Source organism: Roseovarius sp. MBR-78 (assembly GCF_040547535.1).
Taxonomy (GTDB): Bacteria; Pseudomonadota; Alphaproteobacteria; order Rhodobacterales; family Rhodobacteraceae; genus Roseovarius.
Genome location: NZ_JBEPPX010000007.1, coordinates 1 through 184,757, shown reverse-complemented (window position 1 = coordinate 184,757; position 184,757 = coordinate 1). Strand labels below are relative to the sequence as shown.

Below are 184,757 nucleotides of genomic sequence, written 5' to 3'. Positions count from 1 at the left end.
CGTGGTCAACAAGGCCGAACCGGCGCACACCCGCCCATGCGGCGCGCGCTTACGCGCCGCATGGGCCCATAATAGCACAATCTCCAGACACAAGGTGCCGTAGGCACCGCCGCGCGATCGCTGGGCCGTCCGGCGGCCTAGCGATTTGGAGAGGGCGCGCACCCTATCGGTGTCACACAGGTTTGGCTGGCATAAAGTGGCCGTCATCACCGGTAGATCGCTAGTCCCCGGCCCAGCGACCGCGCGGCTCATCTCTGAAACCGCCAACGTCCGAAGCTCGCCACAAACGTCCTCCCGTTGTAGCAGCGATTGCGTTGGATCAGGTGCGGAACACCGGGGTAATCCTCGGGTGGCGCGCGCCCTCAGTCGCGGGCACGCGCCCCGTCCACAAGGCTCTGCGCGTTCAAGCGGGCAAGATGCTGCACCGTTTCAAGACCGATATGCCGGTGCGCCCCAAGACGCGCGGCGGCGGCGTGGGCCTGTTCCTGCTGGCGCAAAAGCTCGAACAGACGCGCGTGGCGGGCGGGTCTGGCCGCGCTGTCGGCGGGGGGTGGCATCTGTGTCTCCTGTGCTGTCGTCAGGCCGGGATAGCGGGAAAACGTGATTTTTCCGTTACCGTTTGCGGGCAGGATCGTGGCGGGAACCGGTTTGCACCCGCGCGCCCTTTGCACGATAGTCGGTGCAACAGCGGGGCGCGCCACCGCCCCCGACCCAAGCAGAGCGAAAGGATCGAGCCATGCGATACGAGGCGCCACTGAGCGTGGAAGATGCGGTTGCCACCCTTGCAGGCGCGCAGGGCGCGCATGTGCTGGCGGGGGGCACCGACCTGTTGGTCAAGCTGCACGCCGAGATGATCGAGCCGGAACTGATCGTCGATATCAAGCGCATCAAGGGAATGCGCGAGATTGCGCCCGAGGAGGGCGGCTGGCGCATCGGGGCGGCGGTCTCGGGGGCCGAGATGGGCGAGCACGCGGGGCTTGTCGCGGATTGGCCCGGCGTGGTCGAGGCGGCGGGGCTGATCGGCTCGACGCAGGTGCAGGGGCGCGCGACGCTGGCGGGCAACCTCTGCAACGCCTCGCCCGCCGCCGATTCGGTACCTGCGATGGTCGCCGCCGGGGCACTGGCGCGGATCGTGGGGCCCGAGGGCACGCGCGATCTGGCGGTGATCGACGTCCCAAAAGGGCCGGGCAAGACGGCGCTGGAGCCGGGCGAATTCATCGCCTCGATCCTGCTGCCCGCCAAGCCACCACAATCGGGCGACGCCTATCTGCGCTTCATCCCGCGCAGCGAGATGGATATCGCCGTGGTGGGCTGTGGCGTCTCGCTCAGCCTCGATGATGAGGGCCGGGTGACGGCGGCGCGCGTGGCGCTCGGTGCGGTCGGGCCGAAGGTGATTTTGGTAGAAGCCGCCGCCGAGGCGCTCAAGCGCCGCGTGCTGGACGAGGCGGCGCTGGCGGATCTGGCGGCGGCCTGTTCAAAGGCCGCGACACCGATAGATGACAAGCGCGGCACGGTCGATTTCCGCCGCCACGTGTCGGGCGTTCTGGCCCGGCGCGCGGCGGTGATCGCCGCGGCCCGCGCGAAAGGAGACAAGGCATGAGCCGGATACATGTGACGACAAAGATCAACGGCGACGCGACCGAATTCCTCTGCGAGGCCGAGGCGACGCTTCTCGATGTGCTGCGCGACGATCTGGGTCTGACGGGCACCAAGGAGGGCTGCGGCACCGGCGATTGCGGGGCCTGTTCGGTCACGGTGGACGGGCGGCTGGTCTGTTCCTGCCTGATGCTGGGGGCCGAGGCCGAGGGGCGCGAGATCACCACCATCGAGGGCATGGCGGCGGGCGATCAGCTTCACCCGCTCCAGAAGAAATTCATCGAGATGGCGGCGCTGCAATGCGGCATCTGCACGCCGGGTATCCTCGTGGCGGCGAAATCGCTGTTGGAGCGCAACCCGGACCCAAGCGAGGAGGAGGTGCGCTATTGGCTGGCGGGGAACCTCTGCCGCTGCACCGGTTATGACAAGATCATCCGCGCCGTCATGGAGACGGCGGCGGACATGCGGAGGGCATCGTGATGGCACTTGATGACAGCAAGAAAACCCGTGTCTTCAAGGTGGTGGGCACGCGCCCCGACCGGCCCGATGGCATCGACAAGGTGACCGGGCGCGCGCGTTTCGGCGCCGATATGGTGGCACCGGGGATGCTGACGGGGCGCATCCTGCGCTCGCCTCATGCCCATGCGCGGATCGTGAAGATTGATGCGTCGAAGGCCGAGGCGCTGCCGGGTGTCAAGGCGGTGGTGACACGCGCCGATTTCGGCACGGTGCCCGATCATGTCGCCGATATCATGGAGAACTGCATGGCGGGCGAGAAGGCGCTTTACGATGGTCACGCCATTGCCGCCGTGGCCGCCATTTCGCCCGCCGTGGCGCGGCAGGCGCTCAAGCTCATCGAGGTGGACTACGAGGTGCTGCCGCATGTGACCGATGTGGACGAGGCCATGAAACCCGACGCGCCGGTGCTCCACGAGGGGCGGCAGGAAGAAACGGTGCCCAAGGGCATGTCCGGCAACGTGATCGCGCGGGCGGAATTCGGCCATGGCGATATCGCGGCGGGGCTGGCGCAGGCCGACCGCGTGCTGGAGCGGAGCTATCGCACCGCCGCCACCCATCAGGGCTATATCGAGCCGCACGCCTGTCTGGCGACGATGAGCAGCGACGGGCAGGGCGATCTCTGGGTCTGCACCCAAGGCCATTACATGGTGCGCAACACCTGCGCCGCCATTCTGGGGCTGGAACAGGGACAATTGCGCGTGACGGCCAGCGAAATCGGTGGCGGGTTTGGCGGCAAGACGGTGGTGTTTCTGGAACCCGTCGCGCTGATGCTGGCCCGCAAGTCCGGCCGCCCCGTCAAGATGGTGATGACCCGCTCGGAGGTGCTGCGCGCCACGGGGCCGACCTCGTCGACCTCCATCGACGTGAAAATCGGCATGAAGAAAGACGGCAAGATCACCGCCGCCTATGCCGAATTGCGCTATCAGGGCGGGGCCTGGCCCGGCTCGCCGGTCAATATGGGGGCGATGTCGGGCTTTGCCCCATATGACCTGGAAAACGTCAAGACCGTGGGCTGGGACGTGGTCACCAACCGCCCCAAGGCGGCGGCCTATCGCGCGCCGGGTGCGCCGATGGCGGCCTTTGCCATCGAGAGCGCGATTGATGAGGCGGCCAAGGGCTTTGGCCTTGATCCGTTGGCGGTGCGGCTGATGAACGGCGCGGATGAGGGCACGAAATCCTCCTACGGGCCGACCTATCCGGCGATTGGCCTCAAGGCGACGCTGGAAGCGGCCAAATCGCATCCGCACTGGACCGCGCCTTTGGGGAAAAATCAGGGCAGGGGGGTCGCCTGCGGCTTCTGGTTCAACTTCGGCGGTGATACCTGCGTCTCGCTCAACGTGACGCCCGATGGCACGGTGACGGTCTCGGAAGGCAACCCCGATATCGGCGGCTCGCGCGCGTCGATGACGATGATGGCCGCCGAGGAGCTGGGCATCCCCTACGATCAGGTGCGCACCATCATTGCCGATACCGGATCGCTGGGGCAGAACGAGGTGACCGACGGCTCCCGCGTGACCTTTGCGGTGGGGTTGGCCACGATTGAGGCGGCGCGCTCTGCCAAGCGCGAAATGTGCCGCCGCGCGGCCATGATCTGGGGCATCGACGAGGAGGCCGTGGAATGGGAGGACGGGGCCGCGCGCCCCGCGGGCCCCAATGCGGGGAAATTCCCGCCCATGACCATCAAGGACATCGCCGCCGTGGCCAGTAACACCGGCGGGCCGATTGCCGGCCACCACGAGGTGACCGCCGAAGGGGCGGGGGTGAGTTTCGCCACCCATATGATCGATGTCGAGGTGGACCCCGACACCGGCGCCACGAAAATCCTGCGCTACACGGTGTTTCAGGACGCAGGCAAGGCGGTGCATCCCTCTTACGTCGAAGGGCAGTTTCAGGGCGGTGCGGTGCAGGGCATCGGCTGGGCGCTCAACGAGGAATATATCTATGGCGAGGATGGCATCCTGCAAAACGCGGGCTTCCTCGATTACCGTATTCCCGTGGCCTCTGACCTGCCGATGATCGACACGGTCATTCTGGAAATCCCCAATCCCGGCCACCCTTACGGCGTGCGGGGCGTGGGCGAAACCTCGATCGTGCCGCCGCTCGCGGCGGTGGCCAACGCGGTTTCCGAGGCGGCGGGGGTGCGGATGGTGCAACTGCCGATATCGCCGCCGCGCCTTCTGGCGGCGATGCATGCGGGCGGCTGATGGTCAAGGTGCTGCTCTGGGGGTCGCTGGCCGATCTCACGGGTGGCGCGCGCGAGGTGGAGGTTGAGGCCGACACCCTGCGCGCGCTGCTCGACGGTCTGGCGCGCGACCACCCCGGATTGCGGTCTGAGTTGGCGCGCGGCGTCTCGGTCTCCATCGACGGGCGCATCTACAACGATAGCTGGTTCACACCGATTGGCCCCGAGAGCGAGGTGGTGCTGCTCAAACGCTTGCAGGGCGGCTAGAGCGTGTCGCGTTCATTCGCATTCACGCGGCACGCTCTAGCATATTGATCCCGCATGTTCGAGAAGCTCAAAACCGGTTCCCACTTTTGAGCAACATGCGATAAGGCTCAGCCCGCGACCGAGGCCGCGCGGATGGCGTCGATGGATGCGGCGAGCGTGGCGTTGAACTCGTCATCCGATTGCTGGGCCGACAGCCCCTCGGTCAGCGCGCGTGAAAAGCTGGCGATCACGCCGCGATTCTGCGCGAGGCGCGCATTGGCCTCGTCACGGCTATAGCCTCCCGAGAGCGCCACGACGCGCAGCACGCGGGGGTGATCCACCAGCGGCGCATAGAGATTGGCGGTCTCGGGCAGGGTGAGCTTGAGCATAACCTCTTGGTCCTCGGGCAGCGCGTCAAGATGGGTCTTGATGCTGGCCAGAAGCATATCTTCGGCTGCAGCCTTGTCGGCGATGGAAATGGTCACCTCCGGCTCGATGATCGGCACGAGACCGTGGCCGAGAATCTGGCGACCCAGCTCGAATTGCTGCGCCACGTTGGCGGCGATCCCGGCAGCATCGGCGGCGTCGATGACCGAACGCATCTTGGTGCCGAAAATCCCCGCCTCGGTGGCGCGGGCCAAAAGCGCGTCGAGATCGGGCATCGGCTTCATCAGGCGCACGCCGTCTTGCGGCTCTGCCAGCCCCTTGTCGACCTTGAGAAAGGGCACCACCCCGCGTTCCTGCCAGAGATAGCGCGCCGAGGGCAGGCCTGCGATCTCGCGGTCCATCGTCATCTCGAAAAGGATCGCGCCGATCACGCGGTCGCCGGTAAAGGCCGGGGCCTGCGCGATCCGCGCGCGCATGGCGTGCACAAGGTCGAACATCTCGGCCTCCGAGGCGTATTGATCCTCGGTAATACCGTAAAGGCGCAGCGCCTTGGGGGTCGAGCCGCCCGACTGGTCGAGCGCGGCGATAAACCCCTCGCCCTTGGCGATTTTTTCTTTCTGCGCGGCCTGCGACATGGCGGAAATCCCTTTGATGAAGCCGTTTGACGCCCTCTTAGGCGAGGTGCGCGCGCCGTGCAATCGTGGTGGCGCTAACGGCAGGGCAGAGGCGTGCGGCGCTTGAATTTGCAATCAAGGCCCCGAGCGCCCCCGTCACGCCAGCAGGCATCTTGTGCCAGACCTCGCCCCTCAGGGCCGGGTATCACCCAGCCGCGCGCGCACCTGCGTGATGAAATCCTCGCCGCGCTGCTCGAAATTGTCATACTGGTCAAAGCTCGCCGCCGCCGGGGCCAGCAGGATCACCTCGCCGGGGGCGGCATCGGCCAGCGCGGCCTCGACCGCGGCGGACATGGTGGTGCAGATCGCCGTCTCCACCCCGTCGAGCCCGAGGGCAAACTGCGCCGCCTCGCGCCCGATCACATAGGCCTTGGCCACGTTTTGCAGGCCGGGTTTCAGCGCGGCAAGCCCGCCCTCCTTCTCCAGCCCGCCGCAGATCCAGCGGATGCGCGGAAACGCCAGCAGCGCCTTGAGCGCGGCATCCACGTTGGTGGCCTTGCTGTCGTTGACGATGCGCACGCCGCCCGCTTCGGCCACAAGCTGCGAGCGGTGTGGCAGACCGGCAAAGCTGTGAAAGCCCTGCTCGATCAGGCGCGGGGCAAGGCCGAGGCTGCGGCAGGCGGCATAGGCGGCGCAGGCGTTCTGGTGGTTATGGGCACCGGGCAGGCCCTTGACCTCGCGCAGGTCGATCGCGGCCACCTGCCGCCCCTTGCGCGTCTCGGCGAGAAAGCCCTTGCGCGCGACCACCGTCCATCCCGGCCCGGCAAGTTTCTGCCCCGAGGAGATGCGGATCACCCGGTCATCGCCCATGCCTTCGGCCATCTGACCGGCGAGAAACCGGCCCTCGACCTCGTCCACGCCGATCACCGCGCGATCCGGTCCGCCCTCGGCAAAGAGCCGCCGCTTGGCCGCGAAATACCCCCCCAGGCCGCCGTGGCGATCCAGATGATCGGGCGAGAAGTTGGTGAACACGGCGATATCGGGGGTGAGGGCGCGCGCGAGCTCCGTCTGGTAGCTCGACAGTTCCAGAACCACCACCCCGCCATCGCCGGGCGGGTCGAGATCAAGCACCCCGCGCCCGATATTGCCGGCAAGCTGCACCGGCTTGCCCGCGTGCTCGAGCACATGGTGGATGAGCGCCGCAGTCGTCGATTTGCCGTTGCTTCCCGTCACCGCGATCACGCGCGGGGGCGTGTCGTAGCCATCCCAGTCGGTGGTGGCGAGAGAGCGAAAAAAGAGCCCGATATCGTTATCCACGGGCACGCCCGCCGCGAGGGCGGCGGCCACCACGCGGTTGGGGGCGGGGTAGAGATGCGGAATGCCGGGCGAGACGATGAGCGCGGCCACGCCGTCAAGCGCGCCGTCGCGGGCGAGGTCGCAAATCTCGAATCCCTCGGAGAGAGCCGCGTCGCGCGGCGCGGGCGTGTCGTCCCAGGCCAGCACCTCTGCCCCGCCCGCGCGCAGCGCGCGCGCCGCCGACAGCCCCGAGCGCCCCAGCCCCAGCACCGCCACACGCTGCCCGCAGACCCCCTGCACCTCGATCATCGCGCCGCATCCCCCGCTGAGTTCAACGGCGCAACCCTGCCCCGCTGTGGCGGCGGGTGCAAGCCGCTTGCGGCGGGCGGCGCTTGCATGGGGGGGGAGGGGTTGCTATTGGCTGCGCTCAAAGGCCGATCAAATCGGTCGGAAAGAGGACGAGAGGCAGCGGTGCAAGGCCCCACCCCCCGTTTGGAGATCCGCAACATCATGCGCCGCTATGACGGGCGGCCGGTGGTGGATGATGTATCGCTCTCGGTCATGCCGGGGCAGGTGATGTGCCTGCTCGGGCCGTCGGGCTGCGGCAAATCCACCACGCTGCGGATGATCGCGGGCGTCGAGATGCAGGACGCGGGCGAAATCCATGTCGATGGCAAGCTGGTCTGCGACACGGTGTTTCGCGTGCCCCCCGAGCGGCGGCGGATCGGCCTCATGTTTCAGGATTTCGCGCTGTTTCCACATCTGAGCGTGGCCGACAACGTGGGTTTCGGCCTCGATGGGCCGCGCCGAGCCAAGCGGGCGCGGGTGGCCGAGCTTCTGGAGCGGGTGCACTTGCTGCATCATATCGACGCCTATCCGCACGAATTGTCAGGCGGCGAGCAGCAGCGCGTGGCGCTGGCGCGTGCGCTCGCCCCGCGCCCGCGCATCATGCTCATGGACGAGCCGTTTTCCGGCCTCGACAACCGGTTGCGCGACGGCATCCGCGACGAGACGCTGGATATCCTGCGCGAGGAGGATACCGCCGTTCTGCTGGTCACGCACGAGCCCGAAGAGGCGATGCGCATGGCCGATCAGATCGCGCTCATGCGCGACGGGCGCATCGTGCAGCAGGGCGCGCCCTACAACGTCTACAACGCGCCGGTGGATCGCAGCGCGATGGCGTTTTTCTCCGAGATCAACGTGATCCGGGGCCGGGTGCACAATGCGCTGACCGAAACGCCCTTTGGCCAGTTCCTCGTGCCCGGCGCGCCGGACGGGCTCGAGGTGGAGATTGTCATCCGCCCGCAGCACATCAAGATAGATTTCGACCGCAGCGGGCGCGGCCCCAACCCCACGTCGCTTGACGGCACGCCCGCGCGCGGCGTGGTCACGCGGGCGCGGTTCATGGGGTCCGAAAGCCTGGTGGAATTTCGCATGGATCACGACGGCTCTTTGATAAAGGCAAGCGTGCCCAACGTGTTCCTGCCCAAGCCGGGCAAGCCGCTCTGGCTCATGATCCGGCGCGACCGGTGTTTCGTTTTCCCGCTGCGGGGGTAGGGCGGGGCCAGCCCGTCACGCCAGCGCCCTGCGCCGCGCCGGTTCGAAACGCGCATATGCACCGCGCAGGCCGATGGTGGTTGACGCTACGTCATGACCTGCGCTCGTTTACCTGCGCGTCACATGCCGATGCGAAAACCATTTGACTGTGTGCGAGAAAAAGGCCCAAGCTGGCCCCAATCCACGAACAAAAACGCGCAAAAGGGAGTGCGAAACGATGAGCAATACGAAAGCCCGGATTTTGTCGACCGTGATCGGCATGGCCGTGGCGGGCCTGGCCCAGACGGCAAGCGCCGATACGTTGCGGCTGTTGACATGGGGCGGCTATGCGCCCGAGGACGTGATCGCCATGTTCGAGGCCGAGACCGGCCACACCGTCGAGGTGACGCTGTCGAACAACGAGGAAATGATCGCCAAGCTGCGCGCCACGGCTGGCGGCGGGTTCGATCTCGCGCAGCCCAGCCAGGACCGGATCGCCGGCCCGCAGGAAGAATTCCGCATCTACAAGCCGATCGACATGTCACAGATCGACCAGCCGCAATTCATCCCCTCGATGCTCAAGGCGACGATGGCCAACACCACCGTCGGCGGCGAGGTTTACGGCGTGCCGCATGTCTGGGGCACCTCGGGGCTGGTGGTGGACACCTCCAAGGCGGGGGCGGTCAAGGATTACACCGACCTTTGCACGCCCGATGTGGCGGGCCAGGTGTCGTATCGGCTGAAACGCCCGACGCTGATCGGCTTTGCCTTCGCGATGGGGATGGACCCGTTCGCCGCCTATGGCGACGAGGCCGCCTATACCGAAATCATGGAGAAGGTCGAGGCCAAGCTCATAGAGTGCAAGCCCAACGTCAAGACCTATTGGGGCGGCGGTGACGAGTTGATGAACCTGGTGCGCTCGGGCGAGGTCGTGGCCTCTATGGCCTGGGATACCGGCGGCTGGAAGCTCAACGCCGACAATCCCGACGTGACCTTTGTCGCGCCTGCCTCGGGGGCGCTGGGCTGGATCGACACGTTCGTTCTGCCCGCCAAGGGGCAGGCCGACGAGGCCGCCTATGCCTGGATCAACTTTGTCATGCAGCCCGAGATCGCGGCCAAGATCACCGCAGCGGCGGGCAATTTCACCGCGTCGAAAGGCGCAGATGCCTTTGCCGATGATGCGCTCAAGGCCCGCTATCAGGCGTCCTTCCCGCCCGAAGCGGTGGACAACATCAAGTGGTATCCGCCGGTGCCTGCCGGGCTCGAGGTGATCGAGGGCGGCGTGCTTGACCGGGTCAAGGCCGCCAACTGAGCCGGATATATCCCATTCGGCGGCATCCCGTGCGCGGGGTGCCGCCCTGTTGCCTTTTGGAATACCCCTATGATCCCCGATCTTGAATGCAGCGCGCTGACCAGGCGGTTCGGCGATATGCGCGCCGTCGATGACGTGTCCTTTGCCGTGCCCGCCGGGTCGTTCTTTTCGATCCTCGGGCCGTCGGGCTGCGGCAAGACCACGATCATGCGGATGATCGCGGGCTTCCTCGCGCCGACATCCGGCGATATCCGCATCAAGGGCAAATCGGTCATCGACGTGCCGCCCAACAAGCGGGCGGTGAACATGGTGTTTCAGCACCTCGCGCTGTTCCCGATGATGAATATCGAGCAAAATATCGGCTATGGGTTGCGGCGCAAGGGCATGGGCCGCGCCGAGATCACCCGCAAGGTGGACGAGGTGCTTGACCGGATTGGCCTGCCCGGCATCAACACCCGCAAGGTGGACGAGTTGTCGGGCGGGCAGAAACAGCGCGTGGCCATCGCGCGCTGCATGGTGCTGGAGCCCGATGTGCTGTTGCTCGACGAGCCGCTGGGCGCGCTCGATCTCAAGCTGCGCGAGCGGATGAAGGTCGAACTGAAATCGCTTCAGGCGGCGTTTGACACCACCTTTGTCTATATCACCCATGACCAGTCCGAGGCGCTGGTGATGTCGGACCAGATCGCGGTGATGAACGCGGGCGTGTTCGAGCAGGTGGGCACCGCGCAAGAGCTTTACTTCCGCCCCGAAACCGCGTTCGTCGCCGGGTTCGTCGGCGATACCAACCGCTGGCAGGGCCGGGTGGAGCGGGTCGAGGGCGATGCGCTGGAACTGCGCAGCGAAAACGGCATCCTGATGCGCGGCGCGCGGCATGGGCGCGCGCTGCAAGCTGGCGACCGGGCCGAGATCTACGTGCGCCCCGAGGCGATCCGCGTGGCCCATGATGGCGAAGGGGTCGCAGCGTTCGACAACCGGATGCAGGGCAGGGTGACGGCGCTTCTGTTCAACGGCGCGGCGAGCCGGGTTCTGGTGCGGCCCGACACGGGCGGCGAGGAAATCGAGGTGGCCCTGCCGCAATCGGGCGAGTTCGCCACCCTGAGCCGCGGCGATGCGCTGCATATCGGATGGTCGGGCGCGCAGGGCAATTGCTTTGCCGCAGGTCACGGGGCTGGCCACGGCTCTGGCCCCGCGGAGGCGGCGGGCTGAGATGCGGGCCGGCACCAAACTGGGCTTCATCCTGCTGCTGACGCCGCTCTTGCTGTGGCTGTCGCTGCTCATCATCATCCCCCATATCGACATGTTCCTGGTGTCGATCCGCGAGCGCGTGGGCGTGCGGGAATACCAGACCAGCGCCGCCAATTACCTCACCTTCTTTCAGGAGCCGCTCTATCTGCGGACCTTCCTGCGCACCGCCGTGATGTCGGTTCTGGCGACGGTCATCACGCTGCTCATTGCCTTTCCGGTGTCCTATTACATCGCCAAGATCGCCAAGGGGCGGGTGCAGGCGGTGCTCTTCGTGCTGTGCCTCATCCCGTTCTACGTCTCGGAACTGGTGCGCACCTTCGGCTGGATGATCCTGTTGCGCGAGACGGGGCTGGTCTCGAACCTGCTGCAATGGGCGGGGCTGGCGGATCGGCCGGTGGAGATGCTCTATAACGATGCCGCGATCATGATCGGGCTGGTCTATACCTCGATGCTGTTCATGGTGGTGCCGCTTGTCACCACGCTGGAGAGCCTTGACGATGCGGTGATCGAGGCGGGCTATGATCTGGGCGGCAACGGGCTTTCGGTGATGCGCGAGATCGTCATTCCCCATGCGGCACCGGGGATCGTGTCCGGCTCCATCGTGGTGTTCATGCTCAGCCTCGGCAATTACCTCACGCCGACCATGCTGGGCGGCAAGGACAGCCTGTGGTTCACCGAGTTGATCTATTCGCAGTTCATCGTGCGCTTCAACTGGGAGTTGGGGGCGGCGTTCGGCTTCTTGCTGCTGGCGTTGTCGTCGCTCATTGTCTGGGGGATGCTGCGGCTGACCGGGCGCACCCTGAAGGAGACGATGGGATGAGGGGGCGCGCGACATGATCCCCACCATCCCCCGATCCCGTGCGATCCGGCTGGCCTACGGGGCCTATGTCGGGCTGTTCTTCGTCTATCTCGCGCTGCCGCTGACGGTTGTCGCGGTCTTTGCCTTCAATGACAGCCAGTTCCCCTCGCTGCCCTGGGAGGGCTTTACCTGGGACTGGTTCTTTGGCGAGGCGCAGCCCCGGCTCGGGGTGTTCCACGAGCGCCCGATCCTGCGCGCCGTCGGCACCTCTGCCTTTGTCGCGCTTTGCGTCTCGGTGCTGGCGGTGGCGGTGGGGCTGTCGAATGCGTTCCTGTTCAACCGCTACGAGTTTCGCGGCAAGGGCCTGCTTTACATGCTGATGCTGCTGCCGCTGGTGATTCCGGGGATCGTGCTGGGCATTTCGATCCTGGTGTTTTCCTCCACCGTCGCCAACGGGGTCTGGGAGGTGGCGAAATACGATATTCAGGCGCTGCGGCCCGGCCTCACGCTGGTGATCCTCGGGCAGTTCTCGTTCATCGCCACGATCGCGACGCTGGTGATCTCGGCGCGGTTGCAGAAATTCGACCGCTCGCTGGAAGAGGCGGCGATGAATCTCGGGGCCGGGCGGTTGACGGCGGTGCGCACCGTAACCGTGCCGTTCCTGGTGCCGGCGATGGTGGGCGCGCTGGTGGTGGCGTTCCTGATGAGTTTCGAGAATTTCAACACCACGCTGATGCTGGTGGGCTCCGATGCGCCGCTGACCATCGCGATGTTCGATCGGCTCAAGGAGGGCTCGACGCCGCTTCTGAACGCGGTCTCGCTGTTGCTGATGCTGGGCTCGTCGCTGCTGGCGCTGCTTGTGATCGCGTTCCAGCGCCGCGCCTGAGCGGTTACAGGACGAAGGCGTAAACCACCACCCAGACCGACAGCGCCACACCACAAAGCAGCGTATAGGCCCCGTTCCACACCCAGCCGACGCGCAGCGCGCTGATGCCGCCGAAAGACCCGATCAGCAGCGTCGTCGCCGTGAACGGCGAGCTGGCCCCGCTCAGCGCCCAGCCCGCCGTCAGCGCCACCACCACGGCGGTGGGTGTGACGCCAAGGCTCTCGGCACCGGGGATGAGCGGCGCGAGCAGCGTCACCGCAAGGATCGGGTTCATCCCGGCCTGCCCCGCCAGCGGGATGAGCCAGACAAAGCTTACCAGGATCACCCAAGGCGGCAGCACCGTCAGATCAAGCCCCGCGCGCAGCATCAGCGGCCCCAGAAGGGCCGCGCCGACGGTGCCGATATACCCCGCCATCATCAACAGCGTCAGCTCGCCGCGATAGCCCGGCAACTCGCGCAGCACATAGGTGCCGATCCGCGCCGCGACCGCGCGCAGGGGCGCCTGCGCCCAATGCTGGATCACCATCCACACCAGCGCGATCACCGGCACGATGACCACCACCAGCCCGACGATCCGCACATCGGTGATCGCCGAGAGGCTGATCACGCTGATCACCAGCACCCCGAGCAGCGCCAAGAGCGGCAGCATCAGCGCCCAGGAGCCTTCCGGCTCATGCCGTTTGGGTGTCACGCTCAGCCGTGGCTTGAACGCCGTATCCAGCCCCCAACCGATCCCCGCGAGCAGCGCCGAGGAGACCAGCCCCGGCACCATCGCCTGTGCCCAGGCCGTGCCTGGCACCACGCTGACCGAGATCGCCATCGCAAACGACAGGGGCGACCACGGCAGCGTTGACACGAACGCCCGCTGAATGGCCAGAAGCATCCGCCGGATGCGGTGGCCGCGCACCTCTTTATCGGGCTCGGCCCCGGCATTGGCCATCGCGAGCGCCCCCAGAAGCTGGATCGCGCCATAATTGAGCAAGAGCGCAAAACCCTGACCGCCCAGCGTCAGCGCCGCGTAGCGCCGACCCGGTCGCTGGCCCGAGAGGAACCGGCCCGCCGCCTGCACCGCGGGCGAGGTCTGCGCGACGTTGCGCAGCGTCGATAGCGCCGAGAAGAAGGCCGCGATGAACGCCGCCGAGCGCAACCCGTCCAGCGCCACCGCCTGCCAGTCCGCCCCGCCGAGCGCGAGCGCCACCGTGAGGCCAAGGGCCACCGCGACAAAGGCCTTGCGCGAGGCCCGGACCTGCGCCGCCAGAATCGCCACCAGAAGCAGCACCAGAACCGGCTTGGCCGGGGCCATCCACGCGGCAATGTGCCATTCGTGAAAGATCACGAGACAGGTGATCGCGACCAGCAGGAGACCGGTGACGAGATCGACACGACTGCGGTGTTCGGTATCCACTCCGGCGGCCTCTTGCGGTGATACGCTCTTGTGCCTGCTGGCGCGCCCGGCGGCAAGGGGGCGGGGGGATGGCATGGCCCCGGCAAGGGGCGCGCGCGGCCATGCCGGGCATTTACCGGGGCCGCATTCCCTGTTTATCTGGCGCGATGACACGAACGGTGGATATGCCCCTCTGGCTGCTGGTGGTTCTGGTGGGTTTTGCCGCCGTCACTTTCGCGTCGCATTTCCTGTTTCCCTCGGTGCGCTGGTTCTTTCGCCGCCGGATGGAGCGGGCGGTGGCGCGGCTCAACACCCGGCTGGAGCGGCCCATCGAGCCGTTCAAGCTGGCGCGGCGTCACGACATGATCCAGCGGCTGATCTATGACCCCGAGGTGAGCCGCGCCATCGTCGCCCATGCCCGCGCCGAGGGCATCCCCGAGAACGTCGCTTTCGAGCAGGCGAAACGCTATGCGCGCGAGATCGTGCCGGGTTTTTCCGCCACCGCCTATTTCGGCATCGCCATCCGCCTCGCGAAATGGCTCAGCCGGTCGCTTTACCGTGTGCGGCTGGGGCATCTCGACGACACGCTGACCGGGATCGACCGCGACGCCACGGTGGTGTTCGTGATGAATCACCGCTCCAACATGGATTACGTGCTGGTGACATGGCTGGCGGCGGAGCGGTCGGCGCTCAGCTATGCCGTGGGCGAATGGGCGCGTGTCTGGCCGCTGTCGCATCTCATCAAGGCGATGGGGGCCTATTTCATCCGCCGCAAATCGCGCGGAGCGCTCTATCGCCGGGTGCTGGCGCGTTACGTGGGCATGGCCACCGATGGCGGCGTCACGCAGGCGATGTTCCCCGAGGGGGGGCTGAGCCTGACAGGGGCCTTGCAGCCGCCGAAACTTGGCCTGCTCAAATACCTCGTCGAGGAGCGCGAACCGGAGGGGCGTGACGTGGTCTTCGTTCCCGTCGCGCTCAATTATGACCGGGTTTTCGAGGATCGCCTGCTGGTGGCGGCGGGGCAGGCGGGCGGGCGGCGCTTTCCGGCGCGGATTTCGGTGATCGCGCGATTCGTCCTGCGGCAGGTCTGGCTGCGGCTGCGCGGGCGCTATCACCGGCATGGCTATGCGGCGGTGAGTTTCGGCGCGCCGCTGTCGCTGCGCGCCTATCAGAAGGGTCATCCGGCGGGCGGCGTCGAGGGGCTGGCAGAGGCGCTGATGGCCCGGATCGGGGCCGAGGTGCCGGTGCTGCCGGTGCCGCTGGTGGCGCGCGCGCTCGTGCTGTCGGGCGGGCCGCTCAGCCGCGAGGCGCTCGATGCCTGCGTTGCGCGGATGCTCGCGGATGCGCCGCGCGCCTATCTGCACCTGCCGCGCGACGATCTGGCCTATGCCGTGCGCTTTGCCATCACCGTGTTGCGCAAGCGCGGCATGATCGTGGAGCGGCACGGGGCCTTTGCCGTCAACGAGGCAGAGCGCCCGCTGATGCAGTATTACGCCGCCTCCATCGCTCATCTTTTCGCGGATGCAGCGGGGATTGAGTGATTTTTCTGCATTTGCTCGGTCATAAAATTACAAAAAACAACCTGTAGCTATTGCAATATTACCTATCCGTCAGTATCCCAAGGTCAGACCGCCGCGATTCTGCATCGCGGCATAGCGAACAGGAGACGGAGCATGGCCTTGGACACCAATACGGGCATCGCGCCTTATGACGCGCCTGAAAAGGATCTCTATGAAATCGGTGAAATGCCGCCCCTCGGCCATGTGCCCAAGCAGATGTATGCCTGGGCCATTCGCCGCGAGCGGCATGGCGAGCCGGAAACCTCGTTCCAGCAGGAGGTGGTCGATACATGGGAGATCGACAGCCACGAGGTGCTGGTTCTGGTGATGGCGGCGGGGGTGAATTACAACGGCGTCTGGGCCGGTCTCGGCCAGCCGATCAGCCCGTTTGACGGCCACGGTGCGCCCTATCACATCGCGGGCTCGGATGCGTCTGGCATCGTCTGGAAGGTGGGCGACAAGGTCAAACGCTGGAAGGTCGGTGACGAGGTGGTCATCCATTGCAACCAGGATGATGGCGACGACGAGGAATGCAACGGCGGCGATCCGATGTTCTCGCCCACGCAGCGGATCTGGGGCTACGAGACGCCGGACGGGTCGTTTGCGCAGTTCACCCGCGTGCAGGCGCAGCAACTCATGCCGCGCCCGCGCCACCTGACCTGGGAGGAGAGCGCGTGCTACACGCTGACGCTGGCCACCGCCTACCGGATGCTGTTCGGCCACGCGCCGCATGACCTGAAACCGGGTCAGAACGTGCTCGTGTGGGGGGCGTCGGGTGGCCTTGGCTCTTATGCCATTCAGCTTGCCAATACAGCCGGGGCCAATGCCATCGGCGTCATCTCGGACGAGAGCAAGCGGCAGTTCGTGATGGATCAGGGGGCCAAGGGCGTCATCAACCGCAAGGAGTTCAACTGTTGGGGCCAATTGCCGAAGGTGAACACGCCGGAATATAACGACTGGCTCAAGGAAGCGCGGAAATTCGGCAAGGCTATCTGGGACATCACCGGCAAGGGCGTGAGCGTCGATATGGTGTTCGAGCATCCCGGCGAGGCGACCTTCCCGGTCTCGTCGCTGGTCTGCAAGAAGGGCGGCATGGTGGTGATCTGCGCGGGCACCTCGGGGTTCAACTGCACCTTTGACGTGCGTTACATGTGGATGCATCAAAAGCGCCTTCAGGGCAGCCATTTCGCCCATCTCAAACAGGCGGCGGCGGCCAACAAGCTGATGGTGGAGCGCCGCCTTGATCCCTGCATGTCCGAGGTGTTCCCGTGGAATGACATCCCGCAGGCCCATACCAAGATGATGCGTAACGAGCACAAGCCGGGCAACATGGCGGTGCTGGTGCAGGCCCCGCGCACCGGGCTGCGCACGGTCGAGGACGTGATCGAGGCCGGACGGGGCTGAGCACCCCCGCCGGACACGACAAGGCCCGCGGGGAGTGTCTCACCCGCGGGCCTTTTTCTTGGCGGTAGTCTGGTCTCAGAGCGTAAGGTTGGGGATGATCTGCTTCTTGCGGCTCATGATACCGGGCAGGACCACGGCATCGCCCGACACGCTCGCACCAAAGCTTTTCTCGGCGAGTGCTTTGACCAGATCGTTCGGCACCAGCAGTGTCGCCTCTTCGTTGAGGATGTCCACCACGAACAATAGCACCTGATCGACGCCGTCTTCGGCGGCGACGGTGGTCATGCTGTCCATCAGGCTCGCCTTGCGGTCAAGCACGGTGGCAGGCGCGGTGGTCTCCAGCACGCTCACGCGGAATTTCTTGCCGCCGACCTCGTATTCCTTGGAATCCATCCGCAGCAGTTCGGCGTCGGAAAAGGCCGACACGTCGGATTTCGCGGCGAACATCTCGGCGGCGTACTCGGGGATCGACACCCCGAGATCGGCGGCGAGGGTCTCGGCCACGGCGCGGTCATGCGCGGTGGTGGTGGGCGAGCGGAATTCGAGCGTGTCGCTGAGGATGCAGGTCAGCGCCGCGCCCTTCATCGCCTCGGGCATCTTCGCGGCATCGTCGCCCATCAGATCGACCATGATGGTCGCGGTGCAGGCCAGCGGGCGGATGGTGATGTCGATCGGGCCTTTCGTCTCCAGCCCGCCGACGAGCTTGTGATGGTCGATGATCGCCTGCACATCCGCGCCGTTGATATTGGCGGGCAGCTCGGCGGGGTTGTTGGTATCCACGACGACGCAGACCTGACCGTCCTCGACATCCGCGATGATGCGCGGCTTGGGCAGGTTCCAGCGCTCCAGCAGGAAAGCCGCTTCGGTGTTCGGCTCTCCCAGCAGCACCGCCTCGGCGCTCTGGCCTTTGACCTCGCTCAGATACCAGGCCCAGAGAAGGGGCGAGCCGGTGGAATCGGTGTCGGGGGATTTGTGGCCAAAGACGAGCGTGCTCATGGGTCTGTCCTGTGTGATGGGTGTGTTTCGCGCGCCTTATAGGGGGGATGGCGCGGTTTGTCACGCGGCAATGCTGCGCTGCGGCGGGGGTGTTCTACACCACCGCCTGCACCGCCTCCACCACAAGCGCCGCGCCGCCTGCCACCAGCGTATAGCCCAGCAACACAAGAAGCCCGTCACGCGCGAACATGCCGGTGGCGAAGAGGGCTATGGCCGAGGCGAGGATCGAGGTGAGGAAGGGCACGAACTCGATCAGCGGCATGAAAAACGAGATGGTGGCGCAGATCACGAGCGCGGGCAGGTTGCCCGGCTTGTCGGCGAACCATGTCAGCCGTTCGTTTATCAGCGGATCGACGCGCGCCACCGGTCCGCGCAGCGCGCGCAGCACGCGGCCGAAGCGGTCCGCGTCAAGCGCGCGATCCAGCAGGATGCGCGGCAGCCATATGCGGTCGTGCCCCAGCAGCATCTGCAACGCCACCAGCCCCACCAGCATCGACAGAAGGCTTGGCACGCCGGGGATGGCGGAGGCGGGCGAGACCAGAACGAGGCTTGGCACCAGAAGCATCGGCGTGAAGGCGCGCGGCCCGAGGATGCCCAGCACGTCGCGCACCGATACCGCGCCGTCGCCGGTCTCGGCCTCGATCCGGTCGAGCAGGCGCGTGAGGTTGTCAGGCGCGGGCGCGGTGTGTGCGGTCATGGCGGGGCTTTCACGACGGAATGTGGATACCGGGGGCCAGATAGCCCGCCTTGGCCGGAATATCCAGTGGCGCGGATGCGGCGGATTTTTTGGAGATAGGCAGTTGACAGGCCGCACCGCGCTGCCTAGTTCTGCGTCGTTAGCACTCGAAGGGAGTGAGTGCTAATGATCCCTGCAAAGGGGTCATTCATAGGAAACTTTGAGCCAAGGAGCCTCGAAGATGGCATTTAAACCGCTGCATGACCGCGTGCTTGTCCGCCGCGTGGAGAGCGAAGAGAAAACCGCCGGGGGCCTGATCATCCCCGAAACCGCCAAGGAAAAGCCCCAGCAGGGCCAGGTCGTGTCCGTCGGCGACGGCGCGCGCAAGGACAATGGCGAGCTGATCGAGATGGCCGTCAAGGCCGGTGACACGATCCTGTTCGGCAAATGGTCGGGCACCGAGGTCACGATCGACGGCGAAGAGCTGCTGATCATGAAGGAAAGCGACATTCTGGGCATCATCGACGACGCGAAGGCCGCGAAAGCCGCCTGAACGCCGCGCCCCGTCTGACCCGGAACAACAAGATATCAGGAGTATCCGAACATGGCTGCTAAAGACGTACGTTTTGACACCGATGCCCGCAACCGCATGTTGCGCGGCGTCAACGTCCTGGCCGATGCGGTCAAGGTGACGCTTGGCCCCAAGGGCCGCAACGTTGTGCTGGAAAAGAGCTTCGGCTCGCCGCGCATCACCAAGGACGGCGTGTCTGTCGCCAAGGAAATCGAGCTTGAGGACAAGTTCGAGAACATGGGCGCGCAGATGGTGAAAGAAGTCGCCAACCGCACCAATGACGAGGCCGGCGACGGCACCACCACCGCCACCGTGCTGGCGCAGGCAATCGTGAAAGAGGGCGTCAAGGCCGTCTCCGCGGGCATGAACCCGATGGATCTCAAGCGCGGCATCGACTTTGCCACCAAGAAGGTCGTCGAGCACATCAAGGCCGCCTCGCGCACCGTCGAGAACTCGGACGAGGTGGCGCAGGTCGGCACCATTTCCGCCAATGGCGAGGCCGAGATCGGCCGTTTCATCGCCGACGCGATGCAGAAGGTCGGCAACGAGGGTGTCATCACCGTCGAGGAAAACCGCGGCCTTGCCACCGAGGTGGAAGTGGTCGAGGGGATGCAGTTCGACCGTGGCTATCTCAGCCCCTATTTCGTGACCAATTCCGACAAGATGGTTGCCGAGCTCGATGACTGCCTCATCCTGCTGCACGAGAAGAAACTGTCGAGCCTTCAGCCGATGGTGCCGCTGCTTGAGCAGGTGATCCAGAGCCAGAAGCCGCTTCTGATCATCGCCGAGGATGTCGAGGGCGAAGCGCTTGCCACTCTGGTGGTGAACAAGCTGCGCGGCGGCCTCAAGATCGCAGCTGTCAAGGCACCGGGCTTTGGTGATCGCCGCAAGGCCATGCTGCAGGACATCGCGATCCTGACCGGCGGCCAGGTGATCTCCGAGGATCTCGGCATGAAGCTCGAATCGGTGACGATGGACATGCTTGGCTCGGCCAAGACCGTCAACATCACCAAGGACGAGACCACCATCGTCGATGGTCACGGCAACAAGGCCGAGATCGAGGCGCGCGTGTCCCAGATTCGTCAGCAGATCGAGGATACCACCTCTGACTACGATCGCGAAAAGCTGCAGGAGCGGGTTGCCAAGCTCGCCGGTGGTGTGGCGGTGATCCGCGTCGGCGGCATGACCGAAACCGAGGTGAAGGAACGCAAGGACCGCGTCGATGACGCGCTCAATGCGACCCGCGCCGCGGTGCAGGAAGGGATCGTCGTCGGCGGTGGCGTCAGCCTCGTGCAGGGGGCCAAGTCGCTCGAAGGCCTCACTGGCGAGAACAGCGATCAGAACGCGGGCATTTCCATCGTGCGCCGCGCGCTCGAAGCGCCGCTGCGCCAGATCGCCGAGAATGCCGGTGTCGACGGCTCTGTCGTCGCGGGCAAGATCCGCGAAAGCGAAGATGTGAAATTCGGCTACAACGCGCAGACCGGTGAATATGGCGACATGTTCAAATTCGGCGTGATCGACCCGGCCAAGGTTGTGCGCACCGCACTCGAGGATGCCGCCTCGATCGCCGGCCTGCTCATCACCACTGAGGCGATGGTGGCCGAGAAGCCGCAAAAAGAAGGTGCCGGTGGCGGCGGCGGCATGCCCGACATGGGCGGCATGGGCGGCATGATGTAAATCATCCCTCCCGGCGTTTAATGCCAAGGGAAAGGGTCGCCTTCGGGCGGCCCTTTTTCGTTGGGTCTGCCCGTTGTCATCTGGATATTTATGGCAAGATGAAGAGTATCAGCCTTCTTGCGCCAGAAGCGCCCGCAGCCCGCTGCGGTAATCGGGGTGGATGAGGTGTACGCCCAGCTCTTCCTTGATGCGCCGGTTCGAGACGCGTTTCGATTCGGCATAGAAGGAGCGCGCCATCGGCGACAGGTCGGCCTCGTCAAACGGGACCGCCTCGGGGATGGGCCGTCCGAGCAGGGTGGCGGCGTGGGCGATCACGTCCTCGGGCGGGGCCGGGTCATCATCGCACAGGTTATAGGCCGCACCGGGCCGGGGCCGCGCGATGGAGGCGGCAAGCACCTGCGCGATATCGTCCACATGGATGCGGCTGAACACCTGCCCCGGCTTGACGATGCGCCGCGCCGTGCCCTGGCGCACCTTCTCGAACGGGCCGCGACCGGGGCCATAGATGCCCGCAAGCCGGAAGATATGCAGCGGCAGGCCGGGGATCGCCTGCCAGGCCTGTTCTGCGGCGACGCGGCGCAGCCCGCGTTCGGTGGCGGGGGTGAGGGGGGTGGCCTCGTCCACCCAATCGCCCTGATGGTCGCCGTAAACGCCGGTGGTCGAGAGATAGCCCGCCCAGGCAAGGCGCGGCGCGATCTCGGATATGATCGTGGCATGATGCGCCAGCACCGGATCGCCCCCGGCATCGGGGGCAATGGATGTCAGCAGATGCGTGGCCGTGCGCAGCGCCGGGCCGGGATCATCGCGCCCCCATATGAGCGGGATCACGCCCTCGGCGCGCAGCACCTCGGCTTGTGCCGCATCGCGGGTGGTGCCGTGGATGCGCCAGCCCTGCGGCAGCAGGTGCCGCGCCAGCGCCCGCGCCGAGTAGCCGTGGCCGAAAGAGAAAAGCACCTTGTCCATGCCCTGTCATCGCCCGGCGGGATCGTCTTGGCAAGGGGGGGCGGCTGCGCGTTGCTGCCAGGCCTGCACTGCAAGCCCCGGCAGGATGGCCGCGCAGCGAGCGTAGCGCGGCACCAGGCGGCGGGGCTGCGACAGCATCCGCCACAGCCATTCCAGCGCGAGGCGGCGCACCCAGCGCGGCGCGCGGTGCTGCGCGCCCGAGAGGAAATCGAGCCCCGCGCCGATGCCCGCAAGGCCCAGATGCGGGAGCGCTTCGCGCGCGCGGGCGGCGAATATCTCCTGCCTCGGCGCGCCGAGCGCCAAGAGGCACAGCCCCGCGCCCGAGCGCGCCAGCGCCGCGATCACCTCGGCACCTTGCGCGCCCGAGGGGGCAAACCCCATCGGCGGCGCGATGCAGGCCGCGACGCGCAGTCCCGGCACCTCGGCCACAAGCCGCGAGGCGGCCCCGCGCAGCCCCGTCTCGGTGCCGCCGACAAGCGCCACCGAGACGCCCGCCGCCTGCGCCGCGCACGCCAGCGGCACCACCATGTCGGAGCCGGGCACCAGCCCCACCGGGCGACGCGCGAGGCGCGACAGCCAGACGATGGGGTTGCCATCGGCGACGATCAGATCATGGCGCGCATAGGCCGCGCGAAAGCCCGCATCGTGGCGCAGCTTGACCATGTGATCGAGGTTGACGGTGGCCAGCGCAAAGCCCGCGCCCGCGCCAAGCCGCCGCGCCACCTCGGCCTCGAGCGTCGCGCGGTCGCGCGGCGCGATGCGAATGGTCATGTCCGCGGCCCGAAGCTCCACGTTGCTGCTCCCGTGCTGTGTCTTTGTCGGGGGTATATCTGCGCGCGGTCTGCGATGACCAGAGGGCGAAATCGCGGCGATTGCGGGATTTTGGCGCGAGTGCTTGGCGCAAGGGCTTGGCTTTGCGCGAATATTGTCGGAGTCTTGCCATGTTCCTGTGGTGAGTGGGGCGCGATGACAGGCAGGCAGACAGGATCGGGGCCGCGAGGGGCCGGGCGCGTGGCGCTCATCGGGGGCGGCTTTGTGGCCGATCTCTACATGCGCTCGCTTGCCCGCCATCCCGACATCACGGTGCTCGCGGTGCATGACCACGATCCCGCGCGGCTCGGCACCTTTGCCGCGCATTGGGGGCTGCGCGGCGTCGCGCGGCTTGATGATCTGCTGGCGCAACTGGCCCCCGGCGACGTGGTGGTGAACCTCACCAACCCGCGCGCGCATTACGCGATCAACCGCGCCTGTCTTGAGGCCGGTCATCACGTCTATTCCGAGAAGCCGCTGGCGATGGAACTGGCGCAGGCGCGCGCGCTGCATGATCTGGCGGCGGCGCGGGGGCTGATGCTGGTCTCTGCCCCCTGCTCGGTGCTGGGCGAGGCGGCGCAGCTGCTGCTCGGCGCGGTGCGGCGCGGCGTGGCGGGGGTGCCGCGCCTTGTCTATGCCGAGCTTGACGACGGGTTCATCCCCGCCGCGCCATATGGGAAATGGCAGAGCGAAAGCGGCGCGCCCTGGCCGCACGCGGATGAATTCGCCGTGGGCTGCACGCTGGAACATGCGGGCTATTATCTGGCGTGGCTCATCGCCATGTTCGGGCGGGTGGAGCGGGTGGTTGCCGCCTCCGCCGAGGTGCTGCCCGACAAGCCCGGCGCGACCGGCACGCCGGATTTCTCGGTGGCGGCGCTGTTTTTCGAGAGCGGCCCGGTGGCACGGCTCACCTGTTCCATCGCCGCGCCGCACGATCACCGGCTCCGGGTCATTGGCGACAAGGGCGTGTTGCAGGTGCGCGAGGCGTGGAACAATGCCGCCCCGGTGCGGTTTCACCGGCGATTTGTGCTGCGGCGGCGGCTGATCGAGGATCCGTTCGGGCGGCGCTTGCGCGCGCGCGCGCCCTCGCATCCCAAGGTTGGCCGCTGGGGCGCGGCGGCGATGAATTTCGCGCTTGGCCCTGCCGAGATGCTGGCGGCGCTCGCGCAGGGGCGGGCCTGTCGGCTGACGAATGATATGGCGCTGCATCTGACGGAGGTAACATTGGCTATTCAGAACGCAGGCCGCGACAGCGGCGCGCAGGTGATCGAAAGCACATGCGACCCGATGGAGGCCGCCGCATGGGCCTGAGCGTGATGATAACCGGGGCGGGCGGCTTTCTGGGCCGCGCGGTGGTGGCCGAGGCGCAGGCGCGCGGCCATGATGTGCGCGCGCTCACGCGGGCCGATCTTGATCTGGCGTCGGGGGAGGTGCCCACGCTCGACGGTGTCGATTGCGTGATCCATCTTGCGGGGTCGCTGTCGGGCGATTGGGCGGTGCAGGCGCGCGACACGCTCGCCGCCACGCGCCGCCTGATCGCGGCGATGCAGGCCCGCGCGCTGCCGCCGCGCCTTGTGCTGGCAAGCTCGATCGCGGTCTATACTGCGGGTGCCAAAGGCATCGTGACCGAGGCCACCCCGCTTGAGGCAGACCCTGCGCGCCGCGACGCCTATGCCCGCGCCAAGATCGCGCAGGAGGATATGCTTCGCGACAGCGGTTTGCGCCACACGATCCTGCGCCCCGGTGCGATAATTGGCCCCGGTCGGGTGAGTACGGCGCATCTGGGGCCGGTGATCGGCGGCACGCTGCTGCGGATGGCGCGCGGGGGCGAGGTGCCGGTGGTCTCGCTTGGCGATTGCGCGCGGGCCTTCGTGCTGGCCGCCGAGATGCCGGGGGAGGGGCGGGCACTCAACATCCTTGGGGCGGACCGGCCAAGCCGGGCGCGGTTCATTGCCGCGCTGCGCGCGGGCGGCTGGCCACGGCATGTGCTGCCCGTGAACTGGCGGCTGGTGGTGCCGCTGGCGTGGCTGCTGTCGCCCTTGGGCGCGCGGGTGCCGGGGCTGTTGCGCCCCGCCGTGCTGCGCGCGCGGATGGCCCCCGTGGCCTATGACATCGCGGCAGCGGAGGCGGCGCTGGGCTGGGTGCCGCAAGACGATTTCGACGCAGCGTTGGCCCGTGCAATGAGGCCCGACAGATGAGCCCGCGCATCGCCTATCTGACCGGCGAATACCCCCGCGCCACCGATACTTTCATCCAGCGCGAGGTGGCGGGGCTGCGCGCGCTTGGCCTCACGGTCGAGACCTGTTCGGTGCGGCGCACGGGGGTTGAGCATCATACCGGCCCCGAGCAACGCGCGGAGGCGGCGGGCACGTTTCATGTGCTGGAGGCCGCGCTGTCGTGGCGGCTGTTTGCCGCGCATCTGGCGGCGTGGCGCAGGCCGGGGGCGTGGCTGCGGGCCTTGCGTCTGGCATGGCGGACACGTCCGGGGGGCATCAAGGCGACGCTTTACCAATTCATCTACCTCGCCGAGGCCGCCGTTCTGGCGCATCACCTGCGCGCGCGCGGCCTCACTCATCTGCACAACCATATCGCCAAGTCGAGCGGCACGGTGGCGATGCTTTGTGCCGAGATGACGGGCATCCCCTACAGTTTCACCCTGCACGGGCCGGATATCTTCTACGAGCCGCATTACTGGCGGCTGGATGAAAAGATCGCGCGGGCGCGGTTCGTGGCCTGTATCAGCCATTTCGCCCGCTCGCAGGCGATGGCGTTCTCAGACCCTGCGCATTGGGGCAAGCTGCATATCGTGCATTGCGGGGTGGACCCGGCGCGCTATGACAGGCCGCGCGACGGGGCGGGCGCGCATCTGCTCTTTGTCGGGCGGCTGGCGGCGGTGAAGGGCGTGCCGGTGCTGCTCGAGGCGATGGAGAGCCTGATCGCCGATCACCCCGGCCTGCGGCTGACGCTGGTGGGTGACGGGCCGGAGCGGGCGGCGCTGGAGGCGCGGGCCGAGGGCTTGCGCGGCCATGTCGATTTCGTCGGCTACAAGTCGCAGGACGAGGTGGCGGCGCTCTTGCGAGAGGCCACCGCGCTGGTGCTGCCAAGCTTTGCCGAGGGGTTACCCGTGGTGCTGATGGAGGCGCTCGCCGCCCGCGTGCCGGTGGTGGCGACGCGCATCGCTGGCGTGGCGGAACTGGTCGAGGACGGGGTGAGCGGGCGGCTGGTGGCACCGGGGGATGCGGGAGGTTTGCGCGCTGCGCTGGCGGAGATTCTGGGCGACGGCACGTTGCGCGCGGGCATGGGCGCGGCAGGGCGCGCGCGGGTGGTGGCAGAGTTCGACAGCGCGCGCGAGGCGGCGTGGCTGGCGCAGTTATTCGAGGGCTATTCAGGCGGCACCCCGCCCGCGACGCTGCGCCCGGAGGGCGGCGCATGAACGTGGCGGTGGTGATCATCGGGCGCAACGAGGGCGCGCGGCTTCTGGCCTGTCTCGACTCGCTCAAGGGCCAGGGGCTGCGGTTGGTCTATGTCGATAGCGGATCGAGCGATGGCAGCGTGGCGGCGGCGCGCGCCGTGGGGGCCGAGGTGGTGGAACTGGACCGCGCGACACCCTTCACGGCGGCGCGGGCGCGCAATGCGGGGTTTGAGGCGCTGGGTGCGGACCTGCCCGAGGCGGTGCATTTCGTCGACGGCGATTGCATCGTCGAGCCGGGCTGGATCGAGGCGGCGGTGGCCGCGCTCGCAGGCGATAGCAGCCTTGGCCTTGTCACTGGCTGGCGGTCGGAGATTTATCCCGAGGCGTCGGTCTATAATGCGCTCTGCGATCACGAATGGCACCGCCCGGCGGGCGAGATCGTGGCCTGTGGCGGTGACATGCTGCTGCGGGTCGCGGCCTATCGCGCGGTGGGCGGCTTTGACGGGCAGATCATCGCCTCGGAGGATGAAGAATTCTGCCAGCGGCTGCGCAAGGCGCGCTGGCGGCTCATGCGTCTGCCGCTGCCGATGACGCGCCACGATGCCGCGATGACACGCTTTGACCAATGGTGGCGGCGCGCGGTGCGCTCGGGGCATGGATTCGCGCAGGTGGGCGAGATGCATCCCGGCTATTTCGCACGCGAGCGGGCGCGGGTCTGGGCCTATGGTCTGGCGCTGCCGGTGCTGGCGCTTGGCGGGCTCTTCTGGTGGCCGCTCCTGGTGGCTGTGCTGGCGGCCTATGCGATGTCCTATGCCAAGACGGCGCAGGGGTTGCGGGCTGGTGGCATGGGCACGCGCGCGGCGCTGCATCAGGCGATGTTCCTCAGCTTGTCGAAATTTCCCAACCTGATCGGCATGTTGACCTACAAGCTCCGAAAATGGCAGGGCGTGGCAATGCAGATTATCGAATACAAGTGAGCGAGTTGAATGGTGAAAAAAGTGATTGATGTTGGTTTGATTGGGGCGGGCTATATCGCGGGCTGGCATGCGGATGCGCTGCGTCTGGTGCCGGGGGTGCGGCTGGCGGCGGTGTGTGATCTGTCGTTGTCGGCGGCCGAAGGGCTGGCAGGTGCGCATGGCGCGCGGGCGTTTGCGTCGCTGGATGACCTGATCGCGAGCGGAACGGTCGAGGCGGTGCATATCCTCACGCCGCCCGACAGCCACGCGGCGCTTGCCAAGCGGTGCCTTGCCGCCGGGCTGCATGTGCTGGTGGAAAAGCCGGTCGCGCTCTCGGGCGAGGAGACGGCAGAGATCGTCGCCGTTGCGCGCGCGGCGGGCCGGGTTTTTGGCGCCGGGCATAATTTCCTTGGCCTGCCCGCCTATCGCCGGCTCAAGGCGCAGGTCGCGGCGGGGGCGTTGGGGCGCATTTCCAGCGCCGAGATCACATGGGCCTTGCCGCTGGCGCCGTTGCGCTCTGGCCCCTATGGCCTGTGGATGCTGCGCGAGCCGGGCAACCTGCTGCGCGAGTTGGGGCCGCATCTTTTTGCCTTCGCGCAGGATCTGTTCGGCCCGGTGGCGGTGACGGGGCTGCACCTCTCCAAGCCCGTGCAACTGCCCGGCGCGGGCGCGCGCCCGCAAAGCTGGCGGATCACGGCGCAGGCGGGCGATGTCGATCTGGCGCTCAACCTGCAACTGGTCGAGAGCGTGGATGACCGGTCCTTGACCTTACGCGGCTCATCCGGCCTTGCGCGGCTCGATTATGCCGCCGATGTGCTGACCGTGACGCATGAAAACACCGCCGATCTGGTGCTCAACCCGCTGCTGCGCGAGATGGGCGGGGCCTGGGGGCATCTGCGCGAGGGGGTGGGTAATGCCGCGCGGCAGGTGGCCTCGCTCAACCGCCGCTCGCCCTATGCGCTGGGTTTTGCGGGTATGTTCGAGGAATTCTACGGCGCGATCCGCGAGGGCCGCGCGCTCGATCCGCGCTTTGACGGGGCGGCCGCCGAGGGCGTGATGCGCGCGATTGACGCGACGATTGCCCTGATGCCGGATCAGGGCCGCGAGACATGGGCACCGCCCAAGCCCCGACGCAAGCCGAAGCCCACGGCGCTGGTGATCGGCGGCACCGGTTATCTTGGTCGTGACCTGACGCGCGCCCTGGTGGCGCGGGGCCATGACGTGCGGGTGCTGTCGCGGGGCCGCCATGGCCCGTTCGACGATCTGCCCGAGCGCGTCGAGACCTGCGCCGTCTCCTTGCGCGATGAGGACGGCCTCGCCCGCGCGATGGAGGGGGTGGGCGTGGTCTATAACCTCGCCCGCGCGCTTGGCACCTCTTGGCAGGACTGTCTTGAAAACGATGTGGCCGTGTCGGACCGGATCGCGCGGGCGGCGCTGGCGGCAGGCGTCGGACGGTTTGTCTATACCGGCACGATTGCGTCTTATGACATGTCGAACCCCGCGGGCGTGATCACCGAATCCACGCCCTTCGCCGCCGATATGAGCGATCGCAACCTCTATGCCCGCTCCAAGGCGGAATGCGAGCGGCGGCTGTGGGCGATGCAGCGCGAGCATGGCCTGCCGCTCACCATCGCGCGGCCCGGTATCGTGGTGGGCCTTGGCGGCCCGCTGCAACATTGGGGGATCGGGCGCTGGCATGGCGCGGGCGCGGTGCGGCTCTGGGGGGCGGGCGACAACCCGCTGCCCTTCGTGCTGATCGGGGATGTGTCGGAGGCGCTGATCCGCATGGGCGAGGCGCGCGCGGCGCTGGGGCAATCGTTCAACCTCGTGGGCGATGTGCAGCCCACGGCGCGGGCCTATTTCAACGCCATCCATGCGCGGCTTGGCGCGCGTATCCGGGTGAGTTCGGGCAATCTCACGGTGCTTTGGGCGGCGGATGCGGTGAAATCGGCGCTCAAGACCCACGCGCTGCGCCGCCCCGGCGTGATCCGCGCCTCGCTGCGCGACTGGCGCTCGCGGGCGCATTACGCGCGGTTTGACACCGCCAAGCCCAAGGCGCTTCTGGGCTGGGCACCGGTGGCGGATCGCGAGACCTTTTTGCAACGGGCGGTGGACGAGGCGGGGCTTCTGGGGTTTTGATGCGGCATATAATCCCTGCTTTCCTGTCGTATTGTTGCCGGAATTGGCGGGCATATCCCGTGCGAGTGACAGGAGTAACCGTAATGGCACCGCCAAGGGCAAAAACAGGGGGCGCGCGATGACGCTTTCGCGCCACGAGGCCTATATGCGCCGCCGCGCCGCCCGGCAGGGGGCGGGCGATGATATGGCCGAGCGCGATATGCGCGAGGCTGTCGCGGGCGAAGAGGCGGCCCCCCTGGATGATGAGGGGCCGCTTGACACGGCACCAGATGCGTTGATCCTCGCTGAGCCTGAGCCTGAGCCTGAGCCTGAGCCTGAGCCTGAGCCTGAGCCTGAGCCTGAGCCTGAGCCTGAGCCTGAGCCTGAGCCTGAGCCTGAGCCGGTCCGCGAAACCGAACCGGTGCCCGCGCCCGAACCTGTGCGCGATCCCGCGCCCGCACTCGACCCCGGGTTCCTGACCGAAGCACCGCCCGCATCCTTGCCCGCCACGGTGGCCTCTGGCCGCGCCGTGTCAGACTCGCAGGCGGCCTGGGCGGCCCTGCGCGAGGTGACGCTCGAACGCAAGCACCTGGTGCGTAACCGGCTCATCTCCGCCACGCGCGAAGACCCGGCGCATGTCGCCTTTGACGTGCTGCGCACCAAGCTGCTGGCCGCCTTGCGCAAGCAGGGCTGGCACCGTGTCGCGATCACCTCGGCCACGCCCGATTGCGGCAAGTCCTTTGTCGCCGCCAATCTCGCCATCAGCCTGTCGCGCAAGCCGGGGCTGCGCACGGTCTTGATGGATATGGACCTGCGCCGCCCCTCGCTGGCAAAGCTCTTTGGCGTGGCGAGGCCGGGGCCGGTCGCGCCGCTCCTCTTGGGCGAGAGCGATGCCGGGGCGCATCTGCTGCGGCCCGCGCCGAATGATCTCAATATCGGCCAGACGCTGGCACTGTGCCTCAACGACCGCGCCGAAAGCTATGCCGCCGAGTTGCTGCAATCGCCCGCCACCGGCGAGGCGCTGGCCGCGATGCAGGCGCGGCTCGCGCCCGATGTGGTGCTCTACGACATGCCGCCCGCGCTCTATCATGACGATGTGCTGGCGTTCCGCCCGCATTTCGACGGGGTGCTGATCGTGGTGGCGGGGGGGATGTCCACGGCGCAGGAGGTCCGCGACCTACGCGACAGGCTTGGCACCGATACGCCGCTTCTGGGGGTGGTGATGAACCGCGCCGAGGGCGAGGATATCACCCGCTACGACTATTGAGGCCGCGCCGCTCTATCCCTGATGCTCGGCCCCGATCCCCTGAAACATGGCGCGCAGATCGATCGTGCTTTCCTTGCCGATCCGCTCGAAGCTGGCATCGAGCCACGCCGCTGCCGTCTCGCGCCCGACATCGCGCAGCCGGGTGAGAAAGGCCCATTCCACGTTCATCTTGGACGACGCCCCCATCGGCTTCATCGCCGCCTCGTTCTCGATCAGGTGGACCTTTACGGGGCGGTAGTCCTCGGTCGAGAGCTTGCCCTGCCGGATCAGCCGATCGACGAAATCAATCGCGCGCAACTCCTTGAGCAGGCTGGCGTTGAAGCTGATCTCGTTCATCCGGTTCTGGATGTCCTGCGCGGTGCGCGGGGTGCCCTTGCGCTCGACCGGGTTGATCTGGATGACGATGATATCGTCGGTGCCGGTCTTGCCATAGAGCGGAAACAGCGCCGGGTTGCCCATATAGCCGCCATCCCAATAGGGCACGCCGTCGATTTCGACCGCCTGGTGGATATGGGGCAGGCAGGCCGAGGCCATCACCATGTCGGCGGTCAGGGCGTCGCGCGGAAAGACCTGCACGCGCCCGGTCTCGACATTGGTGGCCGAGATGAAAAGCTCGAAGGCGTGGCATTTGCGCACCATCTCGAAATCCACGCTTTCCTCGACCAGATCGCGCAGCGGATTGAGGTTGAGCGGGTTGAGCTGGTAGGGCGAGGCGACGCCGGTGAGCGCGTTCATGAAATGGTAGAACGGGTTGTTCTCCAGCCCCCAATTGCCGGTGATGCGGTCCACGGGGGTGCGTTGCAGCGGCGTGTTGCGCGCGCTCGCGCTCATCGAGCGCCAGAAATCGTCGAGCGCGGCGCGCGCGCCCTCGGGGCCTGCACGGGTATAGCCTGCGGCAAGCGCCACCGCGTTCATCGCCCCGGCGGATGTGCCCGAAATGCCCGCGATGCGCAGGCGGCCATCCTCGAGCAGGTAATCGAGCACCCCCCATGTGAACGCCCCGTGCGCGCCGCCGCCCTGGAGCGCGAGGTTGACGGGTTTTTGCTTGGGGGCCATGGAAATCGCTCCTTGCTGCGTTGCGGCATAACTCGTTTACCGCAAATCGCGCGGGGATTGTAGGGGGAATGGTCGCTGCCCCGGTAAAGCCCGCGTGTTCAGCGCGAAAACGCCACCGGCAGGGTGAAGCGGTGGCGCGGCCCCGGCAGGCGGTCGGGCTTGGCGGGCAGGCGCGCGCGGCGCACCGCCGTCACCGCCGCCGCATCGAGCCGGGCATCGCCCGAAGAGCGCGTGACCGCCACCGCCAGAAGCCGACCGTCGCCGCCCACGTCGAGCATCAGATGCGCGGTGCCCTGCGCGCGCGTGCCCGCCGGATAGCGTTTCTGCCGCTCGATTCGCGCCCGGATCGCGCCCCCCCACTGGCCCATGAGGCTGGTGCGGGTGGCAGCGTCGAGCCGTGCCGGGGCGTGAGCCTTGGCGCTGCCGCCCGCTTGCTGCTGACCGGTGCCGCGCGCGGTTTGCTTGGGTTGCGCGGGGGCGGGTCTGGAGGGTTTCGCGGCGGGTTGCGGGGTAGGGCGTGCAACGGGGCGCACGGGCCTTGGGGCCTCGGCGGTGCGGTGGTCGATCTCGGGCAGGGCGGCCATTCGCGGCGGTTTTGGCGCGTCGGGGCGGGGCGCGGGAAGGGTGGCGCGCTCTGGCGTGGCAGGGCGCGCGAACGCTTTGTCCGTCTGGGACGGTGCCGGTGTCGGGGCGCGGTGCGACAGGGCAGGCGCGGGCAGGGGGGCGGCGGGGAGCCGTGGCAGGCTGGGGGCCGCGTCTGCCTCGGGCCGTGTGGGAGCGGGCTCGCGGGCGGGGCTGTCTGAGGGCCGCAGCGCGGCGGGCAGGGCTTCGGGCCGGGGGAGGGCCTGCGGCGCGGGGGCGTCATCCAGAACATCGACCGGGCGCTCCCATGCCGCTACCAGCGCGGCCATCTGCGGGGCGGCGGCGGCGAGCGTCACGCTCTCGGCCCCGCCTTGCCCGCCCGCGCCGCCACCCTCGGGGGTGCCCGCCCAGATCCCGGCATGAACCGCCGCCGCCAATGCCACGAAGCCCGCGAATTCCAGCCCCCGGATCATTTCGCCCCCGTCACGATCTCGACCTCTGCCACCCCGCGCGCGGCCAGCTCCGGCAAGAGCCGCGCCAGCGCGCGCGCCTCCATCCCCGCATCGGCGCGGATCTGTAGGGGCGCGTCTGGCGTGGCGCGCGCGGCAAGTGCGTCCAGCACCGCCGCGCCGCGTGCCTCGTTGAAGGCCAGCCGCCCCTCGGCATCCATGTAAAGCGTGTCGGCGGGCACGGCGCGCGCGCCCGCGCCGCTTTGCGGCAGGATCACGTCAAAGGGGGCGGGGGGCGCGATCTGCGCGCTCATCAGGAAGAAGATGAGCAGCAGGAACACCACGTTTATCATCGGCACGATCGGCTCGATCGGTCGGCGGCGGCGGGGGGCGGAGAACTGCATCGGCCTACTCCACCACCATCAGACGCGTGAGGCCGGCGGCGGCGAGCGTGTCGCGCACCGCGATCAGCCGCGACAGCGGCACGCCCTCGGCGGGGCGCAGCACGATGATATCGCCGGGGGCGGACATCAGGGGGCCGAGGGCCTCGGGGAGGGCATCGAGGGCCACGGTCTGCCCGTTGAGGGTGAGGTTGTCGCGACCGATCACCACAAGGCGCGGCGGGCCGTCATAATCTGCCGCCCCCCCGCCCGTTGCCATGGGCAGCGAGAGGTCATGGCCGAAGCGCGCGGCCAGCATGAAGAACACCAGAAGCAGGAACACCACGTCGATCATCGGCGTGAGGCTGGGGCGGCGGGCGGCGCGGGGCGGGCCGAAGCTAAGCATCACGCGCCTCCCGAGGTGAATATGCGGGTGGCGGCGTCTTCCATGTCGGCCTGCACGCGGTCGGCCACGCTCTCGAACCACGTGAGCGCCGCCGAGGCCGGGATCGCCACCGCCATGCCTGCCGCCGTGGTCAGCAGCGCCTCCCATATCCCGCCCGCGAGCACCGATGGATCGGCGCTGTTGCCACTGGTCTGAAGCGCCTGAAAGGCCGCGATCATGCCCAGCACCGTGCCCAGAAGCCCGATCAGCGGCGCGATGGTGGCGATGAGTTCCAGCGCGCGCAAGCCGGTGCGCGCCTCGGACAGCAGCGCCTTGGCGACGCGGGTTGTCTCCTCGCGCGCCTGTGGCTCGGACCAGTGCGGGGCCTCGCGCGCCTCCATCGCCGCAAGCGCGAGGCGGGCGCGAAGCGAGCGGCGCGGGCGCAAGAGCGTCGCCGCCTCAACGCGTTGCCCGTGCTGCCAGAGCGTCACCGCGCGTTCGGTCACGGCGCCCGACCACGCGCCGCCAAGCAAGAGCCGCCACAGCTTCCACAGGATCAGCGCCAGCGTCAGCACCGACAGCGCCGCGATCACCCAGAGCGCCGGGCCGCCGCGGTCGAGAAATCCGGTGAGGGTGGTGCTATCCATGAAGGGCCTCCCGTGCCGCATCGGTTTCCCGCCAAAGCGCCACACCGCGCGCCACCGCGTCAAGCACGGCGCGGCCCACAGCCTCGCCCACAGCGGTGTGGAGCCCGGCATAGCGCGTCGCGCCTTCGGGCGCGGCGAGCGCGATGCAATCGGTGCCGGTGCCGGTGGCGGGGCCGGTGGGCAGCGCGATCCCGGCGGCAAGAATGGCGGCGGTGCGGGCCTGCGTGATGATGCTCAGCGCTTCGATCCGCGCGGCCTCGGTGAGGCCCTCAGACAGGTGCAGCGCGATGTTGATCGTGCCCCAGCCATGGGCCTCGGCGGGCAGGCGCGTGCCCACCGATTCGGCATTGGTGAGGCCCACCGTGGCCACGGCGCGGGCGCGGATGCCATCCACGCTGGCCGTGGCCTCGGTGACCTGCGCGATATTGCAGGAGGTGAGGAAACAGACCGCATCGGACGCGCCGCGCGCGGCAAGCTCGGCGTCGAGCCATGCCTCGACATCGAGATCCTCGGGCAGGTCGGCATTGCGCACCTCGCGCCACAGGATGCGCCGCGCGCGCACGAGGCCGGGGCGGTTCACGGCCCAGCTCAGCACCGGCATATCCGCGCCAAGATCGAGCGTGAGCCACGGGTGGTCATGGTGCAGCGCGATCATTCTATCACCTCCAGCGGCTGAAACACCGGGCCTTGGGGGGTGGTCGCATAATGCGCGGTGACGTGGAAAATGCGGGCGAGGTTGTCGGGGGTCAGCACCTCGGCGGGCACCCCGTCGGCGGCCACGCCGCCCTCGCCCAGAAGGATGAGGCGGGTGCAATGACGTGCTGCCAGCCCAAGATCGTGCAGCGAGGCGAGCACGGCGCGGCCCTGATGCGCGAGGCGGGCAAAGACCTGCATCGTGGCGATCTGATTGGCCGGATCGAGGCCTGCAATCGGCTCGTCGGCCATCAGGAGGGGCGTGTCCTGCGCCAGCGCGCGCGCAATCAGCGCCATCGCCTGCTCGCCCCCCGAGAGCCGCGTGGCGGTGCGGTGGCGCAGGGCGTCCAGCCCCATCGTGGCCAGCGCGCGGTCCACATGTGCGCGGTCCTGCGGCCCCATCCCCTGCCAGCCCGCCAGATGTGGCGTGCGCCCCAGCGCCACCAGGGTTTCCACCGTCAGCGGCCAGGCGATGTCGCGCGCCTGCGGCATCCAGGCGGCGGTGCGCCCCCGCGCCTCGGGCGACAGCGCGGCAAGGCTGCTTACGCCCTCATGCGGCAAAAGGCCAAGCGCCGCGCGCATCAGCGTGGTCTTGCCTGCGCCGTTGGGGCCGATCAGGCCGACGAACTCGCCCGGCCCCATATCGAGCGTGACGCCCGAGAGGATCGCGCGCCCCCGCAGCGTGACACCAAGATCGCGGAGCGACAGGAGGCTCATTGCTGCGCCCCCCGCGTCTTGTAGATGAGATGCAGGAAGAGCGGCGCGCCGACGATGGCGGTGAGCACGCCGAGTTTCAGGTCGCGCTCGGGCAGGATCAGGCGCACGGCAAGGTCTGCCGCCAACAGCATCGCCGCGCCACCCAAGGCCGAGGCCCAGAGCAGCCGCGAGGGCCGCGCGCCGACGAGGGGCCGCAAGAGGTGCGGCACGACAAGGCCGACAAAGCCGATGGCACCGGCCACCGCCACCGACGCCCCCACCATCGCCGCCGTGCCCAGCACCAGCGTGAGGCGCAGGCGGGCAAGGCGCAGGCCCATCGCCTCTGCCGCGTCCTCGCCCAGCGTCAGCGCGTCAAGCCCGCGCCTGAGACTGAGGAGCGCCAGCCCCCCCGCCAGCATCAGCGGCAAGGCGAGCCACACATGGGTCATCGAGCGGTCGGCGAGCGAGCCCATCATCCAGAACACGATTTCCGAGGCGGCATAGGGGTTGGGCGATAGGTTGAGCACCAGCGAGGTGAGCGCTGCGGCCAGCGCCGAAATCGCGATCCCGGCAAGGATGAGCGTGATCGAGCCGCCGCGCGGCCCGGCCAGCATCAGGATCAGCAGAACGCCGGTGCCCGCGCCCGCAAGGGCTGCGAGCGGCAGCGCAAGGGTCAGCGTGGCCGCCAGCCCGGTATGGATCGCCAGCACCGCGCCCAGCGCCGCGCTGCCCGAGACGCCGATCAGCCCCGGCTCGGCCAGCGGGTTGCGCAGATAGCCTTGCAGCGCCGCGCCCGAGAGGCCGAGGGCCGCGCCGATCATCACACCCAGGATCGCGCGCGGCAGGCGGATCTCGCGCATCACCAGCGGCGTGGGGCCGTCGCCGCCAAGGATCAGCGCCGCCAACCCGTCAAGCGGGCTGATCCCCGCCGGGCCAACGGCCAGTGAGGCGAGAAACAGCGCCGCGACCAGCGCCGAGAGGGCAAGCGCGAGCGGTCTCATTCCAGCCCCTCGCGCGCGCGCACCAGTGTCTCCACCGCGCCAAGCACATGCGGCGTGCCGCAGATCCAGTCGGGCGAGGTGATGCGCAGCCCGGCGGTGCCCGCGCTCAGCCGCTCGAGCGCGGGATGGGCCATGACCGCCTCGGAGCGCGAGGCACCGGGCAGCGGCTCGGCGCGGATGAGCAGCTCGGGCGCGGCCATCACCAGCCGTTCCAGCGCCAGCGTGCCGCCGCCGCGCAGGCCAAGATCGCGGGCGATGTTGTCAAAGCCTGCCGCGCGCAGGATATCGTCCGCGAGCGTGCCGCCGCCGAGGCTGTAGCCGTTGGGATGATAGAGCGCGGCGCTATGGCTTGGCCCTTGGCGGCGCAAGGCGGCAAGGCGCGCGTCAAAGCGGGCGATGAGCGCGCGGCCCGCCGCCTCGCGGCCCAGCACCCCGGCCATCTGCGCGATGCGCGCGCGGGTATCGTCGAGCGAGCGCGCGGTGTCGAACTGTTCCACCCGCAGGCCGATGCGGCGCAGCATCCCCACCGTGGCCGGATCGCTATAGGCCCCGGCCAGCACCAGATCGGGCCGCAAGAGATAGACCTCCTCGGCGCGGCCCTGATTGGCGGGAAAGGCGCGGGCCTCGCGGGCCATGGCCGAGCTATGCGGATCGGCGGCCAGGCGCGACACCGAAACAAGCTGCCCCGGCGCGGCTAGCATCATCGCAAGCTGATCGGTGCACAGGTTGATCGACACGACGCGCGCCGGGACCGGATCGGCATGGGCCCGCGTCATGGTGACGGCCCCCGCAAAAGCGAGGGCCAGAACAAAGGGTACGAGCCTAGAACGACGCACGAAGCCCCACAAAGGCCGACCGGCCAGCGGTGTTGAACCCGCCCGCCGTTTCGTAATCCTCGTCAAAGAGGTTCTCGACGCGGATATAGGCGGTTGTGCTGTCGGTCAGGGCATGGCTCAGCCCCATGCCGACGAGGGTATAATCACCCACCTTGTTGTTCGCAGGCGCAAAGGCGCTCGGGTCTACATCGGCAACGTGGCGGATATCAAAGCTGCCCGACAGGCGATCCGACAGGGTGGCGTCGAGCCCGATGACGGCGTCATGCTTGGGCGTGCGCGGCCTCTGCTGCCCATTGGCCTCTTCGGAGTCGGTGAATGTGTAGTTCGCGTAGAGGCTGAGGAACGCGTTGATTTGCGCCTCTGCTGACAGCTCGATCCCCCTCGACGTGGTTTCGCCGGGCACCTGTCCGAAACAGCCAGAGCCCGAGCCGCAGGCGATGGCGCCTGGATCGAAGTCGATCAGGTCATCAATGGTAATGTGAAACAGCGTGGCCTCGATCCGGCCATTTCCGAAGAGCCGCTCGACACCGATCTCGTAGCTTTCGCTGTCCTCAGGTTTCAGGTTCGGGTCGCCGAAGGCGCTGAACCGCTCGAAAAGCGACGGCGCGCGAAAGCCGGTCCCGGCAACCGCGCGCACCGCCCAGTCATCACCGGGACGCCAGACGGCGGCGGCGCGGCCCGTCAACTCGCCGCCGAATTCGCCGTCCTCGTCGTGGCGCAGCGCCAGCGAGATGTCGACTGTGTCGCTTGCGGGCAGGATCCATTCCACCGTCGTCGCGAGATTGTCGTTGGAGCCGCTGGTATCTGCCTTGAAGCTTTCCTCGGTATATTCGAGACCAAAACTGAGCGTGCCAGCCGATCCGATATCCGCGCTTCCGAGATAGGCGAATTCGTCGCGCTCGCCGTCAAAGCGCGGGGTGAAGGCCCCCGGTGAGGTATCGCGCCGCTCGATGTCGAAATAGCCATAGGACAGTTCGTGATTGATCGCTCCGGTTTGCAGTCGGGCAAATCCGCGCAGGCCGAGTTCCTCTGTCAGAATCTGCCCGGCGGTTCCGCCGAACGGATCGAAATCGGCTTCGTTGTCGCGGTAGATCATGGAGCCGCCGACCGTCAGGGCGTCGGTGGCGTCAACCTCGCCCGAGAGCGTGAGCATGTCCTGCTCGAACCCGTCATCCTCGGAATTGTTGGCGTTGGCCGAAAAGCCGTCGCTGTCGATACGGTTATAGCTCAGCGCCACCTCGCCGCGCGCGCCGCGATAGCCGAGGTTGAGCGCGCCGGTCGTGGTGGAGAACGCGCCCGCCTCGGCGCGCACCTCGCCCGACAGCCCATCGCGGCTGGGCTGCCATGTCGTGATGTCGATCACGCCGCCGATCGCCTCGGAGCCGTAGAGCGCCGATTGCGAACCCTTGAGCACCTCGATCCGCCCGAGGCCCGCCCCGGTGAGCCCGCCGAAATTGAACTGGTTCTGCGTGCCCGACGGGTCTGACATGTCGATACCGTTGATCCGCACCCCGACATAGCGCGCGGGCAGGCCGCGCAACTGGATCGAGGAAGACGCCCCGAGCGGGCCGTTGCTGGTCGAATTGACACCGGGCAGCCGGTCGAGCCGGTTGGTGAGCGCGGTGTCGGAGGTTTCCACGTCGCGCCCGTTGATGATCTCGACCGAGGCACCGGTGCGGGCGATCTCCTGTGGTGTGAGGCTGCCCGAAACGGTGATCGTGTCAAGCTCGAACGCTTCTTGGGCGACGGCGGGGGCCGTCGCGAGGGCGCAGATCGCGCAGGTGGCAAAATATCTCATGTCTTGTCCCCCAATGCCTGATTTGGCATCGTTTCAAGTCGTATCGGTCATTGGAAAGGACATGCCCCCTCCGCAGACGGTGAAAGTGCCACCACTACGGAAAGGTCCGTTATCCACGGCGCGCCCCGCGCCCGGATAGGGTGATCACTTCGGCAGGTCTCCTGACTTGCGGGTCATCGCTTGGCCGGACCTTCCCACACCCGAGGGTGCAGTGGTGTATCCCGGCTTCGCTCGCCGCTTACAGTTGCGGGGGCAGTCACGGAATTGATCCAAAGGCCGGATCGCACCGTATTCCCTATTATCCGGGAGTTTATTCCCGGACCGAAGCAGCCCCGCGATACGCCCCGCGCGGGATTCGCGCAAGCGAAAATCACGCTTGCCGCGCTGGTTCCGTGCGCGCTAAGCCAAGCTCAGGCACGGGTGGTAAAGGGGGCCAAGGGCATGGGCTGGGCAGAATATATCCTTGCGCTGGCGATGTTTTTTCTCAGCCACAGATTGCCATTGAGGCCATCGGTCAAGGCGGCGCTGGTGGCGCGGCTGGGCGCGCGCGGCTTTGGGCTTGGCTATTCCGCCCTGTCGCTGGGGGTGCTTTACTGGGTGATCGTGGCGGCGGGGCGCGCGCCGCATGTGCCGCTCTGGGGCTGGGCTGCGTGGCAGGGCCATGTCACGCTGGCGGTGATGCTGGCGGTCTGCCTACTGGTGGCGCTGGCGGTGGCGCGGCCCAACCCGTTCTCTTTTGGCGGGCGCGAGGGGGCGGGGTTCGACCCCGCGCGCCCCGGTCTTGTCCGCTACACGCGTCACCCGCTGCTTTGGGCGCTGGCGCTTTGGGCGGGGGCGCATCTGCTGCCCAATGGCGATCTGGCGCATGTCGTGCTCTTTGGCCTTTTCGCGGGGTTTGCCCTGCTGGGGCGATGGATCGTGGATCGTCGCCGCAAGCGCGTGATGGGGGCAGACTGGGCGCGGCTTGACACTGCGCGCCGTGCCGGGCCGCTCTGGCCGCCGCGCCCCGCCTCATGGCCCGCCACGGGGCTGCGCCTCGCGATTGGCCTTGCGCTCTATGGTCTGCTCATCGCCGCGCACCCGCTTGTGATCGGGGTTTCGCCGCTGCCCTGAGCGGCCTGCGACCAATCGGGGCACTTGACCCCGCCCGCCGCACTCGCCAAGAACCGGTGCAGGCGGAACGGAGAGAACAAGATGGTGCGCAAGGCCGAGAACGGGGCCGATCTGCTGGATCGCGAAAAATCGCGGCGCGTGAGCGCGCTGGCAGAGCTGTGGCCGTTCCTGCGACCCTATCGCGCGCTGCTGGTGGCGGCCATATCCGCGCTGGTGCTGACGGCGGCTGTCGCGCTGATGCTGCCGATGGCGGTGCGCCGGGTGGTGGATAATTTCGGCGGCGAGGATGGCGGGCTTCTGGATCGCTATTTCGGTGCGGCGCTTGTTATCGCGGCGCTGCTGGCGCTGGGCACGGGGGCGCGGTACCTCTTGGTCTCGCGGCTGGGCGAGCGGGTGGTGGCTGATATTCGCAAGGCGGTGTTTGATCGCGTGATCGGCATGAGCCCGGCCTTTTATGAGCGGGTGATGACCGGCGAGGTGCTGAGCCGGATCACCACCGACACGACGCTGATCCTGTCGGTGATCGGTTCGTCGGTGTCGATCGCGCTGCGCAATATTTTGCTGTTCGTGGGCGGCATGGCGCTGATGCTGCTGACCTCGGCCAAGCTCACCGGGCTGGTGCTGCTGATCGTGCCGCTGGTGGTAGTGCCGATCCTGTTTCTGGGGCGGAAGATGCGGGTGCTGAGCCGCGAGAACCAGGACTGGATCGCGCAAAGCTCTGGCAATGCGTCCGAGGCGCTCTTGTCGGTGCAGACGGTGCAGGCCTTTACCCACGAGGCGCAGAGCCGCGCGCATTTCGGCGATGTGACCGAGCGCAGCCATGACGCCGCGCGCCGCCGGGTCAACACCCGAGCGCTGATGACGGTGATCGTGATCTTCCTCGTGTTCACCGGCATTGTCGGCGTGCTCTGGATCGGGGCGCGCGATGTGCGCGCGGGCGGGATGACGGCCGGCGCGCTGGTGCAATTCGTGATCTACTCGGTGATGGTGGCGGGCGCGGTGGCGGCGCTGTCGGAGATATGGGGCGAGATGCAGCGCGCGGCCGGCGCGACCGAACGGCTGGTCGAGCTGCTGCGCGCCGACGATCCGGTCAAAGACCCCACAGCCCCCGTGGCCGTGCCGCGCCCGGTGCGCGGCGAGATCGTGTTCGAGCGGGTGCAATTCGCCTATCCGGCGCGGCCTGAGACACCGGCGCTCGATGATTTCAGCCTGACCATCAAGCCCGGCGAGACGGTGGCGCTTGTCGGGCCGTCGGGGGCGGGCAAGACCAGCGTGATCCAGTTGATCCTGCGGTTCTACGATCCCGGTGCCGGGCGCATCACGCTGGACGGTGTGCCGCTGCCGGATATGGCGCGGCACGCGTTTCGCGGCGCGCTGGCGCTGGTGCCGCAAGAGCCGGTGATCTTTGCCGCCTCGGCGCGCGAGAACATCCGCTTTGGCCGCCCCGAGGCGAGCGATGCCGAGATCGAGGCCGCCGCCCGCGCCGCCCATGCGCATGAGTTCATCGCCGCGCTGCCCGAGGGCTATGACACCTATGTGGGAGAGCGCGGCGTGATGCTCTCGGGCGGGCAGAAACAGCGCATCGCCATTGCCCGTGCGATCCTGCGTGACGCGCCGGTGCTGCTTCTCGACGAGGCCACGAGCGCGCTTGACGCCGAGAGCGAACGCGCGGTGCAGACCGCCGTCGAGGCGATGGCGCAGACGCGCACCACCATCATCGTGGCGCATCGGCTTGCCACGGTGAAAAAGGCCGACCGCATCGTGGTGATGGATCAGGGCCGCATCGTCGCGCAGGGCACGCATGACAGCCTTGTGGCCGAGAACGGGCTTTATGCGCGGCTGGCGCGGTTGCAATTCACCGATGGGGTGGCGGCGTGATCGCGACCATCCGTCCCTTGCCGACGGGGCCGCAATCTGGAATAACATCTGCGGTGACATGAACGGAGTTCCCCATGCGCGCACGCATCTACAAACCCGCCCGGACCGCCACGCAATCGGGTGTGGCCAATACGCAGAAATGGGTGCTGGAATTCGTCTCTGAAAGCGCGCGGGAGATCGACCCGCTGATGGGCTGGACCTCGAATGCCGATACGCAGGCGCAGGTGCGGTTGCGATTCTCCACCAAGGAGGCCGCGCTTGAATATGCAAGCGACCACGGCATTGACGCCGTGGTGCAAGAGCCGCATGGGCGCAAGCCCAACATCCGCGCCGGTGGCTATGCCGAAAATTTCGCCACCAAGCGGCGGCAGGTCTGGACGCATTGAGCGCCATCGCGCGATTTGTGACGGTTTTTTGACACGCATCAAGGTGGTGGGTTCCGGCAAAGGTTAGGATTGGCGCAACCAATTCAGACCCGAGCGGGAGCCTTTTGATGACGGACGCCACCACCAGCCTTGACTCCACCGCCGACCCCGAGGCGCAGGCCGTTGCCCCGACTGCCCCGGTGGGCAGAGCGCCAGAGACCGCGACGCTGCGGCAGGCCTTCGAGAACGGGGATTATCCCTATCAGACCCGGCTCAGCCGTCGCACCTACGAGGCGCAAAAGGCGCGGATTCAGGCCGAATTGCTCAAGGTGCAGCTTTGGGCGCAGGAGACCGGGCAGAAATTCGTGCTGATTTTCGAGGGGCGCGATGCGGCCGGCAAAGGGGGCACGATCAAGCGCTTTACCGAGCACCTCAACCCGCGCGCGGCGCGTGTCGTGGCGCTCAACAAGCCCTCGGACATAGAGCGCGGGCAATGGTATTTCCAGCGCTATATCGAGCATCTGCCCACGGAGGGCGAGATCGTGCTTTACGACCGCTCGTGGTATAACCGCGCGGGCGTGGAGCGGGTGATGGGCTTTTGCGAGCCGCATGAGTATCTCGAATTCATGCGCCAGACCCCCGATCTTGAACGGATGCTGGTGCGTTCGGGGGTCCGGCTTTACAAATACTGGTTCTCGGTCAGCCAAGGCGAACAGCGCGCGCGCTTCGCCAGCCGCGAGACCGACCCGCTGAAACAGTGGAAGCTCAGCCCGATCGACCGTGCCAGCCTCGATAAGTGGGACGACTACACCGAGGCCAAGGAGGCGATGTTCTTTTACACCGATACCGCCGATGCGCCCTGGACGGTGGTCAAATCCGACGACAAGAAGCGCGCGCGGCTCAACTGTATGTTGCATTTCCTGAATTCGCTGGAATACCCCGGCAAGGATCGCCGGATCGCCCATGCGCCGGACCCGCTGATCGTCTCGACGGCGCAGCATGTGCTGCACAAATCCGATCACATACTGGGCAAGTCGCTGCATCCCGATACGCGCGCGGGGCGCTGATCGGGGGGGAGTATCTGACGGCTCGGTGTGTGGGGCGTGCCGAAGAGGCTGGAGCCGCCATTTGCAGTATATTCCCCCCGCGCGGAATCAAGGCGTGCCCCGCACGCCGCCCGATCGCCCGCCCGACCGCCGGGACGGGCGGGCGCTTCTGCGACGTGGCATCCCGCATCAGCGTTCAAGTATTTTGCGCCATAAAGCGCACTCCACACCCGTTGCAGCGCCCACCCGCGGTCGGGCACTCGCGCGGCTCGTCGCATCGTATCGAATGACGTCTCAAGGCCCCCGCGCCATCCCGCGCCGGCCCTGCCAGCGGTCGCAGGCTACCTGACCATCAGCGCCTCGGCGGCGGCGCGGGCCTCGGGGGTGACATGCTCGCCCGAGAGCATCCGGGCGATCTCGGCCACGCGCTCGGGGTCGCTCAACGCGCGCACTGTCGAGAGGGTGACATCATCGGCCACGCGTTTTTCCACCCGCCAGTGATAGGCCCCGCGCGCCGCGACCTGCGGCGAGTGGGTGACAACCAGCACCTGACGGCCCGCCGCCAGCCGCGCGAGACGGCGGCCAACCGCGTCGGCGGTGGCCCCGCCAACGCCGCGGTCGATCTCGTCGAAGATCATCGTCAGGCCGGTCTCGGGAGCCGACAGGCACAGCTTGAGCGCCAGCAGGAAGCGGCTGAGTTCGCCACCCGAGGCGATGCGCGAGAGCGGGCCGGAGGGCGCGCCGGGATTGGTGGCGACGGTAAAGCTCACCATGTCGCGGCCCTGCGGCCCCGGCTCGGCCTCTGTGGTCTCGGTGGTAAAGACCGCGCGTTCCATCTTGAGCGGGGCAAGCTCGGCCATCACGGCGGCATCGAGCCTTGCGGCGGCGCCCCGGCGCGCGTCGCTGAGCGCTTGGGCGATCACGTCATAGTGCCGGGCGGCGTCGTCGCGCGCCGTGCGCAGCGCCGCCAGATCGCCCGCGCCTGCATCCAGCGCCGCGAGCCGCGCGCGCAATGTGTCGGCAAAGCCCGCCAGATCGTCGGGCAGCACGTCATGCTTGCGCGCCAGCCCGCGAATGGCAAAGAGCCGCTCTTCGCAGCGTTCAAGCTCGAACGGATCGAAGGAAAGCGCCTCGAGCGCGTGGCCGGTCTCGCGCCCCGCCTCGTCAAGCTCGACCAGCGCGCGCGAGAGCGCGGCGAGCGCGGCGTCGAGCCGCCCCTCGGCCTTGTCGGCGACCCCGTCGAGCCAGCGCAGCGCATCGCCCGCCGCGCCCTCGGCCCCCTCGGGCCCAAGCGCCTGCGCCGCGCGGGCGATATCCTCGCGGATGCGCTCGGCCCCCTGCATCAGACGGCGCTCGGTATCGAGCGCGGCCTCCTCGCCGGGCTGCGGGTCGAGCTTGTCCAGCTCGGCCACAGCGTGGCGCAGGAAATCCTCCTCGGCGCGGATCTCGGCCAGCCCCGCCTCGGCCTCGTCGAGCGCCTTTTGCGCGGCGGCGCGGTCACGCCATGCCGCGCGCACCGCCTGGCGCTGTGGCTCCAGCCCGGCAAAGGCGTCGAGCATGTCGCGGTGGCCCCGCGGATCGAGCAGGCCGCGATCATCGTGCTGGCCGTGCAATTCCACCAGCGTGGCCGATAATTGCCGCAGCACCTCGCCCGAGACGCGGCGATCATTCACCCAGGCGGTCTTGCGCCCGTCCGCGCTATTGACCCGGCGCAGGATCAGTTCGCCCTCGTCACCCGGCAGCCCCGCCTCGGCCAGCACCGCGCGGGCCGGGTGATCGGCGTGCAGATCGAAGGCCGCCACCACCTCGCCACGCTCGGCCCCGGCGCGGACCAGTTCGGCGCGCCCGCGCCAGCCCAGCACGAAGCCGAGACAATCGAGCAGGATGGATTTGCCGGCCCCGGTCTCGCCGGTGAGCACGTTCAGACCGGGCCGGAAGCCAAGCTCCAGCCGGTCGATGATGAGCATGTCGCGGATTTCAAGCGCGCAAAGCATGACGCCGATCCCTCGGGCGGGGGATCACCCCGCCCCCCCTAGAGCCACCGGCCAAGCACGGTCTGGCGATAGATTTCCTGGAGCCAGCCATCGCCCGCCGCCTCGAGCGTATAGCCCCGCCCGGTCAGGAGCTTGTAGCTGTCCTCATACCACTGGGTGCCGCGGAAATTGTGGCCAAGGATCGCGCCTGCCGTGCGCGCCTCGTTCACCAGGCCAAGCGACAGGTAGGATTCGACCAGCCGGTGCAGCGCCTCGGCGGTATGGGTCGTGGTCTGGAAATCCTCGACCACCACACGAAACCGATTGGCGGCGGCGGTAAAGTTGTCGCGCTTGAGATAATAGCGCCCGATTTCCATTTCCTTGGAGGCGAGGTGATCGAAGGCAAGATCGAATTTCAGCCGCGCGGCATTGGCATATTGGCTGTCGGGATAGCGCTCGATGACCTCGCGCAGCGCCTGCAACGCCTGAAAGGTCAGTTTCTGGTCGCGGCCGATTTCGTCGATCTGGTCGTAATAGCTCAGCGCCAGAAGATACTGGGCATAGGCCGCGTCCTCGTCGGCGGGGTAGAAATCGATATAACGCTGCGCTGCCGCGCGGCTTTCCTCGTAGGATTTGTCCTGATGATGGGCCCAGGCCTGCATGATGACCGCGCGCTTGGCGAGGCCGGAATAGGGATAGAGCCGCTCGACCTCGGCATAGCTTTGCGCCGCAAGCTTGGGCTTGCCGCGTTCGAGATCGTATTCTCCGCGCTCGAAAATCTGCTGCGCGGTGAAATTCTCGTAATTGATATTGCCGCGCTCGACGCTTTTGCCGCCGTCACAGCCAGCGATAAGCAGCACCACGAAGGCCACCCCTACCAGCCGCGCCGGACCCTTGCCGATAGTCATGCACATTCTTCCCGTCGTTTCGCAACAGCGGCCACCCCGCCACCGGCACCCTCTAGCACATAAATCTGCGGTGCAAAACGGGTTTGGCGCGGGGCGCGCGCCGCGGGCGCGATCGCGGATCAGGCGGCGCGGGCAAGCGCACCAAAAGGTGCCCCAAGGGCAGGCAGGTGTGCCGCCGGGACGGTGGCGCAGGTGAAGATGCGGTAATTCGCGGGATCGGAAAACACCGCGCGCATCAGCTCGTTGGTCAGCGCATGGCCCGCGCGCACCCCCTGGTAGAGGCCGATCACCGGCAAGCCGGCCAGCCCCAGATCGCCCAGCGCGTCGAGCATCTTGTGCCGCACCGCCTCGTCGGCATGACGCAGCCCGCCGGGGCTCAGCACCTTGTCGCCATCGACGACGACGGCGTTTTCCAGCGATCCGCCCAGCGCCAGCCCCTTGGCGTGCATCAGATCGACATCGGCCTTGCGGCAGAAGGTGCGTGCATTTGACAGCTCGCGCACGAAGCTGCCATCGGACATGTCGAGGGTCTTGGTCTGCACGCCGATGGCCGCGTCGGCAAAGTCGATGGTGAACTCCATGCGCAACGTGTCATTGGGCGAAAGCCGCGCGCGCGTCGCGCCGCGGCTTACCTCGACCGGGCGCACGATCCGGAACGCCTGAACCGGCGCGGCCTGCGACACGAGGCCCACGGCAAGGATTTTCGTCACGAAGGGCGCGGCGCTGCCATCGACGATGGGCAGTTCCGATCCGTCGATATCGAGCGTGGCGTTGTGGATGCCGCAGCCGACAAGCGCGGCCATCACGTGCTCGACCGTCGAGACCGAGACCCCATCCGCCCCGACAAGCCGCGTGCAAAGCGGCGATTGCACGACCCGGTCCCACGAGGCCGGAATGATGGGGGCTGCGGCCCCGAGATCGGTGCGGCGAAAGACGATGCCTGATCCGGCAGGTGCCGGACGTATGACGAGACGGGCCGGCCTGCCGGAATGCAGCGCGATACCGTCGAACCTGATTGCATGACTGATTGTTTTTTGCATTTTTCTGCCCTTGTCCTTGCCCGGATCGCCCGGCTTTTGCGGAGGGTCTCAGTGGCCTTCCGTCCTGCGGGCGATCATCACGAAATCGTGACTATGGATGGCGTAGAGGCCGCGCCGGGCAGGCTCAATTCAATCTTTGCGACCGGCTGAAATATCGCGGCTCAGGGGCTGGCGGGAACTTGCTCATTCAATTAAATAATTGATTTAGAATAATAAAAAGGCCGCCCCGAGGGGCGGCCAGATCGCGGTTCAGAGTGCTATTTTCTCAGTTGGCCTGACGCCGCAGGAAGGCCGGAATCTCGATCTGATCCTCTTCTTCCTGCGCGCGCGGCGCGGGCTGGGGCGCGCGGGCCGCCTGCATCGGCGGTTGATGGCGCGCCGGGCGCGGGTCCTCTTGAGCGCCATGGCCGGTCATCCGGTTGATGAGAGAATTGATCCCGAAACGCGGCTTGTCCTCCTGCGCCTCAGGCTCTGCCTCGCGGGTCGGGGCGGGGCGCTGCTGGCGGGGCTGCGAGGGCGCATTGTTCACCGCCGCCTGAAGCCGCCGCATCGCGTCGGGCGAGGGGGTGCCGGGCGCAGGCGCGCGGGGCGCGAGGAACGCGTCAAGCTCGTCCTCGATCTCCATGCTGTCTTGGCGCTGGGTCACGGCCTCTTCGGCGCGGGGCTGGTAGGCGGGCGGGGGCAGGTCGTCATCGGCCTCGCGCGCGTCATAGGCGCTGGCCTCTGCCGGTTCGGCGTAGCTGTCTTCGGCACGGTCAAACAGCGACGGCTCCTCGGTCGCGGCAGTGGCGGCACCATGTTCGGCGTGCATCTCGGCCTCGACCGTCTCGGGCTGCCGCAGCGGCTGTGCCATGGAGCGGCGCGGCACCGGCATGTCGGTGGTGGCCTCCGTCACGTCGATCCCGGTGGCGACCACGCTCACGCGCATCCGGCCTTCCATATTGGTGTCAAGCGTGGAGCCGACGATGATATTGGCATCGGGGTCCACCTCTTCGCGGATGCGGTTGGCGGCCTCGTCAAGCTCGAACAGGGTCAGGTCATGGCCGCCGGTGATGTTGATGAGCACGCCGCGCGCGCCGCGCAGGCTGATTTCATCGAGGAGCGGGTTGGCGATGGCCTTTTCGGCGGCTTGCACGGCGCGGTTTTCGCCCTCGGCCTCGCCGGTGCCCATCATCGCCTTGCCCATCTCGTCCATCACCGCGCGCACGTCGGCGAAATCGAGGTTGATGAGGCCGGGGCGCACCATCAGGTCGGTCACGCCCTTGACGCCTTGATAGAGCACGTCATCGGCCATCGAGAACGCCTCGGTAAAGGTGGTCTTGTCGTTGGCGAGGCGAAACAGGTTCTGGTTGGGGATGATGATGAGGGTATCAACCATCTTTTGCAGCGCTTCGACACCGGCCTCGGCCTGGCGCATCCGCTTGGCCCCCTCGAACTGGAACGGCTTGGTGACGACGCCCACGGTCAGCACGCCAAGCTCGCGCGCGGCCTGCGCGATGATCGGCGCGGCCCCGGTGCCGGTGCCGCCGCCCATGCCCGCAGTGATAAAGCACATATGCGCGCCTGCGAGGTGATCGACGATCTGTTCGATGCTTTCTTCGGCGGCGGCGGCCCCGATCGAGGCCTTGGCACCCGCGCCGAGGCCCTCGGTCACCTTCACGCCAAGTTGCACGCGGCTTTCGGCCTGACTCTGGCTGAGGGCCTGGGCGTCGGTGTTGGCCACGACGAAATCGACGCCGTCAAGCGCCTTGTCGATCATGTTGTTGACCGCGTTGCCGCCCGCGCCGCCGACACCGAAAACGGTGATCCGGGGCTTGAGGTCGTCATGTCCGGGGAGTGAAAGGTTGAGTGTCATTGCTCTGTCCGCCTGTCTCTGGGCCTGTCTGCGCAGGCCGTTTTCCGCCTGATTGTCCCCATTCTTACCGATGGTTGCGTCAATCGTCATCAAAAAAACATCGTCACACCACCAAATATACTATGTTTCATGGGCTTTTTCGCGGTATTTCGCTCATCTTGCCACATATTGCGGTTACCAATTGTCCCGAAACCATTTGACCGCGCGCCGCAGCGACCGCGCCGGGTAGCGATCCACGGGTATGTCGAAATCCCACCATTCGTCCTGCGGGTTGGCCGCGAACAGGCACATGCCGACGGCGCTGGCGAAGGCCGGGCCGGTGGCGGCCTGCGGCAGGCCATGCACGCGCAAGGGCCGCCCGAGGCGCACGCGCTGCCCGAGGATGCGGCTTGCCAGCCCGTCGAGGCCGGGGATCTGGCTGCCGCCCCCCGTGAGCACGATCTGCTGGCTGGGCAGGTGCTCGAACCCCGCCGCATCAAGCCGGGCGCGCACCTCTTCGAGGATTTCCTCGACGCGCGGGCGCATGATGCCGATCAGCTCGGCGCGGCTGACCTTGCGGCGGTCATGCTCGAAATCGCCGGTCTCGCCGCCGGTCTCGATCATCTCGCGGTCATCCATGCCGGTGGCCACGACGCCGCCATAAAAGGTCTTGATCCGCTCGGCGGTGGCCTGCGGGATCTGCAACCCCATCGAGATGTCGGAGGTGACGTGATCGCCGCCCATGCGCACGGTATCGGCATAGATCATGTGCTTCTTGATGAAGATCGACAGCCCGGAGCTGCCGCCGCCAAGATCGATGCAGGCGGCACCCAGTTCCTGCTCGTCCTCGACCAGCGCCGCCACCCCCGAGACATAGGCCGAGTTCGCCACGCCCGCGAGCTCCATGTCGCAGCGCTTGACGCAATGGGCGAGGTTCTGGACCGCCGCCGCATCCACCGTGAGCATATGCATGTCACAGGCCAGCCGGTTGCCGATCTGGCCGCGCGGATCAATCAGGCCGGAGCGGTGATCGAGCGCGAAATTCACCGGCTGCGCGTGCAGCACCTCGCGCCCGTCGCCGATATCGGGCACCTCGCTGGCGCTCAGCACGCGGCTGATATCCTGGTCGGTCACGGTCTGCCCGGTGATCTCGACCTCGCCGGCAAGCCCGTAGCTGCGCGGCCCCGCGCCCGAGAAACAGGCGATGACGTGATCGACGCGGATCTGCGCCATTTTCTGCGCCGCCTGCACGGCGGTGCGGATCGCGCGCTCGGTCTCGGCCATGGCCTCGATCTCGCCGAAACGCACCCCGCGCGAGCGTGTCGTGGCCGCCCCGATCACCCGGAACCCGGCCTGGCCCGCCATGCGCCCGACCTTTTCGGCGGCGGCAAAGCGCCCGGTGCCGTCAAAGCGCAGCACGAGGCAGGAAATCTTGGATGTGCCCACGTCCAGAACCGCCACCACGCCGCGCTGGATCGCCGCCTTGCGCATGGCGCGCATCGCCCGTTGGGATTGGTAAAGCTCGATCATCTCCTGTCCGCTCCTGCCGCCTGTCCTGTCGCTAGTCCTGCCGCGCCCGAGGCGCGTGTGATCCGCCACCATTCATCGATGGCGTGTTCGCTCATGCGCACGGTCGGGCGCGCGCCAAGTCGCATGTCGATGGTCACGATGTCGCGTTCGAGGATGTCGCTGGCCTTGTCGAGCACGATCACCCGCTCCAGCGCGCGCACCGGTGCGGCCTCGGGCAGTTGCACCCGCCTGCCATCGCCAAGCACCAGATCCCAGCGCCGCTCGCCCATGCGCACAAGGCCGCGCAGCGGACGGTTGAGCGCGGTTGCGGTGCCAAGAAGCTCGAGCGCCTGCGCCACGACCCTGTCGGCCCCGGTGCCGCTCAGCACCGGCAGGTCGGGGCGGGCGCTGCGCGTCTCGGCGGTGGCGATGGCCGCGCCGGTGATGTCGAGCACCTCGAACCCGTGCCGCGTGCGCCACAGGGCCACCGGCGCCCGCTCGGTCACCGCGATATGCAGCACGCCGCCCTGGCGCACCCGCAGATCGGCGCGCGCGACGGCGGGCAGGCCCTCGATCATCTCGCGGATCGCGGGCATGTCCAGATCGAACGAGCTTGCGGGCAGGTCATAGGGAAAAATCTCGTGGATATCCTCCTGCACGCCGGTGCTGGCCCCGTCGATCTCGATCAGGTGGACCATGAATTCGGGCCGCGTCTCGATCTGGCGGCGGATCTCGGCGACGCGGTCGAAAAGGCCCGCGCGACGCTCGGCATCGTGCAGATAGCCCCAGGCCAGTCCCGCCACGATCAGCATCGGCAGGCCTGCGCGCATGAACCGCCGATAGGCCGGGGTGAGGCGCATCCGCTCCAGCCGGTAGCTGAGCCGCGAGGGCGAGGGATCGGCGCGCGGCGTCACCGGTCGCATGAGGCGTCCTCCACCATCCAGCGCATCAATTCGGGAAAGGATACCCCCACCGCCGCCGCCTGTTCGGGGCTGAGCGAGGTGGGCGTCATGCCGGGCTGGGTGTTGGTCTCCAGAAGGATCAGCCCGTCACGCCCGCGCGCCGCGTCCCAGCGGAAATCGGTGCGGCTGAGGCCGCGGCACCCCAGCGCCTCGTGGGCGCGCAGGGCATAGTCCATGCAGGCGTCGAAAATCTCTTGCGGCACCTGGGCGGGGACGACATGGCGCGAGCCTCCGGGCTTGTATTTGGCGTCGTAATCATACCAGCCATCGGTGAGGATATCGGTCACCGTCAGAGCCCGGTCACCCATCACCGTGGTGGTCAATTCGCGCCCCGGCGCGTAGGTCTCGACCATCACCGTCTCGGGCATCTCATCGGACAGTTGCGGCGGCGCGTTGGCGGCCTCGGCCACCAGGTAGACGCCCACCGAGGAGCCTTCGTTATTGGGCTTGACCACATAGGGTGGGGGCAGGACGTGGCGCGCGCGCACCTCGTCGCGCGGGGCCAGAACGCTTGTCACCACCGGCAGGCCTGCGGCGCGATAGGCGGATTTGGTGCGCGCCTTGTCCATCGCCAGCGCCGAGGCGAGCACGCCCGAATGGGTATAGGGGATGCGTAGCCATTCCAGCATCCCCTGCACGCAGCCATCCTCGCCCCAGCGGCCATGCAGCGCGTTGAACACCACGTCGGGAGCAAGGTCAGAGAGGCGCGCGCACAGGTCGGCGGCGGCGTCCAGCTCGGCCACCTCGTATCCTGCCTCCCGAAGCGCTGCGGCGCATTCACGCCCTGACGACAGGGACACCTCGCGCTCTGCCGAGGGGCCGCCCATGATCACTGCAACCAACGGGGTTGTTCTGCTCGAACCAACCACCTTTTGCCTCAATCTGCCGGGCCGCTTTGCGCGACCGCGTTATCGTTATGACTGCTCTTTTCCGGGGCTTGTGCCCAGCTCTTTGTCCGGGCTTGTGCCCGAGGCCGGTTCTCCGACCCTCTTGATCTCCCACTCTAGCTCTATTCCGCTGTTTTGGAAAACCCTTTTTCGCACCTCCTCGCCGAGGCCCTCGAGATCGGCGGCGCTGGCCCCGCCGGTATTGATCAGGAAATTGGGGTGTTTTTCGCTCATCTGCGCGCCCCCGCGCCGCGCCCCGCGCAATCCCGCCGCGTCGATCACCGACCATGCCTTGAGATCGTGGGTATCGTCGGCGCGCCCGGTGCTGCTGAACCCCGCCGGGTTGCGAAACGTGCTGCCCGCGCTGCGCTCCTTCGTGGGCTGCGTGGCGTCGCGCTTGGCGATCTGCGTGGCCATCCGCGCGGCGAGCGCCTCGGGGTCTCCGGGGGGGCCGTGAAACGTGGCCCCGGTGATGATCCAGCCCTCGGGCAGGGCGCTGTGACGATAGGCAAACCCCAGATCATCGGGCGTTAGCGTCACCGCCACGCCCGCGCGCGTGACCGCCTGCGCGTCGATCAGGTGATCGGCCACATAGGCCCCGTAGCAGCCGGCGTTCATCCGCACCGCGCCGCCGATGCTGCCGGGGATGGTGCGCAGGAATGTCAGATCCACCCCCGCCTCTGCCGCGCGCCGCGCGACATGCGCATCAAGCGCCGCCGCGCCCGCGATGACGCGCCCACCCTCTACCCGGATCGCGTTGAAGCCGCGCCCGAGCCGGATCACCACCCCGCGAATACCGCCATCGCGCACGATGAGGTTGGAGCCGACGCCCATGGCGAAGACCGGAACCGAAGGATCAAGCGCGGCAAGGAACCCGCGCAGGTCGTCCAGATCCGCAGGCTGGAACAGCCAGTCCGCCGGGCCGCCGACGCGCAGCCAGGTAAGATCGGAGAGCGCGCGCCGGGGGGTTAGCGCGCCACGGGTCTGGGGCAGGGTGCTCATGCCCCGTCTTTGCCCGCGCGCGCGCCAAAGGGCAAGCCCGGCTCAGTTGCGCGGCGGCACCATCTTGCCAGGGTTCATGATGTTATCGGGGTCAAGCGCGGCCTTGATCGCGCCCATCATCGCCCAGCCCTGCCCGTGTTCGCGCTCCATATAGCCGAGTTTGCCGACGCCGATGCCGTGCTCGCCGGTGGCGGTGCCGCCGAGGCGGAGCGCGCGCTCCACCATCCGGTCAGAGGCGGCCTTGGCGCGGGCGATCTCGGCCTTGTCGTCTGCGTCCACCAGCAGCACGGCGTGGAAATTGCCGTCGCCGACATGGCCGAGGATCGGCCCTGCCACGCCCGCGCTTGCCAGATCGGCGCGGGTCTCCTCGATGGCCTCGGCCAGCCGCGAGATCGGCACGCAGATATCGGTGACGATGGCGCGCGCGCCGGGGCGGCTGGCGAGGATGGCGTAATAGGCATTGTGGCGCATGGTCCAGAGCGCGCTGCGCGCCTCGGGTCTCGTCGCCCAGTCAAAGCCCGAGCCGTGGTGGTCGGCGGCAATCGCGCCAAAGCTCTCGGCCTGCTCGCGCACGCCGCTGTCGCTGCCGTGGAATTCCAGCAGCAGGTGGGGTTTTTCGGGCAGGTTCATGCGCGACCAGGCGTTGACCGCGCGCACGCTGGCCTCGTCCATCAGCTCGATCCGCGCCATCGGCACGCCGCATTGGATGGTGTCGATCACCGTCTCCACCGCATCGGCCACGGTCTCAAAAGCGCAGACCGCCGCCGAGATCGCCTCGGGCTGGCCGTAAAGCCGCAAGGTCAGTTCGGTGATGAGGCCGAGCGTGCCCTCGGAGCCGACGAAAAGCCCGGTCAGATCATAGCCCGCCGAGGATTTGCGCGCCGCCGTGCCGGTGCGAATCACCTCGCCCCTGGCCGTCACCACCTCGAGCGCCAGCACGTTGTCGCGCATCGTGCCATAGCGCACGGCGGTGGTGCCGCTGGCGCGGGTCGCGGCCATGCCGCCAAGCGCGGCATTGGCACCGGGATCGACTGGAAAGAACAGCCCCGTGGCGCGCAACTCCTCGTTCAGGGCCTCGCGCGTCACGCCGGGCTGCACGCGGGCCACCATATCGGCCTGCGCCACGTCGAGGATGCGGTTCATGCGGCTGAAATCCACCACCACACCGCCGGAAAACGCCTGCGATTGCCCCTCGAGCGAGGTGCCGGTGCCCCAGCCCACCACCGGCACGCGGTGGCGCGCGCAGATGGCTATGATCTGCGCCACCTCTGCGGTGGTTTCGGGATAGGCCACGGCATCGGGCGGGCTTGGCGGGAAATACGACTCGCTCGCGCCGTGCAGGTCCAGATCGGACTTGGAGCGGCTGAGCCGTTGGCCTAGACAGGAATGAAGGTCGTCGAGGGCTTTTTGCGTGTCCATGGGGCAGGCTCCGGTCGTGAATGTCGCGACACCCTAGGCGATAGGGCCGCGATGCGAAAGCAGCACGGGATACGCCGGGTCGGATGTTGACGTGAAGCAGGCAGAGGACAGATCGTTTTTCGCCCGGATGCCGCGACGGGCGACGATCCGCCTGCGCGGCGGTTGGCGGATGTTGCGCAAGCGCGGCCCGAGCCAGTTGCAGTTCTGGGTGATCGCGCTGATCGTGGGGATCGTCGCAGGCTTTGCGGCGGTGCTCTTTCGCAAGGGCATCTCGGCGCTGGAGGGGCTGCTTTACCAGACCGACAACGTGGCGCGGCTGCATTCGCTGGCCGGGCATATGCCGTGGTACTGGATCCTGCTGGTGCCGGTGGCGGGGGGGCTGGTGGTCGGGCTGATCCTGCACCGCTTCACCGATGACGGGCGGGTGCGCGCGGTCGCCGACGTGATCGAGGGCGCGGCGCTGAGCGAGGGGCGGGTCGAGCGGCGTGCGGGGCTGGCCTCGGCGCTCGCCTCGCTCATCACGCTTGGCACGGGCGGCTCTTCGGGGCGCGAGGGGCCGGTGGTTCACCTTGCAGCCGTGATCGCGACATGGGTGAACGATCGCATCCATGCCGATGGCATCACCGGGCGTGACCTTTTGGGATGCGCGGTGGCCGCCGCCGTCTCGGCCTCGTTCAACGCGCCCATCGCCGGGGCGCTTTTCGCGCTCGAGGTGGTGCTGCGGCATTTCGCGATCCATGCCTTTGCGCCCATCGTGATCGCAAGCGTCGCGGGCACGGTCGTCAGCCGCCTGCATTTCGGAGATGTGACCGAATTCGCGCTGCCCGCCACCAGCGTTCTGTCGTTTTACGTCGAACTGCCCGCCTTTCTCATCCTCGGCCTTGTCTGCGGGCTGGTGGCGGCGGCGATGATGCTGGCGGTGTTCATGGCCGAGGACGTGGCCGGGCATCTGCAACTGCGCTTTCGCGTGCCGCGCTGGCTGCGCCCCGCCGGGGCGGGGCTGATGCTGGGGGCGCTGGCGATCTGGTTTCCGCATATCATCGGCGTCGGCTACGAGACCACGTCCGAGGCGCTCACCGGGCGGCTGGTGTGGCACGAGGCGGTTGTGTTCGCCTTGCTCAAGGTGCTGGCGGTGGCGATCACGCTGGGCGGGCGCATGGGCGGGGGCGTGTTCTCGCCCTCGCTGATGGTGGGCGCGCTGACCGGGCTGGCCTATGGGCTGCTGGCGACCGCGATCCTGCCCGACTATTCCGGCGCGGCCACGCTCTATGCGCTGGCGGGCATGGGGGCGGTGGCGGCGGCGGTGCTGGGCGCGCCGATCTCGACCACGCTGATCGTGTTCGAGCTGACCGGCGACTGGCAGACCGGCCTTGCGGTGATGGTCGCCGTTTCGACCTCGACGGCGCTCTCGGCGCGGCTGGTGCGGCGGTCGTTTTTCCTCACGCAACTTCGGCGGCGCGGTATCCGGCTTGCGGGCGGGCCGCAGGATTACCTGCTGGGTATGTTCCGCGTGTCGCGGCTCATGCGCGCGCCCGATCACCCGCGGGCGGCCGATGCCGATCAATGCTGGTCGCTGATCGAGCAGGGGGTTTATGTCGATGTGAGCGCCACGCTCGAAACGGCGATGCCGATCTTCGAGCGGGCAGGCGTGCCGTTCCTGCCGGTGGTGACGCTGTCGGGCGAGGGCGCGCCGCCCGATCTTGCCGGGGCGCTGTTCCATGTCGATGCGCTCAAGACCTATAACAGCGCCTTGGCTGCTGTGTCGAAGGAAGAGCATGGCTGAGGGTTGCGTGTTCGGTATCTGACAGAAGGGACAAACGAAGAAGCTGGCCTGCCATGCTGCGGGATGCGGGGTGGCAAGAGGCGTGGATGGCTTGAAGCGGACATTGGGTTCTTGTCCCCCGCGCGGAATCAAGGCGTGCTTGCGCGCCGCCGCGCGAGCGGTCATGCCGAAGGCATGCCTCCGGCATGACCCGCCCGGACGGGCGGGCGCTTTTGCAACGTTTACCGCCTTATAGTCGTTCAAGTATTTGGCAGGCATAAAGTGCCACGCGCAACCGTTGCAGCGCCCACCCGCGGTCGGGCACTCGCGCGGCTCACCGCATCATATCGAACGTCCGCTTCAGCCACGTCGTGTCTGGCACCGACCCCTGTGCTCCCGTCAGACGCGTTCCACCGCGACCTTGTCGGTGTTGTAAAACGCCATGTGCCCGGCGATCTCGGCGGCCTCGGGCGTGGGCGCTTCATAGCTCCAGGCGGCGTTGTCGATGGTCTGGCTCTTGGTATGGATGGAGTAATAGCGCGCATCGCCCTTGAACGGGCAATGGCTGGACTTTTCGCTTTCCTCGAGAAAGGCCATCGCGATATCGGCGCGCGGGAAATAGATCACGGCGGGATAGTCGCCCTCGGTCAGCTCAAGCGCGTTGCGGCTCTCGGCGAGGACGGCACCGCCTGCGCGCACCGTCCAGGTGCCGTCCGCCCTGCGAATGGTGATCTTGGCCATCGGTCGTTCCTTCCATATGCGTCTCTGGCTTCCGGTCTGCCGCCGGAAGCTCACAGAATTATGTCAAAGAGGTTGCGTTGCGTGATCCAACCATATCCTCGCCGGCTTGGAAAGCAGAGGGCCTATCTTGTCGCGGCACGCGTCGTGATAGGTGTCGAGCCAGAGGCGCTCGGCCTCGCTCAGCATGTCGCGGGCGATCAGGCGGCGGTCGATGGGGGCAAAGGTCAGCGTCTCGAAATCGAGATGGGTGGCCCCGTCGCCGCCCTTGAGGGGGGCGGCCTCGCGCACCACGATCAGGTTCTCGATACGGATGCCAAAGGCCCCCTCGCGGTAATAGCCCGGCTCGTTCGAGAGGATCATGCCGGGTGCGAGCGGCACGTCGGAAACCCGCGAGAGGCGCTGCGGCCCTTCATGCACGCAGGCATAGACGCCCACGCCATGCCCGGTGCCGTGGCCGTAATCCTGATCGGCCAGCCACAGCGGATAGCGCGCCAGCGCGTCGAGATCGCGCCCCGCAAGGCCGCGGGGAAAGCGCAGCCGCGAAATGGCGATCATGCCTTGCAACACGCGGGTGAAGGCCGCGCATTCCTCACGCCCCGGCGCGCCCACGGGCAGGGTGCGGGTGATGTCGGTGGTGCCGTCCAGATATTGCCCGCCGCTGTCGAGCACCAAGAGATCGCCCTCTATCAGCCGTCGATTGCTGGCCTCGCTCACCCGGTAATGCGGCAGCGCACCGTTGGGGCCGGAGCCTGCAATGGTGTCGAAACTGATATCGCGCAACTGCCCGGTCTCGGCGCGGCACGCCTCCAGCCGTGTCACCACGTCGATTTCGGTCAGCGTGCCGGGGGCTTGCGCGTCGAACCACGTCAGGAATTCGCAGACCGCCGCGCCGTCGCGCAGATGGGCGGCGCGGGTGGCCTTGATCTCGGCTTCGGTTTTCTGCGCCTTGGGCAGCACGCAGGGGTCTTCTCCCCAGCGATGTGCCACGCCGCCCGCGTCGAGCCGCTCCACCACCCAGACCGGCACGCTCTTGCGGTCAAGCCGCACCGGGCCTTTGAGCGCGTCGAGCGCGGGGCCGAACGCGTCGGGCGTGGCCAGAGACACCTCATTGCCCAGATGCGCGCGCGTGGCCTCATCAAGCTTGGCGGGATCGGTGAAGAGCGCCACCCGCCCGTCATCGTGCAGGATGGCAAAGCCCTGCGGCACCGGGTTGCGGGGGATGTCGCTGCCGCGGATATTGAGCAGCCAGGCCAGCGAATCGCTGAGCGTGATGACGGCTGCGCGGGTGCCCGAGGCCCGCAGGTCTTCGGCCAGCCGCGCGCGTTTCTCGGCATGGGTCATCCCGGCAAGATCGTCGGGCCAGGCCCGGATCGCGCCCTTGGGCGGGGCGGGGCGGTCGGGCCAGATCGCGTCGATCAGGTTGGGGCCGGGTTGCAGGCGGATACCCTCGGGAAGGGCAGCGGTCAGGTCCTCGAGCTGCTCGGGCGTAAACAGCCACGGATCGAACCCCACCGCGCCGCCCCCCGGCAGGTGCTGCATCAGCCATGCGCCGGGTTTCGTCTCGGGAAAATCCACCGGCGTGAAATGGCCCGTGTCCACCTGCGCGCGCGCCTGCACGCGGTAGCGGCCATCGACGAACACCCCCGCCACATCGCCCAGCACAGCACATATCCCCGCCGAGCCGGTGAACCCGGTGAGCCACGCAAGCCGGTCGTCGCAGGCTGCGACATATTCGCCCTGATGCGCATCGGCGCGCGGCACGAGATAGCCGACAAGCCCCGCCTCGGCCATCGCGCGGCGCAACAGCGCGAGGCGCGGCGGTCCCTGTTCGGGGCGGGCGGTCTCGGTGAAACTCTGGAACAAGGGGCGCTCTCCTCGTGGTGCCGGGTATGATCCAGTGCTAGAGAAGGGGCGCGGGATTGGCAATAACGGGGGCAAAGCAATGGAAAGTCGGGTGCGCGCGGGCGAAAGGCTGGTGGAGGTGGGGCCGCCGACGGATGCGGCGCTCTATTTCATTGGGCGCATCCATACGCCCTGGGCCGAGCGCAAGGATTGCCCCCGGCAGGGACGCGTCGAGGGGCCGGAATGCCGGGTGGAGGTGTTCGCGCCCTGGGCCGAGGCGTTGATGGGAGTGGCGGAATATGGCCATCTCGACCTGCTCTACTGGCTCGACCGGGCGCGGCGCGATCTGGTGGTGCAGAACCCCAAGAATGATGGCGAGCGCTATTTCGGCACCTTCGCCCTGCGGTCGCCGCAGCGGCCCAATCCCATCGGCCTGTCGCGGGTGCGGCTGGTGGCGGTGGAGCGGGATACGCTGGTGGTGCGCGGGCTGGACTGTCTCGACGGCACGCCGCTCATCGACATCAAGCCGGTGACCTGCGACTTCACCCCCAAGGCCCCGCCCAAGCCTTGAGCGCCGGGGTGGTTCCAGGTGTTTCCAAGCCGGGGCGAACTTGCTAAGCCCGCCCTCGACAAGCGCATGAGGCGAAGATGACCACGATCAAGCTGCACAACACCCGCACCCGCAGGAAGGAGGTGTTCGCGCCTTTGGACCCCGGCAATGTGCGGATGTATGTCTGTGGGCCGACGGTCTACGATCGCGCTCACCTGGGCAATGCGCGGCCCGTGGTGGTGTTTGACGTGCTCTACCGGCTCTTGCGGCATGTCTACGGCGCGGATCACGTCACCTATGCGCGCAATTTCACCGATGTGGACGACAAGATCAACGCCCGCGCCGCCGAGAGCGGGCGGTCGATTGCCGAGATCACGGCGGAGACGACGCAGTGGTTTCTCGACGATATGAGCGCGTTGGGGGCGTTGGAGCCGGACCACATGCCGCGCGCCACGCAATATATTCCGCAGATGGTGGCGATGATCGAGGATTTGATCGCCAAGGGGCACGCTTACGCCGCCGAGGGCCATGTGCTCTTTGCCGTCGAGAGCTATGCCGCCTATGGCGCGCTGTCGGGGCGCACGGTCGAGGACATGATCGCGGGCGCGCGGGTCGAGGTGGCACCGTATAAGCGCAACCCGATGGATTTCGTGCTGTGGAAGCCCTCGGGCGATGATCTGCCGGGGTGGGACAGCCCCTGGGGGCGCGGGCGGCCCGGCTGGCATATCGAATGCTCGGCGATGAGTTATGAATTGCTGGGCGAGTCGTTCGATATTCACGGCGGCGGCAATGACCTGATGTTCCCCCACCACGAGAACGAGATCGCGCAAAGCTGCTGCGCGCATCCCGAGGGGCAGTTCGCGCAGGTCTGGATGCATAACGAGATGTTGCAGGTCGAGGGCAAGAAGATGTCCAAAAGCTTGGGCAATTTCTTTACCGTGCGCGATCTGCTGGATCAGGGCGTGCCGGGGGAGGTGATCCGGTTCGTGTTTTTGAGCACGCATTATAGGAAGCCGATGGATTGGACGGCGGAGAAGGCGCAAGTCGCGCGAAACCATTTGCGTCGTTGGTGGTCACTTGTGGGAACGACCGAAAGCCAAGACTCTGACGACAGTATTCCCCAAGAACTATTGGACTGCTTAGCCAATGACTTGGATACGCACTCCGCGATTCAGGCGCTACACCGTTACGCAAAAGAAAAGCGAATTGACGAACTTAGAGCTGGTGCGCATCTTCTAGGACTTCTGGATAACGACGATTCTTATGATGCATTGGTCGAAGATGACTGGTTGGCTGAGGAAACGATATATCAAATCGAAACTTGCATTTCCGAATGGCACGATTTGAGACAGACGCGAGACTTCAAACAGGCTGATGAAGTCAGAGATAAATTATTGCTGCTCGGTATCAGGCCAGTTTCACACAAGGATGAAGCGCCAACTTGGGTGTTTTCAAACCCGGATCATTCCTCAGATATGAATAACAAAAGGCTTATTGACGGTCTGAATTCAATCTTGGAGTCATTAAAATGATGCGCCTTTTCGCACACCGCCTGCAAGCCGCGCAGTGCCCGACCGCGGGGGGGCGCTGCTACGGTTGTAGGGAGCGCTTTATGGTGCCGCCCACTGCGACGGGTATGCGGATTGCTACGTTGCAGAAGCGCCCGCCCGGGGGGCGGTCGGGCGCTGCGCGGCGGCGCGTTCCGCGCCTTGATTCCGCGCAAGGGGTGCTAACGCCAAGCGGGGGCGCGACATGACCAAGGATCGCCTTTACCTCTACGACACCACCCTGCGCGACGGGCAGCAGACGCAGGGCGTGAGCTTTTCCACGCCTGAGAAAATCCAGATCGCCCATGCGCTCGACCGCCTCGGCGTCGATCATATCGAGGGCGGCTGGCCCGGCGCCAACCCCACCGACAGCGCGTTTTTCGACGCGGCCCCGAAAACCCGTGCGACCATGACCGCCTTTGGCATGACCAAGCGCGCCGGGCGCTCGGCGGAAAACGATGACGTGCTGGCCGCCGTCCTCAACGCAGGCACGCCAGCCGTCTGCCTTGTCGGCAAGACGCATGATTTCCACGTCACCGCCGCGCTTGGGATCGGGCTTGACGAGAACACCGACAATATCGCCAAATCCATCGCCCATCTGGTGGCGCAAGGCCGCGAGGCGCTGTTCGATGCCGAGCATTTCTTTGACGGCTACAAGGCCAATCCCGCCTATGCGCTGACCTGCCTGCACGCCGCGATGGACGCAGGCGCGCGGTGGATCGTGCTGTGCGATACCAATGGCGGCACCTTGCCCACCGAGATCGGGCGCATCGTGGCGCAGGTGATCGCGGGCGGTATCCCCGGCGACCGTCTGGGCATCCACACCCATGACGATACCGGCAATGCGGTTGCGGGCAGTCTGGCCGCCGTGGATGCCGGCGTGCGGCAGATACAAGGTACGCTCAATGGTTTGGGCGAGCGCTGCGGCAATGCCAACCTGACCACGCTCATCCCGACGCTCTTGCTCAAGGAGCCCTATGCCAGCCGCTATCAGACCGGGGTGAGCCTCGACGGCCTGCGCGGTCTGACCGCGATCAGCCGGCAACTGGATGAAATCCTCAACCGCGTGCCGCTGCGGCAGGCGGCCTATGTGGGGGCCTCGGCCTTTGCCCACAAGGCGGGGCTGCACGCGAGCGCGATCCTGAAAGACCCCTCCACCTACGAGCATATCGACCCTGAAACGGTCGGCAATGCGCGCATCATCCCGATGTCCAACCAGGCCGGGCAGTCGAACCTGCGCCAGCGGCTGAGCGAGGCGGGGATTGTGGTAGAACCGGGTGATCCGGCCTTGGCGCGCCTGCTGGAGCGGATCAAGGAGCGCGAGGACGAGGGCTATACCTATGACAGCGCGCAGGCGAGTTTCGAGATACTCGCGCGCAAGGAACTGGGGCAGATGCCCGCATTTTTCGAGGTCAAGCGCTACAAGGTCACGATAGAGCGGCGCAAGAACAAGTATGACCGCATGGTGAGCCTCTCGGAGGCGGTCGTGGTGGTCAAGGTCGATGGCGAGAAGAAGCTCTCGGTGTCGGAATCGATGGATGCCGAGGGCTGCGACCGGGGGCCGGTCAACGCGCTGGCGCGCGCGCTGGCCAAGGATCTTGGCCGCTATCAGGATCAGATCGCCGATATGCACCTGGTGGATTTCAAGGTGCGCATCACCCAAGGCGGCACCGAGGCGGTGACGCGGGTCATCATCGACAGCGAGGACGGGCAGGGGCGGCGCTGGTCCACGGTGGGGGTGAGCCCCAACATCGTCGATGCCTCGTTCGAGGCGCTTCTGGATGCGATCAACTGGAAGCTCATCCGCGAGGGGGCGGTGTGAGCGCAGGCTTTGACGCCGATGTGACTGCCTGCGCCGATCTGGTCGCGCGCGCCGATCCCGCGCGGTTTCGCGCCACGATGGCGGCCCCGGTGGCGGCGCGGGGGCGGCTGTTTCCGCTCTATGCCTTCAATATCGAGGTGGCGCGCGCGCCCTGGGTCACGAAAGAGCCGATGATCGCCGAGATGCGCCTGCAATGGTGGCGCGACGTGCTGGCCGAGATAGCAGAGGGCGGCGCGGTGCGGCGGCACGAGGTGGCCACGCCCCTAGCGGCGGTGCTCGATGCGACGGGCGCGCGCCTGCTCGATGCGCTGATCGAGGCGCGGCGCGTGGACATTGAGCGCGCGCCTTTCGAGGATGAGGCCGCGCTCTGGGCCTATCTCGATGCCACCTCGGGCAACCTGATGCGGGTCGCGGCGCGGGGGCTGGGGGCGGCAGACGAGGCGGCGCTGCGGCCTGCGGGGCTGGCCCTTGGCATGGCCAACTGGCTGCGCGCGATCCCGGCGCTGGAGGCGGCGGGGCGTGCCCCCCTGCCGGACGGCCAACCGCAGGCGGTGCAGAGGCTGGCCAATGAGGGGCTGGCGTATCTGCGCGCGGCCCGCGCCCGGCGACGCGCCGTCACGCGCCCTGCGGGCGCAGCCTTCCTGCCGCTTTGGGAGGTGAGGGCGGTGCTCGCCCGCGCCGCGCGCGATCCGGGGGCCGTGGCCCAGGGCCGCCTCGATCCGCCGCCCGCGCGCAGCGGCGCGGCCCTTGCATGGCGGGCGATCACCGGGCGCTGGTAAGTGCTCCACAGGTTTCCGGCACCCTGGCCAAGGCGCGAGTAACGAGACTGGCGCAGGGCGCCGGAACGCTGTGTGGCCACGATCCGCCGACAAGACGGGACACGGACCGTCGGCAGTTGTCAGTGGCAGCTTCGCGAGATCAAGGGTGACGGCAGTGACCCCTCACGGTCAAGTGACAAGGCCGTGTGCGCTGTGTGATCGCGCGTTACCGCCCTTCGGTGGCGGCACCATGCGCGGCCTTGATCTGGTCGGATGTGCGGCGGCTGCCATCATGGCTCCATCCCGGTGGCTTCAGGCAGTAATTCAGCCGGTTGCGCCAGCGTATCCCCGGCTGCGTCACGTCGCGGAAAATCGCCACCCATTCGTGAAAGGCCACGCGAACGGGGTTGAACGTGCCGAGATTGTGGACAAGCCCGTAATCGACGCGCTCGCGCGCATCCTCGACCACGAAAGTGCCGAAGAGCCTGTCCCAGATGATGAACACGCCCGCATAGTTGCAATCGAGATAGCGCGGGTTGCGCCCATGATGCACCCGGTGATGGCTGGGCGTGTTCATTACCCATTCGAACCAGCGGGGCATCCGGCCGATCGCCTCGGTATGAATCCAGAACTGGTAGATGAGGTTGAGCCCGCCCACGAAAAGCACCAGGCTTGGGTGAAAGCCCAAAAGGATCAGCGGCGCGCGCACCACCATCATGAAGGTGAAGGTGCCGGTCCATGTCTGGCGCAGCGCGGTGGTCAGGTTGTAATGCTGCGAGGAATGGTGATTGACGTGGCTGGCCCAGACCCAGCGGACGCGATGGCCAAAGCGATGCACCCAGTAATAACGCAGGTCATCGAGCACGAAACACAGAACGATCACGCCAGGCGACGTGCCAAGATCGAGCGGCGTGATCTCCCATAGCAGCATGAAGACCCCGTAGGCGACAAAGCCCAGCAGGATGCCCTCGGCCACGTTGCCCGCCCCCATTACCAGCGAGGTGAGCGCGTCGCGCGTCTCATACCGCCCGCCGCGCCCCCGGAGCACGATCCAGAGCAGTTCGGCGAGGATCGCCGCGATGAAGAACGGCACCGCGAGGGTGACCACATCGGGAAAGGTGATGGCGTCGGTCATGCGGGGCGCTCCAGTCTCTCTTGCCAAGCCGCCGCCTCTTCGGGCGAGAGCGTCAGGCGGATACGCGGCGCGGTGTAATCGGGCAGATCGAGCGCAAGGCCGGTTGTCACCCGCCGCACCCGCGCGCCTTGCAGGTAACGCGCGGTGGTATCCGCGCCCATTGCCCAGACCACGCCGCGCCCGTGCTGCGTCTCGATCAGCGCGGCGCTGCGGTCCTGGCAAAGCGTCACGCGCGCGGGCGCATCATCGGGAAATTCGCGCAGCCACGCGGCCCGCGCCGCTGCCGCGTCTGGCAGCACCGCGCGCCGCGACAGGCCAAGCAGATGCAAAAGCAGCGCGATCCCCGCGATGCCGAGCGCGACCATCGGCAACAGGATGCTGAGCGGCATGGCGTCCTCCCTCGCGTGGATTTAGCCAAAGGGCGGGCCGCCTTGTCAAAGGGGGCGTTGCGTCACCTGCGCGCGCCGCCGCCCCTCGCGCCAGACCAGAAGCCCCGCCCCGCACAGCACGACGCCCGCCCCCGTGATCGAGACCGCATCGGGCCAGACCCCGAAGATCACCCCATCATAAAGCGCCGCAAAAACCAGTGCGGTGTAGAAGAAAGGTGCCACAAAGCTCGCATCGCCCCGCGCCATGGCGTTGACAAACGCGGTCTGCGCCAGCGCCATCAGCAGGCCCAGCGCCACAAGCGCCGCCCATTGCGCGGGAGTGGGTGCGATCCAGACCCAGAGCACGGCAAGCGTGGCGATTGCGAGGCCGATGGCGTTATTCACCAGCAGGATCTGCCACGGCCCTTCGCGCCCCGAAAGCCGCTTGATGAAGATAAGCTCGGCCCCCAGACAGAGCGCCGCGCCAAGCGCCAGAGCCGCGCCGGTCTCGATCACGCCTGAACCGGGGCGCATCAGGATCATCGCGCCGAGAAGTGCGATCCCGGCGGCGCACCAGCGCACCGGCCCGACCTTCTCGCCCAGCAGCGGGATCGCCAGCACCATGCCGAAAACCGGGTTGAGAAAGCTGATCGCGGTGGCGTCCGACAGCGGGATGAAGGCGGCGGCGGCAAACATCAGCGTGACCCCGGCCCAGCCAAAGCCCGAGCGTGTCGCGTGCGTTGCCAGATCGGGCCGGGTCATGCGCGGGCGGATGAGCGCGGTCATCGCGGCGATAGCCAGAAACGCGAACAGAAACCGCCCGTGGCTGATCTGGAACGGGCTGAGCGCGGGGCCGAGCGCGCCGGTGCCAAGCGCCTTGGCCAGAAGCGTGGTGCCCGCCAGAAGCGCCGCCGCGAGAACCGTCAGCAGCGCGGCAAGGCCGGGATTTTGGGCGCGGGGGATGAACATGGCAGGTTCATGCGCGCGCCGCGCACAACCCGCAAGCGCAATCTGCCCTCGCCTTCCGACAAAATCCCGTGTGCCGCGATCCGAAAACGACATCGCGTCGCGCCTTGCCAAGCCAGCACGCGCGGCCCGTGCCAATCGGGGGCAGAGGAGAGCCCATGCAACCGCGTTCCGTTCCCGACTGGCTGCGCCATCCGCCCACCGCTTCGGTGCGCGGCTTCGGCCTGCTGGCGGGGTTCGAGGCGATGGCGCGCGGCATCCTGATCTCGGTCATGCCGCTGGAGATCTACCGCGCGCTGGGCGCGGCTGCGCTCGTGTCGGAGGTCTATTTCCTCGTCGGCCTGCTGTCGCTTTCCACCGGGCTGATGGTGCCCTATCTCACCCGCTTCGTGCCGCGCCGCCGGGTCTATGCCGGGGGCTGCGTGATGTTTGCCACCGGCGCGGGCCTCGGCGCGCTTGGCGGGCCGCTGGCGATGGTGGCGGCGCTGGCGCTGGTGACGGCGGCGACGGTGACGATCTTTGTCTGTTTCAACGCCTACGTGCTCGATCATATCGCGAAGTCCGATCTGGGCCGCTGCGAGACCTCGCGCATGTTCTTCGGTGCCTTCGGCTGGACGGTGGGGCCGTGGCTCGGCGTGGCGCTGCTCGATGTCTGGCGGCCCTTGCCCTTTGGCATTTCGGCGTTGGCGGTGCTGGCCATGCTGGGCGTGTTCCAGTGGCAGAGGCTGGGCAACGGGCGGCTCATCACCCGCGCGCGCGGGCCCGCGCCCAATCCGCTCGCGTGGCTGCCGCGCTTTGCCGCGCAGCCGCGGCTTGTGGCGGGGTGGCTCTTTGCGGTCGTGCGCTCCTGCGGGTGGTGGGTCTATGTGGTCTACCTGCCGATTTTCGCGCTGGAGCGGGGCTTGGGCGACTCTCTGGGCGGGATGCTGCTTTCGGTCTCCAACGGGATGCTGTTTGCCACGCCGCTGATGCTGGCCTGGATGCAGCGCCGCTCGATCCGGCAGGCGGTGCGCACCGGCTTTAGCGTGGCGGGCGCGCTCTTTCTCGTCGCGGCCCTGATGGGCAGCTGGCTATCGGGGACGGTGGCGGCGGTGGCGGCGCTGGCGCTGGCCTCGGTCTTTCTGGTGCTGCTCGACATCTCGGCGGGGTTGCCCTTTCTGCTGGCGGTCAAACCGTCGGAGCGCACCGAGATGTCGGCGATCTATGCCAGTTTCCGCGATGTCTCGGGGATCGTGACGCCGGGCGTGGCCTGGCTCGTGCTGCTGGCGGCCCCGCTCACGGGGGTGTTCGCGCTGGCCGGGGTGGGGCTTCTGGGTTGCGCGCATCTGGCCGGGCGGTTGCATCCGCGCCTGGGCACCGTGCGGGCCCGCGAGATTCCGCTTCCCCAGGGGCAGGAAACCGGCTAAAGCGCGTGCATGATCACGCTCTTCGCATATGCCGAGACCCGACGCCGACGCATCCGCGCCTGACGTCTCGTCCCCTTGTGATCCCCGGCGCGCGTGCGCCAACTCCCCGAAACGTTGACTTGCCCCCGCCCATGCGGCACTCAAGGGGCTTATTGCTGAAGGACCATGCCATGATCCCCCCGATCCTGCCCACCTATAACCGTGCGCCCCTGACTTTCGTGAAGGGCGAGGGAAGCTGGCTGATCGAGGCCGACGGGCGACGCTTTCTCGATCTGGGCGCGGGGATCGCGGTCAATGCGCTGGGCCATGCCCATCCCGATCTGGTGGCGGCGCTCACCGCGCAGGCGGGGGCGCTCTGGCATACCTCGAACCTCTACAATATCCCCGCGCAACAGGAGCTGGCCGAAAGGCTGGTCGAGGCGACCTTCGCCGATACGGTGTTTTTCACCAATTCCGGCACCGAGGCCTGCGAATTGGCGGTCAAGATGGCGCGCAAGCATTTCCATGACGCGGGCCAGCCCGAGCGCACCGATATCATCGCCTTCGAGGGCGCCTTTCACGGTCGCTCCTCGGCGGCAATCGCCGCCGCCGGGTCGGAAAAGATGACCAAGGGGTTCGGCCCGCTCTTGCCGGGCTTCAAACACCTGCCCTGGGGCGATCACGACGCGCTCCATGCCGCCATCGACGACAATACCGCCGCGATCCTGATCGAGCCGGTGCAGGGCGAAGGCGGGATTCGCCCGCTGCCCGATCAATGCCTCAAGGGGCTGCGCGCGCTGTGCGACGAGCATGGCATCCTGCTCATCCTCGACGAGGTGCAATGCGGCATGGGGCGCACGGGGCGGCTCTTCGCCCATGAATGGGCCGGCATCACCCCCGATATCATGATGGTGGCCAAGGGCATCGGCGGCGGCTTCCCCTTGGGTGCGGTGCTGGCGACCGAGCGCGCGGCGAGCGCGATGGGGGCGGGCACGCATGGCTCCACCTATGGCGGCAATCCGCTGGGCTGTGCGGTGGGCTGCGCGGTGATGGCGCATGTCGCCACGCCGGAATTTCTGTCGGAGGTGAACCGCAAGGCGGGGCTGCTGCGGCAACGCCTCGAGGGGCTGGTGGCCGCACACCCGGATGTGTTCACCGGGGTGCGGGGGCTGGGCCTGATGCTGGGCGTTACCTGCAAGGCGGCCAACGCGGATGTGGTGCAGGCGGGCTATGACGCGCTCATCGCCACGGTGCCCGCCGCCGATAACGTGGTCCGCCTGCTGCCGCCGCTCACCATCACTGACGACGAGATCGCCGAGGCGATCACCCGCCTTGACGCCGCCGCCAGCGCGGTGGAAACCGCCTGATCTTCTTCTTGGACAAAATACTCCGGGGGTCTGGGGGCTGGCCCCCACGATATGCTCCGCCACGAAAGCGACTGACACCATGACCCATTTCCTCGACATCCACAAAACCGACCCCGCGGATCTGCGCGCGATCATCGACGACGCGCGCCGCATGAAAGAGGCGCGCGAGGGTCGCCCGCGTGGCACGCCCGATGCCGAGCAGCCGCTCGCGGGCCGCATGGTCGCGCTCATCTTCGAGAAGCCCTCGACGCGCACGCGCGTCTCTTTTGACGTGGGCGTGCGGCAGATGGGCGGGCAGACGCTGGTTCTGTCGGGCACCGACATGCAGCTTGGCCACGGCGAGACCATCGCCGATACCGCCCGCGTCATGAGCCGCTATGTCGATCTCATCATGATCCGCACCTTTGACGAATCGGTGCTGCTGGAAATGTCTGAGCACGCCGATGTGCCCGTCATCAACGGGCTGACCGACCGCACCCATCCCTGCCAGATCATGGCCGATATCCTCACCTTCGAGGAACATCGCGGGCCGATCGCGGGCAAAAAGGTCGTGTGGTCCGGGGACGGCAACAATGTCTGCGCCTCGTTCCTGCACGCCGCCGCGCAATTCGGGTTCGATCTGACCTTTACCGGGCCGATGCAGCTCGATCCCGAGCCGGAATTCATCGGGCTGGCCCGCAAGGCGGGGCGCGCGGTCACCATCGAGCGCGACCCGGCCAAGGCCGTCGAGGGGGCCGATCTGATCGTCACCGATACCTGGGTGTCGATGCATGACAGCCAATCCACCAAGGAGCGCCGCCACAACATGCTGCGCCCCTATCAGGTGAATGCCGATCTCATGGCGCAGGCCAAGCCCGATGCGCTCTTCATGCATTGCCTGCCCGCGCATCGCGGCGAAGAGGTGACATCGGGGGTGATGGACGGCCCGTCCTCGGTCATCTTTGACGAGGCCGAGAACCGCCTGCACGCGCAAAAGGCGATCATGCGGCATTGTCTCGGGGTCTGAGGCCGCACGGCACGGGCACATTGCCCCCCGGCGCATATGCCGGGGGGCGGGGGTGTCAGGCGCGGTTCATGCGGTTCTCGATCAGGTCTTCGACCACCGACGGATCGGCCAGCGTCGAGGTGTCGCCAAGGCTGCCGTAATCGTTCTCGGCGATCTTGCGCAGGATGCGGCGCATGATCTTGCCCGAGCGGGTTTTCGGCAGGCCGGGGGCCCATTGGATGAGGTCGGGCTTGGCGATGGGGCCGATCTCGGTGCGGACCCATTTTTCCAGTTCCTTGCGCAACTCCTCGGTCGGTTCCACCCCGTTCATGAGCGTCACATAGGCATAGATGCCCTGGCCCTTGATATCGTGCGGGTAGCCGACCACGGCGGCCTCGGCGACCTGTGCATGGGCCACCAGCGCCGATTCGACCTCGGCCGTGCCCATGCGGTGGCCGGAGACGTTGATCACGTCATCCACGCGACCGGTGATCCAGTAATAGCCATCCGCGTCGCGCCGACAGCCATCGCCCGAGAAGTAATAGCCCTTGTATTGCTGGAAATAGGTGGCCTCGAACCGGGCGTGATCGCCCCAGACGGTGCGCATCTGCCCCGGCCAGCTATCCTTGAGCGCGAGCACGCCCGCGGCCTCGGTCTCGGTGATTTCCTTGCCCGATTCCGGCTCCAGCACCGCCGGGGTGATGCCGAAGAAGGGCACCGTGGCGCTGCCGGGTTTGGTCGGGATCGCGCCGGGCAGGGGGGTCAAAAGGTGGCCGCCGGTCTCGGTCTGCCACCAGGTATCGACGATGGGGCAGCGGCCTTGGCCGACATTCTCGTTATACCAGTTCCAGGCCTCAGGGTTGATCGGCTCGCCCACGGTGCCCAGCACCTTGAGCGACGAAAGATCGCAGCGGCTTACGTACTCGGTGCCTTGCCCCATCAGCGCGCGAATGGCGGTGGGGGCGGTGTAGAACTGGTTGACCTTGTGCTTCTCGCAGACCTGCCAGAAACGCGAGGCGTCGGGATAGGTGGGCACGCCCTCGAACATCAGGGTCGTGGCCCCATTGGCCAGCGGTCCGTAGACGATATAGCTGTGACCCGTCACCCAGCCGACATCGGCGGTGCACCAGAACACGTCGCCCTCATGATAGTCAAAAACAAGCTCTTGCGTCATCGCGGCATAGACCAGGTAGCCGCCGGAGGTATGCACCACGCCCTTGGGCTGGCCGGTGGACCCAGACGTGTAGAGGATAAAGAGCGGATCTTCGGCCCCCATTTCCTCGGGCGGGCACTCGGCGCTGACCTTCTCGGCCTCTTCATGCCACCAGAAATCCAGATCATGCCGCCACGCCACCTGAGCGCCGGTGCGCTTGACCACGAGGCATTTTACATCGTCGGTGTCGTGCAGCAGCGCCTGGTTGACGTTGTCTTTCAATTTGGTCGCGCGGCCCCCGCGCGGGGCGTGATCGGCGGTGATGACCAGCTTGGCGTCGCAGCCATTCACGCGCGCGCCCAGAGCATCGGGCGAGAAGCCCGCGAAAACGATGGAATGGATCGCGCCGATACGGGCACAGGCCAGCATCGCATAGGCCGCCTCGGGGATCATCGGCAGGTAGATCACGACGCGGTCGCCGCGCCCGATGCCAAGCGATTTCAGCACATTGGCCATGCGGCAGGTCTGCGCGTGCAATTCCTTGTAGGTGATGTGCAGCGCCTCGTCGCCCGGCTCGTCAGGCTCCCAGATGATCGCGGTCTGGTCGCCGCGCGTGGCCAGATGCCGGTCGATACAGTTGGCCGCGACGTTGAGCGTGCCATCCTCGAACCATTTGATCGAGACATTGCCGAACTCGAAATTCACATCCTTGACGCGGCTATAGGGCTTGATCCAGTCAACCCGCTTGCCATGCTCGCGCCAGAACCCCTCGGGGTCGGCCACCGAGGCGGCATACATTTCCTTGTATCGCGCGGCGTCGATATGGGCATTGGCGGCGAAGTCCGCGCTTGGGGCATAGGTCTGATCGGTCATGGTGGCTCCTCCTCGCTGTTGCGACGGGATCGAAAACGACAGACGCCCCGCTGTCAACCGCGAGAGCGGCGGCGGGGCGCTCCCGCTGTCAGATCGCCAAGTATTCGGTGCGAAGCTCTTCGTTTTCAAGAACTTCGGCGGCGGTGCCGTCGAATACGATGCCGCCGGTATCAAGGATCACCGCGCGGTCGGCGAGCTCCAGCGCGCGCACGGCGTTCTGCTCCACGATGATGGTTGTGATGCCCTGTTCCTTGATGATGCGCAGCGTCTTCTCGATCTCGTCCACGATCACCGGGGCGAGGCCCTCATACGGCTCGTCCAGAAGCAGCACCTTGATGTCACGCGCCAGCGCGCGGGCCACCGCAAGCATCTGTTGCTCGCCGCCCGAGAGCGTCACGCCCTCCTGCATGCGGCGCTCGCGCAGGCGGGGGAACAGCTCGTAAAGACGATCGAGCGACCAGCCGACGGGCGGCGCGATCTGCGCCAGTTGCAGGTTTTCCTCGACCGTCAGGCCGGGGATGATGCGCCGGTCCTCGGGGACAAGGCCGATGCCCGCCGCCGCCGCCTCGTGGCTTTTCATCTTGTGGAGCGGCTGGTGATCGAGCCAGATCTCGCCATGCGTCACCTGCGGGCTGTCCATCCGCGCGATGGAGCGCAGCGTGGTGGTCTTGCCTGCGCCGTTGCGGCCCAGAAGGGCGAGGATCTCGCCCTCGTGGACGTTGAAGGAGATGTTCTGCACGATATAGCTCTCGCCGTAATAGCTCTCCATGTTCCACACGGAGAGAAAGGCGGGGGCGGTTTCGGCGTGGCTGTGGCCCTTGGAAAAATCGGGTTTGACGTTCATGTCGCGCGCTCCTCGTCAGGCCGATTCACCAAGATACGCTTCGCGCACCTTGGGATGGCCCTTGATGTTTTCGGGGGTATCCTCGACCAGCGGCGTGCCCTGTGCCAGCACGGTGATCCGCTCGGCGAGGCTGAACACCACGTGCATGTCATGCTCGATGATGGCGATGGTGATGTCGCGCTCGTCCTTGATCTGCTTCAGCAGGTCGATGGTGTTGTTGGTATCGGCGCGCGCCATGCCCGCCGTCGGCTCGTCGAGCAGCAGGAGTTTCGGCTCTTGCGCGAGGCACATGCCGATTTCCAGCCGCCGCTTGTTGCCGCGCGACATGGATGCGGAATGATCGTGCCGCGCATCGGCCATGCCGAGGCTTTCCAGCATATGTTCGGCCTGTTCGACGATCTCGCGCTCATCCGACGAATTCTCGAAGGCATGCATCCGGAACACGCCATCGCGCTTGGCGAAGATCGGGATCATCATGTTTTCCAGCACCGTGAGGTCACCGAATATCTCGGGCGTCTGGAACACGCGGGAAATGCCCATCTGGTTGATCTCGTAGGGCTTGCGCCCCAGAACCGACTGGCCCTGGAACATCACCGATCCGGTATCGGGGATCAGCTTGCCGATGAGACAGTTGAGCAGGGTGGATTTGCCCGCGCCGTTGGGGCCGATGATGGCGTGGACGCTGTTTTCGGCCACGTCGAGATTGACATTGCCCAGCGCCTGCAAGCCGCCGAAGCGCTTGTTGACGTTCTTGATTTCAAGAATACCCATGTCTGGCGTTCCTCATTCGGCGGGGTTGGATTGGGTGGATTTTTCGGCCTCGCGGGCCTTCTTGCCGCGAAAGAGCCGCGCGATGCGCTGTCCGCCCTCGACCAGCCCGCCGGGCAGGAAGATCACCACCAGGACAAAGATCATGCCCAGCGTCAGGTGCCAGCCCTTGCCGACAAAGGGATGGATGAGCGTGACCATCACATCCTCCATCCCGTCGGGCAGGAAGGCAAACCACTGGTGCAACACGCTGTCGTTGATCTTGGAGACGATGTTTTCCATGTATTTGATGAGGCCCGCGCCCAGCACCGGCCCGATGAGCGTGCCGGCACCGCCGAGAATGGTCATCAGCACCACCTCTCCGCTGGCCGTCCAGAACATGCGCTCTGCCCCGGCAAGCGGGTCCATCGCCGCCAGAAGCCCGCCCGCCAGCCCCGCATACATCCCCGACACGACAAAGGCTGCGAGCGCATAGGGTTTGGCGTTGAGGCCGGTATAGGTCATGCGGGTATTGTTGGACTTGATCGCGCGCAGCATCATGCCAAAGGGCGAGCGGAAGATGCGGATCGCGAGGTAGAAGGCCAGCAACATGAACAGCCCGGCAAAGTAATAACCGACGTTGAAGTTGAACGCCCAGCCGCCAAGGTTCATTTCGTAGGTGGCGCGCATCGGCAGGCCAAAGAGATGCGGCATGTCCGGCAACCCCTCGCGGTGAAACATCTGCGGGTCCACGTCATAGACCTGAAGCCCGGTCTCGCCATTGGTGAGGTTGAACTTGGGGTTCGACAGCACCGAATAGGCGAGCGCAAAGGACATCTGCGCAAAGGCCAGCGTCAAGATCGAGAAGTAGATGCCCGACCGGCGCAGCGAGATATAGCCGATCAGCACCGAGAACACCGCCGCGAGGATGACCGCGAAGACGATCGCGGGGATCACGTTGTAGGTAAACAGCTTGAATATCCACACCGCCGCGTAGGAGCCGACCCCGAGGAACGCGGCATGGCCAAAGCTGAGATAGCCGGTGAGGCCAAACAGGATGTTGAACCCGATGGCGAAGATGCCGAAAATCACGAAGCGTTGCAGCAAGTCCGGGTAGCCCGCGTTGAACTGCGCCATGGCGCTGTCGGTTGGGAACGGGTTGAAGATGAACGGAGCCAGCAGCGTCATCGCGATGACGATGAGGAACAGTGTTCCGTCTTTCTTGTTCAGTCCAAACATTGGCTTAGTCCTCCATCACGCCTTTGCGCCCCATCAGACCGCGCGGGCGGGTCAGAAGGACGATGATGGCGACAAGGTAGATGATGACCTGGTTGATGCCGGGAATGGTGGTGGTGGCCCAGGTCGTGGATGCGAAACTTTCGAGGATACCGAGCATGAAGCCCGCCAGCACGGCACCGGGCAGGCTGCCCATGCCGCCGACGACGACCACCACGAAGCTGAGCACCAGGAAATCCATGCCCATGTGATAGTTGGGCGAGTTGATCGGGGTATACATCACGCCCGCAAGTCCCGCCACGGCGGCGGCGATGCCGAACATGATGGTAAAGCGCTTGTCGATATTGATGCCCAGAAGGCCCACCGTCTCGCGGTCGGCCATGCCCGCGCGCACCACCATGCCGAAAGTGGTGAATTGCAGGAAGGCAAATATCGCGCCGATGATGACCGCAGCAAAGCAGAAGTAGACGATCCGCCAGAGCGGGTAAGTCACCTCGAGCCCCAGCGCCGCGCCGAAATTGACCACCCCGTTGAGGGCGTCGGGGGCGGGGGTGGGGATCGGGTTCGCGCCGAAGAAATACTTGATGATTTCCTGAAGCACGATCGCGAGGCCGAAGGTCACGAGGATCTGATCCGCGTGCGGGCGGTTGTAGAAATGCTTGATGAGGCCGCGCTCCATCGCGTAGCCGACGCCGACCATGACGGGAATGGCAAAGAGGATCGCCAGCGGCACCGACCATTCTATCAGCCCGCCGCCGATATCGGGGCCGAACCAGTCCATCACATAGGGGCGTTCGACCTCCAGCGGATTGCCGAGAAAATCTTTCTGTGTCTCGTCGATCACCGTGTGGCTGATCGAGAGCAGACGTTGCAGCGTGACGGCACAGAACGCGCCGATCATGAACAGCGCGCCGTGGGCGAAATTGACCACCCCGAGCGTGCCGAAGATGAGCGTCAGCCCGAGCGCGATCAGCGCATAGGCGGATCCCTTGTCGAGACCATTGAGGATTTGCAGAATGAAAGAGTCCATATATCCCACCTGTCGGTTGAGCGCGGCGGCGCTGGCCCGGCCGCGCACGGGCGTGCGCGGCCGGGGTCTGGGTCAGGAATGCAGGGCGATCAGGCGCCCGGATTGCACTCGCCGAGCGAGGCCTCGTCGCCCCCGAACATCGGGTGGTTCGGCGCGTAGGTGACCTGCTCGACCGGCGTCACCTCGACGATTTCCAGCGTGTCATACTGGTTGGTCGGGTTCTGCGCCCCGCGCACAACGAGCACATCCTTGAAGCACTGGTGATCGTCGGCACGGTAGAGCGTCTTGCCGTTGCCCAGCCCGTCGAATTCGAAGCCCTCGAGCGCCTCGCCCACACCGCAGGGGTTGAACGTGCCCGCGCGCTCGCAGGCATCGGCATAAAGCAGCACCTGCGCATAGCAGGTCTGCGCCGAGTTCGACGGCGGCTTGCCGTATTTCTCGCCGAAGGACTTGACGAAGGCCTTGGTGCCCTCGTCCTGCAACTGCCAGTTCCAGTTCATCGAGCCGAGCACACCCTTGATGTTCTCGCCGGCACCGGCGGCCATCAGCTCCGAGTAGAGCGGCACGACGATCTTGAAGTCCTTGCCGTTCACGACCTTGTCGAGCAGGCCGAACTGCACCGCGTTGGTCAGCGAGTTGACCATGTTGCCGCCATAGTGGTTCAGAACCAGCACATCGGCACCCGAGTTCAGCACCGGCGCGATATAGGACGAGAAGTCGGTCGAGGCGAGCGGGGTCTTGACCGCGTTGACGGTCTCCCAGCCCATCGCCTCGGTGGAGGCGATAATCGATTCCTCCTGGGTCCAGCCCCAGGTGTAATCGGCGGTCAGGTGATAGGCGCGACGATCGGTGCCCATTTCCTTGGCCAGCACCGGCGCCAGCGCCGCGCCCGACATGTAGGCGTTGAAGAAGTGGCGGAAGCCGTTGGCCTTGCGGTCCTTGCCGGTGGTGTCGTTCGAGTGCGTGAGACCGGCCATGAAGATGATGCCCGCATCCTGGCACAGGCCCTGCACGGCCACGGCCACGCCCGAGCTCGATCCGCCATTGACCATGATCGCGCCGTCTTTTTCGATCATCGACTTGGCGCTGGCGCGCGCGGCGTCCGATTTGGTCTGCGTGTCGCCGGTGACGAAGGTGACCTTCTTGCCGAGGATGCCGTTGCCCTTGAGCGCCTTGGAGGTGAAGGTGTTGAGGCAGCCGCCATCGCCCTCGCCGTTGAGGTGCTCGACCGCAAGCTGCTGCGCGAGAAGCTCGTCATTGCCTTCGTCGGCATAGGGGCCGGTCTGCGGCACGTTGAAGCCGAGGGTGACGGTGCCGCCGGTGGGCGCGTTGGTGAAGGCAGCGGCGCTCGACGCGGTAAAGAACATCGGCATTGCCAGTCCTGCGCTCGCACCCGCACCCGTCTTGAGCACGCCGCGGCGCGTGAAGTTGGATTTGGTCATGGATTCCTCCCATTATGATCTTTTGGGGCCCCGCTCCTCTGCACGGCCCCGGCGCAGGACGGACCTGCACAGCATCAGTATGCCGGAGTGTCAGAAAATTTCGCAACAAGCGCCTTTACGGAAACATTTATTTTGTAAAAAAATCGACATGCGTGCTCGTCTTGTTGTAAAGAAGTTCTCACGCAGGTGCAGCAAGTCCAGCCCGAGGCGGGGAAAAATAGATGCCCGAACGGTTCATGATCGGAACACGCATCCGTGAAAGACGGGTGCTTGCCGGTATCCGGCAGACAGAGCTTGCGCAAAGGGTGGGTATTTCGCCCTCATACCTCAACCTGATCGAGCATAACCGCCGCAGAATCGGCGGCAAGACGTTGTTGCGGCTGGCCACCGCGCTCGATGTCGAGGCGTCATTGCTGAGCGAGGGGGCGGCGGCGACGCTGGTGTCGGGGCTGCGCGAGGCGGCGGGGGCCGCCGATGATGCCGCCCCCGAACGCGACCGTGCCGAGGAATTCGCCGAGCGCTTTCCCGGCTGGGCGGGGCTGGTGACCGGGCTTTATCGCCGCAACGGCGAGTTGGAGCGCACCATCGAGACGCTGACCGACCGGCTGGCGCATGATCCGTTCCTGGCAGATTCGCTGCACGAGGTGATTTCTGCGGTGACGGCGATCCGCGCGACCGCGTCGATCCTGGTCGAGACCGAGGCGCTGGAGCCGGAATGGACGGCGCGGTTTCACCGCAACATCAACGAGGACAGCGCCCGCCTCACCGAGGGCGCGCAGGCGCTGGTGAAATATCTCGAAGGCGCGCCCAACCGCGATGCCGAGGTGCAATCGCCGCAGGACGAGATGCACGCGGCGCTGGCGGCGCGCGGCTTTCATTTCGACGAGCTGGAGCGCGAGGCGGCGGGGCCGAAGACGGTCGCGCGGCTGGTGCAGGCCGAGGCCGGGCGCGGGCTGTCGGGGCCGGCGCAAACCCTGCTGGGCGCGGTATTGACGCAGTATCTTGACGATGCGCGCGCGCTGCCGATGTCCCCGTTCCTGGCGCGGCTGCGCAAGCTGGGGCCGGACCCTGCCACGCTGGCCGGGGCCACCGGCGCGGGGCTGGCGCAGGTGTTCCGGCGGCTGGCGACGCTGCCCGAGGCCGAGGCGGGGCCGGTCGGACTGGTGATTTGCGACGCCTCGGGCACGCTGATCTTTCGCAAGCCGATCGAGGGCTTTGCCATGCCGCGCCTGGCCGGGGCCTGCGCGCTCTGGCCGCTCTATCAGGCGCTGTCGCAGCCGCTGGCCCCGCTGCGCAGGCGGGTGCGGCAGGCCGGGCGCGGCGGCGAGGCGGTCGAGGCGCTGGCGGTGGCCGTGCCCGAGGGCGCGCCCGGCTTCGACCGCCCGGCCCCGGTGCGCGGGCATATGCTGCTGCGCCCCGATCCGGGCGCTGCGGGCGGCGCGGTCGAGGAGATCGGGGTAAGCTGCCGCATCTGCCCGCTGGTCGCCTGTCGCGCGCGGCGCGAGCCGTCGATTCTGGCAGAGGGCTTTTGACAGGGCGGGCGAATTTGGGAATAGTCATCCGGGCGGCGGCAAAGCCGTCTCATCGGAGGGGAGGCCGATGGCATGGGAAAAATGGTTCTGCTGATCGAGGACGAACCGAACATCATAGAGGCGGTAAGTTTCATCCTGTCGCGCGATGGCTGGGAGGTGAAGACCCATGCCAACGGCCATGACGCGATGGAGGCGGTGCGGCGGCGTGCGCCGGACCTCATCATCCTGGACGTGATGTTGCCGGGCAAGAGCGGCTTTGACATCCTGGGCGAGATTCGCGGCGATGCCGAGTTCGCGGGCGTGCCGGTCCTGATGCTCACCGCCCGCGGCCAGACCCGCGACCGCGAGATGGCCGAGCGCGCGGGCGCAAGCCGCTACATGACCAAGCCGTTTTCCAATGCCGACGTGCTTGATGCTGTGCGCGCGCTGGCGGGCGCATGAGCCCCGAGCGCGTCTCGGTCTTTCTGGCGCGGCGCAGCTATCGCCGCCGCCGCCTGGCCGATGCTGCACGGCTCTTGCCGCTGGCGGGCGGTGTCCTGTTTTGCGTGCCGCTGTTGTGGAAAGGGGCAGAGGGCGGCGCGCGCACGGTGGGGACGATGATCTATGTCTTCGGGCTGTGGGTGGTGCTGGTCGCGATTTCGGGGCTGGTGTCGCGATACTTGCGCGGCGAGGAGGAGGACCGCGCCGGGGATAAGGGCGCGGGCGGGGGCATGGAATGACCGTTCTCAACACCCTCGTTCTGGTCTGCCTGTTATACGTGGTGTTGCTGTTTACGGTGGCCTTCGGCGCGGATCGCGCGGCGCGGGTGGGGCGGGTGCGGTGGCTGCGCTCGCCGGTTGTCTACACATTGTCGCTGTCGATCTACTGCACGGCGTGGACGTTTTACGGGGCGGTGGGGTTTGCCGCGCGCTCGGGGCTTGAATTCGTCACCATCTATCTTGGCCCGACGCTGGTGATGATCGGCTGGTGGTGGACGCTGCGCCGCCTGGTGCGGGTGGGGCGCAGCCAGCGCATCACCTCGATTGCCGATCTGATATCGTCGCGCTATGGCAAGTCGAACCTGCTGGCGGTGCTGGTGACCGTGCTGGCGGTGATCGCCACCACGCCCTATATCGCGCTGCAACTGCAATCGGTCACGCTCTCCTTCGCGGCCTTTGCCGAGACCGACCCCACCGCCACGACCCTGCCCGACATGCAATCCACCGCGCTCTGGGTGGCGGCGGGGCTGGCGGTGTTCACGATCCTTTTCGGCACCCGCAACCTTGACGCCAACGAGCGCCATCACGGTGTGGTCATGGCCATCGCGATGGAGGCGGTGGTCAAGCTCTGCGCGCTGCTTGCGGTGGGCGTGTTCGTGGTCTGGGGGCTGGCGGGCGGCGTGGGCGCGACGCTTGACCGGATCGAGGCCTCGGCCATCGCGCGTTTCGATGTCAGCGCCGGGCGCTGGGTGGGGCTGACGATGCTGTCGGCAATGGCGTTTTTGTGCCTGCCGCGCATGTTCCAGGTGATGGTGGTCGAGAACGAGGACGAGGACCATCTGCGCACCGCCGGCTGGGCCTTTCCCGGCTATCTGATGCTGATGAGCCTGTTCGTGCTGCCGATCGCGGCGGTGGGGCTCGATGTGATGCCGGTGGGGGCCAATCCCGATCTCTTCGTGCTGACCCTGCCGCTCAGCGAGGGGCGCGACGGGCTGGCGATCCTGTCGTTTCTCGGCGGGTTTTCCAGCGCCACCTCGATGGTGATCGTGGCGGCCATCGCGCTCTCGACGATGGTGTCGAACCATGTGGTGATGCCGATCTGGCTGCATTACACCGGCGGTGCGGCGATGGTATCGGGCGATGTGCGCAACGTGGCCCTGACCGCGCGGCGGCTGAGCATCATCGGCGTGCTGTTTCTGGGCTATATCTATTTCCGCATCTCCGGTGGGGGCACCGCGCTGGCGGCGATCGGCCTCATCGCCTTCGTCGGCGTGGCGCAGTTCCTGCCCGCGCTGATGGGGGGGCTGTTCTGGCGCGGGGCGACGCGCACCGGCGCGCTGGCGGGGCTGTGCGTGGGGTCGGCGGTGTGGCTTTACTGCCTGTTCCTGCCGAGCTTCGGCCCCTCGGTCTTCATGTCCGAGGCGGTGCGCGCGGCGGGGCCCTGGGGCATCGGCTGGCTGCGACCCTATGCGCTCTTCGGGGCCGAGGGGATGGACCCGGTGCTGCACGCGCTGATGTGGTCGCTGCTGTTGAATGGGGGGGCGTTCCTGCTTGGCTCGCTGTTGAGCTTTCCGCAGCCGCTGGAGCGGTTGCAGGGCGCGCAATTCGTCAATGTCTTTGACCATTCCGCCACGCCGGGGGGCTGGTCGGGGGGCATGGCGCAGAGCGAGGACCTGCTCATCATGACGCAGCGCATCATGGGCGCGCGCGAGGCGCAGGCGCTGTTTTCCGCCGCCGCTGCGCGGCAGGGCGTGGCGGGCTACCTGCCCGAGCCAAGCCCCGATTTCCTGCAAGAGCTGGAGCGCGTGCTGGCCGGATCGGTGGGGGCTGCCACCGCCCATGCGATGATCGCGCAGATCGTCGGCGGCGCGGCGGTCTCGGTGCGCGACCTGATGGCGGTGGCCGACGAGACCGCGCAGATCATGGAATATTCCAGCCAGCTCGAGGCCAAGAGCCAGGAGCTTGCGCGCACCGCGCGCCAACTCCGGCAGGCCAACGAGAAGCTCACCCAGATATCGGTGCAAAAGGACGGCTTCCTGTCGCAGATCAGCCACGAATTGCGCACGCCGATGACCTCGATCCGGGCGTTTTCGGAAATCCTGCGCGATACCGGCGATCTCAGCCCCGAAGAGCAGACCAAATACGCCGCGATCATCCATGACGAGACCGTGCGCCTGACGCGGCTCCTCGATGATCTGCTTGATCTCAGCGTGCTGGAAAACGGGCAGGTCAATCTCAACGTGCAAAGCGGCACGCTGGAGTCGCTTCTGGATCGCGCGGTGCGCGCGGCGGGCGGCGAGGGCGAGCATTTCATCATCCGCCGCGACCGCGAGGCCGAACAGGTGGCGCTCTCGACCGATCTCGACCGGCTGGCGCAGGTCTTTATAAATGTCATCAGCAACGCGCGAAAATATTGCGATGCCGATCCGGCGGTGCTGTCGATCCGGGTGGCGGCGTCGGGAGCCGATGGGCTGGTGGTGGATTTCGTGGATAATGGCTGCGGCATCCCGACCGACAAACACGCCGTGATCTTCGAGAAATTCTCGCGCATCGGCGAGACCAAGGCCGGTGGCGCGGGGCTTGGTCTGGCCATTTGCCGCGAGATCATGGCGCGGCTGGGGGGCGATGTCAGCTATCTTCCGGGCCAGGCCGGGGCGGCGTTTCGCGTGAGCCTGCCGCGCTCGGCGCAGATGGCGGCAGAGTAAGCACCGGGATTAGAAGCACTGGGATTAGCAAAATCGTAACCCTGCGCGCCTAGGGTCGGTGCCGGACACAGAAGGTGGACGGCCAAAGCGGATGGCGGATCAGAACAAGGCTTCGGTCATAAGGCGCAAGACGCGCGCCGCGCGCGAGGGGGCAGACCCGCGGGTGATGTCGCCGGTGCGCGCGCTGCGGCTGGCGCTGGCGCGCGCCGCAGATACGCTGCTCGATCTGCCGCTGGTGGTGGCGACGGTGGAACAGCGGCGCGTCGAGGCGGGCGAGGTCGAGGCCGCGCTTGGCGCGGATGGTCTGTTCCTGCTGCTCGACGGACGGGCGGGTGCGCGCGCGGCGATGCGGCTCGATCCCGGCCTGCTTGCGGCGCTGATCGAGGTGCAGACCACCGGGCGCGTGCGCCCCGGCGAGGTGCGGGCGCGGGTGCCCACGCGCACAGACGCGGCGATGGTCGCCCCGCTGGTGGATGCGCTGCTCGCGGGCTTTGACGACGGGATGGGCGAGAGCGGGGCAGAGCCTGCGCCGCGCGGCTTTCACTTTGGCGACAGGATGGAGGATGCGCGCGCGCTGGCGCTGTTGCTGGTGGCCCCGGAATTCGAATTCTTTCGCCTGACCGTCGATCTTGGCCCCGGTCTGCGCACCGGGCGGCTTGACCTGCTTTTGCCGCCTTTGCCTGCCCCCGACCCCGTGGCGCGCAAGGGCGCGGGGCGGGGCGGCGGGCCGGTTCAGGTGCCCGCGCCCGAGGATGTGGCGGCTGTGGCGCTCGCGGCGCCGGTGGTGCTCGACGCGGTGCTGGCGCGCATCCACCTGCCGCTCAGCGCGGCGATGTCGCTCGAGGTGGGCCAGCGGCTTGGCCTGCCGGTGCAGAGCCTGCGCCGGGTGCGGCTTGTCGCGGCGGGCGGGCATGTGGCCGCCGAAGGACGGCTTGGCCGCCGCGACGGCTGGCGCGCGCTGCGGCTTGGCGGGGAAGGGACAGAGGGCCGCCCGGCGGCGGCTGTGGGCCGTGAGGCCGTGCCCGACGCGGGTGGCGGGGCAGGATTGGTGGCCAAGGGCGCAGCCGGGGAGGGCGCAACGCAGGCTACGGAGGGCACGCCGACAGACGGCACGGCGCTGACCCCGGTGAGCGGTTGACCTGCGTCAAGGCGCGCGCGCGCAACACAGGCTATGCTCGATGCCATTCGGACAGGCGGATGACTGGGAGGCAAGAATGCACGATACCGCACCATACCGTGCCGCACTGTTGCGGCGTCTGCGCCAGCTCGATGCGCGGCTGCACGCCATCGAGGCAGAGCTTGACGCCCCCCGCGCCCCTGACTGGGAAGAGGCCGCGACCGAGCGCGAGGGCGACGAGGTGCTTGAGCGCCTTGGCCAGAGCGGCGAGGCCGAGATCGCGCGCATCCGCGCCGCGCTCGGGCGGTTGCGCGCGGGCAGTTACGGCATCTGCACCGGCTGCGGCGAGCGGATCGCGCGCGAACGGCTCGATATCCTGCCCGAGACGCCGCTCTGCCGCGATTGCGCAACGGGCGCGGCCTGATCCGTTCACAATGTCACAGCTCGGGCAGGATACGGGTTTAGAATTCGCGCGAAACACGCTATGGTTGTCGCGCCTTTGGGAGGAACATCATGACTTATCTCGACCAGGAACTTGATCGCCTTCAGGCGCTCATCGGCGCCGAGACGCCCGATGCGCGTTATCGCCATGAGCCGCGCCTTCGCCACGTGATCGCACGGCTGCGCGAGGAGGGGCGCGCGGTGCCAGAGCGGATACGGGCGCTTCATGCCGTGTTGCTCAGCGAGGCGATCGAGGCCGAATTCGACAACATGCCGGTCTGAGCCTGCGGCGCGCGCGCGCCACGACGCTTGCGCGCGCGCCGGTTTCCCGGTTCAATCCCCGCAACGCAAAAGCAAAAGGCGGGGGGATCGTGAGCGACACAGTTCAACGCGCGCAGATCGGCGGGGTGATGGTGCTGCGGCTCGATCGGCCCGTCGCCAATGCGCTTGTGCCGCAGATGCGCGCGGCGCTCATCGCGGCGCTGGACGAGGCGGAGGCGGAGGAGGCCTGCGACGCGGTCGTGATCGCCGGGGCGGGGCGCGGGTTTTCGGCGGGGCTTGATCTGTCGGAGGATGCGGCGGGGCTGCGCGCTCCGGGCATCGAGGACCTGTGCCGCGCCGTGGCCGGATGCGCGCGGCCCGTGGTCGCGGCGCTGCACGGCGAGGTCGCGGGGGCGGGGCTGTCGCTGGCGTTGGCCGCAAAGGGCCGCGTGGCGCATGAGGGCGCGCGGCTGTCGCTGCCCGAGATCGCGCTGGCGCGGATACCCTGTGCCGGGGCGACGCAGCGCCTGCCGCGCATCCTCGGCGCGCAGGTGGCGCTGGAAATGATGCTTTCGGGGCGCGTGGTGCAGGCGGGAGAGGCGCGGCTGCGCCCGCTCTTTGACCGGGTGGTGGTCGAGGAGGCCGAGGTGGAGGCGGCGGCGTTGGCGCTTGCCCGCACCCTTGCCGCCGCCCCGCCGGATCCTGCGCGCAGCGATCCGCGCCGGGGCCTGTCGGACCCTCGCGGCTATCAGCGCGCGATTGCCACCGTGCGCGCCCGTATGGGACAGGCCGGGGGCGCGGCGGGCGATATCCTGCGCGCGGTGGAGGCGGCGCAGCTTTTACCGCTGGCGCAGGGGCTCGATTTCGAGGCGGTGCTGGCGGAGGAGTGCGCGCAAAGCCGTGAGGCGCGGGCGCTCTGTCATCTGCGCCTGGCCGAGGGGCGCGCGCGCGCCTTGCCGGAAATGCACGTGGCCGGGGCGCGCGGGCCTGCCCGGATCGGGCTGGCCGGGGCGCTGCCTGCGGCACTGGCCGAGCGGCTGGTGGCGGCGGGGGCGGTGCCCGGTGGCGACGAGGGCGCTGATCTGTGGATCGAGGCGGCACCGGGAGCCGCGCCTGCGGGGGCGGCACGGGTAGCGTTTGATAGCGGCGCGGGGTTCGGGCGCGAGGGGCTGTGGCTGCGTGTCTGGCCGGGCGCGGCTATGGCCGAGATCGGCGTCGGGCCGGGGGCTGCGGCGGGCGATGTGGCGGCGCTGGCGCGGCTTCTGGCGCGCGCGCGGCTGGGCGTGGTGCGCACGGCCCTGCCGCAGGCCGGGCCGGGGGCGGGCCGGGTGCTGGCGGGCGCGCTGGATTTTGCGGCGCTGGCGCTGTTGCGCGCGGGGCTATCACCGCAGGAGGTGGATCGCGGCGCGGCGGCGCTGGGCCTTGCCGTGCCGCCCTGCCTTGGCATGGATGACGAGGGGCTGGACGCGGCGCAGGCGCGGCTGGTGGCGCTGGCGGCATGGTTGAAAATGCCGCCGCCCGCCCCCGATGGCCCGCTGGCCGTGCGGATCGCGCGCGGGGCGCGCGGGCGCGCCGTCGGGCGCGGCTTTTACGAGCACCCGCCCGAGGGGCCGCGCGCGCGCCGCGATGACGGCGCGGGCGGCGCGCTGCCGGGGCGCGTGGGCGTGGCCGGGGCGCTCCATGCCGTGCTGGTCAATACCGCCGAGCGGCTGCTGGCGGCGGGGGCGCTGGCGCGTCCGGGCGATGCCGATCTGCTGGCCATCGGCGCGCTGGGCGTGGCGCGCGACCGGGGCGGGCCGCTTTTTGCCGCCGATGATCGCGGGCTTCTGGCCGTGCTGGGGGATATGAAGGCGCTTGCCCCGCTCGCCCCCCCGCTCTGGGCACCGCAGCCGGGGATCGCGGCGCGGGTGCGCGAGGGGCAGGGCTATTTCCGGCGCGCGGGCGCGGCGGGCGTGGCCGTGCTCAGCCGAGCATGATGCCCACGACCACCATCATCAGCCCGGTGACCGACAGAAACAGCGCCCCGAGATTGACCGGCAACACCGCCTGCACCGCGCTGCGCATGTCGGCGTCAGAGAGCCCGGCGCGGCGCAGGCGCCAGACCTTGAGAATGCACCACACCAGCCCCGCAAGCCCGGCAAGCGAGACAGCCGCGCCGCCCCAGACCAGCATTTCCATCGCGCGCCCTCCCATCGGTTCCGCGTCGAGGGCCTAGGCCAAAGCGCAACGTTGCGCAAGGGCGCGCAAGGGTGCGATGATGCTTGCGCGGGGCGTGCGGCGGGGCTAGTCAGTTTGCCTGAACAGGATCGGAGGCCCTTGATGAATGACATGACATCCGACACGACCTACCGTGTCACCGCGGACGAGCTGCGCCAGTTCATCGAGCGGTTCGAGCGGCTGGAGGCCGAGAAGAAGGACATCGCCGACCAGCAAAAGGAGGTGATGGCCGAGGCCAAGGGGCGCGGCTATGATACCAAGGTGATGCGCAAGGTGATCGCGCTGCGCAAGCGCGACCGCGACGACATCGCCGAAGAAGAAGCCATACTCGAGATGTATAAAGAGGCGCTTGGCATGGGCTGAGCGCAGGGCGCGCGGTGGGCACGGCGATGCGCTGCGCCGGGCCTTCCGTAGAGAGGCCGCCAAGGCCGCTTTCGCGCCGGAAATTGTGGTAATAAGCTCACGCCAGCGCCGCGTGAAAGGGCAAGACGAGGCATGACCCCGAAGGACAGTCGCGACGACATTCCCCTGTTGGTGGTGGATCTTGACGGAACTTTGATCCGGTCGGATACGCTGTTTGAATGCTTCTGGGCGGCGCTTTCGCAAAGCTGGGGCGCGATCCCCGTCGCGCTGCGCGCGCTTGGCCGGGGGCGCGCGGCGCTCAAGCAGGCGCTGGCCGCGCTTGGCCCACCCGATGCGGCCTATCTGCCCTATAACGAGGTGGTGCTCGACCATATCCGCGATTGGCGCGCGCGGGGCGGGCGCGCGGTTCTTGTAACCGCCGCCGATCAGGCCGTGGCCGACAGCATTGCCGCGCATCTGGGCCTTTTCGACGCCGCGCATGGCTCGGATGGGGAAAGCAATCTCAAGGGCGCGCAAAAGGCGCGGGTGATCGCGGATATCTACGGGGCCGAGCCGTATGCCTATATCGGCGACAGCAGGGCCGATCTGCCGGTCTGGGCGGGTGCGCGGCGCGCGATTACCGTCGATGCCCCCGCCGCGCTGCGCCAAAAGCTGGAAAAGACCGGCGTGCATGTCACGCATTTGCAGAGCGCGGGCGGGCGCGGCGCGTGGCTTGCGGCGCTGCGGCCGCATCAATGGCTCAAGAACCTGCTGGTTTTCGTGCCGATGATCGCGGCCCACGCGGTCGAGGGCGCGGTGATGGCGCAGGCGCTGCTCGCCTTTGTGGCCTTCTGTCTCGTGAGTTCGGCGGGCTATGTCTTCAACGACCTGATGGATCTGCGCGCCGACCGGGCGCATCCGCGCAAGGCGCGGCGCGCGATTGCCTCGGGCCGCGTGCCGATTGCGCGGGCCACGGTGATGGTGCCCATGCTGCTTGGGGGCGGGCTGGGGCTGGCGGCGCTGGGGGGCGGGCCGCTCCTGGCGATGATCGCGGGCTATTTCGGGCTTACGGTCACCTATTCACTCACGCTCAAGCGGGTCGCCATCGCCGATATCTGCACGCTGGCGGGGCTTTATACCATGCGCATCCTCGCGGGCGGGCTTGCCACGGGGCTCTTGCCCTCGGTCTGGCTGCTGGCGTTCTCGATGTTCTTTTTCGTGGCGCTGGCGGCGATCAAGCGGCAGGCCGAGCTTGTGGACCTTTTCGGCCGTGGCCTGCCCGTGGCCGAGCGGCGCGGCTACACGGTCGAGGACCTGCCGCTTGTGAGACAGGTGGCGGTGGCCTCGGGCTATGTCTCGGTGCTGGTGCTGGCGCTCTATCTCGACGCGCCGACGGTGCAACGGCTTTACGGCGCGCCGTGGCTCTTGTGGGGGATTTGCCTGGTGCTGCTCTACTGGATCACGCGGGTGGCCCTCATCACCAGCCGGGGGGGGATGCATGACGATCCGATCGTGTTCGCGCTGCGCGACCCGGTAAGCCTTGTCTGCCTTGGCCTCATGGGTGGGCTTGCCGCCGGGGCGGCGCTGTTGTGAGGGGGCGCACGCTCATTTTGCGCTACGCGGCTTTTGCTGTGGTGGCGGTGCTGGTCAACCTCGCCACGCAGCGCGCGGTGCTGTCGCTGCCTTGGGCGGTGCCGGGGTTCGGGCTGGCGGTGGCGATTGCGGCGGGCACGCTGACCGGGCTGGTGGTCAAATACCTGCTCGACAAGCGCTGGATATTCCTGGACCGCGAGACGGGCATGGCCGCGCATGGCCGGAAATTCGCGCTTTACACGGCGATGGGGCTGGTGACGACGGCGCTGTTCTGGGGCAGCGAAACGGCGTTCTGGCTGATCTGGCGCACGGATGCCATGCGCGAGGCGGGCGCGGTGCTGGGGCTGGCGGTGGGCTATGTGACCAAGTATCACCTCGACCGGCGGTTCGTCTTTGCACCTGCGGCGGCGGCACCGGGGGGCGCGGCATGAGGCTTGCAGGCTGGGGCCGTTATCCCGTCGCCGACTGCGCGGTGAGCACCCCGCGCGACGAGGCCGCCTTGCGCGCGGCGCTGGCGGGCGGGCCGATGATCGCGCGGGGCAATGGCCGCGCCTATGGCGACAGCGCGCTGAACCGGCGCAACACTGTGTCGATGCGGCGGCTTGACCGGATGCTGGGCTTTGACGCGAAAACCGGGCAGCTTGTGGCCGAGGCAGGCGTTTTGCTGGGCGACATCATCGCCGCCTTCCTGCCGCGCGGCTGGTTTCCCGCCGTCACCCCCGGCACGCAATTCGTGACGCTGGGCGGGGCCATCGCCGCCGATGTGCATGGCAAGAACCACCATATCGACGGCGGTTTCGGCAATTTCACCGACTGGATCGAGGTGATGGGGCCAGATGGCACGGTGACGCGCGCCTCGCGCGAGGAGAATGCCGCGCTGTTTGCGTGGACCGTGGGCGGCATGGGGCTGACGGGCGTGATCCTGCGCGCGGCCATTCGCCTGCGCCCGGTGGAGACCGGCTGGATACGTCAAGCCTCGCGCGCGGTGCCCGATCTCGCGGGGGCGATGGCGGCGTTCGAGGAAGCCGCCGACGCGCCCTATTCGGTGGCCTGGATCGACTGTCTGAGCCGGGGCGCGGCGCTGGGCCGGTCGGTCGTCATGCTGGGCGAGCACGCCCCCCGCGAGGCCCTGCCGATGCGCTATCGGCAGGTGCCGTTCGGCCCGCCGCCGGGGCGCAGGCTGCGCCTGCCCCTCAACGCGCCGGGCTTTGCGCTCAACCGCTGGACGGTGACGGCGTTCAACGCGCTCTATTATCGCGCGGGCGCGCGCAACAGCGGCACCTCCCTTGTCCCGTGGGAGAGCTATTTCTACCCGCTCGACGGGATCTTGGGCTGGAACCGCATCTATGGCCGGCGCGGCTTTGTGCAGTTTCAATGCGTCCTGCCCGAGGCGGGGGCGCGCGCGGGGCTTGCCGCGCTCTTGACGGCGATTTCGGCCTCGGGGCAGGGCTCTTTCCTGTCGGTGCTCAAGAAACTCGGGCCTTCGCAGGGGCGCTTTTCCTTTCCGATGCCGGGGTATACGCTGGCGCTGGATTTCCCGGTATCGCAGAAGGTGCTCACGCTCATGCAGACGCTCGACCGCATCACGCTCGACCATGGCGGGCGGTTCTACCTCGCCAAGGATGCCCGCATGTCGGCGGATACGCTTCATGCCTCTGACCCGCGCGCGGCGGGCTTCGCGCGGATGCGGAGCGAGAGCGGCGCGGCGGGGGCCTTTGCCTCGATGCAATCCGAAAGGCTTGGCCTGTGAGTGTTGATCCGGTTCTCATCCTCGGCGGGCGCTCGGATATCGGGCTGGCGCTGGCGCGCGCCTATGCCGCCCAGGGCCACCCCGTGCAGTTGGCGGCGCGCGATGCGGCAAGCCTTGCGCCCGAGCAGGCGGATATCGCCCTGCGCCACGGGGTGGAGGTGAGCCTGCACGAATTCGACGCGCTGGATACCGACGGTTTCGAGGCGCTGCTCGACAGCCTGCCCGCGCTGCCGGGGATCGCTATCTCGGTGGTGGGGCTGATGGGCGATCAGGCCGAGAGCGCGCGCGACACAAGCGCCGCACGCCGCGTCATCCGCAGCAATTTCGAGGGGCCCGCCACGATGCTGGCGGTCATCGCCAACCGGTTCGAGGCGCGCGGCCATGGCCTCATCATCGGCATAAGCTCGGTCGCGGGCGAGCGCGGGCGCGCCACCAACTATGTCTACGGCGCGGCCAAGGCCGGGTTTACCGCCTATCTTTCGGGGCTGCGCAACCGGCTGGCAGGCAGCGGCGTGCATGTGATGACGGTTCTGCCCGGCTTTGTCGCCACGCGCATGACCGAGGGGATGGACCTGCCCGAGCGGCTCACCACCGATCCCGACACGCTCGCGCGGCGGGTGCTGCGCGCGGGGCGCGCGCGGCGCAATGTGATCTATGTCTCGCGCATCTGGTGGCTGGTGATGGCGATCATCCGCGCCATCCCCGAGCCGGTGTTCAAACGGCTGCGGCTGTAGGTATACCCCTCTGTCACGGGCAATGATTGATGGCCCGGACCTGCCATTCCGGCCCTTGGCGGTGCAGCTCTGTCACCGATAGCGGCTCGATGCGGTGGCCGAACGCCTCATAGGCGGTGAGCCCGAGCGCCGCCTGCACCTGCGTCAGGATCACCCCCATATGCGCCACCGCAACGATATCGCGCCCCGGATGCGCCGCCAGAATCCGCGCCACTGCGCGGCCCACGCGGGCCGATACCTCGTGCCAGCTTTCGCCGCCGGGCGGGCGGATATCGCCGGGTGCGTCCCAGAAGGCGCGCAGGCGGGTCTGGTCGGGGATGGCGTCGAAGGCCTGCAACTCCCACGCGCCGAAATGGATTTCGCGCAGGTCGGGATCATCCGCAAGCCGCGCGCGCGGCCCGGTGATGGCATCTGCGGTGGCGCGCGCGCGGGTGAGATCCGACGAGATCACCAGCGCCCCTTCGGGCAGATGCGCCGCCAGCCGCGCCAGCCGGGGCGCATCGGTCAGATCGGCGGGCAGGTCGGACCAGCCGACCATCCCGCGCGCATGGGTGGGGCCGTGGCGCACCCAGTAAAACCGGCTCATGGCAGCGCCCCCTTGAGCACCTGCGGCAGCCCCGCGATGACATTGACCACCAGCCCCGCGCGCGCGGCCAGCCGCTGGTTGAGCTCGCCCTGTGCGCGCTGGAACGCCCGCGCCAGCGCGTTTTCCGGCACCACCGACAGGCCCACCTCGTTGGAGACCACCACCACCGGCGCGGCGCAGGCGTCGAGCGCGGCCATGAGCGCGGCCTCGGTCCCGGCCAGATCGCTGCCCGCCAGCATGTGATTGGAGAGCCACATCGTCGCGCAATCGAGCAGCACCACCTCGCCCGCCGTCACCGATCCAAGCGCGGGGCCCAGATCGCGCGGGGCCTCGACGGTCCGCCACGCCGCATCGCGCCGCGCGCGGTGCTGGCGCAGCTTGGCGCGCATCTCATCGTCATGCGCACGGGCGGTCGCCAGATAGACCGGGGCAAGGCCGGTGCGCCGCACAAGCCCCTCGGCAAAGGCGGATTTTCCCGAGGCGGCCCCGCCAAGAACCAGGGTGAGCCGCGATAACATGAGCCTCATACTCTCCATATTGTGATCCGATTGCGCTTTGCCTGCGTAACACCCGGTGAAATGCTCGGAAAGAGGGCTCTTGCACCAGACGCATGACAGGGGGATCACATGCCGCTCGATGCACCGCAAAACCGGTCCATGTCCCGCACCGCGATGAAGGCGGAGATGCTGGACGCCGAAACAGAGCTTGCGCTGGCTTATGCCTGGCGCGACCAGCGTGACGAGGCGGCGCTGCACCGGCTCATCACCGCCTATATGCGGCTGGCGATTTCGATGGCGTCGAAATTCCGCCGCTACGGCGCGCCGATGAATGACCTTATCCAAGAGGCGGGCCTTGGCCTGATGAAGGCCGCCGACAAGTTCGACCCCGATCGCGGTGTGCGGTTTTCCACCTATGCCGTGTGGTGGATCAAGGCGTCGATCCAGGATTACGTGATGCGCAACTGGTCGATGGTGCGCACCGGCTCTACCTCGTCGCAAAAGTCGCTTTTTTTCAACATGAAGCGGGTTCAGGCCCGGATCGAGCGCGAGGCGATGGCCAATGGCGAGGCGCTCGATGGCCACCAGTTGCGCGAGATGATCGCGCATGAGGTGGGCGTGCCGCTGCGCGATGTCGAGATGATGGAGGGGCGGCTCTCGGGCGGGGATTTCTCGCTCAACGCCACCCAATCCACCGAGGAGGACGGGCGCGAATGGATCGACACGATCGAGGATGACGGCGCGCGCGGCGATGAATTGGTGGAGCGCGATCACGACCGGCGCGCGCTGCGCGACTGGCTGGGCGCGGCGATGACCCATCTGACCGAGCGCGAGCGTTTCATCGTGCGCGAGCGCAAGCTGCGCGAGGTGCCGCGCACGCTCGAAAGCCTTGGTGAGGAGTTGAACCTCAGCAAGGAGCGCGTGCGCCAGATCGAGGCGGCGGCGTTCCAGAAGATGCGGCGCTACCTTGAAAAGTACGCCGGAGAGGTGCAAACGCTGCTGGCATGATGCTGCGCCTTGCCCTTGGATTTTGCCTCGCCGCCCTGCCTGCGGCGGCGCAGGATGTGTGGATTCTGGGCGAGGTCCACGACAACCCCGCCCATCACGCGATGCAGGCCGATCGCGTGATGGCCATCGCGCCGCGCGCGTTGGTTTTCGAGATGCTGAGCGAAGCGCAGGCCGACCGCGTCAGCCCCGCGCTCATCGCCGACCGGCAAGCGATGGCCGAGGCGCTTGATTGGGCGGCAAGCGGCTGGCCGGATTTTTCCATGTATCATCCCATCTTCGTGGCCGCACCTGAGGCCGCCGTATATGGCGCGCAGGTGCCGCGCGAAGAGACGCGCGCGGTGTTTGATGGAGGGCTGGCCGAGAGCTTTGGCGACGGGGCGGCCACCTATGGTCTGACCGAACCGTTGCCCGAGACTGAGCAGGCCGCGCGCGAGGCGTTGCAGATGGCCGCGCATTGCGATGCCCTGCCAGAGGAGATGCTGCCCGGCATGGTCGCGGTGCAGCGCCTGCGCGACGCGGTGCTGGCGCGTGCCGTGGTGCAGGCGATGGAGGAAACCGGCGGGCCGGTCGCCGTCATCACCGGCAACGGCCACGCGCGCCGCGACCGGGGCGTGCCTTCGTATCTGGGTCGCGTCGCGCCCGATCTGGAGGTCTTCGTGCTGGGCCAGACCGAGGATGGCGCGCCGCTTCAGGGCGGCTTTGACGAGGTGGTATCGACCCCGGCGGTGGACCGCCCCGATCCCTGCGCGGCGTTTCGATAGGGGGAGGGCATTTTTGGCCTGATGTGGACGGTCATGCTTGGGGCTGAGCCGCGCGGTGCCCGTCCGAGGGGACTTCGCCTTGAATGTCCCCTCAACGCCAGTCACGACACTTGCCGCATCGCATCCTACTCCATCGCAGGCTGCCCTCCCCTTTGGCACCATCTGCCAGATATCAAACACCCCCGGCCCTTGCGCCGGTTTTATGCGCGCCCTAGTCTCGGCGCGTATCTGTTGGAGGAGCCCATGCCCGGCGCGTCACGTATCTTGCTGATTATCGGCGGCGGTATCGCGGCCTACAAGGCGCTCGACCTCATCCGCCGCCTGCGCGAGCGGGGGCACAGCGTTACGCCGGTGCTGACGCGCGCGGGGGCGGAGTTTGTCACGCCCTTGTCGGTGTCGGCCTTGGCGGGGCGCAAGGTCTACTCGGACCTGTTCGACCTGACCGACGAGGCCGAGATGGGCCATATCGAACTCAGCCGCTCTGCCGATGTCATTGTGGTTGCGCCCGCCACCGCCGACCTGATTGCCAAGATGGCGCAAGGCCATGCCGATGATCTGGCCTCGACGCTTCTCTTGGCGACCGATACGCCCGTCCTGCTCGCGCCCGCGATGAACGTGCGCATGTGGCAGCACGCCGCCACGCAGCGCAACATCGCCACGCTGCGCGGTGACGGGATCGGCTTTGTCGGCCCGAATGAGGGCGACATGGCCTGTGGAGAGCATGGCCCCGGTCGCATGGCCGAAGTGCCGCAGATCGTGGCGGCTGTCGAGGCGGGGCTGGCCGATGGCCCCCTCACGGGGCGGCGCATCCTTGTCACCTCGGGGCCGACGCATGAGCCTATCGACCCGGTGCGCTATCTCGCCAACCGCTCGTCGGGGGCGCAGGGCACGGCGATTGCCCGCGCGCTGGCGGCGCTTGGGGCCGAGGTGGTCTTTGTCACCGGTCCCGCCACCGTGCCGCCGCCCGAGGGGGTGGAGGTGATCCGCGTCGAGACCGCGCGCGAGATGCTGGCCGCCGTTGAGCGGGCCTTGCCCGCCGATGCCGCCATATTCGCCGCCGCCGTGGCCGATTGGCGCGTAGCGCGCGAGAGCGACCGCAAGATGAAGAAGACCGGGGGCGCGCTGCCGCACCTCGAATTTGCCGAGAACCCCGATATCCTCGCCACGGTGAGCGCGCTGGCCGAGGGGCGGCCGCGCCTCGTGGTGGGCTTTGCCGCCGAGACCGATGACGTAGTGGCAAACGCCACCGCCAAGCGCGCGCGCAAGGGCTGCGACTGGATCGTGGCCAATGATGTGAGCGCCGCCACCGGCATCATGGGCGGGGCCGAGAACGCGGTGACGATCATCACCGCGGAGGGCACGGAGGCCTGGCCGCGCATGGGCAAGGCCGAGGTGGCGGCGCGCCTCGTCGAGCGGATCGCGCAGGCGCTGGCGTGAGAGATCTGGATATTTTGGGCAAGATGAAGGGGGGCCTATGCTAGGTATCCAAGTGGCCTGGGACGAGGGGGCGGATCGCTCGCTGGGCCTGCCCGCCTATGCCACGGCGGGGGCGGCGGGGGCGGATCTGCGCGCCAATTTTCCCGACCGGGGGGCCGCGGTGCTGGTGCCCGGCGCGCGGGTGCTGGTGCCCACGGGGCTGCGCATCGCGGTGCCCGCAGGCTACGAGGTGCAACTGCGCCCGCGCTCGGGGCTGGCGCTGAAGCACGGGATCACCCTGCCCAACAGCCCCGGCACCATCGACAGCGACTATCGCGGGCCGCTGGGGGTGATCGTGATGAATGCAGGCGACGCGCCGTTCGAGATCACCCATGGCGCGCGTATCGCGCAGATGGTGGTGGCCCCGGTGGTGCAGGCGCGGTTTGTCCCGGTCGAGGTGCTGGACGAGACCGCGCGCGGCGCGGGCGGCTTTGGCTCCACGGGGATTGGTTGATGTTGTTGGTGCTGGTCATGGCTGCCGTGCTCTGGGGCGTGGGCGCGGCGATGGGCACGCCCCGGCCCCTGCGCTGGGGGATGATCGCGGGGCTTTGGGTCGCTGTCACGCTGGCGCATCTGGTGCTGCCTGCGGGGCATCCGATCCGCATGGCCACCGGCGAGGAGGCCGCGCTCTGGCTGATGATTGGCGGCGCGGCGGGGTTGGTGCTGATCTATCGCGCGGGGCTTGGGTGGTTGCGCGCGCGTGCGGGGGCGCGGGTGGCGGCGGTTGCCGCGCCTAGGCCGCTGTTTTCAGAGGCGGAGCTTGACCGCTATGCCCGCCACATCGTGCTGCGCGAATTGGGCGGGCCGGGGCAGAAGGCGCTGAAACAGGCGCGGGTCCTGGTGATCGGGGCGGGGGGGCTGGGATCGCCTGTCTTGCTTTACCTCGCCGCCGCCGGGGTGGGCACCATTGGCGTGATCGACGATGACGAAGTGGATAATTCCAACCTGCAACGGCAAGTTATCCACAGGGATGAGGACATCGGTTGTCTAAAAGTGGAATCGGCCATGCGTGCGATGCAGGCGCAAAACCCCGCTGTCACGGTCCGCCCCTATGGCCGCCGCCTGACGCCCGAGATCGCCGCCGACCTGTTTGCCGAGTATGATCTGATCGTGGACGGCACCGATAATTTCGCCACCCGCTACCTGGCCAATTCTACCGCAGCTTCGCAAGGCAAGCCGTTGATTTCCGGCGCATTGTCGCAATGGGAGGGGCAGGTGAGCGTGTTTGATCCCGCGCGCGGCGCGCCCTGTTATCAATGTATCTTTCCCGAGGCCCCCGCATCGGGCCTAGCGCCGTCCTGCGCCGAGGCGGGCGTGCTTGGGCCGTTGCCCGGCGTGGTGGGCTCGATGATGGCCGCCGAGGCGATCAAGGTCATCACCGGGGCGGGCACGCCGCTTCGCGGTGAGATGCTGATCTATGACGCGCTGTATGGCGAGAGCCGCAAGATCGCGCTGCGGCCCCGCGCCGATTGCCCGGTTTGTGGCAGACAAGGAGAGAGAGATGAGCAACCCGCTGCTGGCTGAGTGGACCGCGCCCTTTGGCCTTGCGCCGTTCGACGCAATTTCCGACGCGGATTTCGCGCCCGCGTTTGACGCGGCCCTGGCGCAGGCGCGCGCCGAGATGCAGGCGATTGCCGACGCGCCCGAGCCGCCCACATTCGCCAACACTATCGAGGCGCTGGAGGTCTCGGGGAAGGCGCTTGACCGGGTGCTGTCGGTGTTTTTCACCGTGGCCGGGGCCGACAGCAATTCGGCGCGGCAGGCGTTGCAGCGCGATTTCGCGCCGAGGCTGGCGGCGTGGTCGTCGGAGCTTTATGGCAACAAGGCGCTTTATGCCCGGATCGAGGCGTTGTGGCAGGCGCGCGATACGCTCGGGTTGTCGCCCGAGGAGGCGCGGCTCTTGCTGCTCACGCGGCGGGGGTTCGTGCGCGCGGGGGCGGCGCTGACGGGCGCGGCAGAGGCGCGGATGCGCGCGATCATGGCGCGGCTGGCAGAGCTTGGCACGGCCTTCACGCAGAACCTGCTCGCCGACGAGGCGGGCTGGCGGATGGAACTGGGAGAGGGCGATCTTGATGGCCTGCCCGATTTCGTGATCGAGACCGCCCGCGCGGCGGGGCGCGAGGCGGGGCTTTCGGGGCCGGTCATCACGCTGTCGCGCTCGCTCATCGTGCCGTTTTTGCAATTCTCGGACCGGCGCGACCTGCGCCGTCGGACGTTTGAGGCCTGGGCCGCGCGCGGGGCGATGGGCGGCGCGACCGACAATCGCGCCATTGCCGCCGAGACGCTCGCGCTGCGCGAGGAGCGCGCGGCGCTTTTGGGCTATGACAGCTTTGCCGCCTACAAGCTGGAGACGCAGATGGCGGGCACGCCGCAGGCGGTGCGCGATCTGCTGATGGCGGTGTGGGAGCCTGCGCGCGCGCAGGCCGGACGCGACGCCGAGCGGCTCACCGCGATGATGCGCGCGGACGGGATCAATGGCGAATTGGAGCCGTGGGACTGGCGCTATTACGCCGAGAAGCGGCGGCAGGCGGAGCATGATCTCGACGAGGCGGCGGTGAAGCCATACCTGTCGCTTGACGCGATGATCGGCGCGGCGTTCGACTGCGCGCATCGCCTGTTCGGGCTGGAATTCGCGCCCCTCGACGTGGCCCTATACCACCCCGATTGCCGCGCCTGGGAGGTGACGCGCGCGGGCCGTCACGTCGCCGTTTTCATCGGCGATTATTTCGCGCGCGCCTCGAAACGCTCGGGCGCATGGTGTTCGGCCATGCGCGGGCAGGCAAAGTGGCCAGAGGCTCAGGGGCCGGTGGTCATCAACGTGTGCAATTTCGCTAAGGGCGACCCGGCGCTGCTCAGCTATGACGACGCGCGCACGCTGTTTCACGAATTTGGTCACGCGCTGCACCAGATGCTGTCGGATGTGACCTACGAATCGCTGTCGGGCACCAATGTGGCCCGCGATTTCGTGGAATTGCCCAGCCAGCTTTTCGAGCATTGGCTGGAGGTGCCCGAGGTGCTGGAGCGCCACGCCCGCCATGTCGAGACCGGCGCGCCGATGCCGAAGGATCTGCTCGACAAGGTGCTGGGGGCGGCCAATTTCGATATGGGCTTTCAGACGGTGGAATATGTCGCCTCGGCGCTGGTCGATCTGGCCTTTCACGAGGGCACGCCGCCCGACGATGTCATGGCGCGGCAGGCCGAGGTGCTGGCCGATCTGGACATGCCGCCCGCCATTGCCATGCGCCATGCCAGCCCGCATTTCGCGCATGTCTTTGCCGGGGATGGCTATTCCTCGGGCTATTACAGCTACATGTGGTCCGAGGTGATGGATGCCGATGCCTTTGCCGCCTTTGACGAGGCGGGCGGTGCCTTTGACGCCGGCTGCGCGGCGGCGCTGGAGCGGCATATCCTGTCGCGCGGCGGGTCCGAGGAGGCGGGCGCGCTTTACGAGGCGTTTCGCGGGCGGATGCCGGGGGTTGCGGCGCTGCTGCGGGGGCGCGGGCTGGCGGGGTGAGCGAGGGGCCGGGCCGGCGGCCCCCGGTCATGTATCACGCGCGCCGGTCCTTGGGCGAGCCCATCACCACATAGGACGTGATCGCGTTGACCTGCGGCAGCGTGCCCAGAACATCGGTGTGAAACCGCTTGTAGGCGGGCAGGTCGGTGGCCTCGACGCGCAGCATGTATTCCACCGCGCCGGTGATGTTGTGGCATTCCACCACCTCCGACGCGCGGTTCATCGCACGTTCGAACGCCTCCTGGCTGGCCTTGGTGTGGCTGCTGAGGCCGACGGTGATATAGGCGGTAAAGCCCACGCCCATCGCGGCCCGGTCGAGCACCGCGCGATAGCCCGCGATCACGCCGCGCCGCTCAAGCTCCTGCACCCGGCGCAGGCAGGCCGAGGGCGAGAGACCCACGCGATCGGCAAGGTGCAGGTTGCTGATCCGGCCATCGCGGGTGAGTTCTTGCAATATACGGGTGTTTATCTCATCCATGGGGCGATTTTATTGCATAATAAAATATATATAGCAATAAAACGCAATCCAAATGCGCAACACTCCGCATAGTGTTGCACGCATGACCATTGAGCTTCTTACCGCGCTTGCGACCTTCGCCTTTGTCACCGTCATCACGCCGGGGCCGAACAACCTGATGCTGATGGCGTCGGGGACCAATTTCGGCTTCTGGCGGAGCATTCCGCATATGCTGGGGGTGGGTCTTGGCTTTCCGATGATGGTGGTGGGCGTCGGGCTGGGGGTGATGCAGGTCTTTGATATCTGGCCTGCGAGCTATATGCTGCTCAAGCTGGCCTCGGTGGCCTATCTGCTTTGGCTGGCGTGGAAAATCGCCCATGCCGCGCCGCCCGCCTCGGCAGAGGCCGCCCCCGAGGGCCGCCCGCTCACCTTCCTGCAATCGGCGGCGTTCCAGTGGGTCAACCCCAAGGCCTGGAGCATGGCGCTCTCGGCGATCACGCTTTATGCCACGGGCCGCGATCTGGCGGCGGTTCTGTGGGTGGCGGGGGTCTACGTGGCCTGCGGCACGATCAGCACCACGAGCTGGACGGTGCTGGGCCAACAGATGCGCAGGCTGCTGCGCAACCCGGCGCGGTTGCGGCTTTTCAACCGGGTGATGGCGGTGCTTTTGGTGGCGACGCTGGTGCCGGTTCTGTGGCCTGCGGGGTAGGGGGCGCGTGCGCCAGACCTGCCCGCGCCGTCGCGGCATGTCGCGCTTGATTTTCCCCCCGTAACCGCCTAAACGGCGCGCGGAGCAAAACCGGGCCCGGTGGCCCCCCAACTGACAAGGTGCCCTGAGAGATGGCAAAGGAAAAGTTTGACCGTTCGAAACCGCATGTGAACATCGGCACGATCGGCCATGTTGACCACGGCAAGACGACGCTGACGGCGGCGATCACCAAGTATTTCGGCGATTTCCGGGCCTATGACCAGATCGACGGCGCGCCCGAGGAAAAGGCGCGCGGGATCACGATCTCGACCGCGCATGTGGAATACGAGACCGAAACCCGCCACTACGCCCACGTCGATTGCCCCGGCCACGCCGACTATGTCAAGAACATGATCACCGGTGCCGCGCAGATGGATGGCGCGATCCTGGTGGTGAACGCCGCCGACGGCCCGATGCCGCAGACGCGCGAGCATATCCTGCTGGGCCGCCAGGTGGGTATCCCCTTCATGGTGGTTTACCTCAACAAGGTCGACCAGGTCGATGACGAGGAGCTGCTGGAACTGGTCGAGATGGAAGTGCGCGAGCTTCTGACCTCCTACGACTATCCCGGCGACGATATTCCGATCGTCAAGGGCTCTGCTCTGGCGGCGATGGAGGGGCGCGACCCCGAGATCGGTGAAAACTCGATCCGCGAGCTGATGGCGGCGGTGGACGCGTATATCCCGACGCCCGCGCGCGCCGTGGACCTGCCGTTCCTCATGCCGATCGAGGACGTGTTCTCGATCTCGGGCCGCGGCACGGTTGTGACCGGTCGGGTCGAGCGTGGCGTTGTCAACGTGGGCGACGAGCTTGAGATCGTGGGCATCCGCGACACCCGCAAGACCACCTGCACCGGCGTGGAAATGTTCCGCAAACTGCTGGATCGCGGCGAGGCGGGCGACAATATCGGCGCGCTTCTGCGCGGTGTCGCACGCGAGGATGTCGAGCGTGGCCAGGTCCTGTGCAAGCCGAAATCGGTGACGCCGCACACCAAGTTCGAGGCCGAGGCCTATATCCTGACCAAGGAAGAGGGTGGCCGTCACACGCCGTTCTTTGCCAACTACCGCCCGCAATTCTACTTCCGCACCACGGATGTGACCGGCACGGTGGAGCTGCCCGAGGGCACGGAAATGGTGATGCCCGGCGACAACCTCAAATTCGGCGTCGAGCTGATCGCGCCGATCGCGATGGAAGACGGGCTGCGTTTCGCCATCCGCGAAGGCGGCCGCACCGTCGGCGCGGGCGTCGTGTCGAAGATCATCGAGTGATCGCAGATCGCGCGATGATCCCGAGACGCGCCATCGGGCCTGTGTCGAAGATCATCGAGTGATCGCAGATCGCGCGATGATCCCGAGACGCGCCATCGGGCCTGTCGGCAAGATCATCGAGTAATTACCCCTAAGGGGTGAGAAAAAGCGGGGCGTGCGCAGCGATGCGCGCGCCCCTTCCCGCGTGGTGGCGATTGCAAATCCGCGCGAAGCCCGCCATATACCTCGCGGCAGATCGGAAGGCTTGAGCGCGATGACCAACTATCTCGACTTTGAAAAACCCCTCGCCGAGATCGAGGGCAAGGCCGAAGAACTGCGCGCGCTGGCGCGCGCCAACAAGGAGATGGACGTGGAGCAGGAGGCCGGCGCGCTTGATCGCAAGGCCGCCGACCTGCTGCGCGATCTCTACAAGTCGTTGACGCCGTGGCGCAAATGCCAGGTGGCGCGCCACCCCGACCGCCCGCATTGCAGCGATTACATTGCCGCGCTCTTTACCGAATACACGCCGCTGGCCGGGGACCGCGCCTTTGGCGAGGACGAGGCCGTGATGGGCGGGCTGGCGCGACTCGGGGATCGCCCGGTCATGGTGATCGGCCACGAGAAGGGGCACGATACGCAAAGCCGGCTCACCCGTAATTTCGGCATGGCCCGGCCCGAGGGCTATCGCAAGGCGGTGCGGCTGATGCAGATGGCCGACCGGTTCGGCCTGCCGGTGGTGACGCTGGTGGACACGCCCGGCGCCTATCCCGGCAAGGGCGCCGAGGAGCGCGGGCAATCCGAGGCCATCGCGCGCGCGACCGAGACCTGCCTGAGTATCGGCGTTCCGCTGGTCTCGGTCATCATCGGCGAGGGCGGATCGGGCGGCGCGGTGGCCTTTGCCAGCGCCAACCGCGTGGCGATGCTGGAACATTCGGTCTATTCGGTGATCTCGCCCGAGGGCTGCGCCTCGATCCTGTGGAAGGATGCCGAGAAGATGCGCGAGGCCGCCGAGGCGCTGCGCCTTACCGCGCAGGATCTGGAGCGGCTCGGCGTGGCCGATCGCATCATCCCCGAGCCGCTGGGCGGCGCGCATCGCGACCGCAAGGCGACCATTTCGGCGGTTGGCACGGCGATTTCGGCGATGATCGACGGGCTGGCGGCCAAGGACCGCGCCGCCCTCATCCGCGACCGCCGCGAGAAATTCCTCAAGCTGGGGGCCAAGGGGCTGGCGGCCTGAGCACGCTCACGCGCCCGCCCGCCGCGCGGCCAGAAGCGTTGCCAGCGGGCCGATCACCTCGAAGATCACGGTTGTCGCGATGGTCAGCCCGAGGATCAGATCGGCCTGCGCGGGAAATTCCCGTGCGGCGATGAGCGCCATGCCGACGGCCACGCCGGCCTGCGGCAGCAGCGCCACGCCATACCATGCGCGATGCGCCGGCGGTGCCTTTGCGACCGTGCCGCCGATCCAGCCGCCCGCCAGCCGCCCGGCGATGCGCAGCGCGACATAGCCCACCACGACTGTCCCCAGCGTGGCGATCTGGCCGATGTCGAGCGAGGCACCGGCCAGCACGAAGAACAGGATCATGAACGGCCACTGGATGTGCTCGATCTCGTGAAAGGCGCGCTCGTGGTGATGCGCGCGATTGGCGATCACCGCCCCCGCCGCCATCCCCGCCAGCAGGAACGACACCTCCGCCACAAGCGCCAGCCCTGCGGTGAGAAACACCACGCCAAGCGCCTCGGTCAGTTGCGGCTCGCCCGGTGCCAGACGACCGGTGAGATGCGCCGCAGGCAGCCCGATCATCAGCCCCAGCCCCAGCGCCCCGCCGATTTCCCACAGCGCGCGACCGAGATGTGACATATCGACGGCGCTGCCCATGCCGGCGGCCACCACCATCGCAAGCGAGAAGGTCAGAAGCCCCCAGGCGTCGTCGATGGCGACGATGCCCCGCACGCGATCGGCAAACGGGCCGCGCGCGCCCGATTGGCGCAGCGCATCCTGCGTCGCGGTCGGGTCGGTCGCGGTGGCGATCGCCCCGAGCAGCAGCGCCACCGGCGCGGGCAGGCCCAGGAGCCACAATCCCCCCGCCACCAGCACCACCGTGGCGATCACGACCATGATCGAGACCGCGAGGATCGCGCGCCCGTGCCGTTGCAGCGTGCCGAGGGTGAGCGCGTTGCCCAGGAGGAACGCCACCATCGTCAGCGCCGTCACCGACAGGATGTCGTAGAGCGCGCGCAGATCCGCCGGGATGAGATCGAGGCCCGCGCCCCCCACCGCCATGCCACAGATCAGCAGCAGCGTCACCCGTGGCAGGCGCGTGCGCCGCCCGATCGTGTCGGCGGCGAGTCCGGCGAGAAAGATCACGCCCAGCGTGATGAGGATGGGGGCAAAATCCATGCCTCAGCCCACCAGCATCCGCAGCCCCTGCGTCACGTCCGAGCGCACGGCAAGCCGCAGGCTTGGCTCGTCGCCCGCCTTGAGCGCGGCGATGATGAGGCGGTGGAAATGCGGCGGCTCCTTGTGGCGCAGCCGCCCGTAGAGTGCGCGCATCGTGGGGCCGAGTTGCAGCCACACGGTTTCGGCCATCGCCAGCATCGCCGGGGCCTGCGCGCGCAGGTAGAGCGTGCGGTGAAATTCGAGGTTGCGCCGGATATAGGCAATGGCGTCGCGCCGGGCGATATCCTCGGCGATGCGCGCGTTGATCGACTGAAGCCGGTCGATCAGCGCGAGATGCGCGCGCGGCAGGGCGCGGCTTGCCAGTTCAACCTCCAGGAGCGAGCGCAGCGCCGCCAGCTCCTCGATCCGGTCATTGCCAAGCTCCGGGGTCGCCACGCGGCCCGAGCTTGACAGCGTCAGCGCCCCCTCGGCGACAAGCCGACGCAGCGCCTCGCGCGCGGGCGTCATCGACACCTCGTATTCGGTCGCGATGCCGCGCAGGGTAAGCGCCTGACCGGGGGCAATCTCGCCATGCATGATGCGCGTGCGCAAGCCCCGATAAAGACGGTCATGGGCCGCCGGGGCCGGATCGGGGCGGGGCGAGATCAGCATGGGACCATGTGATCACAAATCGCGGGCCAGTCAACCATCCGAAGCAGTCAATCATCAAAGCCGGTCACTCAAACCGATAGCGGTGCAAGCCCGCCCCCTCGCGCCGGAGCCATGCGCGCGGGGCATCATAGCCGGGCAGAAGCCGCGCCACCACCGCCCAGAAGGCGGGCGAATGGTTCATCTCGGCAAGATGCGCCACCTCATGCGCAGCGACATAGTCGAGCACCTCGGGCGGCGCGAGAATCAGCCGCCAGGAATAGCTGAGCGCGCCCTGCGCCGAGCACGACCCCCAGCGCGAGCGCGTGTCGCGCAAGGCAAGGCGGCTGTAGCCCAGCCCCAGCCGCTGCGCGTGATGGTCCGACGCCGCCGCCAGTCGGTCGCGCGCCCGTGCCCGCAGCCACGCGCGCAGGCGCGGGGCCAGCATGTCTTCCGCCCCCGGCACATGCACCAGGCCACGCCCGAGCCGCACCTGCCGCCCCGATCCCGGCACGACCTCGCATAGCTCGCCCTCGATGGGCAGCATTGCCCCCGGTGCGATGGTCACGCCAGAGGGCTGCGCGGCCAGCGTCCGGCGCAGCCAGTCGGCGCGGCTCCGGGCAAAGCCGAGCGCCTCGGTTTCGCTCACGCCCTGCGGCACCGTGAGCGTCACCTGACCGTCAAGCCCCGACACCCGAAGCGACAGCCGCCGCGCCCGCCCGCTCTTGCGCAGGGTCAGGGCAACGGGGGGGTTGCCGGGAAGGAGATGCTGGCCCATATAGCCTCCGATGAGCGTGACACCGCGCCCGCCTCAAAGCCTTTGACAGTTGCCAGAGGTTATGGCAGGTGCGCCGGATCGTGTGCAAGATCGACAGTTGAAAAGAGGATCATCCATGCCCAAGGAAGAATGGGGCGTCAAGCGTGTCTGCCCGACCACCGGCAAGCGTTTCTACGACCTGAACAAGGATCCGATCGTCAGCCCCTATACGGGCGAAGTGGTCGAGATCGTGTCGGGCAAGTCGCGCGCCATGACGCCCGACGCCGAGGATGCGGTCACCAAGAAGCTCAAGGCCTCGACCAAGGAAGACGACAGCGGCGACCTGATCGAGGATGACGCGGTCGATGTCGAGCTTGACGATGACCTGCTCGAGGATGACGACGAGGATACCGTCTCGCTCGACGATATCGCCGACGTGGAGTCTGACGAGGACATGTAATCCCGCGCGGGCGGGATTTTCCTCTTGATCCCGCCCGCCGCCTTGTCTAATCACCGGCGCACGGCCCGCGAGGGCCGAAATTTCGGGGCCTTAGCTCAGCTGGGAGAGCGCTTGCATGGCATGCAAGAGGTCAGGGGTTCGATCCCCCTAGGCTCCACCAAATTTCCTTGATCCCAGGCGTGACGCGGTGAATGCACCGAGAAACGCGCCCGTGCCGTCGGCCAGCAGATCACCCCATTCCGCCGCGCGGCCGGTCAGGGGCTGGATGATCTCGATCACCCCGCCATAGGCCAGCGCGGCAAGCGCCACGGCGCGCCACATGCGCGGATAGCGCCAGGCCAGCGGCCCGCAGAGCGCCGCGAAGGCGACGCCATGCGCCAGCTTGTCGAGACCGGGTATGCCAGCAGGCCCCGGCATCTGCGGCATGAGCGTCAGCAGCGTGATCGCGAGGGTGAGAAGGGCGGTCAGAATATAAGCCATGAGCACCCACTAAACACCCGCTTCGCGCCGGGCAAGGACGGTCTCAGAAGTCGAACAACTCTTCGAGGAATCCGCCGCGTTTCTTGCGCGGCTTGCCGCCGTATTTTCCGCCGTGTTGGCCGCCGTATTGGTCCCGGTGGTCGCCCCTGTCATCGCTCCGGTGGTCGCCCATGTCGCGCGGCGGGGCTTCGGCCAGGGCCGAGCGGTCGATGATCTTGTCAAGCTCGCCGCGGTCGAGCCAGACGCCCCGGCATTGCGGGCAATAGTCTATCTCGACCCCGGCGCGCTCTGCGAGCACCAGCGCGGTTCCGTCAATCGGGCATTGCATCGCTATCCTCCTGTCCGTGATTGTCCCAAAGGCAGGTGGGGGCCGGGGTGCCATTTGGCAACCCCTTGCCTTAGCGAATCACATGCACCGCGCAGGTGGCGTGGCGGACGACCTTGGCCGCGGTCGAGCCAAGCAGCAGATCCTGCATTCCGGGCCGGTGGCTTGCGATCACGATGCAATCGGGTTTGTGGCTTTCGGCCCAATCAAGGATGGTGCGCGCCGAATGGCCAGACACCACATGGGCGCTGGCATCGGGCAGCGCCTCGGCCATTTCCGCGAGGCGCGTCTCGATGGTGTGGCGCGCATCGTTTTGATAGCCTGCGGGCAGGTAGGAGGCTGCATAGGCGGGCACCTGCTCGATCACATGCAGCAGGCTGATATGCCCGTCATCGCCCGCCAGAAGGCGCGCAAGGGCGAGGGCACCGGCGCTGTCGCGCTCGGCATCGAAGGAAACGGGCACCAGAACATGGGCATACATCGGATTGTCCTTTCGCGTTGATTTCTCGCAGTATTGCGCGAAGCGGGCCGCGCCGCCTTGATCCAGATCACTCCTGCGCGGCGCGCATCTGCTCGGCGATCTGCGCCGCCCATTCGCCGATGATCGGCAGGAACTCGATCTGGCTCAATGACCAGACCAGCACCGACAAAAGCACCGTCGCCCCCAGCACCGTGCCGAGCCCCACCGCCAGCCCGCGCGCGAAATTGAACGCCAGAAGGCGCGGCAGGTTGTTGTGGATACGCACGAACCGGTGGCTGTTGAGCCGCTCTACCTCGGCGCGCAGGGCGCGGATTTCCCCGGCAAGCACGTCGGTTTCGGGCGTTTTTCCCGTCACAGAACGCTCACCACGTCATACATCACCGGCTCGAACCCCTTGCACAGGGCGTTGATGTCGCGGTTGCGCGCGCGCATCTCCTCGGTGCGCAGCATCGCGAGGAAATCCTCGCGCGCGTGCCACTGGGAATAGTTGGCGATGCGGGTCTGCGCGTCGTTGACATGCAGCGCTGCGGCGATGAAACCGGGCTGTTTCGAGATCACCTCGCGATAGGCCACGCTCAGCAGATCGAGCACATCGGCGCAGGTGCCGGGGGTGACCTCGAATGTGGTGAGCACGGTCTGATGAGAGCGGTCGGGGCTGATGGTAAGCATGGCGCTGTCCTCCTGAACCAGAGGTAGCACGTCGCGCCGCGCCGGTAAATTCCGCAGCACTCTTAACCCTCGGTTTACCCTTCTTAACCCACAGTTAAGGCGGAGGTAACCATGTCCTCACGGCTGGTCTTGCTGCTCGTCGTGCTACCGTGGCTGGCCACGGCGGCGATGGGCGGCGCGTGGCCAAGGGCCAAGGGCGAGGGGTTTCTCGCCACCTCGGCAACGGTCGAGGAAAGGGACGAATTCGGCCTCTACCGCCAAAGCTTCAGCCTCTACGCCGAATATGGGGCCACCGAGCGGCTGACCTTCGGGGTCGATCTGGGCGGCGATGCGCAGCGCATGACCAAGGCCATCGTCTTTCTGCGCTGGCCGCTGCGCGATTCCGTGCGCAAGACGAGGCTCGCGGCCGAATTCGGGCTGGGGCAGGTCGAGGAGGAAAACGCCCTGCGCCCCGGCCTCTCCATCGGGCGCGGCATCACCATCGGCAAGCATCACGGCTGGCTCAATGCCGATACCCGCGTGATCCTCTGGCAGGGCGGCGCCGCCTTCGAGGCCGATTTCACCGCGGGCCTGTCCCTTGGCACGCGCGTCAAGGCGATCATGCAGCTTCAGGCCGGGCTGCCCAATCAAGGGCAAGACTACCTGCGCCTTGCCCCCTCTCTCGTCTACGAGATGCGCCCCGGCGCGCATCTCGAGCTTGGCCTCACAGAGCCGCTTTCGGGCGGCGGCGCTCGCGGCGTCAAGCTTGGCCTCTGGCGCAAGTTCTGAGCCCTCAGAGCGGATCGTCCATCCGCACCGTGGCCAGCACCGTGCCGCGCACCGCCGTGCCCCAGCGCAGGTTGACCCGGTCCTGATCCGGCCCCTGCCGCCCCTGCGTGTAGGGCATCGCGAAATGCCTCGCCCCCGAGGCCGTGGTGATCGGCCCCTCGACCACCACCGCATCCACCGATTTGGCCCAGCCCCGGAACGGCAGGTGCGGGGCCGGGTTTATCACCCATGTCTCGGCGGCGCTTGCCTGTGTGTGCCGCAGCAAAAGCGGGTTCTGCGTGTCGATATTGACGTTGCTGAAACTGTTGCCTGCGAACAGGATATTGCGCACCCGGTCATGATTCAGATCGGCAAAGCTCGTATCGACCCGCTCCACCCGGTCGATATTGCCGGCGATGAGGCGGAAGGTGTTGCTGGTCACGCTCAGCCCGTTGATGAAATGCCCCGGCCCGTGCGGCTTGACGGTGATGAAGGTGAACCACGGCGCGGTGCTTTGCGACAGAAACACGTTGCCGGTGATGCTCAGCGTGCTGAACGAGAATTCGCTGGCGAAATCGGGGGCGGCGTCGTGCTCGTTGCTCCATTCCACCGAGCAATCGCAGATGTAATTGCCGGTGATCGTGCCGCGATTGTTGGTCCGCGTCAGCACGAACCCGGCCATGCGCGGCCCGATGGGGCCGCCATCGCCCTGAAAGACGTGGTTGCCCGAGATGATCGAACTGCTGCCCGCCATCACCGCGAAATGCCGCAAATGCATCGCCCGGTTGTTGCGGATCTTGAGGTCGTTGGCATTGGCGTTAAAGCCCACCGAGACGCGATCGGCCACCAGCAGCGGGCTTTCGTTCGACAGGAACTGGCAACGGTCGATCATCATGCCCTGATCGCCCTCGCCGTGGCTGGTGATGCCGCGATCCTTGGGGCGGGTGAAGAAACAGTCGCGGAAGTGGTTGGCCGAGCCTTGCGGCGGCAGCAGCACGGCGCTGCAATCGCCCGCGCACTGGAAATCCACCTCCGAGATCACCATGCGCGAGACATCGGCAAACCCGCTGAAATCCAGCATGTATTTGAACCGCCGAAAGGTAAAGACCTGCGTGCCCGCGGCATCGAATAGTGGCTGGCTGAGCGTGATCCGCCCCGCCGCGATATCGCGCGACGTGACATAGACCTCGCGGCCCACGCCATTGCCCTCGACCAGCGATCCCACGGCGATATTGGCCACATCCGCCACGTTCGACAGGCGCCGCGTGTTGCTCTCCGGCGCATAGGTGGCCTGCGATGTTACCACATCTGTGTCCCATGCAGGTGTCGGAAAGACCGAGAATTGCCCGTTCTGGATGACGTGACGCTGGTTATAGGTGGTGCGGTTGCCCACGGCGGCCTGCATGTCGACTGGTTCGCGCAGCGCGACCTTGCGCCCCGCCAGATCGAGCGTGACATGGCCCGCGTTGTTCAAGAGCGCCTGATAGGCCTTCTTGAATGCCAGTTCGCTGTCGCCGAAGGCGTCGATATAGGCGGGCAGGTCGAAATTCTTGGTCAGCGACAGGATTGCCGCATCGGGCATCACCACCGTGCCCTCGAACCGGATACGGGCCTGAATGGTGGTGCTTGATCCGAGGAAATAGGTGCCTGCGGGCACGATGATCTCGCGGCCCCCGGCGGCGGTATCGGCGGCCTCGAACGCGGCGTGATCATCCGTCACCCCGTCGCCGATGGCCCCGAAATCGCGCACGTCCACGGTGGCGATCACGTCGCGCAGGAAGAACCGGCTGACATCCTCGATCTCGATATCGTCGATCCGCACCACGCCGCCCGATGGCCCGGTGAGATCAAGCCCGAAATGGCCGAAGACCGCCTGCGGCCCCCAGACCATGTCAACGCCCATGCGCTGCCCGGTGCCGACGATGGCGGCAACCTCGACCACCTCGCCATAGGTCGTCAGCGTCACCTGCGGCCCCGTGACCGTCACGCCAGGGAGCGCGGCACCCCCCGCGCCCCCGGCAAAGGCGGCGATGCGAACATTGGGCAGGTTGCCCGCGATGGCCTTGATCCGCGCGCGGATGCGCAGGTAACAGCCGGGCAGGATCGGCGTCTCGGCCATGTAACGCAGGCGCTGCACCGCCTCGATCTTCTGCACTTCCAGCGCGCCGCCGAAATCCTGATCGGCGGGGACAAAGGCCGCGTTGGCGGCCCCGTCATAGGTGGCCGAGCCGGGCCGCCCGTCGCCGCTCGACCATTGGTCAAGCCCCGCCGCAAAGGGCTGGGGCATGAAGATGATGCCTTGGGTGATTGCCTTGTTCATGGGGGTCCCTTTCCATCTGCCGCTCATGGGCCACTCATGGGCCGCGCGCCAGGAAAGGGAGGTATCAACGTGCCGTTAACCGGGTCTCAGCCCACCGTGACGGTGGGCCGCCGGGCGATTACACGTTTGTCTCGGGGGCCTCGCGGATGCGCACGCCGTTGATCCGGAGCGCGCCCTCAATCTCGATCATCTCGTATTCGGCGATAAAGCCGCGCCCCGCCGCGTCGCGCAGGAAAACGTCCTGCCAGAGCCGCCCCCCCACCTCGCGCGCCTCCAGAAAGGTCACCTCCGAGGGCCGCCACACCATCGGATAGCCCTCGCGCACCATCCGCCCGAAAATCTCGGGAGTCTGGAACTTGCCTTGAATGAACGGGCTGGCAAGGTCATAGGCGCGGGTCACGTCATCGGCCTGAAAGGCGGCAATCTGGTCGGCGATGACAGCGCGCGCGGCGCTGTCCTGCGCCTGAACAAGGCCCGGCAGCAGCATGGCGAAAAGGATCGACAAAACGGCGCGACGCATGGCATTTCCTCCGCTGTTGTGGCGCGTAGATAGCGCGTATCACCGCGCCTGCAAGCCTTCGAGAAAGGCCAGCAGATCGGCCATCGGCTGCGTGCTGCGGATCATCTCGCCGGTCTCGTCGCGAATGTCGAGCCGTGCACCCGCCAGCAGGTCGCCGTAAACCGGCATCTCGTTGCCATGCGCAAGGATCGGGTCGCGCCCGTCGATCCGCCAGATCACCCGCCTGCGTGGGAACGCCCCGTCATTTTGCGCGGCAAGCCGCGTGAGATCGGGCGGATCGACCGTCAGCACCCGCACCATTGGCCCGTCGCCCGCGCCGGTCGCGCCGTGGCAGGCGGTGCAATAGCGCGCATAAAGCCGCTCGCCGATGCGGGCATCCTGTGCCACAGCCCCGGTTGTCGTCCCGGTTGCGGCCAGACAGGCCAGTGTTGCAATCACCCGTTTCATGGCACCACCACCCGGCCCTGATCGAGCCGCACCACGCGATCCATCCGCGCCGCAAGATCGAGGTTATGCGTGGCAATCAGCGCCGCCAGCCCCTCACCCCGCACCAGCGCCTCCAGCGTGGCAAAGACCTGTTCGGCGGTGCCGGGATCGAGGTTGCCGGTCGGCTCGTCGGCCAAAAGCAGGCCGGGCCGGTTCGCGAGCGCGCGGCAGAACGCCACCCGTTGCTGTTCGCCCCCCGACATCGCCGCCGGACGGTGCTCCGCGCGCGCCGCCACCCCTACCTCGGCCAGAAGCGCGCGCGCCCGCGCCTCGGCCTCGCGGCGCGGCACGGCATTGGCAAGCTGCGGCAGCATCACGTTCTCCAGCGCCGAGAATTCCGGCAGCAGGTGGTGGAATTGATAGACGAAGCCGATCTCTCGCCGCCGCAGCGCGGTGCGCCGCCGGTCACCGAGGCCGGTCACATCCGCGCCGTCGATCTCGACCGTGCCCGCATCCGCCGTATCCAGCAGCCCGGCGATGTGCAAGAGCGTCGATTTGCCCGCCCCCGAGGGCGCGACCAGCGCCACCATCTCGCCGCGCCCAACCGCAAGATCCACGGTCTGAAGCACGCGGATCTCGCCCACTTCGCCGCGATTATACCCCTTCTCGACGCCCGCAAGGCGCAGCATCGCGTCACTCATAGCGCAGCGCCTCCACCGGGTTCATCCGCGCCGCCCGCCGTGCCGGGAATATCGTGACGACAAAGCTCAGCCCCAGCGACAGCGCCACGGCGGTGCCCACGTCGCCTGCCTGCAATTTCGCCGGCAGGTGATAGATACCGCGGATCGACGGATCCCAGACCTGCCCGCCCATCATCATGTTCACAAAGGAAAAAACCGGGTCTATATAGATCGCGAAGAGGCATCCCAAAACCACCCCCGCCGCCGTGCCAAGAAGGCCGGTGAACGCCCCGCAGATGAAAAACACCCGCAGGATCGAGCCTTCGCTGAGGCCCATCGTGCGCAGAATACCGATATCGCGGCCCTTGTTCTTGACCAGCATCACCAGCCCCGAGGTGATGTTGAGCGTGGCAATGAGCACCAAAATCGAGAGGATCACGAACATCACGTTATCCTCCACCTCCAGCGCCCGCAGAAACGCGCCGCTGGAATCCCGCCAGGTCCAGACCAGCGCCCGCTCTCCGGCCGCGCGCAACAGATCGGGCACCAGCGCCTCGATGCGTTCGGGCGCGCGCACCATCACCTCGATCTCGTCTGCGCGCCCGTCGCGGTTAAAGAAACTCTGCGCCTCGGCAAAGGGCAGGTAGACGCGCACCCGGTCGATATCATAGCGCCCGGCGGTGAACACATAGACCACCTCGTAGGATTTGATCCGCGGGCTTGTGCCCAGCGGCGTCTTGACCCCGTCGGGCGAGATCAGGCGGATGCGGTCGCCCACGCCCAGCCCCAATTCGCGCGCCACGCCAGAGCCGATGGCGATGCCTTCGGCAAAGCGCGCGATGTCCCCCTGCGCCGTTTCCTGGTTGGCCACGCGCGGGATGGTGACAAGGTTTTCCGGCGCGATGCCGAACACCTCGACGCCCGCGTTGCGCCCCTGCGCGGTGGCCATCACCTGCCCCTTGACCAGCGGCGCGGCGCGGGTGACCTCGGGCAGCGCCCGCAGGCGCGCGGCTATCGCGTCATATTCGGCGATGGTGCGGTCGATGCGCCCCGTCACCGCATCGGCCTGCCCGGCCTGATAGACGGTGGCATGGGCATTGGCCCCAAGGATGGTATCGACGAACTCGGCCCGAAACCCCGAGCGCACCGACAGCGTGGCAATGAGCGCGAAAACCGCCAGCGTGATGCCGATGAGGCTGATCCAGGTCATCACGCTCACCCCGCCCTCGGCGCGGCGCGCGCGCAGGTAGCGCCACGCGATCATCCACTCAAACGCGGCAAAGGGGGGAGGGGTCGCGACCATTCCGGCTCCTGTCTCGAGATCGCGCGGACAGTGCGGTTTTCAACTGGGGGCGTCAAGGATGATCGGGGGGTGCGAAATCCTGAAAAGATTTCGTGCCGATTTCTTTTAAAGAAATCGGCGGCGGGGTGAGCCAGCGCACTGGCGCGCGGTTGCAGAAGATGATGATCTGACCGGAATTTTCGACTACCTGGTATCCGCGCCGGTGAATTTCGCGCATGAACTGGCCCATCCCCGCGAACCGCTCGATGTCACGAGCCTTGCGCCGGATCACGGCCCCCTCTTGCACCGCCTTGGAGGTGAAGAGATCATGCAGCCAAATATCGGGCGAGAGGGGAGAATTGCGGTTTTGCATAGGGGTAGTGTGCAGGACGATTGGTAAAGGGGAGGTTAAGGGCGGTAGGGTGGGTGACACCCCACCGATGCGAGGCGGTGCGGGGGATGGTGGGGCCCCCCGCCTCAGCCCATCAGATCGGGCAGGATCGTGACGATACCTGGGAAGAACCACAAGATCGCCAGCCCCAGCACCTGGATGAGCACGAAGGGCGCGACGCCCGCGTAGATATGGCCCGTGGTCACCCCTGGCGGGGCCACCCCGCGCAGGTAGAAGAGCGCAAAGCCGAAGGGTGGCGTGAGGAACGAGGTTTGCAGGTTCACCGCGATCATGATCGTCACCCATTTCGGATCGAAACTGCCACCATAGATCACCGGGCCGACGATCGGGATCACGATATAGATGATTTCGAGGAAATCGAGCACGAAGCCGAGGATGAAGAGCACCAGCATCACGATCAGGAAGACCTTGAATTCGTTATCAAACGATTTGAGGAAATCCTGGATGTAATGCTCGCCCCCGAAAGAGATCACCACGAGGTTGAGAAGCTGCGAGCCGATCAGGATGGTGAACACCATGCTCGTGACCTTGGCGGTCTCGCGCACCACCGGGCTGAGCACGCCGCCAGCATAGAGCACCCAGCAGGCAAACAAGAGGCCGAACAATGCGTAGAGATAGGCGGCATAGGCAAAGAAGAAGGCCACCCAGCTCTCGAAGCTCACCCCGTCCTGGTTGATCCGCAGGTCGAAATTGATGCCGATGAGGATCGCCACCACCACCGCCAGCGTGGAAAACAGTATGATCCGTGGCGAGCGGTCCTGGTCGCGCAGCTTGCGGTAGGCCGCCAGCATGATCGCCCCGCCCGCGCCAAGGGCGGCGGCGGGCGTCGGATTGGTGATGCCGCCAAGGATCGAGCCGAGCACCGCCACGATAAGCACCAGGGGAGGGAATACCACGCGGATAAGCTCGTTTCCGGCCAGCCGCGCCGCGCCATGCGCCGCGCCATAGAGCGCCATCGCCATCGGCACCGCCAGCAACAGCCATGTCACCCCCGACGAGGCCGAGGGCGCGATGAGCAGGATATCGACCACAAGCCCCAGCACGATCCCCAGCGCGCCCACCAGCAGCGGCGCGGGCGAGGCCGAGGGCTTCACGCCGCGCGCCAGCACTAGGACCAGCGCCAGCATCAGCATGATCGTAGCCACGCCGGTGCCGATGGGGGCCGCATCGGCGGATTTTTCAGCGATCAGCGCCTCGATCTCCTCGGGGCTGAGGCGCACGCTTTGCTCGACACCGCCAGCGGCGTCGATGGCCTCCTGTTCCGCCACGGCAGTATCCCAGGCCGATTGGCCGTGCAGCGCGATCATCGAGGCCTTGCACTCGTCGCTCACATTGGTGCGCAGCGATGCGGTCTGGCCCATATCGGTAAAGCTGTCCACGCGCAGGCTTTGCGAGCCGACCACGCCCAGCGATGACAGCAGCATCATGCCCGCGATCAGCGCGACCGGCAGGCCCGCGAACCAGGTAAACCGCTCGGTCGCGGTGATCGGCTCTCCGGTCGCGGCACCGAACTGGACCGCCGGGGCCTTTTTCGGATTCACCAGCGCATAGCCAAAGGCATAGAGCGCATAGAGCAGCGCCAGCAGGATGCCGGGCAAGAGCGCCGCCTGAAACAGCGTGCCGACCGAGACCACCGCAGGCTCTCCCAGATAGGTCAGCGCGTCGGTGCACCCGGCCTCCTGCGCGCGGTTTTCCTGCGACACCGAATAAAGATCGCCCGCCAGCGTGCCCAAGAGCACGATCACGATCGAGGGCGGGATGATCTGCCCCAACGTGCCCGAGGCCGCGATCACCCCGGTGGAGAGTTGCGGGCTATAGCCGTTGCGCAGCATCGTGGGCAGGCTCAACAGGCCCATCGTCACCACTGTGGCGCCGACGATCCCGGTAGAGGCGGCAAGGAACGCGCCCACCACCACCACCGACACGGCGAGGCCCCCCGGCAGCGGGCCAAACACCCGTGCCATCGTGGTCAGCAGGTCGTTGGCGATCTTGGAGCGTTCCAGCGTGATCCCCATCATCACGAACATCAGCACCGCCAGCAGCGTCTCGATGGCGGCTCCCGCCAGCACCCGCTCGTTGATCCGGTTGACGATGAACGACACGTTGCGATCCAGCGCCATCTCCCAGCCCTGCGGAAACACCGGCACGCCGGTGCGCGGCAGGTCGGGGTATCGGAAGATCGAGATGGAATCGGGCCGCACACCGGTGGCCACCACCGCGTCATAGGCTGCGCTTCCGGTGTCGATGGCCTGATGGATCAACAGCCCCGCGCTATCCAGCCCGGCGATGATCGCGAAAGAGACAACGCCCGCGCCGCCAATGGCAAAGGCTACCGGAAAGCCCGATAAGATCCCCCCGAACAGGCACAGGAATACGATGAGAAGGCCGATCTCGACGCCGTCAAGTCCGAATAGCATGGTTTCCCGTCCCTTTAATGCGTGCCTTCATAGGCTTCTTCGCCCTCGCCCAGCGTGTCGCGGTCGAGGTGTTTGCCGACGCTTTCCGGCCCTTCCTTCCATTCCAGCCAGGACCGCCAGAAAAACGCCATCGCGTGCAGGAAAACCATGCCCGCGAAGAACACCAGCAGCACCTTGAAGAGGAAATAGCCGTTGAACCCGTTCGGGCTGAAACCGATGGTCTCGACATTCCAGCGCAGCGCCCGCGATTTCATCAACAGCCGGTCAAGCTGATCCGAGGCCGAGGGTTTCGGCACGATCAGGTGCCGCCAGAGAAAAAACCAGCCATACATCCAGATAAGCACCGCCATCGGCATCATGAAGATGAGGCTGCCGGCCATGTCGATCACGCGCTTGGCGCGGTGGCTGACCTGCGCGTAAACGAGGTCCACCCGCACATGGCCGCCCTGAACGAAGGTGTAGGTGCAGCACAGCGCCACCACCATCGCGTTGTAAAGCTTGAGTTCCTCGCCCCACCAACTGATGTCGAATTGCAGCGGGATACCGAAGCCCAGAACGATGTCGGGCCGCGCGAAGATGCGCTGGATAAAGACGATGACGATCTGTTGCAGCACCATGATCAGCCCGGCCCAGGCGACAAGGCGGCCCACCGTGTTGGCAAACCCCTCCAGCACCCGCACGCACCCCCACATGAAGCCGTTGCGCCACAGCCCGATGCCGGTCAGCACCAGGAAGGTGGTGAATACCACGAAAAAGAATTCCACCGATCCGCCATAATAGACGACCCGCACGATCGCCTGTTTGTCGGACCAGTCGAGCCACAGGCCCGGATGGCTGACCGCATAGCCGAGATTATAGAAGGCCATGCCGATATTCTGAAGAATCCATAGGGTTGCGTCGATCATCTTCCCCCCTTGCGCGCCCGGTTGCGGCCACGCATCTGCCCCTTAACCGGGTATGGTCACAGGCCCCGGAATGCCGGGGCCTGCGCCGTTCTGGTCAAGGATGATGGATCAGCCCAGCACGCGGTCGCGCTGCGCGGTATAGGCTCCGTCGGATTTTGCGATCCACGATGACGAAGAGGCCATCGACGCCATGTAGCTGTCATAGACGCGCTTGTAGATGTCGTCGCCCATGTTCTCCTGATGGGTCTCGTCGGCGGCCTTGCCGAACGCATCCCAGACGCTTTCGGGGAATTCCATCGTCTTGACGCCCGCCGATTGCAGCCGCTGAAGCGCCGCCGAGTTGTTGGCGAGGAACTGCGCGAGGTTCCACTGATGCGCCTCGGCGCAGGCGATCTCGACCATCTTTTGCTGTGGCGCGCTGAGGCTCTCGAAGACCTCGCGGTTCATGCCCACCGACAGGCCCGCGCCCGGCTCGTGGAAACCGGCGGTGTAATAGGTCTTGGTGATTTCCTGGAAACCGGCCTTTTCATCCGCCCAGGGGCCGATCCACTCGGTGCCGTCGATGGCACCGCTTGCCAGCGCCTGATACACTTCCGAGCCGGGCAGGTTCTGCACGCTTGCGCCCAGCTTGCCCAGCGCCTTGCCGCCAAGGCCCGGCATCCGGAACTTGAGACCGTTGAAATCCTCGGGACCTGTGATTTCCTTGTTGAACCAGCCACCGGCCTGCGCGCCGGTATTGCCCGCGAGGAAGGATTTGAGGCCAAAGATCTGGCCCAGCTCGTCGTGAAAGCCCGCGCCGTCGCCGTGGTAATACCAGTTGACCAGCTCTTGCGCGGTCATCCCGAAGGGCACCGAGGTAAAGAAGGCATAGGCCGGGTGCTGACCGACGAAATAGTAATCGGCCCCGTGATACATGTCAGCCTGACCAGCGGTCACGGCGTCGAACACCTCGAACGCGCCAACAAGCTCGCCCGCGCCCTTGATATCGACCGTCAGGCTGCCATCGGTCATGCCGTTGATGGTGTCGGCCACGCGCTGTGCGGCGTCGAACACACCGGCAAGGCCACGGCCCCAGGTTGTCACCATCGTAAGCGTGCGGTTGCCCTGCGCGATTGCGGGCGCGGCCAGCGTCGCCGCGGCGGCACCGCCGCCCAGTGCGGTCTTTGTCAGAAACGAACGACGATCCATTATTTTCCTCCCGGTTGTGTTGGCGCGGATATGCCTCTTACGGACAGCCCGCAGATCGTGCGCAGACCTTAGACCGCGATTCGTGACCTGCAAATACCGATTACTGCGTAGAGCGGCGATTTTTGCGCGCCGCGCGCATCACTTGCATATCGTCCTTTGCGGGTGTTCAACATCGTCATGAAGCCAAAGATCCTCACTACCCTGTCGGGCTATACCGCCGCGCTGTTTCGCGCCGATCTCTTGGCCGGGATCACCGTGGCGATGGTTGCCCTGCCGCTCAGCATCGCCATCGCCATCGCCTCGGGGGCGGACCCGGCCACCGGGCTTGTGACCGCGATCATTGGCGGGTTTCTCATATCGGCACTCGGCGGCAGCCGGGTGCAGATCGGCGGGCCGACGGGGGCCTTCATCGTCGTGGTCTATGGCGTCATCGCCGAGCACGGCCATGACGGGCTGATACTGGCGACGCTGATGGCGGGGGTCATCATGCTGGTCGCAGGCCGCCTCAAGGCCGGAAGCCTCGTGCGGCATATCCCCGAGGCGGTCATCAACGGCTTTACCATCGGTATCGCCATCATCATCGCCACAAGCCAGCTTGCCGATCTTTTCGGCCTCGATACCGCGCAACTGCCCGCCGATTTCCTGCCCAAGATCGCCGCCCTGTGGGACGCGCGCGCCACGCTCAACCCGCAGGCGCTTGTGATCGGCATCGCGACCATCGCCGCAATCGTGGCGCTGCGTTGGCTTGCGCCCCGCTTGCCGGGGCTGATCGTGGCGATGGCGGTCTGTTCGGCGGCGGTGGCGGTGCTGAACCTGCCGGTCGATACGCTTTATTCGCGCTTCGGCGCGCTGCCTGCCACGCTGCCCATGCCCCATATCCCGGCGCTCGGTATCGAGCGGATGCTCGATCTGCTGCCCTCGGCGCTCATCATCGCGTTCCTGGCCGGGGTGGAATCGCTCTTGTCGGCCTCGGTCGCCGACCGGATGATCGACGGCAACACCCGGCCCAATGCCGAGGTGATCGCGGGTGGCGCGGCCAATATCGGCTCGGCGCTCTTTGGCGGCTTGCCCGCGACCGGGGCGATTGCGCGCACCGCCACCAATGTGCACGCGGGCGGGCGCACGCCGGTGGCGGGGATGGTGCACGCGCTGACCATCCTTGTCGTGATGATCCTGGCCGCGCCGCTGGCGGGCTATCTTGCCATGCCCGCGCTGGCGGGGCTGTTGCTCATCACCGCGTGGAACATGTCCGAGGTGCAGCACTGGCGGCGGCATCTGGCGGCGCGGCGCTCCGATCAGGTGCTTCTGGTGCTCACGCTGGTGCTGACGGTGCTGACCGATCTCGCGCTCGCTATCGGTGTGGGTGTGGCGCTCGGGCTGGCGCTGCGCCTGCGGCGGCGCGCGGTGCCCGAGGCCGATTGGCACGACCCCGACCGCTGAGCCGCGCGAAACGCTGGATTTGCGGCGCGCGTGCGGGTATCCGGGATCGCATGTTTGCACGCCTTCGGCTCAACTACGGACAGAAACTGTTCCTGATCGCCACGCTGCCGCTCATTCTCATGGCGGCGGTAGTGGCGCTCGTGGTGACGCTGGAGGCGCGCCAGATGGCTGAACGCGAGATCAAGACGCTGGAGGCGCAGCTTATCGCGGCCAAGCGCGCCGAGCTGCGCAATTACATCTCCATCGCGCGCACCGCTTTTGTCAACATCTATGGCCGCGCCGCCCCCGATGACCGTGCGGCGATGCGCGAGGTGAGCCAGATCCTCGCGGCCATGCTCTATGGCCAGGATGGCTATTTCTTCGTGTTCGACTATGATGGCACCAATCTTGTCAGCCCCCGGCGCACCGAATTGATCGGCCGCGACTGGACCGGGCTCGAAGATCCCTCGGGCGTGCCCGTCACCGACGAGCTGATCCGGCTGGCGCGTTCGGGCGGGGGCTATCACAGCTTTGTCTGGCCCAAGCCCTCGACCGGCGAGCGTCGGCAGATGGTGGCCTATGTGATCGGGCTTCAGGATTGGCGCTGGGCGATCGGCACCGGCGTTTTCATCGACGATGTGATCGCCACCGTTGCCACCTCGCGCCAGCAGGTCGAGGCGCGGGTGCGGCGCACATTCGCCTATCTCGGTGGGGCGACCATACTCGCGCTGATCTTCGTCTTTGTCACCGGCCTCTCCATCACCATCCGCGAGCGCCGCCTTGCCGATGCCAAGCTCAAGAAACTCACGCAGCGCGTGTTCGACGCGCAGGAGGAAGAGCGCGGCCGCGTCGCGCGCGAATTGCACGACGGTATCAGCCAGATCCTCGTCGGCGTGCGCTATGCGCTGGAAACCGCGCGCAGGCGGCTGGCCGCAGGCGATGCACGCGCCGAGGATACGCTCACGCGCGGGGCCGCGCATCTGTCCACTGCCATCCAGGAGGTGCGCCGCATCAGCCGTGACCTGCGCCCCGGCGCGCTCGACGATCTCGGGCTTGGCCCCGCGCTCAAGGCGCTGGCCGAGGATTTCGGGCGGCGCACGGGTATCGCCACCCGGTTCGACACGGTGGTGTTTCGTAACCGGCTCGACGAGGAGGCCAAGATCGCGCTTTACCGCGTGGCGCAGGAGGCGCTCACCAATATCGAGCGGCATTCCGGCGCGACCCGCGTTCATATCGACCTGCGCGGCCATGCGGGTGGCGGCACGCTGCGCATCACCGACAATGGCTGCGGCCTCGATGCGGGGCAGGCGCGACCCGGCGCGGGCGGCGGCATCGGGCTGCGCAACATGCAGGAACGTATCGAGCAGATCGACGGGCGGCTTGTCATCCGCTCCTCGCCGCAGGGCACCGAGATCGAGGCCACCGTGCCGCTCACCCATCTTCTCACCCCGCAGGGCCAGACCGAGACGGTCCCAGACACGAAAAGGGCAACGGCATGACCCAAGCGCGCACCCGCGTTGTCATCGTTGACGATCACCCGATGGTCACCGAGGGCATCCAGTCCATCCTCGAAGGCTATGACGATATCGAGGTCATCGCAGCGCTATGTGACGGGCAGGCGATCATCGACCGCGTGGCCGAGCTTGCCCCCGACGTGGTGCTGCTCGATCTCAACATGCCGGGGATCGGCGGGCTGTCGACCACCGAAATCCTGCTGGAGCGCCGCCCCGGCACCCGCATCCTGATCCTGTCGATGCATGACAGCCCCGAATACATTTCCTCGGCGCTGAGCCACGGGGCGCTGGGCTATGTGCTCAAGGACGTGCCCGTGGACGAGATCAAGCACGCCATCGACGCGGTCATGGCCGGGCAACGCTACCTGTGCACTGGCGCGCAAGGCTCGCTCGCACCCTTCACCGCGCCGGACCGCGAACAGCTCACCAACCGCGAACAGACCATCCTTCTGATGCTCGCGCAGGGCAAGGCGAACAAGGAGGTGGCGCGCGCGCTCGATATTTCCGTGCGCACGGTCGAGACGCATCGCAAGAATATCAAGCGCAAGCTTGGCATCGCCTCGACGGCGGGGCTGACGCGCTACGCGCTCGAACACGGGGTGTTGCAGGGCACGGGCGTGCGCATGTGACCGCCCGCAATCGGCCCGCGCGTTGATGCGCGCACGTTCTGGCACATTCTGGCACAAGCGGTGCGATGGTGGAGCCTAGGGGGATCGAACCCCTGACCTCGTCATTGCGAACGACGCGCTCTCCCAGCTGAGCTAAGGCCCCGATGCGCGCCGATTTGCGCGATCCATGTGCGAAGGTCAAGAGGCGGATCGCCGCTCAGATACTCGGCCGCAGAACGTGCCCGGCATAGAGGTCTGCGAGCCGCGCCACCGCCTGCTCGGGGGGCAATTCCTCGCTTTCGCCCGTGCGCCGCGAGGTGAGTTCCACCACGCCGTTCTTCAATCCGCGCGGCCCCACCGTGATCCGCCACGGCAGGCCTATGAGGTCCATCGTGGCGAATTTGCCGCCTGCGCGCTCGTCGCGGTCATCGTAAAGCGGCTCCAGCCCAAGTGCCTCAAGAGACGCATAAATTGCCTCGCAGGCGGCATCCGCCTCCGCATCGCCCTGCTTGAGATTGACGATCCCCGCATGATAGGGCGTCACCCCCTCGGGCCAGATGATGCCGCGCTCGTCGTGCGACGCCTCGATGATCGCGCCGATGAGGCGCGAGACGCCAATGCCATGGCTGCCCATATGCACCGGCACCGGTTTGCCATCGGGGCCCTGCACCGTGGCCCCCATCGGCTCGGAATACTTGGTGCCGAAATAGAAGATCTGCCCCACCTCGATGCCGCGCGCGACGCGGCGGCGCTCTTCGGGGATTTGCGCAAACAGGGCCTCGTCATGGGTCTCATCGGTGCGGGCATAGCGCGCGGTGAATTCATCGAGCACGGCGCGGCATTGCGCGGGATCGTCATAATCAATCTCGCGGTCGCCGAATTTCAGATCGGTGATGGCGCTGTCATAGAACACCTCCGATTCGCCCGTCTCGGCCAGCACGAGGAATTCATGCGTGTCGTCGCCACCGATGGGGCCGCTATCGGCGCGCATCGGGATCGCCTGAAGCCCCATCCGCTCGTAGGTGCGCAGGTAGCTCACCAGATGGCGGTTATAGGCGTGCAGCGCGTCCTCTTTTGTCAAATCAAAATTATAGCCGTCCTTCATCAGGAATTCACGGCCCCGCATGACGCCGAAACGCGGGCGCGTCTCGTCGCGGAATTTCCATTGGATATGGTAGAGCGTCAGCGGCAGGTCGCGATAGCTGCCGACATGGCTTCGGAAAATATCGGTGATCAACTCCTCGTTCGTGGGACCGTAGAGCATGTCGCGCCCGTGGCGGTCGGTGATGCGCAGCATCTCGGCGCCGTAATCGTCATAGCGCCCGCTCTCGCGCCACAGATCGGCCGATTGCAGCGTCGGCATCAGCATCGGGATATGACCCGCGCGCACCTGTTCTTCGTGGACGATGTTCTCGAGCTTGCGCAACACCTTGAAGCCCAGGGGCAGCCAGGAATAAATCCCGGCGCTGGCCTGCTTGATCATGCCCGCGCGCAGCATCAGCCGGTGGCTGGCGATCTGCGCCTCGGCGGGGGTTTCCTTGAGAACGGGCAGGAAATAACGGCTCAGGCGCATGGGCGGGATTCCTCGGTCAAACGGTGTCAAGGCGCGGTCTAAGCCATTAATCCGCGCCCGACAACCGACCGGTTTGCGGCGCGAACCGCACGGCTCGCGGTGGGCGGCCTGTGTTGGCTGCGCCGCTGATCTGCATCGAGGCGGTGCCGAGGGCGGCGCTTGACCTCGGGGAGAGAACCCGCCCCTGCCGGTTGCGTCATCATGCGGGCGCACCTTTGTATCCCGTCGTATACAGTATTGATCTTTTCGATACCTGCGATATGACGGGGCAAACCGCCAAGGAGTGCCCGACATGACCGCCACCCGCACCGAATCCGACAGCTTCGGCCCGCTCGACGTGCCCGCCGATAAATACTGGGGCGCGCAGACGCAGCGCTCGATCATGAATTTCCCCATCGGCTGGGAGCGTCAGCCCGTGCCCATCGTGCGGGCCTTGGGCGTCATCAAGAAGGCCTGCGCAGAGGCCAACAAGGCGAGCGGCAAGCTCGATTCGCGGCTGGCCGAGGCGATCATTCAGGCGGCGGGCGAGGTGATCGAGGGTAAATTCGATGACAATTTCCCGCTTGTGGTGTGGCAGACGGGGTCTGGCACCCAATCCAACATGAACGCCAACGAGGTCATCGCCAACCGCGCGATTGAGATCCTCGGCGGCACCATCGGCTCCAAGGACCCGGTGCATCCCAATGATCATTGCAACATGGGGCAATCCTCGAACGATACCTTCCCCACCGCCATGCATATCGCCGCCGCCATGAGCGTGCGCGATGTGCTCATGCCGGGGCTGGAGGCGCTGGCCTCGGGGCTGGAGGCCAAATCGGCCGAGTTCAAGGACATCATCAAGATCGGCCGCACCCATACGCAGGATGCGACGCCGCTGACCCTTGGGCAGGAATTTTCCGGCTACGCGCATCAGGTGCGGCAGGGGATTGCGCGCGTCAACGCCTGCCTGCCCGGCATCTATGAGCTGGCACAGGGCGGCACGGCGGTGGGCACCGGCCTCAACACCGCGCATGGCTGGGATACGACCGTGGCGGCCAATATGGCCGCGATCACCGGTCTGCCTTTTGTCACTGCGCCCAACAAGTTCGAGGCGCTGGCCGCGCATGACGCGATGGTGTTCCTGTCGGGGGCTTTGGCGACGGTGGCGGGGTCGTGCTACAAGATCGCCAACGACATCCGCTTTCTCGGCTCGGGCCCGCGCTCTGGCCTTGGCGAATTGATCCTGCCCGAGAACGAGCCGGGCAGTTCGATCATGCCCGGCAAGGTCAACCCGACGCAGGCCGAGGCGCTGACGCAGGTGGCGGCGCATGTCATGGGCAACGACGCAGCGATCAAGTTCGCAGGGTCGCAGGGGCATTTTGAACTTAACGTCTACAATCCGATGATGGCCTATAACCTGTTGCAATCCATCCAGCTTTTGGGCGATGCCACCGCCAGCTTCACCGCGCGCATGCTCAACGGCATTCAGGCCAACGCGCCGCGCATCGACAAGCTTATGAAGGAAAGCCTGATGCTGGTTACGGCCCTTGCCCCCACCATCGGCTATGACAATGCCACCAAGGTTGCCAAGACCGCGCACAAAAACGGCACCACCCTACGGGAAGAGGCGATTGCCCTTGGCTTTGTCGATGGCGAAACCTTTGACCGCGTGGTGCGCCCCGAGGACATGATCGGCCCGAAATGAGCGAGGGGCCGGTCAACCTCAACCGGTTGAGAAAAGAGCGCGCGCGGGCCGCGAAAAAGGCCCGCGCCGACGAGAACGCGGCCCGCTTTGGCCGAACCAAGGCGCAGAAGGCCGAAGAGAAAACGGCCTTCGCTCGCGCCCGCGCGCATCTCGACGCCCACCGCCGCGAGGAGGAGTGATGCGCGCTTCATCTTGCCTTAAATATTCCGGGGGGGTCGCCGCTTGCGGCGACGGGGGCAGCGCCCCCACCCCTTGCCTGCGATGACCGCGCGACCGGTCAAGCGCTCGCTCACCCTGCAAGGGCACCGCACCAGCGTGTCGCTGGAGGATGAATTCTGGCAGGCCTTCCGTGAGATCGCCCAAGCCGAGGGCCGCGCGCTCAACGCGCTTGCCGCCGAGATCGACGCGGCGCGCGACCCCGCAACGGGGCTGGCCTCGGCCATCCGGCTCTATGTGCTCGCCCATTACCGCGCGCGGGCAGAGGCGTCGTAAAACCGTCATCCCTAGGCGCGGTGTGTCGTTTTCCGCATGAATCCCACCGCACCCGGTTGAAGACCGGGCGTAACCCGCGTTACCCTTGGGATACGCGCAGACCGCCCGATGGGCGGCAGATATGTCCGGCGGCGGCAAGCTGCCCGCCTTCGGACGAGGAAAAGCCCGGCGGGAACGGGTGGGGGGCACGCCTCGCACCTGCCCGCTTCGCCGCTGGACAAACAGGAGGGACACGGGATGTCAGACGATACCGCCAACCAGGGTATCCCCGAGCCGGAAGGGCATTCGGAGATCATCGAGACCGATTATCAGATCGGTCAGGACAATATTCAGACGAAGATTGGGCCGTTCGGCCTCGACATTCACAACCCCGTCTTCGTGATCTCGGGGCTGGTTGTGATCGCGTTTGTCGCTTATGCGCTCATCGCGCCGCAACATGCGGCGGATTTCTTCGGCTGGCTCAGGCCCGCGCTGACCACGACGTTTGATTGGTTCTTCCTGTCGGCGGCCAATATCTTCGTCATCTTCTGCCTGCTGCTCATCGTGACGCCCTATGGCTCGGTGCGCCTTGGTGGCACCGAGGCATCGCCCGATTACAGCTATACCGGCTGGTTCGCGATGCTGTTTGCCGCGGGCATGGGCATCGGGCTCATGTTCTTTGGCGTGCTGGAGCCTGCCTATTACTTTGGCACGCCCTGGGGCGACGAGCCGTTGGGCGCGGTGCGGCCCTTTACAGAGGATGGGGTGCTCATCGAGGCGAATATCGCCGAGGCGCGGCGCATGGCGCTGGCGGCAACCAGCTATCACTGGGCGTTGCATCCTTGGGCGATCTATGCCGTGGTGGCGCTGGCGCTGGCGCTGTTCAGCTATAACAAGGGCCTGCCGCTCACCATCCGTTCGGCCTTTTACCCGATCCTGGGCGATCGGGTCTGGGGCTGGACCGGCCATATCATCGACACGCTGGCCGTCTTTGCCACGCTCTTTGGCCTGGCCACTTCGCTGGGCCTTGGCGCACAGCAGGCCAATGCCGGGCTCAACTATGTCTATGGTATCCCCGAGGGGGTGACGACGCAGGTGATCCTCATCATCGGCATCACCGCGATTGCGCTTGTCTCGGTGCTGCGCGGGCTTGATGGTGGCGTCAAGGTGCTGTCGGAGATCAACATGGTGATCGCGCTGGCGCTTCTGGTCTTTGTGGTCATCGCCGCCGGGGCGGCCAGTATCCTGAGCGAGTTCGTGACTGGTATCGGGGCCTATTTCAAGGAGGTTATCCCGCTGTCGAACCCGTTCGGGCGCGAGGATACCGGCTATATGCAGGGCTGGACGGCGTTTTACTGGGCGTGGTGGATCAGCTGGTCACCCTTCGTGGGCATGTTCATCGCCCGCGTGAGCCGGGGCCGCACGGTGCGCGAATTCATCACCTGCGTGCTCATCATCCCGTCGGTTGTCTGCGTATTCTGGATGGCGGTGTTCGGCGGGGCGGCGATCAACGATATCATCGCCAATCCCGAAACCAGCGCCGTCAAGGCGCAGGTGATCGACAGCTACAACCCGCCCTTGTCGCTGTTCGCGATGCTGGACAGCCTGCCGCTCGCATCGATCACTTCGACCATCGGCATCGTGCTGGTGATCGTGTTCTTCGTGACCTCGTCCGACAGTGGCAGCCTCGTGATCGACACGATCACCGCGGGCGGCAAGGTCGATGCGCCGGTGCCGCAGCGGGTGTTCTGGTGCACCTTCGAGGGGCTGGTGGCCATCGCGCTGCTGATTGGCGGCGGGTTGACCTCGCTTCAGGCGATGGTGATTTCCACGGGCCTGCCGTTCACGATCATCCTGCTGTTGCTCTGCCTGATGATCTGGAAGGGGCTGGCCTCCGAGAAACGGTAACGCCGGGTTCCCGCAGCCCGGATCACGACCAAAGCCCCCCGGCTGTTGCACGCCGGGGGGCTTTGCTGTTTGGTGGCGGCGAAACACTAGGGGGGATGACGATGGTAACGCTGGACAATGATTTCGTGCGGGCGCAATTCCCGGCCTTTGCCGAGCCGTCGCTTGACGGTCAGGCGTTTTTCGAGAACGCGGGCGGCTCTTATACCTGCGCGCCGGTGATCGCTCGGCTGGAGCGCTATTACCGCAGCCGCAAGGTGCAGCCCTACGGCCCTTATGAGGCCAGCCGCCTTGCGGGCGAGGAGATGGACGAGGCACGGCAGAGGCTTGCGGCGATGCTGGGGATCGGCACTGACGAGCTGAGTTTCGGCCCCTCGACCAGCGCCAACACCTATGTTCTGGCGCAGGCGTTCCGGCAATGGATGGAGCCCGGCGATGCGATCATCGTCACCAACCAGGATCATGAGGCCAATTCCGGCCCGTGGCGGCGGCTGGCCGAGGCGGGCTTTGACGTGCGCGAATGGAAGGTCGACCCCGAGAGCGGCTTGCTCGATCCGGCGGACCTTGAAAACCTGCTGGATGAGCGGGTGCGGCTGGTGTGTTTCCCGCATTGCTCCAACGTGGTGGGCGCGGTCAACCCGGTTGTGGAGATCACCGCGGTGGCGCACGCGGCGGGGGCGTTTGTCTGCGTTGACGGGGTGAGCTATGCCCCCCACGGCCTGCCCGAGGTCGGGCGGATGGGGCCGGATATCTACCTGTTCTCGGCCTACAAGACCTATGGCCCGCATCAGGGCATCATGGTCATTCGTCGCGAGCTGGCGCGGCTCTTGCCCAATCAGGCGCATCATTTCAACGGCGACGTGCTTTACAAGCGGTTCACGCCTGCGGGGCCGGATCACGCGCAGGTGGCGGCCTGCGCGGGCATCGCCGATTATATCGACGCGCTGGCGGCACATCACGGCATCACCGGCAGCCCGACAGAGCGCAACAGGGGCGTGCATGACCTGATGCGCGCGCATGAGGTGGCGCTGTTGCAGCCGCTGCTCGATCATCTGAAGGAGCGCAATTCGGTGCGCCTTCTTGGCCCCGGCGATGCCGCCGCGCGCGCGCCCACGGTGGCGCTGGCGCTCGATCGCCCCGGTGCCGAGGCCGCCGCCGTGCTCGCGGCGCATGGCATCATGGCGGGGGGCGGCGATTTCTACGCGCAGCGCCCGCTCGGGGCGATGGGGATCGACCCCGGCCACGGCGTGCTGCGGCTCAGCTTCGTGCATTACACAAGCGCGGACGAGGTTGCCCGGCTGATGGTGGCGCTTGACGATATTCTTTGATCCGGTCCCCGGCCCCCCGCGTAACATATCGTAAACACGAGGGGCGGGGGATGTCTGGCATCAAACCGGTATTACTATGGCTGCGGCGTGATATGCGGCTGTCTGATCATCCCGCGCTGATTGCTGCCTGTGCGGATGGTGGGCCGGTGATCCCCGTCTTCATCCATGACGAGGGCGTCGAGGCCCTCGGGGCCGCGCCGAAATGGCGGCTGGGCCTGTCGCTGGCGGCGCTGGCGCGCGATCTGGAGGGGCGCGGCAGCCGGTTGATCCTGCGGCGGGGCAGGGCGCAAGAGGTGATCTTGTCGCTTGCCCGCGAACTGGGGGCGGGGGCGGTGCACTGGTCGCGGCTATATGATCCTGCATCCATCGCCCGCGACACCGAGATAAAGGCGGCTCTGACAGAGCGAAATATCAAGGCGCAAAGTCACAACGCGCACCTGTTGTTCGAGCCGTGGACCGTCGAGACCGGCACCGGCGGGTTCTACAAGGTCTACAGCCCGATGTGGCGCGCGGTGAAGGATCGCGAGGTGCCCGCGCCGCAACCCGCCCCGGCGCGCATGCCCGCGCCCGATGCATGGCCTGCAAGCGACCGGCTGGACGATTGGCGCATGGGCGCGGCGATGGATCGCGGCGCGGGCGTCTGCCTGCCCCATCAATGCGTGGGCGAGGGCGCGGCGCAGGACCGGCTTGGCGCGTTCATGGCGGGGGCCATCGGCCCCTACAAGGACGCGCGCAACAATCCCGGTATCGCGGGCACTTCGGGGCTGTCGGAAAATCTCACCTATGGCGAGATTTCCCCGCGCCAGTGCTGGCACGCGGGCAGGCGGGCGCTGCATGAGGGGGCGCAGGGGGCCGAGCATTGGCTCAAGGAACTGGTCTGGCGCGAATTTGCCTATCACCTGATCTATCACACGCCTGAAATCCTGCATCGCAACTGGCGGCAGGACTGGGACGCATTCCCGTGGTCAGAGACCGCAGATGCCGCCGTGCTACGTTGGAAACAGGGGCGCACCGGCGTGCCCTTCGTGGATGCGGCGATGCGCGAGATGTATGTCACAGGGCGGATGCACAACCGCGCGCGCATGAACGTGGCGTCATATCTCACCAAGCATATGATGGTGCATTGGCGGGTGGGTATGGACTGGTTCGCCGAGTGCCTGACCGATTGGGACCCGGCTTCGAACGCGATGGGATGGCAATGGACGGCAGGCTGCGGGCCGGACGCGGCCCCCTATTTCCGCGTGTTCAACCCCGAGACGCAATTGGCCAAATTCGACCCCGAGGGCGCCTATGCGCGGGCATGGATCGCCGAGGGGCAGGCGCGGCCCCCGGCCACGGCGCTGAGCTTTTTCGACGCGATCCCAAGGTCATGGGGCCTGTCGCCGGGCGATTCATACCCCGCCGCCCCGCTGGTCGGTCTGGCCGAGGGGCGCAAACGGGCCCTTGCGGCCTATGAGGCAAGGGAGTTCTGAGAATGAAGGATATGGCAAACGAGACCCGGCTGGCCAAGGCCGGCGCGCCCCGCCGCAGTATTGCGGGCGAGACCGGCTTGCCGCGCTATTTCGCGCGCTGCTTTGGCGTGGCGCAGGCGATGCGCGCCGGGCGGCTCGATATCGGCCTGCCCGATGGTCGGCTCTTTCGCGCCGAGGGGGCGGCACCGGGCATCAACGCGCGGATCGACATCCATGACGGCGATGTCTTCGCGCGGCTGGTGCGCGAGGGCTATCTGGGGTTTTGCGAGGCCTATCTTGATGGCGCGTGGTCCACGCCGGACCTGCAAGCCTTTCTCGACCTGCTGAGCGATGACAACGAGGGGCTTTATAACGGCTATCCGGGGCAGAAGATCGCGCAGTTTTACGAGCGCATTCGCTTCTGGTTCAAGCGCAATTCCAAGAGCCAGGCGCGGCGCAATATCGAATACCATTACGATCTGGGCAATGATTTCTACGCGCTCTGGCTCGATCGGACGATGACCTATTCCAGCGCCCTGTTCGAGACCGGAGACGAGGGCCTCGAGGCCGCGCAAACCGCCAAGTATCGCGCGATGGTCGATGCGCTGGGGGTGGGGCCGGGCGATCATGTGCTGGAAATCGGCTGTGGCTGGGGCGGGTTCGCCGAATATGCGGCCAGGGAGCGCGGCTTGCGCGTCACGGGCCTCACGATCAGCCCGTCGCAGCTTGCCTATGCGCAAAAACGCATGGATGAGGCCGGAATTGCCGATATGGTAGACCTGAAATTGCAAGACTACCGCGACGAGCGCGGCCAGTATGACGGCGTTGCCAGTATCGAGATGTTCGAGGCGGTGGGCGAGAAATATTGGCCGGTGTTTTTCAAGAGCCTGCGCGACCGCCTGAAACCCGGCGCACGGGCCTGCCTTCAGATCATCACGGTCGAGGATCACCGCTTTGCGGCTTACCGCAAGGACGTGGATTTCATCCAGAAATACATCTTTCCCGGCGGGATGCTGCCGGGGCCATCGGTGCTGCGGCAAGAGGTGGCGCGCGCGGGGCTGGCGGTGCTCGGATCGCGGGAATTCGGCGCGAGCTATTCCGAGACGCTGCGCCGCTGGCACGCGGGTTTTGACGCGCGTTGGCCCGAGATCGCGGCGCAGGGCTTTGATGCGCGGTTCCGGCGGATGTGGGATTTCTACCTTGCCTCTTGCGCGGCGGCGTTCAAAGGCGGTAGTTGCGATGTCACGCAGATCACGCTTGCAAGGCCCGGATGAATGCCCGTCACCGATACCATGCCCACCGCAGGAAAGCTTGTCGCCGCGATGGGGATGGGGGCGCTGGGCTGGATCGGGTCAGATCTCTATCGCCCGCTGGTTGAGGAAAGCACCGATTTCGGCTGGTTCAACTATGTCAATGTCGCGCTCGGGATGTTGTGTGCCTGGCGGGTGACCGGGCGGCGGCTGGGCTATGGCTATGCCACCGGCATCAGCGCCGGGCTGACGGGGATGGCTGCGCTGGTGTTCTGGGCGATATTTGTCCAGAGCCTTTACGAGATGCTGAGCCTCGCGCTTGACGGTCGGATCACGGGCGTTATGCGGGGCCTGTTCAAGATGTTTGATCTGGCTGCCGACTATGCGGTGGTGATGCTCGACGGCACCCTGATCGGGGTGCTGCTGGCGGGCGGGTTTCTTGTCGGCGCGGTGGCCGAGGCGGCGGAACGGCGCTGGTCGTGAGCGGGGCAGAGGCGCGATATCTGGCTGCGGTGCTGGGCGAGGGCCTGAGCGACGAGGTGCGGCGCGAGGCCGCCGGGGAGGTGTTGCGCGGCCATGCGCAGGGCGTGCCGGTGGCGGCGATGGCGGCGCGGCGGCATATGATCCTTGCCCGCGCCGCGTCGCGCATTGCCGCGCGCGCCACGCCCGCGCCTGTGGCCCTGCGCAGCGATACCCCCCGCGAGGCGGTGGCCGAGGCGGGTTGCGAGACCACCCATGACGGTTTTTTCCTCACCCGCCGCTACCGGCTGCGGCATCCGCGTTTCGATGGCGGGCAAAGCCCCGAGTTGCTGCGCGAGGTCTTTGTGGCGACCGACGCGGCGCTGGTTCTGCCCTATGATCCGGCGCGCGACCGGGTTCTGCTGGTCGAGCAGTTCCGCATGGGCCCCTATGGGCGCGGCGATCCGCTGCCGTGGCTTTTGGAGCCGGTGGCGGGGCGCGTGGATGGCGGCGAGACGCCCGAGGCCTGCGCCCGGCGCGAATGCGTCGAGGAGGCTGGGCTGGAATTGCAGCGGCTGGAAAAGATTTCCAGCCATTACTGCACACCGGGCTATTCCACGGAAATGTTTCATCTTTTCCTCGGGCTGTGCGATCTGCCCGAGGCGCGGCAGGGGCGGGGCGGGCTGGATACCGAGAACGAGGATATCCGCACCCATGTGATCGGCTTCGACGCCGCGATGGCGCTTGTGGCCAGCGGCGAGGCCAATAACGGGCCGCTGGTTCTGGGGCTTTTGTGGCTGGAGCGCGAGCGGGCGCGGCTGCGGGCGGCTGCTTGAGTTCCGCGCCGCGACCCCATACACCTTTGACAACGAACAAGACAGGAGCGAACGCGATGCGCATGGCACGGGACCTGGCAGAGGCCGTCGGCAACACCCCCCTTATCCGGCTCCGGCGCGCCAGCGAGGAGACGGGCTGCGAGATCTGGGGCAAGGCCGAGTTTCTCAACCCCGGCCAGTCGGTCAAGGACCGTGCCGCGCTCTATATAATCCGCGATGCGGTGGCGCGCGGCGATCTCAAACCCGGCGGCACCATCGTCGAGGGCACCGCCGGCAATACCGGCATCGGGCTGGCACTGGTGGGGGCGTCGATGGGGTTTCGCACCGTCATCGTGATCCCCGAGACGCAAAGCCAGGAGAAAAAGGACATGCTGCGGCTGGCCGGCGCAGACCTCGTGCAGGTGCCCGCCGCGCCCTACAAGAACCCAAATAACTATGTGCGTTATTCGGGCCGCCTGGCCGAGGAACTCGCGCGCAGCGAGGCCAATGGCGCGATCTGGGCCAACCAGTTCGACAACGTGGCCAACCGGCAGGCGCATGTGGAAACCACCGGCCCGGAGATATGGGAGCAGACCGGCGGCCGCGTTGACGGCTTCATCTGTGCCGTGGGCTCGGGCGGCACGCTGGCAGGGGTGGCGCAGGCGTTGCAGCCCAAGGGCGTCAAGATCGGGCTGGCCGATCCCGAGGGCGCGGGCCTCTATAAGATCTATACTGGCGAGGACAACCCCGGCGATTCGATCACCGAAGGCATCGGGCAGGGGCGCATCACCGCCAATCTTGAGGGCTTCACCCCCGATTTCGCCTGTCGCGTGCCCGATGCGGAGGCGCTGCCCATCGTGTTTGATCTGTTGAGCGAGGAGGGGCTGTGCATGGGCGGCTCGACCGGCGTCAACATCGCAGGTGCCATGCGCATGGCGCGTGAGATGGGGCCGGGGCACACGATCGTGACCGTGCTGTGCGATTTCGGCAATCGCTACCAATCCAAGCTCTGGAATCCCGAATTCCTGCGCGGCAAGGGGCTGCCGGTGCCCGGCTGGCTGACCGACGCACCGCGCTCGATTCCGGGGGTGTTCGTCGAATGAAACAGGCCTTTGTGGCGATATGGCTGGCGCTTGCCACGGCGCTGATGGGGACCGTGGGGGTGGCACCGCTGATCGGTGCGGCCCAGGCCCAGCAGGTGTTGAGCGGCGGGCCGGATTACGAGGCCTGGGAAAACCTCGCGGGCCGGGTCGAGGGCGCGCTGGAAAGCGGCGAGGTGGCGACGCAGGTGCTCGAGGAATTGCGCGGGCAGGTGGCCGAGTTTCGCCAGCAATTCACCGAGGCGCAAGGCGCCAATGCCACCACGATCAAGACCGTGCGCGACCAGCTTGCCGCCCTCGGCCCGCCGCCCGAGACCGGCGATGAGCCCGAAAATATCGCCGCGCAGCGCGAGGAGCTCAACCGACGGTTGACGCGGATCGAGGCACCGGTGCGCACCGCCGAGCTTGCCCGCAGCCGCGCCGAGGGGCTGATTGCCGGGATCGACGAGACCATCCGCGCGCGTGAGACGGCGGAATTGCTGCGGATCGGTCCGATGCCGGTCAACCCGCTGCACTGGCCCGACGCAGTGCGCGCGCTCTATCGGCTGACGGGCGATGTGAGCGCCGAGGTGGCCCGCTCGTGGCAAAGCCCGATCGAGCGCACGATCCTGCGCGACAACCTGCCGGTGATCGTGGTCTGGGCGCTTCTGGGGCTGGTGCTGCTGGCGCGGGGGCGGCGCTGGTCGGTGCGGCTGATGCAGCGGCTGGTGGGCGAGGCCCCGAGCGCGGGGCGCTGGATCGCGAGCTTTGTCGTTTCTCTGGGCGAGTGGCTGCTGCCCTATGCCGGCATTTACGCTCTGGTGCGCGCGATCTCTGCCTCGGGGATGACCGGGGTGCGGGGCGACCTGCTGCTTGGCACCTTGCTACCTGCGGCCTTTATCCTGCTCTTGGCGCGCTGGCTGGCGCAGCGCGTGTTTCCGCGCCACGAGCCGCGCGGCCCGGTGCTGAGCCTCGATGACCGCTGCCGCTATTCGGGGCGGCTTTACGGGGCGTTGCTGGGGCTGGTGGTGGCGGCGTTCCATTTCATACAGGCGGTGACCGAAGGCGCGCGATGGAGCGAGGCTGCGACCAATGTGGTGATCTTCCCGGTGCAGGTTCTGACAGGCCTGTTGCTGTGGCGGATCGCGGCGCTGCTTGGCCTGCATGCCCGCGCCTGCGCGGCCGAGAATGACGGCGAGGCGGGCCTGTCGGGCCGGGTGGCGCGGCTGGTGGCGCGGCTGGTGCTGGCGGTGGCGGTGATCGGGCCGCTCTTGGCGGCGGTGGGCTATGTCAAGGCGGCGCAGGCGCTGATGCTGCCCGCTGCACTGTCGCTGATGCTGCTGGCGGCGCTGGTGATCCTGCAACGGCTCTTGACCGAGCTTTACGTGATGGCGACGGGCAACCGCGACGGGGCCGCCGAGTCGCTGGTGCCTGTCCTGGCGGGCTTTGCCGTCATCGTGCTGTCGCTGCCGGGATTCGCGCTGATCTGGGGCGCGCGGCAGGCACAGCTTGTTGAGGTCTGGACAAGCTTTACCCAAGGGGTGAGCCTTGGCGGCGTGCAGATATCGCCGGTCGTCTTCGTCACCTTCGCCGCCGTCTTCGCGCTGGGCTATATCACCACGCGGCTGGTGCAGGGGGCGCTGCGCAACACCATCCTGCCCAAGACGCGGCTTGATACCGGCGGGCGCAACGCGATCGTGTCGGGCACCGGCTATGTCGGGATATTCCTCGCCGCCGTGATCGCGATCACCAGCGCGGGGATCGACCTCAGCTCGCTCGCGATCGTCGCGGGCGCGCTCTCGGTCGGGATCGGTTTTGGCCTGCAAAACATCGTGTCGAATTTCGTCTCAGGCATCATCCTTTTGATCGAGCGGCCGATTTCCGAGGGCGACTGGATCGAGGTGGGCGGCCAGCACGGCTATGTCAAATCCATCTCGGTGCGCTCTACCCGGATCGAGACCTTTGACCGCACCGACGTGATCGTGCCCAATGCCGATTTCGTCAGCGGCACGGTGACCAACTATACCCGTGGCAACACGGTGGGCCGGGTGATCGTGCCGGTGGGCGTGGCCTATGGCTCTGACACCCGCCGGGTCGAGGCGATCCTGCGCGAGGTGGCCGAGGCGCATCCGATGGTGCTCATGGCACCGGCCCCCAACGTGGTGTTTCGCGGCTTCGGCGACAGCGCGCTCGATTTCGAAATCCGCGCCATCCTGCGCGATGTGAACTGGGTGATGACCGTGCATTCCGACATGAACCACGAGATCGCCCGGCGTTTTGCCGAGGAGGCGATCGAGATCCCCTTTCCGCAACAGGATGTGTGGTTCCGCAACGCGATGCCTGCGGCGGGGCGGCCCGGTGCGGCGGTGGTGCCAGAGGTTGAGGCCCCCGCGGCGGCACCGAGCGCCGCGCCGGTGCAAAAGACCGAGGCCGATTTCGAGAGCGGAGACAACGGTGATGCGGGCGGGGACGGGCGATGACGGATATGCTTTACCGTGATGATCCCTATCTGGCCGAGGCCGGGGCGCGGGTGATGGCGCATACGCCCGAGGGCGGCGTGGTGCTTGACCGGACGATCTTTTATCCCACCGGTGGCGGGCAGCCCGGCGATAGCGGGCGGCTTGAGTGGGACGGGGGCGGCGTGAGCGTGGCCACCAGTGTGCGCACCGACGAGGGCCGGATCGCGCTGGTGCCCGGAGAGCCGCTGGCGCTGCCGCCGGTGGGGGCAGAGCTGTGGCAGGTGCTCGACTGGCAGCGGCGGCACCGTTTCATGCGGATGCACACGGCGCTGCACCTTCTGTCGGTGGTGATCCCGTTGCCGGTGACCGGCGGGCAGGTGGGCGAGGTGCGCTCGCGGCTCGATTTCGACATGCCCGAGGCCCCGCAGGACCGCGAGACGCTGGAGACTTATCTCAACATGCTGGTGGATCGCGATCTGGCCGTGACCGAGGGCTGGATCACCGATGCCGAGCTTGACGCCGATCCCGGCCTCGTCAAGACCATGTCCGCCGCGCCGCCGCGCGGGGCCGGGCGGGTGCGGCTCATCGCCATCGGCGCGGGCGAGGACCGGGTCGATCTTCAGCCCTGCGGCGGCACCCATGTGGCGCGCACCGGCGAGATCGGCACCCTGCGGCTTGGCAAGATCGAGAAGAAGGGCCGCCAGAACCGCCGGGTCTATCTGCACCTCGACGGGTGAGGGCGGAGGCGGGGAGGTCGGATGGGAGGCTGGTGCTGCCATTCGCCCCCTGCCCCCCGCACGGTACAAGGCGCGCCTTGGCGCGCCGCCGCGCGAGCGGTCATGCCGAAGGCATGCCTCCGGCATGACCCGCCCGGACGGGCGGGCGCTTTTGCAACGTGGCATCCCTCACAATCGTTCAAGTATTTTGCGCCATAAAGCGCCCGCCACAACCGTTATCGCGCCCACCCGCGGTCGGGCACTCGCGCGGCTCTGCACGTCATATAGAACGCCCCCTCCTGGCCAGACCTTTACCCCCCATCACGCCGCCGGGCGGGTGGCGTTCAGCTCTTCCTCGGTTTCCGGCAGGCCCTCGCGCGACAACAGCACCGCGATCGGGCGCAGCCCCGGCACATGGCTGAACACGATCATCGCGCCGACCATGATCGGCACCGCGAGGAACATCCCCGGTATCCCCCAGACCGCCCCCCAGAACGCCAGGCTGATGATGATCCCGAAGGACGACACCCGCAGCGCGCGGCCCATCAGCATCGGGTCGATCACGTTGCCGGCGACGAACTGGATGCCGGCGACGATGGCGAAAATGCCAAGCGTCACCGGCCCTTCGCCCAGTTGCACGAAGGTCACCAGCGCCACCAGCACCGTCGCCACGATCGAGCCGATGGCGGGGATGTAGTTGAGCACGAATGTGAGGATGCCAAGCGCGCCCGCGAGATCGAGATCGAAGCCGCGCGCCACGCCGTAGACCATAAGCCCGGTCACCGCGCTGACCAGCGTCTTGACCAGCAGGTAATGGTTCACCCGGTGGATGATCGAGCCGATGATGCGCCCGGCGCGGTCGGCTTGCGCGCGGTCGCCCAGCAGGCTTTGGAGCTTGGTATCGAACCAGACCCGCTCGGCAAAGAGAAAACCCACGAAGAGGATCACCAGCACCGTGCCCTGCATCAGGCTGCCCGCTTGGCCTGCGATGGTTCGCAGATAGCCCGCGACATCGAAGGTCGCCACCGCTTGGCGCACCGCCACTTCGGCCTGTGGCCCCAGCCACGAGACGGCGGCGGCCAGCGCTTCGGGGGCGCGGTCGGCATAGGCGATGGTGGTCGAGAGCACCGTGTTGGCCTGCGACAGGATGATCGCCGAGAGGCTGAGCAGCGCCGCCGAGATCAGCACCAGCGCGGTGATGCTGGCGAGCCAGTTGGGGATGCGCGCCGGGCCAATGCGCATCCGGGCGATGGAATTGATCGCGTCGGAGGTGAGGCTGAAGAGGATGATCGCGGTGGCCAGCGAAATCAGCAGGAACCGCGCCTGCACCAGCAGGAACAGCACCACCGCGAAGGCGATGATGAGCTGCGCGGCGGTGCGGATACGCTGGAAATCCTGCGTCTCGGGGGGGGTGTATCGGGGCGTGGTCACGGCTGCGGACGCTCGTTTCTCGGGTGATCTGGCGGATGTCCCCCACTATCGGGAAAAACCGGGGAAGATCAATCGCGCACGGGCATTATCAGGGTGATTGCGAGGGTGTCGGCGTGGGATGTGACCTCTATCGCGGCATCGCCCTGCGCGATTCTGGCGGCGAGCAGGTGAAATTCGATGCGGCGCGGATCGGCCTCGGGCAGGGCCGCGCGCCCCGCCAGCCCGTCCCACAGCATGGGCTCGGGCAGGCCAAGCGGGCCGGTGACCGTCACTGTGATACGCGCGCCCCCCGCGCGTGCAACGACGAGCGCGCCGCCGCGCGGCAGCGCCTGCGCCGCGCAGAGCACCGCCAGCGCGACAAGCTGCGCGTCGGGCCGCGCCAGCGGGCCGTCAAGCGCCCAGTCGAGGTGCAGCCGGGGGCGCGCGGCGAGATGGCCGCGCACGGTGGCCCCCAGCGCGCGGGCGTCGAGCGCCTCGCCCGCGCCGACGGTGCCAAAGGCCATGCGCAGCATTTCCAGCGTGGCGCGCGCGCCGGTCAGGCTGTCGCGTAGCAGCGCCATTTCCTCGGGGCCGCAGCCGCCCGGCATGTCGGTGAGAAATTCAAGCCCGGTCAGCGCCGCGCCGATCGGGCTTGCGAGATCGTGGCAGATGCGCGAGCCTACCATCGCGGCAAGCCGGGGATCATCCTGCGGCATGGGCGATACCGGGAGCGGGGCAAGGCATGATCGGGATGAATGCGGTGCTGGAGCCGGGGATGCTGGTGGAAAACCCCGCCCGCCCCGATTGGGGCGTGGGGCAGGTGCAATCCAATATCGGCGGGCGCATCACGGTGACCTTTCGCGAAGAGGGCAAGGTGGTGATCGACGGCAACCGCGTGGCGCTGTTGCCTGTCCATGATGGCTGATCGAGGTTAGCAAACGGTTAACCCCTATGATATCACGGCGGCGGCCCTGCGGCCAGTGGCGCGTTGCAACCGGCCCCGCGCCTGCGTAGAAGCCGGGACATGCCCAGCCAGACGCAGCAGAGACGAGGCCGATGACCGCACCCGCCCCCCGATTCCGTGTCGAGATCGCCCGTGATGCCGCCGATATCGAGGCCGCGCAGCGCCTGCGCTACGAGGTCTTCGTCGAGGAACTGGGCGGCGACGGGCCGCTTGTCGATCATGATGCGCGGCTGGAGCGCGACCGGTTCGATCCGTTCTTCGATCACCTGATCCTGCGCGATACCGCGCGGGGCGGCGCGGTGGTCGGGGTCTACCGGCTGTTGCAAGGCGAGGCGGCGGCGCGCGCCGGGCAATTCTATTCCGAGGATGAATATGATCTTGCGCGCCTGCGCGCGAGCGGGCGGCGCCTGTTGGAGCTTGGGCGCTCTTGCGTGGCGCGGCCCTATCGCGGGGGCGAGGCGCTCTATCATCTCTGGCAGGGGCTGGCGCGCTATGTCGATCAGCACCGGATCGAGGTGCTGTTCGGCGTGGCGAGCTTTCACGGCACCGATGTGGCCGCGCTGGCGCAGCCGCTGTCGCTCTTGCATTACCGCCATCTTGCGCCGCCCGCGCTGCGGGTGCGCGCGCGGCCGGGGCATTTTCAGCCGATGGACCTGGTGCCCGAGGCGGCGCTTGACCGCGCCGTGGCGATGCGCGCCGTGCCTGCGCTCATCAAGGCCTATCTGCGGCTGGGCGGCTGCGTCGGCGAGGGGGCCTATGTCGATCACGCGTTCAACACCACCGATGTCTGCCTGGTGATGGATACCGCGCTGCTGAGCGCGCGGCAGCGCGCGATGTATACGCGCGGGGGGGCCGGTGGCACCGGGGGCGCCGCCGGGGGCGCGGCGTGAGCGTCACCTGGCAGTCATCCGCCCCCCCGCCCGAGATGCCACGCACGCGCGGGCATTGGCGGCGGGTGGCCTGGCGGGGCGGGCGTATCGCGCTGGTGATCGGCGCGGGGGTGCTGGCGACGCTGGCGCTGCGGCTGGCCGAGCGGCCCCTGCATGGGCCGGCGCGGCCCTGGACGCCCGCGATCACGGTCTGGGTCTGCCGCCGGGTGCTGGCGATCCTCGGGATCGGCCATGTGATCGAGGGCAAACCCCTGCAAGGCCCCGGCGCGGTGGTGTGCAACCATGTCTCCTGGCTCGATATCTTCGCGCTCAATGCGCGCAAGCGGGTGTATTTCGTGTCCAAGGCCGAGGTGGCGGGCTGGCCCGGCATCGGCTTTCTCGCGCGGCTCGTCGGCACGGTGTTCATCACCCGCGATGCGCGCGCGGCGCGCGGGCAGACGGAGCTTTTGCAGGAACGATTGGGCGCGGGGCGGCGGCTCTTGTTCTTTCCCGAGGGGACGAGCACCGACGGGATGCGCCTGCGCCCGTTCAAATCGACGCTGTTCCAGGCGCTTTGCGCGGCGGGGGAGGGCGGCGCGGGCGGCGGGCTGTGGGTGCAGCCGGTCACGCTGGTCTACGAGGCCCCCGAGGGGGCGGATGCGCGGGCCTATGGCTGGTGGGGCGACATGGCGTTCGGCAGCCACCTTGTCACGGTGCTGGGGATGGCGCGGCAGGGTCGGGTGCGCGTGATCTGCCACGCGCCGTTGGCGGCGGGCGATTTCGAGGGTCGCAAGGCGCTGGCGGCGGCCTGCGAACGCGCGGTGCGCGCGGGATTGCCCGAGGATCGGCGCGGGGTGTGACGCGCGTCCTCGCGCGCCTTGCCTGTAATATTCTTCGTAACAGGGCCGACAACGAAGCCGCCGCATAAATGGACATATCTATCGGCAACTGTGGCATATGTCGGTTTTGAGTTGTTCATATCTATTGTTGTCTAGGAAATTGATGTCAGCCTGCTCCTTCTGAATACAGTGGACACCGATATGCCATAACAGACTGCGGCGCTGCGCGAAGCCTGCTCTTGCGCGGCGGGATTGCTGCTTTTGTGACTGCGGGGGCATCGCGTCGAACCCGGAGACGCAGATGTCAGACGGGCCGCCCGCGCGCCCTATCCCATCGCGTCGATGAGGCGGGCGAGGGCGGCTTCGGCGTCGTCCTCGCGCCAGATTTCCTCGCCGAAGGCCAGGAAATCGGCCACCGGGGCGAGGGCGGTGACGGTGGCCGCGTCGAGCGCGCCCTCGGCCACCACCGGCAATTCGATCATCTCGGACCACCATTCAAACGTCTCGTGTTCTACCCGTTCGCCGCTGCCGAGCGCGGTCTGCCCTGCCGGGCCGAAGGCCACGTAATCGGCCCCCGCCTCGCCCGCCGTGATCCCGTCATGGCGCGAGGTGCCGCAGAACGCCCCGACGATGGCCTCGGGGCCGAGCGCCTTGCGCGCCGCGCGCACGCCGCGCGCACCATCGGCCAGGTGCACCCCATCGAGGCCCAGCCGTTCGACAAGGCCGGTATGGCGCTCGATCACCACCGCCACGTCGCGGGCATGGGCCACCTCGCGGCAGGTCTCGGCGGCGCGCGCCACGGCATCCTCGTCACCCGAGGCAAGCGCCACCCGCAGGCAGGCCACGGGATGCGCGTCGAGCACCAAAGCGAGCCGGTCCGCGAAGGGCGCCGGATCGAAGGCGGGGGGCGTGATGAGATAGATCTGCGGCTGCTCGGCTTGGGTCATGGGGCGCGCTCCGGTGTGGTCTGGCGGCTGTCTTAGCGGGGAATTGCGCGCTTGGCCATGACCCGCCGTCGCAGTCGGGGGGCAAATCGGCACTGGCACGCCGGGGCGGGGGTGCCTATTCTCAGGGTCAGTGGATAAAGGGACGGTGCGTGGCGATTGCAGGGCTGGCCGAGGGGCTGACGCGACAGATCGAGGGGATGGGCGCGCTCTTCGAGCCGGTAATCCGGCTCGGCGTCACGGGCCTTGCGCGCGCGGGCAAGACCGTGTTCATCACCGCGCTGGTGGCCAACCTGCTGGAGCGCGGGCGCATGACCGGGCTGGCGGCGGCGGGCGAGGGGCGCATCCTTGCGGCCTATCTGCAACCGCAGCCCGATGTCACGCTGCCGCGCTTTGATTTCGAGACGCATCTGGCGGCGCTGACCGGCCCCGAGCCGCATTGGCCCGAGAGCACGCGCGCGGTCTCGGAGCTTCGCCTGTCGCTCAGGGTGCAGCCTGCGGGGATGCTGGCGGGCGTGACCGGGCCGCGCACGGTGCATCTTGATATCGTCGATTACCCCGGCGAATGGCTGCTCGATCTGGCGCTTCTGGACAAGAGCTATGGAGACTGGTCGCGCGAGGCATTGGCGCGTGCCGAGGCCCGCGCCGAGGGGGCCGGGTGGTGCAAGGCGCTGGCCGGGGTCGATCCGGCGGCGGCGCATGACGAGGGCCGCGCGCGGGGCCTTGCAGCGGCGTTCACCGCCTATTTGCACGCCGCGCGCAAGGCAGGCCATGCCGATTGCACGCCGGGGCGGTTTTTGCTGCCCGGCGATCTGGCGGGCGCGCCGGTGGTGACATTCGCGCCCCTGCCCGAGGTGGCGGGCGCGCCGCGCGGCAGCCTTGGTGCGGAAATGGCGCGGCGGTTCGAGGCCTATAAGCGCGAGGTGGTGCGGCCCTTCTTTCGCGCGCATTTCGCGCGGATCGACCGGCAGGTGGTGCTTGTCGATCTGCTCGACGCGATCCATCAGGGCCCCCGTGCTGTCGAGGAGACCCGCCTTGCGATGGCCGATATCCTCGCCACCTTCCGCCCCGGCCGCAACGCGTTTCTCACCCGGCTGATGCAGGGGCGGCGGGTGGAGCGGCTCTTGTTTGCCGCGACCAAGGCCGACCACCTGCACCACGCGCAGCACCCGCGCCTTGCCGCGATCATGGAGGCGATGCTGCGCGGGGCGCGCGACCGGGCGCAATTCGCCGGGGCCGATGTGCGCAGCATGGCCATTGCCGCGCTGCGCGCCACGGTCGAGGAGACCCGCCGCCATGAGGGCCGCGAGGTGGAGTGCGTGCGCGGGCGCGCGGCGGATGGCGCGGGCGGGCAGGTGGCGTTTTATCCCGGTGCGTTGCCCGGCGATCCGGCGGCGATCCTGGCATCGGCGCGCGCAGGCGCGGCGCGCTGGCCCGAGGGCGATTTCGGCGCGCAGCGGTTCGCGCCCGCGCGGCTGAGCCTGCGCCCCGGCGAGGGGCCGCCGCATATCCGGCTTGACCGGGCGGTTGAGTTCCTGATCGGGGACCGGCTGTGATCCTCTCTCGCGCACATATCTGGGACGTGCCCCGGCTGGCCGTGATCCTGTGGGGCGCGACGCGTGCGGTGCCCGGCGCGGCCTGCGCGCGCGGCCATGCAGATGATCTGTGGCTTCTGGGCCGGGTGACATGGCAGGGCCGGGTGCAGGTGGCTCGCGCGGGGGGGCGGATCGCGGGGTTCCTGCTGCGCGATGGCAGCCGCGTTCACGCGCTATATGTCGCGCCGGAATGGCGCGGGCAGGGGGTGGGGCGTGCCCTGCTGCGCGATGCGCAGGCGCGCGCGGGCGCGCTTGATCTTTGGGTGCTGGCCGAGAACCTGCGCGCGCGGCGGTTCTATCGCGGGGCGGGGTTTGCCGAGGCCGGGCATGACGGCCAGGGCGGCGGCAATGACGAGGGCTTGCCGGATATCCGCATGGTCTGGACAGGCGAGGAGGCGGGGGCATGAGCAGGGGGCCGATCCTGATCGAGATCGAGGGCGACGATGAGGCCGCGCCCGACCGCGCGCCGCCGGTGCCCGAGGCCGAGGCCGCGCCCGAGGGAAGGGCGATGCGCGCGGCCATGGCGGGGCTGGCGCGGCGGCCCTCATGGCTGGCGCGCGCCTTTTGGGGGTTGGCGCTGGCGCTCATTGGCGTGGTGGTGTCGGTCGCGGCGTGGGATTTTGCCATGGCGCTGCTGGAGCGGTCGCCGCTTTTGGGCCGGGTGGTCACCGGGCTGGGCGTGGCGCTGGGGGTCGTGGCGCTGGTGATCGCGCTGCGCGAGGCGGCGGGATTTGCCCGGCTGGGGCGGCTTGATGCGCTGCGCGCGGCGGCCGGGGCGGCGCGGGCCGAGGGCGACCTGGGCGCGGCGCGGGCGGTGGTGGCGCGGTTGCGGCGGCTTTATGCCGCGCGGCCCGAGGCCGCGTGGGGGCTGGCGCGGCTCGATGAGCGGGCGGGCGAGCAGGTGGAGGCCGATGCGCTGCTGGCGCTGGCAGAGGCCGAGATTCTTGCGCCGCTGGATACGGCGGCGCTGCGCGAGGTGGAATTGGCCGCGCGGCAGGTGGCGCTGGTGACCGCGCTGGTGCCGCTGGCGCTGGCGGATGTGGTCGCGGCGCTGGTGGCCAACCTGCGGATGATCCGTGCCGTGGCCACGATCTATGGCGGGCGCACCAGCACGCTGGGGAGCTGGCGGCTGGCGCGGGCGGTGGTGGCGCATCTGGTGGCCACCGGCGCGGTGGCGGTGGGCGATGACATGATCAGCAGCGTGGCGGGCGGCGGCGTGGTCTCGAAACTGTCGCGCCGGTTCGGCGAGGGCGTGGTCAACGGCGCGCTCACCGCGCGGGTGGGGCTGGCGGCGATGGAGTTGTGCCGCCCGCTGCCGCGCCTCGCCGTGTCGCGCCCGACGGTGACGGGCGTGCTGCGCCGCGCGTTGGCGGGGCTGTTTGCAAGGGGTGAGGGCTGAGGCGGTGGCGTTGTCCTGCGCGCTGAGCGCGCCTTAGCGCAGTTTGGGCACGCCGTCGGGCAGGGTCTCTCGGTCCACGACGGCGGCGCGCATCGAGCGTCCGATCCGGTGCGCCAGCGCCGACCACGCGGCGGCCTGATCGGGGGACAGCTCGCGCGCGAGGGTGGCGTCGAAAAGCGCCAGCCAGGTCGAGAACATCCCCGGCTGCACATTGCCCGCGCGCAGGTGGACGGCGACCGGATTGCCGTCATATCCGCGCTCGTGCAGGATGGTGTTGGCCCAGAAATCGGTGATCCGCGCCTCATGCGCGGGCCAGTCGGTGACATGCGCGGCAAAGACCGGCCCGAGGCCGGGATGGGCGCGCACGGCGGCATAGAACGCCGCCACCACCCGCGCGATCTCGGGGCGGGTGAGGGGGAAACGCGGGGGCAGGGCGGTGCTCATGGGGTTTATGTGGCCTGCCGGGCGGGCCAAGGCAAGCCATGTGGGGGGCGAGTGCCCTTGATCAGGGGAGGACACGGGGCGCAAGGCCGGTCATGTCCACCCGTCCCCGCCCTCCTGTCGCACGCGCATATCCTTGCGGAACGCGGCTGACATCCACAGGACCATCGGCACGGTGGTTTGTTCGGACGGCGCGATCCAATACGGGGCCGCATGGAGATACAACCCGCTCTCGCCAAGCGATTCGCCATGATCGGAGACGTAGACAAGCGATGTATCGAGATCGGGGCGTGCATCCAGAAGGTCGATGATGCGTGACAATTGCCGGTCGGTATAGGCCACCGCGTTGTCATAGGCGTTGATAACGCTCTCGCGCGAGCAATTGGCAACCATCGGATCGCGACATTCGGGCAGGAAGCGCGCGAAATCCGGGGGATAGCGTTCGAAATAGGCCGGGCCGTGATTGCCGATCTGATGCATCACGATTACCGTATCGTGGTGGATCTCGGGCAGGATTTCGCTCAGATGCCTGGTCAGGATACCATCGTTGCATTCCCCGTTCACGCAATATTCCGGGTCGGTGGCGTGGTTGTAATTGGTATAGGGGACGCGCTCCGCCACTCCCATGTCGCCGGTATTGGCGTCCCACCATTCGATGTCGTAACCCGCGCGCGCGAGCACATCGAGCAGGTTCTCGCGCGACCGCGCCGCCGCGTAGCTGAACTCCTCGCGCGTAAGGTTCGAGAACATGCAGGGGATGGATACCGAGGTGGACGTGCCGCAGGCCCTGACCCCGGCGAGGTTCACGACATCGCGCTTGCGCAATTCCGGCGTGGTGTCGCGGGCGTAACCGCTCAGCCCCCAATTCGCATTGCGCAGGGTTTCACCGACGACAAGCACCATCAGTGTCGGTTTACCCGACCGGGTCTTGACCGGTCCGTTGTGCGCGTTGAGGGCGACAGGCTGAAATTCCATCGCGCGTGTCGCGCGGATCATTTCGACGTATTTTCCCACGCTTCGCACTGGCCCTATCGGGTGCAGGATACCGCGCACGCCGCGCGATTGCTTGAGCGCAAAGCTGTAATATTGGTAGTTGCTGAAGGCGATGGCTAGAAATAGCCCGCCGGTCACGATCAGTGCTCCGACGTGCCACAGGCAAGAGCGCAGCAAGGGCCGATGCGTCACCCGCACCGCCAGGATCAGCAGCGAGGGCAGCACCGCGAGCGCTGCCATGTAACCGAGGAACTCGGGTGTCACGAGCGCGCCTGCCTCGTTCGCGGTGGTGTTGAGCGTGTTCTGGATCATCTCGCGATCCACGATGATCCCGAGGGTTTCGTGGAAATAAGAGGCCGCAGCCGCGATGAAGATATTCGCGATCAGGAACGGCTTGATAAGCCAGCGATTCCCCAGAATCAGCAGGTAGAACACGGTCAACGCCCAGATCGCGATCACGAACAGGGCGAAGAAGGCCGGGTTGGCCTGCATCAGATCGTAGCACCGCGTCCAGAAAGAGATATTGAATGCGGCCAGCAGCCAGATGCTCGTGAGCAGGGCCAGCCCGATGCCCGACATGCGCGGGCGCATCTCGTGGAGCCGTGACAGCAAGGCGTGCCGGAACGGCGTCGGGGTTGCTTGCATGTCGGGCAACGGGTTCACTCCACGGCTGGGGACATGTGACTACTCATCCTGTTACAGTCCCTAACCGAATTGGGTCAGGATCGGGCAGGTGCGAGGATGACGCACTCGGCAGAAAAGCGCCGAATGGCAGCCGCAGTAACGGCAAGGGGGCCTGAGTCGTGCACGGGCCCCGGCGCGCAAGCGCGATGGGGTGCGGTTCGGGGGGCTTTGCCACGAAAACGGCTGCCTGTCCCTCTGGACGCCTGCGGGGCGCGCGCCTATAAGGCGGCGCATGATCCACGCCATAGCGATCATCATTCGAATTACATGCCCGGCGCTCTGACACAATCGAGCCGCCGGGACATAAGGCGTTCGAGCCATCGCGCCACCCCAACCATACATCCCGAGACCTGACGAAGGACGCCACCCATGTGCGCCGATATGCCCGATTACAAAGCCACGCTGAACCTGCCCGAAACCGATTTCCCGATGCGCGCGGGGCTGCCTGCGCGCGAGCCCGACTGGCTGGCCCGCTGGGCGCGGATCGGGGTTTATGATCGGCTGCGGGAGACTGCCGAGGGGCGCACGCCCTTCACCCTCCATGACGGCCCGCCCTATGCCAACGGCCACCTGCATATCGGCCACGCCTTGAATAAAATCCTCAAGGATATGGTGGTGCGCTCGCAGCAGATGATGGGCCGCGACGCGCGCTATATCCCCGGTTGGGATTGTCATGGGTTGCCGATCGAGTGGAAGATCGAAGAGCAATACCGCGCGCGAGGTAAAAACAAGGACGAGGTGGATATCGTTGATTTCCGTCAGGAATGCCGGAAATTCGCCGAAGGCTGGATCGACATTCAGCGCGAGGAATTCAAGCGGCTGGGCATCACCGGCGCGTGGGAGCGCCCGTATCTGACGATGGATTTCCGCGCCGAGCGGATCATCGCGGAAGAGTTCCAGAAATTCCTGATGAATGGCACGTTGTATCAAGGCTCCAAGCCGGTGATGTGGTCGCCGGTGGAAAAGACCGCGCTGGCCGAGGCGGAGGTGGAATATCACGACAAGGAGAGTTTCACGGTTTGGGTGAAGTTTCGGGTGGCGGGAGTGGATAATGATAAAATCCAACCGCCGGGGGGGGCTGCAAGGCGCCGTGAGGAGGCTGGACCAATTACACAGGAGGTCGTCTCAGACCTTCTGGAACAGGCAGGTGCTCAGATCGCCAAAAGAAAAGATGTCGCAGAAAAAGCCGCTTCTGAGCTTATCGGTTCGTCCGTCGTGATCTGGACCACGACGCCCTGGACTATCCCCTCCAACAAGGCCGTCGTTTACGGTTCCGAAATCTCTTACGGGCTATATGAGGTGACTGACACGCCCGCAGAATGCTGGGCCAAGGTTGGTGAGAGGTATCTCTTGGCGGACAAACTTGCAGAGGATGTGATGACACGCGCGCGGCTGGAGCCGTCAATGTATCGACGTGTGCGCGACGTGACGGCCGAGGAGTTAAGTGGTTTGAGCCTCTCGCACCCGCTGGCAGGGGCCGAGGGCGGCAATGGCGAATGGGACGACCCCCGCGATTTCCGCGCCGCCGATTTTGTCACCGACGAGGAAGGCACCGGCTTTGTGCATTGCGCGCCGTCGCACGGGATGGAGGAATACGAGCTTTACCGGGGTCTCGGGATGCTCGATCAGGTCATCACCTATAACGTGCTCGACGATGGCTCTTTCCGCCCTGACCTGCCGTTCTTTGGCGGCAAGTTCATCCTTGATCGCAAGGGGAAAGAGGGCAACGCCAACAAGGCGGTGATCGACAAGCTGATCGAGGTCGGCGGTCTGCTCGCGCGCGGCAAGATCAAGCACAGCTATCCGCATAGCTGGCGCTCCAAGGCGCCGGTGATCTATCGCAACACGCCGCAATGGTTTGCCGCGATTGATCGCCCCGTGGGCGACGGGCAGGATCAATATGGCACCACGATCCGCGAGCGCGCGCTGCGCTCGATTGACGAGTTGGTGACATGGACCCCCAAGACCGGGCGCAACCGGCTTTATTCGATGATCGAAGCGCGGCCCGATTGGGTGCTCTCGCGGCAACGCGCTTGGGGCGTGCCGCTGACCTGTTTTGTCAGGAACGGCGCGCAACCCACGGATTCGGATTATCTTTTGCGCAACGAAGAGGTCAACGCGCGCATCCTTTCGGCGTTCGAGGCCGAGGGCGCGGATGCGTGGTACAAGGACGGCGCGAAAGAGCGGTTCCTGGACGGCATCGTTGATCCCGACGAGTGGCGCAAGGTCGATGACATCCTCGATGTGTGGTTCGATAGCGGTTCCACCCATGCCTTCGTGCTGCGCGACCGCGCGGATGGCTCCGAGGACGGCATGGCCGATCTTTACCTCGAAGGCACCGATCAGCATCGCGGCTGGTTCCATTCCTCGATGCTGCAAGCCTGCGGCACGATGGGGCATGCGCCCTATCGCGGGGTGCTGACGCATGGCTTCACGCTCGATGAGAAGGGCAACAAGATGTCCAAATCATTGGGTAATACCGTCGCCCCCGAGGCGGTGATCAAGCAATACGGTGCCGATATCCTGCGGCTCTGGGTGGCGCAGGCGGATTACACCGCCGATCTGCGCATCGGGCCGGAGATCCTGAAAGGCGTCGCCGACAGCTATCGCCGCCTTCGCAACACGATGCGCTTCATGCTGGGGGCGCTCGCGCATTTCTCAGAGGCCGACCCGGTGGAGCCCTCGGACATGCCCGAGCTGGAACGGTGGGTGCTGCACCGGCTGGCGGAACTCGATCACAAGGTGCGCACGGGCTATGCCGCCTATGATTTTCAGGGCGTGTTCCAGCAGATTTTCAATTTCTGCACGCTCGATCTGAGTGCGTTCTACTTCGATATCCGCAAGGATGCGCTCTATTGCGACGGCGATACCGCGCGCCGCCGAGCCGCGCGCACGGTGATGGACCTGCTGTTTCACCGGCTGACCACATGGCTCGCGCCGGTGCTGGTGTTCACGATGGAGGATGTCTGGCTCTCGCGCTTCCCCGGCGAGGAGAATTCCGTGCACCTGACCGACATGCCCGAGACGCCTGCCGACTGGCTGAATGAGCCGCTGGCGGCGAAATGGGCCGGGCTGCGGCGCGCGCGGCGGGTGGTGACGGCGGCGCTTGAGGTGCAGCGCGCGGACAAGGTCATCGGCGCGAGCCTCGAGGCGGCCCCGGTGGTGCATGTGCGCGACGCAGAGACGCTCGCGGCGCTGAAAACGGTGGATTTCGCCGATATCTGCATCACCTCCGACATCGTGCTCAGCGGCGATCCGCGCCCCGACGAGGCATTCCGCATGCCCGAGGTAGAGGATATCGGCGTTGTCTTTGAGCGCGCCGAGGGCGAGAAATGCCAGCGCTGCTGGAAGGTCCTGCCCGATGTCGGTCGGCACGCGCATCCCGGCACCTGCAAGCGCTGCTCCGAGGCGCTTGGTTAAGGTCCGGCATCTGGCAGGTGCTGCCTTGGGGATGGCATGACCTGCCAAGTTGCAAAAGCGCCCGCCCGTCCGTCTGGGCGGTCGGGCGCTGCGCGGCGGCGTGCAAGCACGCCTTGACTCCGCGCGGGGGGCAAGCCTTGAACGCCCGCTACAGGCCCTGAACGTCCCCCGTCACGGTAGCAGGCGCTGCCCGACCGTGCCGGATCGCGCGCGCGTCACACCAGACGCGAGGTCTCGATCGCCGCGCGGACGAAATCGGCAAAGAGCGGGTGCGGCGCGAAGGGTTTTGATTTCAACTCGGGGTGATATTGCACGCCGATGAACCACGGGTGGTCCGACCATTCGACGATCTCGGGCAGGCGGCCATCGGGGGACATGCCCGAGAAGGTCAGCCCGCAGGCCTCCAGCTTTTCGCGATACTTGGTGTCCACCTCGTAGCGGTGGCGGTGGCGCTCATCGATCGCCGTGCCGCCATAGATCTGCGCCACGCGGGAGCCGTCTTTCAGCACCGCGTCATAGGCCCCAAGCCGCATGGTGCCGCCCTTGTCGTCGCTCACTTTGCGGCTGACCTTCTCGTTGCCCTGCACCCATTCCTTGAGGTGATAGACCACCGGCTCGAATCGGCGTTTGCCGGCCTCATGGTCGAATTCCTCCGATCCGGCATCCCGCAGGCCCGCGACGTTGCGCGCCGCCTCGATCACCGCCATCTGCATCCCCAGACAGATGCCGAGATAGGGGATCTTGCGGGTGCGGGCGAATTCGGCGGCCTTGATCTTGCCCTCGGTCCCGCGCTCGCCAAAGCCGCCCGGCACGAGAATGGCGTGAAAGCCTTCAAGATGGGGGGCCGGGTCCTCGCGCTCGAAAATCTCGGCATCGACCCATTCGACCGTGACGCGCACCCGGTTGGCCATGCCGCCATGGGTGAGCGCCTCGCGGATGGATTTATAGGCATCCTCAAGCTGCACATATTTGCCGACAATGGCGATTTTCACCTCGCCATCGGTGTTCTGGATGCGGTCCACCACATCTTGCCACACGGTCAGGTCGGGGCGCGGTGCGGGGCTGATCGCGAAAGCGTCGAGCACCGCCTGATCCAGCCCCTCGCGGTGATAGGCCAGCGGCGCCTCGTAGATCGACCTGAGGTCATAGGCGGCGACGACATGTTCCTTGCGGACGTTGCAGAAAAGCGCGATCTTCTCGCGTTCCTTTTCCGGGATCGGGTGCTCGGACCGGCACACGAGGATATCGGGCGCGATGCCGATGCTTTGCAATTCCTTGACGCTGTGCTGTGTCGGCTTGGTCTTCAACTCTCCGCTCGCCGCGAGATAGGGCAGCAGCGTGAGATGCATGAAAAGGCACTGACCGCGCGGGCGATCATGGCTGAATTGACGAATTGCCTCGAAAAACGGCAGCCCCTCGATATCGCCCACCGTGCCGCCGATCTCGCAGAGCATGAAATCCACCTCATCCTCGCCGATGGCGAGGAAGTCCTTGATTTCATTTGTGACATGCGGAATGACTTGGATCGTCTTGCCAAGGTAATCGCCGCGCCGCTCGCGCTCCAGCACGTTGGAATAGATACGGCCCGAGGAGACGGAGTCAGTCATCCGGGCGGGCACGCCGGTGAAACGCTCGTAATGGCCAAGGTCGAGATCGGTTTCGGCCCCGTCATCGGTCACGAACACCTCGCCATGCTCGAACGGCGACATCGTGCCGGGATCGACGTTGAGATAGGGATCAAGCTTGCGCAACCGCACCGAGAACCCGCGCGCCTGCAAGAGCGCGCCCAGCGCTGCAGAGGCCAGCCCCTTGCCGAGCGAGGACACAACGCCGCCGGTAATGAAGATATAACGTGCCATGCGGCTGGCCCCCCGTGATGCAGTTTTCGCTTGGTCAAAGCCCCGGCTGGCCCCGAAAAAGCCACCCGATCACGGGATTTAACCTATAAAGGATTCGCAGCATCCACGCAAGGTGGACGCTAGATCGTGTTGCGGATACGCGCGGCACCCGCAATTATTTGTGGTCAGTCCGCCGTGGGCGTCAGCGGCGCGTCGCTCGATGGCGGCGGCAGCAGGCTGTCGACATCGGGCAGGCCGGGGGCGGCCGGCTCTGCGGGCGCGGGTGTTTCGGTATTGCCGAGCCGGTCAAGCACCGAGACCCCCGCCGATTTCTGCGCCGCCAGCACGGTCAGCGTGAGCGAGGTGGCGATAAAGGCCGCCGCGAATATCCATGTCAGCTTGCCCAGCGCCGTGGCCGCCGCGCGGCCCGTGACCGCGCCCCCGCCACCGCCGCCCATGCCAAGGCCGCCGCCTTCGGACCGTTGCAGAAGCACCACGCCAATGAGCGCGAGTGCGAGCAGCAGGTGGATGGTGAGGACGACGTTTTCCATAGCGGGCAGGGCCTGTCTTTGCGCGTGTTGGCCGGTATCTATGCAATTCCGTGGAGGCCCGCAACCCGGCAATGTGGCCGTCGCTGTGGCGGGCGGCGCGCGGCGCGCGAAAACCGGCCTGTTGGTGGGGCTGCGGGGCAGGGCGCGGGGCCTTGCCCGGTCGCGTCTGAGAGAAACGACATATCCTGTCGCAAACCGACATGACGCGCCGCGCCGTGCCGCCACTCTGGGCAAAACCCAATTGCAGGAGGCTGCTCATGAAAACCACCACGCGCGTCTGTGTCATCGGCGGCGGCGTCGTCGGTGCTTCGGTGCTTTATCACCTGACCAAGCTGGGATGGTCGGATGTCATGCTGGTCGAGCGCTCCGAGCTCACCAGCGGCTCCACCTGGCACGCGGCGGGGGGCTTTCACACGCTCAACGGCGATACCAACATGGCCGCGCTTCAGGGCTATACCATTCGCCTTTACAAGGAACTCGAAGAGATCACCGGCATGTCCTGCGGGTTGCACCACGTGGGCGGCGTGACGCTGGCGGATAACCGCGACCGGTTCGACATGCTGCTCGCGGAGCGGGCCAAGCACCGCTACATGGGCCTCGACACACATATCGTTGGCCCAGAGGAGATTGCCAAGCTGTCGCCCGTGACCAATGTCGAGGGGATCATCGGCGCGCTTTACGATCCGCTTGACGGTCATCTTGACCCGTCGGGCACCACCCACGCCTATGCAAAGGCCGCGCGCATGGGCGGGGCCAGTATCGAGACGCATTGCATGGTGCGCGAGACCATTCCGCGTGCGGACGGCACATGGGACGTGGTGACCGACAAGGGCACCATCCATGCCGAGCATGTGGTGAATGCCGGGGGCCTCTGGGCGCGCGAGGTGGGGGCGATGGCGGGCGTCTACCTGCCGCTGCACCCGATGGAGCATCAATATATCGTCACCGACGAGGTGCCCGAGGTCGCCGCGATGATCGACGCGGGCGGCGAGCATCCCCATGTGATGGACCCTGCGGGCGAAAGCTATCTGCGGCAGGAGGGGCGCGGCCTCTGCATCGGGTTCTACGAGCAGCCCTGCCGCCCCTGGGCGGTGGATGGCACGCCGTGGGAGTTCGGGCACGAGCTTTTGCCCGATGATTTCGACAAGATCGAGGACAGCATCGAATTTGCCTACAGGCGGTTTCCGGCGCTGGGCCGCGCGGGCGTGAAATCGGTGATCCACGGCCCGTTCACATTCGCCCCCGACGGCAACCCGCTGGTCGGCCCCGTGCCGGGCCTGCGCAATTACTGGTCGGCCTGCGGGGTGATGGCGGGCTTTTCCCAGGGCGGCGGCGTGGGGCTGATGCTGGCGCAATGGATGACAGAGGGGGAATGCGAGCGCGACGTGACGGCGATGGATGTGGCGCGCTTCGGCGACTGGATCAGCCCCGGCTATACCCGCCCCAAGGTGGTCGAGAACTACCAGAAGCGTTTCAGCGTCTCCTACCCGAACGAGGAACTGCCCGCCGCGCGGCCCCTGCGGCAGACGCCGATGTATGACATCTTTGACGGTATGGGCGCGGTCTGGGGCGCGCAATTCGGGCTGGAGGTGGTGAATTATTTCGCTGAAGGCTATGGGGCCTCAAGTAGCGAAGCGGTAGGCCAACAAAAAGAGCCGCGCTATGAGACGCCGTCTTTCCGCCGCTCCAACGCCTGGGAGGCGACTGCGCGCGAGGTCCGTGCCGTGCGCGAGGGGGTGGGTATCAACGAGGTGCATAATTTCGGAAAATACCTTGTCACCGGGCCGGGGGCGCGTGATTGGCTCGACCGGATCATGGCCGGACGCATCCCCGCGCCGGGGCGGCTCTCGCTCACGCCGATGCTCTCGCCCAAGGGGCGCCTCTGGGGCGATTTCACGGTGTCGTGCCTTAACGATGAGACCTTTCAACTCACCGCCTCTTACGGCGCGCAGGCGGTGCATATGCGCTGGTTCGAACGCAATGAGGCCGAGGGCGTGCGGGTCGAGAACATTTCCGACCGGTTGAACGGCTTCCAGATCGCGGGGCCAAAGGCGCGCGACGTGCTGGTGGCCTGCACCCGTGACCGGATCGCCGACATGCGCTTCATGGATATCCGCCGCGCAACCATCGGCATGGTGGATTGCCTCGTGCAGCGCGTCAGCTACACTGGAGATCTGGGGTTTGAGATCTATTGCGACCCGATGGCGCAGCGCGCTTTGTGGCAAGTGCTGTGGGATGAGGGGCAAAAGCACGGGATGCGCCCCTTCGGGATGCGGGCGATGATGTCGTTGCGGCTGGACCGGTTCTTCGGGGCGTGGCTGCGCGAGTTTTCGCCCGATTACACGCCCGGAGAGACCGGCATGGACCGCTTCATCGCGTGGAAAAAGAACGTGGATTTCATCGGCCGCGCAGCGGCGGAGGCCGAGCGTGCCACGGGCGCGGCGCGCAGGCTGGTGGCCTTTGAGGTCGAGGCGCAGGACGCCGATGTTAACGGGTATGAGCCGGTCTGGATCGCGGGCGAGGTGCGCGGTTTCTGCACCTCGGGGGGCTATTCGCACCATGCGGGCAAATCCATCGCGCTGGCGCTGATCCCGACCGAGGCGGTGCGCGAGGGGTTGCAAGCCGAGATCGAGATCCTGGGCGAGAAATGCCCCGCGACCCTCATCACCACGCCGCTTTTCGACCCCGAGGGCACCCGGATGCGCGGCTGAACCGCCCGGCCCGACCGGGGAAAATGGGTATTTGCACCAAGAAGAAGATCAGGGCCGGTCCTGCCCCTTGTCGGGGTCGGGCTGGCCCACGCCGAGAAAGAGCGGCTTGAGCGGCACGATCCAGATGACGCCAAGGCCCACATATATGACGATTTCAAGCCAGAAGGGCGGGCGGTCGAACAGGCCCACTACGGTCACCGCCGCCACGACCCAGAGCGGCATCCCGACAAGGAGCGCGACAAGGGACCAGCGTTTGCGCGCGCGGTGGCTGAGTGGCATGGGGGTCTCCTCAATCGGCGAACGGGTCGGTCACGAGGATGGTATCCTCGCGCTCGGGTGAGGTTGAGAGTAGCGCGACCGGGCAGCCGATCAACTCTTCGACGCGGCGCACGTATTTGATCGCCTCGGCGGGCAGGTCGGCCCAGCTTCGCGCGCCCTCGGTCGATTGCGACCAGCCGGGCATATCCTCGTAGACGGGGGTGCAGCGGGCCTGTTCCTCGGCGGCGGTGGGCAGATAATCAAGCACCTTGCCGTCCAGCGCGTAGCCGGTGCAGATGCGCAGCCTCTCAAACCCGTCGAGCACGTCAAGCTTGGTGAGCGCGATGCCGTTCATGCCCGAGGTGGCGCAGGTCTGGCGCACGAGGCAGGCATCGAACCAGCCGCAGCGCCGCTTGCGCCCCGTGACCGTGCCGAATTCATGGCCGCGCGTCCCGAGGCGCTGGCCGTCGGCGTCGTCCAATTCGCTCGGGAACGGGCCTTCGCCGACGCGGGTGGTATAGGCCTTGACGATCCCCAGAACGTAGTCGATCGCGCCGGGGCCGAGGCCCACGCCGGTGGCCGCCTGTCCCGCGATCACGTTCGAAGAGGTCACGAACGGATAGGTGCCAAAGTCGATATCGAGCAGCGCCCCTTGCGCCCCCTCGAACAGGATGCGCTTGCCCGCGCGCCGCGCGTCGAGCAGAACCTTCCAGACCGGCCCGGCATAGGGCAGGATCTGCGGCGCGATTTCTTGCAGTTGCGCAATCAGCGCGTCCCGGTCCACCGGCGCGATGCCAAGGCCCCGGCGCAGCGGATCGTGATGCTGCAGCGCGCGATCCACCCGCGCGATCAGCGTCGCCTCGTCGGCCAGATCGGCGACGCGCACCGCGCGGCGGCCCACTTTGTCCTCGTAGGCGGGGCCGATGCCGCGCCCGGTGGTGCCGATCTTGGTGCCCTTGCTCGCCGCCTCTTCGCGGGCGCGGTCCAATTCGCCGTGAATGGGCAGGATCAGCGGCGTGTTCTCGGCCACCATCAGCGTTTCGGGGGTGATGGTCACGCCCTGCGCGCGGATGGCCTCGATCTCGTTCAGCAGATGCCACGGATCAAGCACCACGCCATTGCCGATCACCGAGAGCTTGCCGCCCCGGACCACGCCCGAGGGCAGCGCGTTGAGCTTGTAGACCTGACCGTCGATCACGAGGGTATGGCCCGCGTTATGCCCGCCCTGGAAGCGCGCGATCACGTCGGCGCGCTCGCTCAGCCAATCGACAAGCTTGCCCTTTCCCTCATCGCCCCATTGGGCACCGACGACAACGACATTGGCCATGATTTTCCTCTCGGCAAGCTGGAGTGCGCGCGCCGGTATAGCGAGGCGCGGCGCGGGGGGAAACCGGAATTTCACTACCGCCCACTGGACAGGCGCGCCGGGGCACGCCAAAACCACATGACAGGATCAGTGCAGAGGGTGCGGTATGGGATTTATGCTGAGATGGGCGGCAGCCTTCGTGCTTCTGGCGCTGACCTTCAACCCGACCGAATGGAACTATGTAACCTGGGGGCGCGCCAATGTCAGCAGCCAGATGCCGCTGGTCCTGCTTCTGGGGCTGTTGCTGATGGTTGGCTATATCATCTACCTGCGCGCCACGCTGCGATCCATCGGCGGGATCGGCATGGGGCTGGTGCTGGCGATCGTGGGCACGCTGATCTGGGTGTTGTACGATTACCGGATCGTGACCTTCGACGATACGGCGGTCAATATCTGGCTGGCGCTGGTGTCACTGTCGCTGGTGCTGGGAATCGGGCTGAGCTGGAGCCATGTGCGCCGCAAGCTGTCGGGGCAGGCGGATATGGATGATGTGGATGCGTAGGAAAGGGCGGGCTACCCTTTGGGGTGCCCCTCGCCGCCGGCCTCTTTCTCGGCCTTGAAGCGGCGCAGCCGGTCCATCAGCAGCGCCCGCGCCTTGATATTGGCGCGGCGCACGCGCAGCGCGGTGAGGAACGCCTCCTCGGCGGTTTGCGACGAGGCGCCGAGCACCTTGGTGATCTCGCCGATGATATCCTCGTCGCCGGTGGCCTCGATCGCCTTGATGACATCGCGGGCCAGTTCGTCGGCAAGATCCTCGGTCACGCCCATGATGCGGCCCTAGCGGGTTGTCTCGGTAAGGCGACGCTTGACGTAGGATGTGACGCTGTCGATCATCACATCCATATGCGGCTCGCGAAAGAAATGGTCGGCCCCCTCGATTTCCTCGTGGGTGATGGTGATGCCCTGCTGTTCCTTGAGCTTGGCCACCAGAATGTCGGTATCAGTTGGCGGGGCGACGCGGTCGGCGCTGCCGTTGATGACCAGCCCCGAGGCCGGGCAGGGCGCGAGGAACGAAAAATCATACATGTTCGCGGGTGGCGCGACCGAGACGAAGCCGGTGATCTCGGGGCGGCGCATCAGAAGCTGCATCCCGATCCACGCGCCAAAGGAAAACCCCGCCACCCAGCAATGCTTGGAATTGGCGTTCATGGATTGCAGGTAGTCGAGCGCCGAGGCGGCATCCGACAATTCGCCCACGCCCTGATCGTATTCACCCTGGCTGCGCCCGACGCCGCGAAAGTTGAAGCGCAGCACGGTAAAGCCCATCTTGTGAAAGGCATAGTGGAGGTTATACACCACCTTGTTGTTCATCGTGCCGCCGAATTGTGGGTGCGGGTGCAGGACGATGGCAATCGGCGCATCGCGGTCGCGCTGCGGATGGTAACGGCCTTCCAGACGGCCCTCGGGGCCGGGAAAGATAACCTCGGGCATATGTTACTGTCCTTCTTTCGCGCGCGGGCGACCTGATTGATGCATTCGCTCTCGCATCCCTGGGCGTGGTTCGGATATGATCGGCGATGGACCGGTTCGGATGCAGATAAGCCCTGTGCCCGAGAAGGTCAATCAGTGTCGGAAGGGGAGGCGGCCATGAAACTCAGCACCAAGGGGCGCTATGCGATGGTGGCGCTGGTCGATATCGCGCTTCAGCCTGCGGGCGGGGTGGTGACGCTGGGCGAGATTGCGCGGCGGCAGGATGTGTCCTTGCCCTATCTGGAGCAGCTATTCGTCAAGCTGCGGCGCGCCGGGCTGGTCGAGTCGGTGCGCGGGCCGGGGGGCGGCTACCGGCTGGCGCGGCCCGCCTCGGATATCCGCGTGGCCGAGGTGCTGGCGGCAGTGGACGAGACGGTGGACGCGCTGCACAAGGGCGCGGGGGCCTCGGGCGGCGCGAGCGGGAGCCGCGCGCAATCGCTGTCGAACCGGCTCTGGGAGGGGTTGAGCGCGCATGTCTACGTGTTCCTGCACCAGGCGCGGCTGAGCGATGTGGTGGGCAACGCGCTCGCGCCCTGTCCGGCGGTGCCGCATCTCTTTTCGGTGGTGGATGAATAGCACCGCGCAGGGTGCGTAGCCCGGTCGGCGGGCTCAACCGCCGTCGCGGGTCTTTTTCTTTTCGGCCAGAAGTTTTTCGGCCAGGTCGCGGGCGATGGAAAAGGCACCCTTGACGCGGTCGGCCTCGCCTTTCCAGTCGCGGCGCACGACGATCTTGTTGTCGCGCACCTTGGCCAGCCCGCGCTGATCCTGAAGGAATTCCACGAGACCCTGCGGCGAGGCGAACTTGTCATTGTGGAACTGGACCGTCGCCCCCTTGGGCCCGCCATCGAGCCGCGCAATGCCCGCGCGCTTGCACATCGCCTTGATGCGCATGACCAGCATCAGCATATTGACCTCGCGGGGCAGGGGGCCGAAACGGTCGATCAACTCGGCGGCGAGGCCCTCAAGCTCGACCTTGCTTTCCAGCCCGCTGAGGCGGCGATAGAGGCCAAGGCGCACGTCGAGATCGGGCACATAGGCCTCGGGGATGAGCACCGGCACGCCAAGGTTGATCTGCGGGGCCCATTGGCCGTCATCCTCGGGCAGGCCCGCCGCCTCGCCCGAGCGGATGCGCGCGATGGTCTCCTCCAGCATGGATTGATAAAGCTCAAATCCCACATCGCGCATCTGGCCGGATTGCTCCTCGCCCAGAAGGTTGCCAGCCCCGCGAATGTCGAGATCCTGAGACGCCAGCGTGAAGCCCGCGCCGAGCGTATCCAGACTGCCCAGAACCCGAAGGCGTTTTTCCGCCCCCGGCGTGAGCGGCACGCGCGGTTTGGTCGTGAGATAGGCATAGGCGCGCGCCTTGGAGCGGCCCACGCGGCCCCTGATCTGGTAAAGCTGTGCCAGACCGAACATGTCGGCGCGGTGGATGATCATGGTGTTGGCGGTGGGGATATCGAGGCCCGATTCGACGATGGTCGTCGCCAGAAGCACATCGTATTTGCCATCGTAAAAGGCGTTCATCCGCTGATCCAGATCGCCCGCCGCCATCTGGCCATGGGCCACGACATAGCTGACCTCGGGCACCTGTGAGCTGAGGAATTCCTCGATTTCCGGCAGGTCCTTGATACGCGGCACCACGAAAAACGACTGCCCGCCCCGGTAATGCTCGCGCAAGAGCGCCTCGCGCAGGGTGACGGTGTCGAATTCCGACACATAGGTGCGGATCGACAGGCGATCCACCGGCGGCGTGCCGATGATCGACAGATCCCGCACCCCCGAAAGCGAGAGTTGCAGCGTGCGCGGGATCGGCGTGGCGGTCAGCGTCAGGACGTGGATGTCGCTGCGCATTTCCTTCAGCCGCTCCTTGTGGGCGACGCCGAAGCGCTGTTCCTCGTCGATGATGAGCAGGCCGAGATTCTTGAACCGGACCGATTTGGCCAGAAGCGCATGGGTGCCCACGACGATATCGGCGCGGCCCTCGGCAATGGCTGCGCGGGTGCGGGTGGCGTCGGCGGTCGAGACAAACCGCGACAGCGCATGAACCGAGAGCGGAAAGCCTCGGAACCGCTCGGCAAACTCGCGGTAATGCTGGCGCGCGAGCAGCGTGGTGGGCGCGATCACCGCCACCTGTTGGCCCGACATCGCGGCGGCGAAGGCCGCGCGCATCGCGACCTCGGTCTTGCCGAAACCCACATCGCCGCAGATCAGACGATCCATCGGGCGGCCGCGCTCCAGATCGGAGAGCACATCCTCGATCGCGCGAAGCTGGTCGTCGGTCTCCTGATAGGGAAAGCGCGCGGCAAAGGCCTCCCATGCGTGATGCTCGGGGGCAATGACCGGCGCGCGGCGCAATTCGCGCTCGGCGGCGACGCGGATCAGGCGGTCGGCCATCTCGCGGATGCGGGCCTTGAGCTTGGCCTTCTTGGCCTGCCACGCACCGCCGCCGAGACGGTCCAGCAGCCCCTCCTCATGGCCGTAGCGTGACAGCAGTTCGATATTCTCGACCGGCAGGTAAAGCTTTGAGCGCTCGGCATATTCCAGCACGAGGCATTCATGCGCAGCACCCGCCGCCGTGACCACCTCCAGCCCCAGATAGCGGCCGATCCCGTGATCGACATGCACCACCAGATCGCCGGGCGAGAGCGCCTGCGCCTCGCTGAGGAAATTCTCGGCCCGCCGCTTGCGGCGCGCGCCGCGCACCAGCCGGTCGCCAAGCACGTCCTGTTCGGAAATGACCGTGAGGCCGGGGGCCTCAAACCCCTGTTCCAGCGGCCAGACCGCGAGGTGCAGCCCGTGCCGCCCCAGCCCGCCCGCGTCGCGCACAGAGACGGCCCCGATCAGCCCCTCATCGGCCAAAAGCCCCTCGATGCGTTCGCGCGCGCCCTCCGAGAACGACGCGACAAGCACCGGCCCGGTATCGAGACGGGCCGTGATGTGATCCTTCAGCGCGCTGAAAAGATTTGTGTTTTCCTGCTGGCGCTCGGGGGCAAAGCTGCGCCCGATGCGCCCGCCCGCGTCGATCACACCCGGTCCCGTGGGGCGCGGCAGCGCCGCGAACTGCAGCACCCGGCGCGGGCCTGTGACGGCCTGCCAGGCGGCATCGTCGAGATAAAGCTCCTCGGGCGGCACCGGGTGATAGACCGCCTCGCCGCGCGCCTTCTGGCTGGCGGCGTGGTGGCGCGCCTCAAATTGGTCCACCACCGCCTCCCAGCGCGCGGCGCGGGCGGGCTCGCATTGATCGTCTAGGGTGATGCCCGCCTCGGGGAGATAGTCGAAAAGCGTCTCCATCCGCGCGTGGAACAGCGGCAGCCAATGTTCTGCCCCGGCGGGTTTGCGGCCCGCGCTGACGGCCTCGTAGAGCGGATCATCGGCCACGCCCGCGCCAAAGGCGATGCGGTAATTCTGCCGGAATCGGCGGATCGCGGCCTCGTCCAGGATCACCTCCGAGACCGGCGCAAGCTCCACGCGGTTGAGCTTTTGCGTGGTGCGCTGGGTGGCCGGATCGAACCGGCGCAGCCCGTCGAGCACATCGCCGAAGAGATCGAGCCGCACCGGCCCTGCCTCGCCCGGCGGGTAGATGTCGATAATGCCACCGCGCAGCGCGTAATCGCCCGGCTCGGTCACAGTAGGGGCCTGGGTAAAGCCCATGCGGACAAGGAAATCGCGCAAGGCCGCCTCGTCGATGCGCTCGCCTACATTGGCGGCAAAGGCCGCCTCGCGCAGCACCTCGCGCGCGGGCAGGCGCTGGGTTGCGGCGCTGAGCGTGGTCAGCAGGATGAACCGCTGCGGCATCCCGTGCACCAGCCCCGCCAGCGTGGCCATCCGCGCCGCCGAAATCTCGGCATTGGGCGAGATGCGATCATAGGGCAGGCAATCCCAGCCGGGAAAGCGGATCACCGGCATGTCGGGCGCGAAAAAGCGCAGCGCCTCGGCCATTGCCGCCATGCGCTTGTCGTCGCGCGCGATATGGATGACGGGGCCGCCGGTCTTGTCGGCCTCGGCCAGCACCAGCCGCGCGTCGAACCCCTCGGGCGCGCCGCCCACGGTGATATGGCGGGTTGCGGTCATGCCGGTCACCCGAGCGGGCCGATGGCCATGTTCTGATACATGCCCCACATGGCGGTGACAAAGATCGAGACCATGCCGATTGCCTGCACCGCCAGCCGGTGCCGCGAAATCCGCGCGATGAGTGCCTCGCCCTCGGGGGCCTCGGCGCGGATGCGCTGCGCGGTGCGCAGCGACAGGATGCCGACCCCTGTCAGCGGAAAGCCCAGCAAAAACAGCGCCTGCGCGAATTCGTTGTCATAGCCGAAGCCGAGGATCGCCAGCGACGAGAGGATGAAGGTTGCAAGCCCGGTAATGAGCGTGCCCGATTGCTCGGCCACGTAAAGCAGCCGCCCGGTATTGATGCGCACCATGTCCTCGAAATCGGCCATTGCCGTCGCGCCCTGGCTGCGCCGCGCGCGCATCGCCATGTCCCAGGGCACGCCAAGCACCCAGTGGCTTGCAGTGGACCATGTCACCGCCAGCGCGATCCAGAACCACAGGTTGCTGAAGGAACGCAGGTCGATCAACTCGAATACAGTGTCAAGAATGCTCAAGGCCGCGCCTCTGTCGGTGGATCGTTCGCCCTCTTAGCGCCCGCGCGCGGCAATTCCTACCCTTGAGATGGCGGAATTTCCGTGCAAATGAGGCATGGCCCGGACCGTGAAACCCCGCAGAGAGCCAGCCATGCCCCCGATCCATGCCCCCTTTCCCCTCAGCCGCCCGCGCCGCCTGCGCGCCGCCCCCGCGATCCGCGATCTTGTGGCTGAGACGCGGCTTGCCCCGTCCGATCTGATCTGGCCGGTCTTTGTGCGCGATGGCGAGGGGGTGGAGGAGCCGGTGGCCTCGATGCCCGGCGTGATGCGCCGCTCGGTCGACCGGGTGGTGGAGGCCGCGCGCGAGGCTGCCGATCTGGGGATTCCGGCGATGTGCCTGTTTCCCTATACCGGGGCTGAGCATCGCACCGCCGATTGCGCCGAGGCGTGGAACCCCGACAACCTCAGCAACCGCGCCACCCGTGCGATCAAGGCCGCCGTGCCCGAGATCGCGGTGATGACCGATGTGGCGCTCGATCCCTATTCCGATACCGGGCATGACGGGTTTGTGGTGGATGGCGTGATCGTCAACGATGCCACCGTCGAGGCGCTGGTGAAACAGGCGCTGAGCCAGGCCGAGGCGGGGGTCGATATCATCGGCCCGTCCGACATGATGGACGGGCGCGTCGGGGCCATTCGCGCGGCGCTCGAGGCGGGCGGCCATCATAATGTGGCGATCATGTCCTATTCGGCCAAATACGCCTCGGCCTTTTACGGGCCGTTCCGCGATGCGGTGGGGGCGTCCTCGGCGCTCAAGGGCGACAAGAAGACCTATCAGATCAACCCCGCCAATGCCGATGAGGCGCTTCGGATGGTGGGGCGCGATCTGGCCGAGGGGGCGGATATGGTGATGGTCAAGCCGGGGATGCCCTATCTCGATATCTGCACCCGCGTGAAGGCGGAATTCGGCGTGCCCACCTTCGCCTATCAGGTGTCGGGCGAATACGCGATGATCCGCGCCGCGGCGCTCAATGGCTGGATCGACGGCGAGCGCGCGATGATCGAGAGCCTTGCCTGCTTCAAGCGCGCGGGCTGCGACGGGGTGCTGAGCTATTTCGCGCCCGCCGCCGCGCGGTTGATGGCCGGTCGCTGATCCGGGCAATATCCTGCGCAGCGCCGCAATCCTTGGTGACAGGGGCGGCCCGGTTGCCTATACTGCGCGCAATGACCCGGCATGGCGACAAGGCCGGGCGGACCTGAGGCAATCGAGGCGGATAGACAGCATGACCACTCTCACAAGACGCGGATTCACCCTTGGCGCGCTGGCAGGTATGCCGGTGCTTGCGGCCTGTGGCAACGGCGTGGGCAGCCCCGGCGGGGCAAAGATCGACGCGCGCGTGAACGCGACGCTGGCGCATATGTATGACAACTATCCCGGCACCCGCGATCTTGCCGACAAGGCGAGCGGTATCCTGGTCATGCCGGTGGTGACCGAGGGCGGCATTTTCGTCGGCGGCGGCTACGGGCGCGGCGCGCTCAGGATCGACAACGTGACGGTGGATTACTATTCGGCGACCAAGGGCAGCGTCGGGCTGCAATTCGGCGCGCAGCAATTCGCCCATGTGCTATTTTTCATGACGCAAGAGGCGCTGGAGCGATTCCGCCGGTCCTCGGGCTGGGCGGCTGGCGGCGATATCGAATATGTCTTCAACGATCAGGGCGAAAACCTGCGCGCCGAAACCACCACATCGAGTTCGCCGGTGGTGGCGGTGATCTTCGGGCAGGCCGGGCTGATGGCGGGTGTGTCGCTCGAGGGCATGAAATACACCCGCATCATTCCCTAATCCTGCGCCAGAGACGTGCCCCGGCGGGCGCGGGCTATTCGGTGTCCGCGTTCTCCGAGCCGCGCACGCCCAGAAGCTGATCCATGCTGACCGAGGGCTGATCGCAGCCCGCCTCGCCGACGATGCGGGCGGGCACGCCCGCCACCGTCTTGCAGGGCGGCACCTCTTGCAACACCACCGATCCGGCTGCGATGCGCGAACAGCGACCGATGCGGATATTGCCCAGCACCTTGGCTCCGGCCCCGATGAGGACACCATCGCCGATCTTGGGGTGGCGGTCCTCTTCTTCCTTGCCGGTGCCGCCAAGCGTCACCGAATGCAGCATCGAGACGTTATCGCCCACCACCGCCGTCTCGCCGATGACGATGGAATGGGCGTGGTCGATCATGATGCCCCGGCCGATCCGGGCTGCGGGGTGGATATCGACGCCGAACGCCTCGGAAGACCGCATCTGGAAGAACCGCGCCAGATCGCGCCGCCCCTCGGTCCACAGCCAATGCGCGATCCGGTAGGCCTGAATCGCCTGGTATCCCTTGAAGAACAGCAAGGGCAGCAGGAACCGGTCGCAGGCGGGATCGCGGTCGCAGACCGCGACGATATCGGCGCGCGCCGCAAGCCCGATAGAATCATCGGCACCAAGCGCCTTGTCGCAGATCTCGCGCAGGATCTGCTCGGGCATCTCGGCAGAGGCGAGCTTGAGCGAGATACGATAGGCCAGCGCCTGTTCGAACCCGCCGTGATGCAGCACGCTGGAATGAATGAGGCCGCCCATCAGCGGCTCGTCGGCGATGGCGGCCTCGGCCTCGCGGGCGATGCGCGCCCAGACGGGATCCAATTGGGCCAGTTTGGTTTTGGTATGCGCCACGGCTCGTGCTCCTCTGGATAGCGCCCACCATAACAGATAGGCAGGGCGGGTAAAACGCAAAGGGCGGTCTGCAAGGGATCACAAAAATGAAAGACAGCGACATCGCGCGCTTTCGCGATCAGATCGAGACGCGGCTTGCCGAGATAGACGCTGAGGATGCGCTCGGGCGGTCGGGTCAGGCCACGGTCGAGCTTGACCAGCAGGCGATCGGGCGGCTGAGCCGGCAGGACGCGCTGCAATCGCAGGCGATGGCGCGCGCCACCCATGTCCGCCGCGATGTCGAGCGGCGCAGGCTGCGCGCGGCGCTCGAGCGCATCCGCGAGGGCGAGTTCGGCTATTGCGAGGATTGCGGCGACGAGATCGCGCAGGCGCGGCTTGCGCTTGACCCCGGCGTGACCCGCTGCATTTCCTGTGCCAACGGCTGAGCCATCCCCCTGAAACAGGAGCCACCCGATGCCTGATATGCCCGCAGCCCTCATCGTCAGCCACGGCCAGCCCTCCGAGCCGGAGGTGGCCGCGGCAGAGCTTGCCCGCTTTGCCGCGCAGGTGGCGGGGCATCTGCCCGGCTGGCATGTTGGTGCGGCGACGCTGGCGCAGCCCGGCGCGCTCGATGGCGCACTTGCCGGGGCAGGGGCGGCCCCGGTAGTCTATCCGCTCTTCATGACCGAGGGCTGGTTCACCGGCGAGAACCTGCGCAAGCGCCTGTCGGGGGTGCCGCAGGCGCGGGTGCTGCGCCCGCTTGGCGTGTCGCCCGACTTGCCCGCGCTGGCCGCAGCGCTTCTCGCCGAAGAGATCGCGCAGGCAGGGTGGGTGCCCACCGAGACCGGCCTGTTCATCGCCGCGCATGGCTCGGGCCGCAGCCCCAATTCGGCGCGCGATACCCGCGCCTTTGCCGAGGCGCTGGCACGCCACATCGCGCTTGCCGAGACGCGCGTGGGCTTTGTCGAGGAGGCACCTTATCTCGCTGAGGCCGCCACCGGCATGGGCGCGCAAAGCATCTGCCTGCCATTCTTTGCCGCCGCGCGTGGGCATGTGCTTGACGATCTGCCCGAGGGGCTCGATGCGGCGGGGTTTGCCGGGCGGCGTCTCGCGCCGCTCGGTCTTGCCCCGGCGGTGCCCGCCCTCGTGGCCCGCGCCATCGCCGCAGACCGTTAGCGCCACCGCCGCGCATTTGCGCTAACAGTTATCGCTAACAGCCTGACTTGGCGCGGAAAATCCGCATTTTCCGGGTTTTCGCGCGCCTCGCCTGCGTCTATACCGCCCGCAAATCCCGGATCAGGAGACCCCCATGACCATCACCGTCGGTATCAACGGTTTCGGGCGTATCGGCCGCGCCACGCTGGCGCATATTTCCGAGAGCCTGCGCAACGACATCAAGGTGGTGAAGGTCAACGCCACCGGCCCGCTCGAGACGGCGGCACATCTCATGCGCTATGACAGCGTGCATGGCCGCTTTGCCCACCCGATCACCATCGAGGGCAACACGATGGATCTGGGCCGCGGCCCGATCGAGATGTTTTCCACCTATGACATGACCGCGCTCGACTGGGAGGGCGTGGATGTGGTGATGGAATGCACCGGCAAGTTCAACGACGGGCTGACCGCCAAGACCCATCTGGAGCGCGGCGCGCGCAAGGTGCTGCTCTCGGCACCGGGCAAGAACGTAGACCGCACCGTGGTTTACGGCGTCAACCACGACGCGTTGCAGCCCGATGAGCGGATGATCTCGAACGGGTCGTGCACCACCAATTGCCTGGCACCGCTGGCCAAGGTTCTCAATGACGCCATCGGCATCGAATCGGGCATCATGACCACGATCCACGCCTATACCGGCGATCAGCCCACCCATGACCGCCGCCACAAGGATCTCTATCGCGCGCGCGCCGCCGCCATGTCGATGATCCCCACCTCCACCGGCGCGGCCAAGGCGCTGGGCGAGGTGCTGCCCGAACTGGCAGGGCGTCTCGACGGCTCTGCCATCCGGGTGCCCACGCCCAATGTCTCGGCGGTGGACCTCACCTTTGTGGCCGAGCGCGACGTGACCAAGGCGGATGTCAACGCCGTCGTGGCCGAGGCCGCCGCAGGCCCGATGAAGGGCATCCTCGGCTATGATCCCGAACCCAAGGTCTCGGTCGATTTCAACCATACCGAGGAAAGCTCCATCTTTGCTCCCGACCAGACCAAGGTGATTGGCAAGCGTCTGGTGCGGGTTCTGGCATGGTATGACAACGAATGGGGCTTTTCGTGCCGCATGGCCGATGTGGCCGTGGCGATGGGCCGCTTGCAGTAATCATTGCATCGCTTGCGCGATACGGTCCCGTCGGGCATACCCGGCGGGATATTTTTTGGTGAGGGGCTGCCCCATGACCAACCGCATTGCGATCGTGCTGGGGCTTATGCTCATCGGGGCCTTGGCCTATGACGTGCTGCAAGATGATGCGTCCGGCGTTCTCTTTCTTGCCCGCAAACTCATGGCTTTGATCGAATATCTTGCATTCTGGCGGTAGGGCTGCGCGTTTATGCTGTGCTTGACAGGTGGGTGCTTTCGGTTATGTTCGCATTGAATTGTTAGCGCTATCATGAAACAGGAGGAGCACCCATGGCACTCACACTGGCCATCAACGGCTTTGGCCGGATCGGGCGCAACGTGTTGCGCGCGCTGGTGGAATCGGGGCGCGAGGATGTCACGATTCGCGCCATCAACGATCTTGGCCCGGTCGAGACCAACGCCCACCTGCTCGAATTCGACAGCGTGCACGGGCGCTTTCCCGGCACGATCACCGTCGCGGGCGACACGATCGACGCCGGGCGCGGCCCGATTCGCGTCAGCGCCGAGCGCGATCCCGAGGCGCTCGACTGGGGCGATATCGACATCGTTCTGGAATGCACCGGGCTTTTCACCGACCGTGAGGCCGCCGCGCGGCACCTGAAGAACGGGGCGCGGCGGGTGCTTGTCTCGGCCCCGTCCAAGGGCGCGGATCGCACCGTGGTTTTTGGCGTCAACGAGGGCGATCTGGTGGCGGGTGACGTGATCGTGTCCAACGGATCGTGCACCACGAACTGTCTGGCACCCGTGGCCAAGGTGCTGCACGAAGCCATCGGCATCACCCGCGGCTTCATGACCACGGTGCACAGCTATACCGGCGATCAGCCGACGCTCGACCGGATGCACAAGGACCTTTACCGCGCGCGCGGTGCGGCGCTCAACATCATCCCCACCACCACCGGGGCGGCGCGGTCGGTGGGGCTGGTGCTGCCAGAGCTTGAGGGCCGTCTTGACGGCACCGCCATTCGCGTGCCGACGCCGAATGTGAGCGCGGTCGACCTGACATTCGAGGCCGCGCGCGACACCAGCGTGGGTGAGATCAACGCCGCCATCGCCGAGGCCGCGCGCGGCCCGCTCAAGGGGGTGCTCGATGTGACGGGGCGCGAGCTTGTCTCGTCGGATTTCAACCACAACCCCCTGAGCGCGGTCTTTGCCACCGATCAGACGCGGGTGATGGATGGCCACCTTGCCCGTGTGCTGGCGTGGTATGACAACGAATGGGGCTTTTCCAACCGGATGCTGGACGTGGCCGCCGCGATGGGGCGCGCGGCCTGACCGGGCCGCGCGCGCCGCGTCAGGGGATCAGCCGCGCGATATAGCCGGGCAGGGCAAAGGCCGCCTGGTGCACCTCGGGCGTGTAGTAATCCGTGGCAATCCCGGCGGCGTCAAAGCGGCCTTGCAGCACGTCGGGCGGGGTGGCACGCGCCGGGCCATCCGTGCCCCAGCCAAAGGCCATCGGCCCGCCGGCATAGGTGGGGATGGTGGCAAGGTAACAGGTCGCGTCGGTAAAAAGCGCGGTGAAGGCGCGCATCGTGTTGTGCAATTCCTCGGCTTGCAGGAACGGCACGCCGTTTTGCGTCACAAGGATGCCGTCAGGCGCCAGCGCCCGCTTGGCATGGCCATAGAACGTGTCGGTAAAGAGCACCTCGCCGGGGCCGACGGGATCGGTGGAATCGACGATGATGACATCATAGCCGCCCTTGGTCTGGCGGATGAACTCGGCCCCGTCGGCGATCACAAGCTCAAGGCGCGGATCGTCGAACGCGCCCGCGCTCAGCATCGGCAGGTATTCTTTCGAGAAATCCACCACGCCCGCGTCGATCTCGACCATGGTGACATGGGTCACGCTTGCGTGCCGCAGCACCTCGCGCGCCATGCCGCCATCGCCGCCGCCGATGATGAGCACGCGTTTCGCGGCCCCATGCGCGAGGATCGGCACATGGGTCAGCATCTCGTGATAGATGAAATTGTCGCCCTCGGTGGTCTGCACCACGTCGTCGAGCGTCAGCACGCGGCCAAAGGTGTTGTTTTCGAACACCTTCAGCCGCTGATGCGCGGTCTTGCTGTCGTAAAGCATTTCCTCCACGCGCAGGGATTGCGCGTAGTCGGGATGCAGGCTTTCGCGGGTCCAGTCGCTCATGCGGCGACACCGGCCTCGGTCACAAGGCCCTCGCCGCGTTTGAGCTCTGTCACGCGCACATCCGCAGTGCCAAAGGCCGCTTTGAGCACATCGACCGCAAGCCAGGGCCGGGCGTCGCCGCACATGAACACGTCGAACGCGCCATAGCCGATTTCGGGCCAGGTATGGACCGAGATATGGCTCTCGGCCAGCACCGCCACGCCCGAGACGCCCTGCGGCGAAAACTTGTGCGTGTGGATGTGCAGCAGAGTGGCCCCGCAGGTATCCACGCAATCGCGGAACGCCTTTTGGATGCGGGCCTCGTCATCAAGGCCGTGGCCACTCACCACTTCGATGATGAGATGGGTGCCCGCGAAAACCGCGCCGTCGCGCCGGATGAAATGATCATCGCGGTCCTCGGCCAGCACATCGCGGGGCAGGGTGGTGGTATCGTTCGCGGGGGTGATCCCGCGGGCGGTGTCTTCCTCATGGGCGCCTGTCTCCAGACCGATCCCCAGTTGGAAGAGGTTGGCGTCTTTCATGGCGCTCCCCTTCTTACCAGTAGATTGAATCCAGTCGGTCCCTTAGCGCCCCCCCAGAAAGACATCCGAAGTTGGGATCGGTCCCGATCAAGTGATGGGGCAGATAGGGGTGCGCCTCGAGTCGTGCAAGCGGTTTTTTCTGCGCGTGCGAGAAAATGGGGAATCTGGTTCTCTTTTACCTCGGGTGGAAAGGGGGGATGCGCCCCGAAAAAACACGCCAAAATTGGGGTATATTAATACCGTTATTATAACATACTGTTTTATAACGTGTATTTATACTCAAACGCCGTTGACGTGCCGATATATCCGCGTATAACCCAGCGATCGACCGGCCCCGGCCTGACCGTGGCCCGGACATCATTGGAATAACAGCAAGGTTCTGCCCGAAATGAAGACGTTTTCCGCAAAACCGGCAGATATCGAGAAGAGCTGGATCGTGATCGACGCCGAAGGCGTGGTTCTGGGTCGTCTCGCCTCGATCATCGCCATGCGCCTGCGCGGCAAGCACAAGCCGAGCTTTACGCCGCACATGGATATGGGTGACAACGTGATCGTCATCAATGCCGACAAGGTGCAACTGACCGGCAACAAGCGCAACAAGCCCAACTACTGGCACACCGGCCATCCCGGCGGCATCAAGAGCCGCACCACGGGTGAGATCCTCGAGGGCAAGCACCCCGAGCGCGTGGTGATGCAGGCCGTCAAGCGGATGCTGCCGGGCAACCGGCTGTCGCGCACGCAGATGACGCATCTGCGCGTCTATGCCGGGGCCGCGCATCCCCATGAGGCCCAGAACCCGCAGGTTCTGGACGTCAAGAACATGAACTCCAAGAATACGCGGGTGGCTTACTGATGGCTGAAGAAATCAAATCCCTCGAAGGTCTCGAAGCCGTCGCAGGTGACGTGGGCGTGGCCGCCGCATCGTTTGAGGCCCCTCGTGAGCCCGAGCGCGATGCGCTTGGCCGCTCTTATGCCACCGGCAAGCGCAAGGACGCGGTCGCCCGCGTCTGGATCAAGCCCGGCTCGGGCAAGGTTGTCGTCAACGGCAAGCCGATCAACGAATATTTCGCGCGCCCCGTGCTGCAGATGATCCTCAAGCAGCCGTTCACCGTGTCGGGCACCGAAGGTCAGTTCGACGTGATGGCGACGGTCAAGGGTGGCGGCCTCTCGGGTCAGGCGGGCGCGGTCAAGCATGGCGTGTCCAAGGCGCTCCAGCTTTACGATCCCAGCTTGCGCGGCGCGCTCAAGGCCGCCGGTTTCCTCACCCGCGACAGCCGCGTGGTCGAGCGCAAGAAATACGGCAAGGCCAAGGCGCGCAAGAGCTTCCAGTTCTCCAAGCGTTAAGCGCGCCGGACCGACCAGAAGACCGTGGAAGGCCGCACCCGTGCGGCCTTTCTCATGTCGGGATGGCGGGGCAGGGGCGGGACGGTAAAATTGCCCGGTTTTCCCTTGCGCGTGCCAAGGCGCGCCCATAGAACGCCCGTGATCTTGACCGCCGCGGACGCCTCCGCGGCCCGATGCATAGGAAAGGACGAACATGCAGGTCACCGAAACCCTCAACGAAGGTCTCAAGCGCGGCTACCGGTTGGTGCTGACGGCGCAGGCCCTCGACGACAAGGTTAACGCCAAGCTCAAGGAAGCGCAGCCCGATATCGAGCTCAAGGGCTTTCGCAAGGGCAAGGTGCCGCTGCCGCTGTTGAAAAAGCAGTTCGGCCAGCGCGTGCTTGGCGAGGCGATGCAGGAAAGCGTCGATGACGCGATGAAGGCCCATTTCGAGGAAAAGGGCGAGCGCCCGGCGTTCGAGCCGAATGTGAAAATGACCAACGAGGCGTGGCAAGAGGGCGATGATGTCGAGGTCGAGATGACCTACGAGGCGCTGCCCGCGATCCCCGAGGTCGATCTCGCCTCGGTCACGCTCGAGCGGATGGTGGTCAAGGCCGACGAGGCGGCCATCGACGAGGCGTTGAAGAACCTCGCCGAGAGCGCGCAGGATTTCACCGACCGCGACGAGGGTGCCGCGTCCGAGGATGGCGACCAGGTCGTGGTCGATTTCGTCGGCAAGGTGGACGGCGAGGCGTTCGAGGGCGGCAGCGCCGAGGATTACCCGCTGGTGCTTGGCTCCGGCAGCTTCATCCCCGGTTTTGAAGAGCAGCTTGTCGGCGTCAAGACCGGCGACGAGAAGGCCGTGACCGTCACCTTCCCCGAGGAATACGGGGCCGAACATCTGGCGGGCAAGGAAGCGGTTTTCGACTGCACCGTGAAGGCCGTCAAGAAGCCCGTCGCCGCCGAGATCAACGACGATCTGGCGCAGAAATACGGGGCCGAGAGCCTTGATGCGCTCAAACAGCAGATCGGCGAGCGGCTGGAGCAGGAATATGCCGGGGCGGCGCGCGCGATCCTCAAGCGCAACGTTCTGGATGCGCTTGACGCGTTGGTGAGTTTCGAGTTGCCGCCGACGATGGTGGAGACTGAGGCCAAGCAGATCGCGCATCAGCTCTGGCACGAGGAAAACCCCGACCACGAGGGCCACGATCACCCCGATGTTACCCCGACCGACGAGCATGTGAGCCTGGCAGAGCGCCGGGTGCGGCTGGGTCTCTTGCTTGCCGAACTGGGCCAGAAGGCCGAGGTCGAGGTAACCGATGCCGAGATGACGCAGGCGGTGATGAACCAGGCCCGCCAATATCCCGGCCACGAGCGGGAATTCTTTGAATTCGTGCAGAAAAACCCGCAGATGAGCCAGCAGTTGCGCGCGCCCATCTTCGAGGACAAGGTGATCGACTACGTGGTCGAGCTGGCCTCCGTCACCGACAAGGACGTGACCAAGCAAGAGCTTGAAGCCGCGATCGAGGCGATGAACGACGAATAAGGCGGTCATCGACCCCGAAAGAAAACAGGGCCGCCCCGGGGAGAGTGGGGCGGCCCTTTTCGTTCCGGCACCCGGATCGGGCGAGGCCCGACTCGGAGGCGCGAGATTGGGGGATCAGGCGCTGATATCCGAGTGCGAACGAACCCTGTCGGCCAGCGCCGCCTTGAGGCGGAGCGCGGCGAGTTTTTCGGTGACGGTGGCGGCGGCGGCAATTTGCTCGTCGCAATAGATTTCCAGATCGCTCTTGGCCGGTTTGCGTGTCCGACGAGAGGCAAGGGCAAGGGCCTCGGCCTCCGCTAGAAAGACATCACCCTCTATTCCGGCAAAGGCGCGGATGCGATTGATGCGCTCGTCCGAGCAATCGAGCAGCGCGGCCATGGCCTCGACCTTGCCCATGTCGGCGGTTTTTCCGAGATAATCATAGGGCGCGTTGCCCGAGCGGATCATCACGCGGTTCATCACCGGGTCGATCACCGCGACAGCATCGAGAACGCCGGCGTCGCGGCCATATTCGAACGCGCCCACCATCACTTCGGAGGTGACGTAAGAGATAGAGTTCCGCGCGCGTCCCGTCCGGGAAAGGCGTTCGGTATCCACACAGAACCGCGTTGCCTCCCAGAGTTGCGGGCTTCGCAGCGGCGGTTCCCCGTCGAGGATATCGACGAAAACATCGGCCAGCATATGCGGGCCGGTGGTCTGCAACAGGCGCATGCACCCCACGACATTGCCCATGTCATCGAGCGAGATGACATGCGCCGGGTCAAGCGCGTCGAATTCGTCGATCTCAAGGCCATCATCCGTCACGGTGACATCCCATCCAAGCCGGTCCTGGAACACACGCGCCCTGAGGCGATACATCTCTGACAGCAGATCGCCAAAGCGATCCCGGTTCAGAGCATCTATGACGATGATCATTGTTCTGTCCCCAATCTGATATCGATGGGGACAGGGTGGCGCATTGCCGGACCATGCGCCATTAGGGGTTTCCCGTAGGGGCGGCGCTTTACCGGTAACATTTTGGCGATGTGAATAAAGGGGCGGCGCGGTCAGCTTGGCTGCACGATACCGAAACCAACGGCACGCCCGATCGCCTGCGAGGTGCTGAATGCGCCAAGCTTGGTGCGGGCCGAGCGCAGATGCACCTCGACCGTGCGATGCGAGATCGACAGGATATCGCCGATATCCTGCTGCGATTTGCCCTCTGCCACCCATTGCAGGATTTCGCGTTCGCGTGCGGACAGGGGCTGCAAATGCAACACCGCCATCGACAGGCCCGAACTCATCACGTTGTCATGCATGTGCACGGCGGCCATCTGAAGGTCGCCGATGGCCTTTCTCTTGAGGCCCTGCCACTCCGCCTCGGGGCAATCGCGGGTGACGCTCAACAAGCCGATATCGCCATAAGGGCCGCGCACCGGAACCGTCAGGCCACGGTCCGAGACGCCAAAATCCGGTGCATCGGCGAACACGGTGCGAAAATGGGCGGTTTGTTCCAGCCGTGTCCAGTCCACTGGCGCAATCGACTTTCGCCCCACATGAATGGTTGGATCTATCCGGTGCAACCCCTTGCGCATGTAATGCTCGATCCAGTCGGGGCGGTAATTGGCAAAGCCCTGAACCGCGCCGGAGACAGGATTGAAGGTTGCATAAGAGGCGTGATCGAATTCGAGCGTCTGGCACAGGGTATCGAGGAACCGCGTGAAACGGTCATCGGTATGTGGCGTTTTGCTCAGGTCGATCAAATCCATCAAACAGGTCCGTTGATGAGCACAGTTCGCCCACTATAGAGACAAGCCCTTGATCTGGCAATCACGCGTGCACTGCGCCTGTTTCGCGCGGATTTTCGCCTGCGAGGGGCCGGTCGCGATTATGCGCGAAGATGCGTAAACGAAAAACACCGCGCGAGGGCGTCGCGCGGTGTGTCGTCACGTTTGGGCCTTTGGTGGCCTGATGCTCAGGCGGTTTCGTCGCCCGAACCCGAGCCGCCATCATAGTCATCCTCGGCGGCACCGCCAAGATCATCGAACAGTTCGGCGATCTCGAAATCGGCGGCAGCCTCTTCCTCGGCGGCTGCATCCTGGATGGATTTGCCGGAGGCCTGGAGCTCTGCTTCCTCGACCGAGCGCGCCACGTTGAGCGCGATGGTGGCCATCACCTCGGGATGCAGGTGGATTTCCACCTCGTGCAGCCCAAGCGCCTTGATCGGGCGACGGATGATCGCCTGCTTGCGGTCGATGGTAAAGCCCTCGGCGGTGACGGTATCGGCCACGTCGCGGGTGCTGACGGAGCCATAGAGGTTGCCGCCGTCGGAGGCCTGGCGAATCACGATGAATTGCTGGCCGTCGAGCTTGTCGGCGAGTGCCTGCGCCTCTTTGCGGGTCTCGAGGTTCTGCGCCTCAAGCTGCGCCTTGCGGGCCTCGAAATCGGCGATGTTGCGTTCCGAGGCGGTCAGCGCCTTGCCCTGCCGCAACAGGAAATTGCGCGCGAAGCCGGGTTTGACCTCGACCACATCGCCCATCTGGCCAAGCTTGGCCACGCGTTCCAGAAGGATCACTTGCATGGTCTTGACTCCTTATTTCACGGCATAGGGCAGAAGCGCGAGAAAGCGCGCGCGCTTGATGGCGCGCGACAATTCGCGTTGCTTCTTGCCCGAGACGGCGGTGATGCGCGACGGCACGATCTTGCCGCGCTCGGAGATGTAGCGCTGCAACAGGCGGGTGTCTTTGTAGTCGATCTTCGGCGCGTTGTCGCCCGAGAAGGGGCAGACCTTGCGACGACGGAAAAACGGTTTGGTAGCCATGGGTTATCGTCCTTTTCTCAGCGATGGGATCAGCGGCGTTCGCGGCGTTCGCCGCGGTCGCCACGCTCTTCGCGCTTTTGCATCTGCACCGACGGCCCCTCTTCGTGGGCATCGACCTTGATGGTCAGCACGCGCATCACATCGTCGTGCAGGCGCATAAGGCGCTCCATTTCCTGCACGGCGGCGGCGGGCGCGTCGGTCCTGAGAAAGGCGTAATGGCCCTTGCGGTTCTTGTTGATCTTGTAGGCCATCGTCTTGACGCCCCAATACTCGCTCTCGATAACCTTGCCCCCGTTATCGGCGAGAATTGTGCCAAAATGCTCGATGAGCCCCTCGGCCTGCGCGTTGGAAAGATCCTGGCGCGCGATCATCACATGCTCGTAAAGCGGCATGTCGTCTCCATTTCTGTCAAGGCGCATTTCATAGGGCGGGCGATACCCGTTTCGCTGCCCGTCCACGAGAGTCTGCGCGGTCCATAACGATTGCGAAAGGTTCGCGGCGTATACCGTGCCCGGCGCGGTGCTGCAAGGGCGGTGTTGTCGGGCGCGGCTTTGCCGCCCTGTCGCCCTATTCGGGGCAAGATTGGCGTGCAGGGTATGGGTAATAGGTACGGAGGGTGAAATGGTTGCGCTTCCAGATTTCGACCGCGAGTTTTCAGGCCCGCCCCTGCTTGGCGATGAGGCGGATACCGCCTTGGCGGGCCACGATAATGGCCTTGCCGGGCTGGCGCTGCGGCTTGCGGGGGGCGGGCTGATCGTCGCGGCGCTTGGGCTATGGGTCGTGCCGTCGCATACGGGCGATGCGGCCATGATGCTGGTAAAGCTTTTATTCTCGGTCGTGCTGTTCTGGGCGGGGATGCTGGCGCTCCACGCCGCGCGTGGCCCCGACCGGCGGCCCGATATCGAGATCGACGCCCGCGCACGCGAATTGCGCCTGCGCCTGTCCCAAAGGCACGGCACCACCACCGCCGAGGTGCACCGGTTCGACGATCTGCACGAGCTTTCGCTGCGCGACGGCCTGCTGAGTGCGCGCGACCGGACCGGGTGCCTTGTCGTGTCCATCGAGGTGGCGGGCAGACGCGGCGAACGCGCCTTGCAGCAGGCGCTGGCCTGCGCGGTCTGAGCCGGGCAGGGCCACGGCGGCCGCGCTCCGCTGCCCTGTGTTCGCCAATCCACAGGGGGTGTTTGAAACTGTGCCCTTGTTCTTTGCGCGGGATCGCTCATTTTCCCAAGTGTTGAACGCGTTTTTAACGGATTGGAGTCCTGACCATGAAATCTATGCTTTTCGCAGCCGCCCTCGCCCTCTCTGCCACGGCGGTGCATGCCGCACCCGAAACCTACGAGCTTGACCCCGGCCATAGCCAGGTCGTGTTCACCTATAACCACCTCGGTTTCTCGACCACGACGGGGATGTTCTCCGGCTTCGAGGGCGAGATCGCCTTTGACGCAGAAGACCCGGCCAATTCCTCGGTCAACGTCGCGATGCCGGTGATGTCGATGTTCACCGGTTGGGAAAAGCGCGAGGCGCATTTCATGTCCGAGGAGTTTTTCGGCGCGACAGAGGGTGATATGGTCACCTTCACCTCCACCGGGATCGAGGTCACCGGCGAGAATACCGCGCTCATCACCGGTGATCTGACCATGAACGGGATTACCAAATCGGTGGTGCTCGACACGGTGCTAAACCAAAAGGCCGATGCCCATCCGATGAACAACCGCCCCTGGCTCGGCTTCAGCGCCACGACCACGCTCTTGCGCACGGATTTCGAGCTTGGCAAATTCGCGCCCTATGTCAGCGATGAAGTCGAGGTGATGATCTCGATTGAGGCCGGCAAGCCCGAATAACCCCGCAATCCCGACAGGGCCGGGCCGTCCGCGATGCGGGCGGCCCTGTCCATTGGCTCAGGTGCCGTAGGCCCGTCGCGCGCCGATCACCTCGCTCACCGCGCCAATCACGATATCGGCCACGGCATCGCAGTCGGCCCGGCTGAGCCGCGCGGGCAGGCGCACATCGCAGGCGCGCATCAGCATCGCCCGTGTGCGCGGCAGATCAGGCGTGCCGCCGGGCAGGAACCCCCAGTTCCAGAACGCGCGCGCATTATCTGCGCTTTGGCCAAATATCTGCACCTTGACGCCCCGCGCCGCCGCGATGGCGGCGAAATCGCGGGTCTCGGCATCGCCCAACCCCACAAGGTTGAACTGGATCGAATCGGGTGCGCGCTCTTCTCCCACCAGCGCCTCGGGCACCGACAGCCAGGGCGAGGCATCGAGCCGCGCCGCAACGCGATCATGATTCGCGCGCCCCGCCTGCACCCGCCGCGCAATCTCGGGCAGTTGCGCGCGGATGATCGCCGCCGACAGGTTGTTCAGCCGCAGATTATAGAGCGGTAGCCGGTTCTGCCAGCGTGCAAACGCCGCCTCTAGCGCGGCATCAGGCGCGGCCATGTGCTTGGCCCAGTTATGCTCATAGGCGCCCGACATGATCACCGCGCGCGCCACCAGATCGGCATCATCGGTGACAAGAATGCCGCCCTCGCCCGCGTTCACCATCTTGTAGGACTGGAAACTGAAACAGCCCACCCGGCCCAGCGTGCCGATCTTGCGCCCCCGCCAGATTGTGCCAAGCGAATGCGCGGCATCCTCCACCACCGGCAGGCCACGCGCCTCGGCCAGCGCCATGATCGCATCCATATCCGAGGTATGGCCGCGCATGTGGCTCACCAACACGGCATCGACCCCGTCCAGCCGCGCCTCGAAATCGGCCAGATCAATGCGGTAATCCTCGCCCACCTCGCACAGCACCGGCACCAGATCGGCATGGACCACCGAGGACGGCACGGCGGCAAAGGTAAAGCCGGGAATCAGAACCCGCCCCCCGCGCGGCAGATCAAGCGCCTTCAGCGAGAGAAACAGCGCCGCCGAACAGGACGACACCGCCAGCGCGTAGGCCGTGCCCATTTCGGCGGCGAATTCGCGTTCCAGCAGGGCCACGGGCGCATCCTGCGGCGCGGTATAGCGAAACAGGTCTCCGCTCGAAAGCAGCCGGTCGATCTCGGCGCGCGCGGCCTCGGGGATGGGTTCGGCATCATGGACATTGGGGGCTTGCGTCATATTTCGGCTTTCCTGAAAACGGGTTTCGGCTTTCCCGAACATATAGGCCCGAAATGTGACGATTTGTCAAAGCCTGTCAAAACCCCAGCCGGTCGCGCAGCGCAAACCAGCTCATCGCCAGCACCAGAAGCGGGTTGCGCAGCGCCGCCCCACCGGGAAAGGCCGGGCAGGGCACCCGCGCCATGCAGTCGAACCCCTCTGAGCGCCCGCGCACCGCCTCGGCCATCAGTCGCCCCGCCAGCGTTGCCATGCCAAGCCCATGCCCCGAATAACCCGAGGCCGAGAGGATATTGGGCGCCACTTGCGCCAGATACGGCATCCGCCGCATCGTGATCGCGAGCGTGCCGCCCCAGGCATAATCGAGCGTCACATCCCCCAGATGGGGGAAAATCTCCAGCATCGGCCTGGAGACCGTGGCGCGGATATCGCGCGGAAACCGGTAGCCATAGCTCTCGCCGCCGCCAAAAAGCAGTCGTTTGTCATGGCTCAGGCGAAAGTAATTCACCACGAATTTCGTGTCGGCCACCGCCACGTCACGGGTCAGCACGCGCGCGGCATCCTCTCCCAGGGGCTCGGTCGCCACGATGAAATTGTTGATCGGCATGACGCGGGCGGCAACCTTGCGCTCCAGCCCGCCCAGGTAGCCGTTGCAGGCAAGGATCAGGTGATCGGCCTCGACATGACCGGCATCGGTGGCCACCCGCAGCCGCGCCCCCCGCCGGATGTCCTGCACCTCCGAGCGCTCGTATATCCGCACCCCCGCCGCCTCTGCCGCCCGCGCAAGGCCAAGCGCATAGCTGAGGGGATGCAAATGCGCCGCCCCCATATCGAGCGTGCCGCCGTGATAGGCGGGCGAGGGGCAGAGCGCGGCAAAGGCGTCGCGGTCGAGCGTCTCGATCTCGCCATAGCCATATCGCGCGGCCAGATGATCGGCATAGGCGTGCTCGCCCGCCATCTCGCGCGGCGTGAAACAGGCATGGGCCACGCCCGGCTTCAGGTGACAGTCGATCGCGTGCCGCGCGACCAGCCCCTTGACCAGCGCCTTGGCCTCCTCGCCCAGCCGCCACAGATGCGCGGCGTCATCCGCGCCCACCAGCCGCTCCAGCGCGGTCTGTTCCATCCGCTGCCCGCTGCCCAACTGCCCGCCATTGCGCCCCGAGGCGCCAAAGCCCACGCGCTGCGCCTCCAGCAGCACCACGTCAAGCCCCGCCTCCGCCAGATGCAGCGCCGCCGAAAGGCCGGTATAGCCCGCGCCCACCACGCAGATATCGGCGCGCGCGGTCCCTTTGAGCGGCGCGCGCGGCGGCGGCGCTTCGGCGGTGGCGGCATACCAGCTTGGCGGATAGGCCCCGCGCCGGTCATTGGCATGGAGTAGGTTCATGGCTTCTTCTTGGTTAAAATACCCTAAATCCGGCGGGTGCAGCCCGGCTCAGACGTTGAGCAGCAGGTGCTCGCGCTCCCACGGGCTGATGACTTGCAGGAATTCCTCGTATTCGGTGCGTTTCACGATGGCATAGACGCGGGCAAAATCCGGCCCGAGGATCGCGTGCAGATCCTTGGCCTCCTCAAAGAGGTCGAGCGCGTCGCCCATCACGTTGGGAATATCCGGCTCGCCGGAATAGGCGTCGCCCTTGAACTGCTTGTCTGGCCACTCCTCCCTCATAATCCCCAGAAGCCCGCAGGCAAGGCTTGCCGCGATGCCAAGATAGGGGTTGCAATCCATCCCCGCCATGCGGTTTTCAACCCGGCGCGAGTCCGGCCCCGAAAGCGGCACGCGAATGCCGGTGGTGCGGTTGTCGCGCCCCCAGGCGAGGTTGATCGGCGCGGCGTGATCGCGCACGTAACGGCGATAGGAATTGACGTAAGGGGCCAGCACCGCGATGGCCGAGGGCAGGTGTTTCTGCAACCCGCCGATAAAGTGGAAAAAGAGGTCCGTCTCGCCGCCCTGCGGCCCGGCAAAGAGGTTGCGCCCGCTCTGCATGTCGAGGATCGAGTGGTGGATATGCATGGCGCTGCCCGGCTCGTCCGCGATCGGCTTGGCCATGAAGGTGGCAAAGCAATCATGCCGCAACGCCGCCTCGCGGATGAGGCGCTTGAAATAGAACACCTCATCGGCCAGCTTGATCGGATCGCCGTGGCGCAGGTTGATTTCGAGCTGCCCCGCGCCGCCCTCCTGCGTGATGCCGTCGATCTCGAAGCCCTGCGCCTCGGCGAAATCGTAGATATCGTCGATGACGGGGCCGAACTCGTCCACCGCTGTCATCGAATAGGCCTGCCGCGCGGCGGCGGGGCGGCCCGAGCGGCCCATCATCGGCTTGATCTCGTGGGCGGGGTCAAGGTTGCGGGCGACGAGAAAGAATTCCATCTCGGGGGCCACCACCGGCTTCCAGCCGCGCTCGTGATACATCGCGACCACCCGGCGCAGCACGTTGCGTGGGCTGAACGGGATCGGCGTGCCCTCGCGGTCGAACGCATCATGGATCACCTGGATGGTCCAATCCGCGGTCCACGGCGCGGCAGAGGCGGTGGACATGTCCGGGCGCAGGATCATGTCACGCTCGATAAATCCCTCTTCGCCCGCGGCCTCGCCCCAATCGCCGGTGATGGTCTGGTAAAAGATTGAATCGGGCAGGTGGAAATATTCCTGCCGGGCGAATTTGGTGGCGGGCACCGCCTTGCCGCGCGCGATGCCGGGCAGGTCCGAGATGATGCATTCCACCTCGTCAAGGCGGCGGCCTTCAAGATAGGCCTGCGCGGCGGCGGGCAGGGCGGCGGTGAGTTGGCCGAGGTCAGCCATGACGGCCCCCTTTCATCAGGATATCGGCAAGCGTGCCTGCCATGGCGGCGCTGTCGGTGGGTGTGTCGAGCAGGGCGCGCGCGTGGTCGCGCAGCGGGTCGGGCACCACGCCGATGGCGCGATGCTCGATCAAACGGTCCATCATGGTGGCGTCGAATTCGGGATGGGGCTGGACGGTGAATATGTTGGGGCCATAGCGCAGCGCCGCGATTTCGCAGCCCTCGGCGCGGCCCACCACCTCGGCCCCCGGCGGGGCGGTGACGACCTGATCCTGGTGCCAGGCGTTGAGGGTGAGGGGGCGGCCGTCGATCTGGTATTGCGTGGCCCCCACGCGCCAGCCATCCGGGTGCTTGACCACCTCGCCGCCCAGCGCCTGCGCGATGATCTGGTGGCCGAAACACACCCCCACCAGCGGGCGGCCCGCGTCGCGGATCTCGCGGATGAGCGCCTCGAGCGGGGCAATCCACGGGTGATCCTCGTAAACCCCGTGTTTCGAGCCGGTAACAAGCCAGCCATCGGCGGCCTGCGCCCCGTCGGGAAAGACGCCGTCAACCACGTCATAGGGTGCAAATTCGAAGCCGTGCCCGTCGAGCAGGCGCGCGAACATGGCGTCGTAATCGCCAAGGCTGTCGCGCACGATATCGGGGGCGTGGCCGGTTTTCAGGATGCCGATTTTCATGGGGGGTGATCCGTTTTTGATCAAATTTAGAGTGGAGGCCTTCCCCAGCCTACACCGTTTCGAGATAGACCTTCCAGTGATCCTGCGCGGCCATCGCGTCGATGCGCGCATGTTCCTGCCGCTTGGTCATCACCAGGTTGGCGATGAGCCCTGCCGGAAAGATGCGCGCGATCAACGGGTTGGCCTCGAATGCGTCGATCGCGGCGGCCCAGTCGGGGGCAAGCTGCGGCAGCTCTGCCTCGTAGGCGTTACCGGTGATCGGCGCGGGCGGGATCATAGCGTCGTCGATGCCGGTGATCGCGGCCCCGAGGATGGCGGCGAAGGTGAGGTAGGGGTTGATGTCGCCGCCCGCCACGCGATGCTCGATCCGGCGTGCGGCGGGTGGCCCGCCGGGGATGCGCAGCGCGGCGGTGCGGTTCTCATAGCCCCATCCCGCCCCGGTGGGCGCATGGGCACCGGGCACGAGACGTGCGTAACTGTTTGCGTGGGGCGCAAAAATCAGCGTCGAGGCGGGCATGGCGGCGAGGCATCCGGCGACGGCGGCGCGCAGGATATCGGTGCCTTGCGGCGTGCCGTCGTCAAAGACGTTGCGCCCGTCCGCATCGAGCACCGAGAAATGCATGTGCATCCCGTTGCCGCTATCGGCGTCGAAGGGTTTGGCCATGAACGTGGCGACAAAACCATGACGCCGCGCCAGGCCCTTGATAAGGTTCTTGAAAAGCCATGTATCATCGGCGGCGCGCATGGCCGATTGGTGGTGCAGGGTCAATTCGAACTGCCCGATCCCGGCCTCGCTGATCGCCGATTCCACCGGAATGCCCATCTCGGCCCCCGCCGAATAGAGCGCCGACAGAAAGCTGTCAAAGGCGTCCATCTGCCCGAGGCTGAGGATGCCGGGGGCCTTCATGCGCCGCCCGGATCGCGGATCACGCACTGTTTTCAATGACTTGCCAGCAGGCTCCACCAGCGTGAATTCAAGCTCGGTGGCGGCGAACACCTCCCATCCGCGCGCGGCGTAACTGGCGAGAACCGCGGCCAGCGCGTGGCGCGGATCGCCCTCGAAGGGGGCACCATCCTCGGTATGCATGACCATCGGCACCAGCGCCTGCGGCTCTTCCAGCCACGGCAAGGGCACCGCGCCGCGCGATGTCGCAAACAGCCGCCCGTCGATATCGCCACTGTCGAAAACCAGCGGAGAGCCTTCTATATCTGCGCCGAAAATGTCGAGATTCAAGGCGCTTAGCGGCATACGCAGGCTGCCGTCATCGAGCTTGTCGGCAAAGCTCGCAGGCAGGCGCTTGCCGCGCATCCGGCCGTTGAGGTCGCAGGCGGCCACGCGGAAGGTCTGGAACTGTGTGAGGTCCATCGGGGAAGTCCTGATCGGGATTTTGGCAAGCGTAGCGCGCGGCGGGGGGGCTTGCCAAGAGTAATTTGATCAAAAGGGCACCTCGATTTTTGACCGTTTTCGCTGCCACGCAGCGGTGCGATTTGGGTGAGGCTGGATGTCGTGGTCGGCTGACGGCCTTATGCCTCCCA

178 protein-coding genes, 2 tRNA genes and 1 riboswitch are annotated in these 184,757 nt (G+C 66.7%); of the genes, 93 read left to right on the top strand and 87 right to left on the bottom strand.

Features of this window, described 5'->3' with window-relative positions; all coding sequences use genetic code 11:
* Window positions 1-362: 362 nt before the first annotated feature.
* Window positions 363-557: a hypothetical protein gene (locus tag ABIE58_RS08035; RefSeq protein ID WP_354544188.1), complete on the bottom strand. Its 195-nt coding sequence runs from the start codon at window positions 555-557 to the stop codon at window positions 363-365.
* Window positions 558-736: 179 nt separating this feature from the next.
* On the opposite strand from ABIE58_RS08035, the gene ABIE58_RS08030 reads away from it, so the two are divergent.
* The 4 genes from ABIE58_RS08030 to ABIE58_RS08015 are packed head-to-tail and all read left to right on the top strand — an operon-like array spanning window position 737 to window position 4,564.
* Window positions 737-1,600 (top strand): FAD binding domain-containing protein, encoded by an 864-nt coding sequence (locus ABIE58_RS08030; RefSeq protein ID WP_354544187.1) that lies wholly within the window; start codon window positions 737-739, stop codon window positions 1,598-1,600.
* The gene (locus ABIE58_RS08025) at window positions 1,597-2,076 is read left to right on the top strand and encodes a (2Fe-2S)-binding protein (protein ID WP_354544186.1); all 480 of its coding nucleotides are present in this window, start codon (window positions 1,597-1,599) and stop codon (window positions 2,074-2,076) included. Before ABIE58_RS08030 ends, ABIE58_RS08025 begins: the two co-directional genes overlap by 4 nt.
* The gene (locus tag ABIE58_RS08020; RefSeq protein ID WP_354544185.1) at window positions 2,076-4,319 is read left to right on the top strand and encodes a xanthine dehydrogenase family protein molybdopterin-binding subunit; all 2,244 of its coding nucleotides are present in this window, start codon (window positions 2,076-2,078) and stop codon (window positions 4,317-4,319) included. Before ABIE58_RS08025 ends, ABIE58_RS08020 begins: the two co-directional genes overlap by 1 nt.
* Window positions 4,319-4,564, top strand: coding sequence for a MoaD/ThiS family protein (locus ABIE58_RS08015; RefSeq protein ID WP_354544184.1), 246 nt, complete (start codon window positions 4,319-4,321; stop codon window positions 4,562-4,564). The genes ABIE58_RS08020 and ABIE58_RS08015 overlap by 1 nt, the downstream gene beginning before the upstream one ends.
* A 107-nt stretch (window positions 4,565-4,671) precedes the next feature.
* On the opposite strand, the gene ABIE58_RS08010 is transcribed toward ABIE58_RS08015, so the two are convergent.
* Complete coding sequence (locus ABIE58_RS08010) at window positions 4,672-5,565, bottom strand: fructose bisphosphate aldolase (RefSeq protein WP_354544183.1); 894 nt, start codon at window positions 5,563-5,565, stop codon at window positions 4,672-4,674.
* 171 nt (window positions 5,566-5,736) lie between these two features.
* Window positions 5,737-7,149, bottom strand: coding sequence for a UDP-N-acetylmuramoyl-L-alanine--D-glutamate ligase (gene murD, locus ABIE58_RS08005; RefSeq protein ID WP_354544182.1), 1,413 nt, complete (start codon window positions 7,147-7,149; stop codon window positions 5,737-5,739).
* 201 nt (window positions 7,150-7,350) lie between these two features.
* Here murD and ABIE58_RS08000 point away from each other — a divergent pair, with 201 nt between their 5' ends.
* From ABIE58_RS08000 to ABIE58_RS07980, 5 genes are all read left to right on the top strand, one after another.
* Complete coding sequence (locus ABIE58_RS08000; protein ID WP_354544181.1) at window positions 7,351-8,397, top strand: ABC transporter ATP-binding protein; 1,047 nt, start codon at window positions 7,351-7,353, stop codon at window positions 8,395-8,397.
* Window positions 8,398-8,656: 259 nt separating this feature from the next.
* On the top strand, window positions 8,657-9,688 hold the full coding sequence (locus ABIE58_RS07995; protein WP_354544195.1) for an extracellular solute-binding protein: 1,032 nt from the start codon (window positions 8,657-8,659) through the stop codon (window positions 9,686-9,688).
* A 69-nt stretch (window positions 9,689-9,757) separates the two neighbouring features.
* On the top strand, window positions 9,758-10,894 hold the full coding sequence (locus tag ABIE58_RS07990; protein WP_354544180.1) for an ABC transporter ATP-binding protein: 1,137 nt from the start codon (window positions 9,758-9,760) through the stop codon (window positions 10,892-10,894).
* 1 nt (window position 10,895) lies between these two features.
* Window positions 10,896-11,753 carry an ABC transporter permease gene (locus ABIE58_RS07985; RefSeq protein WP_354544179.1) on the top strand — a complete coding sequence of 286 codons (858 nt, stop codon included), beginning with the start codon at window positions 10,896-10,898 and terminating at the stop codon, window positions 11,751-11,753.
* Between the two features lie 13 nt (window positions 11,754-11,766).
* Complete coding sequence (locus ABIE58_RS07980; RefSeq protein WP_354544178.1) at window positions 11,767-12,618, top strand: ABC transporter permease; 852 nt, start codon at window positions 11,767-11,769, stop codon at window positions 12,616-12,618.
* 4 nt (window positions 12,619-12,622) lie between these two features.
* Here ABIE58_RS07980 and ABIE58_RS07975 read toward each other — a convergent pair whose 3' ends face one another.
* Window positions 12,623-14,098, bottom strand: coding sequence for a hypothetical protein (locus ABIE58_RS07975; RefSeq protein ID WP_354544177.1), 1,476 nt, complete (start codon window positions 14,096-14,098; stop codon window positions 12,623-12,625).
* Window positions 14,099-14,169: 71 nt separating this feature from the next.
* Here ABIE58_RS07975 and ABIE58_RS07970 point away from each other — a divergent pair, with 71 nt between their 5' ends.
* Together ABIE58_RS07970 and ccrA are read left to right on the top strand one after the other, a co-directional pair.
* A complete protein-coding gene (locus ABIE58_RS07970) occupies window positions 14,170-15,543 on the top strand; it encodes a 1-acyl-sn-glycerol-3-phosphate acyltransferase (protein WP_354544194.1) in 1,374 nt (457 codons plus the stop codon).
* Between the two features lie 132 nt (window positions 15,544-15,675).
* A complete protein-coding gene (gene ccrA, locus ABIE58_RS07965) occupies window positions 15,676-16,965 on the top strand; it encodes a crotonyl-CoA carboxylase/reductase (RefSeq protein WP_354544176.1) in 1,290 nt (429 codons plus the stop codon).
* A 75-nt stretch (window positions 16,966-17,040) separates the two neighbouring features.
* Here ccrA and ABIE58_RS07960 read toward each other — a convergent pair whose 3' ends face one another.
* Window positions 17,041-17,961, bottom strand: coding sequence for a manganese-dependent inorganic pyrophosphatase (locus ABIE58_RS07960; RefSeq protein ID WP_354544175.1), 921 nt, complete (start codon window positions 17,959-17,961; stop codon window positions 17,041-17,043).
* A 94-nt stretch (window positions 17,962-18,055) separates the two neighbouring features.
* A complete protein-coding gene (locus ABIE58_RS07955) occupies window positions 18,056-18,658 on the bottom strand; it encodes an exopolysaccharide biosynthesis protein (RefSeq protein WP_354544174.1) in 603 nt (200 codons plus the stop codon).
* A gap of 220 nt (window positions 18,659-18,878) precedes the next feature.
* Between ABIE58_RS07955 and groES the strand changes: the two genes are divergently transcribed.
* Together groES and groL are read left to right on the top strand one after the other, a co-directional pair.
* Window positions 18,879-19,190: a co-chaperone GroES gene (gene groES / locus ABIE58_RS07950; protein ID WP_354544173.1), complete on the top strand. Its 312-nt coding sequence runs from the start codon at window positions 18,879-18,881 to the stop codon at window positions 19,188-19,190.
* A 51-nt stretch (window positions 19,191-19,241) separates the two neighbouring features.
* The gene (groL, locus tag ABIE58_RS07945; protein WP_354544172.1) at window positions 19,242-20,885 is read left to right on the top strand and encodes a chaperonin GroEL; all 1,644 of its coding nucleotides are present in this window, start codon (window positions 19,242-19,244) and stop codon (window positions 20,883-20,885) included.
* A 108-nt stretch (window positions 20,886-20,993) separates the two neighbouring features.
* Here groL and ABIE58_RS07940 read toward each other — a convergent pair whose 3' ends face one another.
* Window positions 20,994-21,848, bottom strand: coding sequence for an SDR family oxidoreductase (locus ABIE58_RS07940; protein ID WP_354544171.1), 855 nt, complete (start codon window positions 21,846-21,848; stop codon window positions 20,994-20,996).
* A gap of 6 nt (window positions 21,849-21,854) precedes the next feature.
* A complete protein-coding gene (locus tag ABIE58_RS07935) occupies window positions 21,855-22,640 on the bottom strand; it encodes a WecB/TagA/CpsF family glycosyltransferase (RefSeq protein WP_502950075.1) in 786 nt (261 codons plus the stop codon).
* A 174-nt stretch (window positions 22,641-22,814) separates the two neighbouring features.
* On the opposite strand from ABIE58_RS07935, the gene ABIE58_RS07930 reads away from it, so the two are divergent.
* The 6 genes from ABIE58_RS07930 to ABIE58_RS07905 all read left to right on the top strand — a co-directional run bounded on the left by ABIE58_RS07930 (window position 22,815) and on the right by ABIE58_RS07905 (window position 30,411).
* Window positions 22,815-23,969 (top strand): Gfo/Idh/MocA family protein, encoded by a 1,155-nt coding sequence (locus tag ABIE58_RS07930; protein ID WP_354544170.1) that lies wholly within the window; start codon window positions 22,815-22,817, stop codon window positions 23,967-23,969.
* Window positions 23,960-24,856, top strand: a complete 897-nt coding sequence (locus tag ABIE58_RS07925) for an NAD-dependent epimerase/dehydratase family protein (protein ID WP_354544169.1) — start codon at window positions 23,960-23,962, stop codon at window positions 24,854-24,856. Before ABIE58_RS07930 ends, ABIE58_RS07925 begins: the two co-directional genes overlap by 10 nt.
* The gene (locus tag ABIE58_RS07920) at window positions 24,853-26,091 is read left to right on the top strand and encodes a glycosyltransferase (RefSeq protein ID WP_354544168.1); all 1,239 of its coding nucleotides are present in this window, start codon (window positions 24,853-24,855) and stop codon (window positions 26,089-26,091) included. Before ABIE58_RS07925 ends, ABIE58_RS07920 begins: the two co-directional genes overlap by 4 nt.
* Window positions 26,088-27,047, top strand: coding sequence for a glycosyltransferase family 2 protein (locus ABIE58_RS07915; protein WP_354544167.1), 960 nt, complete (start codon window positions 26,088-26,090; stop codon window positions 27,045-27,047). Before ABIE58_RS07920 ends, ABIE58_RS07915 begins: the two co-directional genes overlap by 4 nt.
* Before the next feature lie 9 nt (window positions 27,048-27,056).
* The gene (locus tag ABIE58_RS07910) at window positions 27,057-29,165 is read left to right on the top strand and encodes an NAD-dependent epimerase/dehydratase family protein (protein ID WP_354544166.1); all 2,109 of its coding nucleotides are present in this window, start codon (window positions 27,057-27,059) and stop codon (window positions 29,163-29,165) included.
* Between the two features lie 118 nt (window positions 29,166-29,283).
* The gene (locus ABIE58_RS07905) at window positions 29,284-30,411 is read left to right on the top strand and encodes a CpsD/CapB family tyrosine-protein kinase (protein WP_354544165.1); all 1,128 of its coding nucleotides are present in this window, start codon (window positions 29,284-29,286) and stop codon (window positions 30,409-30,411) included.
* 12 nt (window positions 30,412-30,423) lie between these two features.
* Here the strand turns inward: ABIE58_RS07905 and ABIE58_RS07900 are convergent, their stop codons facing one another.
* From ABIE58_RS07900 to ABIE58_RS07855, 10 genes are all read right to left on the bottom strand, one after another.
* Window positions 30,424-31,467 (bottom strand): patatin-like phospholipase family protein, encoded by a 1,044-nt coding sequence (locus ABIE58_RS07900; protein ID WP_354544164.1) that lies wholly within the window; start codon window positions 31,465-31,467, stop codon window positions 30,424-30,426.
* A gap of 98 nt (window positions 31,468-31,565) precedes the next feature.
* Window positions 31,566-32,522 carry a TonB family protein gene (locus ABIE58_RS07895; RefSeq protein ID WP_354544163.1) on the bottom strand — a complete coding sequence of 319 codons (957 nt, stop codon included), beginning with the start codon at window positions 32,520-32,522 and terminating at the stop codon, window positions 31,566-31,568.
* Window positions 32,519-32,902, bottom strand: a complete 384-nt coding sequence (locus ABIE58_RS07890) for an ExbD/TolR family protein (RefSeq protein WP_354544162.1) — start codon at window positions 32,900-32,902, stop codon at window positions 32,519-32,521. Before ABIE58_RS07890 ends, ABIE58_RS07895 begins: the two co-directional genes overlap by 4 nt.
* A gap of 4 nt (window positions 32,903-32,906) precedes the next feature.
* Window positions 32,907-33,284: an ExbD/TolR family protein gene (locus tag ABIE58_RS07885; protein ID WP_354544161.1), complete on the bottom strand. Its 378-nt coding sequence runs from the start codon at window positions 33,282-33,284 to the stop codon at window positions 32,907-32,909.
* A complete protein-coding gene (locus tag ABIE58_RS07880) occupies window positions 33,284-33,910 on the bottom strand; it encodes a MotA/TolQ/ExbB proton channel family protein (protein WP_354544160.1) in 627 nt (208 codons plus the stop codon). The genes ABIE58_RS07885 and ABIE58_RS07880 overlap by 1 nt, the downstream gene beginning before the upstream one ends.
* A complete protein-coding gene (locus ABIE58_RS07875; RefSeq protein WP_354544159.1) occupies window positions 33,903-34,565 on the bottom strand; it encodes an adenosylcobinamide amidohydrolase in 663 nt (220 codons plus the stop codon). Before ABIE58_RS07875 ends, ABIE58_RS07880 begins: the two co-directional genes overlap by 8 nt.
* On the bottom strand, window positions 34,562-35,320 hold the full coding sequence (locus ABIE58_RS07870) for an ABC transporter ATP-binding protein (protein WP_354544158.1): 759 nt from the start codon (window positions 35,318-35,320) through the stop codon (window positions 34,562-34,564). Before ABIE58_RS07870 ends, ABIE58_RS07875 begins: the two co-directional genes overlap by 4 nt.
* Window positions 35,317-36,300: a FecCD family ABC transporter permease gene (locus tag ABIE58_RS07865; protein ID WP_354544157.1), complete on the bottom strand. Its 984-nt coding sequence runs from the start codon at window positions 36,298-36,300 to the stop codon at window positions 35,317-35,319. The genes ABIE58_RS07870 and ABIE58_RS07865 overlap by 4 nt, the downstream gene beginning before the upstream one ends.
* The gene (locus ABIE58_RS07860) at window positions 36,297-37,076 is read right to left on the bottom strand and encodes an ABC transporter substrate-binding protein (RefSeq protein WP_354544156.1); all 780 of its coding nucleotides are present in this window, start codon (window positions 37,074-37,076) and stop codon (window positions 36,297-36,299) included. The genes ABIE58_RS07865 and ABIE58_RS07860 overlap by 4 nt, the downstream gene beginning before the upstream one ends.
* 46 nt (window positions 37,077-37,122) lie before the next feature.
* On the bottom strand, window positions 37,123-38,934 hold the full coding sequence (locus tag ABIE58_RS07855) for a TonB-dependent receptor plug domain-containing protein (RefSeq protein WP_354544155.1): 1,812 nt from the start codon (window positions 38,932-38,934) through the stop codon (window positions 37,123-37,125).
* A 134-nt stretch (window positions 38,935-39,068) separates the two neighbouring features.
* A riboswitch (cobalamin riboswitch) is annotated at window positions 39,069-39,275 on the bottom strand.
* A gap of 100 nt (window positions 39,276-39,375) precedes the next feature.
* On the opposite strand from ABIE58_RS07855, the gene ABIE58_RS07850 reads away from it, so the two are divergent.
* The 4 genes from ABIE58_RS07850 (at window position 39,376) to ppk2 (ending at window position 43,357) form a co-directional block, all read left to right on the top strand.
* Window positions 39,376-40,047 (top strand): NnrU family protein, encoded by a 672-nt coding sequence (locus tag ABIE58_RS07850; protein ID WP_354544154.1) that lies wholly within the window; start codon window positions 39,376-39,378, stop codon window positions 40,045-40,047.
* An 81-nt stretch (window positions 40,048-40,128) separates the two neighbouring features.
* Complete coding sequence (locus tag ABIE58_RS07845) at window positions 40,129-41,925, top strand: ABC transporter transmembrane domain-containing protein (RefSeq protein WP_354544153.1); 1,797 nt, start codon at window positions 40,129-40,131, stop codon at window positions 41,923-41,925.
* 74 nt (window positions 41,926-41,999) lie between these two features.
* The gene (locus ABIE58_RS07840; RefSeq protein ID WP_354544152.1) at window positions 42,000-42,311 is read left to right on the top strand and encodes an ETC complex I subunit; all 312 of its coding nucleotides are present in this window, start codon (window positions 42,000-42,002) and stop codon (window positions 42,309-42,311) included.
* A 107-nt stretch (window positions 42,312-42,418) separates the two neighbouring features.
* Window positions 42,419-43,357, top strand: coding sequence for a polyphosphate kinase 2 (gene ppk2 / locus ABIE58_RS07835; RefSeq protein WP_354544151.1), 939 nt, complete (start codon window positions 42,419-42,421; stop codon window positions 43,355-43,357).
* A 320-nt stretch (window positions 43,358-43,677) separates the two neighbouring features.
* Here ppk2 and recN read toward each other — a convergent pair whose 3' ends face one another.
* The 9 genes from recN to ABIE58_RS07790 all read right to left on the bottom strand — a co-directional run bounded on the left by recN (window position 43,678) and on the right by ABIE58_RS07790 (window position 54,870).
* Window positions 43,678-45,330, bottom strand: coding sequence for a DNA repair protein RecN (gene recN / locus ABIE58_RS07830; protein ID WP_354544150.1), 1,653 nt, complete (start codon window positions 45,328-45,330; stop codon window positions 43,678-43,680).
* A 38-nt stretch (window positions 45,331-45,368) separates the two neighbouring features.
* A complete protein-coding gene (locus tag ABIE58_RS07825; protein ID WP_354544149.1) occupies window positions 45,369-46,217 on the bottom strand; it encodes an outer membrane protein assembly factor BamD in 849 nt (282 codons plus the stop codon).
* A 119-nt stretch (window positions 46,218-46,336) separates the two neighbouring features.
* Window positions 46,337-47,257: a UDP-3-O-acyl-N-acetylglucosamine deacetylase gene (gene lpxC / locus ABIE58_RS07820; RefSeq protein ID WP_354544148.1), complete on the bottom strand. Its 921-nt coding sequence runs from the start codon at window positions 47,255-47,257 to the stop codon at window positions 46,337-46,339.
* Window positions 47,258-47,522: 265 nt separating this feature from the next.
* The gene (gene ftsZ / locus ABIE58_RS07815) at window positions 47,523-49,112 is read right to left on the bottom strand and encodes a cell division protein FtsZ (protein ID WP_354544147.1); all 1,590 of its coding nucleotides are present in this window, start codon (window positions 49,110-49,112) and stop codon (window positions 47,523-47,525) included.
* A 174-nt stretch (window positions 49,113-49,286) separates the two neighbouring features.
* Complete coding sequence (gene ftsA, locus ABIE58_RS07810) at window positions 49,287-50,621, bottom strand: cell division protein FtsA (protein WP_354544146.1); 1,335 nt, start codon at window positions 50,619-50,621, stop codon at window positions 49,287-49,289.
* Window positions 50,618-51,523: a cell division protein FtsQ/DivIB gene (locus tag ABIE58_RS07805; RefSeq protein ID WP_354544145.1), complete on the bottom strand. Its 906-nt coding sequence runs from the start codon at window positions 51,521-51,523 to the stop codon at window positions 50,618-50,620. Before ABIE58_RS07805 ends, ftsA begins: the two co-directional genes overlap by 4 nt.
* Entirely contained in the window at window positions 51,511-52,389 is an 879-nt protein-coding gene (locus tag ABIE58_RS07800) for a D-alanine--D-alanine ligase (protein ID WP_354544192.1), read from the bottom strand. The genes ABIE58_RS07805 and ABIE58_RS07800 overlap by 13 nt, the downstream gene beginning before the upstream one ends.
* Window positions 52,390-52,476: 87 nt before the next feature.
* The gene (gene murB, locus ABIE58_RS07795) at window positions 52,477-53,451 is read right to left on the bottom strand and encodes a UDP-N-acetylmuramate dehydrogenase (RefSeq protein ID WP_354544144.1); all 975 of its coding nucleotides are present in this window, start codon (window positions 53,449-53,451) and stop codon (window positions 52,477-52,479) included.
* Between the two features lie 42 nt (window positions 53,452-53,493).
* Complete coding sequence (locus ABIE58_RS07790; RefSeq protein WP_354544143.1) at window positions 53,494-54,870, bottom strand: FAD-binding oxidoreductase; 1,377 nt, start codon at window positions 54,868-54,870, stop codon at window positions 53,494-53,496.
* A gap of 127 nt (window positions 54,871-54,997) precedes the next feature.
* On the opposite strand from ABIE58_RS07790, the gene ABIE58_RS07785 reads away from it, so the two are divergent.
* Window positions 54,998-56,653 (top strand): chloride channel protein, encoded by a 1,656-nt coding sequence (locus tag ABIE58_RS07785; protein ID WP_354544191.1) that lies wholly within the window; start codon window positions 54,998-55,000, stop codon window positions 56,651-56,653.
* A gap of 378 nt (window positions 56,654-57,031) precedes the next feature.
* Here the strand turns inward: ABIE58_RS07785 and ABIE58_RS07780 are convergent, their stop codons facing one another.
* Entirely contained in the window at window positions 57,032-57,373 is a 342-nt protein-coding gene (locus tag ABIE58_RS07780) for a DUF427 domain-containing protein (RefSeq protein WP_354544142.1), read from the bottom strand.
* Window positions 57,374-57,436: 63 nt separating this feature from the next.
* Window positions 57,437-59,236 (bottom strand): aminopeptidase P family protein, encoded by a 1,800-nt coding sequence (locus ABIE58_RS07775; protein WP_354544141.1) that lies wholly within the window; start codon window positions 59,234-59,236, stop codon window positions 57,437-57,439.
* A gap of 79 nt (window positions 59,237-59,315) precedes the next feature.
* Here ABIE58_RS07775 and tsaA point away from each other — a divergent pair, with 79 nt between their 5' ends.
* The 4 genes from tsaA to ABIE58_RS07755 all read left to right on the top strand — a co-directional run bounded on the left by tsaA (window position 59,316) and on the right by ABIE58_RS07755 (window position 63,913).
* Window positions 59,316-59,786: a tRNA (N6-threonylcarbamoyladenosine(37)-N6)-methyltransferase TrmO gene (tsaA, locus tag ABIE58_RS07770; RefSeq protein WP_354544140.1), complete on the top strand. Its 471-nt coding sequence runs from the start codon at window positions 59,316-59,318 to the stop codon at window positions 59,784-59,786.
* Window positions 59,787-59,863: 77 nt separating this feature from the next.
* Entirely contained in the window at window positions 59,864-61,297 is a 1,434-nt protein-coding gene (cysS, locus tag ABIE58_RS07765) for a cysteine--tRNA ligase (protein WP_354544139.1), read from the top strand.
* Between the two features lie 220 nt (window positions 61,298-61,517).
* Entirely contained in the window at window positions 61,518-63,134 is a 1,617-nt protein-coding gene (cimA, locus tag ABIE58_RS07760) for a citramalate synthase (protein WP_354544138.1), read from the top strand.
* Window positions 63,131-63,913 carry a squalene/phytoene synthase family protein gene (locus tag ABIE58_RS07755; RefSeq protein ID WP_354544137.1) on the top strand — a complete coding sequence of 261 codons (783 nt, stop codon included), beginning with the start codon at window positions 63,131-63,133 and terminating at the stop codon, window positions 63,911-63,913. The genes cimA and ABIE58_RS07755 overlap by 4 nt, the downstream gene beginning before the upstream one ends.
* Window positions 63,914-64,118: 205 nt before the next feature.
* On the opposite strand, the gene ABIE58_RS07750 is transcribed toward ABIE58_RS07755, so the two are convergent.
* From ABIE58_RS07750 to ABIE58_RS07740, 3 genes are read right to left on the bottom strand one after another with little or no spacing between them, the layout of a single operon-like run.
* Window positions 64,119-65,027, bottom strand: a complete 909-nt coding sequence (locus tag ABIE58_RS07750; protein WP_354544136.1) for a sterol desaturase family protein — start codon at window positions 65,025-65,027, stop codon at window positions 64,119-64,121.
* Entirely contained in the window at window positions 65,024-65,416 is a 393-nt protein-coding gene (locus ABIE58_RS07745; RefSeq protein WP_354544135.1) for a hypothetical protein, read from the bottom strand. Before ABIE58_RS07745 ends, ABIE58_RS07750 begins: the two co-directional genes overlap by 4 nt.
* Window positions 65,417-65,461: 45 nt before the next feature.
* Complete coding sequence (locus tag ABIE58_RS07740) at window positions 65,462-66,364, bottom strand: DMT family transporter (protein WP_354544134.1); 903 nt, start codon at window positions 66,362-66,364, stop codon at window positions 65,462-65,464.
* 155 nt (window positions 66,365-66,519) lie between these two features.
* Here ABIE58_RS07740 and ABIE58_RS07735 point away from each other — a divergent pair, with 155 nt between their 5' ends.
* The 3 genes from ABIE58_RS07735 to argF all read left to right on the top strand — a co-directional run bounded on the left by ABIE58_RS07735 (window position 66,520) and on the right by argF (window position 70,119).
* Window positions 66,520-67,767: an MFS transporter gene (locus ABIE58_RS07735; RefSeq protein WP_354544133.1), complete on the top strand. Its 1,248-nt coding sequence runs from the start codon at window positions 66,520-66,522 to the stop codon at window positions 67,765-67,767.
* A gap of 170 nt (window positions 67,768-67,937) precedes the next feature.
* Complete coding sequence (locus ABIE58_RS07730) at window positions 67,938-69,113, top strand: aspartate aminotransferase family protein (RefSeq protein ID WP_354544132.1); 1,176 nt, start codon at window positions 67,938-67,940, stop codon at window positions 69,111-69,113.
* A 79-nt stretch (window positions 69,114-69,192) separates the two neighbouring features.
* On the top strand, window positions 69,193-70,119 hold the full coding sequence (gene argF, locus ABIE58_RS07725) for an ornithine carbamoyltransferase (protein ID WP_354544131.1): 927 nt from the start codon (window positions 69,193-69,195) through the stop codon (window positions 70,117-70,119).
* Between the two features lie 55 nt (window positions 70,120-70,174).
* Here argF and acs read toward each other — a convergent pair whose 3' ends face one another.
* The 6 genes from acs to ABIE58_RS07695 all read right to left on the bottom strand — a co-directional run bounded on the left by acs (window position 70,175) and on the right by ABIE58_RS07695 (window position 77,423).
* Window positions 70,175-72,124, bottom strand: coding sequence for an acetate--CoA ligase (gene acs / locus ABIE58_RS07720; RefSeq protein ID WP_354544130.1), 1,950 nt, complete (start codon window positions 72,122-72,124; stop codon window positions 70,175-70,177).
* Between the two features lie 88 nt (window positions 72,125-72,212).
* The gene (locus ABIE58_RS07715) at window positions 72,213-72,968 is read right to left on the bottom strand and encodes an ABC transporter ATP-binding protein (protein WP_354544129.1); all 756 of its coding nucleotides are present in this window, start codon (window positions 72,966-72,968) and stop codon (window positions 72,213-72,215) included.
* 15 nt (window positions 72,969-72,983) lie between these two features.
* Window positions 72,984-73,739 carry an ABC transporter ATP-binding protein gene (locus tag ABIE58_RS07710; RefSeq protein ID WP_354544128.1) on the bottom strand — a complete coding sequence of 252 codons (756 nt, stop codon included), beginning with the start codon at window positions 73,737-73,739 and terminating at the stop codon, window positions 72,984-72,986.
* A gap of 12 nt (window positions 73,740-73,751) precedes the next feature.
* Window positions 73,752-74,954, bottom strand: coding sequence for a branched-chain amino acid ABC transporter permease (locus ABIE58_RS07705; RefSeq protein ID WP_354544127.1), 1,203 nt, complete (start codon window positions 74,952-74,954; stop codon window positions 73,752-73,754).
* Window positions 74,955-74,958: 4 nt separating this feature from the next.
* On the bottom strand, window positions 74,959-75,981 hold the full coding sequence (locus ABIE58_RS07700) for a branched-chain amino acid ABC transporter permease (RefSeq protein WP_354544126.1): 1,023 nt from the start codon (window positions 75,979-75,981) through the stop codon (window positions 74,959-74,961).
* A gap of 89 nt (window positions 75,982-76,070) precedes the next feature.
* A complete protein-coding gene (locus ABIE58_RS07695; RefSeq protein WP_354544125.1) occupies window positions 76,071-77,423 on the bottom strand; it encodes a substrate-binding protein in 1,353 nt (450 codons plus the stop codon).
* A gap of 221 nt (window positions 77,424-77,644) precedes the next feature.
* Here ABIE58_RS07695 and ABIE58_RS07690 point away from each other — a divergent pair, with 221 nt between their 5' ends.
* From ABIE58_RS07690 to ABIE58_RS07655, 8 genes are all read left to right on the top strand, one after another.
* Entirely contained in the window at window positions 77,645-78,955 is a 1,311-nt protein-coding gene (locus ABIE58_RS07690; RefSeq protein WP_354544124.1) for a helix-turn-helix domain-containing protein, read from the top strand.
* 72 nt (window positions 78,956-79,027) lie between these two features.
* A complete protein-coding gene (locus tag ABIE58_RS07685) occupies window positions 79,028-79,396 on the top strand; it encodes a response regulator transcription factor (RefSeq protein ID WP_354544123.1) in 369 nt (122 codons plus the stop codon).
* Window positions 79,393-79,674: a hypothetical protein gene (locus tag ABIE58_RS07680; protein WP_354544122.1), complete on the top strand. Its 282-nt coding sequence runs from the start codon at window positions 79,393-79,395 to the stop codon at window positions 79,672-79,674. The genes ABIE58_RS07685 and ABIE58_RS07680 overlap by 4 nt, the downstream gene beginning before the upstream one ends.
* On the top strand, window positions 79,671-82,358 hold the full coding sequence (locus ABIE58_RS07675; protein ID WP_354544121.1) for an ATP-binding protein: 2,688 nt from the start codon (window positions 79,671-79,673) through the stop codon (window positions 82,356-82,358). The genes ABIE58_RS07680 and ABIE58_RS07675 overlap by 4 nt, the downstream gene beginning before the upstream one ends.
* A 91-nt stretch (window positions 82,359-82,449) precedes the next feature.
* Complete coding sequence (locus tag ABIE58_RS07670; protein WP_354544120.1) at window positions 82,450-83,496, top strand: FliM/FliN family flagellar motor switch protein; 1,047 nt, start codon at window positions 82,450-82,452, stop codon at window positions 83,494-83,496.
* 76 nt (window positions 83,497-83,572) lie between these two features.
* Window positions 83,573-83,899, top strand: a complete 327-nt coding sequence (locus tag ABIE58_RS07665) for a TraR/DksA family transcriptional regulator (RefSeq protein WP_354544119.1) — start codon at window positions 83,573-83,575, stop codon at window positions 83,897-83,899.
* Window positions 83,900-83,988: 89 nt separating this feature from the next.
* Window positions 83,989-84,198, top strand: coding sequence for a hypothetical protein (locus ABIE58_RS07660; RefSeq protein WP_354544118.1), 210 nt, complete (start codon window positions 83,989-83,991; stop codon window positions 84,196-84,198).
* An 89-nt stretch (window positions 84,199-84,287) separates the two neighbouring features.
* The gene (locus ABIE58_RS07655) at window positions 84,288-86,153 is read left to right on the top strand and encodes an enoyl-CoA hydratase-related protein (protein ID WP_354544117.1); all 1,866 of its coding nucleotides are present in this window, start codon (window positions 84,288-84,290) and stop codon (window positions 86,151-86,153) included.
* Here ABIE58_RS07655 and ABIE58_RS07650 read toward each other — a convergent pair.
* The gene (locus tag ABIE58_RS07650) at window positions 86,140-86,355 is read right to left on the bottom strand and encodes a hypothetical protein (protein ID WP_354544116.1); all 216 of its coding nucleotides are present in this window, start codon (window positions 86,353-86,355) and stop codon (window positions 86,140-86,142) included. The genes ABIE58_RS07655 and ABIE58_RS07650 overlap by 14 nt on opposite strands.
* 141 nt (window positions 86,356-86,496) lie before the next feature.
* Between ABIE58_RS07650 and ABIE58_RS07645 the strand changes: the two genes are divergently transcribed.
* The 5 genes from ABIE58_RS07645 (at window position 86,497) to ABIE58_RS07625 (ending at window position 90,813) form a co-directional block, all read left to right on the top strand.
* Window positions 86,497-86,757, top strand: coding sequence for a DUF2312 domain-containing protein (locus ABIE58_RS07645; RefSeq protein WP_354544115.1), 261 nt, complete (start codon window positions 86,497-86,499; stop codon window positions 86,755-86,757).
* 132 nt (window positions 86,758-86,889) lie between these two features.
* Window positions 86,890-88,329: a UbiA family prenyltransferase gene (locus ABIE58_RS07640; RefSeq protein WP_354544114.1), complete on the top strand. Its 1,440-nt coding sequence runs from the start codon at window positions 86,890-86,892 to the stop codon at window positions 88,327-88,329.
* A complete protein-coding gene (locus ABIE58_RS07635; protein ID WP_354544113.1) occupies window positions 88,326-88,760 on the top strand; it encodes a GtrA family protein in 435 nt (144 codons plus the stop codon). The genes ABIE58_RS07640 and ABIE58_RS07635 overlap by 4 nt, the downstream gene beginning before the upstream one ends.
* A complete protein-coding gene (locus ABIE58_RS07630) occupies window positions 88,757-90,079 on the top strand; it encodes an FAD-binding oxidoreductase (RefSeq protein WP_354544112.1) in 1,323 nt (440 codons plus the stop codon). Before ABIE58_RS07635 ends, ABIE58_RS07630 begins: the two co-directional genes overlap by 4 nt.
* A complete protein-coding gene (locus ABIE58_RS07625) occupies window positions 90,076-90,813 on the top strand; it encodes an SDR family oxidoreductase (RefSeq protein WP_354544111.1) in 738 nt (245 codons plus the stop codon). The genes ABIE58_RS07630 and ABIE58_RS07625 overlap by 4 nt, the downstream gene beginning before the upstream one ends.
* Window positions 90,814-90,826: 13 nt before the next feature.
* Here ABIE58_RS07625 and ABIE58_RS07620 read toward each other — a convergent pair whose 3' ends face one another.
* Both ABIE58_RS07620 and cobU read right to left on the bottom strand, forming a co-directional pair.
* Window positions 90,827-91,399, bottom strand: coding sequence for a histidine phosphatase family protein (locus ABIE58_RS07620; RefSeq protein WP_354544110.1), 573 nt, complete (start codon window positions 91,397-91,399; stop codon window positions 90,827-90,829).
* A complete protein-coding gene (gene cobU / locus ABIE58_RS07615; RefSeq protein ID WP_354544109.1) occupies window positions 91,396-91,926 on the bottom strand; it encodes a bifunctional adenosylcobinamide kinase/adenosylcobinamide-phosphate guanylyltransferase in 531 nt (176 codons plus the stop codon). The genes ABIE58_RS07620 and cobU overlap by 4 nt, the downstream gene beginning before the upstream one ends.
* 99 nt (window positions 91,927-92,025) lie before the next feature.
* Between cobU and ABIE58_RS07610 the strand changes: the two genes are divergently transcribed.
* The 6 genes from ABIE58_RS07610 (at window position 92,026) to ABIE58_RS07585 (ending at window position 98,655) form a co-directional block, all read left to right on the top strand.
* Window positions 92,026-92,904: an RNA polymerase factor sigma-32 gene (locus ABIE58_RS07610; RefSeq protein ID WP_354544108.1), complete on the top strand. Its 879-nt coding sequence runs from the start codon at window positions 92,026-92,028 to the stop codon at window positions 92,902-92,904.
* Complete coding sequence (locus ABIE58_RS07605) at window positions 92,901-93,665, top strand: ChaN family lipoprotein (protein WP_354544107.1); 765 nt, start codon at window positions 92,901-92,903, stop codon at window positions 93,663-93,665. Before ABIE58_RS07610 ends, ABIE58_RS07605 begins: the two co-directional genes overlap by 4 nt.
* Window positions 93,666-93,908: 243 nt before the next feature.
* The gene (coaBC, locus tag ABIE58_RS07600) at window positions 93,909-95,102 is read left to right on the top strand and encodes a bifunctional phosphopantothenoylcysteine decarboxylase/phosphopantothenate--cysteine ligase CoaBC (protein WP_354544106.1); all 1,194 of its coding nucleotides are present in this window, start codon (window positions 93,909-93,911) and stop codon (window positions 95,100-95,102) included.
* 37 nt (window positions 95,103-95,139) lie between these two features.
* Window positions 95,140-95,595: a dUTP diphosphatase gene (dut, locus tag ABIE58_RS07595; protein ID WP_354544105.1), complete on the top strand. Its 456-nt coding sequence runs from the start codon at window positions 95,140-95,142 to the stop codon at window positions 95,593-95,595.
* The gene (locus ABIE58_RS07590) at window positions 95,595-96,665 is read left to right on the top strand and encodes a HesA/MoeB/ThiF family protein (RefSeq protein WP_354544104.1); all 1,071 of its coding nucleotides are present in this window, start codon (window positions 95,595-95,597) and stop codon (window positions 96,663-96,665) included. Before dut ends, ABIE58_RS07590 begins: the two co-directional genes overlap by 1 nt.
* Window positions 96,643-98,655: a M3 family metallopeptidase gene (locus tag ABIE58_RS07585; protein ID WP_354544103.1), complete on the top strand. Its 2,013-nt coding sequence runs from the start codon at window positions 96,643-96,645 to the stop codon at window positions 98,653-98,655. Before ABIE58_RS07590 ends, ABIE58_RS07585 begins: the two co-directional genes overlap by 23 nt.
* A gap of 34 nt (window positions 98,656-98,689) precedes the next feature.
* Here the strand turns inward: ABIE58_RS07585 and ABIE58_RS07580 are convergent, their stop codons facing one another.
* Complete coding sequence (locus ABIE58_RS07580; protein WP_354544102.1) at window positions 98,690-99,133, bottom strand: Lrp/AsnC family transcriptional regulator; 444 nt, start codon at window positions 99,131-99,133, stop codon at window positions 98,690-98,692.
* Window positions 99,134-99,215: 82 nt separating this feature from the next.
* Here ABIE58_RS07580 and ABIE58_RS07575 point away from each other — a divergent pair, with 82 nt between their 5' ends.
* The 3 genes from ABIE58_RS07575 (at window position 99,216) to ABIE58_RS07565 (ending at window position 102,344) form a co-directional block, all read left to right on the top strand.
* Window positions 99,216-99,821: a LysE family translocator gene (locus tag ABIE58_RS07575; protein WP_354544101.1), complete on the top strand. Its 606-nt coding sequence runs from the start codon at window positions 99,216-99,218 to the stop codon at window positions 99,819-99,821.
* Between the two features lie 131 nt (window positions 99,822-99,952).
* Entirely contained in the window at window positions 99,953-101,128 is a 1,176-nt protein-coding gene (gene tuf / locus ABIE58_RS07570) for an elongation factor Tu (RefSeq protein WP_354544100.1), read from the top strand.
* Window positions 101,129-101,381: 253 nt separating this feature from the next.
* Window positions 101,382-102,344, top strand: coding sequence for an acetyl-CoA carboxylase carboxyltransferase subunit alpha (locus tag ABIE58_RS07565; protein WP_354544099.1), 963 nt, complete (start codon window positions 101,382-101,384; stop codon window positions 102,342-102,344).
* A gap of 6 nt (window positions 102,345-102,350) precedes the next feature.
* On the opposite strand, the gene ABIE58_RS07560 is transcribed toward ABIE58_RS07565, so the two are convergent.
* The 3 genes from ABIE58_RS07560 to ABIE58_RS07550 all read right to left on the bottom strand — a co-directional run bounded on the left by ABIE58_RS07560 (window position 102,351) and on the right by ABIE58_RS07550 (window position 104,913).
* A complete protein-coding gene (locus ABIE58_RS07560; protein ID WP_354544098.1) occupies window positions 102,351-103,508 on the bottom strand; it encodes a cation:proton antiporter in 1,158 nt (385 codons plus the stop codon).
* Window positions 103,509-103,511: 3 nt separating this feature from the next.
* Window positions 103,512-104,159 (bottom strand): GntR family transcriptional regulator, encoded by a 648-nt coding sequence (locus ABIE58_RS07555; protein ID WP_354544097.1) that lies wholly within the window; start codon window positions 104,157-104,159, stop codon window positions 103,512-103,514.
* A gap of 64 nt (window positions 104,160-104,223) precedes the next feature.
* Window positions 104,224-104,913, bottom strand: a complete 690-nt coding sequence (locus tag ABIE58_RS07550; RefSeq protein WP_354544096.1) for a M48 family metallopeptidase — start codon at window positions 104,911-104,913, stop codon at window positions 104,224-104,226.
* A gap of 115 nt (window positions 104,914-105,028) precedes the next feature.
* Between ABIE58_RS07550 and ABIE58_RS07545 the strand changes: the two genes are divergently transcribed.
* A complete protein-coding gene (locus ABIE58_RS07545) occupies window positions 105,029-105,352 on the top strand; it encodes a TIGR02300 family protein (protein ID WP_354544095.1) in 324 nt (107 codons plus the stop codon).
* Window positions 105,353-105,436: 84 nt separating this feature from the next.
* Window positions 105,437-105,512, top strand: a tRNA-Ala gene (locus tag ABIE58_RS07540).
* Here ABIE58_RS07540 and ABIE58_RS07535 read toward each other — a convergent pair.
* From ABIE58_RS07535 to ABIE58_RS07515, 5 genes are all read right to left on the bottom strand, one after another.
* Complete coding sequence (locus tag ABIE58_RS07535) at window positions 105,500-105,832, bottom strand: VanZ family protein (RefSeq protein ID WP_354544094.1); 333 nt, start codon at window positions 105,830-105,832, stop codon at window positions 105,500-105,502. The two genes, ABIE58_RS07540 and ABIE58_RS07535, sit on opposite strands and share 13 nt — an antisense overlap.
* 43 nt (window positions 105,833-105,875) lie before the next feature.
* Complete coding sequence (locus tag ABIE58_RS07530) at window positions 105,876-106,160, bottom strand: TFIIB-type zinc ribbon-containing protein (protein WP_354544093.1); 285 nt, start codon at window positions 106,158-106,160, stop codon at window positions 105,876-105,878.
* Between the two features lie 70 nt (window positions 106,161-106,230).
* Complete coding sequence (locus ABIE58_RS07525) at window positions 106,231-106,638, bottom strand: universal stress protein (RefSeq protein ID WP_354544092.1); 408 nt, start codon at window positions 106,636-106,638, stop codon at window positions 106,231-106,233.
* A gap of 67 nt (window positions 106,639-106,705) precedes the next feature.
* Window positions 106,706-106,993: a DUF5665 domain-containing protein gene (locus ABIE58_RS07520; RefSeq protein ID WP_354544091.1), complete on the bottom strand. Its 288-nt coding sequence runs from the start codon at window positions 106,991-106,993 to the stop codon at window positions 106,706-106,708.
* Complete coding sequence (locus ABIE58_RS07515; RefSeq protein WP_354544090.1) at window positions 106,990-107,307, bottom strand: antibiotic biosynthesis monooxygenase family protein; 318 nt, start codon at window positions 107,305-107,307, stop codon at window positions 106,990-106,992. Before ABIE58_RS07515 ends, ABIE58_RS07520 begins: the two co-directional genes overlap by 4 nt.
* A 111-nt stretch (window positions 107,308-107,418) precedes the next feature.
* On the opposite strand from ABIE58_RS07515, the gene ABIE58_RS07510 reads away from it, so the two are divergent.
* Window positions 107,419-108,075, top strand: a complete 657-nt coding sequence (locus ABIE58_RS07510) for a hypothetical protein (protein WP_354544089.1) — start codon at window positions 107,419-107,421, stop codon at window positions 108,073-108,075.
* A gap of 4 nt (window positions 108,076-108,079) precedes the next feature.
* Here ABIE58_RS07510 and ABIE58_RS07505 read toward each other — a convergent pair whose 3' ends face one another.
* The 9 genes from ABIE58_RS07505 to ABIE58_RS07465 form a co-directional block, all read right to left on the bottom strand.
* Window positions 108,080-110,374: a glycosyl hydrolase family 28-related protein gene (locus ABIE58_RS07505; protein WP_354544088.1), complete on the bottom strand. Its 2,295-nt coding sequence runs from the start codon at window positions 110,372-110,374 to the stop codon at window positions 108,080-108,082.
* Between the two features lie 118 nt (window positions 110,375-110,492).
* Window positions 110,493-110,894 (bottom strand): DUF4864 domain-containing protein, encoded by a 402-nt coding sequence (locus ABIE58_RS07500; RefSeq protein ID WP_354544087.1) that lies wholly within the window; start codon window positions 110,892-110,894, stop codon window positions 110,493-110,495.
* A gap of 39 nt (window positions 110,895-110,933) precedes the next feature.
* On the bottom strand, window positions 110,934-111,341 hold the full coding sequence (locus tag ABIE58_RS07495) for a c-type cytochrome (protein ID WP_354544086.1): 408 nt from the start codon (window positions 111,339-111,341) through the stop codon (window positions 110,934-110,936).
* Window positions 111,338-112,021: an ABC transporter ATP-binding protein gene (locus ABIE58_RS07490; protein WP_354544085.1), complete on the bottom strand. Its 684-nt coding sequence runs from the start codon at window positions 112,019-112,021 to the stop codon at window positions 111,338-111,340. The genes ABIE58_RS07495 and ABIE58_RS07490 overlap by 4 nt, the downstream gene beginning before the upstream one ends.
* Window positions 112,014-113,303 (bottom strand): lipoprotein-releasing ABC transporter permease subunit, encoded by a 1,290-nt coding sequence (locus ABIE58_RS07485; protein WP_354544084.1) that lies wholly within the window; start codon window positions 113,301-113,303, stop codon window positions 112,014-112,016. Before ABIE58_RS07485 ends, ABIE58_RS07490 begins: the two co-directional genes overlap by 8 nt.
* 52 nt (window positions 113,304-113,355) lie before the next feature.
* Window positions 113,356-113,655, bottom strand: coding sequence for an aspartate aminotransferase (locus ABIE58_RS07480; protein WP_354544083.1), 300 nt, complete (start codon window positions 113,653-113,655; stop codon window positions 113,356-113,358).
* 104 nt (window positions 113,656-113,759) lie between these two features.
* The gene (locus tag ABIE58_RS07475) at window positions 113,760-116,111 is read right to left on the bottom strand and encodes a TRAP transporter large permease subunit (protein ID WP_354544082.1); all 2,352 of its coding nucleotides are present in this window, start codon (window positions 116,109-116,111) and stop codon (window positions 113,760-113,762) included.
* Between the two features lie 14 nt (window positions 116,112-116,125).
* Complete coding sequence (locus ABIE58_RS07470) at window positions 116,126-117,016, bottom strand: TRAP transporter small permease subunit (protein WP_354544081.1); 891 nt, start codon at window positions 117,014-117,016, stop codon at window positions 116,126-116,128.
* A 108-nt stretch (window positions 117,017-117,124) separates the two neighbouring features.
* On the bottom strand, window positions 117,125-118,204 hold the full coding sequence (locus ABIE58_RS07465; protein WP_354544080.1) for a TRAP transporter substrate-binding protein: 1,080 nt from the start codon (window positions 118,202-118,204) through the stop codon (window positions 117,125-117,127).
* A 177-nt stretch (window positions 118,205-118,381) separates the two neighbouring features.
* Here ABIE58_RS07465 and ABIE58_RS07460 point away from each other — a divergent pair, with 177 nt between their 5' ends.
* From ABIE58_RS07460 to ABIE58_RS07450, 3 genes are read left to right on the top strand one after another with little or no spacing between them, the layout of a single operon-like run.
* Window positions 118,382-119,644, top strand: a complete 1,263-nt coding sequence (locus ABIE58_RS07460; protein WP_354544079.1) for a SulP family inorganic anion transporter — start codon at window positions 118,382-118,384, stop codon at window positions 119,642-119,644.
* A 50-nt stretch (window positions 119,645-119,694) separates the two neighbouring features.
* Window positions 119,695-121,122, top strand: a complete 1,428-nt coding sequence (locus ABIE58_RS07455; RefSeq protein WP_354544078.1) for a cache domain-containing protein — start codon at window positions 119,695-119,697, stop codon at window positions 121,120-121,122.
* A complete protein-coding gene (locus tag ABIE58_RS07450) occupies window positions 121,119-121,766 on the top strand; it encodes a response regulator transcription factor (RefSeq protein ID WP_354544077.1) in 648 nt (215 codons plus the stop codon). Before ABIE58_RS07455 ends, ABIE58_RS07450 begins: the two co-directional genes overlap by 4 nt.
* 66 nt (window positions 121,767-121,832) lie before the next feature.
* Here the strand turns inward: ABIE58_RS07450 and ABIE58_RS07445 are convergent.
* A tRNA-Ala gene (locus tag ABIE58_RS07445) sits at window positions 121,833-121,908 on the bottom strand.
* 54 nt (window positions 121,909-121,962) lie between these two features.
* A complete protein-coding gene (gene proS, locus ABIE58_RS07440) occupies window positions 121,963-123,318 on the bottom strand; it encodes a proline--tRNA ligase (RefSeq protein ID WP_354544076.1) in 1,356 nt (451 codons plus the stop codon).
* Between the two features lie 292 nt (window positions 123,319-123,610).
* On the opposite strand from proS, the gene fumC reads away from it, so the two are divergent.
* The 12 genes from fumC to ABIE58_RS07380 all read left to right on the top strand — a co-directional run bounded on the left by fumC (window position 123,611) and on the right by ABIE58_RS07380 (window position 136,956).
* On the top strand, window positions 123,611-125,002 hold the full coding sequence (fumC, locus tag ABIE58_RS07435) for a class II fumarate hydratase (RefSeq protein ID WP_354544075.1): 1,392 nt from the start codon (window positions 123,611-123,613) through the stop codon (window positions 125,000-125,002).
* Window positions 124,999-125,181: a DUF4169 family protein gene (locus tag ABIE58_RS07430; RefSeq protein WP_354544074.1), complete on the top strand. Its 183-nt coding sequence runs from the start codon at window positions 124,999-125,001 to the stop codon at window positions 125,179-125,181. The genes fumC and ABIE58_RS07430 overlap by 4 nt, the downstream gene beginning before the upstream one ends.
* An 82-nt stretch (window positions 125,182-125,263) precedes the next feature.
* Complete coding sequence (locus tag ABIE58_RS07425; protein WP_354544073.1) at window positions 125,264-125,494, top strand: ribbon-helix-helix domain-containing protein; 231 nt, start codon at window positions 125,264-125,266, stop codon at window positions 125,492-125,494.
* A 237-nt stretch (window positions 125,495-125,731) separates the two neighbouring features.
* A complete protein-coding gene (locus ABIE58_RS07420) occupies window positions 125,732-127,381 on the top strand; it encodes a BCCT family transporter (RefSeq protein WP_354544072.1) in 1,650 nt (549 codons plus the stop codon).
* A 101-nt stretch (window positions 127,382-127,482) separates the two neighbouring features.
* Entirely contained in the window at window positions 127,483-128,706 is a 1,224-nt protein-coding gene (locus tag ABIE58_RS07415) for an aminotransferase class V-fold PLP-dependent enzyme (RefSeq protein ID WP_354544071.1), read from the top strand.
* A 50-nt stretch (window positions 128,707-128,756) separates the two neighbouring features.
* Entirely contained in the window at window positions 128,757-130,178 is a 1,422-nt protein-coding gene (locus ABIE58_RS07410; protein WP_354544070.1) for a cryptochrome/photolyase family protein, read from the top strand.
* 11 nt (window positions 130,179-130,189) lie between these two features.
* Window positions 130,190-131,431, top strand: coding sequence for a class I SAM-dependent methyltransferase (locus ABIE58_RS07405; RefSeq protein WP_354544190.1), 1,242 nt, complete (start codon window positions 130,190-130,192; stop codon window positions 131,429-131,431).
* A complete protein-coding gene (locus tag ABIE58_RS07400) occupies window positions 131,432-131,890 on the top strand; it encodes a TrgA family protein (RefSeq protein ID WP_354544069.1) in 459 nt (152 codons plus the stop codon). It abuts the gene before it with no gap.
* Window positions 131,887-132,702: an NUDIX domain-containing protein gene (locus ABIE58_RS07395; protein WP_354544068.1), complete on the top strand. Its 816-nt coding sequence runs from the start codon at window positions 131,887-131,889 to the stop codon at window positions 132,700-132,702. The genes ABIE58_RS07400 and ABIE58_RS07395 overlap by 4 nt, the downstream gene beginning before the upstream one ends.
* Before the next feature lie 56 nt (window positions 132,703-132,758).
* The gene (locus tag ABIE58_RS07390; RefSeq protein WP_354544067.1) at window positions 132,759-133,784 is read left to right on the top strand and encodes a cysteine synthase A; all 1,026 of its coding nucleotides are present in this window, start codon (window positions 132,759-132,761) and stop codon (window positions 133,782-133,784) included.
* A complete protein-coding gene (locus ABIE58_RS07385) occupies window positions 133,781-136,240 on the top strand; it encodes a DUF3772 domain-containing protein (protein ID WP_354544066.1) in 2,460 nt (819 codons plus the stop codon). The genes ABIE58_RS07390 and ABIE58_RS07385 overlap by 4 nt, the downstream gene beginning before the upstream one ends.
* The gene (locus tag ABIE58_RS07380) at window positions 136,237-136,956 is read left to right on the top strand and encodes an alanyl-tRNA editing protein (RefSeq protein ID WP_354544065.1); all 720 of its coding nucleotides are present in this window, start codon (window positions 136,237-136,239) and stop codon (window positions 136,954-136,956) included. The genes ABIE58_RS07385 and ABIE58_RS07380 overlap by 4 nt, the downstream gene beginning before the upstream one ends.
* Before the next feature lie 300 nt (window positions 136,957-137,256).
* On the opposite strand, the gene ABIE58_RS07375 is transcribed toward ABIE58_RS07380, so the two are convergent.
* Window positions 137,257-138,366, bottom strand: a complete 1,110-nt coding sequence (locus tag ABIE58_RS07375) for an AI-2E family transporter (RefSeq protein WP_354544064.1) — start codon at window positions 138,364-138,366, stop codon at window positions 137,257-137,259.
* Between the two features lie 68 nt (window positions 138,367-138,434).
* Window positions 138,435-139,061 (bottom strand): histidine phosphotransferase family protein, encoded by a 627-nt coding sequence (locus ABIE58_RS07370; RefSeq protein WP_354544063.1) that lies wholly within the window; start codon window positions 139,059-139,061, stop codon window positions 138,435-138,437.
* Between the two features lie 26 nt (window positions 139,062-139,087).
* On the opposite strand from ABIE58_RS07370, the gene ABIE58_RS07365 reads away from it, so the two are divergent.
* From ABIE58_RS07365 to olsA, 3 genes are all read left to right on the top strand, one after another.
* The gene (locus ABIE58_RS07365; RefSeq protein WP_354544062.1) at window positions 139,088-139,270 is read left to right on the top strand and encodes a DUF3553 domain-containing protein; all 183 of its coding nucleotides are present in this window, start codon (window positions 139,088-139,090) and stop codon (window positions 139,268-139,270) included.
* Between the two features lie 131 nt (window positions 139,271-139,401).
* The gene (gene olsB, locus ABIE58_RS07360; RefSeq protein ID WP_354544061.1) at window positions 139,402-140,199 is read left to right on the top strand and encodes an L-ornithine N(alpha)-acyltransferase; all 798 of its coding nucleotides are present in this window, start codon (window positions 139,402-139,404) and stop codon (window positions 140,197-140,199) included.
* Window positions 140,196-141,038 (top strand): lyso-ornithine lipid O-acyltransferase, encoded by an 843-nt coding sequence (gene olsA / locus ABIE58_RS07355; RefSeq protein ID WP_502950074.1) that lies wholly within the window; start codon window positions 140,196-140,198, stop codon window positions 141,036-141,038. The genes olsB and olsA overlap by 4 nt, the downstream gene beginning before the upstream one ends.
* A 305-nt stretch (window positions 141,039-141,343) precedes the next feature.
* On the opposite strand, the gene ABIE58_RS07350 is transcribed toward olsA, so the two are convergent.
* Window positions 141,344-141,964 (bottom strand): thiamine phosphate synthase, encoded by a 621-nt coding sequence (locus tag ABIE58_RS07350; protein WP_354544060.1) that lies wholly within the window; start codon window positions 141,962-141,964, stop codon window positions 141,344-141,346.
* 149 nt (window positions 141,965-142,113) lie between these two features.
* Between ABIE58_RS07350 and ABIE58_RS07345 the strand changes: the two genes are divergently transcribed.
* Genes ABIE58_RS07345 through ABIE58_RS07335 form a run of 3 tightly spaced genes read left to right on the top strand, consistent with a single transcriptional unit; the run spans window position 142,114 to window position 144,955 of the window.
* Window positions 142,114-143,517: a YcjX family GTP-binding protein gene (locus ABIE58_RS07345; RefSeq protein ID WP_354544059.1), complete on the top strand. Its 1,404-nt coding sequence runs from the start codon at window positions 142,114-142,116 to the stop codon at window positions 143,515-143,517.
* Window positions 143,514-143,963, top strand: a complete 450-nt coding sequence (locus tag ABIE58_RS07340; RefSeq protein ID WP_354544058.1) for a GNAT family N-acetyltransferase — start codon at window positions 143,514-143,516, stop codon at window positions 143,961-143,963. Before ABIE58_RS07345 ends, ABIE58_RS07340 begins: the two co-directional genes overlap by 4 nt.
* Entirely contained in the window at window positions 143,960-144,955 is a 996-nt protein-coding gene (locus ABIE58_RS07335; RefSeq protein ID WP_354544057.1) for a YcjF family protein, read from the top strand. Before ABIE58_RS07340 ends, ABIE58_RS07335 begins: the two co-directional genes overlap by 4 nt.
* A gap of 33 nt (window positions 144,956-144,988) precedes the next feature.
* Here ABIE58_RS07335 and ABIE58_RS07330 read toward each other — a convergent pair whose 3' ends face one another.
* Both ABIE58_RS07330 and ABIE58_RS07325 read right to left on the bottom strand, forming a co-directional pair.
* Window positions 144,989-145,399 (bottom strand): group III truncated hemoglobin, encoded by a 411-nt coding sequence (locus tag ABIE58_RS07330; protein ID WP_354544056.1) that lies wholly within the window; start codon window positions 145,397-145,399, stop codon window positions 144,989-144,991.
* Window positions 145,400-145,489: 90 nt separating this feature from the next.
* Window positions 145,490-147,034 carry a phosphoethanolamine transferase gene (locus ABIE58_RS07325; RefSeq protein ID WP_354544055.1) on the bottom strand — a complete coding sequence of 515 codons (1,545 nt, stop codon included), beginning with the start codon at window positions 147,032-147,034 and terminating at the stop codon, window positions 145,490-145,492.
* A gap of 408 nt (window positions 147,035-147,442) precedes the next feature.
* On the opposite strand from ABIE58_RS07325, the gene ileS reads away from it, so the two are divergent.
* Window positions 147,443-150,493 (top strand): isoleucine--tRNA ligase, encoded by a 3,051-nt coding sequence (gene ileS, locus ABIE58_RS07320; protein WP_354544054.1) that lies wholly within the window; start codon window positions 147,443-147,445, stop codon window positions 150,491-150,493.
* Between the two features lie 215 nt (window positions 150,494-150,708).
* Here the strand turns inward: ileS and pyrG are convergent, their stop codons facing one another.
* Window positions 150,709-152,352, bottom strand: coding sequence for a CTP synthase (pyrG, locus tag ABIE58_RS07315; protein ID WP_354544053.1), 1,644 nt, complete (start codon window positions 152,350-152,352; stop codon window positions 150,709-150,711).
* 164 nt (window positions 152,353-152,516) lie between these two features.
* Entirely contained in the window at window positions 152,517-152,882 is a 366-nt protein-coding gene (gene secG / locus ABIE58_RS07310; protein ID WP_354544052.1) for a preprotein translocase subunit SecG, read from the bottom strand.
* Between the two features lie 257 nt (window positions 152,883-153,139).
* Here secG and ABIE58_RS07305 point away from each other — a divergent pair, with 257 nt between their 5' ends.
* A complete protein-coding gene (locus tag ABIE58_RS07305) occupies window positions 153,140-155,593 on the top strand; it encodes a GcvT family protein (protein ID WP_354544051.1) in 2,454 nt (817 codons plus the stop codon).
* Window positions 155,594-155,641: 48 nt separating this feature from the next.
* Here the strand turns inward: ABIE58_RS07305 and ABIE58_RS07300 are convergent, their stop codons facing one another.
* On the bottom strand, window positions 155,642-155,872 hold the full coding sequence (locus tag ABIE58_RS07300) for a DUF2842 domain-containing protein (RefSeq protein WP_354544050.1): 231 nt from the start codon (window positions 155,870-155,872) through the stop codon (window positions 155,642-155,644).
* A gap of 10 nt (window positions 155,873-155,882) precedes the next feature.
* The gene (locus tag ABIE58_RS07295; protein WP_354544049.1) at window positions 155,883-157,178 is read right to left on the bottom strand and encodes an adenylosuccinate synthase; all 1,296 of its coding nucleotides are present in this window, start codon (window positions 157,176-157,178) and stop codon (window positions 155,883-155,885) included.
* A gap of 145 nt (window positions 157,179-157,323) precedes the next feature.
* On the opposite strand from ABIE58_RS07295, the gene ABIE58_RS07290 reads away from it, so the two are divergent.
* Window positions 157,324-157,719, top strand: coding sequence for a DUF6524 family protein (locus ABIE58_RS07290; RefSeq protein ID WP_354544048.1), 396 nt, complete (start codon window positions 157,324-157,326; stop codon window positions 157,717-157,719).
* A gap of 11 nt (window positions 157,720-157,730) precedes the next feature.
* Here the strand turns inward: ABIE58_RS07290 and ABIE58_RS07285 are convergent, their stop codons facing one another.
* The gene (locus tag ABIE58_RS07285; protein ID WP_354544047.1) at window positions 157,731-157,985 is read right to left on the bottom strand and encodes a hypothetical protein; all 255 of its coding nucleotides are present in this window, start codon (window positions 157,983-157,985) and stop codon (window positions 157,731-157,733) included.
* 9 nt (window positions 157,986-157,994) lie between these two features.
* Window positions 157,995-158,648 (bottom strand): alpha/beta hydrolase, encoded by a 654-nt coding sequence (locus tag ABIE58_RS07280; RefSeq protein WP_354544046.1) that lies wholly within the window; start codon window positions 158,646-158,648, stop codon window positions 157,995-157,997.
* Between the two features lie 156 nt (window positions 158,649-158,804).
* Here ABIE58_RS07280 and iscR point away from each other — a divergent pair, with 156 nt between their 5' ends.
* Window positions 158,805-159,263 (top strand): Fe-S cluster assembly transcriptional regulator IscR, encoded by a 459-nt coding sequence (iscR, locus tag ABIE58_RS07275; RefSeq protein ID WP_354544045.1) that lies wholly within the window; start codon window positions 158,805-158,807, stop codon window positions 159,261-159,263.
* Between the two features lie 33 nt (window positions 159,264-159,296).
* Here the strand turns inward: iscR and mfd are convergent, their stop codons facing one another.
* Window positions 159,297-162,758 carry a transcription-repair coupling factor gene (gene mfd / locus ABIE58_RS07270; protein ID WP_354544044.1) on the bottom strand — a complete coding sequence of 1,154 codons (3,462 nt, stop codon included), beginning with the start codon at window positions 162,756-162,758 and terminating at the stop codon, window positions 159,297-159,299.
* Between the two features lie 5 nt (window positions 162,759-162,763).
* The gene (locus ABIE58_RS07265; protein WP_354544043.1) at window positions 162,764-163,291 is read right to left on the bottom strand and encodes a component of SufBCD complex; all 528 of its coding nucleotides are present in this window, start codon (window positions 163,289-163,291) and stop codon (window positions 162,764-162,766) included.
* Between the two features lie 130 nt (window positions 163,292-163,421).
* Here ABIE58_RS07265 and hemB point away from each other — a divergent pair, with 130 nt between their 5' ends.
* Both hemB and ABIE58_RS07255 read left to right on the top strand, forming a co-directional pair.
* A complete protein-coding gene (hemB, locus tag ABIE58_RS07260; RefSeq protein ID WP_354544042.1) occupies window positions 163,422-164,423 on the top strand; it encodes a porphobilinogen synthase in 1,002 nt (333 codons plus the stop codon).
* A gap of 130 nt (window positions 164,424-164,553) precedes the next feature.
* Complete coding sequence (locus tag ABIE58_RS07255; RefSeq protein WP_354544041.1) at window positions 164,554-165,114, top strand: lipid-binding SYLF domain-containing protein; 561 nt, start codon at window positions 164,554-164,556, stop codon at window positions 165,112-165,114.
* Between the two features lie 34 nt (window positions 165,115-165,148).
* Here the strand turns inward: ABIE58_RS07255 and cysE are convergent, their stop codons facing one another.
* Window positions 165,149-165,979: a serine O-acetyltransferase gene (cysE, locus tag ABIE58_RS07250; RefSeq protein ID WP_354544040.1), complete on the bottom strand. Its 831-nt coding sequence runs from the start codon at window positions 165,977-165,979 to the stop codon at window positions 165,149-165,151.
* A gap of 86 nt (window positions 165,980-166,065) precedes the next feature.
* Between cysE and ABIE58_RS07245 the strand changes: the two genes are divergently transcribed.
* The 5 genes from ABIE58_RS07245 (at window position 166,066) to gap (ABIE58_RS07225) (ending at window position 169,580) form a co-directional block, all read left to right on the top strand.
* The gene (locus ABIE58_RS07245) at window positions 166,066-166,404 is read left to right on the top strand and encodes a TraR/DksA family transcriptional regulator (RefSeq protein ID WP_354544039.1); all 339 of its coding nucleotides are present in this window, start codon (window positions 166,066-166,068) and stop codon (window positions 166,402-166,404) included.
* 28 nt (window positions 166,405-166,432) lie between these two features.
* The gene (locus ABIE58_RS07240; RefSeq protein WP_354544038.1) at window positions 166,433-167,134 is read left to right on the top strand and encodes a sirohydrochlorin chelatase; all 702 of its coding nucleotides are present in this window, start codon (window positions 166,433-166,435) and stop codon (window positions 167,132-167,134) included.
* 133 nt (window positions 167,135-167,267) lie between these two features.
* The gene (gene gap, locus ABIE58_RS07235) at window positions 167,268-168,269 is read left to right on the top strand and encodes a type I glyceraldehyde-3-phosphate dehydrogenase (protein WP_354544037.1); all 1,002 of its coding nucleotides are present in this window, start codon (window positions 167,268-167,270) and stop codon (window positions 168,267-168,269) included.
* A gap of 73 nt (window positions 168,270-168,342) precedes the next feature.
* Window positions 168,343-168,486: a hypothetical protein gene (locus ABIE58_RS07230; RefSeq protein ID WP_354544036.1), complete on the top strand. Its 144-nt coding sequence runs from the start codon at window positions 168,343-168,345 to the stop codon at window positions 168,484-168,486.
* Window positions 168,487-168,578: 92 nt separating this feature from the next.
* The gene (gene gap / locus ABIE58_RS07225; RefSeq protein ID WP_354544035.1) at window positions 168,579-169,580 is read left to right on the top strand and encodes a type I glyceraldehyde-3-phosphate dehydrogenase; all 1,002 of its coding nucleotides are present in this window, start codon (window positions 168,579-168,581) and stop codon (window positions 169,578-169,580) included.
* A 19-nt stretch (window positions 169,581-169,599) separates the two neighbouring features.
* On the opposite strand, the gene speE is transcribed toward gap (ABIE58_RS07225), so the two are convergent.
* Window positions 169,600-170,445 (bottom strand): polyamine aminopropyltransferase, encoded by an 846-nt coding sequence (gene speE / locus ABIE58_RS07220; RefSeq protein ID WP_354544034.1) that lies wholly within the window; start codon window positions 170,443-170,445, stop codon window positions 169,600-169,602.
* The gene (speD, locus tag ABIE58_RS07215; protein WP_354544033.1) at window positions 170,442-170,966 is read right to left on the bottom strand and encodes an adenosylmethionine decarboxylase; all 525 of its coding nucleotides are present in this window, start codon (window positions 170,964-170,966) and stop codon (window positions 170,442-170,444) included. The genes speE and speD overlap by 4 nt, the downstream gene beginning before the upstream one ends.
* Window positions 170,967-171,354: 388 nt before the next feature.
* On the opposite strand from speD, the gene rplM reads away from it, so the two are divergent.
* The 3 genes from rplM to tig all read left to right on the top strand — a co-directional run bounded on the left by rplM (window position 171,355) and on the right by tig (window position 173,835).
* Window positions 171,355-171,819 carry a 50S ribosomal protein L13 gene (gene rplM / locus ABIE58_RS07210; protein WP_354544032.1) on the top strand — a complete coding sequence of 155 codons (465 nt, stop codon included), beginning with the start codon at window positions 171,355-171,357 and terminating at the stop codon, window positions 171,817-171,819.
* Window positions 171,819-172,310: a 30S ribosomal protein S9 gene (gene rpsI, locus ABIE58_RS07205; protein ID WP_354544031.1), complete on the top strand. Its 492-nt coding sequence runs from the start codon at window positions 171,819-171,821 to the stop codon at window positions 172,308-172,310. Before rplM ends, rpsI begins: the two co-directional genes overlap by 1 nt.
* Before the next feature lie 193 nt (window positions 172,311-172,503).
* Window positions 172,504-173,835: a trigger factor gene (gene tig, locus ABIE58_RS07200; RefSeq protein ID WP_354544030.1), complete on the top strand. Its 1,332-nt coding sequence runs from the start codon at window positions 172,504-172,506 to the stop codon at window positions 173,833-173,835.
* A gap of 114 nt (window positions 173,836-173,949) precedes the next feature.
* On the opposite strand, the gene ABIE58_RS07195 is transcribed toward tig, so the two are convergent.
* From ABIE58_RS07195 to rpsF, 5 genes are all read right to left on the bottom strand, one after another.
* Complete coding sequence (locus ABIE58_RS07195; RefSeq protein WP_354544029.1) at window positions 173,950-174,750, bottom strand: acyl-homoserine-lactone synthase; 801 nt, start codon at window positions 174,748-174,750, stop codon at window positions 173,950-173,952.
* A 131-nt stretch (window positions 174,751-174,881) separates the two neighbouring features.
* The gene (locus ABIE58_RS07190; protein WP_354544028.1) at window positions 174,882-175,583 is read right to left on the bottom strand and encodes a LuxR family transcriptional regulator; all 702 of its coding nucleotides are present in this window, start codon (window positions 175,581-175,583) and stop codon (window positions 174,882-174,884) included.
* Window positions 175,584-175,789: 206 nt separating this feature from the next.
* Window positions 175,790-176,395 (bottom strand): 50S ribosomal protein L9, encoded by a 606-nt coding sequence (gene rplI, locus ABIE58_RS07185; protein WP_354544027.1) that lies wholly within the window; start codon window positions 176,393-176,395, stop codon window positions 175,790-175,792.
* A 12-nt stretch (window positions 176,396-176,407) separates the two neighbouring features.
* The gene (gene rpsR / locus ABIE58_RS07180; RefSeq protein ID WP_354544026.1) at window positions 176,408-176,635 is read right to left on the bottom strand and encodes a 30S ribosomal protein S18; all 228 of its coding nucleotides are present in this window, start codon (window positions 176,633-176,635) and stop codon (window positions 176,408-176,410) included.
* Window positions 176,636-176,664: 29 nt separating this feature from the next.
* Window positions 176,665-177,027, bottom strand: a complete 363-nt coding sequence (gene rpsF / locus ABIE58_RS07175; protein WP_354544025.1) for a 30S ribosomal protein S6 — start codon at window positions 177,025-177,027, stop codon at window positions 176,665-176,667.
* A 229-nt stretch (window positions 177,028-177,256) separates the two neighbouring features.
* On the opposite strand from rpsF, the gene ABIE58_RS07170 reads away from it, so the two are divergent.
* Both ABIE58_RS07170 and ABIE58_RS07165 read left to right on the top strand, forming a co-directional pair.
* Window positions 177,257-177,757 carry a hypothetical protein gene (locus ABIE58_RS07170; RefSeq protein ID WP_354544024.1) on the top strand — a complete coding sequence of 167 codons (501 nt, stop codon included), beginning with the start codon at window positions 177,257-177,259 and terminating at the stop codon, window positions 177,755-177,757.
* 146 nt (window positions 177,758-177,903) lie between these two features.
* The gene (locus ABIE58_RS07165; RefSeq protein WP_354544023.1) at window positions 177,904-178,479 is read left to right on the top strand and encodes a YceI family protein; all 576 of its coding nucleotides are present in this window, start codon (window positions 177,904-177,906) and stop codon (window positions 178,477-178,479) included.
* A gap of 57 nt (window positions 178,480-178,536) precedes the next feature.
* On the opposite strand, the gene ABIE58_RS07160 is transcribed toward ABIE58_RS07165, so the two are convergent.
* From ABIE58_RS07160 to ABIE58_RS07140, 5 genes are all read right to left on the bottom strand, one after another.
* Complete coding sequence (locus tag ABIE58_RS07160; protein ID WP_354544022.1) at window positions 178,537-179,745, bottom strand: DegT/DnrJ/EryC1/StrS family aminotransferase; 1,209 nt, start codon at window positions 179,743-179,745, stop codon at window positions 178,537-178,539.
* Between the two features lie 76 nt (window positions 179,746-179,821).
* Complete coding sequence (locus tag ABIE58_RS07155) at window positions 179,822-181,126, bottom strand: NAD(P)/FAD-dependent oxidoreductase (RefSeq protein WP_354544021.1); 1,305 nt, start codon at window positions 181,124-181,126, stop codon at window positions 179,822-179,824.
* 48 nt (window positions 181,127-181,174) lie between these two features.
* Complete coding sequence (locus ABIE58_RS07150; protein ID WP_354544020.1) at window positions 181,175-182,542, bottom strand: glutamine synthetase family protein; 1,368 nt, start codon at window positions 182,540-182,542, stop codon at window positions 181,175-181,177.
* A complete protein-coding gene (locus ABIE58_RS07145) occupies window positions 182,535-183,221 on the bottom strand; it encodes a type 1 glutamine amidotransferase (protein WP_354544019.1) in 687 nt (228 codons plus the stop codon). The genes ABIE58_RS07150 and ABIE58_RS07145 overlap by 8 nt, the downstream gene beginning before the upstream one ends.
* 49 nt (window positions 183,222-183,270) lie before the next feature.
* Window positions 183,271-184,587: a glutamine synthetase family protein gene (locus ABIE58_RS07140; protein ID WP_354544018.1), complete on the bottom strand. Its 1,317-nt coding sequence runs from the start codon at window positions 184,585-184,587 to the stop codon at window positions 183,271-183,273.
* Window positions 184,588-184,757 lie beyond the last annotated feature (170 nt).

Bases quoted from the DNA above. Each gene is read 5' to 3' on its own strand.
- ABIE58_RS08035 (WP_354544188.1), bottom strand. From the start codon at position 557: ATGCCACCCCCCGCCGACAGCGCGGCCAGACCCGCCCGCCACGCGCGT.
- ABIE58_RS08030 (WP_354544187.1), top strand. From the start codon at position 737: ATGCGATACGAGGCGCCACTGAGCGTGGAAGATGCGGTTGCCACCCTT.
- ABIE58_RS08025 (WP_354544186.1), top strand. From the start codon at position 1,597: ATGAGCCGGATACATGTGACGACAAAGATCAACGGCGACGCGACCGAA.
- ABIE58_RS08020 (WP_354544185.1), top strand. From the start codon at position 2,076: ATGGCACTTGATGACAGCAAGAAAACCCGTGTCTTCAAGGTGGTGGGC.
- ABIE58_RS08015 (WP_354544184.1), top strand. From the start codon at position 4,319: ATGGTCAAGGTGCTGCTCTGGGGGTCGCTGGCCGATCTCACGGGTGGC.
- ABIE58_RS08010 (WP_354544183.1), bottom strand. From the start codon at position 5,565: ATGTCGCAGGCCGCGCAGAAAGAAAAAATCGCCAAGGGCGAGGGGTTT.
- murD (WP_354544182.1), bottom strand. From the start codon at position 7,149: ATGATCGAGGTGCAGGGGGTCTGCGGGCAGCGTGTGGCGGTGCTGGGG.
- ABIE58_RS08000 (WP_354544181.1), top strand. From the start codon at position 7,351: ATGCGCCGCTATGACGGGCGGCCGGTGGTGGATGATGTATCGCTCTCG.
- ABIE58_RS07995 (WP_354544195.1), top strand. From the start codon at position 8,657: ATGGCCGTGGCGGGCCTGGCCCAGACGGCAAGCGCCGATACGTTGCGG.
- ABIE58_RS07990 (WP_354544180.1), top strand. From the start codon at position 9,758: ATGATCCCCGATCTTGAATGCAGCGCGCTGACCAGGCGGTTCGGCGAT.
- ABIE58_RS07985 (WP_354544179.1), top strand. From the start codon at position 10,896: ATGCGGGCCGGCACCAAACTGGGCTTCATCCTGCTGCTGACGCCGCTC.
- ABIE58_RS07980 (WP_354544178.1), top strand. From the start codon at position 11,767: ATGATCCCCACCATCCCCCGATCCCGTGCGATCCGGCTGGCCTACGGG.
- ABIE58_RS07975 (WP_354544177.1), bottom strand. From the start codon at position 14,098: ATGCCATCCCCCCGCCCCCTTGCCGCCGGGCGCGCCAGCAGGCACAAG.
- ABIE58_RS07970 (WP_354544194.1), top strand. From the start codon at position 14,170: ATGACACGAACGGTGGATATGCCCCTCTGGCTGCTGGTGGTTCTGGTG.
- ccrA (WP_354544176.1), top strand. From the start codon at position 15,676: ATGGCCTTGGACACCAATACGGGCATCGCGCCTTATGACGCGCCTGAA.
- ABIE58_RS07960 (WP_354544175.1), bottom strand. From the start codon at position 17,961: ATGAGCACGCTCGTCTTTGGCCACAAATCCCCCGACACCGATTCCACC.
- ABIE58_RS07955 (WP_354544174.1), bottom strand. From the start codon at position 18,658: ATGACCGCACACACCGCGCCCGCGCCTGACAACCTCACGCGCCTGCTC.
- groES (WP_354544173.1), top strand. From the start codon at position 18,879: ATGGCATTTAAACCGCTGCATGACCGCGTGCTTGTCCGCCGCGTGGAG.
- groL (WP_354544172.1), top strand. From the start codon at position 19,242: ATGGCTGCTAAAGACGTACGTTTTGACACCGATGCCCGCAACCGCATG.
- ABIE58_RS07940 (WP_354544171.1), bottom strand. From the start codon at position 21,848: ATGGACAAGGTGCTTTTCTCTTTCGGCCACGGCTACTCGGCGCGGGCG.
- ABIE58_RS07930 (WP_354544170.1), top strand. From the start codon at position 22,815: ATGACAGGCAGGCAGACAGGATCGGGGCCGCGAGGGGCCGGGCGCGTG.
- ABIE58_RS07925 (WP_354544169.1), top strand. From the start codon at position 23,960: ATGGGCCTGAGCGTGATGATAACCGGGGCGGGCGGCTTTCTGGGCCGC.
- ABIE58_RS07920 (WP_354544168.1), top strand. From the start codon at position 24,853: ATGAGCCCGCGCATCGCCTATCTGACCGGCGAATACCCCCGCGCCACC.
- ABIE58_RS07915 (WP_354544167.1), top strand. From the start codon at position 26,088: ATGAACGTGGCGGTGGTGATCATCGGGCGCAACGAGGGCGCGCGGCTT.
- ABIE58_RS07910 (WP_354544166.1), top strand. From the start codon at position 27,057: ATGGTGAAAAAAGTGATTGATGTTGGTTTGATTGGGGCGGGCTATATC.
- ABIE58_RS07905 (WP_354544165.1), top strand. From the start codon at position 29,284: ATGACGCTTTCGCGCCACGAGGCCTATATGCGCCGCCGCGCCGCCCGG.
- ABIE58_RS07900 (WP_354544164.1), bottom strand. From the start codon at position 31,467: ATGGCCCCCAAGCAAAAACCCGTCAACCTCGCGCTCCAGGGCGGCGGC.
- ABIE58_RS07895 (WP_354544163.1), bottom strand. From the start codon at position 32,522: ATGATCCGGGGGCTGGAATTCGCGGGCTTCGTGGCATTGGCGGCGGCG.
- ABIE58_RS07890 (WP_354544162.1), bottom strand. From the start codon at position 32,902: ATGCAGTTCTCCGCCCCCCGCCGCCGCCGACCGATCGAGCCGATCGTG.
- ABIE58_RS07885 (WP_354544161.1), bottom strand. From the start codon at position 33,284: ATGCTTAGCTTCGGCCCGCCCCGCGCCGCCCGCCGCCCCAGCCTCACG.
- ABIE58_RS07880 (WP_354544160.1), bottom strand. From the start codon at position 33,910: ATGGATAGCACCACCCTCACCGGATTTCTCGACCGCGGCGGCCCGGCG.
- ABIE58_RS07875 (WP_354544159.1), bottom strand. From the start codon at position 34,565: ATGATCGCGCTGCACCATGACCACCCGTGGCTCACGCTCGATCTTGGC.
- ABIE58_RS07870 (WP_354544158.1), bottom strand. From the start codon at position 35,320: ATGAGCCTCCTGTCGCTCCGCGATCTTGGTGTCACGCTGCGGGGGCGC.
- ABIE58_RS07865 (WP_354544157.1), bottom strand. From the start codon at position 36,300: ATGAGACCGCTCGCGCTTGCCCTCTCGGCGCTGGTCGCGGCGCTGTTT.
- ABIE58_RS07860 (WP_354544156.1), bottom strand. From the start codon at position 37,076: ATGACGCGGGCCCATGCCGATCCGGTCCCGGCGCGCGTCGTGTCGATC.
- ABIE58_RS07855 (WP_354544155.1), bottom strand. From the start codon at position 38,934: ATGAGATATTTTGCCACCTGCGCGATCTGCGCCCTCGCGACGGCCCCC.
- ABIE58_RS07850 (WP_354544154.1), top strand. From the start codon at position 39,376: ATGGGCTGGGCAGAATATATCCTTGCGCTGGCGATGTTTTTTCTCAGC.
- ABIE58_RS07845 (WP_354544153.1), top strand. From the start codon at position 40,129: ATGGTGCGCAAGGCCGAGAACGGGGCCGATCTGCTGGATCGCGAAAAA.
- ABIE58_RS07840 (WP_354544152.1), top strand. From the start codon at position 42,000: ATGCGCGCACGCATCTACAAACCCGCCCGGACCGCCACGCAATCGGGT.
- ppk2 (WP_354544151.1), top strand. From the start codon at position 42,419: ATGACGGACGCCACCACCAGCCTTGACTCCACCGCCGACCCCGAGGCG.
- recN (WP_354544150.1), bottom strand. From the start codon at position 45,330: ATGCTTTGCGCGCTTGAAATCCGCGACATGCTCATCATCGACCGGCTG.
- ABIE58_RS07825 (WP_354544149.1), bottom strand. From the start codon at position 46,217: ATGACTATCGGCAAGGGTCCGGCGCGGCTGGTAGGGGTGGCCTTCGTG.
- lpxC (WP_354544148.1), bottom strand. From the start codon at position 47,257: ATGCAAAAAACAATCAGTCATGCAATCAGGTTCGACGGTATCGCGCTG.
- ftsZ (WP_354544147.1), bottom strand. From the start codon at position 49,112: ATGACACTCAACCTTTCACTCCCCGGACATGACGACCTCAAGCCCCGG.
- ftsA (WP_354544146.1), bottom strand. From the start codon at position 50,621: ATGATCGAGCTTTACCAATCCCAACGGGCGATGCGCGCCATGCGCAAG.
- ABIE58_RS07805 (WP_354544145.1), bottom strand. From the start codon at position 51,523: ATGCGACCGGTGACGCCGCGCGCCGATCCCTCGCCCTCGCGGCTCAGC.
- ABIE58_RS07800 (WP_354544192.1), bottom strand. From the start codon at position 52,389: ATGGGCGGCCCCTCGGCAGAGCGCGAGGTGTCCCTGTCGTCAGGGCGT.
- murB (WP_354544144.1), bottom strand. From the start codon at position 53,451: ATGAGCACCCTGCCCCAGACCCGTGGCGCGCTAACCCCCCGGCGCGCG.
- ABIE58_RS07790 (WP_354544143.1), bottom strand. From the start codon at position 54,870: ATGGACACGCAAAAAGCCCTCGACGACCTTCATTCCTGTCTAGGCCAA.
- ABIE58_RS07785 (WP_354544191.1), top strand. From the start codon at position 54,998: ATGCCGCGACGGGCGACGATCCGCCTGCGCGGCGGTTGGCGGATGTTG.
- ABIE58_RS07780 (WP_354544142.1), bottom strand. From the start codon at position 57,373: ATGGCCAAGATCACCATTCGCAGGGCGGACGGCACCTGGACGGTGCGC.
- tsaA (WP_354544140.1), top strand. From the start codon at position 59,316: ATGGAAAGTCGGGTGCGCGCGGGCGAAAGGCTGGTGGAGGTGGGGCCG.
- cysS (WP_354544139.1), top strand. From the start codon at position 59,864: ATGACCACGATCAAGCTGCACAACACCCGCACCCGCAGGAAGGAGGTG.
- cimA (WP_354544138.1), top strand. From the start codon at position 61,518: ATGACCAAGGATCGCCTTTACCTCTACGACACCACCCTGCGCGACGGG.
- ABIE58_RS07750 (WP_354544136.1), bottom strand. From the start codon at position 65,027: ATGACCGACGCCATCACCTTTCCCGATGTGGTCACCCTCGCGGTGCCG.
- ABIE58_RS07745 (WP_354544135.1), bottom strand. From the start codon at position 65,416: ATGCCGCTCAGCATCCTGTTGCCGATGGTCGCGCTCGGCATCGCGGGG.
- ABIE58_RS07740 (WP_354544134.1), bottom strand. From the start codon at position 66,364: ATGTTCATCCCCCGCGCCCAAAATCCCGGCCTTGCCGCGCTGCTGACG.
- ABIE58_RS07735 (WP_354544133.1), top strand. From the start codon at position 66,520: ATGCAACCGCGTTCCGTTCCCGACTGGCTGCGCCATCCGCCCACCGCT.
- ABIE58_RS07730 (WP_354544132.1), top strand. From the start codon at position 67,938: ATGATCCCCCCGATCCTGCCCACCTATAACCGTGCGCCCCTGACTTTC.
- argF (WP_354544131.1), top strand. From the start codon at position 69,193: ATGACCCATTTCCTCGACATCCACAAAACCGACCCCGCGGATCTGCGC.
- acs (WP_354544130.1), bottom strand. From the start codon at position 72,124: ATGACCGATCAGACCTATGCCCCAAGCGCGGACTTCGCCGCCAATGCC.
- ABIE58_RS07715 (WP_354544129.1), bottom strand. From the start codon at position 72,968: ATGAACGTCAAACCCGATTTTTCCAAGGGCCACAGCCACGCCGAAACC.
- ABIE58_RS07710 (WP_354544128.1), bottom strand. From the start codon at position 73,739: ATGGGTATTCTTGAAATCAAGAACGTCAACAAGCGCTTCGGCGGCTTG.
- ABIE58_RS07705 (WP_354544127.1), bottom strand. From the start codon at position 74,954: ATGTTTGGACTGAACAAGAAAGACGGAACACTGTTCCTCATCGTCATC.
- ABIE58_RS07700 (WP_354544126.1), bottom strand. From the start codon at position 75,981: ATGGACTCTTTCATTCTGCAAATCCTCAATGGTCTCGACAAGGGATCC.
- ABIE58_RS07695 (WP_354544125.1), bottom strand. From the start codon at position 77,423: ATGACCAAATCCAACTTCACGCGCCGCGGCGTGCTCAAGACGGGTGCG.
- ABIE58_RS07690 (WP_354544124.1), top strand. From the start codon at position 77,645: ATGCCCGAACGGTTCATGATCGGAACACGCATCCGTGAAAGACGGGTG.
- ABIE58_RS07685 (WP_354544123.1), top strand. From the start codon at position 79,028: ATGGGAAAAATGGTTCTGCTGATCGAGGACGAACCGAACATCATAGAG.
- ABIE58_RS07680 (WP_354544122.1), top strand. From the start codon at position 79,393: ATGAGCCCCGAGCGCGTCTCGGTCTTTCTGGCGCGGCGCAGCTATCGC.
- ABIE58_RS07675 (WP_354544121.1), top strand. From the start codon at position 79,671: ATGACCGTTCTCAACACCCTCGTTCTGGTCTGCCTGTTATACGTGGTG.
- ABIE58_RS07670 (WP_354544120.1), top strand. From the start codon at position 82,450: ATGGCGGATCAGAACAAGGCTTCGGTCATAAGGCGCAAGACGCGCGCC.
- ABIE58_RS07665 (WP_354544119.1), top strand. From the start codon at position 83,573: ATGCACGATACCGCACCATACCGTGCCGCACTGTTGCGGCGTCTGCGC.
- ABIE58_RS07660 (WP_354544118.1), top strand. From the start codon at position 83,989: ATGACTTATCTCGACCAGGAACTTGATCGCCTTCAGGCGCTCATCGGC.
- ABIE58_RS07650 (WP_354544116.1), bottom strand. From the start codon at position 86,355: ATGGAAATGCTGGTCTGGGGCGGCGCGGCTGTCTCGCTTGCCGGGCTT.
- ABIE58_RS07645 (WP_354544115.1), top strand. From the start codon at position 86,497: ATGAATGACATGACATCCGACACGACCTACCGTGTCACCGCGGACGAG.
- ABIE58_RS07640 (WP_354544114.1), top strand. From the start codon at position 86,890: ATGACCCCGAAGGACAGTCGCGACGACATTCCCCTGTTGGTGGTGGAT.
- ABIE58_RS07630 (WP_354544112.1), top strand. From the start codon at position 88,757: ATGAGGCTTGCAGGCTGGGGCCGTTATCCCGTCGCCGACTGCGCGGTG.
- ABIE58_RS07620 (WP_354544110.1), bottom strand. From the start codon at position 91,399: ATGAGCCGGTTTTACTGGGTGCGCCACGGCCCCACCCATGCGCGCGGG.
- cobU (WP_354544109.1), bottom strand. From the start codon at position 91,926: ATGAGGCTCATGTTATCGCGGCTCACCCTGGTTCTTGGCGGGGCCGCC.
- ABIE58_RS07610 (WP_354544108.1), top strand. From the start codon at position 92,026: ATGCCGCTCGATGCACCGCAAAACCGGTCCATGTCCCGCACCGCGATG.
- ABIE58_RS07605 (WP_354544107.1), top strand. From the start codon at position 92,901: ATGATGCTGCGCCTTGCCCTTGGATTTTGCCTCGCCGCCCTGCCTGCG.
- coaBC (WP_354544106.1), top strand. From the start codon at position 93,909: ATGCCCGGCGCGTCACGTATCTTGCTGATTATCGGCGGCGGTATCGCG.
- dut (WP_354544105.1), top strand. From the start codon at position 95,140: ATGCTAGGTATCCAAGTGGCCTGGGACGAGGGGGCGGATCGCTCGCTG.
- ABIE58_RS07590 (WP_354544104.1), top strand. From the start codon at position 95,595: ATGTTGTTGGTGCTGGTCATGGCTGCCGTGCTCTGGGGCGTGGGCGCG.
- ABIE58_RS07585 (WP_354544103.1), top strand. From the start codon at position 96,643: ATGAGCAACCCGCTGCTGGCTGAGTGGACCGCGCCCTTTGGCCTTGCG.
- ABIE58_RS07580 (WP_354544102.1), bottom strand. From the start codon at position 99,133: ATGGATGAGATAAACACCCGTATATTGCAAGAACTCACCCGCGATGGC.
- ABIE58_RS07575 (WP_354544101.1), top strand. From the start codon at position 99,216: ATGACCATTGAGCTTCTTACCGCGCTTGCGACCTTCGCCTTTGTCACC.
- tuf (WP_354544100.1), top strand. From the start codon at position 99,953: ATGGCAAAGGAAAAGTTTGACCGTTCGAAACCGCATGTGAACATCGGC.
- ABIE58_RS07565 (WP_354544099.1), top strand. From the start codon at position 101,382: ATGACCAACTATCTCGACTTTGAAAAACCCCTCGCCGAGATCGAGGGC.
- ABIE58_RS07560 (WP_354544098.1), bottom strand. From the start codon at position 103,508: ATGGATTTTGCCCCCATCCTCATCACGCTGGGCGTGATCTTTCTCGCC.
- ABIE58_RS07555 (WP_354544097.1), bottom strand. From the start codon at position 104,159: ATGCTGATCTCGCCCCGCCCCGATCCGGCCCCGGCGGCCCATGACCGT.
- ABIE58_RS07550 (WP_354544096.1), bottom strand. From the start codon at position 104,913: ATGGGCCAGCATCTCCTTCCCGGCAACCCCCCCGTTGCCCTGACCCTG.
- ABIE58_RS07545 (WP_354544095.1), top strand. From the start codon at position 105,029: ATGCCCAAGGAAGAATGGGGCGTCAAGCGTGTCTGCCCGACCACCGGC.
- ABIE58_RS07535 (WP_354544094.1), bottom strand. From the start codon at position 105,832: ATGGCTTATATTCTGACCGCCCTTCTCACCCTCGCGATCACGCTGCTG.
- ABIE58_RS07530 (WP_354544093.1), bottom strand. From the start codon at position 106,160: ATGCAATGCCCGATTGACGGAACCGCGCTGGTGCTCGCAGAGCGCGCC.
- ABIE58_RS07525 (WP_354544092.1), bottom strand. From the start codon at position 106,638: ATGTATGCCCATGTTCTGGTGCCCGTTTCCTTCGATGCCGAGCGCGAC.
- ABIE58_RS07515 (WP_354544090.1), bottom strand. From the start codon at position 107,307: ATGCTTACCATCAGCCCCGACCGCTCTCATCAGACCGTGCTCACCACA.
- ABIE58_RS07510 (WP_354544089.1), top strand. From the start codon at position 107,419: ATGTCCTCACGGCTGGTCTTGCTGCTCGTCGTGCTACCGTGGCTGGCC.
- ABIE58_RS07505 (WP_354544088.1), bottom strand. From the start codon at position 110,374: ATGAACAAGGCAATCACCCAAGGCATCATCTTCATGCCCCAGCCCTTT.
- ABIE58_RS07500 (WP_354544087.1), bottom strand. From the start codon at position 110,894: ATGCGTCGCGCCGTTTTGTCGATCCTTTTCGCCATGCTGCTGCCGGGC.
- ABIE58_RS07495 (WP_354544086.1), bottom strand. From the start codon at position 111,341: ATGAAACGGGTGATTGCAACACTGGCCTGTCTGGCCGCAACCGGGACG.
- ABIE58_RS07490 (WP_354544085.1), bottom strand. From the start codon at position 112,021: ATGAGTGACGCGATGCTGCGCCTTGCGGGCGTCGAGAAGGGGTATAAT.
- ABIE58_RS07485 (WP_354544084.1), bottom strand. From the start codon at position 113,303: ATGGTCGCGACCCCTCCCCCCTTTGCCGCGTTTGAGTGGATGATCGCG.
- ABIE58_RS07480 (WP_354544083.1), bottom strand. From the start codon at position 113,655: ATGCAAAACCGCAATTCTCCCCTCTCGCCCGATATTTGGCTGCATGAT.
- ABIE58_RS07475 (WP_354544082.1), bottom strand. From the start codon at position 116,111: ATGCTATTCGGACTTGACGGCGTCGAGATCGGCCTTCTCATCGTATTC.
- ABIE58_RS07470 (WP_354544081.1), bottom strand. From the start codon at position 117,016: ATGATCGACGCAACCCTATGGATTCTTCAGAATATCGGCATGGCCTTC.
- ABIE58_RS07465 (WP_354544080.1), bottom strand. From the start codon at position 118,204: ATGGATCGTCGTTCGTTTCTGACAAAGACCGCACTGGGCGGCGGTGCC.
- ABIE58_RS07460 (WP_354544079.1), top strand. From the start codon at position 118,382: ATGAAGCCAAAGATCCTCACTACCCTGTCGGGCTATACCGCCGCGCTG.
- ABIE58_RS07455 (WP_354544078.1), top strand. From the start codon at position 119,695: ATGTTTGCACGCCTTCGGCTCAACTACGGACAGAAACTGTTCCTGATC.
- ABIE58_RS07450 (WP_354544077.1), top strand. From the start codon at position 121,119: ATGACCCAAGCGCGCACCCGCGTTGTCATCGTTGACGATCACCCGATG.
- proS (WP_354544076.1), bottom strand. From the start codon at position 123,318: ATGCGCCTGAGCCGTTATTTCCTGCCCGTTCTCAAGGAAACCCCCGCC.
- fumC (WP_354544075.1), top strand. From the start codon at position 123,611: ATGACCGCCACCCGCACCGAATCCGACAGCTTCGGCCCGCTCGACGTG.
- ABIE58_RS07430 (WP_354544074.1), top strand. From the start codon at position 124,999: ATGAGCGAGGGGCCGGTCAACCTCAACCGGTTGAGAAAAGAGCGCGCG.
- ABIE58_RS07425 (WP_354544073.1), top strand. From the start codon at position 125,264: ATGACCGCGCGACCGGTCAAGCGCTCGCTCACCCTGCAAGGGCACCGC.
- ABIE58_RS07420 (WP_354544072.1), top strand. From the start codon at position 125,732: ATGTCAGACGATACCGCCAACCAGGGTATCCCCGAGCCGGAAGGGCAT.
- ABIE58_RS07415 (WP_354544071.1), top strand. From the start codon at position 127,483: ATGGTAACGCTGGACAATGATTTCGTGCGGGCGCAATTCCCGGCCTTT.
- ABIE58_RS07410 (WP_354544070.1), top strand. From the start codon at position 128,757: ATGTCTGGCATCAAACCGGTATTACTATGGCTGCGGCGTGATATGCGG.
- ABIE58_RS07405 (WP_354544190.1), top strand. From the start codon at position 130,190: ATGGCAAACGAGACCCGGCTGGCCAAGGCCGGCGCGCCCCGCCGCAGT.
- ABIE58_RS07400 (WP_354544069.1), top strand. From the start codon at position 131,432: ATGCCCGTCACCGATACCATGCCCACCGCAGGAAAGCTTGTCGCCGCG.
- ABIE58_RS07390 (WP_354544067.1), top strand. From the start codon at position 132,759: ATGCGCATGGCACGGGACCTGGCAGAGGCCGTCGGCAACACCCCCCTT.
- ABIE58_RS07385 (WP_354544066.1), top strand. From the start codon at position 133,781: ATGAAACAGGCCTTTGTGGCGATATGGCTGGCGCTTGCCACGGCGCTG.
- ABIE58_RS07380 (WP_354544065.1), top strand. From the start codon at position 136,237: ATGACGGATATGCTTTACCGTGATGATCCCTATCTGGCCGAGGCCGGG.
- ABIE58_RS07370 (WP_354544063.1), bottom strand. From the start codon at position 139,061: ATGCCGCAGGATGATCCCCGGCTTGCCGCGATGGTAGGCTCGCGCATC.
- ABIE58_RS07365 (WP_354544062.1), top strand. From the start codon at position 139,088: ATGATCGGGATGAATGCGGTGCTGGAGCCGGGGATGCTGGTGGAAAAC.
- olsB (WP_354544061.1), top strand. From the start codon at position 139,402: ATGACCGCACCCGCCCCCCGATTCCGTGTCGAGATCGCCCGTGATGCC.
- ABIE58_RS07350 (WP_354544060.1), bottom strand. From the start codon at position 141,964: ATGACCCAAGCCGAGCAGCCGCAGATCTATCTCATCACGCCCCCCGCC.
- ABIE58_RS07335 (WP_354544057.1), top strand. From the start codon at position 143,960: ATGAGCAGGGGGCCGATCCTGATCGAGATCGAGGGCGACGATGAGGCC.
- ABIE58_RS07330 (WP_354544056.1), bottom strand. From the start codon at position 145,399: ATGAGCACCGCCCTGCCCCCGCGTTTCCCCCTCACCCGCCCCGAGATC.
- ABIE58_RS07325 (WP_354544055.1), bottom strand. From the start codon at position 147,034: ATGCAAGCAACCCCGACGCCGTTCCGGCACGCCTTGCTGTCACGGCTC.
- ileS (WP_354544054.1), top strand. From the start codon at position 147,443: ATGTGCGCCGATATGCCCGATTACAAAGCCACGCTGAACCTGCCCGAA.
- pyrG (WP_354544053.1), bottom strand. From the start codon at position 152,352: ATGGCACGTTATATCTTCATTACCGGCGGCGTTGTGTCCTCGCTCGGC.
- secG (WP_354544052.1), bottom strand. From the start codon at position 152,882: ATGGAAAACGTCGTCCTCACCATCCACCTGCTGCTCGCACTCGCGCTC.
- ABIE58_RS07305 (WP_354544051.1), top strand. From the start codon at position 153,140: ATGAAAACCACCACGCGCGTCTGTGTCATCGGCGGCGGCGTCGTCGGT.
- ABIE58_RS07300 (WP_354544050.1), bottom strand. From the start codon at position 155,872: ATGCCACTCAGCCACCGCGCGCGCAAACGCTGGTCCCTTGTCGCGCTC.
- ABIE58_RS07295 (WP_354544049.1), bottom strand. From the start codon at position 157,178: ATGGCCAATGTCGTTGTCGTCGGTGCCCAATGGGGCGATGAGGGAAAG.
- ABIE58_RS07290 (WP_354544048.1), top strand. From the start codon at position 157,324: ATGGGATTTATGCTGAGATGGGCGGCAGCCTTCGTGCTTCTGGCGCTG.
- ABIE58_RS07285 (WP_354544047.1), bottom strand. From the start codon at position 157,985: ATGGGCGTGACCGAGGATCTTGCCGACGAACTGGCCCGCGATGTCATC.
- ABIE58_RS07280 (WP_354544046.1), bottom strand. From the start codon at position 158,648: ATGCCCGAGGTTATCTTTCCCGGCCCCGAGGGCCGTCTGGAAGGCCGT.
- iscR (WP_354544045.1), top strand. From the start codon at position 158,805: ATGAAACTCAGCACCAAGGGGCGCTATGCGATGGTGGCGCTGGTCGAT.
- mfd (WP_354544044.1), bottom strand. From the start codon at position 162,758: ATGACCGCAACCCGCCATATCACCGTGGGCGGCGCGCCCGAGGGGTTC.
- hemB (WP_354544042.1), top strand. From the start codon at position 163,422: ATGCCCCCGATCCATGCCCCCTTTCCCCTCAGCCGCCCGCGCCGCCTG.
- ABIE58_RS07255 (WP_354544041.1), top strand. From the start codon at position 164,554: ATGACCACTCTCACAAGACGCGGATTCACCCTTGGCGCGCTGGCAGGT.
- ABIE58_RS07245 (WP_354544039.1), top strand. From the start codon at position 166,066: ATGAAAGACAGCGACATCGCGCGCTTTCGCGATCAGATCGAGACGCGG.
- ABIE58_RS07240 (WP_354544038.1), top strand. From the start codon at position 166,433: ATGCCTGATATGCCCGCAGCCCTCATCGTCAGCCACGGCCAGCCCTCC.
- gap (WP_354544037.1), top strand. From the start codon at position 167,268: ATGACCATCACCGTCGGTATCAACGGTTTCGGGCGTATCGGCCGCGCC.
- ABIE58_RS07230 (WP_354544036.1), top strand. From the start codon at position 168,343: ATGACCAACCGCATTGCGATCGTGCTGGGGCTTATGCTCATCGGGGCC.
- gap (WP_354544035.1), top strand. From the start codon at position 168,579: ATGGCACTCACACTGGCCATCAACGGCTTTGGCCGGATCGGGCGCAAC.
- speE (WP_354544034.1), bottom strand. From the start codon at position 170,445: ATGAGCGACTGGACCCGCGAAAGCCTGCATCCCGACTACGCGCAATCC.
- speD (WP_354544033.1), bottom strand. From the start codon at position 170,966: ATGAAAGACGCCAACCTCTTCCAACTGGGGATCGGTCTGGAGACAGGC.
- rplM (WP_354544032.1), top strand. From the start codon at position 171,355: ATGAAGACGTTTTCCGCAAAACCGGCAGATATCGAGAAGAGCTGGATC.
- rpsI (WP_354544031.1), top strand. From the start codon at position 171,819: ATGGCTGAAGAAATCAAATCCCTCGAAGGTCTCGAAGCCGTCGCAGGT.
- tig (WP_354544030.1), top strand. From the start codon at position 172,504: ATGCAGGTCACCGAAACCCTCAACGAAGGTCTCAAGCGCGGCTACCGG.
- ABIE58_RS07195 (WP_354544029.1), bottom strand. From the start codon at position 174,750: ATGATCATCGTCATAGATGCTCTGAACCGGGATCGCTTTGGCGATCTG.
- ABIE58_RS07190 (WP_354544028.1), bottom strand. From the start codon at position 175,583: ATGGATTTGATCGACCTGAGCAAAACGCCACATACCGATGACCGTTTC.
- rplI (WP_354544027.1), bottom strand. From the start codon at position 176,395: ATGCAAGTGATCCTTCTGGAACGCGTGGCCAAGCTTGGCCAGATGGGC.
- rpsR (WP_354544026.1), bottom strand. From the start codon at position 176,635: ATGGCTACCAAACCGTTTTTCCGTCGTCGCAAGGTCTGCCCCTTCTCG.
- rpsF (WP_354544025.1), bottom strand. From the start codon at position 177,027: ATGCCGCTTTACGAGCATGTGATGATCGCGCGCCAGGATCTTTCCAAC.
- ABIE58_RS07170 (WP_354544024.1), top strand. From the start codon at position 177,257: ATGGTTGCGCTTCCAGATTTCGACCGCGAGTTTTCAGGCCCGCCCCTG.
- ABIE58_RS07165 (WP_354544023.1), top strand. From the start codon at position 177,904: ATGAAATCTATGCTTTTCGCAGCCGCCCTCGCCCTCTCTGCCACGGCG.
- ABIE58_RS07160 (WP_354544022.1), bottom strand. From the start codon at position 179,745: ATGACGCAAGCCCCCAATGTCCATGATGCCGAACCCATCCCCGAGGCC.
- ABIE58_RS07155 (WP_354544021.1), bottom strand. From the start codon at position 181,126: ATGAACCTACTCCATGCCAATGACCGGCGCGGGGCCTATCCGCCAAGC.
- ABIE58_RS07150 (WP_354544020.1), bottom strand. From the start codon at position 182,542: ATGGCTGACCTCGGCCAACTCACCGCCGCCCTGCCCGCCGCCGCGCAG.
- ABIE58_RS07145 (WP_354544019.1), bottom strand. From the start codon at position 183,221: ATGAAAATCGGCATCCTGAAAACCGGCCACGCCCCCGATATCGTGCGC.
- ABIE58_RS07140 (WP_354544018.1), bottom strand. From the start codon at position 184,587: ATGGACCTCACACAGTTCCAGACCTTCCGCGTGGCCGCCTGCGACCTC.